The organism is Marinicella litoralis, assembly GCF_002591915.1.
In the GTDB taxonomy this organism is placed as follows: Bacteria; Pseudomonadota; Gammaproteobacteria; order Xanthomonadales; family Marinicellaceae; genus Marinicella; species Marinicella litoralis.
In genome coordinates, this window is sequence record NZ_NIHB01000001.1 from 1,303,261 (window position 1) to 1,487,865 (window position 184,605).

A 184,605-nucleotide genomic window follows, 5' to 3' on the forward strand; every position below is an offset into this window, starting at 1 on the left:
TAAAGGCATAACCAAGCCACGCCTGAGTTCAAACGTTTTCTGTTAATATTCGTTGCAAACATAACTTAAGGGGTCAGTACCCTTTATGTTGTACCCTTTATTGCTGACCCCTTTATTATATTCGCTGGTTTTATGGTAGCAAGTGGCCAAAATAAAGAAAAATAGCACTGTTTTGTAACTTCCATGCATGAAAGTAGTTATATGTATTGAATTCAATTGTATTTATTTCTTAAAGCTGAAATTTCTTTAGGGTTTATCCAATGAGTTTTAATCATTTACTGACACAACATGAGGAAACACTGAAATGAAATTATTTTTTACACTCCTGCTTTTTTCTTTATCTGTTGATTCAAAGAATTTCAGTCATTTTGTTACTGAAGAGTTTTCATTTAACAGTGAAAAAAATGAAAAACTCAACGGTATAATCAGCCGCCCATCAGGTGGAAAAGCGCAATCCATTATTATAATAACTCACAGCTATGGTCCGACTGATGTCGTTGCAGGTAATCAGTTTAAAAAATTCAGATCTGAGTTTACATCCAGAGGGATTTCAGTTGTGGTGTGGGATAAACCTGGTTGTGGAGAAAGTGAAGGGGAGTTTAATATCAATCAACCAGTTGAAAGCAGTGCCGATGAGATATCAGCGGCTATTAAAGTTCTCAGAGAGACGAATGAGCCTGGATCTGACCAGATTGGTTTGTATGGGGGGAGTCGAGCGGGCTGGATAGCTCCTCTTGTCATCAACCAAGAAGGATCAAATATCAAATTCTGGATTTCGATCAGTGGCACCGATCCCTATGAAAACTGGGATTATCTCATTCGCTCAAGCCTCGAAATAGCGGGCTACTCATCCTCAGAGGTTGATACTGTAGTTAAATCTTTAGCCAATGGAAATTGGTTGTTTTCAAGTGGTGCGACTTATGATGATTATTTGAAAGCCAGTAAGGCTTATAGGCAGGATAAGATTGTTCAAAAAATATCAGGAAAGACATATATTGATCATGAAGCCGGCAGCAAAGAATATGAAGATGATAAGAAACTATACTATGAAAATCAAAAAAAATGGGTCTCAAGTGGAAGCGTTTTTGATAAAGAGGTTGGTTTGACTGTTGTGATTAAGGACTTTGAAAGTATGCTTGATTCTTTTTCAATTCCAGTTTTAGCCATCTTTGGTGACAAGGACAAAAATGTCGACTGGAGAAAAACAAAAGCACTTTATGAAAGAACTTTGGGGTCTGATTTAACTGTTAAAGTTTTCGAAAACGCAGACCATGCCCTCAGGCTAAGTAAAACAGGTGGTTTTCTTGAGTCGCAGCAGAAGGAATACAGAAAATATCCTCAGGTTGAAGGCTTTTATGAAGTGATGGTAGATTGGGCATGCTCCAAAGAGTTTTGTTATATGCCCTAAAAATAAGCCTTTTCATTGTAATCAATGAGGTCATAATCAATGGGGTCAGAGTGAACCTGCCATAGTTTGACGGATACATTTATTAGTAGACAATAGTCTACCAGGAGTATCCAAATGACAAGTAAAAGAAAACCTTATAAAACATACACACGCGAGTTTAAACTCGAAGCAGTTAGATTGATGGATGAATCAGATCGACCATCATCAGAAATAGCCACACAGTTGGGTATCAGACTTAATCAGCTCTACAAGTGGAAAGAACAATTAGAAGCTAAAGGTGATGAAGCTTTATCAGGAAAAAAAGGTAGGCCACTTAAAGAAAATCAATCTGAAACATCCAAGTTACGCGAGGAAAATAAACGATTGCGTGAGGAGGTTGAAATCTTAAAAAAGGCCGCAGTGTACTTTGCCAAAGAGCTCAAGTGAAGTACACGTTCATTCGAGCAGAAAGCAAGAACCATAAAATTAAAACACTTTGCCATGTAATGGGAGTTTCGACCAGCGGCTATTATGATTGGTTTGACAGGCCTATCAGTCAACGTGAAACAGACAACCAAAGACTGCTGACTAAGATACGATGCTTCCACAAAGCCAGTCATAGCATTTATGGCTCACCGCGCATACAAAAAGACTTAATTGATGATGGAGAACACGTTAGTCGGCAACGTGTAGCTCGGTTGATGAAAACTGCACGAATCCAGTCAAAAGTAGCCAAGAAATTTGTTATCACTACAAATTCCAGAAACACCAAAGCCCCATCCCCTGATCGCCTAAAAAGGAACTTTCAGACGGTTGCCAAAAACCAAGCATGGGTATCTGACACGACATTCATTAGAACACGTCAGGGGTGGCTTTATCTTGCCGTAATGATCGATCTGTACTCAAGGCAAGTAATTGGCTGGTCGATGTCAGACCGCAATGACACTAAATTGGTCATCGATACGCTGATGATGGCCACATGGCGAAGAAACGGTGTTAGAGATGCCATAGTGCATTCTGATCAAGGCAGTACTTATGCATCAGGAGATTACCAGAAATTGCTGAGTGAAAATAAATTACTTTCGAGCATGAGTAGAAAAGGTGAATGCCATGACAATGCAGTGGCTTAAAGCTTCTTTGGTACATTGAAAAATGAGCTGGTTGACCATGAAGATTATCGAACTAAAGCACAAGCCAAACAAAGCCTGTTTCAATACATAGAAGTGTTTTACAATCGACAGTGAAGGCATTCATATCTAGGTTATGTAAGCCCTGATGAATTTGAACGGGCATCTGCCCATTAATTATGCTGTCCGTTAAACTGTAGCAACCTCATTCCCAACAAAAATCAGGCCACACTGCCCCATCCCATTGACAATTATCTTATAATTGGTTCACACAAAAACACAGATCTCCCAAAAAGGATTGATAAAGAACTGATATGAAAACCATGACCTTGAGTTTTATATTCATTGCCTTATTGAGTCAAGTCAGTGCAGAAACTGACGAATGTAAAGAGGCATTCAATAACGAATTTTATGAGCAAGTATTGAAAACATGCATGATAAATGAAAGCTCATCCATTGAAGATCGGTTTGTCAGGTTGGCTGCTGATTTGTTTGCTGTTGTGTCACCTGACAGGTTGGATGAAATTTTTTACCAAGGCAAGTATGAGATCGATGTGTTTAATGTTGATCAATTCAACGACTTATACTCAATCAATGAGAAGCTGAAACTTCAGCAACACAAAAACACCTTCATCGACTTGGCTGAAGACCAGCATGCTGAGGCTAATTTACTGGCAGCCAAACTGTATTACCTCAATGAATTAATCATCGACAAAATTGATGATAAATGGCCCAAAGTACCATGGAATGACTTTCAGGCAAAGAAACAAGCCCATTACAATGACAGATTGGCAATTTATTTGAAAACCTACCCAGACCACCTTGAAGCTTTGTTCCTGCTAGGAGTAGAAAGCCTGGAACCACCCAAAATTCCGGTCATGATGAGGCCCACCAGAAAACCCATTTTCGCCGTTAAAGAAGAAGCGACCTATGCCCATTTGCTCAAGGCCTTGAAACTGGGTCACAACAGGGCACAGTATTTCGTTGATGCGGTCAATCGATGGCATGATATCAGGGCCAATTGGATTAAAAAAGCAGCGCAAGAAGATCCAGAGTCGCAGTTTTTGCTGGGCTATGAAGCTTATAAGTATGCTCAATTTACAGATTCTGCCAAGTATTTTGAACAAGCTGCCAAAGCCAACCACACTGAAGCTTTGAGCCATTTGGAGAGACTGTATCAAAATGAGTTGAAAGATGTTCAAAAATACCTGAATGTTATCGTACAGCTGGCTGAATTGGGTGACACCGATGCCATGCTGGTATTGGGTGATTATTTGTTGTGTAGCGGTAATGCCAAGGATGCAGAAGAAGTTTATTCTATGGCACAGGAAATGAATAATCCTTTGGCGGCCTATAGCCTTTTTGATTTACGAGATTATGGAGTACCTCAAAGTGGTTGTATGAAGTTTATGTCTGAGCCCGAAGTCGAACCAGAGTAAAAAGAACCGAGAAGAGGATGATATATTCAAAATATGCGTTGCTCTATCAAAAGAGCTGGAATGGTTTCCTTTCCAAAGTATCACCCAAATGGAAAAAGTGTTGAATTGCTTGTCAGGATGGCATCCAGAGTTTCAAAATAGGTGTGAAGATTTCATAGCTTTACGTAAAAATAATATTCTATTATTGTCAATTTACAGGAATAATGGACAAAAAATTCTGCACTTTAGTTGTCAAGCCAGTCCAGCCCCGCTTGTTGGATGAAATTTGAAAAAGTTGCGTACTTTAGTTGTAAATTGTTTTTATCAAATTCAATAAAATAAAATAACAAGGACAGATAAAATAACAAGGACAGACTGAGGTATACCCGATAAAACGGACACTCAACTAAGGGACTATAATGTCCCATGAGGTGTACCATGAGTAATTAAACTAATCAAGGACAGTCACTGATTAAGAAATCAAAAGAGATCCATGTGGCTGGAGAAGAAACCACTTGTGGTAACATCGTGGTTGATTAAATAACGGGGAGGGGAGCGGTGTCAGTTAAAAATAATTGTTTCGAATTGCAAGGTGTCACAAATAAATTGATTAAGCACAACTTAAGTTGGATTATGCTGTTGGTTGGGGTTGTTCTGTTGGCCGGTTGTGCCACCACAAAACGTTCAGCCCCAGAAATACCAGAATGGTCATTCAGTCCAGATATGATCTTTCCAGCCGACCAATCACTGAACAGACCCGAAGACGGGGTGGTGTTGTCTGATGGTCGCTTGGTGGTCGCTGACCAAGTCGCTGGCTTGCGGTTGGTGCAAATCGATGGCACCAGCCGACCTTTTGGTGCTTTTGCAGCGGCTGGATATGTGCACAAGCCACTGCAGTTGGCGGGTGGCGCTAATGGGGTAACACTCGATCCTTCGGGAAAGCACATCCTGGTCAGTGATGTTTACCGGGGTGGTATCTATCGGGTTGATGTTGCTTCTGAGGTCACGACGAAAATTTATCAACACAACTACGGTGTCAACATGGCCCGGGCAGATCGCCAAGATGGTATCTGGTTCACGCAATCCACCCAGAACCGAGCCGAACACGGACAACAAGAACTGTTTCGAGCGGTGGGGGTTGCCATTCCGGACGGTGCACTGTTCTACTTACCAAGAACAGCGACAGGGCACTTGACAGCAGCCATTAAATTGGTTGATGGATTGAACTTCGCCAATGGTTTGGCCTTGGATGAAAAAGCGGGATATTTGTACCTGGCCGAAACTTTGAAAAGCCGGGTGTTGCGGTTTAACCTGGATGTGGCAGCTGGAAAGGTGTCAAACCAAACAGTGCTGCTGGAGGTCAATGGCCCCGACAACATTGAACTGGATCGCCACAACAGGCTTTGGGTAGCTTCACCGGTCAGGAATGAGATCACCGTTTTCAATCTGGATACCCTGGTCGCTGAGACGGTGTTCGAAATCAAGACAAATGAAAGCAGGGGCTTGGCTGAAATGATTGATGCCCGTATGGAGGCAGGTGTGTCATGGTTGGACCTGCTCACCCCCACATTGTGGGAACCGGGTCCTGGATTCATCACCGGCATGATGCTGTCACCCGATGATGGACCGGTTTATGTGACGGGTCTGGGCCAAGCATTGGTTCGTTTGCACCGATAAAAACCACAGTGATTCATGCAAACGGACAATCAATTTAAAGTTAAGGCCTCAGTCCCCTGTTACTCAAGGTCCCTTAAACCAATGGGTCACTCTGGATTCTTTTTCCATTGAATTGGGCTGACATCATCATGATTTAAAACACGTGATTTGCTTCGCTTGATTTTCATAATAAGACCACATTCAGGATCTGGACAAGTGACATGGGAATCAGTTTCTATCCAATCAGCAGGGTTGTTTTGTCTTTGTTTCATTGGCAGTAAAGGGATGGTAGATTGCAAGGCATAAAGACAAAAATTGTTATTGTTAGGCAGTGAAATTTTCCCTCCTTGTAAATAAAAGGCATCTCCAACAGTCATATCACAGGTGCAATTGCCGTTAATTTGTTCTACCACAACCTCGAGGTCATACAATTCAAATTGATCTTCACGTAGAGTCTTATTTTTTTCATTGGTTTTATTTGTCATTGTTACTATTTTTTCCAAATCTGAAGAATAGGGTCATCAGAGCCATCACTAATAAGCCCCATGACATAAAATTATACAATCCCACTTCCAATGGGCCTACTTGCGGTATGCCGAATTCTTTGCCGGTAGCGGTCATATTTGACATTAATATCACAGGAATAAAATAGGGTAAAATAAAAGGAAATACACAAGCCATTAAGCTCAGCAAATTGGCTCGCCTTATTTTAGGAACGCCCAATTTTTCTCCGGTCTTGTTTGAAAAATCCGCAACCATGAGTATGGCTACAATGCTGTGCGTGGTTAAAAGTACAGCGGTACTCATCACACCCGCAATCCAACTTTCGGCTTGCTTTTTTGTCTTTGCATGTAAGGCCGCAAAATCCACCAAATTCGTCATAAGGCCACTTGCCTTTAAGGTGGCAACAAGCCCCATGAGTAATAGGGTAAATATACTTAAGCCAACAGCACGATTGATGCCATCAATGATAAAGCTTTTGGCCACATAATTTTCGAGGTCTAATGAAATCACTTGCTCAAAACTCAATAGTCCGGAGCCCAAGCCGACAATTGTGCCGAATATTAATCCAAAGAGTAAGCCATGTAATAGGTGCTTGCCTTTTAAAAACAGGAATATGATAAGTGCAGGAACGGTTAGCATAATTAAACCTGCAGGTTTGCCCGTTAACATCACTTGATTGGTACTTGACTCCACATTGAGCCATGTTGCGGTTATTGTATAGCCAACCAATGCGAGCATTGCAGCAGGTACCACGTATTTAATTCGGCTTTTTACGGTTGCTCCAATTTTTGCTTTTTGGCTGAGTGCACTGGCAATGGTGGTGTCTGAAATAGGTGCTATAAAATCGCCAAAGGCTGCGCCTCCAATGATTGCCCCCGCAAGCGATGGTAAATGAGCGCCTAACACGCCACCGGTTGGATAGAGTAATGGGCTACAAATGAGTATGGTTGCAAAGCTGGATCCTGTAGATAAAGATACGATACAACAAATAATGAAAGTTGCCACCACAAAGCCAACGCCATTAAGACTGAGTTGGTTAGAAATCCAAATAAGTGCTTCAACAAAACCAGTAAGCGTCATCAGGATTCCAATAATGGAAGCCAACATCCAGGCCATAATCATAATCATGACTATTTTTTGTGACATGCCAGCAATAAAAACTTCTGAGAAAGCCGTTCGGTCTTTGGCCAGGATGAGCCCTAAACTCATGGCTAATATCAGCACAGGCCAAAATCCCTTTTCGTCTGGAGCACCTGATAATGCGATAGCAACAACGCCAATAATAAAAACGATAAAAGGAATCAGTGCGCCTAATAATCCGCCATAAAATTTAAGCGCTATTGTATTGTCATCTTGCAGGTCTAATTTCATGTGTTTATGTTTCGTTTAGGTTGTATTTCATGATGGCGCCATGCTTGCCAGTTTTGTCGCGCTCCAATTCGTAAAAAGGTCCGTGAGGCCCTTTACTTTGACTTGTTATATTGGCAATGGCTTTTAGGTCGTTGTCATCCAAAGAGAAGCCATCCAGTTTTTTTAGACTGTTTAGGTGTTTGCTGTTTCGGGCGCCAACAATGGCAGCTGCAACCATTGGTTTTTGCAGTATATATTGGCAAGCAATTTCTGCAATATCAACATGGTATTTGTCCGCTATGATTCTCAGTGTTTGAAGCAACTCTTGAAATAAGTCGTAACCGCCAAATTCATCAATTATCAGCCTGTATTTTGTTAAGGAGCGATTTTCATGAGGTTGTGTTGGGTCTGGTGCCCCTAAATAACGGTCACTCAGAAACCCGCCAGCAACAGAGCCATAGCATAAATACGGTATGTTATATTTTTCAGCCAAAGCAGTCATGTCACTTTCAACGCGTCTATCTAGCAGTGAGTACTGCACTTGATTGGTGGTGATTTTTACGCCTGCATCAATCAGTTCTTGAATTCTTTGTGTATCAAAATTGGTGATACCAATATACCTTATTTTTCCACTTTTCTGTAGCTCAGACAAATGTAACGCTGTATCTATATACCCTGGAAATTGATAATCCCACCAGGCAAACTGTACCAGATCCAATTGTTCAACCTTAAGTCGTTTGAGTGATCGATTGATGATTTTTTCGGTGTCTTCTTTTTTTAAGGTTGCCAAGGCAGCATAGTCAGGAACATATTTCGTGTGAATTTGAATAGGCGGTAAATCGCCTGCTCGAAATTCGTCTTGATACTTATGTCTGAACTTGCCAATGAGTTCCTCTACTCCAGTATAAATATCTGCACAATCAAATGTGGTGATCCCAGCCTTGACGAATTCGCGCATATCTTCAAGGGCCTTGGTTTCGTCAATTTTTCCATGGCCTCCAGCAAGGTGCCAACCACCCTTAATGACTTGTGAAATGGAGTATCCTGGTCTTATTTCGATGCGTTTCATGGTTTAATTGGGTGTAGTTAAAGCAAAGATTTTGTAAAATTCATCAATGGGAATAGGGCCAGCTTTCATAATCGTATCCATGAAAAGCTTTAGATTGAATTGACTTCCAAGGCGCTCTTTTTCAGCCTGTAATAATGTTGTGAATTGGCTTCCTCCTAAAAAGTAGGATGTTAATTGCATGGGCGAACTCATGATTCTTCCCCACAGGCTTTTGGCAAATTGTGGTGCCAGTAATGAGGTCTCGGTTGAAAATTTCATGACCTGATCTTGACTCCATCCATTGCAATGAACTTGAACTGAGGTATATGCCCGGTTTGCATTTTCAAGGCGTTTGCGTAAATGTGCCAAATAGGTCAAGTGATTCTCTTTTTCCCAGCCAGCATCAAGCAGAACTTTTTCGGTGAATGTCGCCCAACCTTCGGTGTAGATGCCATAAGGGAATAACAAGCGTATTGGGTGTGCAGTTTCCCTGCTTATTTTAAGCTGCATGTAATGACCCGGAAATAATTCGTGGATGACGATCATGCGATTGAATGGTTTATTGAATGATGCCCAAAAATCCAGCTGCTCTTGCTTTGGAAGCGTTTCAGGAATGGAAGGTAAATTCAAAGTGGTGATTGGATTGGGGTCAAAAGGTGGCGCACTGGCTACCCATCCAATTCTGGCTGCAGGACCTGCACTTTCTGGAGCCGTGATGATGCGTAAGGTGTTGTTTTTGGGTAATGTGGCTATTTCATTTTTTTTGATGAATTGAACAGCCGCTTCCGAGAGTTGATTCCAGAATTGAAGATAGTCTTCAGCGTTCAAAGGCGCATCCTTTTCCATATCAGCAAGTGCTTTTGCAGTCAGCTCGTGGTAATTATCTGGAATGGTTTCATCAGGGTAGGTCGCATTTAAATACGATTTTGCAACGTCGCCCATCAACGCCCTGACAATTTCTATTTCTTCCAATGCCATTTGAGCAAGTGCTTCAGGAGTCAAGTCGCTGTCTGTGTATAATCTTAACCTTCTGGCATACTCATCGTAACCAATGATTTTGTTTGGTTTTGAGGTATTTGTGCTGAGTGTATCTTTGGCAAATGAATGTAACCCATCCAAGTTTTTTATGCTACTTTGTAGTTTTGAGTCGAAGCCTTGACAACTATTTGTTGAGAATTCTGCTTGAAGAGATTGACTCAAGTCATTTTTGTAAAACGCCAAAGTCGCATTGAGACTTTCGATACCTCTGGATAAATCATCTTCGGCAACCATTGTGAGGTTGTTTTTTGCAGCTTGACTGAGTGCTGTTACTTGCTGAAGCCGTTGACAAATCAAATTGATTTTTTCAGGTGTAATTAAATAATCTGCTTTTAATATTGGATCGATGGCACCGGCAATAAGTCTTGTGTACATCAGCAGAGAACTTTTGTGCAATGACAACTTTTTCCATTGATCTATTTCTGATAGCACTTGAACACGCAATAATCGTGCATCAATGGCATCAATATCAACGTCTTTTTTTGAAAGGTCTAATAACACTTGTTCATTAAAGCTGAGCCATTTTTCAATGTTGTTTTTGGAAAAATTTTCAAATTGAAATATGGAAGCATGAATTCCTCTTGACAGTGATTTTGATGGATAGAACTTCTTCCATTCAGTGATGTATGTCTCATCAAGGCCATGCGACCACGTTGTGGTGTTCAGAAAAAAGAGCAGTGCAAAGAGTATTTTTTTTAAGGCTTTCATTTTTGACAGAATTTCTATTATTTTTAGAGTGGCTTAAGGAGGTCCATAAGTATTTATTTTGATATCAATCTTACAACTGCGGCTGAGTAAAATCCACATCCATTAATTGAAATGCATCCAAGGGATTAATTTCAGTGGCGCGTTCATAAAAGGCAGTGGCATTTAATTTTGCGATCTATCTCTCAGGTCAATTGATAATGTGTTTTGAATGAATTGTGAATCTGTGGCTTGCCAATTGGCTGTTTCTGTCTTAATTTGAGGTATATATAGTTTTTTTGAAAGCTTAAAGGGGGAACCTCAATACCCTTTAATCAAAAGCTCCCTTTTAGTTCCTTGCATAAACTAAGCTGTTCAAAACTGGTTTTCAAAGCCATCTTTAAAGATGATATCGACGATTGTGACCTGAAGGGTGATTAGATTGTCGTCATTGGCAAAGCCACCCAGGGCGTTGATGGCAGAGCTGATATCTACAGCCGCGCCTGCATCACGCCAACGGCCATCCCACAATCGAACTGACAAGGTGCCTGTGTCACCAGCAACACTGTCAGGATCTGGTAAAAATCGCAGCAGATCGTCAGGTTGCAAAACCAATGCGTTCAGGTCACTGGATGAGGCCACATCCTGCCAGCTACCGCCGCCAATTTGGGCCTGCCAGGTTCCACTGTCTGCTGCTGCACCACGTACAGCCACTCCGGCAAAGGCATCCACATCGTCATAAACTGAGCCAAACAGCTCATTGACTGATTGACCTTGCGGTTGTGGCCCACCAAGATTGGATGCGGGTAATTCAAGCATACTGACTGTTGCTTTGGGTGCAGCATTGCCGAAAACCACCCAAGGCTTATCACCTGCGCTGTTATTCTCTCCCAACAACAGGTCGTCGACACCATCGTTGTTGATATCACCGGCCTTGGCTACGATGTTATATAAGCTGTCAACTCGAGTAGATTGAATGAGAAACCCATCGCTGCCATCTAAATCAGCCACATCCTTGGTAGCCGTAAAGCCGCTGTTACTGCCGAAAACAACGTAAACGCCTGCTTGTTCCTGAGCGAGTCCCGGGAAAGAGCCAAAGGCCAAATCCGCCAAACCGTCTCCATTGATATCTCCTACCATAGCCAAGTCCTCACCCAACGCCACAACATTGCCTCCAGTGATTGAAAATCCATCCGAGCCGTTCAAAGTAGTCACATCAACATTGGCAGAAAACCCGTTCTGGCGGCCAAAAATCACATCGACAACACCATTGAGCTGGTTGTCTAGTCGGCGTGCTACGCTGACATCAGAAATTCCATCGCCATTCATATCTCCGCCACCGGACGCAGTGTTTATGCCTTCATCACTGGTCGCTCCAACAATGGTGAATCCGGCAACGGTGCCATTCAGCGCCGATACATTGAGGTTTGCAAAGCCGATATTGTTACCCAGTAATACGGCAGCCTGACCAGGCGTCGCACCATCCCCACTTCGTGGATTGACCACGATAATATCATCAAAATCATCATTGTTAAGATCGCCTGCAGTCGACATCTGAATACCCAGATTATCATCCGCATTGCCATTGAGGTGTAGTCCATTCATGCCATCAATTTGGCTCAGAGCGAACCCGGATGACCAATCATCGGTGCTGTTGGGAGGGCCGAATACCACTGATGCCCTGCCTTCAAACCCATTCCCAAACCAAGGGTCCGCGACCAACAAGTCCCCGAAACCGTCATGATTGAAGTCACCGATTGAGGCGCCGACCAGCCAATCGTATATTTGAAAATGCTCGGCGCATGGAGGTGAGACATTTCCTGGTAGGTTACAAGTGAGAGGGTCTGAAATGGGGTCTGTGTTTGTATTGCCCAGAAACAGGAAGTTTGTGCCGCTAGAGAAGTCGTCAAAGCCATCTAAATCAAAATCGCCAATTGCCGAAATATCTTGGCCGAAAGGTCCGTCAGCACATTGTTGTGGAGTGGAATGATTCGGGGTGGCTTGTATTCGTCGACCATTGTTGCCATCAAGGTCCGACACGCTGAGAGGCACAGTCAACAAAGCAGCACTGCCGTAAAAAATTGAAACCTCTGCACAGGAAATTCGGCCACCGAGTGCGAAATCGGCAATGTTGTCACCGTTGAAATCCCCAATACCACCCATCGAGTAAATTTCATTGGTGGTTTCTATCGACCCGCCTTCAGAGGACGTTAACTGTTCAAGAACAATTAATTCTTGAGCGAGGATTGAAGTATTTGCTAACACGCATCCAAAAACAATCGCTGAAATTCTGGCTCGCATAATCACACTCCTGAGTCGATAAGACCGTAAGTTTACCAATAAATTATGTCAAACTTACCAGTACAAATCAAGAACATATATGAACCAATAGTGTAATTAATCCAGGAAATTAATTAGACATCGAATCATTGACAGACTTAAGGATTAAGGGGTTTACTGGAGAAACTCAGGATCCTTTACGTCATAAATTTAACCACATAGTAAATACCCAGCTCATCAACACTGTTTTACTCACTGAAAGAAAGCTCAACCACTTCTTGTTTAGCGGAGACCTGTATGGTCATCAAAAGCTGTGATTGATTCACATAGGTAGACTGAAGTCTACAACCCAAACAAACTATCATTTCTACAATAATGAGGTCAAACCCTTTTGTAAAATTAAGTCAGCTGCTAATAGACAATCGTTCCGTTATAATTATCAATTTTTCATTACAGGATTTGTTATGCGATTATTTCTATGCGGTGTATTTTTACTTTCTAGCCATGGCATTTCTGCGTTTGAAATAGAAAATTTTAAATCGGGTTCGGCTTGTACAGATAATCAGACATTTGGTTGGATTTGCCATAACAGCAAAGACATCTACGTCACAGGTCAAAGCAAATGCAAATGGAATGGTGAGTCAAAACCATGTACTTGGTATGGCTTTGAATTTGATTACAGTGACAATAAAAATGGCACTACCATTGAATGTACTTATCAACAATCCTATTCGGGCAGCATGGGTAACCCCAGTGAAGTCACTATTAAAGACGCTGATTCAGGTTCATATTCATTTGATTTAAAAGAAGCAAGCGGTCACTTTTATAACCCCCAATATATTATTTTAAACACTCGAAGCAAAGATGAAGCGCTGCTTGAAAGTCATACCATTTGCAAAGTCAACAATGAAAAGGTCTTTGAGTTTGGTTTCAACATTCACTTCCCAATTTCAAAGTGAATCATGCTAAATATTAACTAAGTTCAATAAGGTCTGTATCCTTAGCTTGTGTAACAAGGTGCGCCAAATTCAATGTCAACTATAAATTGATGGCCTGATAACACACCCCTCTCCAGCCTACAGTAGGTCCCTTAAGGCAGGGGGTCAATCCTGCCTAATAACAACAGTCGTTTTAAGTCATCATGCTTATATTGGATTCATCCAATCAGTACCTCACCAATCACTCAAAATCCCGCCCTGTGGTATAGGGTGCGCCGGCTGCTGTCAACGCGGCTTCATAGTTGGCTAAATTTTTGAAATAAGCCTGCAAATCTGTGCGAAATTGACTGAAATCTGATGTGGCGATTTCAATGTTTCGCTGTTGGGTTTGGGTCGGTGGTTGTGTGGTGCGCCAATGTCCATACTCAACCAGACCAACCCTTGATCTGATGGATGGCGGGGCACTTTCATCCAAACTTTGGCGTACAGCATCGCCGTATAGTCGGCTTTGTAAGGCAGCCAGGTCTTGTTGCAATTGGTTCAAATCAGCAAACATTTTTGGGGTGGCTTTGGGGGTTTCTAACAGCGCTGCTTGCAGGTGTTTTAACCGTTCACCCGCTTCGCTCAATTTTCTGCCCGCACTTGAGATTTGGCGCGACAGTTCACTGGTTTTGGCTTGAAAGGCCGTGGCGGTCTGAAAATCAGCAACGGGGGTTGAGTTGGCCACTGGTTTCACTTTGAACGCTTGCGTCGTGCCTTGAGCTTGCAGCGTGCCGTTGTGTGCCACATACAGCGCGACACGGTAGTTACCAGGTGCAGCCATGGGTCCTTCTGGATCGCCAGCCCAGGGTGGTTTGAAGGCGGGTTGGGTTAAACTGATGGGATCGGGTGCCGGTAATTTCAAATCCCAACTGGCGCGGTGTAAGCCTGCCTTGGCTGAGCCTTTGATCCAACGCACAGGCTGGCCGTTTTCATGGTTGACCAACAACAACACCTGAGGCTCGGCTTGGTTGCTTTCTTGTAACAATTGATCCCAGCCAGGAAAGGGGATGTTGGCTTGTTTTTCTGTGAGGGCTTTTTCAGCATCCTCGCGGTGTTGTTTGGCCGTTTTTGGCACATCGTGCAGGTAGTAGGTAAATACGGCGCCAAAAGGTGGGTTTTCTGACGCGAAACTGGTGGTTCCCTGACCCGGCATACCTTTGGCTTGCATGGGTACACTGGGGACATACCACCAGGCATCCCTGACCGGAAAAAGGGTGTTGGTTTTGGCGCTGAGGGCGCTGCTGATGTGCCTCAGCGGAGAATAATCATCCAGCACATAAATACCACGACCAAAGGTGGCGCCAACCAAATCGGCTGCTCTTGGGTGCAATTCTAAATCACGAAAGGCAATGGTGGGTACGCCGGCGCTTAACTTGATCCAATGGGTGCCTTGATTGGGTGAAAAGTAAATGCCAAATTCAGTGCCAATGAACAACAAGTTCTCATCCACAGGGTCTTGTTTGATCACCCACACAAGGGTGTCTTTGGGTAAGTCACCGGCTATGGATTGCCAGCTGCGGCCCTGATTTTTACTGATAAACAAGTAGGGTTGGTAATCACCCAATTTATGCGCGTCTGCCACTGCAAACACCGTGTCGGCAGCGTGACTGGATGCTTCAACGTCGTTGATAAAGGCGCGGGCTGGCACTTTGGGCAGGGTACTTTGTCGCCAGTTTTCACCACCATCCGGACTGACATGAATCAGTCCATCATCGGAACCGGTATACAACAAGCCTTCGATCTTGGGCGATTCTGACAAAGCAGAAATGGTGGCATATTTTGACATGGCGCCATTGTCATAAAGGTCATCGACAGACCACACACGTTGGTCCATGGTTGTCAGTTCATATCGATTGGTGTTGGTGGTTAAGTCCCCACTGATGGGTTGCCATGAATGGCCTTGGTCATCACTCTGCCAGACCCGTTGTGAAGCAAAATAAAGGCGTTTGTGGTTGTGTGGACTGACTTGAATGGGACTGTCCCAATTCCAGCGTTCAGGTGGGTCATTGGGTTCCGGTTGGGGCTGAATGTTGATGACTTCATCGGTGCGTCGATCCAGCCGGTGTAAGGTGCCTTGTTGGATTTCTACATAAGCCATGTTGGCATCTTGTGGATCAAAAACAGCATCAGAGCCATCGGCACCCAGCGCCACATACCAATCTTGGTTACGCACACCTTCGGTATTCAGGGTTCTGGAAGGGCCAATTAAGGTGCCTAAATCTTGGGTGCCGCCAACGATGTTATAGAATGGTTCGGCGTTATCCAGACTGATTTTGTAGAATTGGGCAATCGGCATATTGGGGAAATGCCGCCAAGTGGTGCCCTCATCATAACTTTCATACAAGCCCCCGTCGGTGCCAGAAATCAGATGTTTCCCATCATCGGGGTCAATCCAAAGGGCGTGGTTATCACTGTGCTTTTCACGACCTGTTCCCAGATAATCAAAGGTTTTACCGCCATCGCGTGAGACGTGATAGAACACATCCATTTGATAAATCAGCTCGGGATTTTGTGCTGAGGCTTCAATCTCTTGGTAGTAATGTGGACCGGTGCCTCCAGAGATGTAACTGTTTCGTTTCTCCCAACTTTCTCCTTTGTTCAGTGATCGATAAAAGCCTTTTTCCTGATCAGTGGCCTCAATGGTGGCATACACGATGTCAGGATTGGCCGGCGTCACAGCCAGTCCAATTTTACCCACATCGCCTTTGGGCAGGCCGGTTTTGACTGGGTGCCATGTGTCTCCATTGTTGGTGGATTTGTAAATGCCTGAGTTGGGACCGCCGGCTAAAAATGACCAGGTTTTTCTTTGTCTTTGGTAAGCGGCGGCGTAGATGACGTCCGGGTTGGATGGGTCAAATTCAATGTCAGTCACACCGGTGTTTTTATCAATGACGAGCACCCCTTGCCAGGTGGTGCCACCATCGGTGGATTTGAACAAGCCACGTTCACCGCCTGAAGACCACAGTGGACCTTCAGCTGCCACCAACACCACATCGCTGTTGCGTGGATCGATTAAAATTTTTCCAATGTGTTCAGAGGTCTCAAGCCCCATGTGCTGCCAAGTTTTACCACCATCCTTACTTTTATAAACACCATCGCCCCAAGCCACATGGCGACCACTGACATTTTCCCCAGTGCCCAGCCAAATGACTTCTGCGTTGTTGGGATCAATGGTGACGGTGCCAATGGAATATGATTTTTGGCTGTCAAAGATGGGATGCCAAGTGGTGCCTCGGTTGGTGGTTTTCCACAGGCCACCTGATCCAACAGCCACGTACCAAGTGCTTTTATCGGTATGACTCACCGCTATGTCAGCAATGCGTCCGCCCATCAATGCTGGACCAATGCTGCGCATGTGAAGGCCAGAAACCGCTTTGCTTATGGCTTCATGGTTGATCGTTTTTGCCAAAACATGGGATGCGGGTAAAAAAAGGAGGGTGATTAAAAGAGCAAAGGCAAAGCGATTTTTCAACATAATAAAATCTCGTTAGTTGGTTGTGAATATAACTTAATTAATCTAAACACAAATAGCAAGCATAAACAGGGCCATGGAAATGCAATGGAAGGGTGTTGTTCAAAGCAATTATTGGATTGTTGACTTCAGCCTACCGCAATGTAATGCGTCAGGTTTTGGGTTGATTAAAGTGTACAAGCCACAAGATGTTTTCCTTATCTATAGTCCTTTGGGAATTCAGAAGAGTCGTATAAATTTTGGTCATATCCAATAAAATAATGGTGATAGAATGATATTTTCGCCCATTGAATTCAGTAGGCACATCAAAATTTTAAAGTTACAAATCATTAATAGGAGAAAGCGATGAACAGTACAGTCGATGGTTGCGAGGGGGGATGTGCATGTGGCAAGGTGCGGTATCAATTGAATACAGCACCATTGATAGTTCATTGTTGTCATTGTCGCTATTGCCAACGGCAGACAGGCTCTGCATTTGCGATCAATGCCCTGTATGAAACCAGCCAGGTCAAATTGTTGAGTGGGGTGGTTGATAAAATTGTCACCCCTTCGCCAAGTGGCAAGGGACAAACCATTGCACGATGTGCTGAGTGTCACGTGGCCCTTTGGAGTCATTACTTTATGGGTGGGATCGATAAATTGATCAGCTTTATTCGGGTTGGCAGCTTGGATAACCCTGATTTATTACCACCTGATGTTCATATATTTACTGAAAGCAAACAGTCCTGGGTATTGTTACCGCCAGATACATTGGTCGTTCAGGAGTTTTACAATTATGCAACGACTTGGAGCGCTGAGAATCAATTGATTCGAAAGCAACTGCTGGAAAAGTCTAAATCACTGGCTAAATAGTGAGCCAGTAGGGGCAGTTTGAAGTATGAAAGGTATCAGAATTATTTAATGGGGCTTACTTTTTGGCTTGATCATTGGATAAAGTTAAAATGTAAATCAATACCGCCAAACCACCAATCAAACTGCTTAAAAATACGGACTGGGTCCAGTAAATGGTTTTGACCCAAGTTTCTAGTATATTGATTGGTTGATGCATTGAAAAGTACAATAAGCTCAATACAATTAATATAAAAAGTCCAACAAACAGCACTCTTTTGGCGCGTTGAACCAAAGGAATGTTGGTTTTTGACCCATCCAATTGAGCCGTCAATACAAATGCCAGCAGTGTCAAAACCAGAGCAGAAGTTGCCATAATTAGCATGTAATTCAAAAGATAAATCTCATCAAAAACATGTTTGATTAAGGCGTCATTATTGGCATAAGAATAGTCAGTTAATAAGGCAATAAGGAGCAATGTGATCAAGGCTGTGATCAAACCAATTTGAATGGATGGCGACACAATATTTTTTTTCATTTCACACTGCGTTAAAGGGTATTAAATGATAAACCAAAATTGTAAATTTAGACATAAAAAAACCAGATGAATACACATCTGGTTATTAAACTTGTGATTTATTGTTCAATCAATCAACCATCTAGCAAGTCTGCAAATCGTTCACCGGAGACTGCAGAAGCATGGGCTCTGTTTAATAATAAAGCGGCATCTGTGCTTATTTCTTCTTCTTTGATTTTATCAGCAATGTAATTGGCCAAGTGTTCTTCGCCGGTATCAAGTGCATCAATTGCCGCTGCCGAGTCATCTTTAAATACACTGATGAACTTGGTAAATCCTCGGTGCAATGAACCGCCCATCGTACCAGTATCTTCCACTTCACCACCCAATGATTTTATTTTATTTTGAAATTCATTGACTATGATTTTTCGGTCATTGTGACGTTGTAAAAATTGATTTTTTAACAGTAAATTATCTTCTGAAACCTCAGCACACATTTGATATCCTTTGCAGCTGTCGATTAATTTTGCAGTTACGTCGTTTAATATTTCAATGTTTTTTTGGTTGTTCATTATTGGCTCCATGTTAATTAAAGTTTAATAGGGTCTTGCCTGAAACAACAGGCTCTATAAATCATAATGACAGGCGGTGAAATAAATGTAGAAAAGAAATGAACAAAATGTGATATAAAAAAAGAGCACGTTAAAAGTACTCTTTTCTATAATTTAATTACTGGATACACAGTTAAAATAATCCACCTGCTACAGCAGCGCCTGCTGAAGCAACAGCTGTAATTACCAACCACCAAGCTGCAGATGAAGCCGTTTTGCGCGCATGTTCTGCTTTTATAACGGCTTTGCGCTGAATGATTTTGTATTGTTGTGCAGACTTCTTTTCAATTCGAGCAATCTTGTTGCTTACAAACTGTTTGGCATCTTCAAAGCTTTGAGTCACTTTATCAATATGTGTTTCGTCTATGTATGGGTTGTTTGTTATCAGTGCTCTAAACGATTGGTTGTCCATTTGATTGATTCTGGATTTAATGATTTCCAAACTGTCTTTGGGCTGATCCATCATTTTTACAAAATCATTTTTCAAAGCTTCATACCTGAGTTCAGGACGCCCTGTGTTGTTGAAAAAGTTTTGCACACTTGATTCCACCTTAGCCAGCATTCTGTCTTCATTTTCTTTGTCAAATTCCGCAGCAATCTGATTAACCACATTTTCAATTTTATCCGCATATTCATTGATTTTAGCTTGATCTATTGAAGTGTTGTCATTCAGATAGGAAACAATGGATTGACGATTCAATTTTTTGAATTGATTATTGGCTGCATCGACAAGGACTTTTGGGTCATTGATGACTGTTGCTAGTTTCTGCTTGAGGTCTTTTTTGTCAAAATCTTCAGGCAACATTTTGCCTAGTTGGGTTTTGAATTCAGTCATCCTATTGTCAATGTCTGCTTTGTCCAATGCAGAAAAATTGCTGACAATATTTTTTACACCATCCACCGAATCATCACCCTTGTTATAAGCCTCTTTCATCTGAGCCAACACCAATTTAGCTTGTTTGACTTTTTCCTTGGCCTGGGCAGAGTTTAATTTTGAGTTTTTCTCAATGGCTTTTGATAACACCTTTTCTATGGCCATCCATTTAACTGGATTGGGCTTAGCGTTTGAGGATTTTGATATGTTTTCAAGATCTGCTTTTAGATCTGAATAATCAGGTATTTTTTGGTCCACTTTTTTTACAAAGGCATTGATGGTATCTTCAATGGCTGTTGTATCCATTCCATTGACTTCTGTGCGAATGCGGTCCATTGTCGTTTTAATTACTTTGTCTAACTGCTTTTGCTTGGAAGGTGTGAATAGCGTTTTTACAGCAGAACCTGAAGCTTTAAACCCTGCTGTTGCGGTGCTGATCAAGCCTCCCAATAATGTGCCAGCAATTTTAGTTTCAAAATAAAACAAAATGATAAAGAACAAGGCCCATATCACCAATGAATTAGCAATCACAGCATCTTTTGTCATAATGCCATTTAAGTTGAGGGCAATCATCGTGGCCAGGAACAATGCAATAGATGTGGTCAGGACACTCCAGATGCCAAAGCCGCCAGTTACTTTAACGCCAACAGGTGTATCAACTTCTGTTAAATGTGTTTCTGTGCTATTTGGTTCACCTGACATAGATAGGCTTTGCGTGGTTTCTGCATATTTCTGTTTGAGATTTCCTAATGTGCTGACACCAAGTGCAACCGATAAAGCGGTCAATACAAATTGAAAAGCCAGGGATAAAATAACACCTGCAATGACCGTTGGAAAAAAGTTGGCATCAAATAAATGGTCGCTGACCACCAGATCTTGTGAGGCCACTCCAAAGCTTAAAGACAATAGAGTGATGCTTGATAAAATAGACTTTTTCATAAACGACTCCTGTTGATTAAGAGCCATTTAATTTAATGATTTGACGTGATCATCATGTGAATTTCACATGATGATCACGTCATTTTACGAAAAATTTAAAACAAAATGTGAATGTTGAAAACGGTCACAGATACCACTTGTCTCAGATGTGGCTGAATTTCATGCGGTGTAAATTTTTTAAGCAACGGATTCAATGATGAAAAATGAAATATTAAAACCAGTTATCAAAGGAGCGCTTTTGCTGTTTCCAATCATCATTACTGTTTGGTTGGTTTGGACCTTGGTTATATGGATTGATGATTTAGGACGCAAAACATTGAAACCCTTTTTATTGGATCATTTGATATTTCCAGGAAGTGGTTTAATCATCGTTTTTCTTATTTTGTTTTTAATCGGATTGCTGTTTCAATTCAGTATTTTTAAATTATTTTTTACCCAGGTGGAGAAAAATTTTCTTAAATTTCCGTTGGTCAACACTTTATACAGCAGCATCAAAGACCTGGCAAACATGTTTGAAAACAAGAATGACCAAGATAAACAAGTGGTCTTGGTGAATCTAGAATCAATGGGGTTGGGCAATGTAATTGGCATTATTACCAATCAAAAAATGCAGGCCTTTGATCAATCCATTCAATCAAATGATGATCATTTGATGGCTGTTTATTTACCAATGAGCTACATGGTTGGGGGGTTCACCATAGTGATTGAAAAAAGTAAATTAATCGAAGTTGAGATGACCTTTGAGGAAGCCATGCGCTTTGCATTAACTGCAGGCGTCTCACAAAGTACAAGCAATTAAGCCAAAGATTAAGAAACATATAGTCAATAGGTTTTTTTATTCTTTATTCAGAACAACCCAGCTGTGGGTTTAGACAAAAGCAGGTGATTCATTGGATTTATTGATGTGCGTTGCTTACTTTACAATAAATAAGCAGCAAATAAGGGCCATAGATCTATGGCCCCCATTGTATTTTTTACTGTTTTGCTTGCGCTTTGAATTTATATGACAAATAAGGCATAAAGCAAAAAATAAAGGCCATTGAACTGATCAATGTCAATGCAAACAATGGGTAATACATAAAGGCATAATATGATTTGCTCAGGTACATCAGTAACATAAAAACAAGCATAATCAAGAATGAATACAAGGCGCCTTTGCCTAAATTGACTGTGAAGTCTTGGTACTTACCTTCTTCAATTTCATTACCCGAATATATTGGAGGCGTTCCTTTGGGCGCAGCAAAAATATGAATTTGTTGGCCTGAGGAAGTAATGTGTCGCCAACCTGCTGATTTAAAAATGTCAAAATAATCACTGTCTGGAGTGGCTTGAAAGTCAATGGTATAGATGAGGTCTTGAGCAGGGCCTTGTACCAATTTGTAACAAAATCCGCCCCAAGCCAACCCTTCCAGCAACCATCCTTCTGCAGCCAGTTTTTCCAGTTTCTTGATGTCTTTTTTTTCTGAAAAAGCCAGTCCGCCGTTCATTATGTATTTAGTTTTCATGCTTATCTCCTGTGGATTGTTTTATTTGATTTTCTGCAAATGCAATCATTCGTTGTTTTCTGTTGATGTCTTGTTGAAGGATGTTTTTACCTTTTTTTGTAATTAGATAGATTTTGGTGGTTTCATCATCGGTTTTGCTTCTTTGAATTAACCCTGAATCGAGCAATTTTTTCAGTGTTGTATAAAGCGAAGCAGGTCCAATTATTGCAGATCCATCAGTCGCCTCCTCTATGGTTTTCATAATAAGATACCCATGCATTTCTTCAAGCAAAGTGGATAAAATATAAAATGCCGAATCATTCAAAATACCGGTTTCTAATGCACTTTTTCTGGCCATAAATTTTCCTTCTTGATATTAAGTAAAAAGTATCATTCAATAATATATCATTTAACGATATAAGTAAAGCTAATATATCATTGAATGATATGGGTGGCAATTAAATGTTTAAAATAAGGTCACTATATGACGCATATCAATGCGTCAAACTGCGTACCTTGGGAGCAAAATTAAGCCCATAAGTTGGCACCAAAAAGGATAATGTAGTAAGAGAATGAACCCGCTTTGTTAATACAACAAATCAGCATATAAATAATTCATTAGACATAGACTTGACCAACAACAGTGATCAGGCCGCAGCTGTCCGGAATAATTGTCACCAGTTAAATCTTTTTATTTTCTTTTTTTGAATCTTAGGATTAAATAGGTCTTCAAGCAGACCATAATTGTGGTCCTCATATATGACAACACTTATCGGGAGGCCGTCTGTGTCACACTATATTTTGATTACTGGCTATCGCCAACAATTGGCCAAGGCGATCTGTGAATTGGGCATCCCATATGCTGTGGTTACTGAAAAGCCCCTAAAAAACACACCGACTGGTGTTGATGAAGTCATTGTTGCACCCTTTTCCGAGATCAGCAAAGCTCAGGACGAGGCTGGTTTGAAGGCCATGGGTGTGAGTTTGAAGCAAACACCCACACATGTGATTGCAGGCACTGAGGCTGGGGTGTTTCCGGCTGCAGTACTCAGGCGTATTTATCTTGCAAGGCGTTCGACGAAATCGTTGCTGATTCGATGTACCGATAAAATGGCAATGAAAAAATACTTGCGCAGCCACCAGATTCCGATGGCTGGTTTCGTCACCCACAGTAAGGAGCTGACAGCAGACGAATTGGTCATAGAACTGGGTTTGCCAGTGGTGGTCAAAGACCGCAAAAATTCTGGCGGGCGGAATGTGGTGATCGCAAAAACTGTCGATGAATTACAAACACTGTTGGCACCGCAACGTTTGTATGAACAATTTGTGGATGCCGCTGAAGGCAGCATTGAATCCTTTGTTGTCGGCGGTGAAATTATCTTCAGCAACCTCACTGAATACCACACCAACAAGGTGTCTAACATTGTTCCGGCTGGATACACGTCCACAGAAAAAGCACGGATTGAGGCTTTGAATGTCCAAGTCATCAAAGCATTGAACATCAAATGGGGTTTGACTCACCTCGAATACTACCGCAACAAAGGACAACTTCAAGCCAAGGGCGATTTGTTTGGTGAGGTGGCCCTTAGACCGCCGGGTGGTTACATCATGGAGTTAATCAAGCGTGCTTATGATTTCGATCCATGGGCGGTTTTTGTCAAAGTTGAATTGGGCTTGCCTGTAGCCGAGCTTCCGGCTGTGGCAAAACGGGTGTGTGGCACGGTGTTGTTACACCCTGGAGCAGGCATTGTAAGTAAAGTGAGCCTGCCGACCACTGAAGATTTTCCCACCTTGGCCAAAGTCACCATCAAAGTCAAGCAAGGCGATCACATAGAACCGCGCCAAGGAGTGGGAGAGGACGTCGGCTATTGTATTTTCAGTGCTGAAAAATATACCGAAGTAAGACAAGACATCGACAAAATGTGTCAAGCCACACCGGTACAAATTGACCACTGAATGGCAGCAGCATCGGCAGCAAGAGAAGAAAGATTAAAGTCATCAGCCAGTTCTTAATGGTTTAAACTGATAGACCAGCCTAAACAATGATGCGCCATGCCGATTCGATACATGACCACCCTGAAGTACCTCTTATTGATTTTGATGGGTTTCGCATGGGCCAAGCCGACAAGTGCGGCAGAATCAAATCAATCAACGATGAGCCATCCCCAAAGCGTATCAACCTTGTGGTCCGATAAAAAAGACTGTATGGAAGCGGGTGCTTTGATCATTGCGATAGAAAATTATGCCGGAACCTTTAAAGTGGCTGCCTGTGTTAAATATGGTTGTAGAATCGCAGTACCAGAGTTTGGGAAAACCTCACATCAGCTCAATTACCGCGATGATCCAAGGTTTAAATGGCAGTCTGACGCTGAATTTGAAGCGGTGATTTATGGAAAAAATACACGTTTCTACGCCTGTGATATCGAACAGAAATAAACCCCAAATAATCTTTAAAACTTGAGTTTTATTACAAGACGATGACGTCTTTTTGTTGTCTTGTTGATATGATGCAAGGCCAGCTTAATGAGGATATTTTATGGCGATCAAGCCGACCATTTATAAATTGCGCATTGCGATTTCTGACTTAAACCGAGAATTCTATGATTCGGTTCAACTCACTGTTGCTTTGCATCCCTCAGAAAACTTGGAGCGGATGATGGCACGTATTGTGGCTTATTGTCTCAATGTTCAGGAGAACATCTCATTCACCAAAGGCTTGTCACAGGTCGATGAGCCCGATATATGGGTAAAGACGCTGGATGATCAGATCAGCTTGTGGATTGACATGGGAGAACCGGCACCAGATCGGGTGAAAAAATCCAGTCGCTTGGCCCCAGAGGTTAAAGTGTACAGTTTTAACAGCAAATCAGACACCTGGTGGGAACAAAGTAAAGTCAAAGTGCAACCGTTCACCCATGTGAAGTTCTACCAATTCGATTGGCAACAAATCAAAAACCTGGCGACCTATGCTCAGCGCAACATGGATTGGTCATTGAGCATCAGCGGTGACACGGTTTACCTTGCAACTGAAACGGGTGATTGTGAGTTGCTGATTAAAGAACTTGTTTAGCTCAATAGATAAGTCACATTCTTTGGCTGTGTTTGGTTTACCTGGCCACTTGATTCGGTATAATTAGCCCACTTTATAAGTATCAAACAAAACCATGGCTGTGGAATCAATAACCATCAGGCAACCAGACGATTGGCATGTTCACCTAAGAGATGGTGAGATGTTAAAGCAAGTCGCCGCTTACACCGCACGACAGTTTGGCCGTGCCATCATCATGCCCAACCTCCCCACACCGGTAACCACTGTGGCCTTGGCTGCGGCCTATCAAAATCGAATCTTGGAAGCGACCCAAGACCATCCAGACTTTAAACCGCTGATGACTGCTTACCTGACTGACACCATTGACCCGCAGGAATTGGTGACTGGGCATGACATTGGGGTGTTCACTGCGGCGAAATTGTATCCAGCCAATGCCACCACCAATTCGACCTTTGGGGTCAGCGACATCAAAAAAATCTATCCGGTATTGGAAGCCATGCAAAGAATTGGTATGCCTTTATTGGTTCATGGTGAAGTGGTCAGCTCTGAGATTGATATTTTCGACCGGGAAGCGGTGTTCATTGAGCAAGTGATGCAACCACTGCTGAATGACATGCCGGAATTAAAAGTGGTGTTTGAACACATCACCACCAAAGATGCTGCTGATTTTGTTGAGTCTCAAGGTGACAACATGGCTGCCACCATCACAGCCCATCATTTACAAATCAATCGCAATGACATGTTGGTTGGTGGTATCAAGCCTCATTTGTATTGTTTGCCCGTAGCCAAACGCGAATTGCACCGAATGGCACTGCGCAAAGCAGCCACGTCAGGCAGTAACAAATTCTTTCTGGGGACCGATACCGCGCCTCATGCCATCGGCGACAAAGAAAGCGCTTGTGGTTGTGCCGGTATTTTCAGTGCACCACATGCACTTGAAGTTTATACGCAGGTGTTTGAGGAAGAAATGGCCTTGGATCAATTGGAAGCTTTTGCAGCCTTGAATGGGCCGGCCTTTTATGATTTGCCCGTTAACCAAGGAAAAGTCAGTTTGGTGAAAAGCAATCAACAAGTGCCAATGACCATTGGGCAAAATGCTATGGCGGTTTCTCCTTACAGGGCTGGTGAAACGTTGATATGGCAATTGGTCTGAGGCAAAGACTGTTACACAGACTCCAGCTTGAGAATAATGAAGGCTCTCATTTTATTAACAACAAATACAACTGTTAAGCAGTTCAAGATTGAGGAACATCAATGAAATTTGAAGACGCACAAAAAGACATGAATTTTTCGTACTATGGTGGTGGAACCGGGGTTTTGGTTTCTGGAATAGTTTGGTCTCTGGCGGGGCTTGTTGCGCTGCTGCACACCGAAGTTGCCAGCATGTTAACGCTGTTCATTGGTGGTATGTTTATCTTTCCTGCGGGCATGTTGATTGCAAAAATGCTCAAGCGCCCGGGCAAGCACCTTCCGCAAAATCCATTGGGTAAACTGGCCATAGAAAGCACCCTTATTTTATTCGTTGGTTTGTTCTTGGCTTATTGTGTGGCCAGATTAAAAATAGAATGGTTTTATCCCATCATGTTATTAACCATCGGTGTGCGGTATTTGGTTTTTAACACGCTTTATCAGCTCAAAACTTATTGGCTTCTGGGTGTGATTCTTATGGTTTCTGGGATGTTATGCATTCTATTGGACGCTGATTTTATGCTGGGTGCATTCATCGGTGGCATCACGGAAATTATCTTTTCATTCATCATACTGCAACAATCAAAAGCATCGGTCTCAACGCCAATCAGCCACCCTGATAGCTAGGTAGTTGAATGGATAAAATCTCAATCGGCATAATCAAAAAACTTCCTGCGTTCTGAACCCACTGCGTTGGAATTGACTTTGTTGGGGTGTTTGATGTCCTTCCAAGTGGTCACCATCCTGCCGGCATTGACATGGGGAAAGTCCAAGCCTTCATGGCAGTCAATACCAAGGAATTGCAACAAGGTACTTAGGCTTCCTTGGCAGCTGACATCTAGGTTCAAAAAATCATCGCGTGCTGAAAAATAATTAAACACCTGTTGTTGGTGTCCTTGATAACAATGCTTCAGATGCGCACCATGCAAAGGCTGATCGGTGGTCAGTAATTCAAAAGTCTGATTGAAACAACGTTTCATGATCGGGTTGAAGTGGCCCTTGTCACTGAGGTTTTTTTGCATTTTACCCAACAACATTTGAATGGAAGGTATCCATGACTCAACTGCACGATCTAAATAGATAAATTTTGAATTTGGAAACAAGGTATCCAATTGTTGATAGTCGCAATAACATGGCGTATCTGAGAACACGTCAGCCAATTCAAAGGTGCGCTTGGTGAATGCGGTGTGTGCCACTTTGAAATGGTGATCCAGCAGTGCCAAGCTGACACTGGTGGTGCCGGTCCTTGGAAGGCCAATGATGAACAATTTATTCATGGTTAAAGGTTAAGGAAACAGGTAGTGGCAGCTTAATCGCATTGAGGGATATTGAGTAGACTGTTCTCATAAAGGTGAAGCCGTCAAATGTACTGGTCATAATCGTTCAATTTATATAACAATGACGGAAGCAAAATCCAATGGCAGAATTGTAAAGAGGCTATTTGTGCCAAAAGCAAAATTAAGCACCTCATGCCTCTTTAAATTCTGTCTATGAGTGGTTGTTTATTGTTTGATTTTGGGCGATTCTACAAAGGGTTTGATACCAAACTCTGGGTATATTTCACTGGGAAAATACAGCACACCGCCACGAGACACCATTGATATGGTTTTAATGGCTTTCAAGTCTTTGGTTGGGTCATTGGGAATCAAAAAGAAATCAGCCAAATGGCCAGGCTCGATGGCACCACGGTCTTTATGCCCCAAGTATTGAGCCATGTCATAACTCGCCAATTTCAACAATTCAGCAGGTGTGTACCCCAATTGTTGATACAGTTCCAATTCTCTGTGCATGGTAAATGCGCCACCCAAGTCTGTGCCGGCCACCAAAAAGATGCCGCGTTCTTTCATTAATTTTAAAGTGGCAATGATTTTGTCATAAGCCAGTCGATAGGCCAGGTCTTCTTGATCGTTGGCGATGCTGGCCCATGCCACTTTGGCGTTACGTTGAACATTGGCTGGCATGTGCTCAATATAGTCCAAAACCCCTTCGCTGGTAGATCCATTGCGAGACAGTAACAAGGCTTCATGGATGGCGAGGGTTGGGTCAATTGCGGTGTTGTTTTTTACCATTAAATCCAAGGTTTCTTGAACTGCTGTACTGTTTAAGTCTAACTCAGGCAATCGTTGTAAAGCCGTTAATCTTAAAAGGGTGCGGGTGTCTTCTTCAGGTTCCAATACCCAACCCAACATCACTTGATTGATGTGGGTCATTTCATCATAACCGGCTTTGATCATGGCGTTTGCATTGGAGAATGCAGGCACGTGGCCTGCCACATGTAAGTTGAGCTCATGGGCTTTTTTCACAATGGCTGGTGCCCAGTCACCATTCATGCTGTTATACAGTTTAACGCCATAAAAGCCTTGGTCAGCATACGCTTGAACGGCTTCAAGTGCTTGTGCTTCATTTTCCACCAAATAGCCGTTGTTGTTATTGAATGGGCTTTTGCCTTCAATCATGCCTAATCGAGTAATTCGGGGTCCAGCCAACACACCTGACTCAATGTCATCAATCAGGTTTGCCAAGACATCATTGCTGTTGCCCATGTCACGCACTGAGGTGACTCCAGCAATGACATTCAGCAAGGCTGAATTGACGCCCATATGCCCATGCATTTCATACAGTCCCGCGACCAAGGTGCCACCATCACCATCAATCTCAATTTCATTGTTTGCTGAAACCACATCGGGTGAATCAATGCTTTTGATTTTGCCATCAGCCACCAGTACAGAAACCAATTCAGTTAATGCCAAGCTTTTGGGGTCAAAAATTTTCACATTGCGAATGCGCCAATCCTGCGAGTATTTATGGGCAAATTTGGCTTGTAAGTTTTCGAATCTTTGGGCGGAATAGGTCTCTGCCAATTGGCGCAACCTGGCTTCTTCGTCCTCATGTCCAGAGCGGATCACAATAAACCGCGGAGTCATAAAAGCAAAGAACGCATTGGCTTCGTCCAAAATAAAATAAGTGGGGTTAAGTCCGGCGCCAGACAATGCATAGGATTTCAATGTAATGGTTTCATTGGCAGCACTGGATTCAAGGGATTCCATTTCAGTCAGTTGTAAATGACCCGCTGGCAGGGCTGGAACGGTGTGGTCTTCAGCTTTGAGTAAAACCTGGGCTGCCAGAAAGATTGAATATGGTGTGCCTGATTGGTCAATATAAAAAGCATCGTCGCTGATTGTTGTGGCGCCATTCCCCGTGGCGTCTTGCCAAGTGGCCTGCTGGCCTTCAAGTTGAAAGTACTCATCAATTTTGTTACCAAAAGTGGTGTTGCCATTGATTTCCCATTGAATGGGATAGCCCGCTGAATTGAGGCGGATAGATTCGTTGATGGTCGGCCCACGGCCATTGTTTTTATAATCATAATCGGTGACCAACTGGTCACCAGTACGTGTCACATTCAAATGACCGACTTTTGTCCCGCCTACTATGACACTGTAAAATTCTTTGATCGTATCATGGGAGGTCGCAGTCGCTTTTTTGTAAGTTGTACACGCCAGTAGGCCAATGCATATAAAGCTTAATAACAGGCATTGAATGAACCATTTAATGGACTTTGCAGTTTGAATTGAATTTATCATAAGGTGATGAGGTATTTATCTTGATGGATAAATAAAGGTATAAGCTTACCGATAAAAAAGCAAGCAGTTAATGGGTATATCAGCTTTGTCAGTGCTTAATGATTCAATCAAACCCACTGCCAAAGATGACATCCTGGTTCACTTCCACCGAACCTGCGTCACAGGAAATGCCATTGGGCCTAGAGTCGCCACGTTGATCGATTAACAAGAGATTACCGTAAGCATTCAGGCAAGCGGCATTGGGTACCAGGTCAATGGCAGGGCTGCCTGTTAATGGTAAAAATGTGTCGGTGGGACCGCCATGGTTGGATAAACCTGACAGCATGGCATCGGTATTCTCAGCATCTCCAACTGCACTGAATTCACAACTGACGTCATTGACAATGTTATATCCTGCTGAGGTGGGTTTATCACCGCTTTGACAATTATCGATAAAGGCAGCAGGGTCTGTGTATAAAATCGAATGACCTATGTTCATGAATTGGCTGTCATCAAAACTGAAGTGTGAGAGGTTTTGTGCCGTATCTGAAACGAAGGTACTGAATCTGATGACGGCATCGGAGTTAGTGGTTCTGATGCCTCCTCCACTGTTGTCGGTCATGGTGCTGTTGGTCATGAATAAACTGCCGCCATCGAGTTCTATGGCTTTGCCACCCAAGTTGTTGCGCTGGAAAGTTGAACTGTCAATGCCTAAGTCACAAGATGAACAATAAATCGCAGGGCCAAAAATATTGGTAAACCCCAGATTTTCGGTGAAATTGTCAACAAATTGGGCGTTTGTTATAAAGACTTCTGCCAAACTGATGAATAAGCCCCCGCCAATGTTGGCACTGTTAGAAACCACTTTGACGTTGTCGATATTGACCTGGGTCATGTTACCAGAAATGAGCATGGCACCACCCACGTTTGCACTGACAGTGCCCGCCCTGCCAGCTGTCAATGTCAGGTTTAAGATATTGAACATGCCATTGTTGGCCACATTGAAAATTCGAAAGTTTTGATTGCCGTCAATCACCGTGGCATCCACCCCTTGGCCAATGACAGTGATGTCAGCATTGTTGACGTTTAAATCTCCAGCAAAGGCATCGTTTTCTTCACCCATGATGGTTAATTCATGCACGCCCGCGGCCAATTCAATGGTGTGGCTACCTCCCAGGGCATTGGCTTCTATAATGGCAGCGCGCAGACTACAAAAACCAAAACCAATTGGAATTTCACATACACCATCACCTGGGTTATTATCAATGTCATCTCCCAATGCAATGACTTGGAAAGTCAATGCATGAGCCTGTCCAAAAAAGAAAATCAAAGCGATCATAAGCAGTTTTTTGATATTCATGGTTAACTCCTGGTATTGTCAGATATATAGAGATACGTCATTAATGATATATTCCTGACACGCACAGGACAAATCTTTTTTAAACACAAAAAAATGGCTTAATCAAAAATTAAGCCATTTGAGGATCAGACTGAGTCAGTGGATGAGGTTGCTTGATCAAATCCCAGCTTCGTGTGCTTGGACATCCGCATGATAGGATGATCGGACCAATGGACCGGCAGCAATGTGTTTGAAACCCAGGGTGTAGCCGTATGTTTCAATTGCCTTAAACTCATCGGGTGTCCAGTAGTTCAAGACCGGGTGGTGTCCTTGAGTGGGTTGTAGGTATTGACCAATGGTGATCATTTCTACATCATGGTCTGCCAAATGTCGTAAGGTTTCTTGGACTTGCTCAAAGGTTTCGCCCAAGCCAACCATGATACCTGATTTGGTTGGGATGTTCGGGTGTTGTGCTTTGAATTTTTTAAGTAAATCCAATGACCATTGATAATCAGCACCGGGTCGCACGTCTTTGTACAAGGCATAGGCGGTTTCCAGATTGTGGTTGAACACATCCGGTGGGCTGATGGCCAAGATGTCCAGTGCTTTGTCCATGCGGCCTTTGCCGCGGAAATCTGGGGTTAAAATTTCAATTTTGATGTCGGGGCATCGAGCCCTGATGGCAGCAATACAGTCAACAAAATGTTGTGCGCCACCGTCTTTCAAATCATCGCGATCAACCGATGTGATGACCACATATTTCAAGCCCATGTCAGAGATGGTTTGAGCCAAATTTTCAGCTTCTTTGTTGTCTGGAGGTAAGGGTCGACCATGAGCCACATCACAAAATGAACAACGGCGAGTACATACTTCGCCCAGAATCATAAAGGTGGCGGTGCCTTTGCCAAAACATTCATGAATGTTCGGGCATGAGGCTTCCTCACAAACAGTAACCAAGGAATTTGAACGCAACTTGCTTTTTAATTTCTGTACCGCATTGCCAGTTGGGATGCGAACCCTGATCCAATCAGGTTTTCTTAAACGCGGCGCATTGGGATCAAAACCAGCGCGGTTGCGATTGGTTTTATTGGCGCCCAATTCTTTGGCACCTTCAACTTTGCGAGCCAGTTGATTTTTACCTGCGTCAGTTTTGATGGGTTCAATGTTCAGTGGAATCTTATTATTCATGGTGTTTCGACTGTTTTCAGCAGCAAATTAATTCGCTGCAGTAAAGTTCAATTGCTGACAAAAAGCAGCAATCAGTTGTTGTTCAACGGTGGCTAGATTGACATCGCTGGCCATGTCGGCCAATTGTATGACTTCCAAACCAGAAAAGCCACAAGGATTGATTCTTTGAAAAGGTTCTAAGTCCATGTTGATGTTAAATGCCAGCCCATGGAATGAGCAGGCTTTGCGAATTCTTAAGCCCAATGATGCCATTTTAGCACCATTGACGTAGACCCCAGGTGCGTTATCTAAGCGCTTGGCCGTGATGCCATAAAGACCAATGGTATCGATGATGGCTTGTTCTATGCCATAAACCAATGACTTGACACCGATGCCATGTCTGCGCAAATTTATCAGTGGGTAAGCGACAATTTGACCGGGACCATGGTAGGTGACTTGGCCGCCGCGATCGACTTGTATCACCGGGATGTCACCAGCAGCCAATATGTGTTCTGCTTTGCCTGCCAACCCCTGGGTAAAAACCGGCGGATGTTCCACCAACCACAATTCATCTGGGGTTTGGTCATCGCGTTCATCGGTGAATTTTTGCATGGCATGCCAAACAGGCTCATAGGTTTGATGCCCCAGGTGTTTGACGACCAGTGGCTGATTTACAGCGTCCATACCACTTCTTTATCAGCCCTGAGGTCTTGGTAAATATTGATTAAATGGTTTCTTGAATGGGCATAAACCAATACTGTCACCGAAATGTATTTACCGGTTGAGCTGACTCTACTGTGAACTGAGTTACTGGATACTTCTGGTGCATGTTGTCTGACCAATTCGGTGATTTTTTTGACAAATTCGTCGGTATTGGGTCCCATGGCTTTGACCGGGTATTCACAAGGAAACTCAAAACCATTGGGTTCTTTGATGTCATCGGTCATTTCAATCATTCGTCGTCTCCAAACGATTTAAACCACAAACCAATACCGTCCATGCTGCGACTCCACCAACCAGCTTGTTCAGCCGTTGCTAAAGCAACCAATGGTTTTTGTACCAAGACTTGGCCATTCAATTGGATGTTCAAAGTGCCCAATTGCGTGCCTTGTTGAATCGGTGCCGTCATGATGTTGGGTAAATCTACATTGGCCTCTAATTGTTCATAGCTGCCTTTGGGGATGGTGATGAATAAATCTTCTGCCAAACCAATCGACAGCGTTTCTTCTTCGCCTTTCCAAATTTCAGACTGGATGCGTTCATCACCCGCATTGTATAACTTATGGGTTTCATAAAACCTGAAACCATAGTTCAACAGTTTTTGTGATTCATCGGCTCGGGCTTTTTCAGATTCCGTTCCCATGACCACATTAATCAACCTCATGCCATTGCGCATGGCTGATGTGGCCAAACAATAGCCGGCGGCTTCGGTGTGTCCAGTTTTGAATCCATCCACGGTTGGGTCACGATAAAGCAGGGTGTTGCGATTGTGTTGTTTGATTTTATTGAAGGTAAATTCCTTCTCTGCATAGAAATGATATAAATCAGGAAATTCAGCTATCAATGCTTTGCCCAGAGTGGCCACATCATGGGCACTGACCAAATGGCCCTCTGCCGGTAAACCGGTGGCATTTCTGAAAGAGGAATCCTTCATGCCCAATTTATTGGCATGCTGATTCATCATGTTGGCAAAAACCTCTTCACTGCCAGCGATGTGTTCTGCCAAGGCCACACAAGCGTCATTGCCTGACTGAATGATCATGCCACGAATCAGGTCTTCGACTCGCACCTGTTTGTCGACTTCAATAAACATTTTAGAACCGCCGGTGCGCCATGCTTTTTCACTGATGGTGATCATGTCATCCAAGGCCAAGTTGCCAGATTTGATTTCTGAGAACACCACATAGGCGGTCATCATTTTAGTGATACTGGCTGGTTCCACTTGTAAATGTGGGTTATCAGCAGCCAAAACGCGGCCACTGTGATAGTCAATCAGCAGGTAGCTGCTGGCATTGATCTTAGGTGGTTCTGGTGTGGAATCAAGTTGTGCCCATGTGGTAAAAGACAGCATCAAGGATGCCATTAAGGTTATTAATTGGGTGTTTTTTATCATAATGAGTTTTATTCTGTAATGACTTTGGCATCGGGTATACCACTGGCCATGATTTTATTTAACAAGCTGTTTACTTTGTTTTCAGAGTCTATCGGGCCAATACGCACTCGATGTAGCGCTCCGTTGTGAGTCGATAATATGGTGACAAAAGTTTCAATTCCAAGTAATTCGCTGGTTTTTTTTGCCAAGTTATAAGCCGCATTTTTGTCTGAATAGGCACCCAATTGTAGGTAGGTCAATCCTTGTTTGATGGGGTTTTTGACCAAGTCTTTTGGTGAGTTGACCACCCTGATATGGACATCGGCAATGCCATCGTTGATATAATCCAATGCTTTGGCCGCTGCATAGGACAGGTCGATGATGCGATCACCAATGAATGGACCGCGGTCATTGACTCGCACCACCACTTTTTTGTTGTTTTTCAAATTGGTGACTTCTACATAACTGGGTAAGGGTAAAGTTTTGTGGGCCGCTGTTAATTTATACATGTCGTAGACTTCTTGGTTTGAAGTTTGTCGACCATGAAATTTCTTACCATACCAAGATGCTTTGCCAGTTTCTGTATAGCCAGCGGGGTTGTTGTTGACTTGATAAACCTTGCCATGGACTCGGTAAGGGCTGTGATTTCCATACCTGCTGAGCGCTTCAGCTTTAGGCTTCCACGGTTTGATCTTGTCGGTGTCGATGTCCTTGTAATTGTCCTTGCGCCCACAGCCACTGATGGCCAGGCTCAATATCAATAGCAGTACCGTTGTTGCTTTCATTGCGCCGATCCTTCAGCGCGCAGTGCTTTGATGTTTTGTGATAATTCATAGACGGCACTGACGTACATATGAGAATGGTTGTATCTGGAGATGACATAAAAGTTTTGAAAACCTTGCCAGTATTGTTTTTCACCATTTTCCAAGTCAAGTTCAAGCACCGTATAATGTTCTTGGGTCTTGTGGTCTTTCATGTGCGGTTTCAATTGATTGAACTTCATGGCGACGGATGGTTTTTCTGTGGTCGAAAGGACTTGACCACCGGGTTGCCATTTGTGTTTGTTCAAGTAATTGGCCACGCTGGCAATGGCATCTTGTGGGTTGTTGATTAAATCGATGACTTGATCGGATTCATAATCGACTGCATAGGCTCGATAGCTCGATGGCATAAATTGGCCGAATCCCATTGCCCCGGCATAGGAACCCTTGGCACTCAATGGGTCAATGTGGTTTTCTTGTGCCAATTGTAAAAAGTGCTTTAATTCGCTGGTGAAAAATGGCGACCTTTTTGGGTAATCAAAGGCCAGGGTATATAAGGCATCTAATACTTTGTGGTTGCCTTTGATGCGGCCATAAAAAGTTTCAACACCAATGATGGCGACAATGATCTCTGCCGGTACGCCTGATTGGGCAGAGACTTCATTGAGTACTGCTTCATGTTGTTCCCAAAATTCAACCCCTTCTTGAGCCCTTTTGTCGGTGATGAATATTTTGCGATATTCAAACCATTTCAACGTTTTTTCAGCCGGTCGATTCATGGCATCGATGATGCTTTGTTGGTGATTGGCTTGAGCCAAGATGTTTCTGATCCATTGTGGCTCAACTTCTATTTCTGCCGCAACAGATTGAATAAATTGATCCACTTTTTTGAGGTCAACTTTAGCCCACGCCAAAGGATTGAAGAAAATAATAAGTAAGAATATGGTTTTTTTCATTGTTGAATTAATTTTTTATGTGAGTGAACAGCTGTAATGATACCAAATGATGCTAATAAAGTAAGCACAGAAGTACCGCCATAGCTGACGAGGGGTAATGGAACGCCCACAACAGGCAAAACACCTGAAATCATGCCAGCATTGATGATTATGTAGACAAAAAATATCAGGGTTAGTGCCCCACAAAGCAGTCGATTGTAGGTATTTTTTGCTTGTTGGGCGATGAACAGACAACGCAGGATGATTGAAAGGTACAAAGTGAACAGCATCAGCACGCCAAAGAAACCAAATTCTTCAGACATCACTGATAAGATAAAGTCGGTTGAATGTTCAGGTAAAAAGTCCAGTTGTGTCTGGGTTCCTTGGGTCCAGCCCTTGCCCCAAAAGCCGCCAGAACCAATGGCAATTTTTGATTGGATGATGTTCCAACCATAATTTAAGGGGTCGGCTTCAGGGTTCAAAAACATCAATACCCGTTGCTTTTGGTATTCATGCATAAAGTGCCAAATGACCGGTGTACTTAACAAGCCCAGCAGCGTGGCTCCGCCAATCAACTTCCATGAAATGCCGGCAAAATAAATCACAAACAAACCACTGGTGGCGATCAATATGGAAGTGCCCAGGTCAGGCTGCTTGTATATCAATCCGGTACACAGCCCAATGACAATCAATGCTGCGAAGATGTGTTTCCAACTGGGAGGCAAACTGGCATGTCTGAAAATCCAAGCGACCATCATGGGCAAAGTTATTTTACATAATTCAGAGGGTTGGATGGTGATGCCGAGATCGAGCCAACGCTGTGCGCCTTTGACTTTGACACCAATCAATAGCACGGCGACCAATAGAATGATCGAACCGACGAAAATCAATGGGGTGAATTGTTCGAAACGTTCTGGTCTGATCTGAGTGATGAGGTAAAGCCCGATTAAGCCGAGTGCAATCCGCACGGCCTGTCTTTCAACCAAAACCATGCCACCTGCACTGTACAAAACCACCAAGCCATATGCCAACAACAACCCAATCAGAAACAGCAAGATGGGATCAGGCATATAAGTGAACAATCTTTTATTCATCGGCTTGACTCATGTAGGCATCAATGATTTTTTTAGCGATGGGCGCGGCTGCTTTGGTGCCACTGGCACCATGTTCCGCCACCACCACTACGGCAATTTGTGGATCGTCAGCAGGTGCAAATGCTATGAACAGGGCATGATTTCTGAGGTGTTTAGGTAGTTCTTCAACCTTTTTGTAAATGTCTTCTTCACTCTTGCCATAAACTTGTGAGGTGCCACTTTTACCCGCGATTAAGTACTGGTCTGATTTGATTGCTCTGGCGGTTCCATTGGGGGCATTGATGACATTGGTCATGCCTTGATGAACCGTATTCCAATCGCTGTCGCTGATGTTCATAGGTAGTTGACTGACAGTGATGTCATTTTTAATCAAATGGATGGCAGCCACTCGACCTTTTGAGGCCAGTATTGACAAGGCTTGAGCCATTTGTACCGGAGTCAAAACGAAATAACCTTGTCCGATTCCAGTAATGACAGTTTCGCCAGGGAACCAAATCATGTCGCGATTTTTTTCTTTCCATTCACGAGAGGGTAGAATGCCTTGTTTTTCACCCGCGGTGTCAATGCCGGTTAATTGTCCAAATTTGAATGGCTTTAAAAAGTCATGAATTTTGTCTATACCCAGGCGGTAAGCCAAATCATAAAAAAACACGTTGACTGATTCGGTCAATGAGTCAATGACATCGACTTTGCCATGTCCGCCTTGTTTCCAGTCATGGTATTTACGCTCTTGATTGGGGATTTGATACACCCCGGAGGAAAACATGGTGTCATCTTTGTCAATGATGTCGTGGTATAAGCCGGCCAAAGCGATGTAAGGTTTAATGGTAGATCCGGGTTCATAGCCGCCTTTTAGACTGCGATCAAAAAGTGGCTTGTCTGCTGATTCAGCCAGTGCTTTGAATTTTAAATGTGAGATGCCATTGATGAAGTCATTGGTGTCGTATCCGGGTTTTGAAACCATGGCCAATACTTCACCAGTGGCAATGTCAACAGTGATGGCAGATCCAGTTTCCTCACCAAATGCTTGGTAACTGGATTGCTGTAGAGCGATGTCGATGGTCAGTTCGAGGTTGTTGCCATTGACCGGCGGTTTTTTGACTTTTTGTGAAAGCTGTTTGCCTTGGGCATTGATTTCTGTCACCAATTGGCCTGGGTAACCATGCAGGTCGTTCTCATGGTATTTTTCCAAGCCGGTTTTACCAAAATAATCGTTGGCTGAATAGACATTGACGTCTTGTGCTTTGAATTCTTTGGGGCTGATCTTGCCTACATAGCCAATCAAATGAGACAACTCATTAGGGTATATGTATTTCCGAATTAAGTAGGGTTCTATTTCAAAGCCAGCCATCCGGTGTCTTTTTACGGCAAACATGGCCACTTCGGATTCTGTCAGTTTTTCTTTGATGGTCAACGGTTTAAACACAGGATTGAACTTGAGTTTTTCTTTGATGTCAGCAATTTCTTCAGCTGAAAATTGAATGGTGCTTTGAATATCGATTAAGTTTTGTTCGAGGTTTCGGGTTTTTTCTTGAATGATGTTCAATCGATAAGCCGTTATGTTGTCTGCCAATAACACGCCATTTCTGTCATATATAAGGCCCCTGGTTGGATTAATACGACTGTATTTGATGCGATTTTGGTCGGCTTGAATTTGATAATCCTGGTGGCTGATAACCTGTAAATAAAAATAGCGACTCAATAACAACAAAAAGGCAATCATCACAATGATGACTGCAATGATGACTCGCTCGGTAAACAAGCGACGTTCTAAAAATGGTTGTTTGAGTTGTTGACCCATGGTTAGGATGAATTTCGGTATGAAACTTGAATCCGGTCTAACAAGTATTTGATCCACGGCCAAGTTAATGCGGCGGTGATCAGCGGTAACATGTCGACAACAGCGGGTTTGTAGCCAAAGCTCAGCCAATCTATGATGGCTCTGATGATGATGTCATTGAATAACAAGACGATCACCATGGCCATGAGTTGACCCATAGATGTCATGCGCAGTTGTTTGGCTGATTTGGTCACCAGAAATGACAAAGCCACCAATGACATGCCATGCTTGCCTAATAAGCTGCCCATCAAGATGTCTAGCAACAAGCCATAACAAAAAGCGACCAGCATGACTCGATTGCTTGCGGTATTGAAAGACCAATAAGCAACCAGTAAAGCCACCCAATGTGGTTGGTATTTGATGATTGCATCTGGCCACGGAATCAACATTAACAACAAGGCGCACAAGATCGATAAGTGCATGATGTAAGGTACGCCTTGTTTATGCTTTTTATTCATTGGGCGTATTGGTGTTGAATGGCCAGACCATGAAGACTTCAGTCAGTCGTTCAAAATGTGCATAAGGTTTGGCCACTGACGTTTGAAAGGTTCGATCTGGACTGACGGTGATTGATTCAATTTCAGCCACTTTCAAGCCACGTGGAAATCGGTTGCCAAACCCTGAGGTTACCACCACGTCACCGATTTGGATGTCGGCACTGGTAGGCACTTCATTCAAAGATATGGACTCGCCATTGCCATAAGCTATGGTTCTCATTCCAGTTCTTAAAATTTCAACAGGCAGGGCATGGGCCGTGTCAGTGATCAGGATGACATGTGAAAAATGTTGTCCCAGGACATCCACTTGACCAATGACGCCTTCTAAATTCAGTACCGCTTGTCCGACGTGAATTCCTTGAGCCGTGCCTTGATCGATGATGATGTGTTGTTTCTTTTGATGTTGGTTGATATTGGAAACAAAGGCAACACTGGTGGTCAATGGGCTGACCGTGGTGGCATTCAACATGTTTCTTAAACGTTCATTTTCCGCCGCCAGCGACACGTTTTGTTGGACTTTAAGCTGGGTATCAATCAACTGCTCTTTGAGTTGGGTGTTTTCTTCAATCAACTGTGCTTGTCGGGACAAGGCCACTTGAATGATTTGGTACATGTCTTGTGGCCATTCAATGATTTTTATCAGTGGAATGGCCGCCAAGGACAGGGTGTTTCTGACAGGTTGTGCCAGTTGATGGTTTTTATCTGCAATCATTAAGGACAGGCAGATAAACTCCAGTATCAAAAATTTAAACAGTGGTGACTTGGTTACTTTTTGATTGCTGGTAAGTGATTCCATCAAAAATTAATTGTTAACTCAATGGCTTTATCTAAATGGTGCAAAAAAGTCACTGCCTTCTTCGTCAATGATTTCCAAAGCTTTACCACCACCTCTGGCAACACAGGTGAGTGGGTCTTCAGCCACAAAGACTGGCAAACCAGTTTCTTCCATCAATAACTTATCCAAATCTTTAAGTAAAGCACCACCACCGGTCAATACAATCCCTTGTTCGGCAACATCCGCACACAACTCTGGGGGTGTTTGTTCCAAGGCCGTTTTAACTGCAGCGACAATACCCGATAAAGGTTCATGTAAAGCTTCCAGGGCTTCATTGTTGGTCATGGTGAATTTACGCGGCACACCTTCAGCCAAGTTTCGGCCTGAGACTTCAAGTGAAATTTCTTCAGCTGCTGGGTAGGCACATCCAATTTCATGTTTGATGCGTTCAGCCGTTGATTCGCCAATCAAGGTGCCATAACTTCGACGCACGTACGAAATCAATGAATCATCAAATTTATCACCACCAATTTTCACCGAAGCCGAATAGACAATGCCATTCAATGACAATACCGCCACTTCTGAAGTACCACCACCAATGTCCAGCACCATGCTGCCACGAGCTTCATGGATGGGAATGCCTGCACCAATGGCAGCGGCCATCGGTTCTTCAATCAAAAACACTTCTGCCGCACCCGCACCGGATGCCGACTCTTCAATCGCACGTCTTTCTACTTGGGTTGAACCACAAGGGACACAAATGAGCACCCTACATGAAGGTTTTAACCAACGGTTCGAATGGACTTTGCGGATAAAATGTTGCAGCATCGCAGAGGTCATATCAAAATCAGCAATCACACCGTCTTTCAAAGGTCTGATGGTTTTGATGTTTCCAGGTGTACGACCCAGCATCATTTTTGCATCTGATCCGACCGAAGCTATATTGGCATGGCCACCTCTGTTTTGGTCCATTCTGACTGCCACCACCGAAGGCTCATTCAACACGATACCATGATCGCGCATGTAAATGAGGGTGTTAGCGGTTCCCAGATCTATTGATAAGTCGTTTGAAAACAGGCTTCTGAATTTTTTAAACATGTGATAATTGTAGTTACATCTGATTGGTAAAAAATGGCATAATATCCCGCGGCTTTGCTATGTTGCAGGCCAATCTGCGAATTATATATGAATCCTACTAGTTAAATGTCAATTAATCGTAAAGAATTAGAAGAAATTGCTGCCTTGGCTCAGTTAAATATACCTGAGACGCAAGTCAGCCACATAACTGAGTCGTTGAACCAGGTAATGGCCATGATTGAGCACATCAATGATGCCAACACACTTGAGGTTACACCGATGGCTCACCCCAATGATGCTTGGCAATTGGTGCGCCAAGATGAGGTCACAGATTCATCACACAAAAATGAACTGTTGGCATTGGCAGCGCATGCCGATGAAGATCATTATTTGGTGCCAAAGGTGATCGAATGATTAACTTAAGTGTCAGAGCCATGTCAGCCATGCTGGAAAGCAAACAAATCAGTGTGCAAGAATTGTGTGGGGTTTACAGTGACCGCACCCAAGCTTTTAATGCCGATACCAATGCTTTGATCACCATCCATGCTGAATTGAATGCGGCAGAGCTTTTACAAGCCCAAGCTTTATTGAAGCAAGGTGGGCATCCATTGGCTGGTATTCCTTTGGTACACAAGGATTTGTTTTGTACCCATGGCGTAAAAACCACCTGTGGCTCCAACATGTTGGCTGAGTTTGTACCACCCTACAATGCCACTGTGGTGCAAAAATTATCTGATCAGGGCATGGTTTCAATAGGTAAAGCCAATATGGATGAATTTGCCATGGGATCATCCAATGAACATTCTGCTTTTGGTTTGGTTTCTAATCCATGGGATTTAAGTCGAGTGCCTGGTGGCTCATCGGGTGGTTCAGCGGCGGCAGTGGCAGCGAGGATGGTGCCGATAGCCACAGGAACTGACACCGGTGGTTCAATCAGACAGCCCGCTGCCTTTTGTGGTATCACCGGGATCAAACCCAGTTATGGTCGGGTGTCTCGCTATGGCATGGTGGCTTTTGCTTCGTCACTAGACCAAGGTGGCGTCATGGCGCCCAGTGCAGATGATTGTGGTTTGGTGTTGTCAGCCATGTCTGGGCATGATCCATTGGATTCGACTTCAGCGCAACAACCTCAATTTGATTGGCAGAAACCCAAGACACCGGACTCAAAGGGTTTAAAAGTTGGTGTGGTCAGTGCTTGGATTGAAGATTTGCAAGATGAAGGCATCAAACAAAGGACTTTGGAAGCCATTGCTCAGTTGCAGGCCAATGGGGCAGAGCTGGTGGAGATTGACTTGCCTCATGCTGATTTGGCGATATCGGCCTATTATGTTTTGGCGCCGGCAGAATGTTCTTCGAATTTGTCTCGATTTGATGGTGTGCGTTTTGGTCACCAAACTGAACATGTCACAGATTTAGAATCATTGTATCGACAAAGTCGCAGTGAAGGTTTTGGCCAAGAAGTTCAAAAACGCATCATGATTGGAGCTTGGGCCTTGTCTTCAGGTTATTACGATGCTTATTATTTAAAAGCTCAGAAAGTCAGGCGACTGATCAGTGATGACTTCAAGCAGGCATTTTCACAAGTTGATGTGATTGCTTGTCCAGTGTCACCCGAAGTGGCCTTTAAGCACGGTGATAAGTCAGAAGGTGTCAGCATGTACCAGGCTGATAAATTCACCATTCCGGCTTCGTTGGCCGGATTGCCTTGCTTGTCGATGCCGATTGGCTTTACCCAAGGGTTGCCAGTGGGTTTACAGTTGATTGGTAATTATTTTGCCGAACAATCCATTTTGAGTTTGGCCGATCAATACCAACAACAAACCAATTTCCACCTACAGTTTCCGGAGGCTTTCGCATGAGCCAAAGCACAAACAGTATCGACTGGGAAATGGTGATAGGTCTAGAAATCCATGTTCGCTTGGATACCATGAGCAAACTGTTTTCCGGCATGAAAGCCAGCTATGGTGCATCACCCAACAGTCAGGTCAGTTTTTTGGATGCCGGCTTGCCTGGCACTTTACCTGTGATTAATCACAAAGCCATCGAATATGCGTTGCGTTTCGGTCTTTCTGTTGATGCAGAAATTCCATCGGTTACTGTGTTTGCCAGAAAAAATTATTTCTATCCGGATTTACCCAAAGGTTACCAAATCAGTCAAATGGACGATCCGATAGTTGGCAAAGGACATATTGTGATTAACACCGATGACGGTGAAAAAACGGTAGAAATCACCCGTGCCCACTTAGAAGAAGATGCGGGTAAATCGATTCATGATAAATACGACCAGTATTCAGCCATTGATTTGAACCGTGCCGGTACCCCTTTGATAGAAGTGGTTTCCGAACCACAAATGTCAAATGCCAAAGAGGCAGTTGCTTATATGCGAGCGATATATACTCGAGTGACGCATTTAGGTATTTGTGATGGCAACCTGCAAGAAGGCTCATTCAGGTGTGATGCCAATGTGTCCGTGCGGCCCAAAGGACAAACCACATTAGGTACGCGGGCTGAGATTAAAAATTTGAATTCGTTCAGGTTTATTGAAAAAGCCATTAATCATGAAGCCAAACGCCAAATCAAAATATTGGAGTCTGGCGGCAGAATCGTTCAAGAGACTCGACTTTATGATGCGGAAAATGACCAAACAAGATCAATGCGCAGCAAAGAGAATGCCAACGATTACCGTTATTTCCCAGACCCAGACCAATTGCCCATTCAGATCACCACAGCGATGATTGACGCCCAACGGGCTCATTTACCAGAGTTTCCTGAAGCAAAAATCAAACGTTATGTGGCCGATTTGGGTTTGAAATTGGAAGACGCCGACACCATTGCCAATGATCTGAACCTGTCTCGCTTTTATGAACAAAGCTTGGCACAATCAACAGCCGCAGCAGATTTCAATGCAAAATTTCTGCTGGGCGAATTCAATGCATTGTTAAACACACATGGCACTGCCATAGCAGAGAGTCGAATCAGTGCTGATCATTACGCCGGTTTACTCGATGAGTTGCATGCAGGCACCGTCTCGCGTAAAGTGGCCAAACAAATCTTGGATGACATGTGGGAAAGTGGCCAAGATGCCAAGGGAATCATTGCCGATCAAGGCTTGGGTCAAATATCAGATTCATCTGAGTTGACAGTGTTGATTGACCAATTGATTAAAGATCACCCAGAACAAGTTGCCAGCTACCGCAGTGGCAATGAAAAAATGTTCAACTTTTTTGTTGGGCAAATCATGAAACAAACCAAAGGACAGGCCAACCCTGTGCAAACCAAACAAATTTTAGAGGATAAATTAAACAATGAGTAGAGCACTAATCTGTGGGTCTTTGGCCTTTGATAACATCATGGTATTTGAAGATGAATTTGCCAATCACATATTGCCAGATCAAATACATAAACTGAACATTTCTTTTATGGTTCCTACCTTGAGTCGAGTTTTTGGTGGCGTGGCAGGGAACATTGCATATAACCTCAAAATGATTGGTGGTAAACCCGTACCCATGGGTGTGGTTGGTAGTGATTTTGATGTTTACGGTCAGCGATTGAAAAGCTTGGGTATTTCATTGGAAGCGGTGAAAACCAAAGAAGGGCATTTTACGCCTCAGGCTTACATCACCACTGATTTAAAAAACAATCAAATCACGGCATTCCATCCTGGAGCAATGAATTTTTCACATGAAAACCATGTCAAAGATTATGAGAACATAGACATCGGTATTGTGGGTCCAGATGGCCGTGATGGCATGATTCAACATGCGCAAGAGTTTGCCGATTCAGGCATTCCATTTATTTTTGACCCAGGTCAAGCCATGCCTTTGTTTGATGGAGACGACCTGAAACAATTTATAGAACAGGCCACGTGGATGGCTGTGAATGATTATGAATATGAACTGGTTCATGATCGAACAGGTATGGATGCTCGAGCCATTGCGGCTCAATTGGATGCTTTGATTGTGACCCGTGGTGAGAAAGGATCCGAAATTTATGCCGATGGCACCATGTACCACATCCCAGTGGTTAAAGCCAATAAAGTGGTCGATCCAACGGGTTGTGGCGATGCTTATCGCGCCGGCTTGTTGTATGGTTTGACCAATGAGTTGGATTACCAAACCACAGGGCGCATTGCCAGTTTGTTGGGCAGCATCAAAATTGCCAGCGCAGGTACGCAGAATCACTACATTTCAAAAAAGGATTTCCGTCAAAGATTCAACGAAGAGTTTGGTTATAATTTCTGACTGAGTTTATCATTCAGATTCAAAGCCTTGGCACTGTTGTGGTCAGGGCTTTTTTTATGGCTTGGGCTTGAGGCTTGTCTTGCTTTTTGTTTTGGCTTTGATCAGGCAATTTTTCGATGGGAAGAACTGCAGGTCATCGGCCTCATCTGATGTTTGACCCACCAATAAATCCAACTGAAACTCAGTGGGCTTGAATGGGATTTCTGCTTGTTTGGAATCTTTTGATTTCATGCTGGAATTATATCAATGACTTGAACGGTTCGAAAAGTAAAATTTTTTGGCGTTAGCGGTATTTTGATGGAACATAGGAATCAAGATAGCTAAATATCTTGCTCAAATTTCATTTTTTTGAAACAATGGTGGCAGTTTAAAAATTTTATATCATCATGATTGATCGAGATGGTTTTAGGCCCAATGTGGGCATCATCTTGCTCGACAATGCAGGTCAAGTGTTTTGGGCCAAGCGAACCAGAGGCAATGGTTGGCAGTTTCCACAAGGGGGTATCAATACCGATGAATCCCCGGAAGAGGCCATGTTTAGAGAGTTATATGAAGAAGTGGGGTTGAAACCTCACCATGTGGATGTTTTGGGATCGACCCCCGGTTGGTTAAAATACCAGTTACCTAAAAAATTCCACAAACGCGACTCTGACCCGTCATTTGTAGGGCAAAAACAAGTGTATTACTTGCTTAAGTTGCTAGAAGACGAATCCAAAGTGGACTTCAACACAACTCAAAAGCCAGAATTTGAAGATTATCGCTGGGTTAATTTCTGGTATCCGGCTGAAAATGTCATCCACTTCAAAAAAGGGGTCTATAAACGTGCCCTGAAACATTTGGAATTCCTGACCAAACAAATATGAGTATTGCGGTCATCATCACTGACCGCAATACCGATGAATTGTGTACACAATTGGCTGCACAGTTACCACATGTAAAAATCCAACAGTGGCCTGATATTCCCGATCCAGAGTCGGTTCAATTGGCGGTGCTGTGGAATCACCCTGAAGGCATTACCCAACCCATGCGTCACTTAAAAATGGTGGTTTCAATGGGAGCTGGGATGGACCACATTGATGCCGATCCATTCTTGGCTGCTGATGTCATTCGCCAAAGGATTGTGACCTTGGCCTTGAAGCAAAATATGGCTCAATATGTGTTACAACCCATATTGGCAGTACACAGGCAGCACAAAGCCTACCAGGTCCAACAGGCTAAGCAACAATGGCAGGTTTTAGAAACTGCAGAAAAAACCCCGCTCATCGGTTTTTTGGGTTTGGGTGAATTGGGTCAGTTTTTGGCTGACCAATGTGCAGCATTGGGGTTTGCAACGATGGCCTGGACCCGTTCTCAAAATAACCGAAACCACCGATGTTTTCATGGTGATTTGGGGTTACAACAAGTTTGTAGTGCCAGTGATTTTTTGGTGGTTTTGTTGCCGTTAACCACAGCAACCCATGGCATCATAAATTTAAAAACATTGTCTTGGTGCAAACCAACGGCCCGTTTAATCAATGTGGCTCGCGGTGGTCATGTTATTGAGCCTGAATTGATAACAGCCTTGGATAAAGGCCTGATCAATCATGCTGTGTTGGATGTTTTTCAACAAGAACCACTGCCACCCAAGCATCCATTTTGGACCCACCCCAAAATCACCATAACACCTCACAGTTCAGCCCGTTCTGATGTCAAGCAAACCGCAGAACACATTGTGGCTTATTACCAGCAAATCCAGGCTTATTGACCAACAGGTCATTGCCTGAACCAATTAATCAAAAAATAATGTCCTCTCTACCCTGAAAACCTCGTAAAGCCAAGTAACGTTCAATTATTTAGGAAAAAGTGATGAGGAATTTAATTGTATTTATTTGTTTACTGTTGGGCTTGTCTGAAGTCAGTTATGCTGGCAATAATTATGTGGTCGTGGGGCCTGCCAGTGATCCTGATTGCGATTTCAGTACGATTCAAGCTGCCATCAATGGCATTGCCCAAACACAAGGCTCGATTTTAGTTTCTTCTGAGAATGGCGCCGCTTCATACAATGAAAACATAGTGATTGATGGCAAAGCTTTGGTAATCAGAGGTGGGTATGCCAGTTGTACAAATGCGCAGAACGATCTATATATTCAAGGTGATCCAAATACTTATGTTGATGGTGGTGGCAATGGCCCTACCTTCAAGCTATTCAATGATGCTCGGGTAGACTTGTATAATTTTGAAATCACCGGAGGTAATGGTTCTTTGGGTGGTGGAATTGAATCCATCAATTCAATCATCAGAGTCTTGCGCTCAGAAGTTCACAGCAATTCGGGCGGTTATGGTGGTGGCATTTATGTTCATCATGACAACATCCCAAGTGCTGGGTCAACATTTGAAGTCAGAGATTCTGTGGTGGCCGGCAACAACGCTGTATTTGCCGGAGGTGGGGTCTATTGCAGCAATGGTCGTGGTTTGATTGATGAAAACTCCGGCATTTCTGCCAACCAAGCCAGCGGAGTCAATGGGGACGGTGGCGGCATGTTTTTGTCTTTTTGTGACATCGATTTTTATGGTGGTACCACCAAAGCTGCGTTCCCATCTGACTGGAGCAGTTACAATGGCATCAAACAAAATTCAGCCAACCGCAATGGTGGTGGTATTTTCGCGGTTTCTTCCCTGGTTAATTTATTTGGCGCTGAACATGACTTTGGACAATTGGGCATTTATGGTACGAACAGCACACCGATGAATATACAAGACAATGTAGCGGATGCTGACAATGACTTGAACGGTTCTGGTGGTGGGATTTACTTGTTGGGCCAAATGCTGTCACCGGCCAGTGTCATCATTGAGAACGGCTTGATTGAGAACAACCGAGCCTATAACGGGGGCGTGATTTACCAAGGTTTTAATTCAATCGCAAAGATATGGAATTTCGTCAACGTCACTGATAATAACCCCTGTTGGAGTGAGGAATGCAGTGTGATCAAAAACAACACAGCCACCAATTCAGGCGGTGTTATTCATGCCGAAGGTGGCAGCAGCTTATCAATCAGACAAAGCCACCTTTCAGATAACAGGGCAGATTATGGTTCTGTGATTTCATTGGATGGTACGCTTGGTGAAATCAATGCCAGCTTAAGTCAAAATTTAATCGTTCACAATGGACGAGATGGTGTTGGTGAATACAGTGATTTAAGCAGCTTTAATTTATACAACAATTCGGCTGTCATTGAACAAATTCAAACCAATATAACCATGAGTCACAATACCATAGCTGATAACCACAACACCCAAGGTGTCATTGTAACCAATGGTGTACATATCAATTTAGGGGTGTTCAGCAGTATTTTGAGCGATCATGACACACCGAAAATAGGCGACTTCTTTAGTATTGCCAGTGACTATGACTTTGATTGTGTCAACACCAACAATTCAAGTTCATTAGACAGTGCCTATACCACTCGGACTCGAATGGATTCTAGCTTTCCAGGTTTTGTGTCAAGAAATTACGACTATCGTATAAAACAAGCCGCGGCTACTGAAGATTTTTGTGATGACAGTTTATTACCTATGGGTGAGCCGACCAGAGACCTTGAAAACAAGTATCGACCACATGATAATCTGAATTACATTGACTTATATGGCAGCTGGGATTTGGGTGCTTATGAAGTCATTGAAGCCAGTGATGTGATTTTTATCGATAAATTTGATTGGTAATTAACTGCTGGTTTTAGCTTTACAGCCGCCGCTGTTCAGAGGCGGTTTTTACTGATGAAAACAGCCGAGAAGCTTTATTGTTGAACCTGTTTCATTGATAATGTTTGGCATGAACGTTTTACTTTCTCGATGTATATTGTTGGTACTTTGTTGGTATTTGACGATGAATGTGGCTCGAGCTGATTTGGATTTCAATACTGTGTGCTTTCAACCAGGGATGAATGCGCCTACATTGGAATGTAATGCATTGGTCAATTTATACAACATCACAGGTGGTGATCATTGGTTCAACAACAGCAATTGGGGCAGCGCCGATGTTAACAGTTGGTATGGGGTCAGTGCATTTGGCCCTGTTGAGTTGAACGTATGGTTTTTGGAGTTGGCCGGTAATAATTTAAATGGAATCATTCCATCGAATTTGAGCGCTTTGACCGAGTTGCGGCGGATGGATTTGGGTCAGAACGACTTGTACAGTTTCATCCCCAGTGAATTTGGTCAATTGCTTAATCTTGAAGTTTTACTTTTAGGGGATAACCACCTTGATGGGGTGGTTCCAGCCAGTTTATCTGCTTTGTCTCAGCTGCGTATTTTACAACTCCAAAACAACCAATTGACAGGACAGATCATGCCACAAGTGGTTGGGTTAAGTGCGCTGGCGACGCTGTGGATTGATAACAATGAATTCATAGAAACCATTCCTGCTGCGATTGGACAAATGTCATCTTTGGCCTATTTTTCAGCTTGGAACGTTGGTTTTTATGGGCAATTGCCCAATGCCCTGACCACACTGGACCAATTGGAGTATTTGTTTCTACTGGGAAATGAAATCAGTGGTAAATTACCAGAATGTATGGGCTTGATGTCTTCGCTGCGACAAGTTGATTTGAGTGGCAACCAACTCACAGGACAGTTGCCTGAATCATTGGGCTTTTTAACCAATTTTAATTTTATCAGCTTAAATGACAACCAATTGTCAGGTTCAATCCCAGCGTCTTGGAGTCAAATGACTTTGCTACAAGGGTTTTACTTGAACAACAACCGTTTAACCGGCTTGGTACCCATTGGTTTTGGTGAAATGAGTCTGATGAATCAGTTTTTCCTCAATGGCAATGACTTTGATAACCCGGTAATTCCTCCGGAAATTGATGCTTGGTATCAACAAATACCGAACAAGAGCATCACACCACAGGGCATGAGTGAAACCCTCTTTTATGCTGATTTTGATGGCAGTTGTGGATTTTAAAACTGTTCAGGAAAGCGGTTTAATAACTGATTGATGGGTTGATCAGTTGACCATGTATTGGAATGATTTTTCCATAAAATTTGTCCACTGCTGTGGATAAAGAAAGCACTGGCATGCCTTTGTGTGTTGAGACCTAAACTCACATGACCGTAATCGGCTTGGGAGGCGAGGGCGCCTGAGATGAGAAAAGTGCCCATTTGTTTCAATATGCCAGGAGCAGATTGATCAATATGAATATAGAGGATGGCTGTATTGGCCGGCATCTGCATGGCTTCAAAATGATAACCCATTTGCATCCCCCGGTGTGTCAATTCATCATTCAGCTGGTGCCTTCTTGGGGCAATGTACTTCACCATTATGGTTAAGATTTCTTGGTGTTTATCGATTTGTTCTGTGGCAATATTTTCGGCCGCCAAGATGAAAGGAGGGTAAAGCAGTTCATCCTGTATTTGATCTTCAATATAGTGTTCCACCGCAAATGTATCCTTGATCAACAGTCCACTTGAAAGCAGGTATTTATTGATTTTTGGGTATCCCGATTGATGCAATTGTCGATCTACATCCGCCAATAGTTTATTCAAAATTTGTTGGTGGTAATAACTGTCAAAATCCCAAAGTTTGCCAATGTCATCTTTTAAATTTAAATAATCAATGACCACCATGACCTGATCGACGGCATAATTTTGAGGTTCTGGAAACTGATACATCAAACTGCCTTTGGGCTGACAAGCAATCAGCCCAAAAAGTAACATTGTCAATAAGGCAGGCAGTTTCATTTTTCACTGGTGTTTTTATAAACTTTGCCGCCTTTCATCACAAATTCGACGTTTAACAAGGCTTTGATGTCTTCAATCGGTGAGGTGGCTGTGGCTATGATGTCGGCCTGTTTGCCCACTTCGATGGTACCAATTTGATCATTCATGCCGATTAAATCAGCGGCATTGACAGTGGCACTGACCAAGACGTCTGCATTGGGCATGCCAGCTTCACTCATTAACACGGCTTCATCGGCGTTGGTGCCGTGTTTGGATATCGCGCTGTCAGTCCCATAGGCAATTTTTACCCCGCCGCGAAAGGATTTAATAAAATTTCCTTGCATGTCGGTACCGACTTTGATGGCTTTGGCGGCAACGGCTGGAGGTAATATATCGGTATTTTCTGCCATGTTTTTCACCGTAGCGCCTGCCAATAAGGTGGGAACCAAATAGGCACCGGTTTTTTTGAATAATTTAATCGCTTCCGGCCCAGTGTAAGTACCATGCTCGATGCTGTGAACGCCTGCTTGCAAAGCCGCAATGATGCCGTCCTCATGGTGGGCATGTGAAGCCACTTTCTTGCCCATGCGTTTGGCTGCCAACACCACTTCTTTCAATTCATCCATTTCCATTTGTTGACCGGTCCCTGTGGCCCGATCGGTCATTACACCACCGGTAGAAGTGATTTTGATTAAATCAGCACCATATTTAATGGCATCACGCGCCGCACGACGACAATCATAAGGGCCATCACAAATCGATTTGTCGGTATAAAACTCCATCAGATCAGGCTTCATGCCACTGACATCGGCATGGCCACCGGTGATGCCCACACCGCCGGCAGCGATCACTCGTGGACCATCAATCCAACCTTTTTCAACCGCATCTCGGTAGGCATACATGTATTGAGCGTTAGAACCCACATCACGAACCGTAGTGAACCCAGCCATCAATGTTTTCATGCCATGATGCACGGTGCGCATACCAACCATTTGATCAGACATTTTCAAGGCTTCACGGTCATTCTGTGGTCCTAATTCACCTTGTAAGTGCACATGCATGTCCATCAACCCAGGCAACACGAAAGAGTCCTTCAATTGCAACAATCGCACACCTTCGCTTGGTTCAATGTCTTTGAACCCATCTTCAACTTGGGTGATGATGCCATCTTCAATGGTGATGGTTTGGTTTTTTAATGGTGCCTGGCCGGGAACCGCTAACAGTTCGCCTGCATAGATGATGGTGGTTTCAGCTTGGCTATGAAATGTGGCCGCAAAAAGCATGGCCAAGAAATGGATTTTCAGTGATTTCATTGTTTGTATGTCATGTTCAAGGAGCAATTATCATAGCAGAATCATCGGACTAAGCGTTGAAAATGATAAAAATTTGGCTGGTCAGTGATAAGATGAATGTTGTTTTATTATTCTAAGCAAAGTACATGAATAACACTTTAAAAGTCGGATTAATCCAAATCGCACCGGTGTGGCTTGACCGGGTAAAAACCACAGATAAAATCATCGACTACCTACATCAGGCGGGCAAGCAGGGTTGTCAGTTGGTTGCTATGGGCGAGGGTTTGTTACCAGGTTATCCCTTCTGGATTGAACTGACCCATGGCGCGCGGTTCAATGCTCAGGACCAAAAAGAATTCCATGCCCATTACTGCCAGCAAGCGGTACAAATTGAGCGCGGTGATTTGGATGGTATTTGTAAAGTCCTTAAACAACACAACATGGCCTGTTATCTGGGTATCATTGAGAGGCCGCTGGATCGAGGTGGGCACAGTTTGTATTGTTCGATTGTATACATCAGCGAACAGGGTGTCATTAAATCGGTACACCGTAAACTGCAACCCACCTATGAAGAACGACTGACTTGGTCACCAGGCGATGGGCATGGTTTGGTGACTCATTCATTGGGTGCATTTACGGTGGGTGGTTTGAATTGTTGGGAAAATTGGATGCCCTTGGCCCGTACTGCTTTGTATGCACAAGGTGAAGACTTGCATGTGGCCAATTGGCCTGGTAGTGTTCGCAATACCCATGACATCACGCCGATGATGGCCAAAGAAGGCCGGTCATTTGTGATCTCGGTTGGTGGTTTGATGAGACCAGAAGATTTCCCAAAAAACAGCCCACATTTTGATGCTTTAATGAAAGATTGTCCCCCAGACTTTTTGACCGATGGCGGATCCTGTTTGTGCGCGCCTGATGGCTCTTTTATGATAGAACCGCAGGTGGGTGAAGAAGGGATTTATACCGCAACCATTGACCATACCAGGGTGTTTGAAGAACGGCAAAACTTTGATCCTGTGGGTCATTACTCGAGACCTGATGTGTTACAACTTTCGCTTGATCAATCTCGCTTGAGTAACCTTAAAATCAAATGAATTGAAAGCAGTTTGGGTGGTTATTACAAGCCAGAAGGCGATACTGAAATCAAAACTCAAGTTAAATTGGTCCAATGTCGATGTTGAATTTTTCAATCACAAGGCCTTGGTATGAATGGTATGATTGCAAAGATGAAAAATTTATTAATTATTTGTGGTTTTATTGTTTTGAATGCTTGCACTGGCTACCCGGAAAACATCAAACCTGTAGAAAATTTTCAATTGGACAATTACTTAGGCACTTGGTATGAGGTTGCTCGGCTAGACCATTCTTTTGAACGGGGTTTACAACAAGTGTCTGCCACCTATTCAATGCGTGAAGATGGTGGCATTAAAGTTATCAACAGAGGATTTAATACCGATGAGGAGGCGTGGAGCGAAGCAACGGGTAAAGCTTATTTTGTGCAAGATGAAAAGACGGCCCATCTGAAAGTTTCTTTTTTTGGTCCCTTTTATGGTTCCTATGTGATTTTCTATCTCGACCCAGATTACCAAACAGCTTTCGTGGTTGGCAATGACCTGTCTTATTTGTGGTTGTTGTCCAGAACACCCACAGTCAATGTCGCCATTAAAAACCAATTTTTACAGTTGGCTGCGGAAAAAGGATTTGCCGTGGATGAATTGATTTGGGTCAGTCATTAACACCAGAAAAAATGAATTTGTTGAGGTAGTGGCTGTGACTTTCAAAGTGCATGTTGTTCTTTCAAAAGGCTTTTGATTTTTTGCAGGCTGTTGTTGAGTTGTGCCAAAGTCTGTTGATTGTGACTCGGATTGACACTGTAACGGGCATTCAAGTAAAGTTTAAGAAAATGATTGGCCTGAACCTCAATATTGGGGTACAGCGTGATTAATTTGTGCACAAATTTTTCAATGCCTTGAGTTCTGTAGCCATACAACACTTCTTGTTTTCTAAACAAGTGAATCAATTGCAGATAGATTTTCTGTAAATCATGGTATTTTTTGCGTTTAATCCACCATATTGGAATTAAGCTGAGCAAAATAGTCATCATCAAAATACCAGCCAACATCAACGCCAAAGTTTTGCCGTCACGGTGATCGATACCAATGGCTCGGAACAGCGCCTCTTGTTTGCTGACATTGAAATCCCTGACCCACTGATTCCACTGATAGCGGTATTTATCCATAGATTCTTTGAAATTAATCAACCACTCATAATCAATGATGTTGCGTTTTTGGTCCATGATTTGCCGAGAACCCATTTCAACCCTTTCAGGTGCAACCATTGAAGTGGGATCAACCCGCAGCCAATAGCCACTGTCTTCTTCTTGGATGTATACTTCAGACCAAGCATGTGCGTCTGATTGTTTGACCAATAAATAATCACCATTGTCTACGCCACCTTGATAGCCTGTAACCACCCTGGCAGGTATGCCAGCCATTCGCATCATGATGGTGAATGTCGAAGCATAGTGTTCGCAAAACCCGCGTTTTGATTCGAATAAAAAGGCATCAATCACATCACCTTCTAAGGCAGGAGGGGTGTAGGAATAGAAAAATGGCTCTTGGTTAAAATGGTTCAATGCTCGATTCACGATATCAATCGGGTCGGCTGAATCTTGTTGCCAAGTTTCGATCAATGCTTGGGTTTTGAGGTTTTGTTGTTCCGGAAAGTTCAATAGGAGGGTTTCGTTTTTATCACTCAATGGGCTGTAAAATCTGTCCAGCAATAAGGATTGCAGTTCATAATGTCGCAGTTGGTTGATTTTAACCGGTGCGTACAACATTGAATCCGGTAGTAAAAAGGCTCCTTTGGGCGCATCAACAATATAGTCCAAGCCAAACATGTAGTTTTGGCCAGTACTTTCCAGCTCAATTTGATAGTCAATCACCTGTTCTGGTTGGTACTGTCTGATGGTTTTCCTGGTGGAATTTTGTTTTTCCCGACTCCAAGTGCGACCATCAAAATTCCACAAAACCGGCCCGCGCCAATAGAGTTGGTTGTTGGTGGGTTTTTTGTCATTTTTGAAAGTGACCCGGAACGCTGGCGAGTCATCCATAAAGAGTTCAATGATAGAGCCAGGGCTCATGCTGTCGCTGATGCCTGTCTTGCCTTCGCCGAAAATATCTGGTGAGCCCCAAATGGGAGAGCCAAGTCGAGGAAAGACCAGAAAAAACAGCACAGCAAAAGGGATCGCCAAAGCCAAGGAGCCTGCCGTAGAATTGATTTGTTTTCGATCAAACCATTTTTCATTTCTTTGAAAGTTCAAAACGGCCAGGGCATGGGTGGTGACAAAAGCTGAGCCAAACAAATACAGTACCAACAATAAGTCTTGAGAATATAAAAAGCGGGTCATGGTGACAAAGTAGCAAAGCATCACCACCAGCAAGGCATCTCGCATGGCGTATGTTTCTAATAATTTAAGCACTGTCATGGTGATTAAAATAGTCACACTGATTTCTCTGGACAGACCGAAACCTTGGCTGTAAATGATCATGATCAAAGCCACAATGGCGACCATAATTAAAATTCTGTTGTAGGCTCTTTTAAGTTGATTGATTTGGGCATAAAAACGGTAGCCCACCACCAGTGCTGTCATCGGTAAAAACCACATGGGCAACCTGTAAGCTTGTGGCAACACCGCCAGCAACACCGCAAAGGTAATCCAAAACAATTGTTTTAAACTCAATTGTGATTTAATGCGAGTCATGGTTTATCGCCTGATTGGTACTCGGCCAAGGCTGTTAAACAGTGGTGTTTATGGGCCTCACCCGCAGCCATGCCAGAATCAAATTCCGGCAACAAGATTTGGTACTCATTTTGTTGTTGTTCAGCAGCCAATACCCATGCGGTCATACGAGAAACTTTAAACTCAGTGCTTCCATGGCTGAGTTGCGAGTAATCAAACAACAAGTTTTTGCCTTGAGATTGATTGAATTCTTTGACCCATATTTGGTTGCCTTGTGCCGACTTTTTCCATGCAATGTCACGGATAGGGTCACCTTGGCGATAATCCCTGACGCCACTGATTTCATCGCCTCTTTTGAGGTTTGGTTTTTCACCCTCGCGCCCGCCATGATGTGGAAAGTCAGGACATGGAGACTCCGGTTTTGGGTAGATTAAAATGAATTCATCAGGAGTACAGTAAACCCAAACTGTGAACAAACCTAAGGGGTATCGGGTATAAAACTTGATTCTTTCTACCGGCTGCCACCCCCGTTTATGACTGGGTACCAACAACTTGAGCTGTGCTGTTTGTTGGGTAATGTTATTCACATCGCTGCTGAGTTCGTTGTCAGTGCGGATTTGCCATTTCTCATCATCAGCACCGATTTGAATGTTTAAAGTGACGGGTTCGCCCAAAAACACCGGTTTGGCTTTGACCTGTTCAAGACGCAAGTTTTTGAGATTGAAAAACGTTCGGTGCAATACCACTTGTGCCAAACCAAATAACAGGAACACCAACATCAGACTCATGTTGTTGTTGAAATTGAGTCCTGCCATCATCATCAAAAACCAGATGATTGAGAAAAATATGCCTGGTTTGCTGGGTAACACATAAATGCGTCGCCAATCGAAGCTTATGGGCACGGTCTCTCGGCCACGCCGATTGATGAATTGATTGAATTTACGTTTAAATAATTGGCGTATCATGAATGATTGATTCAATGATGTCACCAGCTGAACTGCCATCAACGGTTGTTAATCGGTGACGAGATACAGGGAAGAAAGCCCTCTGTATATCAGCCGGTGTGATGAACGTTCTGTCAGCAATGAAGGCCAAACCTTGCGCCAACTTAAACAATGATAAGCCAGCTCGTGGCGACAATCCGTGTTGGATTTGACTGTGGTTTCTGGTCTTTTGAATGAGTAATTGTAAATAATCCAATACCTCGTCATTGGCATGAATCAATTTGGCCTTACTTTGCCATTGTGACAGTTGTTCCGGTGAGGCCAATGCCTGCAAGGGTTTGTTGAAAGTTTGTAGGTACTCCGATCCATACAATTTTCGTTCACTGGCATGGTCGGGATAGCCCAATGATAAGCTGACTAAAAATCGATCCAATTGCGACTGGGGCAAAGAATATGTCCCAGCTTCATCGATTGGATTTTGAGTGGCCATTACAAAGAAAATTGCATCCAAGGGATAGGTCTCTCCGTCCATGCTGATTTGGTTCTCAGCCATGGCTTCAAGCAGGGCACTTTGGGTTTTTGGGGTGGCACGATTCAATTCATCCGCCAACAGAAACTGAGTGAATATGGGACCTTTGTGGTAGCTGAAGGTTTGACTGGGTGCATCATAGATGCTTACACCCAAGACATCACTGGGCATCATGTCTGATGTCAATTGGATGCGGTTGTAGTCCATACCGAAGGTTTGGGCAATGGCAGTGGCCAATGTGGTTTTACCCAGGCCCGGCAAATCCTCAACCAACACATGGCCGCCAGCAATCAGTGCCGCCAAAATAATGGTTATCTGTTGTTCTTTGTCTAAAATTTTGTGACCAATGTGATCAATGATATTCTGGATCATTGCTGTGTCACTGAGTGGGTGATTTGTTTTTTTGTCGGTTTGATTGTTTAACATGAATTAACTGCAAGTTATGATGGTTTATTTTCGTAAGGTCTATATTATCATTGTTAACCTGTGGATGAATGTGAAAATAGCCGATGAATAGTGAATTGTGGCAACAAGCAACTGAGCTGTATGGTCATTTACTTGAGTCTTCTGAAAGCATCAACAGCAATTGGTTCAATTTAATTGAACTGACGATCAAAAACAAATGAATGGTCAAAAGGTCTGTTTTTACTTCAGTGTCTCGACCCTGATTAAATTGGTGGTGCCTGAATAACCGAATGGCACGCCAGCAGTGATCACAAATTGATCACCAGACTGTGCCATTTTATTGTCAATAATGACTTGATTGGCAATATCCACCATCTCATCGGTGCTGGTGGCATCATCACTGAGTACGGGATTGATGCCCCATGAAACGGTTAATTGATGACAAGATTTGCTAGATGGTGATATGGCAATCACATCAGTATGAATTCGATTTCTGGCCACCCTCAAGGCAGTTGCTCCTGAACTGGAAAAACAACACATCACTTCTGCTGCCAGCGTGGTTGCTATGTGACAGGCTGCATAGGAAACGGCATCTGGGGTGTTTTTTTCGGCTTTGAATTTTCGATCTTGCATCCTTTTTTTGTAATCTGAATCTGCTTCAACTGTTCTGGCTATACGATCCATGGTTTCAACGGCGATGACTGGGTATTTACCCGTTGCTGTTTCAGCCGACAACATCACAGCATCAGTGCCATCAAATATGGCATTGGCCACGTCATTGGCTTCTGCCCTGGTTGGTATGGCATTTTCAGTCATGGTTTCTAGCATTTGAGTGGCGGTCACCACGGGTTTGCCTTTCTCTCGTGCTTTCCTGATCAGTCGTTTTTGTAACATGGGCACTTTTTCAGGTGATAACTCAACCCCTAAATCACCACGAGCAACCATGATGCCGTCAGCCGTATTCAGGATTTCTTTGTAATTTTTTATCGCGCCTGGTTTTTCAATTTTTGCCATCAATTTGGCGTTCGACTTATTTTGATTTAAATATTTTTTAGCCAATAACAAGTCGTCGCGGTTACGCACAAAACTCAATGCGACCCAATCAACATCCAGTTGGGCACCCACAGCGATGTCTTCAATGTCCTTTTCTGTGACCGCCGCTATGCTTAAATCCGCACCGGGTACATTGATGCCTTTCATGTTGCTGAGCAGACCGCCACGATACACTTGGGTATGAATGATGTCATCAGCAATTTTGGTCACCTTTAACTCCAATTTGCCATCGTCTAATAACAAGGAGTCGCCAATGGCCAAATCTTTATATAGGTCTTTATAACTGATGCCAACACCAGCATCGTCACCCATTTTGTTGTTATCGGGGTAGAGTGCAAAAGGCTGTCCTTCAGCCAGCAAAATTGATTGATTGATGAATGCACCAACGCGAATTTTGGGTCCTTGTAAATCTTGTAAAATACCAACCAGTACATTCAGTTTTGCAGCCACAGCTCGGATGTTGGCCACATTGGTTTTGTGATTATCGGCAGTACCATGAGAAAAGTTCAAGCGAAACACGTTGACCCCAGCTTTGATTAAAGCTTCGATTTGTTCAGGTGCTTGGCTGGCTGGCCCTAAAGTGGCAACAATTTTGGTTTTTCTTTTCATACTGAATGGTTTGATACAAGTGGCATTTGAATCTGCTTATGATAGACGTTTTTGATTAATCTTTCATGTCAGAATTGTTATAATCTTGTTTTTTAAGCTTTCAGGAGTCGTTATGGCATTGGTCAATTGTCCAGCTTGTAGAACCAAAATGTCCTCAGTGGCAAAAGTTTGCCCTCAATGTGGATTCAGCAGAGATGCTGATGCTGAAATTGATCCTGAACAGGTGAGGTTGTTTCAAAAACGCTTATTCCGTGATCGCATGTATAAATTGCGTATGTTCAGTTATGTGGCCATGACCATCACCATGGTGGGTGCTCTGCCTATGTTGTGGGATTATATTCAAGGACTGGAAAATGGCGAGACTGTTATTCTGCTGAATCATTGGGGTGTTTATGTGATTGCAGTGGGTTTCTTTATGTATTTGGTGATTCGCATTTTTATGCTGATGATCAGAAAGAGTTACCGGGCTAACTTACCGGTTGAATAAAGGCTGCCATACAATGCTGTTGTAAATATGTGAGTAATGGCACAATGCAAATGAGTTTTAATGTGCTATTCTGTTTAATTTATGGATAAATTGATGAAAGCCATGACAGCCATTGTGTTAATCCTACTTTTGAGCATCTCCTCGGTTGAATCAAAAGATCACAACCCTATAAGTCAAAACTCTATAACTGATGAATTGAGTATTGAAGCATATGATGCCAATGCCGAAAGGCGTTGGATGATTGAATTATCGATGCATTTGTTACAGCACCAAGACATCAACTTCAATGTGATGGGCTTAAATCACTTGAACCATAGTATTTTACACCAAGCAAAACATGAAAATGATAATGAAAATTTCAACGCTGAACTGAAGTTATCAATTTTGAACCGAGTCTTGGAAAGTCAATCAATCACCACTTCAGCACTTTTGGCGGCGAGAATGATGTGTCAACAAGCCGACATGGCAGGCCGGTGTGACGTTGAAAACTTCAATCAGCAACTATTCAAACAGGCTCCTGAAAACATCAATGTCTATTTCACTGAATTAAGCCATGCAGTGCAACACTCAGATACTGCCATGATTGACCTCATATTAAGGCAGATGAGTCAGGCAGAATACAGTCAATTCATGGTTCCCATTACTGTAGAATTTGAAACAGAGATTGATGAGTATATGAATGATCATCCATGGGTGGATGCGTTTTCAAAGGATTTTATAGAAGCCGAGTTCAGGGACCTGAGTGAATCAGCTGTGGCCACATTGGTAAAACAATCAATCTTACAATACTATTACATCATGAATATTTCCAATGTGCCGGTATTGAGACCGCTGATGACTGCTTGTGAACAATTTCAAGCCACCGCTACGCATTGTCAATCCATTGCCAGTATTTTAATGGATCACAGTGACTCCATGATTATGACCACAATTGGCTATGATTTGAATCAGAAGATGAGTCAAATATTTGGTGATGCCCAATCTCAGATGGAAAGTGAAAGGAGATACCAGGAATTTGTTGATTATCAGTCTTGCCTACTGAAAAATCATTCATTGATGGATGATCCCATGTATCAATTTGAAGAAGGGTTTATGGCTATTATGCTTCAGGGTGCACATGAAGGCAGGCAAATGGAGTCAGCGGCTTGGTACTTATACCAGCAATTGAAAGATTCAGGCCGGGAAGGCTTGGTTGACCCAAGAAACTGTGGCTTGCGGTTTATTGAGCCCGATTGAAGGGAATTACGGTTTTTTTAGACGCTGTGTACTAGAAGTTTTTACTCAATACAAATTGTTCCACTTGATCTAGAATCTCGTGATCTTTTTCAGCTTCAGTTTGTTCACGCAAACTATTGAGGTGATCAAACCATTCTGAGAATTCATCGCCATAACGTTGTTCTAAACGCTGAAGCGCATCAATCTTCCACAAGATTTGCTGTTCTTCGCTGAGTGATTCGGGAAAGTTTCTGGCTTTATACCTTTGGATCAATGTCGCCGCTCTTGGATCGGAAAAATCGCTGACTTCGAAAGGGATTTGCTCTGCGGGTAATTGTCTGATTGATTCTAAACGAGCCTTTTCTTTGAAACTGAAGAAACCTGAGTAAATCATTTCATCCACATCATCGACATTGGTCTCAAACGGCTGATCGAACACAGCAGCCGCTTTTTTCTCAATGCCAGCAAAATTTTTGATTTTTGCCAAATGAGTTTGGCAGCGGGCATAATCCAAACCAATCCGTTCCAAATCCACACCTTTCAATACTGATATGGGTGAAACGAAGGGTGCTTTATTTAAATGTATGGTTTTTAAGTGAACCCTTTCAACACCCTCCGGTAAGTCTGCTTTGGGTGTGTACAAACGGTCCTGAATGTCTTGGATATCCAGTTCAAGTAAGTCTGTTGGATCATGATGTAAATCATAACAAATGATGCCATTTTTGTTGCTGGGGTGAATGGCCAATGGCAGCATCAAGGCCAAGCATCCACGCTCAGCAGGTATCTTGTTAGAAACATGTACGACAGGTTTTAACAATTGCCAATTCAATAAACTTCTGACACTGTCTTTGCTTCTTAGATTTAGCGCAAATTCGAACAGTTTTGGTTGGTTTTTCTGCACCAGTTTAGCCATCTGTATGGTGGCTTCTACATCTGAAAGTGCATCATGCGCGGCTTCATGGATCAGCCCGTTGGCTTTGGCCAAGTCTTCTAATCTGAAGCTGGGCTTGCCGGGTTCATGCATTGGCCATTCAATGTTTTCAGGACGCAAGGCATAAGTTGCCCGCACAATATCAATCAAATCCCAACGTGAATTGCCATTCAGGTATTCACGTTGGTAAGGATCATATAAATTGCGGTAAAATAAAGATCGCACACATTCATCATCAAATCGGATGCTGTTGTATCCGACGCCACAGGTGCCATCCTGGCTCAATATACTGTGGATTTTAGCAGCAAAATCATTTTCAGCCATGCCTTTGCTGGCACACAATTGTGGTGTGATGCCAGTCACCATACAACTGGATGGGTCTGGTAAATAATCATAAGTGGGCTGGCAGTAAAACATGTCAGGTTCACCCACAGGATTCAGGTGCTCATCAGTACGGATACCAGCAAACTGAGCAATGCGGTCATAACGGGTATTGATGCCAAACGTTTCTAAGTCGTACCAATAAAATGTTTTCACAATATAAAACAGCTGGTTAAAAGCTCATTATAAATCATCGCATTGGGCTTGGTTGGCTTTTATCCTCCATTAATAAGTTGTGAGTTGATGAGGTATTCGCTTTAAACGTGGAAAGAATTGCAGTAGAATTAAATAAAATGTGATGTTGATAAGTGTGGCAGGATGTTAATGCTGAAATTATCTTCGATATCAGTTATTTATGTGTATAATGTGTTCTAGATTATTAAAATTGAGATTAGCTATGAAAAATTTTGCTTTGTGTATATTGATGATCGGAGCTTCAGCTGTCCATGCTGCGCCGATTCGCTTTGATTTTATTTTTGAAGATTCCGGTAATGGAGCCAGAGCGGAAGGTTATGTGGTTTTTGAAGAAAACTTGCTGGTCAATCCCACGCCAGCAGACGGTGGTGCTGGTGCAACTACACCCGAAGGTGTTCCAGACGGCAGTTACCAAATTCCTGGGCCAGCTGTTTTGGATCTGGAGTTCACGGTAACGGGCTCGCAAACGTCTAATGGCGTTTATGGATTGGCTGATTATGAAGAAATCATTTTATTCACCAATGGTGGCACCCTTAATTTCAATGGCGAACTGGTCGGCCAACCGACAGATGATGATCCTTGGGGTACGGTACAAGGTGGCAGTGCTGGTGATTTTAATTTGTTTGCCAATGACGTGATTGGCCCACCACAAAGCAACAATTACTCTGATGCCGTTCAAGGTGGAAGTGTGGTTCCTAGCGGTTGTTTCTTTTTTGAACTGTGTACTCCTGGAGACAACATGATATTGGTTTCTATGAGAGGTACACCTTCTGTAGTGCCTGCTGTTCCAGCCACATCAAATTTATCTGTTTTGCTGCTGTTGTTATCAAGCATGTTGGTTGGGTTTTGGTATTTCAGAAAGTCATAAACAGAACATTAAGAACATTAAAGTCGAATTTAAAAGCCTGAATTGATTCAGGCTTTTTTTGTTTGAAACATTTACTTTTTTACCCGTGAAATGATATAGACAAACACAGTCGCCATAATCATCAAACACATGGCATAAATCAACTGAGGTTGTGCATGGTCAAAGGGTGATACATTGCCAGTGGCTGATTTCCACGGCCAAACTTTAAACAAGGTTCCCAGCATCAAGCCGGCCAAGGCATAAATGGTTGCTTGGTAGAAATGAGCCAATAGCCATTTAAGTAGTCTTGAAAAAACCATCAAACCAATCAGACATCCTGCAGCAAAAACCAATAAAATCGTCCATTCTCTGTTTTCAACCGCACCGAGTATGCTTTGGTATTTACCCAGCAGAATTAAGATCAATGAACCAGAAATGCCTGGTAAAATCATGGCGCTGATGGCGATCATACCGGCAATTAAAATGCCCAATAAACCTTCAGGCATGCCACCGATGCTTTGGGTGCTGAGGATATAACCAACAACAACGCCCAAAACCAAAAGCAGCCAATTCAAGCCATTTTTGGTGAGGTTGTTGCCGATCAGCAACACTGCAGAACTGACGATCAGGCCAAAGAAAAATGACCATGTCAGTATCGAGTGGTTGGTCAATAAGTATTTAATGAGACTGGCAAATAAGAAGATTGAGCTGATCATGCCGAGGAAAACGGCCAATAAGAACCAGCCATCAATTTGTCGCCATGCATGGTTGATTTGACCTATTAAAACCAACTTGAAAGCCTTGATGTTGATCGCTGCGATGGCATTGATTAATCGTTGATAAATACCGGTAATCAAAGCCATGGTGCCACCTGATACGCCAGGCACCAAATCAGCAAAGCCCATCAGCATGCCTTTTAGATAAATCATCAAATAATTCATTTCAATCTATTCCTGTTTTGGTTGGGATAATCAATTTCTTTCCAATCCTTTGGGTAACAATGCTTCAATACTTTGCATCAATTCAATTTGATCAATCAAATCATTCACATAATCCAAACGATCGGTTTCTATCACCAGCACCTTACTTTTGTTGTAATTGGCAATCCAGCTTTGATACAGTTTTTCCAATCGCTTCAAATAACTTAAAGGCATGTCTTGTTCCATCTTGCGCCCGCGCAACCTGATTCGTTTGCGGGTGGTGCGGATGGAGCATTTAAGGTATATCATCAAGTCAGGTGGTTTGATGGCTTGTTGGATGCTTTCATAAAAGCTCAAATAGGTAAGCCAATCACGCTTGTTGATTTTGCGGATTTGGTGTAAGGCGGTGGCAAATATTTCAACGTCTTCAAAAATGGTGCGATCTTGAATCACCACACCAGGAGTTTGTTCGACTTGTTGGTGGATTTTGAATTTGGAACTCAGGAAGTACAGCTGTGAATGGAAAGCCCACCGTTTCATGTCCTGATAAAAATCTGCCAAATATGGGTTGTTGTCATTCGGTTCATAAAAGGGAGTTATTTGGTAAGTACTGGTTAAAAACTCAACCAGTGAAGTTTTTCCTGCGCCTATATTGCCAGCTATGCCTATGATTTTTTGTTCGCCCATGAGGGTATTTTATGCTTAAAAGTAGGCTAAGATGAAGTCAAATGAAACAACTTATTAAAACAATGGTATTGGGTGGCTGTATTCTGCTCAGCAATGCCTTGTTGGCAGAAAATTGGCAGTTGAAAATAGATGACGAAGGGATTCAAGTTTTCCAACAACAAAAGCATGATCAATATCATTTACTTCACACCAAGGGAGAATTTCAGGTGACTGCTCAGCCTGCCACAGTGTTTGCTCTGTTACGTGATTTAACAGTTTGTCAACAATGGATATATGGTTGTTTGGAGGCCAAACGAGAAAATGAATGGGTACACATGGTTTTTAAGGGCCCCTTGTGGTTCAGTGATCGTGATGTGGTTTTTGACATTGAAGTGACGTTTTTATCAGAGCAACAACAATGGCTGATTCAACTGACAGGACAACCACAGTTTAAACCCAATGATGATTATGTCCGGATTGATGATTTCAATGCCAGTTGGTTGTTAACGCCAATTGATCAGAATCAGTTGTTGGTGACTTATGAATTGTATATGGACCCAGGGATTAAATTAAAATCAGGGGTCAATAAATACAACCGAGATGTCACTTTCCGCACCTTGAAAAACATGCGAGAGATGCTCAATCAATCGCCATATATAGAACAAAAAGTGTTGCCTGAAAAGTATCAAAAGATGTCAACTGAAGAATGATTATCTACTGATTAGATTCATCTATTGAGGCTCATTTTTTACGCGGCACTAAATCCTGTCCTGCCCATGACTTGAACCTGGCTTTTTGTTGGCGATCTGGTTTGTCTACCGGCTCAATGAAAAAATCAGGATTGGGGGTGTCAACAGGTGTAATGGTGGTGGTGCGCAAGCGTCCGGCACTGAAATAATGAATTTCATACGAGGTGCCAATGGTTAATTGTTTCAGACGAATTTTGACATTGTCTGGACTTAATTTAATGCCATTGATCGATAACAATTGGTCTCCCATGGTTAAACCTGCATGCCAAGCAGGGCTGTCAGAATCTACAGTTTTGATGCCAACAAATTCACCTTCAATATTTAAATTCGCGCCTATCCAAGCAGCGTCTGCTGACGGCTCCTTGGGTGTTTTTTGTAAGCCATAAAAAAACAGCAGCTGATCAAAATCTATGGCTTGAGTCCCTTCAACATAGGCCTGCCAGAATGCGTTCATATTGTGACCAGTTATTTCTTCCAGCAAATTCAGTACATCTTGTTTGTGATAACCTTGGTTGGTATTGTGATGGCGTTGATAAAGTAATTTTTGTAATTGATCAAGGCCATATTGATTGTCAGTGAGTGAGCGAATTTCTTGATCCAGTCGCCACGCAACCATGTTGCCTTCGAGGTATATACTGACTGCTGCATTGTGGCTTTGTTGGGCATCGTCTTTCAGCCAGGTATCGAAGCTGGATTGGGCCAATGATTCCACTTTTCGACCAGGATTGTCTAAGTGATTTTTCATGTGTTCTGCCATTTGAGCGAAGTATTCTTTGGGTTTGAAAATACCGGCACGCAACAAAAACAAGTCATCGTAGTAACTGGTGATGCCTTCAGCCATCCAAAACAAGTCAGAATAGTTTTCTTTTGAATAATCATAGGGTGCTATGCCAGCTGGTCTGTAGGCTTTAACATTCCAAGTATGAATCAATTCATGTGCAGTCGTTGACAATACTTTTAAATAGGGCTTTCGAGGTTTAAAGTTGAACCGATTTTGTTGGATGATGGTTGAATTGACGTGTTCAGTAGCCCCCCTTAATTGATCACCTGCATGAAAGATATAGACATAACGTTTATATGGAAAAGTTTCCCATATCTTTTTGGCTTCGTGATGTAACAATGATACCTTTGTTTTGATATCGGCAATGTCGTGATTGCCTTCTCCCCAGATTACGATTTCATAGTTTTGCTGATCAAGTTGAAATGACAAAAATTCATGAACCCCAGTTTCAATCGGAGAATCCACCAATTGGTCATAGTTGTCAGCAACAAACTGGTGACTTGAGGATTTTTCCATACCGGATCTTGATTGCCAATGATTGGGTACATCTAATGACACTGTCAAAGGATGGTCACGGAAGGCTGGTGAGAACATAAATACACCACTGGCATCTAAAAAGGCATGGGTCGAGTCGATGTGTATCACCCGCTGTTTTAATGTATTCGCATAGATTTGATAACCAATGGTGACAGGCCCTGGGTGATTCAAAAACAATTTCCAGCTGTTTTTGTCTGATTTTTCCCATTGAATGGCTTGGCCATGCAGGTCTTGCGCGTAGAAAGAGCTGACGGCTTTACTTAAATCTAAAATCTCATAACGACCAGAGCGCCAAACAGGCAACTTAACTTGAAAAGTTTTACTGGTTACGTTTGGAAAAGTTATCGACACATGGGCCAAGTGGTGTGCAGCATCGGTGGGAGTGAAATGGTATTGTATGGGTGTCGTGGTTGAAGCTATGGAAAGGTTGGTTGCTAATAATAACAGCCATAAAAGTAAAAATCGCATGTGATGAAAGGATTAAAAAAAACTGATTCTAACCAATGAACCTTGGTTTGAATAGCGTTTTCGGCTTTTAGCTGGTGTACAAATTATTCTAAATACAAGCAAGCGCAGCTATAGTGTAACGCTTTATTTAAGGTCACATGAAGCAGCAGTACGCTTGTTGTAATGAATTCTTGGGTCTTTGAAGTCCTTGGCTTCAAAGGAGAGAATGCCATTGGTCAGGAGTGCCAGTTTTAAGATGCCTCCCTGATTATCCGTGGTTAAAATGGTCAGTTTTTCTTCCCCGTTACTTGTGGTTATATCGATAGGCAATACCTTTTTATAGGTTGCCAATTCGCCTGCAATTTCTTGATGTGTAATGTTCAAGCGTCGACGTTGCACAATGGCCGCTTCTAACATGTCTTGGGCATCACAATTTAATGGTGTATTCATGCTTAAAAGCATATCATAGGCGAGTAGGTGGTTGTCAATTAAGCCAGTATTGGATTGATGTTGTTTTTATACGATTAAATAGCTGAATTCTGCGTCAGGGACGTTTGGATAAGTGATCTTTGTTTACTGGATGTCTTGTGATGACTGTGCTGAATAATGAATTGTTGATTGATGCCATTGGTGATGAAATTGCACTCAATGGTTTTGCAGTGATTGCTGATACATTTCCTGCTGATTTGACTGAAGCTTTATTGAATCAACTGATGGCGCTAGACCCAGATGGTTTTAAATTGGCAGGCATTGGTCGTGAAAATGATTTTCAGACTGACAAGTCCATTCGCAGTGATCGCATCCTGTGGTTGGATGAAGACTTACTTGAAACTCAGCAGTATTTTACTTGGGTTGAACAGTTGCGCTTGGCTTTAAATAAACGCTTTTTTTTGGGTTTGTTTGAATATGAGTGTATGTTTGCTCATTACCCTGAAGGCGCCTTTTATCAGAAACACGTGGATGCTTTTAAAACGGGCAGTAATCGCAAAATAAGCAGCGTACTTTATTTAAACAAGGATTGGCAAAATGGAGACGGTGGTGAATTGTTGTTGTACCATGAGGGTGATGAAGCGCCGTTTATGAAGGTTTCGCCCAAGTATGGTACTTTGGTTGTTTTTCTCAGTGAAGATTTTCCGCATGAAGTTTTGCCCGCCAAGCGTTCAAGGTACAGCTTAACGGGTTGGTTCCGAGTCAATACCCCCGCAGATGTTTTATAAGTTGTTAACTTTGTAATGCCAATAATTGTTGATTGAGGTCTGCCACATGTTGTGCCCAAAATTGATGGGTATCAAACCAAGGGAAAGCAGGTGCAAATGCGGGATCTTCCCAACGCCTGGCTAGCCAGGCTGTGTGGTGAATCATGCGCAATGTGCGCAATGATTCAATCATCGATAATTCCTTGTGTGGAAAATCTCTGAATTGACTGTAGGCTTGAATGATTTTCTGCAATTGAATGTGTTGTTCATGAAGATCGCCTGATAACAGCATCCAAATATCTTGGATTGCTGGGGCTGACCTTGAATCATCAAAATCAACCAGATTAGGAATGTCATCACGTAACAAGATGTTGCCAATGTGTAAGTCGCCATGAACTCGTATATGGGTTGCATCATGTAATTTATCGGTAGCGATTTGTATGATGTTTTTCGTGACGGTTAAATAGGCGGACTTGTGCTCAAAAGGAATAAAGTGCTCGGCCACAAAATCTATGGAATCTTGCCCAAAAGTTTGCACATTCAGCGCGGGTCGAAATTTAAATGGGCGCTGAGCACCTACGTTGTGCAACCTGGCCAGTGTTCTGCCCATGATGGCTAAATTGTTTTCGTGGTCTAATTCGGGTGCATAACCGCCTTTGCGCGGGAACAATGCAAATTTGAATCCTTCATAATCAAACAAACTGTTGCCATTGTCATTTTTTAAGGGTGTGACCACCGGAATGTCATGGTCTTCGATTTCAAAACAAAAGTCATGTTCTTCTTGGATTTGTGCTTCAGTCCATCTTTCGGGTCGATAAAATTTTGCAATGATCGGTTGGCTGTCTTCAATGCCCAATTGATAAACTCGGTTTTCAAAACTGTTCAAAGGGCTGACCCTGCCATCAATTAAATAACCCTGTGATTCAAGAGCGTCTAATATCTTTTCAGGTCTGAGGGTGTCAAAAGGGTGGGGGCTGGGTTGGTCCATTTTCGCATTGTATCAAAGTATGTCAAAGCAACATCAACTATTCGAGCCTAATGTAATGTCTCGGTAATTTTGAATACTGTCCACGAGAAATTCATTCTTAATCTATAATAATTAAGATTTATATTTATTGAGTTAAAACGGCATGTCTATTACTTGGTTGTCTATTGTCTATTATGCCTATTGGGTCATATTGATTTACGTCACCTTACAAATCATCCACCAATACACCATCAGCTCCAGGGCTTCGGCTTGGTTGTTCACGGTCTATATTTTTCCAGTAGTGGGTGTGATTTTGTATTTTATCTTTGGCGTTAAACGCCGCAAACGAAAAATGTTCGAACAAAAGTTGTCGGCCAACCAAAAGTCATTAGAAGCCTACCAAGCCAAGTTTGCCACCGAATCACGGGAGGTCATTCAGCAGCACAAGGATCAATTGAAACAATTTCATGGCCTTACAAAAATGGTTTACCGAGATGCCAGCAGTCGATTAACCATAAAAAATAAATTAACCTTGCTAGAAAATGGTGAACAAAAATTCCCTCAGTTATTTAAAGACATCAGCCAAGCCAAGCAAACCATTCATTTAGAGTATTATATTTTTAAATTTGATGACATCGGAGGTCAATTGGTGAGTTTGCTCATCGAACGTGCCAAAGCCGGTGTTGAAGTGCGGTTTATTTATGATGATTACGGCTGCTTGGGTTTAAATAATTCGGTGTTACAACGGATGAGGTCATATGGCATTGAAGCGTGGCCGTTTGCTGAAATTAACTTATTTGCATTCACCGAAAGACTGAACTATAGGAATCATCGAAAAATCGTCATCATTGATGGTGAAATTGCTTATTTGGGAGGGATCAATGTCGGGGATGAGTATGTCAATAAGGAAGATGTAGAACCCAATGGCTTGTTTTGGCGAGACTCGCATTTAAAGATTGAAGGTCAGGGTGTTTCATACTTACAAAATATATTCCTTAATGATTGGAATTTTTGTACCGGGCAAGACATCGAAATTGAGGAAGCATTGCTGCCACATTATAAAGATTTGCCAGCAGCAGACAATAAAATGTTGCAAGTGGTTTCCAGTGGCCCTGACTCTCCCCAGCCCACCATTTTATTTTCTATTTTACAGGCCATACATTCAGCAAAATCTGAAATACTTATTACAACCCCATATTTTATTCCCAACCCTTCATTGATCAAAGCGTTAAAGATTGCTGTGATCAGTGGCGTGTCGGTCAAAATTTTGGTCCCCCGTCAGTCTGATTCCTGGGTGGTGAATAAAGCCTCACAATCGTATTATTTTGAATTGTTGCAAACAGGCATCGAATTTTACCAATACACCAAAGGCTTTGTTCATGTGAAGACCATGGTTGTCGATGGATTTTTAAGCATCATGGGAACGGCCAATTTCGATGAGCGCAGTTTTGAATTGAATTTTGAAGTCAATGTGCTTATTTATGACAATGACTTTGCTGAACAACTGAGGAAATCATTTACTCAAGACATGAATGATTCGACTCAGCTTGACTACAAAACATGGAAAAAAAGGTCGGCATTCAAGATATTCACTGAAAAAGTAGCCAGGTTGATTTCACCTATTTTATGACCTTACTTGCTCTGTTGAGATTGTGGAGTCTTGCAGCTTTTTTGCCAAAATAAAAACATCCTCTGTGCTTTGCTCATTGTGTCGGTGAATTAAGTTTTTGTGGCCTATTATCTGCAAGCCATGATGGGTTAAGCAGTTTAAGATGTCATCAAGGGCATGATAATGGACGTAGACAGCACCATTTGCTGAACTTGATCCTTTGAACCCTTCTTCAGATTGCGAACCTATGGTGGTGCTTAGATAGAGTACACCTGATGGGTTGAGCATTGCCGCCATGTCTTGGATCAATGTTTGGTAATCATGTTCTGAAATATACGGAATACAAAATCCACACATGATGGCATCGAAAGTCTGATTCAATGACAGAATCTGCCGGCAATCCAATAGGCTGTATTGGGCTTGAGGATTGTGTTTCTTTGCCAGAGCGACCATCTTAGGCGCTAAATCAATGCCACAAAGTTTTATGCTTGGATTTTTTTTCAATAAATAGTGACTGACATTTCCAGGTCCACAAGCAATTTCCAATAAATCAACCTGGTTTTGGGGTGGGTGTTGTGGCAAATAATCACAAAACCAATCATAGCTAGGTTGATAAAGTTTAAAGTCTTTAAAGTTCTGCCAGTACTGTTCGGCCACAGCATCGAATGTTTCAATGGTTTGTTGGTATTTATCCATCGGTTAATTAGGCTCAAATGTCTAATAAATGTATCATTGATTCATGGTTGCAGAATACCAGGTTTGCCGGCTTCGATTAATTTTTCATTGATGAGAGGAATCAATGCAGCGGTGAATTTGGGGGCATCCTCAGAGTGTAGATGTGACCATTCAGGGATGCGGAATCCTTGTAATGTTTCATGGTCTTCAAAATGAACTCCGATGGATTGTGTGTCTTTAAGTAAACGCTCCCAGTATTCTGCTCGTGGCTGCAAGCGATTTTCACGAGGGCGGTAATCACCACTGGATGGTAGGCGAATGAATATGACATCGCCGCCCCTCGCTCTGATCGAATCCACGTCCTTGATTACGCCAGCCAAGTATTGATCCAAGTCAAATTCACTTGGCCCTCTTTTGTCTCCCATTTCCATAAATCCGCGCCATGTCATTTGTGCTTTGTGTTGATATTCCATATCATCTTCTACTTTCCAAAACATTTTGGTGTTGCGATCTTTGGAAGTTTGAGATAACTCCCAAACGCCCATCCTCGGATCAAACACCCCCTCTCGATTGGGTAATTCAATGCGTTCGATTAAGGTGAACAGTGGCCAGTTTGCCAAGTCATAAAAAGCCAAATGGGGCTCAATTAACATACTGATTTGTTGGCTCATCCACTGTGTTGGGCTTTCTTTAGCATAATACTCAGGCGCTTCAGCTGATATGCCGCCACCATTCCTGAAAAAACTGCCTGGTGTGATACCCACATAGAGTAAACCTTTGAAGTCTTCATCCTTGGCCAAATCTGCCAATATGGGCCGCGGATTGGTTCCTGCCAATGCCAGTTGAATGGGCCTGGTTCCGGTCATTGACTCATAGGTGTCTAGGTCAAAATCAAACAAGATGCGACTGGCACCGATGATGGCCACCGTATTTTCATTGCCTTGATCAATGAGTCTTCTTTGGATGGCCCACAATCCGTTGTTATCTATATAGGCTTCAGGCTCATAACCCCAAATAACCCGGGCATTGTACTCCCAGGCAATCAATCCGAGGGTCATCAATAAAAATGCCAAAAACATGGCCGGCTTCCAATGAATATCAGGAATGGGTCTGTTCTCGTGGTAATAATAGTCTTTTGATTCAATCTCAGAATTGGAAATAGATGAAGGCATCGCCGCTCCCCTGTGTAATGATGATTAAAAACAGCATCAGTCCCCATAGGGTACCTAATACTGGCCATGGCGTTTTTTCTACCACGGCTTCTAATGAAGTGCTTCGCATTCGCCAATGGACAATGACCATGCCCAAGGTGACCACACTGACTAAAATGATGTTGATGGTGGCCAAGACAGCCTTGCCTTCGGGGTTAAAACCCAGCATGGATTTAACCATACCAAAGGCTTGTGGGAATGATTGCGCGCGAAAGAACACCCAAGTGATGTTAATCAAAAGATAAGTCAACAGTGCCAGCAGAATTTGTACCAGTCGCCTTTTAACCCAGTTGACATTGCCCCAAGTCCTTTTCATCAGCCTTTCAATCGACAAATACAAACCATGTAAACCACCCCAAACCACAAAAGTCCAACTGGCTCCATGCCAAAGGCCACCTATCAACATGGTCAGCATCAAGTTGATATATGTTCTGATGGCGCCTTTTTGGTTACCGCCCAAAGGTATATATAAATAGTCTCGCAACCAGGTTGATAAAGAGATATGCCACCTGCGCCAGAAGTCAGAAAACCCAATGGCAGCATATGGGTAATTAAAGTTACTGGGTAAAGAAAACCCAAGGGTTAATGCCACCCCAATGGCTGTGGTTGAATAACCCGCAAAATCAGAAAATATTTGTCCCGCAAAAGCGAAAGTGCCTAACCAAGCATCGATGAAAGAAACAGCGCCTCTGGCTCCATAAACATCATCGGAAATACTTGCAAGAATACCATCGGCAATGACAACCTTTTGAAACAAGCCCAAGGTGATTAGGCCCAAGCCCCATATCAACATGTTTCGAGAGGCTTTGCGCTCTTTTTCAAATTGAGGCAATAAATGAGTGGGACGGACAATTGGCCCGGCCACCAGTTGTGGGAAGAAGGTGACAAACAGGGCGAAATCCAGAAAGCTTTTACTGGGTTTCGCGCGCTTGAAATAGACATCCAATGAATAAGCCATGGTTTGGAAGGTATAAAAGGAGATACCAACTGGTAAGATGATGCTCCATTCTGGAACTTGGTAATCCACCCCAAAACTGGCCATCAAAGACTGCCAATTTTGCAGTAAAAAATCACCGTATTTAAAGTAAGCCAAAATACCCAGGTTGACTAAAATACTGATCAGTAACAGCATTTTTCGAGTGGTTTTATGTTCAGTTTGATGGATTTTATGAGCCACTTTCCAATCTATGATGGTTGAAATCCAAACCAATACAATGAAAGGCGGATTCCATGCAGCGTAGAATAAATAACTGGCAATCAGTAAGTTGGACTTTTTGACGCGCCAAGAAAAAGGTAAATGGTGTAAAAACAACACAATGGCAAAGAAGACGATGAACGTCAAAGAATTAAATAACATGGTGATCCCCCCCCCAATTGATACAACTTATTTTTTATTATTGTCAATAAATTATATCACAGGATTTTCACGGAAGATTGATTGCCCATCATCTAATATGCGGCCATTATTAGATTAATTAACAGGAGTTAATGTATGAAAATTTTTAAATCGATTGAACAAGATCATCACATCCAGCGACAATTGGTCGATCAGTTGCTGGCAACCAGTGGTGAATCGGACGAACGGAAACAAATTTTTGCAGATCTAAAAAAAGAGTTGAGCGCACATGCCGATGCAGAGGAAAGGTATTTTTATGTGCCACTGATTAAGTTGGACAGCACCCAAGAATCAGCCAGGCATGCAATTGCAGAACACCATGAAATAGATGAGTTGGTCAAGCAATTGGAACAAACCGAATACAGTTCTCCAACATGGTTGAAATATGCCAAAGATTTGGGACATAAAGTCAATCATCATTTGGCTGAAGAAGAACAGGACTATTTCCCCGTGGCGCAAAAAATATTAAGTGATGACCGCGCACAACAATTGGGTGATGAATACTTATCAGCCATGTTGCAGGCCAGAACAGGGTAAATATTGACGAATTCACATATAATGTATGTATACTTTATTGATTTGCTGAACTTTTATGACTGATATTTTTGGAATTGATCTTACTGAATACATCAATCTATCTTTGGTGTTTAAGCATTTCAGTTTGATTTTGGTGGCCTTGTCATTAACATTGCCTATAGCTTACAACAGAGAGACCAAATCCAACAGTGCAGGTATCAGGACTTATCCCTTGGTGGCTGTGGCCACTTGTTCATACACCTTATTGGCATTGGATGTTTTGGGTGGAACTGAGGGAATGGGAAAGTTTATGGCAGGTATTGTGACTGGCATAGGTTTCATAGGTGGTGGCGCCATTATTAAGGCCAAAGATGAATCAAAAGTAACTGGTTTGGCTAATGCCGCCAGTATTTGGAACACAGGTGCCATTGGCATGGCCGTGGCCTGGCAAAGATTTGAAATTGCTTTGTTGATAGCGGCACTGAATTTTTTGATCCTCAGAATAGGTTATGAGGCAAAGAAAGTAGTGACGGATAACAAAGACGATCTTGAACGATGAGCCTTTAATGGGCTCAGTATTTTTAACTGAAAATTTTTGATAATTGAAAGAGGAGAAGTGTTTATGAAAACGAATAAAATTATTGGTATTGCATTGTTGGTTTTGGGTGGCGTTTTGGTTTATTTTGGAATCAATGCGACAGAAGCACCGATGGAGCAACTGGCTGAGTCTGTCACTGGAAAATACAGTGATGAAACCATGTATTATTTAATAGGTGGTGGTATAGCAGCGGTATTGGGTCTGGTGATGCTATTAAAAAAATAGACCGATCGTTTCATTGAGTATAAGGCCCTGTTTGTCTGACAAACAGGGTTTTTTTGTGCCGTCACTACCAGCTGCAAAGAACTTGAAGATGACTGATAGGAAATACATTGCTTCAGCAATTGCAGGAAACAATTGACACTGTTTTCAGCTGAAAAGCAAAAAAGGCACATCAGATGTGCCTTTTTCATACCAGTTGTGGTGAAAAATCATTTCAAGATATCGAGCATCAGTTTATTCATCTTTTGCACGTAATCTGCAGGATTTTTCAATTGTCCACCCTCTGCCAACAAGGCTTGTTCGAACAACAACTCTGACCATTGTTTAAAGTGCGCTTCATTGTCAATGTGTTCAATGTGTTGCACCAATGGGTGATCCAGGTTGATCTCCAATGCGGGTAATTGACCGGGCATCGCTTGGCCAGCCTGTTCCATCAATTTTTGCATGTGGATTGCCATGGCATGTTCGTCCATGACCAAACAACTGGCCGAATCAACCAAACGAGTTGAAGCGGTGACTTCACTGACATGGTCTTTTAAGTGAGTTTGGATTTTTTCTAAAAATGATTTGTCGGCTTCAGAAGGCTCTTTTTCTTTTTTATCTTCTTGGCCCAAATCCAATTTACCTTTGGCCACTGATTGGAATTTTTTGCCTTCAAATTCTTGCACATGTCCCATCATCCATTCATCAATTCGACTGTGCATCAATAAAACTTCTACACCTTCTTTTTTAAACAGCTCTAAGTGCGGAGAATTTTTAACGGCTTCATAAGACTCACCTGTGATGTAGTAAATCTTGTCCTGGCCATCTTTCATGCGACTGATGTAATCTTCTAAAGTGACATTTTCTGTGGCATCCTTGTTTTCTGTGGAAGCGAACCGCAATAATTTCAAAACCGCCTCGCGGTTAGCGAAATCTTCAACCACACCTTCTTTCAAAGTGTCGCCAAATTCCTTCCAGAATGTCGCATAAACATCGGTGTCTAAGGCTTTCTTTTTCAATAAGCCCAAAACACGTTTGACCAACCCAGATTTGATTTTTTGTAACAATGGGTTGTCTTGTAAGATTTCACGCGATACGTTCAATGGCAAATCATTTGAATCAACCACACCTTTTACAAATCGCAAGTAATTAGGTAATAATTCTTTGGCGGCATCCATAATGAATACTCGCTTGATGAACAATTTTAACCCTTCACGATCTTCTGGGTTTTGATACATGGCAAAAGGTGATTTGCTGGGTACATACAATAAGTTGCTGTAACTTTGTGTACCTTCTATGTGATTGTGCGTCCAAAAAGCCGCGTCACTGAAGTCATTTGAAATTTGTTTGTAGAAAGCTTGGTAATCTTCGTCTTTGATGTCAGAGGGGGCTTTTTTCCACAAGGCTGTGGCATCATTGACCACTTCGTATTCTGGTGTTTTGGCTGGTATTTCATTGCCATCGTCGTCTTTTTCAGGGTAGGTGACTTCCAACATTTTGATGGGGAAAGCCACATGTTCTGAATATTTTTTGATTAAGCTGCGTAGCCTGAAGTTGTCTGCAAATTCGCTTTCTTCGTCACGCAAGTGCAAAATGATTTCAGTGCCTTGGGTGGTTTTGCCAATGCTTTCAAGCGTGTATGCACTTTTGCCATCGGATTTCCAGGAGATGGCTTGATCAGCCGGCTCACCCGCTTTTAGGGTTCTGATTTCAACTTCGTCAGCCACAATGAAAGAGGCATAAAAGCCAACGCCGAATTGACCAATGAGGTTGGCGTCATCACGGTCTTTCTTGGCAATTGATTCAAGGTACTTTTTGGTGCCTGAGTTGGCGATGGTACCAATGTTAGCAATCACTTCATCACGGGTCATCCCAATGCCGTTGTCGGTGATGGTAACGGTTTTGGCTTCACTGTCAAAATCAACTTTTATGTTGAGGTCTTCGGCCAATAAGGCAGGATTTTTAATCGCTTCGAAACGCAATTTATCACAAGCGTCCGAGGCATTAGAGATCAATTCTCTCAGAAAAATCTCTTTGTTGGAGTAAAGCGAGTGAATCACCAGGTCCAAAACCTGATTCACTTCTGCTTGAAATTCAAATTTTTCAGCTGTATTTGTCATAATGAATAAATAGTGATAATTAAGATGACAGCAAAATAGGGGTGTTAACAGAGAATTCAAGTTATTAAGGCCAATGTCAGTTAAAATAGGTCGGTTTTATGTCAAAGCTAATTAAATGAGCATCAACTGGTTCCCTGGGCACATGCACAAAGCCCAAAAAGAAATTAAACAACTGTTGCCCGAAGTCGATTTGGTGATTGAAGTACTCGATGCGCGTTTACCTTACAGTTCGCAAAATCCCTTGTTACAAAAATTAAGGGGTCAAACACCCTGTATTAAACTGTTGAATAAATCTGATTTAGCCGATGAAAAGTTAAACCAAGATTGGGTGGATGAATTACAACAAGACCAAACAGTAAAAGCTTATGCGGTTAACACCTCAGATCATTCTTTGATTAAACAAATACCTCAATGGTGCTTGAACTGGTTTCCGCAACGTGAAGTCAACAAGAAGCCCATACAAGTGATGATCATGGGCATCCCCAATGTGGGTAAGTCAACGATCATCAATATCATGGCTGATCGCACCATTGCCAAAACTGGCAACGAAGCGGCCGTTACCAAAAGGCAGCAAAGAATTAAATTGCCTGGGAATGTGATTTTGCATGACACGCCTGGCGTTTTGTGGCCAAGATTTGATAATCAAAACAGTGCTTACCGACTGGCCGTCACCGGTGGTATCAAAGACAATATTGTTGAAGCTGAAGACAAAGCCTTCTTTTTGGCCGAATATGTACTTGCGGCCTACCAGCAAACCATTGCAGCAAGGTATGAGATTGATGAAATGCCTCAGGAGCCTTATGACTTGCTGGTTAAAATTGGTCAACAGCGTGGTGCCCTTAAGTCTGGAGGTCGTGTTGATTTAACGCGAATTTCCAGTTTGTTTTTGAATGAGTTCAGAACCGGTGTGCTGGGCCGAATCACTTTAGAAACACCAGAAATGATGCGAAGTGAACTTAAGGAAGTCGATCGTTTATTGGCAATTAAAGCCGCCAAAGATGCTGAAAGAAAGGCCCAGTTCAAAGGAAAAAGATGAACTACCAGCCGCCGATGGATCCCTATTTAGATGTGGTGCATCAAGATGAAGATGTGTTGGTATTGAATAAACCCTCTGGATTGCTATCGGTGCCAGGTCGCCAAGCCATGCATAAGGATTCATTGCAAAGTCGAGCGCAGCAACAATTTCCAACGGCCACCACGGTTCATCGATTAGACATGGAAACATCAGGTTTGATTGTGATGGCCTTGAATAAGCCCAGCCATGTGGCCATCAGCCGACAATTTGAACAACGCCAAATCGGCAAGCAATACATTGCCAGGGTTTCTGGTCATTTAGTTGATGACAGTGGTGAAATTGCAGCACCGCTGATCTGTGATTGGCCCAATCGTCCCAAGCAAATCGTTGACTTTGAGCATGGTAAGCAGGCTTTAACCCAATGGACAGTGATCAGCAGAGAAGCTCAAACCACTTTGGTTTCATTGAAACCAGTGACTGGCAGGTCTCACCAATTGCGGGTTCACATGTTACACATAGGACATGCGATAGTGGGTGATCAACTTTATGCCAGTGGCCATGCATTGTTTGACTATGACAGGTTGCATTTACACAGCCAAACACTTCAGTTTACCCATCCTGGAATCGGTAGTGTGATGTCCTTCAATGAACCTGCCACATTCTGAAGTAAAAATACACCTGATTGATGAATCCAAAGTCATCTTTGCCGATTTTTATTTCGATTGAGTTGACGTTGCTTAAATTTCCGTTTTTGTGCAGGAGTCAGTTGCTTGTATTTTTTGCGCAGCTTTTGCTTTTGTTCAGGTGACAGCTGCTTAAATCTTTGGTGTAGTTGCCACAATTTTTTTCTTTGCTGTGGATCCATTTTTTGAAAAGACTGGTACCTTTTGCGAACTTTTTTTCGTTCAGCTGGGCTCAATGCCTTCCATTGATTTAAACGGTTGAGAGCCAAGGCCCGCTGTTGCTTGTTAAGGTTTTGCCATCGTGAGGCCCCTTTGGCCAATTTTTCTTTCTGTTGTACGGATAGCTGAGGCCATTCTGCCTTGAAAGGGGCCAAGGTCTGTTGTTGTTGAGGATCCAATGCATCCCATTCAATGGCGTGAACATGCCAGGTGCATAATAGATTAATGATTATCAGGATCTTTTTCATTGTCAGTTGCCTTTATTTTATCCAGTTGTTGATTGAACTCATCGTCATGAGAAAACAGGTCAGGGTCGAGCCATTGTTCACCATCCTCAGCTTCCCATTCAGCCAGAAACATCAATAGTTCGATGTCGGGTGGAGTCACCTCCGTCTCAATACTGTGCTCAATATTGTTTGGTGTTGCAGTGGTTTCAGGTAAATCTAATTGTTCTTTTGTGTCAACCACCAGCAACAATCCTATGAGCCAATTCATATGTCTGATTCCAACCATTGGTTTTCATCGAGCCAACTCAAAAAGTCAATGTCTTGATAAAAATCTGTGTCGGCTTCATTGGCCAGTAATTCCAAGTCTTCAAACATAAACGAATCGTCTATGTGGTCGGTTTGTTGTTTCGGCAGTATCAGCATGAGGCTGATAACCATCACCGTGGTGGCTGCGATGCCAACCAATGACCATTGAAATCTGTTGAATTGATTGGTCTGTGGATGCTTGATGGCAGCATGCCGCAGCTCATTGAGTTTGACTTGGGTTTGTCGGTCGATAGAATCGGCCTGAGCATCCAAAGATTGTTTGATTTGTTTGTTGATGGGGTCTTCAGTCATCAGGATTTCCTAGGGCTTGCTTGAGTTTTTTGGTGGCACGAAACAAATGGGTTTTGACACTGCCTGCACTGATTTGCATGATCGACGCCGTTTCTTCGACGGTCATTTGTTGCCAGTGGCGGTACAACACCACTTGTTGCTGTTTTTCGGGTAATTTTTTTATGAGTGCAATCATTTCATGGCCTGTTTCTTGTGTCTTGATTACCGATAAAGGCGAAGGTTGTTGACTGGCATGTTGTGCTGTCAGCGCTTCGCTGTCCTTGCTCGAAAAGAAGTGGCGCAGCCAACTTTTTTGTTTGCGGTGGTGGTCATTGATTTTGTTTTGCAAAATGCGATAAAACAAGGGTTTCCAATTGTTTTGTGGTTTGTGTTTGTAAGCATTAACAAAAGACATCATGGTTTCTTGAATAACATCCATGGCATCAGATTCTTGCCGCACGCTCATCAATGCAATGGTATAAGCTTGATTTTGTTGCGTACGCAGAAAGGCATCTAATTGGTTGTTAAGGGATTGAGTCGTCATTTCAGCTGCTTGTTTATCGAGCCCCTCACGATGATAGCTTTGGTTGAAATTGATGTTTAATGCGATATCCATTGGTTTTCTTTCTGTTGCTTTAATCATACAACGGTTTAATAAACAGATGGTTGACAGTCACCCATATTTTTTTTATGTCAACCGAATGGCTGATTGTTCGTTGGAATGGGTATCTGCACTGTTTGCAGTCAAATTAATTTACAGAAACAACAATTATTGGAGATACTTATGAAATTTAAAATTCCACCCTACGTGTCAAACATTGGCTTATTGGTCACATTCTTTATCGCTTCGTCAGCCATGGCTGGTTTTGATATCACTCGGATGACTACTGTTGTTGATGATTTCAGCGGTTCATACACTGTGACCAAAAGTGGCCGCATAGATGATGGTGTATTTACGGGCACCTCGTTGACTGAATTCAATCAATTTCATCCTGGTATAGCTGACAGTGATCCTACATTAACGGGTGTCATTGCCACGTCGGTGACTCGCAGCGAAGGTCTGTTAACAACCATTTCTGATGGTGAATTCAATTTACAAAGGGCTGAATCCACTTTGAGGGTGTCTTTTGAGAATCTGGTGGTTTCAATCAGTGAAGGAGAGGTCTCATTGGTTGGAACCGTCTCGGTCAATGATGAAACCATTGATGCCAACGAGCTGCCTGACTTGTTGGCAGCAGTATTACGCCGAGTGTTTTGGTTAACCAGAAGATGATGATTTTAAATCAATAAGAGATTGCTCATCAAAAAAAACCAAGCACATGTTGATCATGTGGTTGGTTTTTTTTATTTTGAGTAAAATTACAGTGCTTGAACGGCAAAGAAAACGTTGTCTTGAATTTCGAAGCCAATGTCAGTATTGCGCCTAATGATGTCGGACAATCGTGTCCTGCGGATTTGATCAACTTGTTGACGAGTCATTTGATTTTCAAAATAAAACCTGTCTCCATCTCTCAATGCGGAGAACTGTTCAATCAAGACCGTTCTGATTAATTGGCCGACCAGTGCACCAGGCTCAATGTTTTCTGATAGTCCACCAACCCACAAATCTATATCATCTACTGATGGATAAACGCTGGCCAGGGCATTTTGTTTATCGACATCGGAGGTGATTTCAGCAAAGGACTTTTTAAGGGGTAAGCCATATGCGGCTCGAACTTCATTGTAGCTAGGTAAGCCATGGTCTCTGCCTCGCTGGATATTGATTGAAGCCAGGTCGAATCCACCGGCACCTGGAGCGCCAAATAGAAAATTCCGTACATCATCAATAATAAAATTATCGACCGACTGACAAACTTGGGTCGCTAAACCACGAAGCAAAGGCTCAATACCACCTTCAGTGGCCAATCGATAAGGCGAGAAGAAGGCATTGCGTAACGGTAAGCTGCCTTGTTCTATGGATTTCCCATTGGCATTAAGTCTTAACAATTGTGGACTCAAGGCGCTGTGACCATATCGAAACACTGCGCCTGAAAATAGGTTGGAAATGCCTGCATGCACCCGGTCGTCATAGCCACGATAGGGTGGTAAAGCATTGCGACCCAGCAGGGCAGGTAAGTATTCGAAATAGGTAATGGCTTGCATTTCAGCGCCGACTATGGCTCTGGCTTCTTCATACACTTGATCTCCTGATAGATTGGGACTTTGGTTTTTAATTCTTCTGGCCTGCCAGTTGTGTTCACGCATAAACAAAGTATGTAAAGTGGTTAAACCAATTTGTTCATTGACGCGGACATCACCAGCCAAGAATAGGGCTTCACTGTCACCACCGGCATTGGGAAAGCCATTGACATTGAATGGCAGGAAGCCGCCTGCAGAGGTTTTTAATTGACCTGACCCATCGAGGGTTCGCAATTCATTGGCGCGTGCCGAGTCAGAGCCATATACGTTGGATGCATCAATCCAAGCTGATATTTCATTGATTTGTTGACGAGGGTTGCTGATATCTGTGCCGGATGCAGGGTCATAAATGGATCGATTTACCGACATGATTGCATGACCAGAACTTGATGGATCGAAATAGGCATCGCCTGTGGGGATTTGAATGTCAATGGGCTCAGCGGGATCGACGCCATCTGTTAAATCAATGTCATGATCTAAAAATTGACCCCATTGCCATACGAAATCTGTGGCGTTTCGGTTGTTAGGCATGAGTTCTGCTTGAGCGCTGATGGCGTTGCTGATTGTTCGTGCGTTGGCTCGTAATGTGCCAGACAACTGGGAAATGCCATCGGTGTAATCGTTGTCAACCAATCTGATTAGTTGGGTGTGGGCTTGGCCCATGTCATCAATAACATGGTGATTTCCACTGCCGTCGATTGATCGGTATCGTTCGCTGCTTGGTGGATTGTTTTGTGGCGGCTTGGGTCCTCGAATAATGCGTCGAGCCGGTGAAATGCTATTCTGCGTTTGTTGAATCGGGCCATTACCATTGGAATTGCCACTCAGTCCTCCGTCGTTTTGCCCATCTCCATTTTGTGGTGGGTTTTGTGCCAAGACGTTGTGACTGCTGGTAAAAATAGAAAGGTAACAAGCCATTTTAATTAATGTCATATAAAGACTCCTGTGTATAGTGAAAGTAAGTGAAAACTTTATGTTTTGAATCTGCTTTGTGTTTTCACCCTTTCAATTTAGAAGGGAATTGTGGATGAAATAAGGAGTAAGTGAGCAAACAAAGTTAAATGTCAGTTAAGTCTGATTGGATTAACGAAACCGTAATGATTGAGGCATCAAATGTTCAGAAGCAAATATAAATGGCTGTCATATTTTGGCAATAAATTCACATGAATTGTCTATAATTCAGTTTTAGTCAAAGGAGTTATCATGAAAATAGTCGGAATATCCGGAAGCCTCAGAAAAAATTCAACCCATGCAGGCATTTTGCGAACAGTGGCAGCTCATTTGAAGGAAAAAGGGATAGAATTCACAGTCGTTGATATTGGTGGTTTTCCACTGTATGACCAAGACATCAATGACCAAGGTTTACCAGTAAATGTTCAACAAGCTCATGAACATTTGGCCCAAGCCGATGCGATTGTATTGGCATCACCAGAATATAATTATTCGGTGACTGGGGTGTTAAAAAATGCCCTAGACTGGTTTTCACGAGTCGAAAATCAAGCATTCAATGGTAAAGCAGTTTCAATCATGGGTGCCAGTCCAGGTATGGGCACAGCCCGCAGTCAATACCATTTGCGGCAAATTTTAGTTTTTCTGAATGCTTTTGTGGTCAATAAACCCGAAGTGATGATCGCCCAAGCTGGTGGAAAATTCGATGATTCAGGTGATTTAACCGATGAGGGGACCATAGCATTTATTGGTAAAGCCCTCACGTCACTGATTAAGCTAGCGGATCAATTAAAAAAATGAATCAAGCCATTTTTGAACCATTTGAATATGGAGCGTTGCAGTTGAAAAATCGCATTGTTTTGGCACCAATGACTCGAAGCTTTTCACCAGGTCATGTACCCAATCAACAGAATGTAGCGTATTATCAAAGGCGTGCGGCCAACGGGGTCGGTTTGATCGTTACCGAAGGAACTTGTGTTGGGCATAAGGCCGCCAATGGTTACCCTGATGTCCCTTTCTTTTTTGGTGATGAGGCGCTAGCTGGTTGGAGAAAAGTGGTTGATGCCGTGCATGAAGCAGGTGGAAAAATCATGCCGCAACTTTGGCATGTCGGTGGTGTTCGAAAAGATTGTTTGCAACCCGATGAAAGTGTGCCCGCTTTCAGTCCATCTGGCTTGTTGTCACCGAATAAACCGAATGGCGTTGCTATGACACAGGATGACATCGACGAGGTCATAGCGGCCTTTATTGAGGCAGCTGTTCAAGCACAGAAGCTGGGATTTGATGGTGTTGAAATACATGGTGCTCATGGTTATTTATTGGATCAATTCTTTTGGGAAAAGACCAATCTTAGAAACGATGAATATGGAGGCAATTTAGCGCAAAGAACACGGTTTGCCACAGAGATGATCAGCCAAATGCGCCAAGCCGTTGGACCAGAATTCCCCATAGTGCTGCGATTTTCACAATGGAAATTACAAAATTATGCTTTGAAGTTGGCAGAGACTCCTGAAGACTTGAAAGCATTTTTGGATCCTTTGGTGGCAGCAGGTGTTGATATGTTTCACTGCTCTACACGACGATTTTGGGAGCCTGAATTTACCGGTTCTGATTTGAATTTGGCTGGTTGGACGAAAAAACTCACTGGCAAACCCTGTATTACCGTGGGCAGTGTTGGCTTGGCTGGTGGCTTTGTTGATGAAGACAAAAAAGGCATGAGCGCACAATCAGAAGTTTCGACTGAACAATTTGAGTTGATTGAAAAGTCACTGATCGCCAATGAATATGACTTGGTTGCGGTTGGCAGGTGTTTGCTACAAGATCCTGCTTGGGTGCACAAGTTGAAGGCGGGTCAATATACTGAAATGAAGCCTTATACTGCTGAATCATTGAAAAACTTGTATTGAAGCCACTTGTATGTACCGCTAGAATGATTACATGATGACTCGATTAAAACGGCTGGCTGACTATTTGACTTCTGACTTTTTAGGAGGACCCAAACCCTGGAAGTTGTCTTGGGTCATTAACTTTCAAAAAGCAGGGACCTTTTTCTTTGTGGCCTGGTTGATGTGGTTTTACCAAAACACCAGTGTGGCAGCCTATATCTACCTGGCTTTACATGGCAGTTATGGTTTCGTTTGGTTGATAAAAGACTTTAATTTTCCTGACAAGGGTTGGCAGAAAAAAGTCACCATTGTTGGCGGTTTAGTGGCTTTTTTTGGTGTGTTGTTATGGTATTGGGTGATTGCCTGGTTGTTGATCAGTCAGCCACAAACCCCGGATTATCCATTGGCAGATAACATCTGGTTTGCTGGTTGTATTGCTTTGTGCCTTTTAGGCTGTGTGATCATGATTGCGGCAGATGCACAAAAACACTACACTTTAAAATTCCATAATGGCTTGATTGATGACGGCATCCATAAATACATCAGGCACCCTAATTATTTGGGAGAAATCATGATTTATGCTGCTTTTGGATTAATGGCTTGGCATTGGGCAGCCGCTGTTATCTTATTGTCGGTTTGGCTGTTGGTGTTTTTACCCAATATGATGGCCAAAGAACGCAGCCTTGCTCGTTACCCAGAATGGAAAAGTTATCGGCAAAGGAGTGGTTGGCTGTTGCCATTTTTATAAAGCATTAATCGCCAATTGGCACCAAAATACCAATGGTGAATTGACCATCACCAAAACCATCCTGCCCAGGCAGGTCTGAATTGTTGGTGTCCAAGCGCAAGCGCGCTTCAGCCCTTATCCTGACGCCATTACCCGTAAAATACCAAGAACCGCCAACGGCAAAATTCACAATTAAGTCGGTGTCTTGAGTTTCTGGAAACCTGGAATCAGCGTAGATACCACCGACGCCAGCCAAAAAGTAAGGCTTCCATAAGGGGTCGTGGTTGGTATACATGACGTTGAATGCCGCGGAATAATGTTTGAGGTCAAAGTCGATGTCAAAATCATATTCATCCCGCATCACCTCAAATTCCATGCCCCAATTCTCATTGAAATGTTTGCCTACTCTGAGGTCTATTACGTTGGCTTCGTTCAATCGAATGTCGTCATCAGGAACCACTATGCCTAGGTTGCTGTTCCAGTACCAACGATAATCAACGCCATCATAAATGTGCTCATCTTCCTGGCAAAATGCCAGGGTGGCCATAGTGGTTAGCATCAAGACCGCTGACAGGGTTTTCATGAATGGTCTGGTTCAGCTTTCAATGTTTTGAGTTTTTCCCAGACCGGTCTTTTAAGTTCAGGTTGGGACAGGATGTCTTTTAAACTGCTCAGATTCATGGTGCTGTGGTCATCAGCTTGGTTGATGTCAGCAAACACCAAGGTCATTGAGGGTAGTTTGTATTTGACTGACTGACCATCGTATTCAATGAAATCATATTGACAGTCATGTTCTATGGCTTTCAACATGTTCACCAACAATCGAAACTCATTTTTATCAAGTTTTTCATGAATGGGTTCATGGTGTGTTTCCAGTTCAACTTTATCAGTGTGGCTTGCTTTTTCTGCAGAACCGGTTTCAACTTCAACCACCACATCAATGGTTTGTTGGCTAACTTCATGCTGGTTATTTTTAACAACGAGCTTGAGTAATCCCAACTCTTCTATCAATTGATTACTGAACATATCAAAGGTCTGATGCAAGTTGGTTAAGTATGGAATCAACTGAACGACCTACGGCCTTGGCAAATGCCCTGTATCCTTCACCATCTATTGGTTCAGCGTGTTCGTAATTTTGATTAAAAATCAATGCGTTTTCTTGGTCATACAGTGAAAACTCTAAAGCGACATTGGTACTATTTTGATTTTTTTCAAAGGCCAAAATCCGAGTGTATAAAACTTGATGGTCTTGTCGATGTGGGGTTTGAATGCTGACTGATTCCCAATGCTCACCTGCCCAGTTTTTAATGATGTAATGTAACAGCACCTTGGGTGATTCCAGCCAATAATTGTTATTCAGTTGAATCAATGATTGATCGTCTTTGGTAGCAACCATGGGACGACCTCCCAAAATACTTAAAGCGGTCGGTTTTTTTACCACCAATGTATTTGGTTTTCGCAGTTCCGTATTGGTGGTGATATTTGACGTTATCCTGAAATACTTTTTGGTTTGTGATTGCTTGCTTGAGCAGGCATATACGCTAATTATGAGCAGAATCAACAGGCTTACTTTGAGGTTACTTTTCATAGGTCGTCATCCGCTATTTCTGGATTTGAAGAAAATATCAAAGAAGAAGGGTTTTTTCGGATTAAATTGGTGGCTTCATTTAAATTCATTGATGCGCTTTCGATTTCATTGGAAATTGAATCCAGTTTATTGGACAAAGACAGCATGCTCTTGGATGCGGTTTTTAGCAGTTGAGCCATGTCTGAATCATCCGAGGAGATCAGTCCCCTTGCATCAGTGACCAAGCCATTGATGTTTTCAAGCCCGTCATCCAACGCCTTGACCGATAGTTGCATTTGGTTGCTTAACTTGGCCAAATTAGCCACAAAAGCTTCCAGGTTTTTGGTGTTTTCATCACTCAATACTTGATTGGCCGAATTCATTAATTGGTCTAATTGTGCTGTTGAGTTGTTGATGTTGTTCATGATTTCAGGCAAGCCGTTGTCAATCTGTAATGTGATGCTGTCCAGCCTGTCATACAACATGTCTAGCATGGGTTTGATTTTTTCTTCAGTGATGTCAGTGATGTTGTCGGACACCCCACCCAATTGGGCAAATAGATCTGCCGGTGGTAAGCCTGGGATGGTGTCATTTTCAGAGAAAAAGTCTTTGGCCTCTCCACCTTTGATGTTGATTGACATATCGGCCAACAGGCCCGCTGAATTGATTTGAGCTTTTGAGTCGGTGGGGATTTTCCACTCTTTGAGTACCGAGTATGTCACTTTGAAATCTAATTTGGTTTGTTTGAACTCTGGTTTGATGGATTCGATTTGTCCAATGCGATACCCTTCAAAAAAAACTGGGGTACCATAACCTAAGCCCGTGACGTTGTGATAATAGCTGTTGTATTCAACGGCGTCGGATTCCTTCCCTGTCATTTTAATTAACAACCAAAGGGTGAGTATGGAGATTGTCAAAGTGAACAACCCAACCCAGAAATAATTGCTGATGTGTCTTTTCATGTTAGTGTATAGTTTTCCTGTGTAAGCCTTTTCAGGTAATCTTTTGGATTTAATTTATCATGTCTTGAGCGGCGTTGTAATAAATCCATGACTCTTTTGTTTTCTGATTTTTTGATTTCTTCAACGGTTCCTGTGATGAGGTTTTTACCATTGTCTAAAACCGTGATTTTATCGGCAATTTTGAAAGCACTGTCTAATTCATGGGTCACAACCACCATGCTCATGCCCATGGTGTCTCGTAAAGACAGAATCAAATCATCAATTTCAGAAGCAACCACTGGATCTAGACCGGCTGAGGGCTCGTCAAAAAACAATAGTTTAGGGTCCATCACAATCGAACGTGCCAGGGCCGCTCGTTTGACCATGCCACCAGATAATTGAGAGGGCATCAATTTGTGAAACCCACCAAGGTTAACCACCTCCAGCTTCATTCGAGAAATGATTCGAATGGTGTTCTCATCCAACTCAGTGAATTCTCTGAGTGGTAATGCCACATTCTCGCCAACAGTCATTGAAGAAAATAGGGCGCCACTTTGGAATGAAACGCCAATGTCCTGTTTCAATTGTAGCTGTTCATTGAAACTGATGCGGTGAATGTCTTTGCCCAGTAATTTAATCTGTCCTTCGGTGGGTTGGTACAAACCCAAAATATGCCAAAGCAGGGTGGATTTGCCTGAGCCACTGCCACCCATAATGACTCGAATCTCACCTTTTTTAACATCCAAATCAACGCCGTCAAGAATTTTTCGTTGCCCATAATGGGTAACCAAATCTTTAACTTCTATGACGGTTTCGTTGTTGTTTGTTTCCATATCAGTTGATTATTGGGTTAGAAAATAACTGGCTATCATGTCAGCCAGAACAATGAATGAAATTGAAATAACCACAGCACTGGTGGTGGCTTTACCAACACCTTCGGCACCACCAGTCACATAAAATCCTGTGGTGGCTCCAACCAATACAATGATGATTCCAAAGACCACGCTTTTTATCAAGCCTTGTAACACATCACCCACAATGAGTACATTGAATGATTCAAGCATATAGGCATTGATACTCATGTTTAATTCATGTGCGCTGAAAATTGCGCCACCAAAAATGGCCATAAAATCAGCGCAGATGACCAACAGCGGCATCGATACCATCAAGCCCAACAAGGGAGGTAACACCAAATACCGCACTGGCACTATACCAATGACTTTGAGTGCATCGATTTCTTGTGACACCACTTGTGATCCAATCCTTGCTGCAATTGCTGCCCCAGATCGGCCTGCCACAATCACGCCGGTGATTAAGGGTGAAAACTCACGGGTCACAGATTTAGCAATGGCAAGTAGTACTTGAGATTCTGCACCAAAGTCTGACAGTGCATACAGTAATTGAATTGAAAGCATCATCCCAACCACAAAACACAAAGCCATAACGATGGGCAGGGCATCAAACCCATTAACCCTGATCTGCTCGACCACTTGTCGCAATCGCACTTTTTGTTTGTACCTGCGACCAATAATCAGCCAATAGAAGCTGTCCCAAAATAATCGCATGGCAAACCCCAAGCGTTCAACGGCTTGGAATGTAGAAATGCCAATGCTTTCTACTTTTTTAATCAGCACATTAATCAATGCGGAACACCTGGTCCAAGCGAGCCAGTTCCAGAATGGATCGTACTTGTTTACTGGGTTTGCTCAGGCCAAAGGTTTTTCCATGGCTGTTAGCAAATTGTAGGCCCTCGACCATGGCTGCAATGCCAGAAGAGTCTATGTATTCAACATGGGCTAAATTAACCACAACTTCAGGCGTTGTTTTCAATGCACTCAATATGGTTTTTCTGACTTCTGCAGAATTAGATAAATCGACCTCGCCTGATACATAAATAATACACAGCTCATCGTTTTTATCGAAGTGAATGAAATCTTCAGTCATTAATTTAACCTCACTGAAATAATTAGTATGGGATTGACCGGCACATCTTGTGCGTCCAATTCTTTATTGTAACTGGTTTTTGTTTGGGCCATTTTATCAATCACCTCCATGCCGGAAACCACGTGACCAAAAACAGTATAACCCCATGATTTTTCATTGGGGTTTAGGTTGGTGTTATCCGCTACATTAAAATAGTAGCTGCTGCTGGCAGAATGTGGGTCATCGTACCTGGCCATGGCAATGGTGCCTCGTTTGTTCAGCAATCCATTGCCAGACTCATTGATCACCTTGCCACAAGCGTTTATTTCAGTTAACTCACTGAGAAAGGCACCTGTTTGGACCACATAGTCTTTGACCACCCGGTGAACCAGATTGTTATCGTATGTTTTGGATGCTACATGGTGTAGAAAATGGTTAACGGTTTTGGGTGCCCGGTTTCTGTCTAATTCAATGACCACTTCACCCAAGCTGGTGGTGATTGTTAACTCAGGAAATGTGGAGTTTGGAAATACTGTTTCTTCAGGACAAGCTGATAAACACAGTTGTGTGACCAAACAAAGAATTGTGAATGATTTGATTTTCATTTGATGTTATTTATTGACGCTTGCAATTATTCTACCCAAGGCGATAAGATTTTGATATAGCTACGGGTGAATTATATGTGCTGAAAAGAACCTTATTTATGAAATCAATATCAAAAGCGGTCAAATGACTTATGACCGCTTTGGTTTCACAGTTTGTCTAGTTTTTCCAGTTGTTCATTCAATTCTTGTAAAGCCACTTGGTTGCTTTCTAATTTTGCTTTTTCAGCCGCAACCAAATGATCGGGCGCTTTATTGACAAATTTTTCGTTATTCAACTTGCCTTCAGCACGTTTGATTTCCTGGTTGATTTTATCAATTTGTTTATTGATTCGTTTACTTTCTTCTGTTTTATCAATCAACCCAGCCAAGGGTATTAAGATTTTCATTTCACCCATTAATGCCGTTGCAGCTGGTGGTTCTTCTTGGTCATTTTGAATCAATGACAAAGCTTCTAAACGGGCCATGGTTTTCAGCAGTGGCAGGTTTGATTGCATGAAGCTTTGATCTTGTTCACTGGCTTGAGACAACAGTACAGTCAATTTCTTTGATGGCGGAATATTCATTTCACCACGAATTTGTCTGACGGCCAGAGTCAATGTTTTGATCCATTTGATTTCAGCTTCTGCTTGGTCATCAATCAATGACTTATTGACGATTGGAAAAGAACTGATCATGATTGAATCTGGCTTAAGCTGAAACTTGGCTTTTACTTCTTGCCATATTTCCTCTGTTACGTATGGCATGATTGGGTGTAACAGCCTCAATGCCTGATCCAAAACATACAATAAAGTGCCTTGCACCTGGGCTTTTTGTTCGGTTTTTAACAAGGGTTTTGAAAGCTCTAAAAACCAATCACAGTATTCATTCCAGAAGAAATCATAAATGGCTTGGCTGGCCAGGTCTAAGCGATATCTGTCCATGTGTCTGCGGTATTCAATGATGCAATTTTGCAGTCTGGAAACAATCCACTTTTCAACGGTTGAGGCATTTTCAAGATTGAATTCACCTGCGACATGGTCTTCTGTATTCATGAACACAAAGCGCGAGGCGTTGAAGATTTTGTTACAAAAATTTCGATACCCTTCAACTCGACCCATGTCAAAGTTGATGTCTCGACCGGTACTGGCTAAAGAGGCGAAGGTGAATCGCATGGCATCGCAACCATAAGGCTTAATTCCTTCAGGGAATTCGGCCATGGTGGCTTGTTTAATCTGCTCAATTTTTTTCGGTTGGTCTTGCATCAAACCTTGGGTTCTCTTTTGTAACAAGGCTTCTAAACTGATGCCATCTATCAAATCGATTGGATCCAACACATTGCCTTTTGATTTTGACATTTTTTGGCCATTTGAATCGCGTACCAAGCCATGGATATAAACTTCTTTAAAGGGAATGTTATCCATGAACTTCATTCCCATCATGATCATTCTGGCGACCCAGAAAAAGATGATGTCGAAACCGGTAACCAAGACATTGGTGGGGTAATAAGTTTGTAGTTCTTTTGAATTTTCTGGCCAATCCAGTGTAGCAAAAGGCCACAAGGCCGAGGAGAACCATGTATCCAAAACATCATTGTCTTGGCGTAATTTCACCTCATCAGTTAAATTGTGGCGGGCGCGAGCATCGGCTTCATCCATACCGACGTATATATTGTCTTGTTCGTCATACCATGCAGGAATGCGGTGACCCCACCACAATTGCCGAGAAATACACCAGTCTTGAATGTCATTCATCCATGCGTAATAGGTGTTCTTCCAGTTGTCAGGAACAAATTTGATGTCACCATTGTCCACGGCTTCGATGGCTGGTTTGGCCAAAGTCTTGGCATCAACATACCATTGGTTGGTTAGCATGGGTTCAATCACATCCCCAGAGCGGTCACCGCGTGGCACCATCAAAGTATGGGGTTTGGTTTCAACCAATAAACCCAAACGATCCATCTCGGCCACCACAGCTTTGCGGGCATCGTATCGTGGAAGTCCTTGGTAGGCTTCAGGTGCGTTTTTATTGATGGTGGCATCGAAGTTCAGTACGTTCAATAAAGGCAGGTCATGGCGTTGGCCCACCTGATAATCATTAAAGTCATGGGCTGGAGTGATTTTGACACATCCAGTGCCTTTTTCTGGATCCGCATGTTGATCGCCAACAATGGGTATCAGGCGATTACAAATCGGCAACAACACTTGTTGGCCAATTAAATGTTTGAACCGATCATCATCAGGGTTAACTGCAACGGCAGTATCGCCTAACAGGGTTTCAGGCCGAGTGGTGGCAATGGTTAAAAACACGTCTGAGGCGTCGCCATTGTCGTCTGCCACTGGGTAATTGAAATGCCACATAAAGCCATTTTCTTCAACCGACTCAACTTCTAAATCACTCAAAGCGGTGTTGAGGGTGGGGTCCCAATTCACCAGGCGTTGGCCACGATAAATCAATCCTTCTTCATGTAAGTCAACAAATACCTTCATCACGGCTGCCGACATGCCATCATCCATGGTGAATCGCTGTCTCGACCAGTCTGGTGATGCACCCATGCGACGCAATTGATTGGTAATGGTGTTGCCAGATTGCTCTTTCCATTGCCACACTTGGTCCACAAAGGCTTCACGTCCCAATTCTACTCGAGAGCTGCCTTGTGCATTCAATTGTCGTTCAACCACCATTTGGGTGGCAATGCCAGCATGATCAGTACCTGGCTGCCACAAGGTGTTCTTCCCTTGCATGCGGTGGTATCGGATTAAGGTGTCCATAATGGTGTCTTGAAATGCATGACCCATATGCAGGGTGCCAGTAACATTGGGTGGTGGAATCATGATGCAATAAGTTTCATCACTGTCCGTATTGCCGGTGGCCCCAGCTTTAAAGTATCCGTTCTTTTCCCAGTTTTGGTACCATTTGGTTTCAATTTGGGTTGGGTCGTATTTTTCTATCATGGTTGCTGTTTGTAATTCAAGACTGTGTGGTTATTCAAAAATCAAGTCACTCCTGACAATGCAGCAATGACTTGTCTGTGTTGCTTTATTTTTGACTTTCGTTGATTAAATATTGTACCAACATGGCAACTGGGCGGCCGGTGGCACCTTCTTTTTTATTGTTCCAAGCAGTTCCTGCGATGTCAACATGTGCCCATTTTTGGCCTTCGGTAAAACGCGATAAGAAACAACCAGCTGTGATTGTTCCAGCTGGGAAGCCGCCAATGTTTTGCATGTCAGCAAAAGAGGTGTCAATTTGCTTTTGGTATTCATCCCACAACGGTAATTCCCAAACTCGATCGTGTGATTGTAGGCCAGCTGTTTTTAATTCATCAAATAAACCATCTGTCTTGGTCATCACTGCCGAGGCTTGGTGACCCAAAGCAACCACACATGCGCCGGTTAAAGTGGCAAAATCAAGAATCACTGAGGGCTTGAACTCTTGGGCATAAGTCAGGGTGTCACACAAAATCATGCGACCTTCTGCGTCGGTGTTAAGCACTTCAATGGTTTTGCCCGAGTATGAAGTGATGACATCACCTGGTCGGTATGCTTTGCCATCAGGCATGTTTTCCACTGCAGGTACAAATGTCAGTAGGTTGATGGGAAGCCCAAGTTCAACAGCGGCAACAAAACCACCAATGACTGTCGCTGCGCCGCACATGTCGTACTTCATTTCATCCATGTTAGGACCTGGTTTCAATGAAATACCACCGGTGTCAAATGTAATGCCTTTACCAACCAAGGCGATGGGCGCTTGGTCTTTGTCTGCGCCATTGTATTTTAACACCACCATTTTAGGCTTATTGGCACTGCCTTGGCCTACTGCCATCAATGCACCCATGCCCATTTTTTTCATTTGTTTGTGGTTTAAAACCGTGATTTCACAATTTTTGTTTTTTTCGGCAATCTTGGTGGCATAGCTGGCAATATATTTTGGATTACAAATATTGGGCGGATTGTTGCCCAGGTGGCGTGCAGCAGCAACACCTGATGCCATGGCTTTGGCCTGATTGAATGCGTCTAATTGTGACTCTTGGGTAGCCACTTCTAAAGATTTGATTTTATGCTTGTTGTCTTTTTTGAAAGATTTGGTGTCTTCGTAGCGGTATTCGGCATGTGAGGATGCCAAGGTAACCAATTTTACCGCCAATTGTGAGTCAAAGTTTTTGGTTTCAACAACTGACAAATGGTTGCTGATGGATTGGGTCCTGGTTTTGGCGGCAGCTTGAATGACATTGTGAGTGGCTTCATACAATGCTGTGGCGGTTAATTTGTCACACTCGCCCAAGCCTACAAGTGTTATTACTTGACCTTTTTCATTGTAGAGGTTCAGCATTTGGCCAGATTTTCCTGTGAAATCTTCATGGTCAACACGTGATTGAAATTGTTGTTGTACGTCAGAGTCCAGTTGTTTGATCAGTGCATTGTCTTTTTGGTCTGCAAAATGACCAATGATAATTTGATCGGCTTGTGACTCATTCACTGCTTGTGAGGTTGCTTTTATTTTCATGGGTGGGAACTCCGAAATTGAACGAACTGGGCATTTTAATCAACCTGATGGCTATTAACCAGTGATAAATGAATTAGTGTTGGGAAAAACAGTGGCATTCATGGACTGATTGATTGAGTTGTTAAATATACTGAACAACTTAGTTCATTTCATCTGTTAAAATGCAGGCCCAATAACCCATACTAAACTGAATGAATATATTATCCAATTACCTCAGAAAACAAGCCATCAAGACCACTTTGGTTGTATTGATGTTGTTGTTTTTGTTGATGGTTGGTACTTTATTCACCTCGACGCTCAGGGCCATCGCGCGGGGTGTGTTGCCGCCTGAGTTGTTGTTTATTGAACTCAGTTTGCGATCGGTTGATGTATTGGCCATCTTGATTCCGCTTTCGTTTTATTTGGGTTTGTTGACATCATTGAGTCAGCTGTATCGCAACCAAGAAGCGATCATGTTACATGCCTTTGGTTGGTCAACCAAGGACATTGTCAGGGCCATGGCACCATTGGTGGTTGTGGTTTTTGTTTTGATGTTGTTTATTTCATTGGTGGTTTCTCCTCATGCTGCGAAGCTGTCAAAAGAGTTGACCACACAAGCCAATGAAAAGATTTCTTTGATGGGCTTAACCGAAGGGAAGTTCCAAAAGTTTTTTTCCAATGAAGGGGTGATCTTTGTCGAGAAAATTGATCCTGAAAGCAAACGAGTTGAAAATGTTTTTGCCAATATTTATCATCCCGATCGCATTGACACCGTGACTGCTGAATACGGCTATCAATTCGAAGAAAAAAATCAAAAGTACATTGCGTTGTTCAATGGATTCCGCAATGAAGGTAAACCAGGGACCAATGCGTACCAAATGATGCAGTTTGATCGTAATGACATTAAGCTGCCTGATTTGGATCAACAAATAGCTCAGTTGGATGAAAGTTCGAAACCCACTTGGGAGTTGATACAATCAACAGATCAAGTAGAAAAGGCGCAGTTGCATTGGCGCTTGTCTCCTGCTTTTTCCGTTTTGGCCTTGTTTTTATTGGCGATGTCATTAGCCAAAACTTCACATCGAGAAGCCAAGTTCATTAATTTGGTCGTTGGCATAATGGCCTATGTGGTGATGATTAATTTATTAACCATCGGTCATTCATTGTTGGAACAAGGCGAAATTCCCAATGTGTTAGGTTTGTGGTGGGTTTATGTGATCATCGCCACCTATGCCCTATTACGCATTCGGAAGTTAGATGGTCCCAAATATGAGCAAACGCCACAGGTGCTTTCGACCTAATGTCTATATTAAGCAAATACATTTTTAAAACGTTGTCATTTGGTTTAATGGTCGCTGTTTTTTTGTTGTTATCAATTGATGTGTTGTTCAATTTGATCAAAGAGTTGAATGACATCAACAGTGTGTACACCTTAGGCGATGTATTCTTCTTTGTGATGTTAACCATTCCCAGTAAGATTTATGAAATGTTTCCAGTCAGCGTGGTGGTGGCTGTGGTAGTGAGTTTGGGCGCTTTGGCCAACGGGTCCGAGCTGGTGGTAATGCTGGCATCGGGCGTCAGTAAGCTTAGGATTGCTGTGACAGTGCTATTCAGTGTTGGCTTTTGGTTGGTGCTGGTTGTGCTGATGGGTGAATACATAGCATCGACCGGTGATCAAATGGCACAACAATTCCGCAATGAACAAGTCTCTAAGGGAAAGGCCACCTCCGCAGCACATGCCATATGGTTGCGCGACGGCGATGTGATATTCCGTACCAACCGCATGACTGAACAAGAACAAAAAGGTGTTTATGAGTTGCATGAAGTTACTGTGTTCGAATTGGAAAATAAAAAATTGAAACAGGTTTCTGAGGCCAAGAGTGCGGTGTTTGAAAATCAACAGTGGACTCTTAAAGACTTGAAGGTTTCAACTTTTACTGACGATGGAGTAAGTACCAATCAACATGCTGAACAAAGCTGGGACTCGCGAATACAGCCTGAAATTTTAAACATCAGTACAACCAGGCCTAAGTACCTCAGTATCAGAGACATTAACAAGTTTCAAAATTTCAATGCCAGCACTGGGGCCCTGCAATCTGCTTACCATATAGCATGGTGGTCAAAACTCTCATTCCCATTGCTGGTATTTGCCACTGCATTGTGTGGTGTGATTATGTTGTTTGGTCAAGTCAGGTCAGGTGGATTTGCACAAAGACTGGTGGTGGGCATTGTTATAGGTGTGGTGGTCTATTTATTGAATAAAACCCTGCTGAATTTTGGAGAGGTCTATCATGTCCATCCATTTTGGGTCGCCATGTTACCTGCCTTGTTGTTGTTTGTGTTTTTAATTTTGTGGCTTGCTGGCAGGTTCAGGGCTTGAGTCATCGGTAGATTTCGTCAAATCAATGACAGGTTGACCACATGCCATATCCATCCAAGTTAAATTTTTACTGTTTGAAATTCTAAGCCACAAGCCTGCTCCCAACAACAAGGTGGAAAAGATGCCCGTAATAAACCTCAGTGTCACTGCTTGCCATGTCAGTTTGTGGTGATTTAATATACCAATCTTCCAAGCCTTCATGCCAATGGTCTGTCCACCTTTTTTCCATGAGTATGTAAAATATAAATAGACTTCAAAGAACAACAATAGTTGAAACCAAAGTGTTTCGGGTTCGACTTCTTTTCCAGTCCGAAGTAAAACGAAAATGAGTGACGTAACCAAGAAAATTCCCAAAATAGGAAAAATGTCGTAGATTAAAGCGGCCACGTGTTTCCAAAGTTTACTTTTGTGGATATTTGTCATTTGATCTCTAAAGCATTGAGGTGGTTGGATTTTAAAGAAATTAGTTGACGATTGGTAACAAAAAAAAAGATAAATTTATGTAATTATTACTTTAATTTTTCAAAAAAGGCAGTTATTCTTGTTCCCCACTAAGTCGAGTGCGGACTTAATTTTGATGTTTTTATTGGGCCTTACGGGTCTGATGGCATCTCGGTTCTCACATTTTCTTAATTAATAATTATGGAAGGGAAGGTATGTTGATATCTCAAATTTCTAAAGGTGGTTTAATCAAAGGTTTGGTTATTTTGTCTTTATTGGTAACTTCAGCAGCAAGTTTTGCTCAGTTACAAACAGCAGTACAAGTGGTGTCTAACACCAATAGTTCAGCGGCTAATTCACAAAACAGTATTGATCGTTTAAGTGATCAAACTGAAGAATTATTGGTCCAATATAGAACCGTGTTATCAGAAATCGAAAGTTTAACTGTATACAACCAACAGTTAGAGGCTGTCGTGAATGATCAAAATGCAGCCATTGTTTCATACAATGAGCAAATGACTGAGTTGGAGTCAACCAATCGTGCGATTGTTCCTATGGTCATTGAAATGGTTGATATGTTGAGGAAAATTATAGAAGCTGATATTCCTTTCAGATTGAATGACAGAATTCAACGAGTGACACAACTGGAAAATATGTTGGATGCTTCAAATGTAACCACTTCTGAGAAATACAGAAAAGTGACTGAAGCTTACCAAATTGAGCTTGATCATGGTCGTTCAGTTTCGACTTACCAAGCCGATATTGATGGTGGTGTAAAAGTTAATTTCTTGCAAATTGGGCGTACGGCTTTGTTGTACCAAACATTGGATGAGAAAAAATCTGGTTGGTGGAATGCCCAAGCGAAAAGATTTGAGGAATTACCCGATCAATACAATTCATCAATTAAAGAAGGCATCAGAATTGCAGCTAAACAAGCAGCGCCTAACTTAGTTGGTTTGCCAATCTTGTTTCAAGTTTCAGGGGAATAAATAATGAAAAAACAAATCATCACTTTATTGGCTCTGGGCTTGTTAACAGTTTCTGTACAAGCTCAAGACATGTCATTGGATGAACTGCTGAATGTTGTACGTAAAGCAGCGACAGAAAGTTCACAAGCCAATCAACAGCGTGAAGCTGAGTTCAAGCGTCAAAGAGATCAACAAAGCACTTTGTTATCTAATGCCAGAAATCAATTGGCTGCTTTGGAAAGAAGAACTGAAGAGTTAAAAACTGCTTTTGATGACAATGAAGTCATGTTAGCGGACTTAGAAACTACGCTGGCTGAAAGGTCTGGTAACTTAGGCGAAATGGCTGGTACTGTTAAGATTCTTTCTGGCGATTTAAGAAGTGCCATTGAGGAATCAATGACATCAGCTGAAATCGATGGCAGAATTGAGTTTTTGACCCAGTTGGCCTCTCAGTCTAAACTTCCAAACATCCAAGAGCTCAGACAGTTGTGGGTTGAAGTCCAGCGTGAAATCATTGAAGAAGGTAAAATTTCTCGATTCACTACCAGCATCCGTGATGAGCGTGGTGAAATTGAAAACAATGTAGAGGTCACCAGAATTGGTACTTTCAATGCATTTGATTCTGACGGTAATTTCTTGATTTGGAAATCAGCAGCTGATGCTGGTGCTGGAAAAGGCGAGTTACAAAGACTACAAAAGCAGCCTTCTGCTCAGTTTACCGGTATGTCAAAAAGCTTTGTTAATTCAGCCCCTGGCGAATTGGCTCAGGTGCCAGTCGATTATACCCGCGGCACCATTCTACAATTGGTTGTACAAACGCCAAGTATCCAAGATAAAGTCAAACAAGGTGGCCCAGTGGGTTACGTGATTATCGGTCTGGGTGCCTTTGGTTTAATCATTGCATTGATTAAATTCTTCATGTTATTTGCTTCAGGCAGCAAAATGAAAGCTCAATTGAAGAAAAAACAGCCTAACCAAAACAATGCTTTGGGCCGAATTATGTCAGTTTATACTGAAAACCCAGATTCAGACATTGAGACCATGGAGTTGAAGATGGATGAAGCCATTTTGCGTGAAACCGGTCCTTTGGAGTCAGGTTTGTCATTCATTAAAGTCTTGTATGTAATTGCACCTTTGATGGGTCTTTTGGGTACGGTTGTTGGTATGATTCAAACGTTCCAAATGATTACATTAATGGGTACTGGTGATCCAAGTACAATGGCTGGCGGTATTTCAATGGCCTTGGTAACCACTGTATTGGGTCTGGTTGTCGCCATTCCATTAACAGTGCTTCACTCTCTATTGCAATCTATGGCACGTAAACAGACTCAAGTTCTTGAAGAGCAGAGTGCTGGTATTGTTGCCAAGATGGCGGAGAAATAAAGATGTATTGGCTCAGAGAGCGATGGTATGACATTTTGGCATTTATCGACATGGGTGGCCCAGTGCTTTGGGCCATCTTGTTGTTGCTGTTTGTTATGTGGTTAATGATTCTTGAGCGTTCTTGGTTTTACTTCATTACTTATCCAAAGTTGAGAAATAAAATTATTTCTGAGTGGGATGCAAGGGATGACACGACAACGTGGTATGCAAAACGCATCAAAGAGGCCAAAGTTTCTGAGGCTTCTATTGAGTTACGTTCTGGCTTAGGCTTTTTAGAAGCACTGGTGGCTATCAGTCCATTGTTTGGATTGTTTGGTACCGTTTACGGTATGTTGCAAGTGTTTGACATTATGGCCATTGCTGGAACCAGTAATGCCAGAGCCATGGCAGGTGGTGTTTCTAAAGCAACCATTCCTACGATGGCAGGCATGGTGGCAGCATTGTCAGGTGTATTTTTTACGACCTACTTCAAGCACAAAGCCGTGGTGGAATCTGATAAGTTAGAAGACCGCATGCAATCACATTAATTTGAACCATTTGAATTTCAATGGGTCAGATTTATTAATTGAGAGAAAATAGTTATGAAAAAAAGACATTTTCATGAAGACGAAGCTGAAATCAACATCACACCCATGCTGGATGTGGTATTTATTATGTTGATTTTCTTCATCGTAACAACTTCATTCGTAAAAGAGACTGGTGTCGAAATATCCAGACCTTCAAGTTCACAAGCCAAACAAGTCAAGAAAGGTAATATCTTGGTAGCCATCAAAGAAGACGGCATGATTTGGATTAACAAGCAAGAAGTTGACTTAAGAGCGGTTCGTTCTAGGGTTGAAAAAATGCACGCAGAAAATCCAGAGGCCAGCGCAGTCATTATTGCTGATCGCGGCTCAAGGACAGGTGACTTGGTGGAAGTTATGGATCAGATTAAATCTGCTGGCGTTACAAGCATTTCTATAGCAGCAGAAAAAGGCCAGGGGTCATAAATCATGAGTTTGCCACGTTATTTAGTTGTTAGTTTTATTGCTGCTGTCATTACTGTGGTGTTGTATTTGGTGATGCATGCAATGGTCAGTCAAGCTGCTGACAACCCAGGGAATGATGGTGCCCTCTCTAACATTGATTTTACCAAAGTCAAGTTGGAAGATGAGGTCAGGGAGCGTTCTAGACGCATTCCGAAAAAGCCTCCTCCACCAAAAGAGCCACCACCTCCGCCAAAAATGAATGTGCAACAAAACCAACAAGTAGTCAACAACATGCCTACTCCAAACATTCCTAATTTGGATTTGGGTGTTGGTGGAAACGGTCCATTTTTAGGCGCTATTGGCCAAGTCAACATGTCTGAAGAAGGTGGTGTGATTCCTATTGTTAGGATTGCCCCTCAATATCCAAGAAAAGCATTGATGGCAAAAATTGAAGGTTGGGTGAAAGTTAAGTTTACCATTACGGCAACTGGTACGGTTTCAAATCCTGAAGTGGTTGATGCAAAACCTCGCAGAATTTTTGATCGGGAAGCCATACGCGCGATTTTGAAATTTAAGTTCAAGCCTAAGGTTGTCAATGGTGTTGGTGTTGAGCAAGTTGCCACTCAAACGATTGAGTTTGATTTGCCAGATGATTAACGGAGTGAAATTATGATGAAAATAATAAATGTTTTATTGTTGTGTTTATTCGCTGGCGTTTTATCTGCGGGTGCATTGAAAACTGACAATCCGGTTCGTAAACCTGCTGGTCAAGTTGGACTGATGAGTGAGCCTCAGAGTAAAAAGATCACTCGTTACAGCGAAATGCTGGCGGATGAAAAATATGCTGAAGCCAAGTCAGGATTAACTGCCATGTTGGCTAAACTGAATGAACGAGATGCATATGTCCAAGGTATTATTTACCAATTACTCGGTCATATTGATTCTTTGTCAGGTAACTATGCTGGTGCAGCATCTAACTTCAAAAAAGCCATTGATTTTGATTCATTGCCGAACACCACTCATTTTCAAATGATGTTGCAGCATGCTCAATTATTGATGTTGAATGATGATCATCGCGGTGGATTGAAGTCCTTACAAGCTTATATGAATATTGTTGATGAGATTCCTGATTCAGCATTTGCGATTAAGGCCAATGCACATGTTCAGTTGGAACAATACAGAGAAGCTAAGGATGCCATCAAACAAGCGATTCAATTGTCAGATAAGCCCAAGGAAACTTGGTATCAGTTGTTATTGGCCATTCACTCAGAATTGTCTGAATACACGGATATGGCTGATGTTTTGCGAATTTTGATTTCCTTGTCTCCAAATAAGAAAGTCTATTGGATGCAACTGCATTCAGTTTTGTTTACATTAAAAGAAGATAAGCAGTCTTTGGCAGTTTGGGAATTGGCATATCGCAAAAATCTTTTTGACAAAGAAAGCGATTATTTACAGTTATTTAAGTTGTACTCATACAATGACGTTCCCTATAAAGCAGCTGAGACCTTACAAAAAGCTTTGGATGACAAAAAAGTTGAATCAAACTTTAAACATTGGAAGCAAGTGGGTGCTGTTTGGTATGAGGCCAGAGAATTAAGAAAAGCTTTGGCGGCATACGAAAAAGCCAGTTCATTTGCATCTGATGGTGATATGGACCTAACACGTTCTTATCTGTATCTTGATTTAGAAGAATGGAACAATGCTGTAGACTCTCTGAACAATGCTTTGCAAAAAGGCGGTTTAGATGACACCAAAACAGGCAATGCATGGTTGATGCTCGGGATGAGTCAAGCCAGTTTGAAAAATTATGCAAGGGCAAGAACTGCTTTTCAAAATGCGATTAAGTATGAAAAGTCCAGAAACAATGCACAACAATGGCTTTCTCACTTGACCACACTTGAGAAAAAAGCTGAAGTGGCTCAAGAAACTTCTTCGCCTTAAGTTGATTACATTGATGAGTTGATTGAGACATCAATCAAATTTGCAGCTGGGAAAAGGATTTTCCAGTTGATCAATCGTGATTCCAGGGCAGTTAACAAATCCTAGTTGTTAAAATCACCTTTCCATATATTAATAATATTTTGAATCATTTGGTCTGTGATTGGTCTATTAGCCATTCAAAGCCTATTTTAATTCTTAGACATTGATCTCAAGCTAAATAACTGGTGTTTGCTGTGTTTTTATCGTGCCAATAATGCTTCAAAGATTGTTGTTATGAGTTTCCCGAAAAGGGTGGTTAAGGTGTTGAAATCAGGAATTATCACAAATTTCAATGGATAATTATTATTTGTTGGATAGAATGTGGTGTAAATTTTAAGAACCAATATTAAATATATAGCTATATTCAATATAATTACAAAGGAAAACCCATGAAATTTAAAACAGCAGTTATGTTATTGGCATTTTTTCAATTTGCAAATGCATCAGATGAAAAGGCCATGTATGAAACAGCATTGAAGAAAATTGCTTCAGCTAATATCAAAGTCCTTGAAGTGAATCCCACACCTATTGCCAGTGTCAAAGAAGTTTTGGTTGATGGTGGTAGAGGCAGTGAAATCCTTTATATCAGTGATGATGGTAAATACATCATCAATGGTTCCATTTTTGACATTGAAAATAAAGTAGATATCACAGATCAAAAAAAATCAGTGATTCGTAAAGACTTGATGTCTTCTTTTGGTGCCTCTCAGCGAATTGATTTTCTACCGGAGAAAATGGAATATCACGTGACTGTATTCACTGACATCGATTGTGGCTATTGTCGTAAGTTGCATGCTGAAATGGCTCAATACAATGAATTAGGTATCGGCATCTCTTACCTGTTCTTCCCTCGTGCTGGCCTGCAATCAGGTTCATTTGATAAAGCCGTTAATGTTTGGTGTGCAGCAGATCAACAACAAGCCATGACTTTGGCTAAAGCCGGTGAGCCGGTTGATCCTAAAAAATGCGACAATCCAATTGCGGAACACTACAAAGCGGGAGTTACTGCAGGTGTTTCAGGGACTCCAGCATTGGTGTTAGAAAATGGTATGTTGATGCCAGGTTATTTACCACCACTTCAATTAAAACAAAGGCTTGATTCTATCAAGATCAATTAAATGAAGTTCTGATCATAAAAAGCCGATTATTTAATCGGCTTTTTTTGTTTTTAAACCAAAGCTTTTTGTATCCCAGTTGAGCGCACATGCCTAACTTCATGTAAAATACCCTTTTTTTTATCAACTGAAATCATGACGTTTCACTTGCACACATTCATCGGTTCCGATGTCTACTCTGCCTTTAGGGTTGAAAAACTAAACCATTCATTAACCCTTGGCGGTGGTACCACACAAATTATTAAGGCCAAGCACTTTTATGTGGTAGAAGCTGCTGAACAACTGAATGATTTGCAAATTATTCAAATCGAAAAGTTATTGTCTGCTGCAAATTATAATAGCAGCTTGTCACAGGTCGAACATTTAATCATGCCGAGACCTGGAACCATTTCTCCTTGGTCAACCAAGGCCACAGATATTTTTCATCACTCTGGTCTGACTGCAGTTAACAGGGTTGAAACTGGTCGATTGCTTTCAATGAACAATACAGATGCTTTTGAACACAATCTTTTGTTGGACAGGATGACGGAATCATTGTATGGAAGCACCGATGAATTGAATCAACTGTTCGATCACCAGAATCCGGGCTCGCTTACCCATGTTGCAATCAATAAAGAAGGAAAAGCAAAGTTACAAGCATTGAATTTATCAATGGGCTTGGCATTGTCCGAAGAAGAAATTGATTACTTGTATACAAGTTACCAAAAATTAGGCAAATCACCAACTGATGTTGAACTGATGATGTTTGCACAAGCCAATTCTGAACATTGTCGCCATAAAATATTCAATGCTGATTGGCGTATTGATGATGTAAAACAAGACTTGTCCTTATTTAAAATGATTAAAAATACTGAAAAGGTAACAACCGCACCTGCCTTATCAGCTTATAAGGACAATGCCGCTGTGTTCAGCGGCGGAAGTGGTAAACGTATGACCACAAATAAAGCCCATCAATACCAAGAAGTTGCGCAAGAAATTGATGTATTGATTAAAGTTGAAACACATAATCACCCAACTGGCATTGAACCATTTGCTGGTGCAGCCACCGGATCTGGAGGTGAGATCAGAGATGAGGCCGCTACTGGTCAAGGTGCTAAGCCAAAAGCAGGCTTGTGTGGATTTTCAGTGAGTCATTTACACATACCTAACCACCAGCAACGTTGGGAAACACAATCGCCTGGTACGCCTGGTAGGATGGCCACTTCATTTGAGATCATGCAAAAAGGCCCGATTGGAGCGGCCGCTTTTAATAATGAATTTGGTCGCCCAAATATTTGTGGTTATTTCAGGAATTTTGAATATAAAACCACTGAGTTGAACCAGTGGCGAGGATACCACAAACCCATCATGCTGGCAGGGGGAATGGGGCATGTTAACCACATACATACAACCAAACAAGACACACTGCCTGGGGATTATGTGGTGGTGCTCGGTGGGCCAGCGATGTTGATTGGTTTGGGAGGTGGCGCTGCCAGTTCCATCAGCAGTGCAGACGGACAAGAAGATTTAGACTTTGCTTCTGTGCAACGTGGAAACCCTGAAATGCAAAGACGTTGTCAGGAGGTCATAGACCGTTGCTGGTTCAGAGAACAAGAAAGTCCAATCAGGTCAATACATGATGTGGGCGCGGGTGGTTTGTCCAATGCCATACCAGAGATTTTAGATGACGCAGGCTTGGGTGGTGAAATAGAATTGAGACGCCTACAGATAGACCATGTGTCAATGACACCCATGGAAATTTGGTGTAATGAATCACAGGAACGCTATGTACTTTCTATCAAACCAGAAAAGTTGGCTGAATTTGAATTAATCTGTGCTCGCGAACGATGTCCATTTGCGCTTATGGGTACGGCGACCAAGGACCAAAAATTAATATTGAATGATGAGTTGTTCAACAATAAACCGGTGGATATTCCAATGGACTTATTGTTTGGTAACACACCAAAGACTGAAATCAACATTCAATCCAATGTACCGACAACACAACCTTTTAAAGCTGAAATAGAATCACTCAAGGAGCAAGTGGAGCAGGTACTTTCTTTTCCAGCAGTTGCCAGTAAAAAATATTTAATCACCATTGGCGATCGCACTGTATCTGGATTAATTCATCGTGATCAAATGGTTGGTCCTTGGCAAGTACCAGTAGCTGATTGTGCCATTACTTTAAGGGATTACCAGTCATATGCAGGAGAAGCCATGGCTGTGGGTGAGCGCACGCCACTGGCTTTGTTGAATCCTGCAGCTTCTGCCAGAATCGCAGTGACCGAAGCCATTACTAACCTGATGGGCTTGGGCTTGTCATCAATGAATGAAATTAAATTGTCGGCCAACTGGATGGCAGCCAGTTCTCATAAAGGTGAGTACCAAGCCTTGTATGAAGCCGTGAAAGCCATCGGTATGGAGTTATGTCCTGAGTTATCGATCGGCATACCTGTTGGGAAAGACTCCATGTCCATGCAAACCCAATGGAATGAAGGACAAGTCAATAAGCAAGTCACCTCACCGATGTCTTTGATCATCTCTGCATTTACTGCTGTAAAAGATGTAAGAAAGCATCTGACACCTCAGTTATCGGGTCAAGTTGGCAATGAGTTGCTGTTAATTGACCTGGGAAATGGAAAAAGGCGCATGGGAGGTTCGATTCTTTATCAAGTACAAAATCAAATGGGTGTTGAATCACCTGATTTAGATGAGGCAAAACAACTGCTTAATTTGTTTGACTTTATGCATGAAGCCATTGAGGCTCAATTAATTCAAGCTTGTCATGACAGGTCTGATGGTGGTTTGTTGACAACGATGGCTGAGATGTCATTTGCCGGACATTGTGGGGTTCAATTAACGGTTGAAGAAACAGGTGTTGATGTAGAGTACTTTATTTTTAATGAAGAGCCCGGTTTGGTGATTGAAGTCGTGGACTCTGATTCAACGCAGTTACAAGCCATGTTGAAAAAATATGGCCTGAACGATTTGGTACATGGTGTCGGTGTGATTACTGCCGCCGATTGTTTTGAGATTCAGACTAAAGACAACCAAGTGATTTGGGACCGGTCTGAGCTTGAGGCCATTTGGTCGAAGCCAAGTTATCTGATGGCTTTAAATCGAGACAACCCTGAGGAAGTCAAACAAGAATTTCAATCGGTGACTAAAGAAAATCCAGGGATCAAGCCTCGTGTTGATTTTGATTTTTCTGAGGCCATTATGGCACCGTATATAAATTCAGTAAAACCAAAGGTGGCGATTCTCAGAGAGCAAGGGGTTAATGGCCAGAATGAAATGGCGGCGGCTTTTATGCGAGCAGGCTTTGATTGTGTTGATGTCCACATGCATGACTTAATCAGCGGTCAAATTAAGCTGGATTCTTTCAGTGGTATGGCTGTTTGTGGTGGTTTTTCATATGGAGACGTGTTGGGTGCTGGTCTCGGATGGGCCAAAACCATTTTACATAATGAAGGTTTAAGGTCTCAATTCGAGGGGTTCTTCGCCGATGAAAGCAAGTTCACATTGGGTGTTTGCAATGGATGCCAAATGCTTTCAGGTGTCAGAAGCATCATTCCAGGAACTGAAAATTGGCCTGATTTTTTAAGAAATAAAAGCGAGCAATTTGAGGCCAGGTATTCTCAGCTAGAAATTAAAGAAACCAATAATTTGTTCTTCAAAGGTATGCAAGGCGCTCACATTCCGGTTGCCATTGCGCATGGAGAAGGGCGTGCTGACTTTGCAGAAAATACATTCAACCAGGAAGTGGTTGCGGCCAATTATATTGATAATTTTGGGCAGCAATCGATGACTTATCCATTCAACCCGAATGGTTCCGCTGAAGCCGTTGCTGCTGTCAGTAACACCCAAGGAAATGTGCTGGTGATGATGCCTCACCCTGAGCGGGTGTTTCGAACGGTTCAAATGTCTTGGGCTCCAGATCAATGGGGTGAAAATTCGCCTTGGATGAGAATGTTTTATAATGCCAGATTGTTTGTAAATTGAATTAAGATGAAATCACCTATTAAAGAATTGTTAGTGAGCGCGGTTCTGTATTTACCGCTTTGCTTTTTTGTTTGGTTTTATTCGGCTGCTTTGTTAGTGGTTCCAGCTAAATGGATTGCGGAACAGGCACTGATGATGTGGCAGAATGATTTATTTAATGGCATCAATCAACAGTATTATTTGTTTACTGTTGAAACTTTGATTTTCCCTAAAGATCAAATGGGGGCTGTGGGTTCTCAGTTGGCTGTTTTGGATGTTGTGGTAAATCCCATGAAATACGGTTATGGTTTAGCGGTGTTTTCTGGTTTGGTCATTTCATTGCCGAACACATCTGTTAAATTTAAATTTATACAGATCTTAATTGGTTATGTACTGATCAGCTTTATCCAGGCCAATGGCGTGTTCTGGGAAACTTGTAAATCATTGTTGATGAACGCTGGACCAGATGCATTCAATGCGATAAATCAAACTGGCATCAGCCATAATCTAGTGGCTGGTATGTATCAATTGTCGTATTTGATATTGCCGGCAGTATTGCCCATTATGGTTTGGGTGCTGTTGAATAGAAAATTTGTTGAAGACATTACTCATTTCACTACAAATGAAGCTGGTAATGATTCCTAAGAAACTTTGTTTGATCAGCACTGTCTGAGTCATACAATAAGATGTTATAGAGTAATATGTCAGAAAATCCTGCCAAAGAAAAAGTAACCACTGAAAATGAAGGTGTACTTACAGCACCTGAACTGAATTTTGAACAAAAGCTGTGTCAATATTTGGTTGATCAAGCGCGAATAAAAGACGAGGATTTACAGCGTGGCTTAAGGTTGAACAAAGAAAGCTTTGGTGTTTCCTTGGTTCCTCTTTTAGTTAGGTTGGGCCTGGCATCAGAGAGGGATGTGGCTCAATCATTGCATGAGCTGTTAGGGTATCCGCTTATTAATGACAAGGATTTTCCGGAAACATCATCTGTCGATGTCGAATTCCCTATCAGATACATGAGAGAAAGCCAGTTTGTTCCAATCAGTGAAAGTGATGAAGCGCTGACGGTTGTGATGGTTTATCCATATGAAGATTATTTAATTAAAGCCATCAAGATGGTGGCTCAAAAAGAATTGAAGATCCACATTGGCTTGCCATCAGATGTAGAAAATGCCATTGAAAGATATTATGGCGGCGGAAAGTCCGCCATGGGTCAATTGGTTGAAGGATTGTCCAATGAAGGTGGTGAGATTGAAGATGTGGAACATCTGAAGGATTTGGCCAGTGAAGCACCAGTCATCAGGTTGGTCAACATGATCATGCAACGGGCGGTTGAATCTCGAGCCTCTGATATACACATTGAACCTTTTGAGAACCGCTTGAAAGTAAGGTATCGTCTAGACGGTGTCTTACATGAAGTGGAATCTCCACCGGCAAGGTCAACAGCTGCTGTGATCAGTCGGATCAAAATTATGTCGAAACTGAACATTGCAGAAAGGCGATTGCCGCAAGATGGACGCATTCAACTGCGAGTTCAAGGTAAAGAATTGGATTTACGGGTTTCAACCGTGCCAACCTCTTATGGCGAGAGTGTGGTGATGCGGATTTTGGATCGCGAAAGCATTGTGTTTGACTTCAATCAACTTGGCTTCAGAAAGCACACTTTGGATCCATTTTTAAAAGTGCTGGAAATGCCGCACGGTATTTTATTGGTAACTGGTCCAACCGGTAGTGGTAAAACCACCACTTTGTATACGGCATTGCAGCGACTAAACACCGAAGACAGGAAGATCATTACAGTCGAAGATCCGGTTGAGTATCAATTAACGGGTATCAATCAAATCCAAGCCAAAGCATCCATTGGATTGGATTTTTCATCGGCATTGCGTGCCATTGTTCGTCAAGATCCAGACATCATTATGATTGGAGAAATGCGTGATTTGGAAACTGCAAAAATTGCCATCCAATCGGCATTGACGGGTCACTTGGTGTTGTCCACCATTCACACCAATTCAGCGGCTGGCGGTATCACTCGGATGATAGACATGGGCGTGGAAGACTACTTGCTGACATCGACAGTCAATGGGTTGTTGGCTCAAAGGTTGGTCAGGAAGCTGGATCAAACCAGCATGGAAAAATACCAGGTGATGCCAGAAATGATCGAAGAACTAAAATTAAATAAACTGTCAGATGCCAAGGAATTTCATTTCTACCGACCACGGCCTTCTGAAGAGAATCCAACTGGCTACAAAGGACGGATGTCGATCTTAGAATGCTTGACCATGACAGAAGAACTCAGACGCATGGTGATGAAAGGGGCCACGGCAGGTGACCTACAGAAACAAGCAGAGGCTGAAGGCATGTTGAACATGTATCAAGATGGCTTAATGAAATGTATAGCTGGCGAAACCAGCTTCGAAGAAGTTATAAGGGTGTCACACGAATAATGGCACAGTTTATATACAAGGCCATCACGCCAACTGGTGAACAACTTGAAGGTCAACTTGAAGCGACCTCTCAAGCCGAAGTCATTGCCAAAATTCAAGAAGCTGGCAATATGCCGGTTTCGGCAAAAGAATTGAAGCCTGGGTTTTCTTTCGAAAACCTGATGGCCAAGCGAAGTAAGATTTCCCAAAAACAAGTGGGCTTTTTTACCGAGCAGTTATCAACGTTGTTAAATTCAGGCATGCCTTTGGATCGGTCTTTATCGGTCATGATTGATTTGAGTGATGATGAGCGTATCAAAATCATGGTTGAACAAGTGCGCGATAAAGTGCGAGGTGGTGGAACATTGTCAGATGCTTTAGAAGAGCAGCATGGTGTGTTTTCTACCATGTATACCAACATGGTCAGGGCCGGTGAGATGGGCGGTACATTGGAATTGTCATTGCAACGATTGAGTGATTATTTGAAAAGTTCCAAAGAACTGAAAGACTCGGTGGTATCAGCCATGATTTATCCTGCCATCTTGATGGTTTTGGCAGTAGGCTCTTTGTTTATTTTGTTGGCCAAAGTGGTGCCAAAATTCAAGCCATTGTTTGAGGATGCGAATATAGAGCTGCCTTTGATCACCCAAGTGGTTTTTGCGGCGGCCGCTCTGGTGCAAAGTTTTTGGTGGGTATTGATGTTGTTGGTTATTGTGGTCGTGGTGTTATTCAAACAAAAATTAAAAGACCCCGAGTTTAAATACAATTGGGATCAGCGGATGTTGAATTTACCTTTGTTTGGTCAATTAATCACCCGTGTAGAAACCGCCAAATTCACCCGCACGCTTGGTACATTGGCAGACAGTGGCGTGCCGCTACTTTCAGGCTTAGCCGTGGCGAAAAAAGTGATTAACAATACAGTTATATCAAAAGCGATTGGAGACGCCACAGAAAAAGTCAAGCATGGGGCGCCTTTGTCAGATGCGCTGTCAAAAGAGCCGGCTTTCCCAAAGTTGGCGCAACAGCTGTTAAGTGTAGGTGAGGAGACAGGCAGTTTAGATGAGATGCTGGTCAGGGCATCAGATACTTATGATGGTGAAGTGAAAAACACCATTGAACGCATGCTGTCAGTATTGGTGCCGGTTTTGGTACTGATTTTGGCAGGTTTTATTTTTACCATTGTGTTTGCCATCCTGATGCCGATGATGAACATGAGTGAATTAGTAGGATAATGAATATGAATATGAGAAGAAAACAACAAGGTTTTAGTTTGATTGAGGTGCTGGTGGTGATGACCATTTTGGCCGTTATTTTTGGATTGGTGGTTTCTAATGTGACCGGTGGTCAAGACAAAGCCAAATACAAAGAAGCGCAAATTATGGTGCAAAAATTGTCACAAGCAGTGGCTGAATTTAATTTAGACACTGGCAATTACCCAGACAACCTGTCTGAATTGGTTAATGACAATGGTGACTCGATGTGGATGGGTAAATACGCTAAGGAAAAAGATTTGATTGATCCTTGGGGTGAACCTTACCATTTTTCACCCAGCAGCCAACATGGCCAAAGTTTTGATATTTATTCATATGGTGCAGATAAAAGTCCTGGTGGCGATAAATTGGCTGCAGACATAGGTAATTGGCAGTAATCCAATGAAGAAACCCTCTGGTTTTACATTGATTGAAGTGCTCGTGGTATTGGTTATGCTGGCCGTGCTTGCGGGTACAGTGGCATTCAACATGTCAGGATCAATGAAATCAGCAAAGATCAGGGGGGCCAGCAAAGATTTGGTTGCGGCATTGCGTTACACCCGTTCTCAAGCTGTGATTAAACACAGTGAACAAAGTTTAACGCTTGATGTCACTGAAAAATCATACCAACCGCCAGGTAAACCCAAAGTGATTTTGCCTGAGGGCATGGAGTTAAAAGTGTTTGCTGCGGAATCGGAAATACCTTCTGAGGACAAAGCAGGTTTTCGCTTTTTTTCTGATGGCAGTTCAACCGGTGGCCGGGTTACTTTGATATATGAAGACCGTTTTTGGCGCATCAACATTGCTTGGCTGACTGGAGAGATCAGGCTGTTTAAGGACACTGAAGTTTGATGCAAAGGCGCAACCCTCAAAGTTTAAGGCAGTCTTCGGGCTTTACCTTGATTGAAGTGATTGCTTCATTCACCATACTTGCCATGACCTTTATGGTGGTGCTGGAAATATTGTCCAACTCTTCTGCCAACACCATCAAATCATCCGAACGCACTCAGATATCATTGATGGCACAAAGTAAGATGGATGAAGTGGGTATCATCATTCCGGTAGAAGAGGGAACGGTTTCAGGTGATTTTGACGACAAACATTCGTGGTACATCTCTATTGAACCCTTTGAGGTCCCTTATGAGGGAAATGTGGAGATGAGTTTTGCGCCCGTCGAATTATTTAAAGTGAGCTTGAATATCGTTTGGTTTGATAATCGGGGTGAACATAGGTCTGCTGTTTTTACAACATTGAAAGCCATGACGCCTGATTTTGAAGCAGGAGGTTTGGGCTGATGCGAAAACAACAAGGATTCACTTTGATTGAAGTGATTGTGGTTTTCACCTTGTTGGCCATGATCATGGCGATGATATTTTCTGGGATTGATTCAGGAAGAAGGACCGCGGAGAAGGGCGAGAAAAGAATCACTGCCATCAATGAAATCAGGGTGATTCAAAACATCATCAGGAGCCAAGTTTCCAAAGCCATGGCGCTTGGAGTGGCTGAATCTGATGAAGGCGAGTTGTTAAAATTTATAGGTGAAGAGCAATCAATCACTTTTGTTTCACAAATGCCAGGTTATTTGGGCAAAGGTGGACCGCACATTCAAAAGCTTGAACTGATCAATGGACGAAATGGTAAGGAATTGCTCTATACACATGGTTTGATCAGTAATTATGACGACGAAGATGAAATGTCTGAGTTTGATGATGCAGAACCCATGGTGTTATTAGAGAACATCAGGAACGGTTCATTTGCATTTATCGAACTTGATGAGGAGGGTTTGCCTACAGACTGGATTGCTGAACTGGAAAACCCAGCTGCGATGCCGTTGATGGTACAACTGGACTTAGAGATGAATCGACAAGCCAAGGAACATTGGCCTTTATTGCAAATTGCATTACAAGTGGATGGGGCGTCATCTTCCAGAAGGACCAGCACCATGAATTTATTGCAAAACCGCAGCAATACGGAGACCAAAGAATGAAGCGGCAAAAAGGCATTGCTTTGGTTTTGGTGTTATGGGTGACTTTGTTGATGAGTGTCATTGCAGGCAGCTTCGCCTTATCGGCGAGAACTGAAAGCATACAATCTAAAATTTTGTTCAATGAGACCCAAGCCAGGTTTATGGCGGAAGCGGGTTTGAACAGAGCGGTCTTTGAATTAAGAAACCCAGACCCTGAATCCAGGTGGATTGCCGATGGTCGTCCTTATAAAATGGAGCTTGATGGGGTTGAGATTGAAATAAAAATTACTGATGAATCTGGAAAAATTGATTTGAATCAAGCCAGTGAGGAACTTTTGATTGGCTTATTTGCCTCAGTAGGCATGGATTTAGATGAGGCCATTGAATTGGTTGATAAAGTATTGGATTGGAAGGATGCTGATGAAGAAGTCAGGTTGTCTGGAGCAGAAGATGGTGATTATTTTGCTGCTGGATACAGACATGGAGCCAAAGATGCACCGTTTGATACAGTTCCTGAGTTGATACAGGTGATGGGTGTAAGCTATGACATGTACCGCAAGATCGAACCCGCACTCACCGTCTATTCGGGAAGAAGAAATGTTAATTTGGCATTTGCGCCAAGAGAAGTGTTGCTGGCTATTGATGGCATCACTGGGGAAATGGCTGATGAGTTTATTGTTCAACGCCATGAAATAGATGATGTGAATTTGCCATTACCTATTTTGGCAGAAGGTTATTCTGGACAATTGCGTGGCGGTGGCACTGCGTTCAGTATCATCAGTAAAGCCACATTGCCAAACAAGCAATTTACAGAAATTGATGCCACCATTAGGATGGGTGGTACATTACAAGGGCGACCATTTAGGGTGGTGCGCTGGAGAGACAACGAGCACAAATGACAAATTATTTAGAAAAAGTAATTGAACCAGTGAATCAATGGTATCAGACGTCGAGTATTCATGCGTTTTTTGAATGGTGGACCTCAGAGCTTAAATCTTTGATTCCGAAAAGTTACAGAGAAAATTTATTCCCAGATTCAAAGCAAATATTGATTAAGCAAGTTGACGGTGATGATGAGGTCCAAATTTGGCAACAACATAACAATGAAATAGATTTGGTTGAGTTTGATGATTCGGTCAAAGGAAAGGAGTGGTGGCATCAACTGAATCATTATGTGGCTGGCTCAGATCAAGAGACCAAAGTGACTTTTCTGCTCAAGGAGTCAGATGTGTTGAGCCGTGAAGTTGCTATGCCCATAGTGGTCATCAATGACATAGATTCGGTTTTGAGTTTTGAATTGGATAAGTATTTGCCTTTCACTGCTGCTGATGTGGCTTATGATTTTCGCAAAGGTCAGGTCGAAGAAGGCAGTGAAAAATTTCCAGTTTTATTGACAGCGGTTAAAAAAGAAAAATTAAAAGAAATCGTTGAGCAAACAGAAAGCAAAGGATTGAAACTATCAGCCATCGATGTCAATGTGGGTGTTGGTGAGCAGCCAGAGGCCATGGGTGTTAATTTGATGCCAAAATCATTGCGCATGAAAAAGGATTGGACCAGTTTAAAATGGCATGCTGGATTGGCCGCTGTGACATTGTTGATGTTAAGTTTTGTGATGTACACTTCCTTAAACAACAAGCGAGCCAAAATTCAATCACTGGAGGTTCAAGTGGATGAGTTGAAGAAAGATGCCAGGCGCGCCAAAATGATTGAAACACAATTAAATGAATCTATTCAGGCAGCCAACTTTTTAGGCAACCTGAAACAAAACATACCCAGTCGAGTTGTGATGATTGGGGAACTTACCAAAAAAATTCCAGTTAATACCTACTTAACACGCATTGTGATTGATGACGAGAAATTAGAAATTGTGGGTGAATCGGACAACGCCAATGCATTGGTGCCAATCCTGAATCAATCTGATTTGTGGTATGAACCGCAGATCATTGGTAATGTGACCCAAGGCAGAACAGGAAAGGAAAAATTCACCATCAAATCTGATTTGAAGCCGATGGATGTAGACATTGAGGAGAATGCAAATGGATCTTGATTCTAGAGTCAGTAAGTGGTCGGCCATTATGGTGCTGCTGTTTCTGTTGGTTATAGTTTATTTCTTGTTCTTTCATTGGTTCTTTGTGGCGCATGCAAGTTTGAATGAAGAAGTTGATTCATTGAATGAATCTCGTCAAAAATTCATCAACGAAGCAGCAAAAACACCCAAGTTAACTGAGATGCTACAGGATGTAAAATCAAAGGTGGGGTCTAACAACGAGTTTCTACAGGCTGATTCAAAGAACTTGGGCAACGCTGAAATCACTTCAATTTTTAAAAACATTGTCAATCAACAATCAGAAACTGCCTCTGACTGTCAGATTATCAGTCAATCACCCACGCAAGACAGAGAGCCTGAGCAATTTGAAAAAATAATCTTGCGTGTTAGAATGCGTTGCCAATATGAAGTATTGATTAATGTTTTAGATTTAATTGAGGCCAACACCCCTTCTTTGTTTGTCAATGATTTACGAATAGAGTCCAGAAATCAAAACCGATACAGGAAGAACGTGAATGAAACACCTGCCCCGGAAAATTTAGAGGTGCGTTTTGATTTGTATGCTTACTTAAAAATCCCAGTAGAAAAAGATGATGAAAAATAGTTTATTTGCTAATGGATTGATTGTAGTGATTGGGGTGCTGATGTTACTGGCTGCCTTGCAATTGTTCGGTTGGGGGAAAGGCACATCGTCATTAGAACCCGAAGGTTTCGATGCTTCGGCGTTGACTCAACTGGAAGTGCTGTCAGAGGATCTCAATAAAAAAGTCGGTCCAGAGCTTGTGTCACAAATTAACACGATGCCTTTGTTTAATTTAGATCGAAAGCGCTATGAAGGCGTTATGGGGGGTGAGGATGACGAGCCGCCACCTGTTGTGATTGAATCAAAACCCTTAAAAGCCAAAGTGACCAGTATCATCATGATAGGTGATGACAGATATGCCATGATGGTTGACCAGGTGACCAATGAGAAAATAACATTGGAACAAGGCATGCCATTGCCTGGTGAACAGGGTTTGTGGGTGGTTGACCAAATAGAAGCCAGACAAGTGACTTTTGTTGCAGAAGGTGAAGAGCCAGTGAGCTTGGAGCTTGAAGTGTTTGATGGCACCTTGAATGGCAAGTCCAGGTCAACAACCAATACCAAGAATAACAGGAACAAAACAAACACCGAACAGATTGAAAAAGTTGATGCGTCAGTTGCTAAGAAAAACAGTGCTGAGGAAATCCGTAAAAAAATTGCCGAAAGAAGAGCTCAAATGAGGGCCAATGCTGCTAAAGGAAAAAAAGAATGATAAATAAGATTAGTAAGAATTTACTTTTGAGTCTCGGAATACTGAGCTTAGCTGGTTGTGTTTCTCAGCCAAAAGACTTAAGTGATGAATTGAATAACTCAAATTACTTGAAAGATGTTGAGTCTACCATTTATTCAGGTGAGGTTTACAACAGTGGCGGCATCAAGCCCACTGACAGAGATGATGCCGAGTACTATCCAGGCACTGGAGAATTCATTAATTATGAAGCGGCTGCCAAAGAAGATAAACCGGTATCTGAACAAGGTGAAATCACATTTAATTTTGAAGGTGAATCCTTACAAGCTGTGGTGCACTTTATTTTGGGTCAGGTGTTGAAAGAAAACTATGTGTTGGCTCCTGGGGTCAGCGGTAAAGTGACCTTTGCCACAGCCAAGCCAATATCCAAAGCCCAATTGGTGCCAATATTAGAAATGATGTTGGGTTGGAACAATGCAGCATTGGTGATGGTCGATGATCGTTATCATGTTTTACCAGAAAAACAAGCCATCAAAGGATTGTTAACACCCAAATTCAATCCTGACAATGAAGGCAATGGGTTTCAGGTTTTGGCTGTTCCTTTGTCTTATGTGTCGCCAACAGAAATGGAAAAAATTCTTGAACCCTATGCCAAAGATGGGGCCATCGTAAAGGCTGACAATGCAAGGAACATCTTGTTTTTATCGGGTAACCCAAGTGAGTTAAGCAATTATTTGCAAACCATAGAAATATTTGATGTCGATTGGTTGGCAGGTATGTCTACCGGTATCTTCTACTTGAAACGAGTGGAGTCCAATGACATCATCACTGAACTCGAAGCCTTATTTGGTGAAGGTGCAGATAACCCATTGGCAGGTATGTTCAGATTTTTACCTTTGGAAAGGTTGAATGCGGTGATGGTAATTACGCCACAAGAAGATTATTTGCATAAAGCCAAAGAATGGGTCGATCGACTTGATCGTGCCGATTCTGATGGTGCTTCAAATTTATATGTTTATAGCGTTAAGAACATCAAAGCAGATGACTTGGCCGGTTATTTGAATGACGTGTTTGGTGGAACGGGTGGGTCAGGCTCATCTGCTAAGTCCAGTGGCGGTAGCGTGGTACCAGGGCAAAGTGGTCGTGAAGTCAGTTCAACCAACGCCAAGAAAACCAATACAAGCAGGAGAAAGACAAGCAACAGTGGTGGTTCTGGCATCAATGACATTCATATTTCTGCCATTGAAGACTCCAATCAATTGTTGATCAAAGCAGGCGTCAGTGATTACGAGAAAATTTTGTCTGCCATTGAAAGGTTGGATATAGAGCCTTTACAAGTTTTGGTCGAGCTTAAGATCATTGAAGTGACATTGACTGACTCGATAGCCCATGGCATGGAATTGTTGTTTGGTGATGAAACCACTTCAGTCGATACTGGAGATGGAAAATCAACCATCCGCCCCTATAATTTCAGCACCACGGGTGCCAGCATTTCTGGTTCAGGAGTGGCATACAACTTTTTGGGAACCGATGCCCAAGCACGTTTGACTGCTCTGGAAAAAGAAGGGCGTGTGGCACTGCTGTCTTCTCCATCGATGATGGTGTTGAACAATAAAAATGCCACCATCAATGTAGGTGATCAGATTCCTATTACCAATGTAGGTTCAATTGGCACCGGCGGCAGTGTTAACAATGGCACCATATCGTCGACTCGATTTATTCAAACAGGTGTCCAAGTTGACATCACCCCTCGGGTTAATCCAGGCGGGCTGGTTTATATGGAAGTCAGTCAAGACGTCAGTGCACCTGGCACACCAGATGTTGCCGGTGGCACGCCGCCGATTTCAACCCGACAGTTAAATACAGAAATTGCGGTACAAAGTGGCAACACCATTGTAATGGGTGGGTTGATCAGTGAGAGTGATACGGTGTCAAGATCAGGCTTTCCATTGTTAAGCAAAATACCATTGATTGGTAATGCCTTTGGTTCAAAAAGTAAATCAGCCAATCGCACAGAGCTGATGTTGCTGATTACTCCAACAGTCATAGAAAATCCTGAACAAGCACGTTTGGTAACGAAAGAATATGCGAAGAAATTTAAAGGCTTGAAGCCAATTAAAACAACCCTAGAAGATACGGAGAACAAAGAATGAAATTGAATTTATATATAATGATTGGAATATTGATGCTGACTGGATGTAAAGACAGTATTGAGGACATCGATACCAAATCAGTCAAACGATGGGAAGCGATCATAGCCTCTGACTATGATGAAGCTTACTCGTATTTCACACCTGGTTATAAGAAAACCGAAACTGTTGAGTCATTTGCCAACAAATTAACCAATGCCAAACTGAGGGTTGAGTGGAAAGCAGTTAAATTCGTTGAAAAATCTTGTGAGTCAGAAGAGATCTGTGACGTTAAGTTAGAATTAACATATAAGTACAAATTTCCAAGGAAAGCAATGGGCGAAATTGAATTGCCATCAGTCATTACTGAAAAATGGATGCTTAAAGATGGAAAGTGGAGTTTTCTGCCTAAGTTAGATTATGGTGTTTAGAGCAATGTCACAAAAATGAGCCATGGATTGAATATTTTGGTAATTAATACTTGTGGTTTTATGGCTCTTATAATATCATTGCATACGCTATCAAGTATAGCTTCGTTCATATGAGCGGGGATGTTTTAAATAGCCCTGATATTAATTTTAAAAAATTTGGAGTTAGAAATGAAAAAAAATAAACTAACTACTGCTGTTGTTGCTGGTTTAGCTGGCGTTGCTGGCATTGCCGGTGTATCTAATGCAGTACATCTTAACCCTGAAGGACTTGGTCAAACTTTGATCTATCCTTACTACACGGTTAACAATGGTTTGAACACTACATTTTCAGTAGTTAACACTACTGAATACACAAAAGCTGTTAAAGTACGTTTTATGGAAGGCGACAACTCAATTGAGGTTCTCGATTTCAACTTGTACTTATCTCCATACGACGTATGGGTAGCAGGTTTAGTACCTACAGATTCTTCAAGTGCTGGTCACGTAGGTGAGCCTACTGGTGCCATCGTTTTTGGTGACACTTCTTGTGTTCCATTCTTGAACTCTGGTCAACAATTCTTGCCATTTGCTATCGACGCATCGCAAGCACCTTTCGGTGGAATCAACCAAAACTTAGAGCGTTCTAGAGACGGTCACTTCGAAATGATTGAAATGGGTACATTAGACCCTTCTTTCGGTTACGGTGCTGACGCAGTTCACGTTGCTGGTGTTCCTTCTGATTGTGGCCAGTTACAAGCTAACTGGGACGGCGGCGGAGCTTGGGACGTGCCTAGTGGCGGCGATCCAACTGTTGAATTAATGCCTGTTACAGGTGGTTTATTCGGTTCTGCTTCTATCATTGACGTTGCTGAAGGTACTGACGTAACTTACAATGCTGAAGCTTTAGAAAACTTCTGGGTTGCTGGTACTATCCAGCATACAGCTCCAGGTAGTTTATTGCCTTCATTGGCTGCTGGTGACGTGACTTCTACTGTTTTCGCAAACGGTGGTTTGGCTACTTCAACTTGGGCAACTGGTGCTGAAGCAGTAACTGCAGTTTTCATGCAAGATCAGTTATACAATGAGTATTCATTGGATGCTAACGTTGCTGGTAAAACTGAGTGGGTTATTACTTTCCCAACTAAACGTTTCCACGTAAACGCAGCTGTTGCTGTTCCTCCATTCACTCAAGTTTGGGATGGTGAAGAAGCATGTGAGCCATACGGTATCTTAGTATGGGATCGTGAAGAGAACGATAACTTCTGTACTGTTAACCCTGCAGATCCAATCTGTCAAGGTGGTGGTATTTCTCCAGTTTCTCCTAATGACCCAACAATTCCATTGTTGTGTTGGGAAGCAAACGTTGTTGAATTCTTAAACGGTGGTGCATCTTCAGGTTCATCTGCTGTATTGGGTTCAACTAACTTGGCTTCAATCCCAGCATTTACTGATGGTTGGGCTCGTATGAACTTCGCACAATCAGCTAGTCCGTTGATTGGTGCAGGTTTTGACGGCTTACCAGCTACTGGTTTCTCAGTACAAAAATTGACCAACGCTTTCGCAGCTGAAGGTTTATTGGCTCAATATGCTGGTTTGTTCAAGCATAAAGGCCGCATTACTTCTAACTAATAGTTAGCTGTAATACAAAGTATAGAAGGGCAAGTATTTATTACTTGCCCTTTTTTCGTTTGTGGGATTTTTATAAGGAAAATTTAACAACACAGTTGTTATAATAGCCCCATCTTTAAGATGTGAAATGATTATGAAAAAAACAACCTTATTACTGCTGGCTTTCAGTCTAAATGCCTATTCAGCAAAAGTAATTTTTACCAACAATAATGAAGAGGCCGATATTACCGGTAATGCTTCAATTGACATTCAAACAGGTGATGTGTTGGTAGAGACTTCTGCTCCCAAATTGATTGTAGGTGGTAATGCCATTCTTTCTGTGTTTCCAAATACTTATCAAGCCAATGATAACCAAATTATATCTATGAGTTATACCGTTGCTCACGGTGAAAACTGTGTAGGTACAACCAACCGTGGTTCGGTGTCAAATTGGACCATGCCACTCAATAGTAGCGATGGAACTCATTCCAACAGTGTCAATGTGGGATCTACATTTCCAATTGATTTTACGGTCACTTGTGACAACAAACTAGGTGCGGGAACGGTAACTGACACGGCAAGAATTGTCGAGACATCAGGCTCTCCAGCGGTGGCACCATCTGTTACATTAAGAGTTAATGGCAGTGCCAGCAACACATCTGTAACAGCAGGGTCATCTGTGGCATTGACTTATTCCATCACCAACAATGATTTGCCTTGTACATTCACAAGTACACCAGTTAATTCATCTTGGAATGCATTAAATTCAAGCAGCAGTTCTACTGTTAACTTTAATACGGTCATTAGTACCAGCAGTACATTTGGTATCAGTTGTACCAATTCTGATGGTTTAACGGACAGTGATAGCAGAATAATATCAATTACCAGCAGTGCGGCTTGTCAAAGTCACCCACCACCAGCTGGTACTTCAGAACAATTTGGCCAAACCTATGTTGGCGTAACAGGACAACAGTTCGGTGATGCAACCAGTTCATCTGCTAATTTCAGTATTGATAAAAATAAATATGTTGCACTGCAAGTAACCGCACCAACATCTTTGTATTTGAGAAAGAATTCATTTGAGCAACCCACAGCCAACTTTACTCCAGCATCTTACACAGTTTCTTTGAGTAAATGTCCTGGTGATTTTAATGTGAGCTCTAATGATGTTGGTCGAGGTCGATGTGTTGTTGGTGGACAGCAAGCGGGTGGTTCTACTACACCAGTATTGCGTTGGACCACTAAAACCAATCCTACTTCAACCGATTTGGCATTGAAATGTGTGTTAGATCCAGGTGATACTTACTACTTGAATATCATTCATGCTACTACACCTCCTTACAGTCAAACGGTATGTTCTGACAGTACCAAATGTGGTGTTTTATTTACTGAATTAATTGATAATTAAAATAAGTAATTATGATATTTAAATTAATAACAATGATGTTGGTGTCTGGCTTTGATGGTTTTCTATTAAAGCAAGACACCACGACCATAGAGCTGTCTGAGGTTGATGCTTTTGTGCACAGCATTCCCAGCGAGTTTCGTGAAGGGTATATCGCAAAAGCTTCACAATTTGAAAAAGACATTTATACCGTCTTGAACGTTAATCTGGTTTTTGACTATTTAGAAAAATCTGATTTATTAACACAGGTTGCTGCTGATCAGTCAATCGTTGAAAATGATTTTAAGGATAAAATTGATCAAAATTTTATAGATAAATTAGGTTATACGGTTGATGAGTTCAATCAGATATTGAAGGCGTTTGATCGCAAGAAGCAATATGTGGTGGGATTCCAACATTATATTTACAATCAAATAGATGATGCTGCAGCCGATGAATTGGCTGAAGAGTATTACAAAGTAAATAGAGTGAAATACATCAAACCAAAATCAATGGATTTATCACAAATTTCTTTTTCTAAAGAAAAATTTAGCAAAGAAAAGGTGACTGAAATATTGAATTATATAGGTACAGATTCTAAAGAGCGTTTTACTGAAATGGCAGTAGCCCATTCATCAGATCCTTCGGTTAAGTCAAACAAAGGTGAGCTTGGAACTTACAAAGAAAACTTATATAAAGGCCATGTTGGTAAAGAAATTTTTATGATTGATGAACTTGGCATGCACAGCCACATATTACAGGATAAAGAAAATTACTATTTAGTTTATATCAATGGCATTAACCCACAAGATACCATACCATTTGATGATGTGAAGGTGGAGTTAAGAGACTCGATAAAGCAAAACATGGCGGATAAAAAGTTTAATAATATAATGTCTTCAATTTCTAACAAAGAAATTGAAGTCAATATTGAACAATTAGCAACTATAACAGAAAGATATTTAGACAATACAATCAATGACACCCAATAAACTGTCAGAAGTTTGTTGTTGAAACTAATATTGGACTTGATATAGTTTATGTTTTTATATTTCTTACAGCGCGAAGTAAAAAACAAATACAACAGTACATGGTCAACATTGTTTTGGTTGGTGATTCAACCCATGTTGACCTTGTCTGTTTATTATTTTGTATTTACCCATATTTTCAATGCTCGACTGGGTGATGATGAACACATCAGTTTTATTGCCTATTTAGCCATCGGACTATGGCCTTGGATGGCGTTTTCTGAAGCACTCGCCCGATCAGTTACTTCTGTTTCTGAAAGAAAAGATTTAATCGGTAAAGTTAAAATTGACCTGAGGGTTGTTCTTTTAGCCAACATCTCAGCGATTTACATCTTTCATTTGATTGGTTTTCTGATTGTCGTAACTGTATTAATGATTTTTTCTGAAATTCAATTTTCAGCTCATTACTTCCTTTTTATCATTCCGTTTTTGATACTCTATTTCGTGTCATATTCAATCGGCTTATTGGTGGCATCTGTTCATGTATTTTATAAGGACATCTTACAGATAATTAATGCGCTGTTACCCTTGATGTTTTTTACCGTGCCAATTATATATTCGATTAATATAATTCCGGTTGAATACCACAACATCATGTCATTCAATCCACTTTTCGAAATAATTAATTCATTTCATCATATTTTCTTTTATTTTGATAAATTCAGTGCACTGTCATTACTTAAGTACTGTATGGTGATTGTTCCTATCTACTTTTTTACCAATTGGTTCTATAAAAAATTGGCACCAGAATTTGATGATTACATATGAATGAACTGGTTAAATTAACTGATATTTCTAAGTCATATCCAACATCATCTTCAAGTAAGTCCCACCTAAAGAATATGATGCGGATACTGTTGAGTCATAAAAATGTGGCTGCTGTAGAAGTATTAAAAAACATTAATTTAAAAATTGATGAAGGTCAATCATTGGCAATCATAGGTGAAAATGGAGCCGGTAAAAGTACATTGCTGAAAATCATATCAGGGGTGGCAAAAGCAAGCTCTGGGACATTAGAAGTCAATTGTTCTATTGGTGCCTTGTTGGAATTAGGTTCTGGTTTTGACCCTGAATATACAGGCCTGGAAAACCTAAAAATGTCCGCAACTCTGGCCGGTATTAAAGATGACTTTGATTTTAAAATTCAAAAAATGATTGAATTTGCTGATATTGGTGATTACATCAATCAACCAGTCAGCACCTACTCTTCTGGAATGGTGGTTAGGTTGGGTTTTGCAGTGATCACACAAACCAAACCACAATTGTTGATTACTGATGAAATTTTGGCTGTGGGTGATGAGAACTTTCAATTAAAGTGTTTAGAATGGGTTAAAAATTATGTCACCAGTGGTGGAACCATACTGCTTGTCTCTCACAGTACATACCATGTAACTCAGATTTGTAAGCAAGCCATTTGGTTGGAACACGGACAAATCAAAATGTCAGGTTCATCATGGGATGTTGCCAATGCGTATAAAAGCAGTATCAACAATAAATTAGAAGAAATTCAATGTCATAAGGTCGATGACACCCTGTTAGGGATCAAAGATGTGACATTAATGAATCTAAATGGCGAGGCCATTAAAACCATCCGTATGGGCGAGACATTGAGAACCAGGGTTATACTCAATTCGCCAGATGGCAAGCCTCCAGGGTTATGTATGGGGATTGTAGGTTATGACAATCGTCCTATATATGGCACCTATTCTGATTTTACCAAAGCACAACCTAAACACATTGGCAACAACACTTATCAATTCACTGTAGATATACCCAATTTACCATTGTTGCCAGGGCAATATCGAATCAAGACCCACACCATGACACCAGATCAACTGCAATTGGTGGATACATGGGAGTCTGAAATTACTGTAACAGGCGATTCTGATGAAAATGGTGTCTGTCGGATTGATTTTGATTGGAATCAAGTATGATTCAAATTGTTGTCCCAATCTTCAATGCTTTTGAAGTGACTCATAAAAACCTTCAATCATTGATAAAACATAATTATGATGATGATATTTTATTCATCAATGATGGATCGACAGACCAAAGAATTGTCAATCTGTTGGAAAACTTACCAGCACATTGGGAGGTTTTACACAATGCCGATAATATAGGATTTGTCAAAACAGCGAATATTGGATTGAAACATTCAGTAGGGCACAGTGTGTTGTTAAATTCTGATACTGTGGTTTCATCGCATTGGCTCGATCGATTCAAACTAGCCATCAATACCATAGAACGTTTAGGGACAGCCACACCGTGGTCTAACAATGCTGAAATATGTTCGTTGCCAAAGACTTTGTCACAAAACCCAATTCCTACTGACATTGACCAATTGTCATCAGAACTCATGAATCACCTTCCTCAATACCCTGAACTACCAACAGCCGTTGGTTTTTGTATGCTGGTAACACAACAAGCCAAAGAGCAAGTTGGTTATTTTGATGAAACCACTTTTGGCATGGGATATGGGGAAGAAAATGATTATTCTTTGCGGGTAGCAAAGCATGGGTTGAGAAATGTATTGGTCGACAATTGTTATGTTGCACATGTCGGCAATCAGTCTTTTAAAGAAAAGTCATCAAAACCAGACCAAGGAACCATGCAACGGCTGTTAGATAAACACCCTGAATATTTAAATCTCATTCAAAAATTCATAGAAAATGACCCATTAAGTGAATTAAGAGAATCAATCATTGGTAAAATAAGCGCTTTTTGAACTGTTGAGAAATTAATGTCAGTTAGTGACTTACCTTTTACTGGTGAACGGTTCATACCAACTTGTGAAAGAGAAATATGGTATGAGCATTACCATCGATACACCATGGCTTTGAATTGGACAAAAGGCCTTGATGTGCTTGATGCTGCTTGTGGCGAAGGTTATGGCAGTCACTTGTTGGCTTCAAATGCCAAATCAGTGACGGGAGTTGATATTTCTGATTCAGCGATTAATCATGCACAAAAGACTTATACAGCAGACAACTTAACATACATCAAGTCGAACGTTCTGAATATGGGTTTCAAGGATGGAAGTTTTGATGTGGTTGTTTCATTTGAAACATTAGAACATTTAGCAGAACACAAGGAATTGATTCAAGAATTCAAAAGGGTTTTGAAGCCTGACGGTGTATTAATCATTTCTACGCCAGATAAAAAAGAGTATTCTGACAAGACCGGTTTTGACAATGAGTTCCATGTAAAAGAATTGTACCGAGAGGACTTTGCAAACTTGGTTGAACCTGAGTTCAATCACTGTCAATGGTTTGGTCAGAAATTGTTGTTTTCATCAACAATATGGGATTTAAACAATGACTTAAAAACCATTCAATATGATTGTATGGATAAAAACAATCAAGTGGTAAACCAACCGTTATTTGCACCTGTCTATTTTATTTTGGTCGCAAGTCATGAAAAATTAGATGCTAAAAACGTCAGTAATTTTTACAGTTTCAGTGAGCAAGCTGAAAGTGTTTACGGGCATTATAACGCGGTCATAAGGGCACACATCAAAGCCGAAAAAGATTGTCAAAAATTGCAAGCACAGCACAGTCAATGGAAAAATCATCCCATCATTGGGCGCTGTATTAAATGGTTTGGAAAGGAGTAATTATGGAATTTGAATTTAATTTTGGTGAACAAAAAATAGTAACAGCACCTAAACTCGATTCAACTTTGTATGCCTCAGTTGCAGGCATGGTTCAACAATTGTCAAAAGACGAATTGGTTTTCATGGACAAGCAAGAAGGCATTAACCATGTAATGACTTTACAGGTCTTACAAGCCATGGGATTAACGCAGCAGTTTAAACCAATGCACGAACACATCAGTGTCATTGAACAAAACATACCTGAATTGAATGGTCAGACGGCAGCCATTGAAAAAGTGCTTGGCTTCTTAAAAAGTAAACAATTGATCATCAGCGAACAGCAGTGGCTAGAACGCGTAAAAACAAAACATGCAGAGGACAGACATGTTCCTTATGCTGGAATGGTTATCAGAACGTGTCAACGGCCAGATAATTTACAAAGGTTATTGGAATCTTTGGCTCAATACCATCAGCACCATGGTGGTCACGATGTGGTGTATGTTTTTGATGATTCCAGTGACAATAAGTCACAAGAAGCCAATCAGAAAGTGTGCCAATCTGCAAAAATAAATGTGACTTACCATGGACAATCTTGGCAGCACCAATTCATATCAATGCTGAAGCAAGAGTTTTCTGATGATGCTGCTAAAATCGATTGGCTGTTAAGTGAAAGCAACGGCTTTACCGGAGGTCGTGTATGGAATTTGGCCTTATTGGCCTTGGCGGGCAAGAAATTCACTTTCTTTGATGATGATTATTTGATGCAACCAAGAAAGCCGAAACATCAAGCTGAGGTTGATGTGAATTTAGCTGACTATGTTGATTTGAATGTCGGTTTTGGTTTAAACATCAGATCAATCAAAGCGCTCAGTGAGCAAGTTGATGAAGATGTAATTAAACAAATGACAGAAGCCTGTGGAAGCTATTTTGGCCAATGGATGAATAGCAATGATGATAAATCACATTCTTCATTGTATGGATGGCGGTTGATGGACTTAGATCGGTTCAATAGCCAATCAATTATCAAAACCACTGGCAATGGCACCTGGGGCAGTCCTCGAGCGGAAAGCAATTATTGGTTGTATCTACTCAAAGGAGAAGAGCGAGAATCCTTTTGGCAAGACAGGGAAACCTATTTAGATAACATTGAGGCTTCTCATTTGTTACATTATTCTCCTAATTACCAAGCATTGTCATGTTCAAACTTTGCGCCTTCAGCGATTGATAACAGTACATTCACACCCTTCGTAATGCCCATCAATAAAAATGAGGACCATTTTTTTAATTGTATGATGATGGGTTGTTATCCCAATCAAGTGTCATTACACTTCCCCTATATGATGGGGCACATACAAACCAGTAAACGTGATCGCAGCAGTTTTAATCATGTTGCAAGGCGGCCCAATTTCAATAATTTTGTGGCTGATTATGTCCTTTCAATCATCCCTAATATCTTCACCCATGATGAAGCTGTCAGGTATGACAACATCAGAGCAGCCATAGATGACCTGAGAACCAGTTCAAATCAAGCCATAGAGCAAAGGTTAAGAGAATACATGACCAAAACCCGCTCCGATTTGATTTATTCATTACAGAATATTTTAGACGAAGTCCCCGATGCACCCATATATTGGCAAGCAGATGTGCGGGAAATCATTCAAGCCAATGGCAAAGCCATTAAATCAAACCAACCACCGGTACTCAGTGATTGGGATGAATCTATGGATGTGGAATCCTGTGTTGCCAAGGCAAGGTATGACCTCAAAGAAATCGTTGATGCCATGAAGGTGTGGCCCAAATTGTGGAATTTTTGTTTGGGTCAATGAAACTGAGTCAATGCATAGATGTCGTTATAGTCAATTACAATTCCGGTCAGGCCCTGCAAACATGTATTGATTCCCTCAAGGGATCTGATGTTATTAATATCACCGTGGTTGATAACAATTCCACAGACGACTCTTTGACTGCGGTGCTTGATCAGTCTGATGACATTGAATGGATTAAAAATGACAGCAATGTCGGTTTTGCCACAGCCTGTAACCAAGGTGCCGAGCATGGCAAAGCCGATCAAATTGCATTCATTAACCCTGATTGCTTTATAGCTGCCAATCAATTGTTACAGCTTGCACAAGATTTGAATGCATACCCACAAGCCAGCTTGATTGGTTGTCGGGTGTTGAATCAAGACCATACATTACAAGCGGCTACACGCAGGCGTTTGCCTACACTGTGGCGTGTTTTCACCCATGTTTCAAGGTTGTCTGTGCTGCCATTTATCAAAGGCATTAATATCAAAGATGAGGGCCTATTTGATCAGGTGGTTGAAGTTGAAGCGGTCAATGGTGCCTGTCTGATGGTTAACAGGACAGATTTTGCCAGTGTAGGAGGTTATGATGAGTTATACCCTTTGCATTTCGAAGATTTAGATTTATTTACCCGTTTACTTAAAACTGGCAAAAAATTGATTTATCAAGCAAACATCGAAGCCAAACACATACAAGGCAATGCAGAACAAAGTTCAAGACAAATCAAGCAATGGAAGAAGCAAGGTTTACAGCGTTATTTCCAAAAACACAGACCAAGCTGGGAAGCCAAAATAATTACTTGGATGACTCACTTAAAATAAATTCATACACTTGTTTTTTATTGATGTCGTAGTGTTCAGCAACCAGCTTTGCAGCTACTTTTGGTGGTAAATGTTGATTCAATTCAACGGCCAATTTTTGCTGAGGCAAGGACAACTGATCTGAGTTTGCTTGTTTGATACCTTGTAGCGCAATCACAAATTCGCCTTTTTGCTGATTGGGGTCATTCTCTATCAAAGTAACCAACTCTGCTGCCGTTCCTCTGAATATGTGTTCAAAGCGTTTGGTTAATTCTCGACCCATGACCAAGGTGGTGTTTTCACCTAAAACATGAGCTAATTGTTGGATCGAATCTGCAATCCTGTGAGATGATTCATAAAATACATGGGTTGAATTGAGTGGCAGCAGTGATTGGTAAAAATGCAATCGTTGCTGTTTCTTGGGTGGCAGAAAACCATGAAAAACAAACGGTTGTGTATTGATGGCCGCTGCAGATAGCAAGGCGATCAACGCAGAAGGGCCAGGAATGGGAGATACGGTGATGTTGTTTTCATGCGCCAGTTGGACCAATGGATAACCGGGATCACTGATTAATGGCGTTCCAGCATCTGAAACCAAAGCAACATTTTCACCATTCTGTAACAAGGATATGATTTGTTGAGAGGAGTGGTTTTCATTGTGTTGATGTAAGGCCAAAGTTTTGGTCTTGATGCCATATTCTTGAAACAAGCGTTGACTGTGGCGTGTGTCTTCACAAGCCACCCATTGACACGCTTTGAGTGTTTCAATGGCACGAAGTGTGATGTCTTTCAAGTTACCTATGGGTGTAGCAACAACAAACAGTGTTCCTGTATTTATATCAGAAGAGTGATTCATGACTGCGCATTTTAATGATTTCTGAGGTAAAATCCTAACTATGGTTAAATTAAATAAAAATATTTTGCTGTGTTTGCTTTTCGGGTTGTTTCTTACTGCCTGTGGAACGGGTAGTGGGCCAAATACCAAACCCAGCAATAACAAGGCCAAAACCAAAGGCATGGAACTGTATCAGCAACAACAATATTTTTTAGCAGTCGATTACTTGACCGAAGCCCATCAACAATTGGTGAATGACCAAGACGTCTATGTGGCACTATTGGATTCGTGGTTTCAGTTGGGTGAAACGGTTCGGGTTTGGCAGTTGTTGAATGAATCCACCATCAGCACGGCCGAAACCCAATTGATTGAGGCCGAGCTGCAACAACAACAAAATGCCTGTATGGGTGCCATCAGCAAGGTTTCAGAAATTTCAACAGAATCATTGGATGATGTGTGGCTAGTAAGGTATTGGCGACTTAAAAGTCATTGCCATTATAAAAATGCAGCATACTTATCGAGTGCTATGGCCTTAATTCAGTTGAATCAATGGATCGATGATCCCATTGAGCAGCAACAGAATCATGACTTGATTGTTCAAAGTTTGATTATGGTAGACGAAAGTGAATTAATCTTGGCCATTGGTGACATAGAAGATGAGTTGACACAAGGTTGGATTGAAGCCGCTTATGTTAAGTTTGGCGCGGACGGTGTGTCTGGAGCCGGTTGGTTACAACAATGGCCAAATCACCCAGCATCCTTTTATTTTTTGGACCTTAATCAAATCAGTTTAAATCAAAAAGTAGCCGTTTTATTGCCATTTTCAGGGCGGTTTGAACAGGTTGCCAAAGCGGTGCAAAAAGGCTTGTTAACCGCCGCATTATCAGATCAAAATACCGGCAATGAATTGATGTTTTTTGATACCGGTAGTGCAGGGGAAAATTTCGCAACTGCATTTTACTCAGCTCAAGAGTACCAGGCAGACATGATCATTGGGCCATTGGATAAGTCTTCGATTGAAACGCTTGAAATCATGCCCGAACCCACCATTCCAGTGGTTTTGTTGAATCAATCTGAATCTAATTATCACCAGTTTACTTTGTCTCCAGAAGGTGAAGCTGAAACTGTGGCGGCCAAAATGATTGCAGACGGTGTTTCCAGGGTATTGATAATGGCTCCGAATGATACTTGGGGAGAGCGCATGACCCAAGCCTTTGCCCAAAAATTTGTAGATTTGGGGGGTCAAATTCAAAATAACAGTTATTTTCAACCTGAGCAGAATGATTATTCTGCGCAATTAAGGCAAATTCTTGGTTTGGTTGAAAGCCAGTTACGGGCTAAAAATTTACAACAATTTCTTAAGCTAAACCTACATTCCGAAGAAGTGGTGAGGTCAGATGTTGATGCCATATTTTTGGCTGCTAAACCATCATTTGCCAGGTTGATGATACCCCAATTAAAATTTCATCGAGCGGCTGATATTCCGGTATACAGTTCTTCGCATGTATTTGATGGATTGAATAATGAGCAGCACAATAAAGACTTGGAAGGCGTTAAATTTGCCATCAGCCCAGTGGAGCTTCAAAGTTCAGAATTGTTTGAAAGTTTGCCATTTGATTTAAAAAAAATCAAACAAGACAGGAAGCTGTTTGCATTTGGCTATGATGCGTATCAGTTGATATCAAGGTTGGTTTGGATGAGCCGTGTCAATACCGGGTTGGTAGACGGTTTGACTGGAAAGGTGAGTTTAGACATTAACGGTCATTTCAGAAGGGAGTTGTTGTGGGCACAATATCACAATGGTTCAATCAGATCTATCAGTCACTGATCCCTCGTGTTACCAATAGGGGGCAAATTGCTGAGCACAAAGCGGAGCATTTTCTGTTGAAACAGGGGCTGACGCTTTTGGTAAGAAATTACCAGACCAAAGCAGGTGAAATTGATTTAATCATGAGTCATCAGCAGGCATTGGTGTTTGTTGAGGTGAGGTATAAAAGTAACACTGAATGGGCTCACCCTGCTGAGTCAGTAACGGTACAGAAACAACGAAAAATAATTAAGGCAGCAAAACACTATTTGTTAAAACATGATCCAACAGGCCGCAAAGCCTGTCGTTTTGATGTCATTGCCATGAGCGGTGAGCTGGAATCACCCAAAATTAATTGGCTACAACATGCTTTTTATTGAATCAATAAAGGGTTGCGTGGTCTGAAAAAAAACTGATTTGAGGAAAAACAACCCATGAAAAAAATATTATTTATACTCATCGCGCTTCTTATATTATCTGCTTGCGCGCCAGTATTGATTGGCAGTGCCATTGTAACAGGCGTTAATGTTGCACATGATCGACGTTCTGCAGGACAAGTGCTGGACGATAAGATTATCACCGCCAGTGTTAAAAATGAATTGCGTAAATCATTGGATGATGACAGCAGAATTAAAATTGAGTCCTACAATGGCGTGGTGTTGTTAGCAGGTGAAGTTAAATCGGATGATGACCGCATACAAGCTGAAGATTCAGCGGCGATAAAAGACGGTGTGATTAAAGTGGTCAATGAATTGAAATTGGTCAATGAAATTTCCAAAGTAGGAAGGCGATCTAAGGATGGTTACATCAGTTCAAAAGCCAAAGCGTCCTTGTTAAAAATTGATATTGATGGATTCGATCCTACACGAGTCAAAATCACCACTGCAAATAAAGAAGTGTATTTGATGGGAATTGTCAGCCGCAATGAAGCCGATGCAGTGGTTGAGAGAATCAGGCATTTACGTGGTGTCGATCGAGTTGTTAAAATTTTTGAATACACAGACTGAAGTATGAAATCGGTTGGGTTATGGCTGTTTTGTTGCATGCTGTTAGGTTGTCATACCAACCAGTCTATTATTGATGGAAATCAATACAATGAGCAGAAAAACCCCGCTGAAAAATTCGTTGCGGCTTACAATGAGCACAATATCGAGTTGATGCTGTCATTGGTTCATGATGACATCAAATACATGTTTGTTGATTCTGCTCAGGTCTACACTGAAACCAAGGATAAAGCTGCATTGGCGACCTATTTGGTGCCATTTTTTGCCCAAAAACCCAATGCAAAATCAGTGGTTTTGACTTCATTACAACATGGACCATTTATACAGCAAGTTGAACAAGCACTCTGGGTAGACTCACAAAATCAACCACAATCACAATGTAGCTTATCTGTCTATGAGATCAGACATCAGTTGATTATCAATGTCTGGTACCTCAATGCTTATTCGTGTGATTGAATTCATAAATAATCTGAATTAATTGCCGTTAACATTGTCTGAACATCAGTAAGCGTAGGGGCTTACTTAGTTCGGATTTAAACCATGTATACAATGAGCATATGTTCACTCCTTTTGATGCTATTCAGCCAATCAGTGTTGGCCCAAAATAATGACTATATTGAAGCAGAATATTTGACTAAGGAATCAAAGATTTCAGCAAAATACTGCTTTAATCATGCCCCCAATTACTTGAGAATAGAATCAAATTCATTGGCAGATGCATTAAGCCATGTCACCTGGTCAAATTTTCAAACCACCCAAAATTTAAAATTCAGATATCGATCGGTTCGATTACCCAAAGGTCAAAAAGGGTGCTTAAACTATCAAGTTGATGTAAAAAAATTAAGTCAACCCCGCGGCAGCAAACAATTGAATCAGGTTCATGCCGACAGTTTAGTCATCACAACAGATGAGTTGTTGTTGTCGCCCAGCGATCAGAAATACCGATCATTGCCGCAAATTACCATACATCATGACCAGCAAATTCAAGTTTCAGCCCCTTGGCGGCTAATCAAGCAATCAGCGACAGTTACACAGTTTCAAATTAAACCCAGTCCTCGGTATTCGGAAGGGTATTTGGCATTTGCACCATTGGATCAACGAAATATTCAAATGGGTAAGTCTCGTTTACGATTGGACATTATGAATGGTGATCATTCCAAAAATAATGACTTGATTGAAGATTGGGTACAAACAATGGCTGGTTCCATAGTTTCTGTGGGTCAAGCGTTTCCTTTAACTGAGTTACAAATTTTGGTGATTGTTACCGAAGGGAGTGGAGGTGTGGTTCCTTGGGGACAAGTGAATCGTGGAGGTGGCCAAGGTGTTTTGTTGGTAGTGAATCCTCAGCATGGAAAACATAGGCTGTTTGCTGATTGGACAGCTGCCCATGAATTCAGTCATCTGTTGACTCCATATACGCCCAATGATCGTTGGTTGTCTGAAGGGTTTGCCAGTTACCACCAAAACATCACGCGCCTGCGTGTGGGCTTGTTAGATGAAGCCACAGCGTGGAGTAAATTATGGGCAGGCTTTGAACGAGGTCATAAATCAGCAAATGAACATGCTGCACCTAATTTGAAATTAGCTGGGCGTAAAAACACCATGCAAATGTATTGGGGAGGGGCGGTGATTGCGCTGAAGGCAGATGTCGCTTTGCAACAACAAAGTCATGGACGCATGAACCTTTCAACGGCCTTGGGCGAGTTGCAAAATTGTTGTTTAGATACCGGTAGGGCTTGGTCTGCCAGACAATTGTTCACAGAGTTGGATCGAATCACTGCAACGGATGTGTTCATGACTTTGTATGAACAGGTGGTGCAGAAAGAACCCTACCCAGATTACCAGTATTTGTTGAAATCATTGGGAGTTAAAAAAAATCATTACGGACAAATTGTTTTAGATGACCAAGCCCCTTTGGCTCACATCAGAAAAAAAATAGCCAATGGGTAAATTATCAAAGTGACAATTCAAGTCGGCTTGTTGGGTTTGCCGTACAGTCAGTCATTGAGCTTAAGAGTCTATTAATTCCTTTTAATCAAGGTTGATTGATGGCAACAATTCACAGAGTTCATGCTTTGTTGGTTGGTTGTTGATGATGTTGAGTTTTTTTGATTTGGCGCATTTTTTTAAATGGTACTCGAATTTTTGCGCGGCACTTCGACTGCCTATTTTGACTTGATAGACCAAATCCAAATGACTGAATCTGCGGGTGTATTTGGCACCATGGGGCTTGCCTTTTCGGTGTTGCTGGACGCGTTCTGATGGATCCAGGGCTATACCAGTGTATAAAAATTCATGGTCGCAAAGCAGGATATATAAATAATATTGCGGTGGCACATGGGTCACTGATTCACCGGTCCTGAGATTTTTTAATGTCTCGCTTGTTTTTAATCGCCACCAGGATGGCTAAGGCAAAAAAAGCACCGGGTGGTAAAACAGCAATTAAAAATCCAGAATAATTTTTTAGCAGGGTTAATTCAATGTGATGTCCCCATTCACCAAATAACAAGTGAGCTTGAGTGAATAAGGTGCCTTGACCAATGAGTTCGCGCATCAGTCCAATGGCGAACATCACCAATGCAAATCCAAGGCCAACAAAAAAACCATCTTTGATTGAAAGCCACCATGCATTTTTAGATGCATATGCTTCCGCACGAGCCATGATTAAGCAATTGGTCACAATCAATGGAATAAAGATTCCCAGAACCAAATACAGTTCATGAAAATAGGCATTCATCATCATTTCTAACGCAGTCACCACGCTGGCAATCAGCAACACAAACAAAGGAATGCGAATTTCTTTTTTGGTGATGGGTCGAATTAAGGAGACCAAAAAATTGGTGACAACCACCACACTGATGGTTGCGATGCCCATGCCCAAGGCATTGATGGCCGTGTTGGAAACTGCCAACAAGGGACATAAGCCAAGCATCTGGACCAATGCTGCATTGTTGTCTAACAACCGGGTTCTGATGAATTCACTCATGGTTTGAATGCCTCCGCGTTGGCTGACAGCCACGTTTGGTGATACAGCAGGGCTTTTTTGATGGCCCCAACCACAGCCCTTGGTGTGATGGTGGCTGCAGTGATTTGGTCAAAATGACCTCGGTCTTTTTTTACCAGCCATTGGTTTGTTGTGGGTTCATTCAAGGATTTATTTGGAAATTGCAGCAACCAATCACTTTTTCTCGATTCTATCAAATCGCCGAGGCCAGGTGTTTCTTTGTGGTTAATGATTTCAACAGCTGTGATTTGACCATTGCTCAATACACCAACCAATAAATCTATGTCACCAGAGTAACCATTTTGAGCGGTGACAGGGATACCCATAACTGTTATTTGACCGTTCTTTTTACCCAAATAAAGTTTTTCTGAGTGTCTGTGGCCAAGTAAAACCGGCTCTTCAATATCAATCGCATCTGCTATTAAATCATTGTCTATTAAATTGGCTGGTAGTAATTTCTTTAACGAAGCGAGTTTATTTTCTGATTTAATTGCAGCAATTTTATCAACAGTCATTTCGTGACTGAACATCAATAAGGCACTGGTTAATAAAGTCATCAATGCCAGTATCACCGGCAACATCCATTTGTTGTTAAGTATTGCCTTCATATCAATCACCCTTGGTTTTTTTGCCATAAGGTGTGGGAACCGTTACTCGGTCAATTAACGGGGCTGACATGTTCATTAACAATACGGCAAATGCTACGCCATCAGGAAAGGCGCCAAAGTTTCTGATCAGTACCGTTAAGATGGCCACACCGGCACCGAATATGATTTTACCTTTGAATGATGAACATCCTGAGGTCGGGTCGGTGGCAATAAAGAATGCCGCCAACATGATGCCACCTGAAAACACATGTTGTTGTGGTGACATAAAAACATCATTGTTGAAAAGATAAAAAGGGGTTGCCGCCGCTATGGTGGTTAACAAAACGGCTGCTGGAATGTGCCAGGTGATGATGCGTTTATACAGTAAAAAGGCTCCTCCCAAAAATAACCAGTTGGCTATCCATTCCCAGCCTAAACCACCAAAATCACCAAAAATAGGATTTTCAATGATTTCACTTAAACTGAAACTTTGTTGCAGGCCAGTTTGGATCGCGGACAATGGTGTAGCGGTTGTAATCGCATCTATGTGTGATGTGGTGTGGCCGGTAAAAATCCAATTGAGTTGCTCTATGAAGGTCAAACCCTGTTGGTTGCCGATTGCACCCACATCCATAAAACCACCAGGTGGAAGCCAAAGTGACATGGATTGTGGGAATGCGATTAAGATCACTGCAAAAGCGACCATGGCTGGATTGAAAATATTGTTACCTAATCCACCGTATAAATGTTTAGCCACCACGATGGCAAAGAACATGCCAACCACTGCTACATACCAAGGTGCGATGGGCGAAATACAAAGCACGAATAACCATGCAGTGACCAATGCGCTGAGGTCAGTGATGAAAGGCTTGATGGGTTGCTTGCGCCATTTCAAGCACCACCATTCGAATAAATAGGCACTGACAGCAGCTAAAACCAATTGAATCAGGATGCCCGGGCCAAAATAGTACAGGTGTGCAAAAGTGGCTGGCACCAGAGCCAGGCAAACCCACAACATGACAGTTTGAACTTTGATTCGGGACGGAATGTGAGGGGCGCTGCTGGTATTTAAAGTTTTATTCATCAGCCGATTCCTCAGTTTGTTTTTTGATTCGAGCCAGGACCGCTGAAATTTCAACTTTTGCTGAAGATTTATCGGTCAGCTTGGACGTTTTGCTGCGTCTCTTGGCCTGCCTTTCAGCTTTGATGCGTTCGAGCCTGGCCTCACGGTCTTCAAACCTTTTTTGCGCTTGTTCTGATTTGGCTTTTTTGGTATCCAAATATACCAATTCTGATTTAGCGAAGCGATAAAAATCCACTAAATTGATGTGACTGGGGCAAACCCATGAACAGGCACCACATTCAATACAGTCAAACACATGATGGTCTCGGGCTTTTTCCAAGTCATTGGTTTGGTCGTTGCCATTGATGTACCACAACAACTGTTGAGGTAATAATTCTTGTGGACACACTTTAACGCAATCACCGCAGCGAATACATGGCATGGGCGCTATTTCTGGTTTGGTACAGTCCTCTGGCAGGGCCAGTAAACAGTTGGTGGTTTTTTCAATACCAATTTCTGCATTTGGCATGGCATAACCCATCATCGGCCCACCAATAATTAATTTATCTACTGAGTCGCTGCAATGAGCCAATGCCAGTAAATGGCTGAATGGGGTGCCAATCAAGGTCAAGTAATTTTGTGGATCTTGGACGCTGTCTCCAGTGACTGTAACCACTCGTTCTATTAAGGGTTTGTGTAATTCAATGGCATCGTAAACCGCTTTTGCGGTAGCCACATTTTGCATGATGACGCCTAATGAATAGGGTGTTTGGTCACTGGGCACTTCTTTGCCGGTCAATACTTTAACCAACTGTTTTTCACCACCTGTTGGATAAATGGTGGGTACTTTAACCACGGTCATGTTGGTGATTTCTTGTTTTTTGATTTCTGCCATCAAGCGTTTCTTAACACCGCCAATGTTGTCTTCAATGGCAATAATGGCATCTGCGGCATCTGCGGCTTTGATCAGCCATTGGGTACCTATGATGATTTCATGGGGATGGTCTAGCATCAACCTTTCATCACATGAAATGTAGGGTTCGCATTCAGCACCGTTGATTATGATTGTGGAGTTTTTGTTGCCTGCAGAATCGGAAAATGGCGCTTGATAATATTTGATGTGGGTTGGAAACCCCGCGCCACCTAAGCCGACGATGCCTGCTGCTCTGATTTGGTCAATGATCTCTTGGCGAGATTCAGGTTTTTTTAAGCGTGTTGGTTCAGACCATTGGTCTTTACCATCAGGTTTGAGGGTGACACACAATGCTGGTATGGCATCAGGACTGGCAGATGGTAAGTTTGATATATCAATCACTTCCCCTGATGTGGGCGCATGTGAATAGGAGCCCATGATGTGCTCAGGTTTGGCAATGATTTGTCCTTTCAATACGCGGTCGCCAATTTCAACCAACAATCTGGGCGCAGCACCACGATTGGATTTTATCGCTATCACTAAGCTTTCAGGTAAGCCGGCAGAACGGGTTTCCTTTTCACAAGATTTCTTTTTGTGGTGACGCAAGACCAATCCACCATGAAAGTGAGACAATGGCTCGATTACCATGATTGTGCCTCTTGAATCGTCGTTAGCAAAGCGGGTTTGTCATTTCGGCGCACCTGAGTGGTAATGGGTGCTGGAATTTTGATGATGCAATCTACGGGACAGGCTGGAATACACAAGTCACAACCAGTACATTCATCAAGAATCACTGTATGCATTTGCTTTGCGGCTCCAACGATGGCATCGACAGGACACACTTGAATACATTTGGTACAGCCAATGCAATCAGGTTCTACGATTTCAACCACTTGATCGGCTTCTTCAGCACCATTTTCAGGGTTCAGTTCAAGGACTTCAAGGTCTAACAGTTCAGCCAATTTTTTGATGCCTTCTTGTCCACCAGGAGGACATTGGTTGATGGGTGCTTCACCACTGACAATGGCTTCAGCATAAGGTTTACATCCTGGGTAATTACATTGTCCGCACTGGGTTTGTGGCAAGATGGCATTGACTTGCTCAACAATTGGGTTGCCTTCTACTTTGAATTTTTTAGAGACCCAGATAATCAACAGCCCAAACAGACCAGACAAAGCAACCATGCTCACCAATGCCAAGGCCCATTGATTGATCCAAGCAATCATTGTGCCATCCCTGAAAAGCCCATAAAAGCCAGAGACATCAGTCCAGCCGTCATCAAGGCAATTGGAAGGCCTCTGAATGAGGCCGGAACATCAGCCATTTCTAGCCGTTCTCTGATGGCTGAAAACAGCACCAACACAACGCCAAACCCCACTGCAGCACCGAAGCCAAAGAAAGCCGATTCAATCAAACTGTTTTGTTGTTGTACGTTCAATAAGGCCACGCCCAAAACAGCGCAATTGGTGGTGATTAATGGTAAAAACAATCCCAAAACCTGATACAACAATGGCGATGATTTATGCAAAATCATTTCCGTGATTTGAACGGTTACGGCAATCACTAAAATAAAGCTCAAGGTTTTTAAATATTCCAAGCCCAATGGAACCAACAAGTATTCATTGACCAAATAACTGGCAATCGATGACATGGTCAAAACAAACGCAGTGGCAAAACTCATTCCTAAAGCTGACTTGTATTGGGTAGAAACTCCCATAAATGGGCACAAGCCCAAAAAGCGAACCAACACAAAGTTGTTCACAAAGGCAGCGCTGATGAATATGAGGAACAGGGTTGTCATTTGGTTTCAGGCATTGGCTTTTATTTTACACGCATGCCGGGTTTGGCGCCTTCATGTGGTTCTAAGATGAACAATTCATCGCCGCCAGGGCCGGCCGCTAAAACCATGCCTTCCGAAACACCAAAACGCATTTTTCTTGGGGCCAAATTCGCCACCATCACTGTGTGCTTACCAATCAAATCCTCGGGTTGGTATGCAGATTTGATTCCAGCAAAGACGTTGCGAGTTTCTCCACCCAAATCCAAAGTCAGTTGTAATAACTTGTCGGCTTTTTCAACATGCTGGGCATCAATAATTTTCACCACCCTTAAATCCGTTTGGGCGAATGTATTGAAATCGATTTCAGCACTGATGGGGTCGGCTGCTAATTGGCCATTGGATTCAGTTTTATTGATTGGTTGCGTTGCAGCAGCCAAGTCTTGTTTGCTTTGTTCAATGATCTTTTCCAAGGTTTCGGGTTCAATGCGACTGATCAAAGGTTTGAATTTATTGATGCTGTGGCCCAACATCGGTTGTTCGATGGCAAACCAGTCATTCAAATCAACATTCAAAAACGCTTCAGATTTACGTGCGGTGAATGGAATCACTGGAGCCAACCAAGTCATTAATATACGGAACAAATTTATACCGGTTGAACACACCTGATGAACTTCTTCAAGTTTGGCCTCATCTTTAACTGCCACCCACGGAGCCATGTCAGCGATGTATTGGTTGGCTTTGTCAGCCAATGCCATGATCTGCCTGATGGCGGCATTGTATTTGCGATTTTCAAATAAGCTGGCAATTTCATCAGAGTGGCTTAAAAATTCCGTATAAAGTGCAGGGTTGTGTAGTTCCATCGACAACTTGGAATCAAATTTCTTTTTGATAAATCCGGCACAACGGGAAGCAATATTGACCACTTTACCGACCAAGTCGGAATTAACCCTTTGTCTGAAGTCATCCATGTTTAAGTCGATATCAACCAGACCATCTGATAGTTTGGCGGCAAAATAATAGCGTAAATAATCTGGATTCAAGTGAGTTAAATAAGTGGATGCTTTGATGAAAGTACCCCTAGATTTACTCATTTTGGTGCCATTGACGGTCAAAAAACCATGGACATAAACGGCATTGGGTAGTTTCATGTTGGCCCCTTGTAACATGGCTGGCCAAAACAATGAATGGAAATACAGGATGTCCTTACCAATAAAATGATACATTTCATGTTCTGTCTTGGGGTCTACCCATGGTGCAAAATCTTCACCATTTTGGTCACAGACATATTTCAGGCAAGCCAGGTAACCCACAGGTGCATCCATCCATACGTAAAAGTACTTGCCTTCTTCCTCTGGAATTTCAAATCCAAAATAAGGTGCATCACGTGAGATGTCCCATGATTGCAGTCCCGCTTCAAACCATTCCGCCAGTTTATTGGTGACTTCTTCTTGCAAGCTGCCTGATGAAACCCACTGTTTAAGCATGGGCTCGAAATTTTTCAGGTTCACAAACAAATGTTTCGACTCTTTCATCACTGGTGTGGCACCACTGACCACTGACACCGGGTTTTTGATCTCGGTGGCATCATAAGTAGAACCGCATGATTCACAGCCATCACTGTATTGGTCTTCAGCTCCACATTTTGGACAAGTGCCTTTAACAAAACGATCAGGTAAAAACATTTCTTTTTCAGGATCAAAATATTGTTCAACAATCTTGGAGTCGATGTGTCCTGCCGCTTTCAGTTTAAGGTAAATTTCCTGAACCAACTGTTTATTTTCAGCCGAGTGGGTTGAATGGTAGTGGTCGTAAGAAACGCCAAAAGCCTGGAGATCACGCCAGTGCTCTTGTTTGATTTCATCAACCATGGCTTCCGGTGTCATGCCTTGTTTTTCGGCATTTAACATGATGGGTGTGCCATGCGCGTCATCAGCACACAGGAATTTAACCTCATGCCCCATCGAACGCATCAGTCTGGCCCAAATATCTGATTGGCTGTGTTCAACAAAATGACCTAAATGCAGCGAGCCGCTGGCATAGGGTAAAGCCGATGTGATCAAAATTTTTCTGACGGGTTGATTGGTCTTGTCCATGGTTTGACACAAAATAAAATAAAGCTCGGTATTATCTCATGCGACCATGTAAAGGTCTATATTTGTCAGGCCTGGTAGCTGCTTTTCGGGGCTGATTAGCTGATTAAAAAACGATAGGCCCCGTAAGCCGACAAGCTTCCCAGTAATAACCAGAAGAATAACCTCATTTCAGACCAATACTGACGATCCCACTCACCCCTTAAAAAGGCAATGATGTCAGGAGTTAACCAATATTTGACACAATCTATGAAGTCCTGCGAATCCTGAAAGAAATATTTGAATGAGTACTTCAGAATAACAGCCCCAGTCAATATTGATAGTATAAATTCCATGATGAAAAAAAGCCCTGGCGGAGATGCCAGGGCTTTGATTGAATGCTTATTTGCCGATGTGTTTGTCTAGAAACTCAAGCATTTTTTCGTACAATTCTTTCCTGAATGAAGTGTTTTGGAATCCATGACCATCCTTTCGATAAATAGTCTCATAAGGTTTGCCAGCTTCTTCCAATTTTTTTTCAAGAAAATATGCATTTTCGATGGGAACCCTGACATCTTCAGTACCATGTACCAGAAGGATGGCTGCTTTTACATTTTCAACATTTAATGCAGGAGATCTGGCATTAATGATTGACCAATCTTCATGTGTACCAAATGCTTTGTCCAAATAGTTTTTCTTGGCTTTAGGGTCACCCTTGAAAGAGTCGGCTTTGTCCCATTGCAGTTTGATTTCGTAAACACCAGCATCTGGGATGCTACATTTATATAAATCTGGCTCTTTAACCACAGCTTGCATGGAAGCGTAGCCGCCATAACTGACACCGTGGATACAAACCCGATCTTTATCGGCATAACCTTTTTCAATGGCCCACAAAGTGGCATCGGTTAGGTCGTTTTGCATTTTTTCACCCCACTCAGTTTCACCTGCATCTTCGAAATCTTTTCCATAGCCGCCAGAACCCCTGTAATTCAACTGCAACACCAAATAGCCGCGACTGGCAAATAACTGGGGTCGGTCATCCCAACCATACCCATCGGCGACGCCATAAGGTCCGCCATGTGGGAAGATGACCAAAGGTAAATTCTTTAGCTCCTTTTGTGGTGGAATGGTCAATTGACCATACATTTTTAACCCATCTCTGGCATTCATGGTGAAGGGCTCCACAGCTGCCATGTCTGCTGGGTTGATGTTAGGCCTGGAACTTGAGATCAAATCAATTTTCATGCTTTTTCTATCAAACAAATAATAGGTGCCAGGGTTTTTGTCACTGTATACGTATAAGGTTGATAGTTTTCTGTCTTTGGTGTAACTGCTGATTCTGACTTCCTGTCCTTTAAAACTTGATCTTAGCTGCTTGTGCAAATTAACTTCATCCTGAGCCACTTCATCTTCAATGTAATGATACGCAGGGTAGCCAGCTTCATATTCTACGCCGATGACTTCGCCATCTTTACCTCTGATGGAATTACCAATGTCTACATCTTCATTTCTGAATATCAAGTTTATTTTCGATGTATTCAAATCGAACTCGAACAAACCTGTGGTGCCTTCGTGATCAAGGTCGTGATTCGAGCCAAAAAAGAATTTTTTATTATCAAGTGAAAACCCTATTGGATAGACAGTTGGTATGCTTTGTCTCAACTTAGGTAATTTAAAAAGGCCCCATTCACCATCGAGTCCTTTGATGTGTAAGTAGGTGATGTCATCATCAAAGTCACTCTCATCTACAGGGTCCCACTCTAAAGCCGCCCTTGGGACATCATTGTTGTCAACCACTACGTACCTGATCCTTGACTTCAAACCACCATGCTTCTCAGGAGTGTCATCAACAAATTTCATCTTGCCATTGTTGATATTGAGTTTTTGTACCTTTGCAGAAAAGTTATCTGACCAATGGTGTTTGGTGATCAGTACATGATCATCATCTTTTTCCAGTAAAGAAATGGGTGATACAGAGCTGTTTTGATAGTCCCACATCAACTCACGTTTTTTCCCATCGATGTTGACTGAAAACATTTCTGGGTAGGCCCTTTTGCCGTCTAACCAACCTGTTATTCTTTGACTGATAATCAAGACTCTGTTTTTATTCAACCACCAGTATTGAGCGGCTTCTCTGTTTGGTCCCATTGAGAAGGAATACGTGCCTTTTTTGCTTTTCATGTTCATGATGCCAAGCTTAAACTGTCCTTCATCTTCATAGGTGAAAGCCAAGTGTTTCCCATCAGGTGAAATTTTCATGGAAAGGAATTTGGGATTTGATGCGAAATGATCTACGGGAATGAGTTCAGCTTGTGTAGTGACTGCTGTCATCAGACACAGCCATGTGATGATGAGTTTCATGTTGACTCCTGAGTATTTGGTTGAATCTGGCCCGTCCCTAACGCTTTGGGGGCAGGGGTGAAGCAGGGATTTTAAGCAACAGAAGTACCTTAAGCAATCTCTTTTTTCATTATCAAAAGGTTGCCATAACCATCTTTGGGGGTGGCAAATTCCCAAGAATCCATGACACAGTCAATAAAATTAATGCCCATTTGCCCTGGCAATGGATTGGAAAGGTCCCTCGGTCTGATAGAACTGTCATAAACCTCGGGTGCGAAATCTCGAAGGTAAAACACCAAGGTTTGATTTTGTTTTTTGATTTCTAATTCAATTTCACCGTCTTTAACATCTTTGTATGCATGGCGGATGATGTTGGTGATGGCCTCATCTATGCTCAAAATGATTTGTTGGCAGCATTGATCATCAAAGCCAACTTTTTTAGCCACTTCCATGATTTTGTGTCTGATGTGTTTAAGCTGGCATGCACTGGCTTTGAACTGTTCGGCGACCAGTGTTTCTTCCAACAGGTGATCGCGTTTTTCGATCAACAAAACGGTGGCATCATCATTGAGCTTGTGTCTTCTGGCTGAGGTAATTAGTTTGCCAATACGCACTTCTGGCGATTCAGACTGGATGTTTTTGATGTCTTCAATGATGCCTTCAAGTTCACGTCTTTGGTTGTGCTCATTTCTGGCATCGGTCAAACCATCAGTCAAAAAATACAGGCCGCCTGAATTGAGTTTGGTGGCTTGCTGGTCAAATGATAAATCACTGGTTTTGATACCCAATGGTGGTGCATCAGCCGTCCAGGTTTTGATGTTGCCTTTCGGGCATTTATAAATCACTGGGGGTAAACCTGCATTGGACCATATGGCTTCGTCTGTAATGGGGTTGTAATAACCCACCGCTGCACAAACGAATAAGCCACGTGAAGCTTTTTCACACAATTCTTTGTTGGCTTTGGCCAGCCATTGGCCTGGTGGCAGTTTGTCTTTACCAATCCAGCGCAACAGACTACTGGCCCTGACCATCAGCATGGATGCATCGATGCCTTTACCTGAGACGTCGCCAATGATGAACCCAACGGTGCCATCATTGAGGGTGAAATAGTCATAAAAATCACCAGAAACTTCATTGGCTGAAATGTTGGTGCCAACGACCGGGAAGGGCGGCTTAAGCCTGCCAGGTAACAAAGATCGTTGTAGTTTTCTGGCCAATGTAAGCTCTTTTTTGATGCGCTTCTGTTCAACAAAGTTTAGGGTGAATCGTGCGTTTTGAACGGCCAAGGCAATGGGTGTTGCCAGTAACCTGAGGATGTCATTGTCACGGGGTTGAAATAATTTTTCATCCAATTTATTCAATACTTGAATGACCCCAATGGTTTTGTCTTGACTGATCAATGGTGCGCACAATACCGAGCGGGTTCGAAAGCCTGTAAGGGTGTCAACGTGACAGATGAAATCTTTGTCTTTTTCAGCATCTTTGATCATTTGGCTGGTGCCAGTGGTGAAGGTCCTGCCTATGATGCCAGCATCGGTTTTGATTGCCATGGAAGTCACATCAACTGGTCCAGCGCTGGCTCTACAAACTAAATTCTGCTGTTCACGGTCCACTAAAAACACACTGGCGGCTTCTGCATCCATGTAGGTCTTAATTCTGGTGACAGCACGGCGCAAAATGTCGTTGATGTTCATGGATTTGACAAAGTCTTGGCTTAAATCAGCCAACAGGGTCAATTGTTCCAAAGTTCCTGCGGACTGCTGTGCAGGGTCCTCGCTGAATATTGGGTTACTTACTTTCATCGGGCTCTGTGGGTTTGTTGTTTTTCTTGCTCGCCCTTTTTTTCTTGACAGAATGAACAGTGAACAGGATTCCAGAAACACCATACCCGCAAAAAACGACAAATAAGACCCAAGCGGTTTTGATGGTCAATAATACAAACACCAATACCAACAGTAAAATCCAAATGAAAGACACATTTTCTTTGAATGGGATGGTCTTGAATGAATAATAACGGAATCTTGAGACCATGAGTAATCCAACGACAATGGTCAATGGCAAGGTGATGTATTTAAGGTCAGCTCCTACCAAATCTAAATCCACACAAATCCAGACAAATGAACTGATCAAACCAGCCGCAGCTGGCGAAGGTAAACCTTGGAAATAGGCTTTATCGACCACACCAATTTGGGTGTTGAATCTGGCCAGTCTTAAGGCGCCTGATACAGCAAAGATGAAGGCGGCTAACCAACCAATTTTCCCCATCACTGGATGAACGGCGCTTAAGTGAAACAATGACCAATTGAACACCAGTAATGAAGGCGCTACACCAAAAGAAACCAAATCAGACAATGAATCATACTGTTCCCCAAATTCAGACTGGGTGTTGGTTAATCTGGCAACTCGACCGTCTAAAGCATCCAATAATGCAGCAATAAAAATACTTAAACATGCCATTTCAAATTTGCCTTGAATGCCAGCAATGATGGAATAGTAACCGGCAAACATGGCGCCAGTTGTGAATAAGTTTGGTAGCAGGTAAATACCTTTTTGTTTTGCGTTATCTAATTTTGACATAAAATATTCAATTGTTTCTTTAGCAATATTGTAACTGATTTGGGGCACAGACCGCTTGATATTTGCCCTTAATATTTCTATGATGATTAAACCAGTAAAGTGGCTCAGATGCTTGCTTTATTGATTAATGTTCGACGAGTCATTGTATGATGTATGTAAATACAGTGCGAGTACAGGATTGGTTCATAGGAATGAAATCCGGTTTAAAAAGTTTTATGAGTGGAGAATGACATGAAAAGAACAGCTGTTACATTACTATTGTTGGTTGTTAGTGGCTTGGTTTTGGCCGAAAAAATATATAAATGGGTAGACGAAAATGGACAGATTCACTATTCCTCTCAGAAGCCAGTTGGCCAAAAAGCCGAAACGATGAAAGTTCGGAACCAACCCAAAGTTAATGCTCAGACCAATGAAAGCGCTGTTGAATCAACAGAAGCAGCAGAATCGACTGAAACTGATGCCGATGCCGCAGCCAAAGCACAATTGGCTAAAGCCGATGCCGCAAGCATGGTTAGGTTGTGTGAACAATCAAGAAAGAATTTGGCAGCTTTGAATGCCACTGTAAGGGTGGTTCAAGTTGATGAAAAAACAGGTCAAACAGTCAGAATGAATGATGACCAGAGGTTACAAGCCATGAAAACTGCCCAGCAAGGTATTCGCGAGTATTGTAAATAAACCCATGAAAAGAAGACAGGTTATTGCAGGTGGTGCTTTGGCAGCTTCTTTGGCGGTGTCAGGTTGTAAAGAGCAACAACAAGCCAAAAAGCAGCAGTCAACAGAAAACTTCGAATGGAAAATGGTTACCGCTTGGCCCAAAAACTTTCCTGGACTGGGTACAGGGGCGGCGTTTTTGGCGGATGCCATCACCCAAATGTCTGGAGGACGTTTAACGGTCAAAGTATTTGGCAGTGGTGAATTGGTGCCCGCTTTTGAGGTGTTTGATGCGGTATCAGCAGGCACCGCTCAAATGGGACATTCAGCGGCTTATTATTGGAAAGGTAAAATTCCAGAAGCTCAATTTTTTGGTGCTGTACCATTTGGAATGAATGCCAATGAAATGAATGCATGGCTCTACCATGGCGGTGGTTTAAAGTTATGGGAAGAGGCTTACCGACCCTTTGGCCTAAAACCCATGCCTGCTGGTCAGTCTGGCGTGCAAATGGGTGGGTGGTTTAATAAAGAAATTAAAACCAAGGAAGACATCAAGGGATTGGTGATGCGAATTCCCGGTATGGGTGGAGATGTGTTGTCGCGAGCAGGTGGTACGCCGCAGGCCTTACCCGGTGCAGAATTGTTCACTGCTTTACAAACAGGAACCATCGATGCCACAGAATGGGTAGGTCCTTACAATGATTTGGCTTTTGGTCTCTATCAAGCCGCGCAATTTTATTATTATCCTGGGTGGCACGAACCCACCGCCTGTATTGAAGCGATCATCAATCAACAGGCCTATGACGCGTTGCCGGTGGACTTGCAAAAGGTGGTGGATATGGCTGCCATGGCTGCTAACCAAAATATGTTGTCAGAATATACAGCCAATAATCAAAGGGCTCTGGAAACATTGCAACAAGATCACCATGTTCAGCTGCGAGCGTTTCCTGAAGATGTTTTGCAGGAATTCAAAAAATATGCCAACCAGGTGTTGATTGAATTGGGACAACAAAGTGAGCTGTCGCAAAAAATATTTAACTCATACACTGGTTTTGCTGAGCAGACTAAAAAATGGTTGGCAGTGTCGGAAATGGCATACCTTAAGGCCAGATGAAAACAGCCCCTAAGTGGCTGAAAGTATTTCCCTTTATCGAAACTCAATGGGAATGCATTGTTCAGTTGTTGGATCGATACCCAGAGATTGATGTTTATGATATCAATAATGACTGGGATCACTTTGTTCGAGCGAATCAACAGTCAGATCAATTTGCATTGCTGCGTCAATTCAGAAAGTCCCGGTTGGCATTTTTGGCATATGTTGATTTTCAACTGCCGCTCAGCGAGCACATCAAAACCATGCATCGAGTGACTGTGCTGGCTGAGCATTTAATTAGCCAAGCCTATTTGATGGCTGTTAGCGATATGCAGCAACGGTTTGGTAAGGTTTTAGATGCACAGAAAAATGTGGTTGATTTGCAAATATTTGCATTGGGTAAATTGGGCACCCAAGAATTGAATTATTCATCCGATGTCGACTTGGTGTTTGTCTACCCTGAATACGGCGAATCAAATGGTAAAAGAACATTGGATGCTGAATCCTATTTCACCCGGCTGGGGCAAAAGATCATTAAATTACTTGATTATTTCAGTCCTGATGGCCTTGTCTACAGGGTGGACATGCGATTGCGTCCCTTTGGATCGGCAGGGTCTTTGGTCTGTTCTGAAAAGTCTTTGGTTCAATACTTGGTGAATGAAGGCAGGGATTGGGAACGGTTTGCTTGGATGAGGGCGCGTTTAATTTGTGGAAATTCGGCATCAGCACAGTCATTGTTGAGTGAGTTGAAGTCGTTTATTTACCGCAAACACCTTGATTACCAAGTGTTTTCATCATTGGCAAAAATTAAAAAAAACATTGCTTCGGTCTATCCAAGCAACACCCGTAATTTAAAACATGGTTTAGGTGGCATCAGAACCATCGAGTTCATCATCCAAAGTTTGCAATTGGTCTTTGGTGGTAGGGATGCGAAGCTTCAAGGTGTTTCTATTTACCCCATGTTTGAACATTTGGTGAATGAAAAAAAAATGCCAGTCGGCGATGGTGAGTTGTTAAAGAGCACCTGGGTGTGGCTAAGGAAGTTGGAAAACATGAGCCAAATCATCAACGACGAATCAATCCATGAGTTACCAGAGAATGAGGAGGCTCAAATTGCATTTGCCACCATCAATAACCATGCAAGCTGGGAATCGCTTGAAGCCATGATGGGGGCTCAGCGTGGTGCAGTTGATGATCTTTTCATACAATTGTTCAACGATTCAAATCAAGATGAATCGCTTACCCAAGCTGATGAACAACTGATGCAACAACTGCTCGATCAAATTAATTTTCAGCGGGTACCCAAAGACACTGTACAAAAAGCCAAAAAATTACTGGAGCTCACTGTGGTTAAAGCGGCGCCTGAGGTGTGTCATGATTTTGTGCAAATCATTAAAGTTCTTTTAAAACGCCCCAGTTATTTGTTGATGCTGCTGCGAGAACACAACGTTCACAACAATGTTTTGAAACTTCTGGCAGCACACACTTATTTTAAGAAGGTATTGCTTGATTATCCTGTTTTGTTTGAACAGCTGTTTGAACATCAACCTTTTGAACCATTGAATCATGACAAGTTGTCCGGTATGTGGTCTGCGCGTCAACTTGGTGCACAAACATTAGATGATGTTGAAAACTGGATGGAACAACTGCGTTACTTCAAATTAGTCAACCAGTTTAATTTAATGCGATCAATTTCAGTCGGTGAAATTACACCTAAACAGTTGGGGGTTCAATTAACCCTATTGGCAGAATTTATTATTTTTAAGGTTTGTGACCAATGCTGGAATGAGTTACATACCAAGCATTCAGATGTGAAGATCGTAGCCGAAGATTTAATGGTTTTGGCATACGGTTCCATGGCAGTGTATGACATGTCGATTACATCTGACCTTGATTTGGTTTTTATCATTGATCAACCCAATTACGATGCCGAGGAACGGGTTTTTGTGCACAAATGGGTGAAGCGAATTTTGCATCACTTGGGCAGCCAAATGTACCATGGCTTGCTGTATGAAATTGATTTGCAACTGCGGCCAAATGGACGGTCTGGTTCACTGGTGACAACCAAGTCAGAATTTGAAAAATACCAAAGAACCCAAGCTTGGACATGGGAACATGCAGCCATGGTTAAATCACGGCTGGTGTCAGGGTGTGACGCCCAAAAACAATGGCACCAAATCCTGCGACAAAATGTATTGATACAAAAAAGAGACCCTTTAAAAGTAAGCAGTGATTTAAAGGAAATGTCTGGAAAGTTACAGTTGTTAAAAGGGGATGGCGCCCATCACAAGGATTTTGCTGTACTGGCTGCGGTGTTGATTCATGCGCATCAATACCCAGAGCTGGTGATGATTGATGACATGCAAGAATTAAACAACAGACTGGGTGAGTTGGGTTTGTTGGAACCCTGATCTCTTGTTGAAATATGAAATGTAGGCACTCAGAATATTAATGATGAGTGGACTTTTTGTGTTTTCATTTCATTGAGTCTGGTTTTGCAACACAACCAGACTCAATGTCATGAACTTGTTATTTAAGCGACCTTGGTTTGGTCGCCTTCGGCTTGCGCCACAGTGCGATCAAAAGCATCAAACGGGAAGTCATCAACGGCAATGACTTCAGCGACTTGTTGTCGTACTTTGGTCAATGAATTGAATTCACTCTTGCTGATCAGGTCTTTTTTCAATGCTTGAGCCAATTGTTTGACCGGATCGATTTCCGTGATGTCATTACTCTTGATGGCTTTAAGAATGCGACGTTCCAATGGTTCTGTGTCTATCACCTTGGCTAAAACATGGTTCATTTTTGCAACAAAGTGATGTTCTGATTCATCTTTGTCTATGCCATCAGTTAACCGCTGCCTGGTTTCATTGGCAGAAAGCAATAAACTGGCTGCTTTGTGGCCTAAACGATCGCCTGGGGGTAATTCATGGGTCCCCAACGGGAAGATAACTCGACGTAAGAACAGACCCACTCCTTTGCTTGGAAAGTTGTAAGACAGCATTTTTAAAGCTTGTTCAATCTCATAAAAATGATGGTGCATGGCCCAAGCCACTATGGGTTGGTCAGCACTTTGTTTGCCTTGATCTAAATAGCGTTTGAGTACGGCAGATGCCATATACAAATGGCTCAACACATCGCCTAAACGGGCAGAAGTTTTTTCTCGTTTTTTCAATGAACCACCAAGGGTCAGCATTGACACATCGGCGGCGAAGCCAAAGGCTGCGCTGTATCGGGTGATTTTAGAATAAAACTGTTTGGTGAATTTATCACCGGGGCTGCGTTCTAAACGCCAGGTACCCAAGCCTTGGAAAAATGACCTGACACCGTTTTGAAATGAGTAGCCCATGTGCTGGAACAGTAGTTTGTCAAATTTTTGTAACGACTCCTCAGCATCAGGTAAATGCGCCGCCTCCATTTCTTTCAATACGTAGGGATGACACCTGATGGCGCCTTGCCCAAATATGATCATGCTGCGGGTCAAGATATTGGCACCCTCTACGGTGATCCAAATCGGTGCCCCCATCCAAGCACGACCCAGGTAGTTTCCAGGACCCATAATGATGGCTTTGCCGCCATGTATGTCCATGGCATCAGAAATGATGCTGCGTGTCATGTCGGTTGTATGCATTTTAGCAATGGCTGAAGGAACGGCAGGTTTTTCACCACGGTCTACGGCCAATGCTGTCATGGTAGATACGGCAGCACAAGAATAAGTCTTGCCAGCAATCCTGCACAAAGCTTCTTCAATGCCCTCAAATCGCCCTATCGGTAGATTAAATTGTTTGCGAATTCTGGCATAAGCACCGGTTGCAAAAGCAACCATTTTGGCGCCACCTGTTGAACAAGAAGGCAATGAGATGGCACGACCAACGGATAAACATTCTACCAACATGCGCCACCCATGTCCGATCATGTCTTGTCCTCCAATGATGTAGTCCATAGGAATGAACACATCTTTACCGCGAATGGGGCCATTCATGAACATCACATCCAAGGGCAAATGCCTGCGGCCAATTTCCATGCCTTTGGTGTCTCTAGGAATCAAAGCCAATGTGATACCTAACTTTTCTTTATCACCAATCAGCTTGTCGGGATCCAGCATCTGAAAGGCCAAACCAACCACTGTCGCGACCGGAGCCAGCGTGATATAACGCTTGTCAAAGTTAAGATTGATACCCAAGACTTCTTTGCCCTTGATTTTCTTTTTAACCACAACGCCAGTGTCTGGAATTGATGTGGCATCAGAACCTGCAGAAGGTCCAGTGAGTCCAAAACAGGGTATTTCAAGTCCTTGAGACAATCGGGGTAAGTAATGGTCCTTTTGTTCTTCTGTGCCATATTCTAATAATAACTCGGCAGGCCCCAGGGAATTGGGCACGGCTATGGTGGCTGCTGCCACTCCGCTGCGTGAAGAAACTTTTTGCAACACCGCTGAGTGTCCAAGTGCGCTGAATCCTAGTCCGCCATACTGTTTGGGTATGATCATGGCGAAAAATTTACTTTTCATGATAAAGTCCCAGACCTCAGGGGGCATGTCGCCTTTGTCATGGTTGTACTCATGCTCATTAAGCATGGCACACAATTCTTTCACAGGTCCCGCTAAAAATTCTTTTTCGTCAGCTGATAACTCAGGTTTTTTGATGTCATGTAATTTTTTAAAATCAGGTTGGCCGGTAAAAAGTTCGGCATCCCAATAGACCGTACCTGCTTCCAATGCCACTTTTTCAGTTTCTGACAATTCAGGCAGCGCTTTGCGGTAAAATTTCAAAAAAGGTTTGGTAAAATGCTCTTGCCTTAATGGCTTGAGGTTTAAAAAGACTGCGGGTGCAGCAAATAACAACACCGCAAAAAAGGCGGGAAAGAAGTTGGCTTCGGTGACCCAAATTCCAAAAACCAGCATTACTGCAGCCAGAATGGTCCATTGTTTGACTGAACTTCTGAAGTACCCCGCAAGCAAAGTGGCTGCGAGTAAATAGCCTAATAGGGTTAAAAAAGTCATGATTAATTCCTGTTTTATTGTAACATACGGTATAGTATGGTGCTAACCACTGAAATTGTCAATACGCAAGCGTATGGAAAATGCTAAATTTTTATTGACCCAATCAGTTTGACCACTATGATATTGTTATAAAATTTTTCAGGTGTATATGAAAACGACTGCAAAAAAGAAATCTTTGAATCCATCAGATTGGGAAAAAGCCACATTAGATGTGATTGCCCACCAAGGCGTCAGTGCCGTAGCTGTTGAAAACATTGCCAAAGATTTGGGCGTCACAAAGGGCAGTTTTTATTGGCATTTTGCAAACAGAAAGGATTTGATTGTGGCTGCGTTGAAGCGTTGGCAAAGTGACGACAAAGAAGTCATTAAGCAAGAAATATGGTCGATTCCTGATCCTCATGAAAGGCTGAATGCTTGGTTCTTGCTGAGTGCTCAACCTTTGCAAAGTCATTTAATCTATGCCACTTTATTGGCCGACCGACAACATGATTTTGTGGCAAAAGTGTTGAAAGAAGTGACCCTTGAAAGACTGGCTTATTTACAAAAATCTTTTCAAGAAATTGGTTATGTAGAAGGGCAAGCTAAACAACAGGCTTTGATGTCATATTCTGTCTATGTTGGGTATTTACATATGGCGAAAACCTTGCACGGTAAGTTCAAAGACAGCAACAACATAGAAAACTACGCAAAATATGTAGCCAAACAATTGATCCCCGCATAAACTGAATAAAATTCATTTGGTCGTGTCGATTGAATTGTGGGCAAAAGTTTGTTGTTTAAACCGGTATTATTTGCTAACATCTGACCAATACGATATTAAAACTTATAAAAATCATTAAATAAACATGAATCGCCTTTGCTTAACAATTTTATTTTCCGTGTTTGCAACGCAGTCTTTCGCTGCGGTTATGGCTTATTCTGTGGCTGATGATAATTTTGAATATCCTGATCACTTGGTACAAATCGACCTTGAAACCGGTGAATTCACCAGTTTGGGAAGAATTGCCGATCCGTACATTGCTTTAGAAGGATTGGCCATGTCTGCAAATGGCACACTCTATGGAGCAGACGATAACACCAAAACTTTGGTACAAATTTCGGTTACTGAAGGCTTGGCTTTCCCCGTTTCAAATGTGAATCAAAACTTGGGTTTTGGTTCAGTCCCTGAAAGTTACGATTTTGGAATGACTTTCACCTGTTCAAATCGATTGAATATGGTGGTTAAACACACAGGTGATTTGTTTGAAGTCAGTGAATCCAGTGGGGTGGCTGAATTGATTGGCAACACTGGACATAATTTTACTTCGCTGGCAGCATGGGGTGATGACTTGTTTGCCGTAGCTTCGGGCGATTTCAATTTATATAAAATTGACCCGGTAACAGCTGAAGCCTCATTGGTGGGTCCTTTGGGCGACCTTGGTGGTGACATTGAATTGAATGGGTCAGGTATGTCATTTGATGAAAATGGTAACCTTTGGTTGGTCATAAACCTAAGACTTTCGGATCCATTGAACCCATTTCCTTCACGGATTTTTAAAGTGGATGCGACCACAGGTGAAGCTGAGTTTATTGCTGAAACACTGGTTGGCATTGAATCTTTGGCTATAACCGGCCCGGTCGGTTGTACCCTTGGGACTGATCCTGTATCGATTCCAACACTGGGTTTTAATGCATTGCTGTTGATGTTATTTTCTGTGCTTTCGATCGGTTTTGTTTCATTGCGATCATCATTCAAGTAATTTTCTCCTCGCCTAATCGCGAACTTTCAACATTCATGGAATGAATTAATCTAACATTAATATGTAAATTCTTGAACTGCTGAATATTTTGTTAACTCGAATGCAGTTATAATGACTGTTTTTTTAAACTAATTAATGAGGCTTTTATGGGTGGATTCGGATTGAAAGAACTGGTGGTTATTCTGATCATTGTTGCGTTGTTATTTGGCACAAAGAAGCTGAAAAACATCGGCAGTGATTTAGGTGGAGCCATAAAAGGTTTCAAGAAAGGCATTGCAGATGAAGATAAGCAGGAATTGAATCACCAAGATGAAGATGTGTCTGAAGAAGTCACACAAGGTAAAAAAGATCCTGTAGAAAAATAATCTATTATGTTTGATATTGGATTTTCTGAGTTGCTGATTATTTTTGTTGTGGCACTGTTGGTGGTGGGTCCAGAAAGGTTACCCTCGGTGGCCAGAAAAGTTGGATTGTACATTGGCAAGATGAAACGGTCATTTCAATCGATCAAAAATGAAGTGGAACAAGAGTTGGAAATAGAAGCCGTCAAAGCACAACTCAAAGAAAATGCGATGTTGGCTGAGGCCAAGGAAGTCAAAGAAGCTTTGTCAAAAACAGTTGAACAAGTCAAACAAGCCGATGATGACACCATGTCATTAACCTCAGAAACTCCCTCTAAAAATACGAATTCAAAACCATAAATGACTGATCAAGAACAATCATTGGTATCTCACTTGGTTGAGCTCAGAAGTCGCCTTATCAAGGCGGTTTTTACTATTTTGATATTGATTTTGATTATGTTTCCATTTGCAGGTGAAATCTATACCATCATAGCTCAACCCGTACTCAGCAATCTGAGTCAAGGCACTGAGATGATAGCCACCGGGGTTTTTTCACCTTTTCTTACACCTTTTAAAATGGTTATTATTTTGGCTGTCATCATCAGTATGCCAGTGATCATCTACCAGATATGGGCATTTGTAGCCCCTGGTTTGTACAAAAGTGAAAAACGAATTGCGACCCCGATTTTGATTTCAAGCATCGTGTTGTTTTATACAGGTTGTGCCTTTGCTTATTTCATTGTTTTTCCAATCATTTTTGTGTTTTTACCTGGGATTGCGCCTGAAGGCGTGACTTATATGCCAGACATTAATTCATACTTGGACATCGTGGTCAGGCTGTTCTTTGCTTTTGGACTGGCATTTGAAATTCCAGTGGCGGTTATTATTTTGATCATGCTAGGGGTAACAACAGCGGAAAAGTTGGCCAAATCCAGACCGTATGTCATTGTAGGTATATTTGTTGTTGCCATGCTGTTAACTCCGCCAGATCCCAGTTCACAAATTTTGTTGGCAATACCCATGCTGGTTTTGTTTGAGTTTGGTATCATGATGGGTCAATTTTTAAGAAAAAAATCTAACAAAAGTTAACACCAATTTAAAAGGGAGTTCATTACAATGTACCATTCGTTCAAACAACAGACTATTTCATAATGAGTTCTTCTAAAGAAGTTATATATAGAAAAGACTATCAAGAACCAAATTATGTCGTTAAATCAGTCGACTTGGCTTTTGTGGTTGAAGCCGAAAGTACCTTAGTTACCGCAAGAATCCAATTTGAAGTAAATCCTAAACAAGATAAAAATGAATTGTTTTTAAATGGTGTCGATCTAGAGTTGGTTTCAATTGAATTGAATCAACAGCAATTAAATGCCAATAAATATGACCTCAACGAAAGAGGGCTTTCACTACATGATTTACCTGATGCATTTGAACTTAAAACTGTGGTCAAAATATACCCGTCGCAAAATACGGCCTTAGAGGGGTTGTACCAATCAGGAAATTTCTTTTTAACTCAGTGTGAAGCGGAAGGGTTCAGGAAGATCACATTTTATCCTGACAGACCTGATGTATTGGCAAAATTCACTGTTACCATTGTAGCGGATAAGGAGAAATACCCAGTCTTGCTTTCTAATGGTAACAAAATAAGCAGTGGTGATTTGAATGATGGACGGCATTATTGTAAATGGTTAGATCCCCACCCCAAACCCAGTTACTTGTTTGCATTGGTCGCAGGTGATCTTGATTATATAGAAGACCACTTCATCACAAAAAATAACAATAAAGTTCAATTAAGAATATACACCGAATCAAAAAATATTGATGCCTGTGATTTTGCTATGCAATCATTGATAAATTCAATGCAATGGGATGAAGAAAGGTTTAACTTGGTATATGACCTGGATGAATACAACATTGTTGCCACTGATGATTTCAATATGGGGGCGATGGAGAATAAGGGGCTCAATATATTCAATTCAAAATATGTTTTGGCAAAACCTGAAACCGCTACGGATCAGGATTTTATCAATATAGAAGCGGTTATCGGCCACGAGTACTTTCATAATTGGACCGGTAATCGGGTGACATGTAAAGATTGGTTTCAATTGTCTTTGAAAGAGGGGTTGACTGTTTTCAGAGACCAAGAATTCACGGCTGACCTACAATCCAGATCTGTCAAAAGAATCGAAGACGTCAGGTATTTAAGGTCTGCACAGTTTGCTGAAGATGCTTCTCCTATGTCGCATTCGGTCAGACCAGACTCATTCATTGAAATCAATAACTTTTATACATTAACGGTGTATGAGAAAGGTTCAGAAGTGGTTCGAATGTACCACACATTATTAGGTGAGGAAGGCTTTCAAAAAGGCATGCAGCTGTATTTTAAACGTCATGATGGATCTGCAGTCAGTTGTAATGACTTCAGGTTGGCGATGGCTGATGCCAACAGTGTGGATCTCACGCAATTTGAATTGTGGTATTCACAGAATGGAACACCCCAGGTTTACATCAGAGAAAACTATGACGCTGGCAAAAAAGCATATTCTATAGATTTTATGCAGGCTGCACCAGATAATTACAAAGGGGACGTGGCATGGCAGCCGATGCATGTGCCGGTGAAATTGGCATTGTACGATAACGAAGGTAATCCTTTGCCATTGAATGATGCAGGCGATTTACAGCTTACTTATGAATTGAAAGAAATCAGCCAAACCTTGACTGTCAATGGTGTTGAACATCAGCCCATTGCATCACTCTTTCAAGGGTTTTCAGCACCCATTAAATTACATCGTCAAATTGGCCACAAAGAACTGGCATTTCTAATGAAACATGACACCGATTCGTTCAATCGATGGGATGCGACACAAGAAATGCAAAGTCAAATCATCATTGGTAAATACCAAGCCCTTTTAGACAATAAGAATTACAACTGTCCGAAGTACTTTATTGAATCGTTCAGACACATCTTGCTGGATGACGGCATAGATTCAGCCTTGATTGCTGAGGCCATTACCTTGCCTTCTGTAAAATCTTTGACTTTGAAGCTGGCAAAAGTTGATGTGTTGAAATTATTTGATGCCAAAGAATGGTTGATCAAAGAAATCGCCTACCAATTGGAAGTTGAATTGTTGTCCGTATACAACCAAAATTATGACAGTTCAGACTATCGAGTTAACTCCGAACAAGTTGCAAAACGCAGTTTGAAAAACCGATGTCTGTCTTTTTTGCTGCAGAGCAATAAAAAAGAGTTTGCTGGCCTTGCCAAAGATCAGTTCATTCATGCGGGAAATTATACCGACAAAATGACTGCACTGAGTTTGTTGACCCACCAACAGGTTGATGGTTTCGAAGATTTGTTGGGTGCCTATTTTACTGAATGGCAGGACAATCCATTGGTCATAAACAAATGGTTGTCAATTCAAGCCACCATCCCAGCATCCGATACATTAATTAGGGTGAAACAATTGATGGAATTGCCGGTTTTTTCGATGAAAAACCCCAATGCTGTTCGCAGTTTAATTGGTGCTTTTTGTGGTGCAAACATCACCCAATTCCACGCAGAAGACTCTTCAGGCTATCAGTTTTTGGCAGACCAAATTATTGAGTTGGATAGAATCAACCCCCAAATTGCGGCAAGGTTGGCAGGATTGTTCAATGATTATCATCAATACAATGATGAGATACAACATCGCATGAATGAACAAATCAAACGAATTCACACTACAGATGGTTTGTCGCCCAATGTATTTGAAATTATAGATAGGGCAGTTGGCTCCATAAATTGATTGCTTGTATATCCTAATTTTAGGGATAAAATGTGAACATTAACTCATTTATTAGATTAAACAATGCACTTTCCAACAATCAAACAACTCAGGTACTTTAATGCCTTGGTGGAATTTAACCACTTTGGTAAAGCGGCTGACAGTTGTTTTGTTTCCCAGTCTGCATTCAGCGTAGCCATCAAAGAATTGGAAAACGCATTGGGTGGCCAATTGGTTGATCGAACCAATAAAAGTGTGACCGTTACCAATCTAGGGCGTGAGATATACCAACAATCATTGACCATCATGACTGAGATGAAAAAGATGTTGGATCTGGCTCATGGAAACTTGTCACCACTTTCCGGTAAACTGTCAGTGGGCATGATTCCAACCATTGGTCCATTCGTTATGCCACAATTGCTGCCATTCCTGAATCAACAATACCCAGACATTGACTTGGAAATTCATGAAGGCAAATCGGCCGATATTTATGCGCAATTGATGCAAGGTCAGTTGGATGTGATTTTACTGGCATTGCCATACGAAATGAGAAGTGTCGAAACCTTGGCTTTATTTAAAGATCGTTTTCGCTTGATCAGTTCAGTCAACAATAAGTGGTTGAAAGGCCGTAAATTCAATATTAATGATGTGGGTGAGGGCTCTATCTTGTTATTGGATGATGGTCACTGTTTACGTGACCATGCCATCAGTGCCTGCCACATTAAAAATGTGGACAAAGTGAGTCAATTCACAGCCAGTAGTTTATTGACTTTGGTAGAAATGGTAAAACAAGATCTGGGAGTCAGCTTTATTCCAGAAATGGCACTTTCGCTGCCTTTCTTCAACAACAATGAAGTTAAAGTTGATGCCCTTGAGTTTGATGCCTTTCGAGAAATTGGATTGGCTTGGCGAAAAGGGAGCACCCGATCAAAGGAATTTCATATGTTGGGTGACAGTATCATCACTGCAGTTGAAGACAAGCTCAAATTATCTTGATGCCATAAAAAAATACCCACCCTGTTTCCACCTGAGTTTCCTGACTGATTTCAACTCATAAGGGCTTTGCAAGTGTGTTTTAATATACATACCTTGGATTTAACATGGTTTAGACGTGAATTTCACTGTCCATCGGTATACTTATAAGCACTTAATAACTTTGGAGAAAAACTATGAATTGGGATATTATCGAAGGAAAATGGGACCAGTTTAAGGGCAATGCTCGCATCCAATGGGGTAAGTTAACCGATGACGAGTTGGATGTAATTGCTGGAAACAAAACAAAACTGGCAGGAAAAATTCAAGAAAAATATGGATACACTCGTGAAAAAGCGGAAGAAGCAGCTGAAGAATGGAAAGAAAATCTGAATAGCTGATCAATCCATAATTACAACAATGAACGCCGGTATTTTAATTGATACCGGCGTTTTTTTATGGACTTATTTAATCTGCTTTTATTTGCACCAATTGTTGGTCACGCAACCTTTCATTGCCTCTGATCACCACTTGTTCACCAGCTTTAATTTCAGCATTGATGGCTATCATCTCACCCTGTGCCAGTCCTGTTGTTACATCAAGTTTATGAGCCACGCCTTCTCGCACCACAAATACATGTGCACCCTGTCGTCGCAAAACCAAGGCATCACGATGAACCGCAGTGACCGTTTTTGGCAAGGTAGATGGCATCATCAGCTGAACAGGCTCTCCAGGTAGAAGGTTGCCTGACATGTCTTTTAAGTGTACTTGTATCATTCGACTGTTTGAAGTGGCGGCTGGTATAAATCTTTCAACCAAAGCCGTTGAAGTATTGCCAGCATGGTCTTTGTATTGCCACTGTTGTCCTTTGGAAATGACTTCTTTTAATCTAAATGGCACCTGTGCAATGATTTCAATGTCGTCAGATGACATGATTTCGAGCAAGTCTTGACCCTGGTTTAAGTATTGTCCCGGCTGTGACAGTTGTTTGGTTACAAAAGAATTGAAGGGGGCTTTGGGGGTCAATTTTGAAATGTTGTTTTCAAGTTGTTGCAACCTTGATCTGGCTTGGGCAATGTCTGCCTGAGCAGCAGCGAGTTCTGCTTTGTTTTTATCTAATGCTGTGCCTGAAGTTAGGTTTTGAGACTCTAATGACTTCAAACGGATTGATTCTGATTTTAAAAACTCTAATTGCGCCTGTTGACTGGCAACTTCACTTTTTAATTCGTTCAACCGCAACGCATATTCCTCATCAGCAATCAGTCCCAGGGATTCTCCGGCGGTGAGTGACTGACCTACTGATGCCAGTTCAATCACACGTCCACTGGATTCTGCTTTTATGGTGGTGATGTATTTTGCTTTGGAATAGGCTGCAACGACTCGAATGGGAGCCATTTCCAGAGTAACTGCTGCTGCTGTTTTAACCACAGGGGCGGGCTGTTGTGCCCCTGCGCTATTGATTAATAATAGACAGCCAATCAAACATGCTATGGGTGATAATTTAAATGGTTGCAATGTTTTGCTCCTTTTGATTCTTTCCAGTGAGTTTCAATAAACTTGGCAACAAAACCAAGGTAAATAATGTGCTGATTAACATGCCCCCAACTATAACAGCAGCCAGCCCTCGATACAGCTCTGTTCCAGAGCCTGGCATCAATAACAAGGGTAACATGCCAAAGATACTGGTAAAGGTGCTCATAAAGATCGGACGCAATCTTAAGCGAACGGCATTGGAGACTGCTTCTTGAGTGCTCATGCCCATTTTTTCGGCATCGCGTGCTCGCAGTACCAAGAGTATCGCATTGTTGACCACCAAGCCCAATAAAATGACAAACCCAATCATGGTTAATAAATCCATTGACTGGCTGGATTCGCCAAATGTTCTCAGTACCCAATCCAATAAGCGCAATCCCATGATGCCGCCTACAGTTGCCATGGGTAAAGTGGTAACCACCAACAAGGCATCTTTGAATGACTGGAACATCGCACTGATTAATAAATAGAGAATAATAATGGCCAATAAAAATGAGCCAGACAAACTGGATAAAGCAGCGTCCAGTGCTTCTGCTGTACCACGGTAAGACACACTGCTGCCCTCGGGCAGTCGCTCAGTAATAAAAGGCGTCAGTTCCTGTTTCAGCAGCGCAATGGCAGTTTCCAGAGGCATGTCCGAAGGTGGTGTCACTTGTAGGGTCAAAGTCCTTGATCTGTCCACACGCAGTATTTGTGTTGGACCTGCTGTACGTTGGATGAAAGTGAGCTCATCCAATGGAACCACATCACCATTGGCAGTATAAAGTGGTGTGGCCGCTAACTCTTCAGGTGTTTCCCAATGATTGGCACGGAGCACGACATTCATTCGTTTATTGCCGTCAAAATACTCGCCGACAAAAGCCCCAGTGCCTAAGGAACGCAACACACCGTTTAAATCCCGTCTTGACCAGCCAGCCTCGGCAATCGCACGATCATTCGGTTTGATGTTAATCTCAGGAGCGCCCAGTTCAAGTCCAGGGGTGGTGTCTAGTCTGACTTGAGGTATCAGTTGTGAAACTTTATCATAGGCCAACTGACCGACTCGCAGTAACTCATTAAAATCTTCAGTCTGTATGTCTACACTGATGCTGCGGCCGGCTCTTGATCCGCCACCAAAAACACCACGCCTACCAGCGAATCCTCGGGCATCTGGTATTCCCGTAAGGATTTCTGTATTCATGATTTGCAGCATGCTGTCCATTTCTTCAGGATTTTTAACTCGGAAACCAACAAAGGCCCTGGAACCAAATACGCCAAAGAAATAGTTTTGTAATTTAGGTTGCTTGCTGCCATCCAGGTAAGGTTTTAAACGTGTTGAAACCACATCTGCAATTTCTTCTTTGGCAACGGAAAATGACATGCCGGGTGGGGTTGATATTCCGCCAAAACTGAAGTTTCGTTTACCCTCTGGCAAATAATCTGCAGGTGGTCTGAGCATGTAAGCCAAGGCAAGCGGTATCAATAACAATCCGGCTATCCAACTGATTTGCTGGGTGCGGCTGCGAGTTAATCCATCCAAAAAATCAGTGATTTTACGCCACATACCAGAGTGTTTGTCACTGAAATCACCACGATGAATAAATTTAACAGTGGCTGCAGGCAGCACGGTGACGGCCACAACCAAAGAAAATATCACAGAAATAGAAATGGTTAATGCCAAATCAGTAAATATTTGACCGGCTTCATCCTTAAGGAAAACCACCGGTAAAAATATGGCAACGGTGGTTGCGGTTGAAGCCAATAAGGCACCCCAAACTTGTTGTGACCCAATCATGGCTGCTTCTTCAGCTGATTTACCCATTTCCCTGTGCCTGATGATGTTTTCCAACACCACAATGGCGGCATCCAAAACCATGCCAGTGGCAAAAGCCAAGCCGGCCAACGATATGATATTCAGGGTGCGGCCAAATACATCCAGCATGATGAATGCACCCATCAAACAAATGGGGATGGCGACTGCCACAATCAATGCTGGCGTTTTTTTGCGTAAAAATGCCCACAGAATAAAAATGGCCAGCAACATGCCTAAGATTAAATTATTCCGCACCATATCAACAGATCCATTGGTGTATAGGGATTCGTCATAAACTTGGGTGATGGTTAAACCGGCTGGGGTTAAAGTGGTTTCTTGCAATTCAATGACTTTGGCTTTGATGTCGTCCATCAACTCAAGTAGATTAACCCCTGCTTCTGGGATGATGTTGGCAGCTATTGATGGGCCACCGTTTTGTAAAATCAGACCGCTTGGGTCTTGCATGACCACATCTATTGAAGCAATGTCTTTCAGGTAAATGGGTAAACCGTCGCGCCATTCAATCACATAATCTGACAGTGCTTGGTAGTCATATTTACTCTCAAAACGCATGGTGTATTTTCGTTTACCGACATCTTTGGTTCCCATTGAAGTGTTGCTGAAATTACCACCGACTGCGCTTAATCGAGTTAAGTCCACTCCCAGTGCTGCCGCTTGGTATGGGTCATAACTGATCCGAACTTCATAGGCCCTACCACCCACGGCATTGGCTGAAGAGACGCCATTAATTTGCTCTAATTTAGGCAGTACACTGTCGCTGATAAAGTCCAAATAGGTAACGATTGGACGGTCATTATTTTCGGTAGGAAGGATGGCAAACCAAGCAATGGCATTACCAAATGTGCGTCCACCAATGCGTAAAGTGGGTTCATTGGCATCCACTGGGTAACCTGGTACTTGGTTCAATCGATTGATGACTTCAATCAAAGACCGTTGCATATCGACATCGGCATCAAATTCCATGTCAATACTGGCAGAAGCATAACTGGCAGTGGCTGACATCCTTTCTACCCCAGGCATTCCACGAAAAACATTTTCCTGTAGCTCTAAAATTTCAGATTCAACTTCTTCAGGAGCTGCCCCAGGCCAACTGGTCGATATGTTGATGGTTGGTCTTTCAACATTGGGTGCCATTTGTATGGGGAGCCTATTGAGGCTGATATAACCAAAAATAGCTACCAGTATGATGGCAACCATCACTGCTACTCGGTTTGATAATGAGGCTTCAGTAAGTTTCACGTGAGTTGAGTACAGTTAAATGAATCATTGATTTTATCAACTGCTTTGACATTATGTCCGTGCCGAAAGTCACGGCTGGCATGGTTTAATCCAAGCCATGGTGCCCATTCGATGGGGTGTGGAATTTTCACGCCACGAATAATACTGCTTATTGAGGTAAGTACATTCCATCGATTGCTGGATTTGCTTGATGCCAAGGTTTTGCAATTGAATTTCAGCCATTGTATACAGACTGGCCAGGCTGTTGTGATCAATGATTTCTGTAAAGGCGTTGTTGGCATCAGGATGGCGTTTTAAATAATTAACAACAAATGATTCGTCCACTTCATATTGATCCTGCAATATGCAGGGACCAAACCAAACTAGTACTTCATGTTGGGGATTGATGGCTTCCAGGGTCTGACTTAAAATATTGGCATACAAACTCCTCCAACCGCAATGGACTGCGGCAACAAATGAACCCTCCGTGTCGGTCATAATGACGGGTAAACAATCGGCTGTCATCACGGCACAAATAACATCAGGCAATCGAGTGAAACAGGCATCTGCTTGTACATCAAAGTGCGCTTTGGGTGGTTCAAGGTATTCAATGACCTGGTTACCATGGACTTGTTGCATAAAGATCGGCTCATGAGGCAATTCAAAGGCTGTTATCAAAGCATGCATATGGTCAGGATCAGCGTGGTTTGGGTGGACATCAAAGCCATTTGTGGGGTTCGAAAGTGGGTTGATCAGTGAGCGGCTGGTTTGTAATACCTTGACACGAGCAGGTCTTTGCCATTGATTAATGAGGTGCGTCATAAAAAAAGAAGGGTCAATTTAAGTAAATATGTGGAAGAGGGAGTAAAGCCACAAGTATCTAGGAATTGAATAATTGACCCCTTAGATAATATTCCAATAAACTAATATTAACTAAAAATGCGAGCAAATGCTCATATTTATTGATTTATTCGACGTATTCCACCTCAAAATCATCAAAATCATCTTGTTTTATGTCTAAAAACTCCAAATCTTCGAGTAATTGACACAAATCGTCAGGCAAATTAGCATTGACTGTTATCAGTTCATTTGTGATTGGATGTACAAATTCAAGTTTTTCCGCGTGTAATGCTTGTCTAGGGAATGACCTCAATACTTCTTTCAATTCACTGTCAACTTGAGCGTCAACTCTGTTTGGATTGCCATATAAAGGGTCGCCGACCAATGGATGGCCCATGTGATGCATGTGAACCCTGATTTGGTGTGTACGTCCGGTTTCTAAATTTACCCTCACACTGGTGTAATGATCAAAGTGTTCTATCGGTTCATAATGCGTAATGGCTTCTTTCCCATTCATCACGACAGCCATTCGTACCCTTTGGGTTTTGTGCCGGCCAATTTGATTGCTGACAGTGCCTGCGGTTTTAAGTTGACCCCGTACCACACAAAAGTATTGTCTCTTGATGTCATGGGTTTTTAACAGTTCAACTAATTTGAGTTGGCACAGTGAAGTTTTTGCCACCACCATTAAACCTGATGTGTCTTTATCCAGTCGATGAACGATGCCAGCCCTGGGTAACATGGCTTGCTCTTGACTCATGCCTAATAAGCCATTTAACAAGGTTCCAGTTGGGTTGCCATTACCCGGATGAACCACCAATCCGGCAGGTTTATTCAACACCAATAAGTATTCATCCTCGAATAAAATGTCCAAATCCATCTGCTCAGGTTGGTCATCAACCACTTGTTCTAACAAGATATCGATGTCAATCACTTCAAATCCTTTTAAAAGGGTTTTGCTTTTGGTATTATGGCCGTTGATTTTGACATCACCCTTTTTAATCCATTGCTGGATAGTGGCTCTGGAGTGATCCGGAAAGAGGCTGGTCAAAAATTGGTCAATGCGTGAACCGGTTGATTCAGTAGTGACATTAATTCGTTGTTGAATCTTGTGATCGTTTTCATTCATGGCCGTATTTTACATTGCCAAATTTCATATTGCTTATGAAAAGCTGTGAGTTTTAACTTAAATTTACGTGCGATGAGGTTAATGTGACACATTTTTATCAAACTGGATGGTTCGGTTTTGAATTGAGGTTTATAAATGTTGCAAAACAACAGAACAAATTTAACAAAATGGCTACTGCTTTTGATAGTGGCTACATTGCTTTTACAAGGCTGTGGAAAAAAAGACGAAGTTAAAGAAGTAGAAGTCACTAAATTAACATCGTTAGAAATGTATTTGGCCGCAAAAAGGGCTTTGGATGCTGGCGTATGGTCAACAGCAGCTGACAAATACAAAGCATTGCGTTCTCATTACCCATTCGGGCATTATACCGAACAAGGTTCATTGGAGTTGGCTTATGCGCAGTATAAGTTGTTCCGTATGGAGCAAGCGGTAACATCTGTCGATCGTTTCATCAAAAATTATCCAGCTCATAAAAATCTTGATTATGCTTATTACCTTAAAGGCTTGATATATTTCGACAGCGATCGGGGATTCATGCAAAGAATGAACCCAGATAAATCAGCTGATAGAAATCAGGATAATATACGCAATGCCTTCACTGCATTTAAGAATTTCATTGAAAGATACCCTGACAGCTCATATGCACCAGATGCCAAAAAACGCATGGTTTACTTAAAGAATCAATTGGCAGCTTATGAGGTCCAAGTGGCAACCTATTATTTGCGCCGTGGGGCTCCAATTGCTGCGGTTAATCGAGCTAAATTTGTTTTGGAGTCATTTCAAGACACCCCATCTGTAGCCAATGCCTTGGCTTTGATGGTTGAGTCGTATGAAACACTTGATGAGCCAGAGCTTGCCGAACAAAGTAAGCAAATGTTGGCTGCCAATTATCCCAATCACCAATACTTATCTGAGGGTGATTTGGATTTATCAACAGATGTTCTTCAATGGAAAGACATCTGGCCCTTTTGATTCATTAAATCATAGAGTCAACAAGGCCAGTGATTTTCATTAAGTCACTGGCTTTTTTTTTTAGGATTAATTTATGGATATTTTATCTGCAACCATACTGCTGTTTTTAATTCTTGACCCTTTAGGAAACATCCCCATATTTCTGACACAGTTAGAGAAGGTTGAAAACCGGTTCCAAGTACTTGCCAGAGAATTGTTGTTGGCTTTGGCCATTTTGTTTTTATTTTTATTTTTTGGTAAACAGATGTTGGATTTCCTTCATCTAGAACAGGTATCAGTATCACTGGCCGGTGCGATTATATTGTTCATCATTGCCCTGCGCATGATATTCCCAGCCAGTCGACAATATGGTGACGAAGAAGAAGCTGATGAAGCGCCGTTCTTGGTTCCCTTGGCCATTCCATTGGTGGCCGGCCCATCAATCTTAGCCACACTGATTTTATTGGCCAGCAAACACCCGGAGCAATTTGATATTTTAGCCATTGCTTTATTCATTGCCTGGTTGCTGTCTGCCATCATCTTGTTTTCCGCCACAGCCATGCAAAAATACCTCGGAAAAAATGGCATGATAGCGATTGAACGCTTGATGGGAATGATCTTAATTGCCATAGCGGTTCAAATGTTCTTGGATGGCATCAGAGCGTTTTTGGACTCTGTGTGACTGGATTTATGACTGATTGTCTTTCATTCACTTGAAATTCATAAAAACAAACTTATAATTCAACCAGCACTGATTCATTGTGAACAGTGACTTATCAATTTGATTGTTTTCTTGAATCAATCGACAATATATGAGGACTTGATCTGTGAATCGACAGGTACCTGAAAAAATAGCCATTGTGGGTAATGGTAAAATGGCAAAACACATGATTCGTTATTTTGAATTAGTGAGTCAGCCTTATGTTCAATGGTTTCGGCCATCGAATACATTCAATGCATCCGCACAATCCAATCGTTCCAGGTTGGGATTGTTTAAGCAAAAATTAAATAAAATTCTCAATCATTCAAATGATTCATTGGCTGCATCCATAACAGATGTTTCAACGGTTTTGTTATTGATTCCTGATGATCAGATTGAAGAATTCATCACTAAGCAGCCTTCACTACAAGGCAAAAACTTGGTGCATTTCTCCGGATCCTTGTTTACCGATAAAGCGGCTGGGTGTCATCCATTAATGACTTTTGGTGAGGGCTTGTATGATTTGCCAAGGTATCAATCGATTCCATTTGTCATTGATGAACATGTTGAATTCAATCAACTGTTTCCATTATTCAGCAACCCAGTACACGCCATCAAACCTGAACAAAAGTGCATGTACCATGCCATGTGTGTGATGGCAGGTAACTTTGCTCAATTGATGTGGCAAGCAACTGGTAAAGAATTACATCAGATGGGACTTCCTGCAGATTTAATGTCCGAGTATCTGCAACAGAACACAGCTAATTTTATTAAAGACCCCGCATCATCAGCCACAGGACCCTTGGTAAGAGGTGACTCCAATGCAATCAAAAAACATCAAAAAGCTTTGATTAACCACCCATTGGGAAATCTTTACCAAGCTTTCTGTGATGTGTATGACAATGAAATTAAGACACTTAAAAGGAGTCAAGTATGAGCAACATCAATCAATTGGTTGCTAAAAAGTTAGCCGGCGAAAAACTGGCCATGTTGACTTGTTATGATTATTCATCAGCGCTGATCATGAGTCAGTCTGATGTGGAAATGATTTTAGTTGGAGACTCCGCGGCTATGGTCATGCATGGTGAAAGCTCGACATTACCCATCGATTACCACACCATGGCGCAACATGTTCGGGCGGTGGCCAAAGGTGCACCCAATAAATTCATTATTGGAGACATGCCTTTTTTGTCTTATCGAAAATCTTTGGATGAGAACATGCAGGCAGTTGAAACATTGATGAAAGCAGGTGCACACGCGATTAAGTTAGAAGGGGTTACAGGGAATGAAACTTTAATCAAACACATAGTTGAATCGGGTATTCCAGTAATGGGTCATTTGGGCTTGACCCCGCAATCGGTTAATCAATTAGGTGGTTTTAAGGTACAGGGTAAATCGGTAGATGCTCAGAAAAAAATCATTGAAGATGCGAAAACCTTAGAATCTTTGGGCTGTTTTTCCGTGGTTCTGGAGTGTGTACCTGATGAACTAACCAAGGAATTGGTAAAATACACAAATATGATAACCATTGGTATTGGTGCTGGAGCAGCGGTCGATGGCCAAGTGCTTGTTTTACAAGACATGCTGGGATTTTCATCCAGTTTTAGTCCAAAATTTTTGCGCCGATATTTAAACACAGAAAAATTATTTTTGGAGGCGTTCAATGCCTATGCCAAAGACGTCAAAAATAAACAATACCCAGATCAATCGGAGCAATATTGATGCTCAGAATCGATTCCATTGATGCATGGCAAGCTTACCGTAAAAACGTGGATGGTGATATAGGCTTGGTACCTACCATGGGTGCATTGCATGCTGGGCACCTGTCTTTGGTCAATGCAGCCAAAAGCAGCAATGAACATGTGGTGGTCAGTATCTTTGTCAATCCCACTCAGTTCAATCAAGCCAATGATTTTGAAAAATATCCAAATACCCTGGATGAGGATTTAAGCCAATTGGCCCAGTCAGGTGTAGACGCGGTATTTATGCCTACTTTTGAATTGATGTACCCTGACAATTACATATACCAATTAACTGAAAAAGACTTGAGTACTCAATTTTGCGGTGCACACAGGCCGGGCCATTTTGATGGTGTTTTGACGGTGGTGATGAAATTGTTGAATTTAGTCCAACCAAACCAAGCATTTTTTGGGGAAAAAGATTTTCAACAGTTGGCGCTGATCAAAGGTATGGTTAAAGCGTTTTTTATTAACACTCAAATTGTATCTTGTCCCATTGTCCGTGAAGCCGATGGCTTGGCCATGAGTTCACGAAATTTGAGGTTGTCAGCGATTGAACGAAAAGTGGCTCCTCAGTTGTATGCCACATTGAATTCAGACAGTACTTTGAAAGAAAAAACTGAACACTTAAATACCATAGGATTTGATGTGGACTATTTAGCTGTTATGGGCGATAGGTTATTGGTCGCTGCTACTTTGGGAGAAATAAGATTGATCGATAATGTACCTTATGACATGCCAGGGGATAAAGCATGAAACGATTGATCTTGATGACTGGTTCCATTGCCTGCGCCAAAGCCACCAGTTTAATATCAGAATGGGTAAAACAAGGTGATGAAGTCAAAGTGGTGTGTTCACCAGGTGCTTTAAATTTTGTTGGCTTGGCTACTCTGGAAGGTTTAAGTCAACAAAAAGTCATGAGTACAACCTATGAAGTGGGTGCCATGATGGATCACATCCGTGTCAGTCGATGGGCCGATCAAATTATTTTATGTCCAGCCACAGCCAATGTAATCAATAAATTAGCTGCTGGAATCGCTGATGATGTGGTGACCACGGTTTGGATTGCGGCATACAGTCATGCCCAAGAAACAGGAAAACCAATGTGGTTGGTGCCAGCGATGAACACCATGATGTGGCAATACCCAGCCACGCAAAGTGCCATCAACAAATTAAGTGCTTGGGGCATCAAAGTAATGATGCCAAATGCAGGCAGCCTGGCTTGTGGTGAAAGTGGTGAAGGTAGGATGCCAGAAGTGGCAGACATTATGAAACAAGTAGAGCAGCTTTGATGGGGGTGTGTTTATGAAAATTTTGGTGACTGCAGGTGGAACCAAAGAGTATATCGATGGCGTCAGATACATCGGAAATTGTAGCAGTGGTCAAACCGGAGCTGAATTGGTAGATCATTTGGCGAGTTTAGGTCATGAAGTGACTTGGTTGGGTGCTAAAACTGCAGTCAGGCCCAATAAAAACGTAACACAACTGATATACGAGACATTTGATGAACTGTCTTCAGCCATGCAAAAATCACTCGCCAACAGTCATTTTGATGTGGTTTTTCAAGCCGCAGCAGTCAGTGACTTCAAGGTTTCTTCTGTGCGGTTAGATGGGATCCATTTTACAGCCGGAAGAGGTGTGAAATTACCCACAGCAGATGAGGTTCAGTTACAGTTAACCAAACAACCCAAGTTGGTTTCATCGGTTAAATCATGGTCGAACAACTCAGCGGTGAAAGTGGTGGCTTTTAAATTAACCAATTCAAGTGATGATGCGGTCAAAAAAGCGGCTATTGCCAAGCTGTTGAAACAAAGTGCAGTGGATTTTGTTGCACACAATGACCTGAACGAAATTTCAGACAGTACCCATGGTTTTTGCTTGTACAGTCATTTGGAAGATTCAGTCAGTTGTGACAATGTCCAAGCGATGGCAGATACGGTGCTTGGATTCATTGGAGGTGCAGCATGATTTTGTGTTTAGATATTGGTAACAGCCACATGCATGGTGGGGTGTTTGATAATGATCAGCTCCAAGTTCAATTTCGAATGGCGTCAAAAACCGGTGCATCCTCAGATGAATATGGTGTGTTTTTGCGCAGTGTACTCAGAGAAAATGACATTGATCCGCGCGACATTGAAGCGATATCCTTATGTTCAGTGGTTCCTGAAGTGCTGTATCCAATCAATGCCTGTTGTCAAAAATATTTCAACCTTGAGCCATTTGTTTTACAAGCAGGGGTTAAAACTGGGCTGCAAATTGCCTATCGCAATCCATTGGAAGTGGGTGCAGATCGAATAGCCAATGCCATAGCCGTTACCCATTTATATCCCAAACAAAATGTCATCATCATCGATTTAGGCACTGCCACCACATTTTGTGCCATTTCAGCACAGAAATTATATATGGGTGGTGTGATCATGGCAGGAATGAAGATGTCGATGAAGGCACTGGAATCAGGTGCCTCTAAGTTAGGTTCAGTTGAGATTGTAGAACGTGATGATGTACTGGGTAAATCAACCAATGAAAGCATTCAATCAGGCTTGTTTTTTGGTGCTCAAGGGGCCATGAAAGAAATCATTAACGGCTTAACTGAAAGGTCATTTGATGGCAAAAAGCCCATCATCATTGGTACAGGTGGATTCACCTCAGTGTTCCGAGACTCAAATATATTCAGCGAAATCATTCCAGATCTGGTACTTAAAGGCTTGTATCTGGCGTATAAAATTAATGAAGAACCAAGGAAATAATCATGTCCATGAATTTAACCATGCTACACAGTAAGATTCACCGAGCCACAGTCACTGATGCCAACTTAAACTATGAGGGCTCCATTTCTATTTGCCCAAATTTGATTCAAGCGGCGGGTTTGTTAATCAATCAACAAATCGATGTGCTTAACTGTAATTCGGGTTCACGATTAACCACCTATGTCATTGAAGGTGGGCCGGGTGAGATTTGCTTGAATGGCGCCGCTGCGCGACACAACCAACCAGGCGACTTGGTGATTCTTGCCGCCTATTGCTCACTCGATTCACAAGAGGCCAAAAGTCATCAGCCGAATTTGGTGTTTGTGGACAGTGAAAATAAAATCAGCAGCTTAAAAACCAAAGAAACCCATCAAAAGGAAAACTTTGAGCATGCAGCTTAAAGTCAAATTTTGCTGATGGTTTGGCGATTATGGCCGGCGAATTGCTGGCCTCTGATTGGGTGTAAAGTTTTGTGAGCTATTTATAATGATTTAGCCTGCTCGAATTCATCTTAAGAATTATTCAAAGCACAAAGTATCATCATTTTGTTCCATCAGTTAGAATAGGCAGCCTTTCAATATATTCAAGCAAACATGGCCGAATTTGGACAAGCATTCACCACGCAAATGGTGGTTTCAAACTTTCAAGACAATCATTGGACAGCTCCTGAGGTTAAACCCATTGGACCGTTCAGTTTTCATCCTGGCACCCATGTTTTACATTATTCAAGTACTTGTTTTGAAGGATTGAAAGCCTATCGATGGACTGATGGCAGCATTCATCTATTTCGTTATCAAGACAACATTCGTCGATTGCGCAACAGTGCCGCTGCATTGTGTTTGCCAGTCCCTAGTGATGAGTTGTTGGAGGCATCTATCTTTGCTGCCGTCAAAGCAGTGGTTTCTGAAATTCCAGACTTGCCGGGCGCATTGTACATTCGGCCGACTTTGATTGGTACAGAGCTAAACATTGGTGCTGCCGGTCGTGGTTCAAAAGAGGCTTTGTTGTATGTCATTACTTCACCGGTGGGTGATTACTTTGCTGGCGGCATCAGGCCCTTAAAACTTTTAATTGACGATGAGAATATGCGTTCAACACCTAAGTTTGGCCAAGTCAAAACCGGCGGAAATTATGCGGCATCCTTGGGTTCTGTGACTCAAGCGCGTGCGGAATTTGGCGCCGATCAAGTGCTGTTCTGCCCTGGAGGTCAAGTACAGGAGACGGGTGCTGCCAATTTTATATTGCTTAAAGGAAATGAGGTCATCACCAAGAAGTTGGATGGTTCCATTTTACCTGGCATTACACGTGATTCGATTCTTAAATTGGCCGCTGAACAAGGCTATCAAATCAAGGAAATAGACTATACAGTGGATGAATTGTTGGCTTGGCTGCCTGAATCCGAAGCTTTCTTGTCTGGAACGGCTGCGGTGTTATCACCTGTGGGTTCGCTGATTTATCATGGAAAAGAATATCTGCTGGGCGATGGCAAAATAGGTGAAAAGTCGGTGCAGTTGAAAGCCAAGTTAACAGGCATTCAGACAGGGAAAAACAATGACACATACCGTTGGACCACTGTGGTTGAATAATTGTATTTGTTTGGCAGGTAAGAAAAGGATTTTTCAATTATAATTTAGATTATACCCACACGCGACTTTCTGCGAATCATGTTAATATAGTCAGATAAAGACTGATTAAAATTGACCGGATGAGCATGTGGAATATTAAAAGCAAACCAAGCTATCGAAGCAACCAGAACTTTCTCATGGTCTGGGTTGTTTTCACATTCTTTGGTTTTTTGGCCAACAACGCCGCCATCGCTCAGAACCCCCTTGATTTATTAACTGGTGGGGACAAGGCACAGGGTTATACCACGCCATCACCTAATTCATTGAAGGTTAAATGGTGGCAGGAAGCCATAAAAAATTCACCACCAGAAGATCCTTATTTTCAACTGAATCAGATGGCTGATGAGTTGCAAGTTTACACCGATGTTGAAAAATACAATCTAAACAATGCGGCAATCCAAGCCATATCACAATTTAAAAACAATTTAAATCAACTGACAAAAACAGCATCGTCAGAAGTGACGATCGACCCCATTGTCTATGAGAAAAAGGCCGCTTATTCATTGGCTGAAATTTATGCTTATAAGCAGCGGATTCGAGACATTAAAAACACTCAAAATCAACGGCAAGAAGACATTGATTTGTTGCGAAATGATGCAAAGGCTCAGAATCAAGCCATGGATGATTTAATTGTTAAGCATCGAAATTTGCCATCAGAGTCATTGACCCGATTGGAAACTGGCTTGTTGTGGATTGAAGCAAGGTCCTGGGTCGCTTTGTATGAAAGGCAAGTAGAGGTTCTGGTCAATAAACAAGCTTTGGTCGATAAACAACTGCTGGATTTACAGAATCATTTGGCAGATGCAGTGCAGTTAATTCAGCCCGATGTAGAACGAATTGAGGAACTGGATGAGTTGTTAACCAACGTGGCTGAGCAGATTGACGTGGTCAGTGTCAAAGTTCAGGCCGCCAATTTAAAAATTGCCAGTCCAGAAGAAGACAGCATCATTGGAGGTTTTTTGACTGACATCAAAAAACTTGAGTTAGCCAGTCATATGCTTGCTTTAAATAAGCTTGAATTACAACAGGTCAAAGCCAAGGCACAATTTGATTGGATCAGAAGCACCCAGCCTGAAATGGAACTTGATGATGATGAAGTGTTGAAACATGTCAACATTGCCAATTTGATTAAAACAAAAACCGAAGCCAATCAAGTCAAATGGAAGGCTTTGGCGCAAGACATTCTGATTTCTCCAGCGCTGGGGCCTGATTTCAAGAAAATCAAAAAGATCAGAGACGCTGCCTTAAAACGAACCCGCTTGGCTCAAGAATTGTTATTGGATTTGGAAGATTTGGGTTGGCATTTAGAGCAAGTGACCTTCATCGAGGGTTTGTTAACAGAACAAGTTATTGACAGCAAAAGTGGCTTAAATCGAGTCTGGGCTCAGGTTAAATCTTATGGGCAATTCGCATGGAGCGGCTTTGAAAAGATGGCCAATAAGACCTTGTTTAAAATCAACGAAACACCGATCACACTGATGCCTTTGTTGCGGCTAATTATCATTGTGCTGATTGGTTACGTGGTGTCTAAGTTTGTTCGCTTTATTATTCGCCGGGTTGAGGAACGGCGACAAGTTGATAAATCATCGGTGTTTTTCATTCTTGATAAATTGATTCATTATTTGATTATCTTCGTTGCCACCATTGCTGGTTTCACCACATTGGGGATAGATTTTACCAACTTAACTTTGATTGCTGGTGCCTTGTCAGTTGGTATTGGTTTTGGTCTGCAAAATATTGTGAGTAATTTTGTATCAGGTTTGACCATCATGTTTGAACGCAGTTTGAAGGTGGGTGATTACATAGAAATGGAAGATGGATTCACTGGTTCTGTGATGGAAATCAATGCAAGAAGTACCCGGATAAACACCAATGACAACATTGATGTGGTTATTCCTAATTCCGATTTAGTGACCAATAAAATCATCAACTGGACTTTAAGAGATTCGATCAAACGGGTCAAAATACCTTTTGGTGTGGCTTATGGAACAGACAAGGAAAAGGTGCGTGCAGCAGCGATTGAAGCCGCTGAAAATGTCAGTTATACATTGACCAATATGAAAGGCAAAGAACCGGAAGTTTGGATGACTGGATTTGGTGATAATTCAATTGATTTCGTGTTATTGGTTTGGGTTTCTAAATATGGTGTGAGGAGACCTAATCGAATCAAAGCTTCTTTTTTATGGGAGCTGGATACGGCTTTCAATAAATACAAGATTGAAGTGCCATTCCCGCAACGGGTTATTCATTATGCTGAAAGCAAAATATTTGACAAACAAAGTGAAGATGATGAGTTGGCAAAAGATGCAAAATAGATTGGTTGCTTGCTTGAAAAATAATTTGATGGCATAAAAAAAGCGGCCTCATTAGCCGCTTTTTTGATTTGTTCCAGAAGGAATTGTTATTCTAAGTTGTCAGTCATGTATAAGACAGTCACTTGAACTTGTTCGTCTGTTAAGTCCATTCTTCCACCTTTGGCTGGCATCAAACCGTTTTCACCCATGTAGCCTTCGATGGCGTGAAGCAGCAATGTTTCTTCGCCTTGTGCAATGCGGTCATCCCATTCAGTGGCAATCAATTTAGGTGCTCCACCTGCACCCGTTGTGTGACAGGCTGAACATACATTGTTATAAATCATTTCACCATCCAAAGAACCGTCAAAGGCTGCGGCCAATACTACTGGGGCTGCTTCAGTGACAGCATTGGGATCGGTATTAACAGCTGCGATAGGTTTAATGGATTCCTGAATCGAAGTTCGATCGGCCTCTCCTTGGACATTCGCAACCAATTTGTTTTGCATTGAAATGCCTACCAAGGCCAAAATAATGGTCAGTAAAACCAATGCGCCCAGCAATAGAGAAAAATTTCTAAAAAATATCGAATCTTGGTCACTCATGAATTATCCTGTGTTTTCTAAATTAATTTAACCGCCGCATTATAATTGTTAAGGTCCACTTTGCCAAATGTTTAATCAAGTCATCAACCAATGGTTCGCTAAAAAGTTTAAAAAGCCTACACCTGTGCAACAAGCGGCCTGGCAAAAAATCAAAACAGGCAAGGATGTTTTGGTTTCTGCGCCTACTGGTTCGGGTAAGACATTGGCTGCCTTTTTAAGTGCCATCAATCAACTTTTCGAATCTCAGGCTGATGAATCAACGGGATTAAAAGTGATTTATGTTTCTCCCTTGAAGGCCTTGTCAAATGACATTAACTTGAATTTACAGACACCATTGTGCGATTTGAATGCATTACATAAGGAACAGTTTCAATTGACATCGGCTGTTTGGACTGGAGATACGGTCAGCTATGAACGTGAAAAGATAAAACGTCAACCACCGCATATTTTAGTTACCACACCAGAATCCTTATACAACATCCTGACTTCGAAGGCCGGTCGTGCCATGATGAATGGGGTTGAGACGGTTATAGTCGATGAAGTCCACGCTTTGGCATCCAATAAAAGAGGCGCACATCTGTTGTTGACTTTAATGAGGTTAGAGGCATTGGCATTACGAAGGCCACAAAGAATTGCCATTTCTGCCACCCAAAGGCCGATTGAGAAAATGCAAAATTACATTTTGCATCCTGAGTTTTCCGAAGTGGTGAATTTAGGACACCGCAGGACCATGGATTTATCCATTGAAATTGTAGCGAGCCCGCTGTCTGCGGTGATTTCAAATGAACAGTGGGGTGAAATATATGAGTTGCTGGCTACGGCCATCAAACAACACAGAACCACTTTGGTTTTTGTTAATAACAGGCGGTTGGCAGAGCGGGTTGCTAAACATTTGGCGGAGCGGGTAGGTCAAGATTGGGTGACTGCACATCATGGCTCTTTGGCAAAAGAGCATCGTTTACTGGCCGAACAGGCGCTTAAAGCTGGCAAGTTAAAAGCCATTGTAGCCACGGCTTCCTTGGAACTTGGTATTGATATTGGAGACGTAGACCTGGTTTGTCAACTGGGTTCACCAGGCAGTATTCAGGCCTTCTTACAAAGGGTTGGTCGTTCAGGTCATGGAGTGAACAGAACCCCCAAAGGCATGATCTTTCCGTTAACCATTGATGACTTGTTGGAAGCGACTGCGCTGTTCAGAGCCATTGACAGCGACCAATTGGAACTAACTCAATTTCCGATTCAGCCATTGGATGTATTGGCTCAGCAGATTGTGGCTGAGGTTTCGCAAAAAAACTGGCAGCTTTCGCAACTGTATCATTTATATAAAACTGCTTCATTATATAACAGCCTTACCGAACAACAGTTTACTCAAGTGGTACAAATGTTGGCGGATGGATATTCAGGACGGTCGACTTTTCAAAAGGCATTGGTTTTTTATGATGAAATCACTGGTGAAATCAGACCAAGAAAGGCGGCATCATTAACAGCCTTGTTGAACGGAGGCACCATTCCTGATCAATTTGATTATGATGTCAGGTTACTACCCGATGATTTGAAAATTGGTTCGCTCAATGAAGATTTTTCATTTGAAAGTATTCCAGGAGATATTTTTCAATTAGGCAACCACTCTTACCGCATTTTAAAAGTCCAAACCGGAGTGGTATTTGTTGAAGATGCCGCCGGACAACCACCAAATATTCCGTTTTGGTTTGGTGTTCAAATGTGGCGTTCAGATGAACTCAGCCGAGCGGTTTCTGATTTGCGTCATGATTTAGATCGTTATATTGAGACAGGGATGAAGGAGCCACCTTCAGAACTTCCCGTTAATCAACTGGGGTTGGATCAGTTGATTAACTACACACAAAAAACCAAAGACGTACTGCAAGTGTTTCCGTCACAACAAGATGTGGTGGTAGAAAGGTTTTTTGATGGAAATAATGACATGCATTTGGTGATTCATTCAGTTTTTGGCTCAAGAGTTAATCGTGCATGGGGTTTGGCTTTAAGGAAGAAGTTTTGTCGTCAATTCAATTTTGAGTTGCAAGCCGCTGCATTGGAAGATGCTTTGATATTGTCCTTAAGCTCGACCCACAGTTTTGAATTAGCAACCATAAAAGGATACCTCAAAGCGGACTCCGTCAAAGAGGTATTGATTCAGGCTTTGTTGGACACTCCCTTTTTTGTTACCCAATGGCGTTGGAATGCTTCTGTTGCTTTGGCTGTTAAAAGGCGCAGGGGAGGAAAAAGGGTCTTACCTCAGTTTCAGCGCAATGAGGCGGAAGATTTGGTGGCAGAGATATTCCCAGAACAAATTGCTTGTGCAGAAAACATCGCCGGTAGTCGCACAGTCCCTGACCATCCTTTGGTTGAACAGACCATAAATGACTGCACTTTAGGTATTATGGATGTTGATAAGCTCGCCGATATTTTGCATCAAATTGATGTGGGTAAGATCAACATACATTATATTGACAGCCACACTCCTTCGCCGACCTCACTGGCGATTATCAATGCCAGAAACTATGCTTTCTTGGATGAAGCCCCAGCAGAGGAGCGGCGAACTTTGGCCGTACAGTCACAATCTTTGGACCAGTCATTTGCTACCATAGGCTTAAATCCTCAGGACATCACTGAATTCAATTCACACATAAGACCCAAAGTCAGGGATTTAGATGAGTTGCAGGAATACGTGTTTTTTATGGGCATCTTGTGGCCGGATGAAGCGGTTCAATTTTCAGCGGGTCTGCAGTCGCTGATGGACCAAGGTAAGGTTTTACGGCATGACATAAAAGGAATTGATGTGTATATCAGCCCAAAATACAAGAACCTGTTAGTGCTATTGACCGAGCAACCAGCCGAACTTGAACGTGCAGATTTGTTGAATATGGTAGGTAACCGGTTGACACTAAGTGGCTTGATTGCCTTTGAACAGATACACAAAAGAATACCCGTGGCTGCCAGTGTTTTGCAGCAAGTATTGATTCAATTGGAGATTAATGGGGTGGCCTTTCAATTTAAACAAGACCAATGGATAGAACGCAATCATTTGGCCAAGCTGCGTAAATCACAACTGAATCGGTTCAGAAGAGCGGTTGTTACTTTATCTGCGGATGCTTACAACGACTTTTTATCCGACTGGCAGTTCATCAATAAACCTGCTGTGGGTGTAGAGGGCTTAAGTCAAGTGTTGAACCAATGGCAAGGTTACGCAGCCAATGTTCAGGACTGGGAAAACGATGTGTTGAAACCCCGAGTTGAGGATTATCATGGCATGATGTTAGATATGTTGTGCCAAAGTGGTCAATATATATGGAAGAGAGCCAAAGCTAAATTGGTTTCTGATGACTTGAATCAAATGAGTATTAAAAAAACTCAATTTACATTCTTGGAAAGCAAGTTGTCCCATTTGTTTCCAGCACAAGACAACATCCTTCCGATGAACAGCAAGTCACTGATGGTGCTAGAATTGTTAAACAAGCGTGGCGCGATGTTCTTTAGGGAGGTTTTGGATTTAACTGATTTGATGCCAGTTGAATTGGAGCAAGTATTGATTCAATTAATTAAACACGGGCTGATTGTAGCGGATGGATTTCAGGCATTGCGCGTGTTTTCACAATCTCCTGCAGAGAGGAGGCGACAATTACTTAAAGCCAAAAAGCATGCCAATAATTATGGATACCTAGAGATGATGGGTAGGTGGAGTGTGATTAAAACCAAGCAAGTTGATGTCAGTGCTTACATCCACATTATGTTGCAGCGTTATGGCGTGCTCAGTTATGACATATGGAACAAGGAAGACCTGCCGGTCAAATGGAGGACGGTTTCATTTGAACTGCAAACCTTAGAGGCCAGGGGTGAACTGTTAGCCGGTCGATTCATACATAATATGTCAGGCATGCAATATGCCAAGCCAAATGCTTACAGAAAAATTCAGTCCATGACACGACCCAAATCAGAGCAAATCTAGGTATGATGTGATTCCTGCTTGGTGGATATTTAAGCGGCATCAATTAATTTCATTAAATTGTCACAAAGGGGTTTACATCCAGGAAAGTGAGGCTATAATTCGCATCCTCTTGAGACACTCAAGGGAAGGCCGAGACGGAAATTGGTTGTATTAAAAAGGCAGTTTGGATTAATTTGAAAGAATTAAAAAAAAGGCTTGCAAAGGGAATTTTTTAAGCGATAATACGCAGCCCTCACAGTTGAGGGACAGGGAAGAAAAAGCGGGCTTGGTAGGCTAAA

At 42.2% G+C, this 184,605-nt stretch carries 174 protein-coding genes and 1 pseudogene; 99 read left to right on the forward strand and 76 right to left on the reverse strand.

The window, feature by feature from the left end; all coding sequences use genetic code 11:
• Positions 1–304 precede the first annotated feature (304 nt).
• The 6 genes and pseudogenes from CCS90_RS05755 (at position 305) to CCS90_RS05780 (ending at position 5,609) form a co-directional block, all read left to right on the forward strand.
• The gene (locus tag CCS90_RS05755) at positions 305–1,408 is read left to right on the forward strand and encodes an alpha/beta hydrolase family protein (protein WP_099018521.1); all 1,104 of its coding nucleotides are present in this window, start codon (positions 305–307) and stop codon (positions 1,406–1,408) included.
• A gap of 114 nt (positions 1,409–1,522) precedes the next feature.
• A complete protein-coding gene (locus tag CCS90_RS05760) occupies positions 1,523–1,834 on the forward strand; it encodes a transposase (RefSeq protein WP_099018522.1) in 312 nt (103 codons plus the stop codon).
• Positions 1,831–2,517 (forward strand): IS3 family transposase, encoded by a 687-nt coding sequence (locus CCS90_RS05765; RefSeq protein WP_133566491.1) that lies wholly within the window; start codon positions 1,831–1,833, stop codon positions 2,515–2,517. Before CCS90_RS05760 ends, CCS90_RS05765 begins: the two co-directional genes overlap by 4 nt.
• A 12-nt stretch (positions 2,518–2,529) precedes the next feature.
• Positions 2,530–2,631, forward strand: a pseudogene (locus CCS90_RS15205) (IS3 family transposase); the annotation flags it as partial.
• 197 nt (positions 2,632–2,828) lie between these two features.
• Positions 2,829–3,953: a tetratricopeptide repeat protein gene (locus CCS90_RS05775; protein WP_099018525.1), complete on the forward strand. Its 1,125-nt coding sequence runs from the start codon at positions 2,829–2,831 to the stop codon at positions 3,951–3,953.
• 537 nt (positions 3,954–4,490) lie between these two features.
• Entirely contained in the window at positions 4,491–5,609 is a 1,119-nt protein-coding gene (locus CCS90_RS05780; protein ID WP_099018526.1) for an SMP-30/gluconolactonase/LRE family protein, read from the forward strand.
• An 86-nt stretch (positions 5,610–5,695) separates the two neighbouring features.
• On the opposite strand, the gene CCS90_RS05785 is transcribed toward CCS90_RS05780, so the two are convergent.
• The 5 genes from CCS90_RS05785 to CCS90_RS05805 all read right to left on the reverse strand — a co-directional run bounded on the left by CCS90_RS05785 (position 5,696) and on the right by CCS90_RS05805 (position 12,513).
• Positions 5,696–6,073, reverse strand: a complete 378-nt coding sequence (locus CCS90_RS05785) for a TIGR04076 family protein (protein ID WP_099018527.1) — start codon at positions 6,071–6,073, stop codon at positions 5,696–5,698.
• Positions 6,063–7,463, reverse strand: a complete 1,401-nt coding sequence (locus tag CCS90_RS05790) for a Na+/H+ antiporter NhaC family protein (protein WP_099018528.1) — start codon at positions 7,461–7,463, stop codon at positions 6,063–6,065. Before CCS90_RS05790 ends, CCS90_RS05785 begins: the two co-directional genes overlap by 11 nt.
• A gap of 4 nt (positions 7,464–7,467) precedes the next feature.
• On the reverse strand, positions 7,468–8,511 hold the full coding sequence (locus tag CCS90_RS05795; RefSeq protein WP_099018529.1) for an aldo/keto reductase: 1,044 nt from the start codon (positions 8,509–8,511) through the stop codon (positions 7,468–7,470).
• A gap of 3 nt (positions 8,512–8,514) precedes the next feature.
• Positions 8,515–10,236: a DUF885 family protein gene (locus tag CCS90_RS05800; protein WP_099018530.1), complete on the reverse strand. Its 1,722-nt coding sequence runs from the start codon at positions 10,234–10,236 to the stop codon at positions 8,515–8,517.
• A 351-nt stretch (positions 10,237–10,587) separates the two neighbouring features.
• Positions 10,588–12,513, reverse strand: a complete 1,926-nt coding sequence (locus tag CCS90_RS05805; protein WP_099018531.1) for an integrin alpha — start codon at positions 12,511–12,513, stop codon at positions 10,588–10,590.
• 443 nt (positions 12,514–12,956) lie between these two features.
• Here CCS90_RS05805 and CCS90_RS05810 point away from each other — a divergent pair, with 443 nt between their 5' ends.
• Positions 12,957–13,451, forward strand: a complete 495-nt coding sequence (locus CCS90_RS05810; RefSeq protein WP_099018532.1) for a hypothetical protein — start codon at positions 12,957–12,959, stop codon at positions 13,449–13,451.
• Positions 13,452–13,671: 220 nt separating this feature from the next.
• Here CCS90_RS05810 and CCS90_RS05815 read toward each other — a convergent pair whose 3' ends face one another.
• A complete protein-coding gene (locus CCS90_RS05815; protein ID WP_099018533.1) occupies positions 13,672–16,947 on the reverse strand; it encodes a WD40/YVTN/BNR-like repeat-containing protein in 3,276 nt (1,091 codons plus the stop codon).
• Positions 16,948–17,289: 342 nt separating this feature from the next.
• Between CCS90_RS05815 and CCS90_RS05820 the strand changes: the two genes are divergently transcribed.
• The gene (locus tag CCS90_RS05820; RefSeq protein ID WP_099018534.1) at positions 17,290–17,796 is read left to right on the forward strand and encodes a GFA family protein; all 507 of its coding nucleotides are present in this window, start codon (positions 17,290–17,292) and stop codon (positions 17,794–17,796) included.
• Between the two features lie 55 nt (positions 17,797–17,851).
• Here CCS90_RS05820 and CCS90_RS05825 read toward each other — a convergent pair whose 3' ends face one another.
• The 3 genes from CCS90_RS05825 to CCS90_RS05835 all read right to left on the reverse strand — a co-directional run bounded on the left by CCS90_RS05825 (position 17,852) and on the right by CCS90_RS05835 (position 20,713).
• The gene (locus CCS90_RS05825; RefSeq protein WP_099018535.1) at positions 17,852–18,310 is read right to left on the reverse strand and encodes a hypothetical protein; all 459 of its coding nucleotides are present in this window, start codon (positions 18,308–18,310) and stop codon (positions 17,852–17,854) included.
• Between the two features lie 113 nt (positions 18,311–18,423).
• Positions 18,424–18,861: a PA2169 family four-helix-bundle protein gene (locus tag CCS90_RS05830; protein WP_099018763.1), complete on the reverse strand. Its 438-nt coding sequence runs from the start codon at positions 18,859–18,861 to the stop codon at positions 18,424–18,426.
• A gap of 172 nt (positions 18,862–19,033) precedes the next feature.
• A complete protein-coding gene (locus CCS90_RS05835; protein WP_099018536.1) occupies positions 19,034–20,713 on the reverse strand; it encodes a hypothetical protein in 1,680 nt (559 codons plus the stop codon).
• Between the two features lie 196 nt (positions 20,714–20,909).
• Here CCS90_RS05835 and CCS90_RS05840 point away from each other — a divergent pair, with 196 nt between their 5' ends.
• Complete coding sequence (locus CCS90_RS05840; RefSeq protein ID WP_162846826.1) at positions 20,910–21,512, forward strand: DUF502 domain-containing protein; 603 nt, start codon at positions 20,910–20,912, stop codon at positions 21,510–21,512.
• 175 nt (positions 21,513–21,687) lie between these two features.
• Here the strand turns inward: CCS90_RS05840 and CCS90_RS05845 are convergent, their stop codons facing one another.
• Positions 21,688–22,218, reverse strand: a complete 531-nt coding sequence (locus CCS90_RS05845; protein ID WP_099018538.1) for a DUF2812 domain-containing protein — start codon at positions 22,216–22,218, stop codon at positions 21,688–21,690.
• Positions 22,208–22,555 (reverse strand): PadR family transcriptional regulator, encoded by a 348-nt coding sequence (locus CCS90_RS05850; protein ID WP_099018539.1) that lies wholly within the window; start codon positions 22,553–22,555, stop codon positions 22,208–22,210. Before CCS90_RS05850 ends, CCS90_RS05845 begins: the two co-directional genes overlap by 11 nt.
• Before the next feature lie 428 nt (positions 22,556–22,983).
• Between CCS90_RS05850 and CCS90_RS05855 the strand changes: the two genes are divergently transcribed.
• The 5 genes from CCS90_RS05855 to CCS90_RS05875 all read left to right on the forward strand — a co-directional run bounded on the left by CCS90_RS05855 (position 22,984) and on the right by CCS90_RS05875 (position 27,061).
• Positions 22,984–24,153, forward strand: a complete 1,170-nt coding sequence (locus CCS90_RS05855) for an ATP-grasp domain-containing protein (protein WP_099018540.1) — start codon at positions 22,984–22,986, stop codon at positions 24,151–24,153.
• A 96-nt stretch (positions 24,154–24,249) separates the two neighbouring features.
• Positions 24,250–24,633, forward strand: coding sequence for a hypothetical protein (locus CCS90_RS05860; RefSeq protein WP_133566493.1), 384 nt, complete (start codon positions 24,250–24,252; stop codon positions 24,631–24,633).
• Between the two features lie 100 nt (positions 24,634–24,733).
• Complete coding sequence (locus CCS90_RS05865; RefSeq protein ID WP_099018542.1) at positions 24,734–25,267, forward strand: YaeQ family protein; 534 nt, start codon at positions 24,734–24,736, stop codon at positions 25,265–25,267.
• A gap of 94 nt (positions 25,268–25,361) precedes the next feature.
• Positions 25,362–26,399: a dihydroorotase gene (gene pyrC / locus CCS90_RS05870; protein ID WP_099018543.1), complete on the forward strand. Its 1,038-nt coding sequence runs from the start codon at positions 25,362–25,364 to the stop codon at positions 26,397–26,399.
• Positions 26,400–26,500: 101 nt separating this feature from the next.
• Complete coding sequence (locus CCS90_RS05875) at positions 26,501–27,061, forward strand: DUF7010 family protein (RefSeq protein WP_099018544.1); 561 nt, start codon at positions 26,501–26,503, stop codon at positions 27,059–27,061.
• Between the two features lie 20 nt (positions 27,062–27,081).
• Here the strand turns inward: CCS90_RS05875 and CCS90_RS05880 are convergent, their stop codons facing one another.
• The 14 genes from CCS90_RS05880 to CCS90_RS05945 all read right to left on the reverse strand — a co-directional run bounded on the left by CCS90_RS05880 (position 27,082) and on the right by CCS90_RS05945 (position 41,592).
• Positions 27,082–27,711, reverse strand: coding sequence for a sulfotransferase (locus tag CCS90_RS05880; RefSeq protein ID WP_099018545.1), 630 nt, complete (start codon positions 27,709–27,711; stop codon positions 27,082–27,084).
• Between the two features lie 225 nt (positions 27,712–27,936).
• A complete protein-coding gene (locus CCS90_RS05885) occupies positions 27,937–29,832 on the reverse strand; it encodes an amidohydrolase family protein (RefSeq protein ID WP_211337034.1) in 1,896 nt (631 codons plus the stop codon).
• A 286-nt stretch (positions 29,833–30,118) separates the two neighbouring features.
• Positions 30,119–31,354: a choice-of-anchor Q domain-containing protein gene (locus tag CCS90_RS05890; RefSeq protein WP_099018547.1), complete on the reverse strand. Its 1,236-nt coding sequence runs from the start codon at positions 31,352–31,354 to the stop codon at positions 30,119–30,121.
• A 156-nt stretch (positions 31,355–31,510) separates the two neighbouring features.
• Positions 31,511–32,521: a lipoyl synthase gene (gene lipA, locus CCS90_RS05895; protein ID WP_099018548.1), complete on the reverse strand. Its 1,011-nt coding sequence runs from the start codon at positions 32,519–32,521 to the stop codon at positions 31,511–31,513.
• Positions 32,522–32,548: 27 nt separating this feature from the next.
• The gene (gene lipB / locus CCS90_RS05900; protein ID WP_099018549.1) at positions 32,549–33,184 is read right to left on the reverse strand and encodes a lipoyl(octanoyl) transferase LipB; all 636 of its coding nucleotides are present in this window, start codon (positions 33,182–33,184) and stop codon (positions 32,549–32,551) included.
• Complete coding sequence (locus tag CCS90_RS05905; RefSeq protein WP_211337035.1) at positions 33,172–33,456, reverse strand: YbeD family protein; 285 nt, start codon at positions 33,454–33,456, stop codon at positions 33,172–33,174. The genes lipB and CCS90_RS05905 overlap by 13 nt, the downstream gene beginning before the upstream one ends.
• Complete coding sequence (locus CCS90_RS05910; RefSeq protein WP_099018550.1) at positions 33,453–34,613, reverse strand: D-alanyl-D-alanine carboxypeptidase family protein; 1,161 nt, start codon at positions 34,611–34,613, stop codon at positions 33,453–33,455. Before CCS90_RS05910 ends, CCS90_RS05905 begins: the two co-directional genes overlap by 4 nt.
• 8 nt (positions 34,614–34,621) lie before the next feature.
• A complete protein-coding gene (locus CCS90_RS05915) occupies positions 34,622–35,377 on the reverse strand; it encodes a septal ring lytic transglycosylase RlpA family protein (protein ID WP_099018551.1) in 756 nt (251 codons plus the stop codon).
• Complete coding sequence (gene mltB, locus CCS90_RS05920; RefSeq protein WP_099018552.1) at positions 35,374–36,309, reverse strand: lytic murein transglycosylase B; 936 nt, start codon at positions 36,307–36,309, stop codon at positions 35,374–35,376. Before mltB ends, CCS90_RS05915 begins: the two co-directional genes overlap by 4 nt.
• Positions 36,306–37,382 (reverse strand): rod shape-determining protein RodA, encoded by a 1,077-nt coding sequence (rodA, locus tag CCS90_RS05925; protein WP_099018553.1) that lies wholly within the window; start codon positions 37,380–37,382, stop codon positions 36,306–36,308. Before rodA ends, mltB begins: the two co-directional genes overlap by 4 nt.
• Positions 37,375–39,183: a penicillin-binding protein 2 gene (gene mrdA / locus CCS90_RS05930; protein WP_099018554.1), complete on the reverse strand. Its 1,809-nt coding sequence runs from the start codon at positions 39,181–39,183 to the stop codon at positions 37,375–37,377. The genes rodA and mrdA overlap by 8 nt, the downstream gene beginning before the upstream one ends.
• Positions 39,184–39,185: 2 nt before the next feature.
• Positions 39,186–39,680, reverse strand: a complete 495-nt coding sequence (gene mreD / locus CCS90_RS05935; protein ID WP_099018555.1) for a rod shape-determining protein MreD — start codon at positions 39,678–39,680, stop codon at positions 39,186–39,188.
• Entirely contained in the window at positions 39,673–40,515 is an 843-nt protein-coding gene (gene mreC / locus CCS90_RS05940) for a rod shape-determining protein MreC (RefSeq protein ID WP_099018556.1), read from the reverse strand. The genes mreD and mreC overlap by 8 nt, the downstream gene beginning before the upstream one ends.
• 27 nt (positions 40,516–40,542) lie before the next feature.
• Entirely contained in the window at positions 40,543–41,592 is a 1,050-nt protein-coding gene (locus tag CCS90_RS05945; RefSeq protein ID WP_099018557.1) for a rod shape-determining protein, read from the reverse strand.
• Between the two features lie 105 nt (positions 41,593–41,697).
• On the opposite strand from CCS90_RS05945, the gene gatC reads away from it, so the two are divergent.
• From gatC to CCS90_RS05965, 4 genes are read left to right on the forward strand one after another with little or no spacing between them, the layout of a single operon-like run.
• Positions 41,698–41,985, forward strand: coding sequence for an Asp-tRNA(Asn)/Glu-tRNA(Gln) amidotransferase subunit GatC (gatC, locus tag CCS90_RS05950; protein WP_099018558.1), 288 nt, complete (start codon positions 41,698–41,700; stop codon positions 41,983–41,985).
• Complete coding sequence (gene gatA / locus CCS90_RS05955) at positions 41,982–43,430, forward strand: Asp-tRNA(Asn)/Glu-tRNA(Gln) amidotransferase subunit GatA (protein WP_099018559.1); 1,449 nt, start codon at positions 41,982–41,984, stop codon at positions 43,428–43,430. Before gatC ends, gatA begins: the two co-directional genes overlap by 4 nt.
• Positions 43,427–44,884 carry an Asp-tRNA(Asn)/Glu-tRNA(Gln) amidotransferase subunit GatB gene (gene gatB, locus CCS90_RS05960; RefSeq protein WP_442757003.1) on the forward strand — a complete coding sequence of 486 codons (1,458 nt, stop codon included), beginning with the start codon at positions 43,427–43,429 and terminating at the stop codon, positions 44,882–44,884. Before gatA ends, gatB begins: the two co-directional genes overlap by 4 nt.
• On the forward strand, positions 44,877–45,812 hold the full coding sequence (locus CCS90_RS05965) for a carbohydrate kinase family protein (RefSeq protein WP_099018560.1): 936 nt from the start codon (positions 44,877–44,879) through the stop codon (positions 45,810–45,812). The genes gatB and CCS90_RS05965 overlap by 8 nt, the downstream gene beginning before the upstream one ends.
• A gap of 54 nt (positions 45,813–45,866) precedes the next feature.
• Here the strand turns inward: CCS90_RS05965 and CCS90_RS14920 are convergent, their stop codons facing one another.
• Positions 45,867–46,043: a hypothetical protein gene (locus CCS90_RS14920; RefSeq protein ID WP_162846827.1), complete on the reverse strand. Its 177-nt coding sequence runs from the start codon at positions 46,041–46,043 to the stop codon at positions 45,867–45,869.
• A 155-nt stretch (positions 46,044–46,198) separates the two neighbouring features.
• Between CCS90_RS14920 and CCS90_RS05970 the strand changes: the two genes are divergently transcribed.
• The 4 genes from CCS90_RS05970 to CCS90_RS05985 all read left to right on the forward strand — a co-directional run bounded on the left by CCS90_RS05970 (position 46,199) and on the right by CCS90_RS05985 (position 50,754).
• Positions 46,199–46,675 (forward strand): RNA pyrophosphohydrolase, encoded by a 477-nt coding sequence (locus tag CCS90_RS05970; RefSeq protein WP_099018561.1) that lies wholly within the window; start codon positions 46,199–46,201, stop codon positions 46,673–46,675.
• Positions 46,672–47,556: an NAD(P)-dependent oxidoreductase gene (locus tag CCS90_RS05975; protein WP_099018562.1), complete on the forward strand. Its 885-nt coding sequence runs from the start codon at positions 46,672–46,674 to the stop codon at positions 47,554–47,556. The genes CCS90_RS05970 and CCS90_RS05975 overlap by 4 nt, the downstream gene beginning before the upstream one ends.
• A 101-nt stretch (positions 47,557–47,657) precedes the next feature.
• Positions 47,658–49,511 carry a hypothetical protein gene (locus CCS90_RS05980; protein WP_099018563.1) on the forward strand — a complete coding sequence of 618 codons (1,854 nt, stop codon included), beginning with the start codon at positions 47,658–47,660 and terminating at the stop codon, positions 49,509–49,511.
• A 109-nt stretch (positions 49,512–49,620) separates the two neighbouring features.
• A complete protein-coding gene (locus CCS90_RS05985) occupies positions 49,621–50,754 on the forward strand; it encodes a leucine-rich repeat domain-containing protein (protein ID WP_133566494.1) in 1,134 nt (377 codons plus the stop codon).
• Here the strand turns inward: CCS90_RS05985 and CCS90_RS05990 are convergent.
• Both CCS90_RS05990 and CCS90_RS05995 read right to left on the reverse strand, forming a co-directional pair.
• A complete protein-coding gene (locus CCS90_RS05990) occupies positions 50,751–51,530 on the reverse strand; it encodes a hypothetical protein (protein ID WP_099018565.1) in 780 nt (259 codons plus the stop codon). The two genes, CCS90_RS05985 and CCS90_RS05990, sit on opposite strands and share 4 nt — an antisense overlap.
• On the reverse strand, positions 51,527–52,822 hold the full coding sequence (locus CCS90_RS05995; protein ID WP_099018566.1) for a metal-dependent hydrolase family protein: 1,296 nt from the start codon (positions 52,820–52,822) through the stop codon (positions 51,527–51,529). Before CCS90_RS05995 ends, CCS90_RS05990 begins: the two co-directional genes overlap by 4 nt.
• Positions 52,823–52,947: 125 nt before the next feature.
• Here CCS90_RS05995 and CCS90_RS06000 point away from each other — a divergent pair, with 125 nt between their 5' ends.
• Both CCS90_RS06000 and CCS90_RS06005 read left to right on the forward strand, forming a co-directional pair.
• Positions 52,948–53,898, forward strand: coding sequence for a carbon-nitrogen hydrolase family protein (locus CCS90_RS06000; RefSeq protein ID WP_099018567.1), 951 nt, complete (start codon positions 52,948–52,950; stop codon positions 53,896–53,898).
• Between the two features lie 132 nt (positions 53,899–54,030).
• Complete coding sequence (locus CCS90_RS06005) at positions 54,031–54,540, forward strand: lipocalin family protein (protein WP_099018766.1); 510 nt, start codon at positions 54,031–54,033, stop codon at positions 54,538–54,540.
• A 41-nt stretch (positions 54,541–54,581) separates the two neighbouring features.
• Here the strand turns inward: CCS90_RS06005 and CCS90_RS06010 are convergent, their stop codons facing one another.
• The 4 genes from CCS90_RS06010 to pyk all read right to left on the reverse strand — a co-directional run bounded on the left by CCS90_RS06010 (position 54,582) and on the right by pyk (position 60,086).
• On the reverse strand, positions 54,582–56,567 hold the full coding sequence (locus tag CCS90_RS06010) for a transglutaminase TgpA family protein (protein WP_099018568.1): 1,986 nt from the start codon (positions 56,565–56,567) through the stop codon (positions 54,582–54,584).
• Positions 56,564–57,550, reverse strand: coding sequence for a DUF58 domain-containing protein (locus CCS90_RS06015; protein ID WP_099018569.1), 987 nt, complete (start codon positions 57,548–57,550; stop codon positions 56,564–56,566). The genes CCS90_RS06010 and CCS90_RS06015 overlap by 4 nt, the downstream gene beginning before the upstream one ends.
• Positions 57,492–58,445, reverse strand: a complete 954-nt coding sequence (locus CCS90_RS06020) for an AAA family ATPase (RefSeq protein WP_211337036.1) — start codon at positions 58,443–58,445, stop codon at positions 57,492–57,494. The genes CCS90_RS06015 and CCS90_RS06020 overlap by 59 nt, the downstream gene beginning before the upstream one ends.
• A gap of 219 nt (positions 58,446–58,664) precedes the next feature.
• Positions 58,665–60,086: a pyruvate kinase gene (gene pyk, locus CCS90_RS06025; protein WP_180236496.1), complete on the reverse strand. Its 1,422-nt coding sequence runs from the start codon at positions 60,084–60,086 to the stop codon at positions 58,665–58,667.
• A 112-nt stretch (positions 60,087–60,198) separates the two neighbouring features.
• On the opposite strand from pyk, the gene CCS90_RS06030 reads away from it, so the two are divergent.
• Both CCS90_RS06030 and CCS90_RS06035 read left to right on the forward strand, forming a co-directional pair.
• A complete protein-coding gene (locus CCS90_RS06030) occupies positions 60,199–60,573 on the forward strand; it encodes a hypothetical protein (protein ID WP_099018571.1) in 375 nt (124 codons plus the stop codon).
• Positions 60,574–60,666: 93 nt separating this feature from the next.
• On the forward strand, positions 60,667–61,809 hold the full coding sequence (locus tag CCS90_RS06035) for a hypothetical protein (protein WP_133566495.1): 1,143 nt from the start codon (positions 60,667–60,669) through the stop codon (positions 61,807–61,809).
• Positions 61,810–61,840: 31 nt separating this feature from the next.
• Here CCS90_RS06035 and sbcB read toward each other — a convergent pair whose 3' ends face one another.
• Complete coding sequence (gene sbcB, locus CCS90_RS06040; protein ID WP_099018573.1) at positions 61,841–63,256, reverse strand: exodeoxyribonuclease I; 1,416 nt, start codon at positions 63,254–63,256, stop codon at positions 61,841–61,843.
• Positions 63,257–63,497: 241 nt separating this feature from the next.
• On the opposite strand from sbcB, the gene CCS90_RS06045 reads away from it, so the two are divergent.
• Positions 63,498–64,163, forward strand: a complete 666-nt coding sequence (locus CCS90_RS06045) for a hypothetical protein (protein WP_099018574.1) — start codon at positions 63,498–63,500, stop codon at positions 64,161–64,163.
• Positions 64,164–64,234: 71 nt separating this feature from the next.
• Here CCS90_RS06045 and CCS90_RS06050 read toward each other — a convergent pair whose 3' ends face one another.
• Positions 64,235–65,083 (reverse strand): DUF368 domain-containing protein, encoded by an 849-nt coding sequence (locus CCS90_RS06050; protein ID WP_099018575.1) that lies wholly within the window; start codon positions 65,081–65,083, stop codon positions 64,235–64,237.
• 30 nt (positions 65,084–65,113) lie between these two features.
• On the reverse strand, positions 65,114–65,749 hold the full coding sequence (locus tag CCS90_RS06055; RefSeq protein ID WP_099018576.1) for a deoxynucleoside kinase: 636 nt from the start codon (positions 65,747–65,749) through the stop codon (positions 65,114–65,116).
• 41 nt (positions 65,750–65,790) lie between these two features.
• On the opposite strand from CCS90_RS06055, the gene CCS90_RS06060 reads away from it, so the two are divergent.
• Positions 65,791–66,438: an SRPBCC family protein gene (locus CCS90_RS06060; protein ID WP_099018577.1), complete on the forward strand. Its 648-nt coding sequence runs from the start codon at positions 65,791–65,793 to the stop codon at positions 66,436–66,438.
• A gap of 31 nt (positions 66,439–66,469) precedes the next feature.
• Here the strand turns inward: CCS90_RS06060 and CCS90_RS06065 are convergent, their stop codons facing one another.
• Both CCS90_RS06065 and CCS90_RS06070 read right to left on the reverse strand, forming a co-directional pair.
• The gene (locus CCS90_RS06065) at positions 66,470–68,263 is read right to left on the reverse strand and encodes a M61 family metallopeptidase (RefSeq protein ID WP_099018578.1); all 1,794 of its coding nucleotides are present in this window, start codon (positions 68,261–68,263) and stop codon (positions 66,470–66,472) included.
• Between the two features lie 123 nt (positions 68,264–68,386).
• Positions 68,387–68,692, reverse strand: a complete 306-nt coding sequence (locus CCS90_RS06070; protein ID WP_099018579.1) for a hypothetical protein — start codon at positions 68,690–68,692, stop codon at positions 68,387–68,389.
• A 140-nt stretch (positions 68,693–68,832) separates the two neighbouring features.
• Here CCS90_RS06070 and CCS90_RS06075 point away from each other — a divergent pair, with 140 nt between their 5' ends.
• Entirely contained in the window at positions 68,833–69,459 is a 627-nt protein-coding gene (locus tag CCS90_RS06075; protein WP_099018580.1) for a 2OG-Fe(II) oxygenase, read from the forward strand.
• Positions 69,460–69,463: 4 nt separating this feature from the next.
• Here the strand turns inward: CCS90_RS06075 and CCS90_RS06080 are convergent, their stop codons facing one another.
• A complete protein-coding gene (locus tag CCS90_RS06080) occupies positions 69,464–70,426 on the reverse strand; it encodes a serine/threonine protein kinase (protein WP_099018581.1) in 963 nt (320 codons plus the stop codon).
• Positions 70,427–70,568: 142 nt separating this feature from the next.
• On the opposite strand from CCS90_RS06080, the gene cls reads away from it, so the two are divergent.
• Positions 70,569–72,035: a cardiolipin synthase gene (gene cls / locus CCS90_RS06085; RefSeq protein ID WP_099018582.1), complete on the forward strand. Its 1,467-nt coding sequence runs from the start codon at positions 70,569–70,571 to the stop codon at positions 72,033–72,035.
• On the opposite strand, the gene CCS90_RS06090 is transcribed toward cls, so the two are convergent.
• From CCS90_RS06090 to CCS90_RS06100, 3 genes are read right to left on the reverse strand one after another with little or no spacing between them, the layout of a single operon-like run.
• On the reverse strand, positions 72,030–72,710 hold the full coding sequence (locus CCS90_RS06090) for a class I SAM-dependent DNA methyltransferase (protein ID WP_099018583.1): 681 nt from the start codon (positions 72,708–72,710) through the stop codon (positions 72,030–72,032). The two genes, cls and CCS90_RS06090, sit on opposite strands and share 6 nt — an antisense overlap.
• A 41-nt stretch (positions 72,711–72,751) precedes the next feature.
• A complete protein-coding gene (locus CCS90_RS06095; RefSeq protein ID WP_099018584.1) occupies positions 72,752–73,861 on the reverse strand; it encodes a hypothetical protein in 1,110 nt (369 codons plus the stop codon).
• Positions 73,836–75,257 (reverse strand): MBOAT family O-acyltransferase, encoded by a 1,422-nt coding sequence (locus CCS90_RS06100; protein WP_099018585.1) that lies wholly within the window; start codon positions 75,255–75,257, stop codon positions 73,836–73,838. Before CCS90_RS06100 ends, CCS90_RS06095 begins: the two co-directional genes overlap by 26 nt.
• Before the next feature lie 135 nt (positions 75,258–75,392).
• On the opposite strand from CCS90_RS06100, the gene CCS90_RS06105 reads away from it, so the two are divergent.
• The 3 genes from CCS90_RS06105 to CCS90_RS06115 all read left to right on the forward strand — a co-directional run bounded on the left by CCS90_RS06105 (position 75,393) and on the right by CCS90_RS06115 (position 76,635).
• A complete protein-coding gene (locus CCS90_RS06105; RefSeq protein ID WP_099018586.1) occupies positions 75,393–75,833 on the forward strand; it encodes a hemerythrin domain-containing protein in 441 nt (146 codons plus the stop codon).
• A gap of 55 nt (positions 75,834–75,888) precedes the next feature.
• Positions 75,889–76,371 carry an MgtC/SapB family protein gene (locus CCS90_RS06110; protein ID WP_099018587.1) on the forward strand — a complete coding sequence of 161 codons (483 nt, stop codon included), beginning with the start codon at positions 75,889–75,891 and terminating at the stop codon, positions 76,369–76,371.
• A gap of 63 nt (positions 76,372–76,434) precedes the next feature.
• Complete coding sequence (locus tag CCS90_RS06115; protein ID WP_099018588.1) at positions 76,435–76,635, forward strand: DUF3185 family protein; 201 nt, start codon at positions 76,435–76,437, stop codon at positions 76,633–76,635.
• A gap of 206 nt (positions 76,636–76,841) precedes the next feature.
• On the opposite strand, the gene htpG is transcribed toward CCS90_RS06115, so the two are convergent.
• On the reverse strand, positions 76,842–78,734 hold the full coding sequence (gene htpG, locus CCS90_RS06120) for a molecular chaperone HtpG (protein WP_099018589.1): 1,893 nt from the start codon (positions 78,732–78,734) through the stop codon (positions 76,842–76,844).
• A 115-nt stretch (positions 78,735–78,849) separates the two neighbouring features.
• On the opposite strand from htpG, the gene ylqF reads away from it, so the two are divergent.
• Positions 78,850–79,770: a ribosome biogenesis GTPase YlqF gene (gene ylqF, locus CCS90_RS06125; RefSeq protein ID WP_099018590.1), complete on the forward strand. Its 921-nt coding sequence runs from the start codon at positions 78,850–78,852 to the stop codon at positions 79,768–79,770.
• Positions 79,767–80,414: an RluA family pseudouridine synthase gene (locus tag CCS90_RS06130; RefSeq protein ID WP_211337037.1), complete on the forward strand. Its 648-nt coding sequence runs from the start codon at positions 79,767–79,769 to the stop codon at positions 80,412–80,414. The genes ylqF and CCS90_RS06130 overlap by 4 nt, the downstream gene beginning before the upstream one ends.
• A 32-nt stretch (positions 80,415–80,446) precedes the next feature.
• Here CCS90_RS06130 and CCS90_RS06135 read toward each other — a convergent pair whose 3' ends face one another.
• Genes CCS90_RS06135 through CCS90_RS06150 form a run of 4 tightly spaced genes read right to left on the reverse strand, consistent with a single transcriptional unit; the run spans position 80,447 to position 82,091 of the window.
• Positions 80,447–80,899, reverse strand: a complete 453-nt coding sequence (locus CCS90_RS06135) for a DUF3106 domain-containing protein (RefSeq protein WP_099018591.1) — start codon at positions 80,897–80,899, stop codon at positions 80,447–80,449.
• The gene (locus CCS90_RS06140; RefSeq protein ID WP_099018592.1) at positions 80,874–81,146 is read right to left on the reverse strand and encodes a hypothetical protein; all 273 of its coding nucleotides are present in this window, start codon (positions 81,144–81,146) and stop codon (positions 80,874–80,876) included. The genes CCS90_RS06135 and CCS90_RS06140 overlap by 26 nt, the downstream gene beginning before the upstream one ends.
• Positions 81,143–81,496, reverse strand: coding sequence for a hypothetical protein (locus CCS90_RS06145; RefSeq protein ID WP_099018593.1), 354 nt, complete (start codon positions 81,494–81,496; stop codon positions 81,143–81,145). The genes CCS90_RS06140 and CCS90_RS06145 overlap by 4 nt, the downstream gene beginning before the upstream one ends.
• A complete protein-coding gene (locus CCS90_RS06150) occupies positions 81,489–82,091 on the reverse strand; it encodes a sigma-70 family RNA polymerase sigma factor (RefSeq protein ID WP_162846828.1) in 603 nt (200 codons plus the stop codon). Before CCS90_RS06150 ends, CCS90_RS06145 begins: the two co-directional genes overlap by 8 nt.
• Positions 82,092–82,259: 168 nt before the next feature.
• Here CCS90_RS06150 and CCS90_RS06155 point away from each other — a divergent pair, with 168 nt between their 5' ends.
• On the forward strand, positions 82,260–82,748 hold the full coding sequence (locus CCS90_RS06155; RefSeq protein ID WP_099018595.1) for a hypothetical protein: 489 nt from the start codon (positions 82,260–82,262) through the stop codon (positions 82,746–82,748).
• An 86-nt stretch (positions 82,749–82,834) separates the two neighbouring features.
• Here CCS90_RS06155 and CCS90_RS06160 read toward each other — a convergent pair whose 3' ends face one another.
• On the reverse strand, positions 82,835–84,586 hold the full coding sequence (locus CCS90_RS06160; RefSeq protein WP_099018596.1) for a peroxidase family protein: 1,752 nt from the start codon (positions 84,584–84,586) through the stop codon (positions 82,835–82,837).
• Positions 84,587–84,856: 270 nt separating this feature from the next.
• Here CCS90_RS06160 and CCS90_RS06165 point away from each other — a divergent pair, with 270 nt between their 5' ends.
• Genes CCS90_RS06165 through CCS90_RS06175 form a run of 3 tightly spaced genes read left to right on the forward strand, consistent with a single transcriptional unit; the run spans position 84,857 to position 87,235 of the window.
• Positions 84,857–85,402, forward strand: a complete 546-nt coding sequence (locus CCS90_RS06165) for an NADPH-dependent FMN reductase (RefSeq protein WP_099018597.1) — start codon at positions 84,857–84,859, stop codon at positions 85,400–85,402.
• Positions 85,399–86,508, forward strand: coding sequence for an NADH:flavin oxidoreductase (locus CCS90_RS06170; RefSeq protein ID WP_099018598.1), 1,110 nt, complete (start codon positions 85,399–85,401; stop codon positions 86,506–86,508). Before CCS90_RS06165 ends, CCS90_RS06170 begins: the two co-directional genes overlap by 4 nt.
• Positions 86,509–86,542: 34 nt before the next feature.
• Positions 86,543–87,235 (forward strand): methyltransferase family protein, encoded by a 693-nt coding sequence (locus tag CCS90_RS06175; RefSeq protein WP_162846829.1) that lies wholly within the window; start codon positions 86,543–86,545, stop codon positions 87,233–87,235.
• 4 nt (positions 87,236–87,239) lie between these two features.
• Here the strand turns inward: CCS90_RS06175 and CCS90_RS06180 are convergent, their stop codons facing one another.
• The 10 genes from CCS90_RS06180 to CCS90_RS06225 all read right to left on the reverse strand — a co-directional run bounded on the left by CCS90_RS06180 (position 87,240) and on the right by CCS90_RS06225 (position 96,732).
• Complete coding sequence (locus tag CCS90_RS06180; protein WP_099018600.1) at positions 87,240–87,797, reverse strand: outer membrane beta-barrel protein; 558 nt, start codon at positions 87,795–87,797, stop codon at positions 87,240–87,242.
• Complete coding sequence (locus CCS90_RS06185; RefSeq protein WP_099018601.1) at positions 87,794–88,240, reverse strand: hypothetical protein; 447 nt, start codon at positions 88,238–88,240, stop codon at positions 87,794–87,796. Before CCS90_RS06185 ends, CCS90_RS06180 begins: the two co-directional genes overlap by 4 nt.
• Position 88,241: 1 nt before the next feature.
• Positions 88,242–88,802 (reverse strand): ABC-type transport auxiliary lipoprotein family protein, encoded by a 561-nt coding sequence (locus CCS90_RS06190; RefSeq protein ID WP_099018602.1) that lies wholly within the window; start codon positions 88,800–88,802, stop codon positions 88,242–88,244.
• Entirely contained in the window at positions 88,799–89,743 is a 945-nt protein-coding gene (locus tag CCS90_RS06195) for an MlaD family protein (protein WP_099018603.1), read from the reverse strand. The genes CCS90_RS06190 and CCS90_RS06195 overlap by 4 nt, the downstream gene beginning before the upstream one ends.
• Positions 89,740–90,555 carry an ABC transporter ATP-binding protein gene (locus CCS90_RS06200; RefSeq protein WP_099018604.1) on the reverse strand — a complete coding sequence of 272 codons (816 nt, stop codon included), beginning with the start codon at positions 90,553–90,555 and terminating at the stop codon, positions 89,740–89,742. The genes CCS90_RS06195 and CCS90_RS06200 overlap by 4 nt, the downstream gene beginning before the upstream one ends.
• A 9-nt stretch (positions 90,556–90,564) precedes the next feature.
• Positions 90,565–91,356, reverse strand: coding sequence for an MlaE family ABC transporter permease (locus CCS90_RS06205; protein WP_246027022.1), 792 nt, complete (start codon positions 91,354–91,356; stop codon positions 90,565–90,567).
• A gap of 1 nt (position 91,357) precedes the next feature.
• On the reverse strand, positions 91,358–91,666 hold the full coding sequence (locus tag CCS90_RS06210) for an STAS domain-containing protein (protein ID WP_099018605.1): 309 nt from the start codon (positions 91,664–91,666) through the stop codon (positions 91,358–91,360).
• Complete coding sequence (locus CCS90_RS06215) at positions 91,666–92,250, reverse strand: peptidylprolyl isomerase (protein WP_099018606.1); 585 nt, start codon at positions 92,248–92,250, stop codon at positions 91,666–91,668. The genes CCS90_RS06210 and CCS90_RS06215 overlap by 1 nt, the downstream gene beginning before the upstream one ends.
• Positions 92,251–92,396: 146 nt before the next feature.
• Positions 92,397–95,180 carry a valine--tRNA ligase gene (locus tag CCS90_RS06220; RefSeq protein ID WP_099018607.1) on the reverse strand — a complete coding sequence of 928 codons (2,784 nt, stop codon included), beginning with the start codon at positions 95,178–95,180 and terminating at the stop codon, positions 92,397–92,399.
• Positions 95,181–95,265: 85 nt separating this feature from the next.
• Positions 95,266–96,732, reverse strand: coding sequence for a leucyl aminopeptidase (locus tag CCS90_RS06225; RefSeq protein WP_099018608.1), 1,467 nt, complete (start codon positions 96,730–96,732; stop codon positions 95,266–95,268).
• A gap of 191 nt (positions 96,733–96,923) precedes the next feature.
• On the opposite strand from CCS90_RS06225, the gene lptF reads away from it, so the two are divergent.
• Together lptF and lptG are read left to right on the forward strand one after the other, a co-directional pair.
• Positions 96,924–98,012, forward strand: a complete 1,089-nt coding sequence (lptF, locus tag CCS90_RS06230) for an LPS export ABC transporter permease LptF (RefSeq protein ID WP_099018609.1) — start codon at positions 96,924–96,926, stop codon at positions 98,010–98,012.
• Positions 98,012–99,091, forward strand: a complete 1,080-nt coding sequence (gene lptG / locus CCS90_RS06235; RefSeq protein ID WP_099018610.1) for an LPS export ABC transporter permease LptG — start codon at positions 98,012–98,014, stop codon at positions 99,089–99,091. Before lptF ends, lptG begins: the two co-directional genes overlap by 1 nt.
• Here the strand turns inward: lptG and CCS90_RS06240 are convergent.
• Complete coding sequence (locus CCS90_RS06240; protein ID WP_099018611.1) at positions 99,056–99,514, reverse strand: RDD family protein; 459 nt, start codon at positions 99,512–99,514, stop codon at positions 99,056–99,058. The two genes, lptG and CCS90_RS06240, sit on opposite strands and share 36 nt — an antisense overlap.
• A 233-nt stretch (positions 99,515–99,747) precedes the next feature.
• Between CCS90_RS06240 and CCS90_RS06245 the strand changes: the two genes are divergently transcribed.
• The 30 genes from CCS90_RS06245 to CCS90_RS06390 all read left to right on the forward strand — a co-directional run bounded on the left by CCS90_RS06245 (position 99,748) and on the right by CCS90_RS06390 (position 131,649).
• Positions 99,748–100,521 (forward strand): DUF3450 domain-containing protein, encoded by a 774-nt coding sequence (locus tag CCS90_RS06245; RefSeq protein WP_099018612.1) that lies wholly within the window; start codon positions 99,748–99,750, stop codon positions 100,519–100,521.
• Positions 100,522–100,524: 3 nt separating this feature from the next.
• The gene (locus CCS90_RS06250) at positions 100,525–101,883 is read left to right on the forward strand and encodes a MotA/TolQ/ExbB proton channel family protein (protein WP_099018613.1); all 1,359 of its coding nucleotides are present in this window, start codon (positions 100,525–100,527) and stop codon (positions 101,881–101,883) included.
• A 2-nt stretch (positions 101,884–101,885) separates the two neighbouring features.
• Entirely contained in the window at positions 101,886–102,410 is a 525-nt protein-coding gene (locus CCS90_RS06255) for a MotA/TolQ/ExbB proton channel family protein (protein ID WP_099018614.1), read from the forward strand.
• Positions 102,411–102,464: 54 nt separating this feature from the next.
• Entirely contained in the window at positions 102,465–102,872 is a 408-nt protein-coding gene (locus tag CCS90_RS06260) for an ExbD/TolR family protein (protein WP_099018615.1), read from the forward strand.
• Positions 102,873–102,875: 3 nt separating this feature from the next.
• Positions 102,876–103,508, forward strand: coding sequence for an energy transducer TonB (locus CCS90_RS06265; protein WP_099018616.1), 633 nt, complete (start codon positions 102,876–102,878; stop codon positions 103,506–103,508).
• A 15-nt stretch (positions 103,509–103,523) separates the two neighbouring features.
• Positions 103,524–104,795, forward strand: a complete 1,272-nt coding sequence (locus CCS90_RS06270) for a tetratricopeptide repeat protein (protein ID WP_162846830.1) — start codon at positions 103,524–103,526, stop codon at positions 104,793–104,795.
• 428 nt (positions 104,796–105,223) lie between these two features.
• Complete coding sequence (locus tag CCS90_RS06275; protein WP_099018618.1) at positions 105,224–105,952, forward strand: thioredoxin fold domain-containing protein; 729 nt, start codon at positions 105,224–105,226, stop codon at positions 105,950–105,952.
• Positions 105,953–106,084: 132 nt separating this feature from the next.
• Positions 106,085–109,930: a phosphoribosylformylglycinamidine synthase gene (purL, locus tag CCS90_RS06280; RefSeq protein WP_099018619.1), complete on the forward strand. Its 3,846-nt coding sequence runs from the start codon at positions 106,085–106,087 to the stop codon at positions 109,928–109,930.
• A 6-nt stretch (positions 109,931–109,936) separates the two neighbouring features.
• Positions 109,937–110,554 (forward strand): exosortase H-associated membrane protein, encoded by a 618-nt coding sequence (locus tag CCS90_RS06285; RefSeq protein WP_099018620.1) that lies wholly within the window; start codon positions 109,937–109,939, stop codon positions 110,552–110,554.
• Between the two features lie 56 nt (positions 110,555–110,610).
• Positions 110,611–112,359: a type II secretion system ATPase GspE gene (gene gspE, locus CCS90_RS06290; RefSeq protein ID WP_099018621.1), complete on the forward strand. Its 1,749-nt coding sequence runs from the start codon at positions 110,611–110,613 to the stop codon at positions 112,357–112,359.
• On the forward strand, positions 112,359–113,570 hold the full coding sequence (locus tag CCS90_RS06295; RefSeq protein WP_162846831.1) for a type II secretion system F family protein: 1,212 nt from the start codon (positions 112,359–112,361) through the stop codon (positions 113,568–113,570). Before gspE ends, CCS90_RS06295 begins: the two co-directional genes overlap by 1 nt.
• A gap of 11 nt (positions 113,571–113,581) precedes the next feature.
• Positions 113,582–113,986 carry a type II secretion system major pseudopilin GspG gene (gene gspG / locus CCS90_RS06300; protein WP_218961650.1) on the forward strand — a complete coding sequence of 135 codons (405 nt, stop codon included), beginning with the start codon at positions 113,582–113,584 and terminating at the stop codon, positions 113,984–113,986.
• A gap of 4 nt (positions 113,987–113,990) precedes the next feature.
• Positions 113,991–114,440, forward strand: a complete 450-nt coding sequence (locus CCS90_RS06305; protein WP_099018624.1) for a GspH/FimT family protein — start codon at positions 113,991–113,993, stop codon at positions 114,438–114,440.
• Entirely contained in the window at positions 114,440–114,883 is a 444-nt protein-coding gene (locus tag CCS90_RS06310) for a type IV pilus modification PilV family protein (protein WP_099018625.1), read from the forward strand. Before CCS90_RS06305 ends, CCS90_RS06310 begins: the two co-directional genes overlap by 1 nt.
• Complete coding sequence (locus tag CCS90_RS06315; RefSeq protein ID WP_099018626.1) at positions 114,883–115,575, forward strand: prepilin-type N-terminal cleavage/methylation domain-containing protein; 693 nt, start codon at positions 114,883–114,885, stop codon at positions 115,573–115,575. Before CCS90_RS06310 ends, CCS90_RS06315 begins: the two co-directional genes overlap by 1 nt.
• A complete protein-coding gene (locus CCS90_RS06320; RefSeq protein ID WP_099018627.1) occupies positions 115,572–116,453 on the forward strand; it encodes a type II secretion system minor pseudopilin in 882 nt (293 codons plus the stop codon). Before CCS90_RS06315 ends, CCS90_RS06320 begins: the two co-directional genes overlap by 4 nt.
• Positions 116,450–117,601, forward strand: coding sequence for a PilN domain-containing protein (locus tag CCS90_RS06325; RefSeq protein WP_099018628.1), 1,152 nt, complete (start codon positions 116,450–116,452; stop codon positions 117,599–117,601). The genes CCS90_RS06320 and CCS90_RS06325 overlap by 4 nt, the downstream gene beginning before the upstream one ends.
• Entirely contained in the window at positions 117,591–118,205 is a 615-nt protein-coding gene (gene gspM, locus CCS90_RS06330) for a type II secretion system protein GspM (RefSeq protein WP_162846833.1), read from the forward strand. The genes CCS90_RS06325 and gspM overlap by 11 nt, the downstream gene beginning before the upstream one ends.
• Positions 118,195–118,896 (forward strand): hypothetical protein, encoded by a 702-nt coding sequence (locus tag CCS90_RS06335; RefSeq protein WP_133566497.1) that lies wholly within the window; start codon positions 118,195–118,197, stop codon positions 118,894–118,896. Before gspM ends, CCS90_RS06335 begins: the two co-directional genes overlap by 11 nt.
• Positions 118,893–121,025 (forward strand): type II secretion system secretin GspD, encoded by a 2,133-nt coding sequence (gene gspD / locus CCS90_RS06340; RefSeq protein ID WP_099018631.1) that lies wholly within the window; start codon positions 118,893–118,895, stop codon positions 121,023–121,025. The genes CCS90_RS06335 and gspD overlap by 4 nt, the downstream gene beginning before the upstream one ends.
• Complete coding sequence (locus CCS90_RS06345; RefSeq protein WP_099018632.1) at positions 121,022–121,432, forward strand: hypothetical protein; 411 nt, start codon at positions 121,022–121,024, stop codon at positions 121,430–121,432. Before gspD ends, CCS90_RS06345 begins: the two co-directional genes overlap by 4 nt.
• Before the next feature lie 168 nt (positions 121,433–121,600).
• Entirely contained in the window at positions 121,601–123,040 is a 1,440-nt protein-coding gene (locus CCS90_RS06350) for a hypothetical protein (protein ID WP_099018633.1), read from the forward strand.
• Positions 123,041–123,173: 133 nt separating this feature from the next.
• Positions 123,174–124,427, forward strand: coding sequence for a serine-rich family protein (locus CCS90_RS06355; protein ID WP_099018634.1), 1,254 nt, complete (start codon positions 123,174–123,176; stop codon positions 124,425–124,427).
• 11 nt (positions 124,428–124,438) lie between these two features.
• Positions 124,439–125,395, forward strand: a complete 957-nt coding sequence (locus CCS90_RS06360) for a peptidylprolyl isomerase (RefSeq protein ID WP_099018635.1) — start codon at positions 124,439–124,441, stop codon at positions 125,393–125,395.
• Between the two features lie 48 nt (positions 125,396–125,443).
• Positions 125,444–126,199 (forward strand): ABC transporter permease, encoded by a 756-nt coding sequence (locus CCS90_RS06365; protein ID WP_099018636.1) that lies wholly within the window; start codon positions 125,444–125,446, stop codon positions 126,197–126,199.
• Between the two features lie 89 nt (positions 126,200–126,288).
• Positions 126,289–127,365: an ABC transporter ATP-binding protein gene (locus CCS90_RS06370; protein ID WP_218961651.1), complete on the forward strand. Its 1,077-nt coding sequence runs from the start codon at positions 126,289–126,291 to the stop codon at positions 127,363–127,365.
• Complete coding sequence (locus CCS90_RS06375; protein ID WP_099018638.1) at positions 127,362–128,156, forward strand: glycosyltransferase family 2 protein; 795 nt, start codon at positions 127,362–127,364, stop codon at positions 128,154–128,156. The genes CCS90_RS06370 and CCS90_RS06375 overlap by 4 nt, the downstream gene beginning before the upstream one ends.
• Before the next feature lie 15 nt (positions 128,157–128,171).
• Positions 128,172–129,044 (forward strand): class I SAM-dependent methyltransferase, encoded by an 873-nt coding sequence (locus CCS90_RS06380; protein ID WP_099018639.1) that lies wholly within the window; start codon positions 128,172–128,174, stop codon positions 129,042–129,044.
• 2 nt (positions 129,045–129,046) lie between these two features.
• Positions 129,047–130,849, forward strand: coding sequence for a hypothetical protein (locus tag CCS90_RS06385; RefSeq protein ID WP_099018640.1), 1,803 nt, complete (start codon positions 129,047–129,049; stop codon positions 130,847–130,849).
• A complete protein-coding gene (locus CCS90_RS06390; RefSeq protein WP_133566498.1) occupies positions 130,846–131,649 on the forward strand; it encodes a glycosyltransferase family 2 protein in 804 nt (267 codons plus the stop codon). The genes CCS90_RS06385 and CCS90_RS06390 overlap by 4 nt, the downstream gene beginning before the upstream one ends.
• Here CCS90_RS06390 and rsmI read toward each other — a convergent pair.
• Complete coding sequence (rsmI, locus tag CCS90_RS06395) at positions 131,624–132,484, reverse strand: 16S rRNA (cytidine(1402)-2'-O)-methyltransferase (RefSeq protein ID WP_162846836.1); 861 nt, start codon at positions 132,482–132,484, stop codon at positions 131,624–131,626. The two genes, CCS90_RS06390 and rsmI, sit on opposite strands and share 26 nt — an antisense overlap.
• 40 nt (positions 132,485–132,524) lie before the next feature.
• On the opposite strand from rsmI, the gene CCS90_RS06400 reads away from it, so the two are divergent.
• From CCS90_RS06400 to CCS90_RS06420, 5 genes are all read left to right on the forward strand, one after another.
• Positions 132,525–134,291: a penicillin-binding protein activator gene (locus CCS90_RS06400; RefSeq protein ID WP_099018643.1), complete on the forward strand. Its 1,767-nt coding sequence runs from the start codon at positions 132,525–132,527 to the stop codon at positions 134,289–134,291.
• Complete coding sequence (locus tag CCS90_RS06405; protein ID WP_246027020.1) at positions 134,246–134,650, forward strand: YraN family protein; 405 nt, start codon at positions 134,246–134,248, stop codon at positions 134,648–134,650. The genes CCS90_RS06400 and CCS90_RS06405 overlap by 46 nt, the downstream gene beginning before the upstream one ends.
• A 54-nt stretch (positions 134,651–134,704) precedes the next feature.
• Entirely contained in the window at positions 134,705–135,277 is a 573-nt protein-coding gene (locus CCS90_RS06410) for a BON domain-containing protein (protein WP_099018644.1), read from the forward strand.
• Between the two features lie 36 nt (positions 135,278–135,313).
• Positions 135,314–135,730, forward strand: a complete 417-nt coding sequence (locus CCS90_RS06415) for a nuclear transport factor 2 family protein (protein ID WP_099018645.1) — start codon at positions 135,314–135,316, stop codon at positions 135,728–135,730.
• A 231-nt stretch (positions 135,731–135,961) separates the two neighbouring features.
• Complete coding sequence (locus CCS90_RS06420) at positions 135,962–137,224, forward strand: M61 metallopeptidase family protein (RefSeq protein WP_143751546.1); 1,263 nt, start codon at positions 135,962–135,964, stop codon at positions 137,222–137,224.
• A gap of 81 nt (positions 137,225–137,305) precedes the next feature.
• On the opposite strand, the gene CCS90_RS06425 is transcribed toward CCS90_RS06420, so the two are convergent.
• The 11 genes from CCS90_RS06425 to pssA form a co-directional block, all read right to left on the reverse strand.
• Positions 137,306–137,620 carry a GIY-YIG nuclease family protein gene (locus CCS90_RS06425; RefSeq protein WP_099018647.1) on the reverse strand — a complete coding sequence of 105 codons (315 nt, stop codon included), beginning with the start codon at positions 137,618–137,620 and terminating at the stop codon, positions 137,306–137,308.
• 4 nt (positions 137,621–137,624) lie between these two features.
• A complete protein-coding gene (locus CCS90_RS06430) occupies positions 137,625–138,260 on the reverse strand; it encodes an electron transport complex subunit E (protein ID WP_099018648.1) in 636 nt (211 codons plus the stop codon).
• Positions 138,257–138,886 (reverse strand): electron transport complex subunit RsxG, encoded by a 630-nt coding sequence (gene rsxG / locus CCS90_RS06435; protein ID WP_162846838.1) that lies wholly within the window; start codon positions 138,884–138,886, stop codon positions 138,257–138,259. The genes CCS90_RS06430 and rsxG overlap by 4 nt, the downstream gene beginning before the upstream one ends.
• A gap of 1 nt (position 138,887) precedes the next feature.
• Positions 138,888–139,949, reverse strand: coding sequence for an RnfABCDGE type electron transport complex subunit D (locus tag CCS90_RS06440; protein WP_099018650.1), 1,062 nt, complete (start codon positions 139,947–139,949; stop codon positions 138,888–138,890).
• Positions 139,942–141,489, reverse strand: a complete 1,548-nt coding sequence (gene rsxC, locus CCS90_RS06445; protein ID WP_099018651.1) for an electron transport complex subunit RsxC — start codon at positions 141,487–141,489, stop codon at positions 139,942–139,944. The genes CCS90_RS06440 and rsxC overlap by 8 nt, the downstream gene beginning before the upstream one ends.
• Entirely contained in the window at positions 141,483–142,067 is a 585-nt protein-coding gene (gene rsxB / locus CCS90_RS06450; protein WP_099018652.1) for an electron transport complex subunit RsxB, read from the reverse strand. The genes rsxC and rsxB overlap by 7 nt, the downstream gene beginning before the upstream one ends.
• Positions 142,064–142,642, reverse strand: a complete 579-nt coding sequence (gene rsxA / locus CCS90_RS06455; RefSeq protein WP_099018653.1) for an electron transport complex subunit RsxA — start codon at positions 142,640–142,642, stop codon at positions 142,064–142,066. Before rsxA ends, rsxB begins: the two co-directional genes overlap by 4 nt.
• Before the next feature lie 20 nt (positions 142,643–142,662).
• Entirely contained in the window at positions 142,663–144,714 is a 2,052-nt protein-coding gene (gene metG / locus CCS90_RS06460) for a methionine--tRNA ligase (RefSeq protein ID WP_099018654.1), read from the reverse strand.
• 378 nt (positions 144,715–145,092) lie between these two features.
• Complete coding sequence (locus CCS90_RS06470; RefSeq protein WP_099018656.1) at positions 145,093–147,051, reverse strand: S9 family peptidase; 1,959 nt, start codon at positions 147,049–147,051, stop codon at positions 145,093–145,095.
• A gap of 89 nt (positions 147,052–147,140) precedes the next feature.
• A complete protein-coding gene (locus tag CCS90_RS06475; RefSeq protein ID WP_162846839.1) occupies positions 147,141–148,832 on the reverse strand; it encodes a SpoIIE family protein phosphatase in 1,692 nt (563 codons plus the stop codon).
• On the reverse strand, positions 148,819–149,607 hold the full coding sequence (pssA, locus tag CCS90_RS06480; RefSeq protein ID WP_099018771.1) for a CDP-diacylglycerol--serine O-phosphatidyltransferase: 789 nt from the start codon (positions 149,605–149,607) through the stop codon (positions 148,819–148,821). Before pssA ends, CCS90_RS06475 begins: the two co-directional genes overlap by 14 nt.
• A gap of 231 nt (positions 149,608–149,838) precedes the next feature.
• Here pssA and CCS90_RS06485 point away from each other — a divergent pair, with 231 nt between their 5' ends.
• Genes CCS90_RS06485 through CCS90_RS06495 form a run of 3 tightly spaced genes read left to right on the forward strand, consistent with a single transcriptional unit; the run spans position 149,839 to position 153,762 of the window.
• A complete protein-coding gene (locus tag CCS90_RS06485) occupies positions 149,839–150,282 on the forward strand; it encodes a DUF4124 domain-containing protein (RefSeq protein WP_099018658.1) in 444 nt (147 codons plus the stop codon).
• A 4-nt stretch (positions 150,283–150,286) separates the two neighbouring features.
• Entirely contained in the window at positions 150,287–151,372 is a 1,086-nt protein-coding gene (locus CCS90_RS06490; protein WP_099018659.1) for a TRAP transporter substrate-binding protein, read from the forward strand.
• Complete coding sequence (locus CCS90_RS06495) at positions 151,369–153,762, forward strand: [protein-PII] uridylyltransferase family protein (protein ID WP_099018660.1); 2,394 nt, start codon at positions 151,369–151,371, stop codon at positions 153,760–153,762. The genes CCS90_RS06490 and CCS90_RS06495 overlap by 4 nt, the downstream gene beginning before the upstream one ends.
• 122 nt (positions 153,763–153,884) lie before the next feature.
• On the opposite strand, the gene CCS90_RS06500 is transcribed toward CCS90_RS06495, so the two are convergent.
• Positions 153,885–156,353, reverse strand: coding sequence for an acyl-CoA dehydrogenase (locus tag CCS90_RS06500; RefSeq protein WP_211337039.1), 2,469 nt, complete (start codon positions 156,351–156,353; stop codon positions 153,885–153,887).
• A 148-nt stretch (positions 156,354–156,501) separates the two neighbouring features.
• On the opposite strand from CCS90_RS06500, the gene CCS90_RS06505 reads away from it, so the two are divergent.
• From CCS90_RS06505 to CCS90_RS06540, 8 genes are all read left to right on the forward strand, one after another.
• Complete coding sequence (locus tag CCS90_RS06505; RefSeq protein WP_099018662.1) at positions 156,502–157,074, forward strand: TetR/AcrR family transcriptional regulator; 573 nt, start codon at positions 156,502–156,504, stop codon at positions 157,072–157,074.
• 124 nt (positions 157,075–157,198) lie between these two features.
• Positions 157,199–158,092: an NHL repeat-containing protein gene (locus CCS90_RS06510; protein WP_133566500.1), complete on the forward strand. Its 894-nt coding sequence runs from the start codon at positions 157,199–157,201 to the stop codon at positions 158,090–158,092.
• A gap of 146 nt (positions 158,093–158,238) precedes the next feature.
• A complete protein-coding gene (locus tag CCS90_RS06515; protein WP_099018664.1) occupies positions 158,239–158,457 on the forward strand; it encodes a Sec-independent protein translocase subunit TatA in 219 nt (72 codons plus the stop codon).
• A 6-nt stretch (positions 158,458–158,463) separates the two neighbouring features.
• Complete coding sequence (gene tatB, locus CCS90_RS06520; protein ID WP_099018665.1) at positions 158,464–158,793, forward strand: Sec-independent protein translocase protein TatB; 330 nt, start codon at positions 158,464–158,466, stop codon at positions 158,791–158,793.
• The gene (gene tatC, locus CCS90_RS06525) at positions 158,794–159,522 is read left to right on the forward strand and encodes a twin-arginine translocase subunit TatC (protein WP_099018666.1); all 729 of its coding nucleotides are present in this window, start codon (positions 158,794–158,796) and stop codon (positions 159,520–159,522) included.
• Between the two features lie 62 nt (positions 159,523–159,584).
• On the forward strand, positions 159,585–162,218 hold the full coding sequence (gene pepN, locus CCS90_RS06530; RefSeq protein ID WP_099018667.1) for an aminopeptidase N: 2,634 nt from the start codon (positions 159,585–159,587) through the stop codon (positions 162,216–162,218).
• Between the two features lie 63 nt (positions 162,219–162,281).
• The gene (locus CCS90_RS06535) at positions 162,282–163,193 is read left to right on the forward strand and encodes a hydrogen peroxide-inducible genes activator (RefSeq protein WP_099018668.1); all 912 of its coding nucleotides are present in this window, start codon (positions 162,282–162,284) and stop codon (positions 163,191–163,193) included.
• Between the two features lie 173 nt (positions 163,194–163,366).
• Positions 163,367–163,570 (forward strand): CsbD family protein, encoded by a 204-nt coding sequence (locus tag CCS90_RS06540; RefSeq protein ID WP_099018669.1) that lies wholly within the window; start codon positions 163,367–163,369, stop codon positions 163,568–163,570.
• Between the two features lie 67 nt (positions 163,571–163,637).
• On the opposite strand, the gene CCS90_RS06545 is transcribed toward CCS90_RS06540, so the two are convergent.
• The 4 genes from CCS90_RS06545 to rluD form a co-directional block, all read right to left on the reverse strand.
• Entirely contained in the window at positions 163,638–164,684 is a 1,047-nt protein-coding gene (locus tag CCS90_RS06545; RefSeq protein ID WP_099018670.1) for an efflux RND transporter periplasmic adaptor subunit, read from the reverse strand.
• On the reverse strand, positions 164,671–167,754 hold the full coding sequence (locus CCS90_RS06550) for an efflux RND transporter permease subunit (protein WP_099018671.1): 3,084 nt from the start codon (positions 167,752–167,754) through the stop codon (positions 164,671–164,673). Before CCS90_RS06550 ends, CCS90_RS06545 begins: the two co-directional genes overlap by 14 nt.
• 69 nt (positions 167,755–167,823) lie before the next feature.
• Complete coding sequence (gene pgeF / locus CCS90_RS06555) at positions 167,824–168,555, reverse strand: peptidoglycan editing factor PgeF (protein WP_099018672.1); 732 nt, start codon at positions 168,553–168,555, stop codon at positions 167,824–167,826.
• A gap of 145 nt (positions 168,556–168,700) precedes the next feature.
• Positions 168,701–169,702 (reverse strand): 23S rRNA pseudouridine(1911/1915/1917) synthase RluD, encoded by a 1,002-nt coding sequence (rluD, locus tag CCS90_RS06560; protein WP_099018673.1) that lies wholly within the window; start codon positions 169,700–169,702, stop codon positions 168,701–168,703.
• Between the two features lie 135 nt (positions 169,703–169,837).
• On the opposite strand from rluD, the gene CCS90_RS06565 reads away from it, so the two are divergent.
• The 11 genes from CCS90_RS06565 (at position 169,838) to CCS90_RS06615 (ending at position 179,779) form a co-directional block, all read left to right on the forward strand.
• Complete coding sequence (locus CCS90_RS06565) at positions 169,838–170,674, forward strand: outer membrane protein assembly factor BamD (RefSeq protein WP_099018674.1); 837 nt, start codon at positions 169,838–169,840, stop codon at positions 170,672–170,674.
• Positions 170,675–170,747: 73 nt separating this feature from the next.
• The gene (locus tag CCS90_RS06570) at positions 170,748–171,335 is read left to right on the forward strand and encodes a YhgN family NAAT transporter (protein WP_099018675.1); all 588 of its coding nucleotides are present in this window, start codon (positions 170,748–170,750) and stop codon (positions 171,333–171,335) included.
• A gap of 145 nt (positions 171,336–171,480) precedes the next feature.
• The gene (locus CCS90_RS06575; RefSeq protein WP_099018676.1) at positions 171,481–172,290 is read left to right on the forward strand and encodes a DUF2520 domain-containing protein; all 810 of its coding nucleotides are present in this window, start codon (positions 171,481–171,483) and stop codon (positions 172,288–172,290) included.
• Positions 172,287–173,075, forward strand: a complete 789-nt coding sequence (panB, locus tag CCS90_RS06580; protein WP_099018677.1) for a 3-methyl-2-oxobutanoate hydroxymethyltransferase — start codon at positions 172,287–172,289, stop codon at positions 173,073–173,075. Before CCS90_RS06575 ends, panB begins: the two co-directional genes overlap by 4 nt.
• Positions 173,075–173,848, forward strand: coding sequence for a pantoate--beta-alanine ligase (panC, locus tag CCS90_RS06585; RefSeq protein WP_099018678.1), 774 nt, complete (start codon positions 173,075–173,077; stop codon positions 173,846–173,848). Before panB ends, panC begins: the two co-directional genes overlap by 1 nt.
• Positions 173,845–174,384 (forward strand): flavoprotein, encoded by a 540-nt coding sequence (locus CCS90_RS06590; RefSeq protein WP_099018679.1) that lies wholly within the window; start codon positions 173,845–173,847, stop codon positions 174,382–174,384. Before panC ends, CCS90_RS06590 begins: the two co-directional genes overlap by 4 nt.
• A 13-nt stretch (positions 174,385–174,397) precedes the next feature.
• Positions 174,398–175,060, forward strand: a complete 663-nt coding sequence (locus tag CCS90_RS06595; protein WP_099018680.1) for a phosphopantothenoylcysteine decarboxylase domain-containing protein — start codon at positions 174,398–174,400, stop codon at positions 175,058–175,060.
• The gene (locus CCS90_RS06600; protein WP_099018681.1) at positions 175,057–175,839 is read left to right on the forward strand and encodes a type III pantothenate kinase; all 783 of its coding nucleotides are present in this window, start codon (positions 175,057–175,059) and stop codon (positions 175,837–175,839) included. Before CCS90_RS06595 ends, CCS90_RS06600 begins: the two co-directional genes overlap by 4 nt.
• An 8-nt stretch (positions 175,840–175,847) precedes the next feature.
• Positions 175,848–176,240, forward strand: a complete 393-nt coding sequence (gene panD / locus CCS90_RS06605; protein WP_099018772.1) for an aspartate 1-decarboxylase — start codon at positions 175,848–175,850, stop codon at positions 176,238–176,240.
• A 192-nt stretch (positions 176,241–176,432) separates the two neighbouring features.
• On the forward strand, positions 176,433–177,425 hold the full coding sequence (locus tag CCS90_RS06610; RefSeq protein WP_099018682.1) for a branched-chain amino acid aminotransferase: 993 nt from the start codon (positions 176,433–176,435) through the stop codon (positions 177,423–177,425).
• 176 nt (positions 177,426–177,601) lie between these two features.
• The gene (locus CCS90_RS06615) at positions 177,602–179,779 is read left to right on the forward strand and encodes a mechanosensitive ion channel family protein (RefSeq protein ID WP_180236500.1); all 2,178 of its coding nucleotides are present in this window, start codon (positions 177,602–177,604) and stop codon (positions 179,777–179,779) included.
• 86 nt (positions 179,780–179,865) lie between these two features.
• On the opposite strand, the gene CCS90_RS06620 is transcribed toward CCS90_RS06615, so the two are convergent.
• Positions 179,866–180,360 carry a c-type cytochrome gene (locus tag CCS90_RS06620; protein WP_099018684.1) on the reverse strand — a complete coding sequence of 165 codons (495 nt, stop codon included), beginning with the start codon at positions 180,358–180,360 and terminating at the stop codon, positions 179,866–179,868.
• A 67-nt stretch (positions 180,361–180,427) separates the two neighbouring features.
• Between CCS90_RS06620 and CCS90_RS06625 the strand changes: the two genes are divergently transcribed.
• On the forward strand, positions 180,428–184,327 hold the full coding sequence (locus tag CCS90_RS06625; protein WP_099018685.1) for a DEAD/DEAH box helicase: 3,900 nt from the start codon (positions 180,428–180,430) through the stop codon (positions 184,325–184,327).
• Positions 184,328–184,605: the final 278 nt, after the last annotated feature.

Excerpts from the sequence above, each read along its gene's own strand:
- CCS90_RS06570 (WP_099018675.1), top strand. The coding sequence starts at position 170,748 with ATGGATATTTTATCTGCAACCATACTGCTGTTTTTAATTCTTGACCCT.
- CCS90_RS05990 (WP_099018565.1), bottom strand. The coding sequence starts at position 51,530 with ATGAAACTGCCTGCCTTATTGACAATGTTACTTTTTGGGCTGATTGCT.
- CCS90_RS06510 (WP_133566500.1), top strand. The coding sequence starts at position 157,199 with ATGAATCGCCTTTGCTTAACAATTTTATTTTCCGTGTTTGCAACGCAG.
- purL (WP_099018619.1), top strand. The coding sequence starts at position 106,085 with ATGACGTTTCACTTGCACACATTCATCGGTTCCGATGTCTACTCTGCC.
- CCS90_RS06190 (WP_099018602.1), bottom strand. The coding sequence starts at position 88,802 with ATGAAAAGTAACCTCAAAGTAAGCCTGTTGATTCTGCTCATAATTAGC.
- CCS90_RS06100 (WP_099018585.1), bottom strand. The coding sequence starts at position 75,257 with ATGTTATTTAATTCTTTGACGTTCATCGTCTTCTTTGCCATTGTGTTG.
- CCS90_RS06500 (WP_211337039.1), bottom strand. The coding sequence starts at position 156,353 with ATGACTTTTTTAACCCTATTAGGCTATTTACTCGCAGCCACTTTGCTT.
- ylqF (WP_099018590.1), top strand. The coding sequence starts at position 78,850 with ATGAGCATCAACTGGTTCCCTGGGCACATGCACAAAGCCCAAAAAGAA.
- CCS90_RS05890 (WP_099018547.1), bottom strand. The coding sequence starts at position 31,354 with ATGAATATCAAAAAACTGCTTATGATCGCTTTGATTTTCTTTTTTGGA.
- CCS90_RS06050 (WP_099018575.1), bottom strand. The coding sequence starts at position 65,083 with ATGAATTATTTGATGATTTATCTAAAAGGCATGCTGATGGGCTTTGCT.
- CCS90_RS06615 (WP_180236500.1), top strand. The coding sequence starts at position 177,602 with ATGGTCTGGGTTGTTTTCACATTCTTTGGTTTTTTGGCCAACAACGCC.
- CCS90_RS06600 (WP_099018681.1), top strand. The coding sequence starts at position 175,057 with ATGATTTTGTGTTTAGATATTGGTAACAGCCACATGCATGGTGGGGTG.
- CCS90_RS06175 (WP_162846829.1), top strand. The coding sequence starts at position 86,543 with ATGACTCGATTAAAACGGCTGGCTGACTATTTGACTTCTGACTTTTTA.
- CCS90_RS06090 (WP_099018583.1), bottom strand. The coding sequence starts at position 72,710 with ATGGATAAATACCAACAAACCATTGAAACATTCGATGCTGTGGCCGAA.
- mltB (WP_099018552.1), bottom strand. The coding sequence starts at position 36,309 with ATGAAAAAAACCATATTCTTACTTATTATTTTCTTCAATCCTTTGGCG.
- CCS90_RS05755 (WP_099018521.1), top strand. The coding sequence starts at position 305 with ATGAAATTATTTTTTACACTCCTGCTTTTTTCTTTATCTGTTGATTCA.
- CCS90_RS05785 (WP_099018527.1), bottom strand. The coding sequence starts at position 6,073 with ATGACAAATAAAACCAATGAAAAAAATAAGACTCTACGTGAAGATCAA.
- panC (WP_099018678.1), top strand. The coding sequence starts at position 173,075 with ATGCTCAGAATCGATTCCATTGATGCATGGCAAGCTTACCGTAAAAAC.
- CCS90_RS06315 (WP_099018626.1), top strand. The coding sequence starts at position 114,883 with ATGCGAAAACAACAAGGATTCACTTTGATTGAAGTGATTGTGGTTTTC.
- CCS90_RS06260 (WP_099018615.1), top strand. The coding sequence starts at position 102,465 with ATGAAAAAAAGACATTTTCATGAAGACGAAGCTGAAATCAACATCACA.
- CCS90_RS06105 (WP_099018586.1), top strand. The coding sequence starts at position 75,393 with ATGAAAATTTTTAAATCGATTGAACAAGATCATCACATCCAGCGACAA.
- CCS90_RS06195 (WP_099018603.1), bottom strand. The coding sequence starts at position 89,743 with ATGAAAAGACACATCAGCAATTATTTCTGGGTTGGGTTGTTCACTTTG.
- CCS90_RS05775 (WP_099018525.1), top strand. The coding sequence starts at position 2,829 with ATGAAAACCATGACCTTGAGTTTTATATTCATTGCCTTATTGAGTCAA.
- CCS90_RS06625 (WP_099018685.1), top strand. The coding sequence starts at position 180,428 with ATGTTTAATCAAGTCATCAACCAATGGTTCGCTAAAAAGTTTAAAAAG.
- CCS90_RS05840 (WP_162846826.1), top strand. The coding sequence starts at position 20,910 with ATGAAAAATGAAATATTAAAACCAGTTATCAAAGGAGCGCTTTTGCTG.
- CCS90_RS06350 (WP_099018633.1), top strand. The coding sequence starts at position 121,601 with ATGAAAAAAAATAAACTAACTACTGCTGTTGTTGCTGGTTTAGCTGGC.
- gatA (WP_099018559.1), top strand. The coding sequence starts at position 41,982 with ATGATTAACTTAAGTGTCAGAGCCATGTCAGCCATGCTGGAAAGCAAA.
- CCS90_RS06275 (WP_099018618.1), top strand. The coding sequence starts at position 105,224 with ATGAAATTTAAAACAGCAGTTATGTTATTGGCATTTTTTCAATTTGCA.
- CCS90_RS06345 (WP_099018632.1), top strand. The coding sequence starts at position 121,022 with ATGAAATTGAATTTATATATAATGATTGGAATATTGATGCTGACTGGA.
- tatB (WP_099018665.1), top strand. The coding sequence starts at position 158,464 with ATGTTTGATATTGGATTTTCTGAGTTGCTGATTATTTTTGTTGTGGCA.
- CCS90_RS06595 (WP_099018680.1), top strand. The coding sequence starts at position 174,398 with ATGAAAATTTTGGTGACTGCAGGTGGAACCAAAGAGTATATCGATGGC.
- CCS90_RS06355 (WP_099018634.1), top strand. The coding sequence starts at position 123,174 with ATGAAAAAAACAACCTTATTACTGCTGGCTTTCAGTCTAAATGCCTAT.
- CCS90_RS06325 (WP_099018628.1), top strand. The coding sequence starts at position 116,450 with ATGACAAATTATTTAGAAAAAGTAATTGAACCAGTGAATCAATGGTAT.
- CCS90_RS06135 (WP_099018591.1), bottom strand. The coding sequence starts at position 80,899 with ATGAAAAAGATCCTGATAATCATTAATCTATTATGCACCTGGCATGTT.
- CCS90_RS06160 (WP_099018596.1), bottom strand. The coding sequence starts at position 84,586 with ATGACATTAATTAAAATGGCTTGTTACCTTTCTATTTTTACCAGCAGT.
- CCS90_RS06220 (WP_099018607.1), bottom strand. The coding sequence starts at position 95,180 with ATGATAGAAAAATACGACCCAACCCAAATTGAAACCAAATGGTACCAA.
- CCS90_RS05910 (WP_099018550.1), bottom strand. The coding sequence starts at position 34,613 with ATGATAAAAAACACCCAATTAATAACCTTAATGGCATCCTTGATGCTG.
- CCS90_RS05860 (WP_133566493.1), top strand. The coding sequence starts at position 24,250 with ATGCCGATTCGATACATGACCACCCTGAAGTACCTCTTATTGATTTTG.
- CCS90_RS06430 (WP_099018648.1), bottom strand. The coding sequence starts at position 138,260 with ATGAGTGAATTCATCAGAACCCGGTTGTTAGACAACAATGCAGCATTG.
- CCS90_RS06115 (WP_099018588.1), top strand. The coding sequence starts at position 76,435 with ATGAAAACGAATAAAATTATTGGTATTGCATTGTTGGTTTTGGGTGGC.
- CCS90_RS05985 (WP_133566494.1), top strand. The coding sequence starts at position 49,621 with ATGAACGTTTTACTTTCTCGATGTATATTGTTGGTACTTTGTTGGTAT.
- CCS90_RS06070 (WP_099018579.1), bottom strand. The coding sequence starts at position 68,692 with ATGAATACACCATTAAATTGTGATGCCCAAGACATGTTAGAAGCGGCC.
- panB (WP_099018677.1), top strand. The coding sequence starts at position 172,287 with ATGAGCAACATCAATCAATTGGTTGCTAAAAAGTTAGCCGGCGAAAAA.
- CCS90_RS06060 (WP_099018577.1), top strand. The coding sequence starts at position 65,791 with ATGAAACAACTTATTAAAACAATGGTATTGGGTGGCTGTATTCTGCTC.
- CCS90_RS06065 (WP_099018578.1), bottom strand. The coding sequence starts at position 68,263 with ATGCGATTTTTACTTTTATGGCTGTTATTATTAGCAACCAACCTTTCC.
- cls (WP_099018582.1), top strand. The coding sequence starts at position 70,569 with ATGTCTATTACTTGGTTGTCTATTGTCTATTATGCCTATTGGGTCATA.
- CCS90_RS05945 (WP_099018557.1), bottom strand. The coding sequence starts at position 41,592 with ATGTTTAAAAAATTCAGAAGCCTGTTTTCAAACGACTTATCAATAGAT.
- CCS90_RS05760 (WP_099018522.1), top strand. The coding sequence starts at position 1,523 with ATGACAAGTAAAAGAAAACCTTATAAAACATACACACGCGAGTTTAAA.
- CCS90_RS05880 (WP_099018545.1), bottom strand. The coding sequence starts at position 27,711 with ATGAATAAATTGTTCATCATTGGCCTTCCAAGGACCGGCACCACCAGT.
- mrdA (WP_099018554.1), bottom strand. The coding sequence starts at position 39,183 with ATGGGTCAACAACTCAAACAACCATTTTTAGAACGTCGCTTGTTTACC.
- CCS90_RS06075 (WP_099018580.1), top strand. The coding sequence starts at position 68,833 with ATGACTGTGCTGAATAATGAATTGTTGATTGATGCCATTGGTGATGAA.
- CCS90_RS06490 (WP_099018659.1), top strand. The coding sequence starts at position 150,287 with ATGAAAAGAAGACAGGTTATTGCAGGTGGTGCTTTGGCAGCTTCTTTG.
- CCS90_RS06010 (WP_099018568.1), bottom strand. The coding sequence starts at position 56,567 with ATGACTCGCATTAAATCACAATTGAGTTTAAAACAATTGTTTTGGATT.
- CCS90_RS06415 (WP_099018645.1), top strand. The coding sequence starts at position 135,314 with ATGCTGTTAGGTTGTCATACCAACCAGTCTATTATTGATGGAAATCAA.
- rsxC (WP_099018651.1), bottom strand. The coding sequence starts at position 141,489 with ATGGTAATCGAGCCATTGTCTCACTTTCATGGTGGATTGGTCTTGCGT.
- gspD (WP_099018631.1), top strand. The coding sequence starts at position 118,893 with ATGATAAATAAGATTAGTAAGAATTTACTTTTGAGTCTCGGAATACTG.
- tatC (WP_099018666.1), top strand. The coding sequence starts at position 158,794 with ATGACTGATCAAGAACAATCATTGGTATCTCACTTGGTTGAGCTCAGA.
- panD (WP_099018772.1), top strand. The coding sequence starts at position 175,848 with ATGAATTTAACCATGCTACACAGTAAGATTCACCGAGCCACAGTCACT.
- CCS90_RS06215 (WP_099018606.1), bottom strand. The coding sequence starts at position 92,250 with ATGAAAATCAAATCATTCACAATTCTTTGTTTGGTCACACAACTGTGT.
- CCS90_RS06055 (WP_099018576.1), bottom strand. The coding sequence starts at position 65,749 with ATGGGCGAACAAAAAATCATAGGCATAGCTGGCAATATAGGCGCAGGA.
- CCS90_RS06305 (WP_099018624.1), top strand. The coding sequence starts at position 113,991 with ATGAAGAAACCCTCTGGTTTTACATTGATTGAAGTGCTCGTGGTATTG.
- CCS90_RS06165 (WP_099018597.1), top strand. The coding sequence starts at position 84,857 with ATGAAAATAGTCGGAATATCCGGAAGCCTCAGAAAAAATTCAACCCAT.
- rsmI (WP_162846836.1), bottom strand. The coding sequence starts at position 132,484 with ATGAATCACTCTTCTGATATAAATACAGGAACACTGTTTGTTGTTGCT.
- CCS90_RS05965 (WP_099018560.1), top strand. The coding sequence starts at position 44,877 with ATGAGTAGAGCACTAATCTGTGGGTCTTTGGCCTTTGATAACATCATG.
- rsxG (WP_162846838.1), bottom strand. The coding sequence starts at position 138,886 with ATGAAGGCAATACTTAACAACAAATGGATGTTGCCGGTGATACTGGCA.
- mreC (WP_099018556.1), bottom strand. The coding sequence starts at position 40,515 with ATGGAATCACTTACCAGCAATCAAAAAGTAACCAAGTCACCACTGTTT.
- CCS90_RS06000 (WP_099018567.1), top strand. The coding sequence starts at position 52,948 with ATGAATAACACTTTAAAAGTCGGATTAATCCAAATCGCACCGGTGTGG.
- CCS90_RS06295 (WP_162846831.1), top strand. The coding sequence starts at position 112,359 with ATGGCACAGTTTATATACAAGGCCATCACGCCAACTGGTGAACAACTT.
- CCS90_RS06385 (WP_099018640.1), top strand. The coding sequence starts at position 129,047 with ATGGAATTTGAATTTAATTTTGGTGAACAAAAAATAGTAACAGCACCT.
- CCS90_RS06440 (WP_099018650.1), bottom strand. The coding sequence starts at position 139,949 with ATGAATAAAACTTTAAATACCAGCAGCGCCCCTCACATTCCGTCCCGA.
- pyk (WP_180236496.1), bottom strand. The coding sequence starts at position 60,086 with ATGAAAAGAAAAACCAAAATTGTTGCCACTTTAGGGCCAGCCAGCCAA.
- CCS90_RS06255 (WP_099018614.1), top strand. The coding sequence starts at position 101,886 with ATGTATTGGCTCAGAGAGCGATGGTATGACATTTTGGCATTTATCGAC.
- CCS90_RS05790 (WP_099018528.1), bottom strand. The coding sequence starts at position 7,463 with ATGAAATTAGACCTGCAAGATGACAATACAATAGCGCTTAAATTTTAT.
- CCS90_RS05905 (WP_211337035.1), bottom strand. The coding sequence starts at position 33,456 with ATGATTGAAATGACCGATGACATCAAAGAACCCAATGGTTTTGAGTTT.
- CCS90_RS06180 (WP_099018600.1), bottom strand. The coding sequence starts at position 87,797 with ATGAAAACCCTGTCAGCGGTCTTGATGCTAACCACTATGGCCACCCTG.
- CCS90_RS06200 (WP_099018604.1), bottom strand. The coding sequence starts at position 90,555 with ATGGAAACAAACAACAACGAAACCGTCATAGAAGTTAAAGATTTGGTT.
- CCS90_RS06285 (WP_099018620.1), top strand. The coding sequence starts at position 109,937 with ATGAAATCACCTATTAAAGAATTGTTAGTGAGCGCGGTTCTGTATTTA.
- CCS90_RS06250 (WP_099018613.1), top strand. The coding sequence starts at position 100,525 with ATGAAAAAACAAATCATCACTTTATTGGCTCTGGGCTTGTTAACAGTT.
- gspM (WP_162846833.1), top strand. The coding sequence starts at position 117,591 with ATGGATCTTGATTCTAGAGTCAGTAAGTGGTCGGCCATTATGGTGCTG.
- CCS90_RS06265 (WP_099018616.1), top strand. The coding sequence starts at position 102,876 with ATGAGTTTGCCACGTTATTTAGTTGTTAGTTTTATTGCTGCTGTCATT.
- CCS90_RS06475 (WP_162846839.1), bottom strand. The coding sequence starts at position 148,832 with ATGAAAGTAAGTAACCCAATATTCAGCGAGGACCCTGCACAGCAGTCC.
- lptG (WP_099018610.1), top strand. The coding sequence starts at position 98,012 with ATGTCTATATTAAGCAAATACATTTTTAAAACGTTGTCATTTGGTTTA.
- gatC (WP_099018558.1), top strand. The coding sequence starts at position 41,698 with ATGTCAATTAATCGTAAAGAATTAGAAGAAATTGCTGCCTTGGCTCAG.
- lipB (WP_099018549.1), bottom strand. The coding sequence starts at position 33,184 with ATGGACGCTGTAAATCAGCCACTGGTCGTCAAACACCTGGGGCATCAA.
- CCS90_RS05975 (WP_099018562.1), top strand. The coding sequence starts at position 46,672 with ATGAGTATTGCGGTCATCATCACTGACCGCAATACCGATGAATTGTGT.
- CCS90_RS06150 (WP_162846828.1), bottom strand. The coding sequence starts at position 82,091 with ATGGATATCGCATTAAACATCAATTTCAACCAAAGCTATCATCGTGAG.
- CCS90_RS06005 (WP_099018766.1), top strand. The coding sequence starts at position 54,031 with ATGAAAAATTTATTAATTATTTGTGGTTTTATTGTTTTGAATGCTTGC.
- CCS90_RS06320 (WP_099018627.1), top strand. The coding sequence starts at position 115,572 with ATGAAGCGGCAAAAAGGCATTGCTTTGGTTTTGGTGTTATGGGTGACT.
- CCS90_RS05845 (WP_099018538.1), bottom strand. The coding sequence starts at position 22,218 with ATGAAAACTAAATACATAATGAACGGCGGACTGGCTTTTTCAGAAAAA.
- gatB (WP_442757003.1), top strand. The coding sequence starts at position 43,427 with ATGAGCCAAAGCACAAACAGTATCGACTGGGAAATGGTGATAGGTCTA.
- rsxA (WP_099018653.1), bottom strand. The coding sequence starts at position 142,642 with ATGACAACCCTGTTCCTCATATTCATCAGCGCTGCCTTTGTGAACAAC.
- CCS90_RS06310 (WP_099018625.1), top strand. The coding sequence starts at position 114,440 with ATGCAAAGGCGCAACCCTCAAAGTTTAAGGCAGTCTTCGGGCTTTACC.
- CCS90_RS06410 (WP_099018644.1), top strand. The coding sequence starts at position 134,705 with ATGAAAAAAATATTATTTATACTCATCGCGCTTCTTATATTATCTGCT.
- CCS90_RS05815 (WP_099018533.1), bottom strand. The coding sequence starts at position 16,947 with ATGTTGAAAAATCGCTTTGCCTTTGCTCTTTTAATCACCCTCCTTTTT.
- CCS90_RS06505 (WP_099018662.1), top strand. The coding sequence starts at position 156,502 with ATGAAAACGACTGCAAAAAAGAAATCTTTGAATCCATCAGATTGGGAA.
- metG (WP_099018654.1), bottom strand. The coding sequence starts at position 144,714 with ATGGACAAGACCAATCAACCCGTCAGAAAAATTTTGATCACATCGGCT.
- CCS90_RS06535 (WP_099018668.1), top strand. The coding sequence starts at position 162,282 with ATGCACTTTCCAACAATCAAACAACTCAGGTACTTTAATGCCTTGGTG.
- CCS90_RS06210 (WP_099018605.1), bottom strand. The coding sequence starts at position 91,666 with ATGACTGAAGATTTCATTCACTTCGATAAAAACGATGAGCTGTGTATT.
- CCS90_RS06145 (WP_099018593.1), bottom strand. The coding sequence starts at position 81,496 with ATGACTGAAGACCCCATCAACAAACAAATCAAACAATCTTTGGATGCT.
- pyrC (WP_099018543.1), top strand. The coding sequence starts at position 25,362 with ATGGCTGTGGAATCAATAACCATCAGGCAACCAGACGATTGGCATGTT.
- pgeF (WP_099018672.1), bottom strand. The coding sequence starts at position 168,555 with ATGACGCACCTCATTAATCAATGGCAAAGACCTGCTCGTGTCAAGGTA.
- CCS90_RS06170 (WP_099018598.1), top strand. The coding sequence starts at position 85,399 with ATGAATCAAGCCATTTTTGAACCATTTGAATATGGAGCGTTGCAGTTG.
- CCS90_RS05970 (WP_099018561.1), top strand. The coding sequence starts at position 46,199 with ATGATTGATCGAGATGGTTTTAGGCCCAATGTGGGCATCATCTTGCTC.
- CCS90_RS06035 (WP_133566495.1), top strand. The coding sequence starts at position 60,667 with ATGAAAGCCATGACAGCCATTGTGTTAATCCTACTTTTGAGCATCTCC.
- CCS90_RS05805 (WP_099018531.1), bottom strand. The coding sequence starts at position 12,513 with ATGCGAGCCAGAATTTCAGCGATTGTTTTTGGATGCGTGTTAGCAAAT.
- CCS90_RS06390 (WP_133566498.1), top strand. The coding sequence starts at position 130,846 with ATGAAACTGAGTCAATGCATAGATGTCGTTATAGTCAATTACAATTCC.
- rodA (WP_099018553.1), bottom strand. The coding sequence starts at position 37,382 with ATGAATAAAAGATTGTTCACTTATATGCCTGATCCCATCTTGCTGTTT.
- CCS90_RS06155 (WP_099018595.1), top strand. The coding sequence starts at position 82,260 with ATGAAATTTAAAATTCCACCCTACGTGTCAAACATTGGCTTATTGGTC.
- CCS90_RS05800 (WP_099018530.1), bottom strand. The coding sequence starts at position 10,236 with ATGAAAGCCTTAAAAAAAATACTCTTTGCACTGCTCTTTTTTCTGAAC.
- CCS90_RS05915 (WP_099018551.1), bottom strand. The coding sequence starts at position 35,377 with ATGAAAGCAACAACGGTACTGCTATTGATATTGAGCCTGGCCATCAGT.
- CCS90_RS06590 (WP_099018679.1), top strand. The coding sequence starts at position 173,845 with ATGAAACGATTGATCTTGATGACTGGTTCCATTGCCTGCGCCAAAGCC.
- CCS90_RS06080 (WP_099018581.1), bottom strand. The coding sequence starts at position 70,426 with ATGGACCAACCCAGCCCCCACCCTTTTGACACCCTCAGACCTGAAAAG.
- CCS90_RS05995 (WP_099018566.1), bottom strand. The coding sequence starts at position 52,822 with ATGAAATCACTGAAAATCCATTTCTTGGCCATGCTTTTTGCGGCCACA.
- CCS90_RS06015 (WP_099018569.1), bottom strand. The coding sequence starts at position 57,550 with ATGGCAGTTCAGCTGGTGACATCATTGAATCAATCATTCATGATACGC.
- CCS90_RS14920 (WP_162846827.1), bottom strand. The coding sequence starts at position 46,043 with ATGAAATCAAAAGATTCCAAACAAGCAGAAATCCCATTCAAGCCCACT.
- CCS90_RS06495 (WP_099018660.1), top strand. The coding sequence starts at position 151,369 with ATGAAAACAGCCCCTAAGTGGCTGAAAGTATTTCCCTTTATCGAAACT.
- CCS90_RS06110 (WP_099018587.1), top strand. The coding sequence starts at position 75,889 with ATGACTGATATTTTTGGAATTGATCTTACTGAATACATCAATCTATCT.
- CCS90_RS06485 (WP_099018658.1), top strand. The coding sequence starts at position 149,839 with ATGAAAAGAACAGCTGTTACATTACTATTGTTGGTTGTTAGTGGCTTG.
- CCS90_RS05875 (WP_099018544.1), top strand. The coding sequence starts at position 26,501 with ATGAAATTTGAAGACGCACAAAAAGACATGAATTTTTCGTACTATGGT.
- CCS90_RS06020 (WP_211337036.1), bottom strand. The coding sequence starts at position 58,445 with ATGTTAAACAATCAAACCGACAAAAAAACAAATCACCCACTCAGTGAC.
- rluD (WP_099018673.1), bottom strand. The coding sequence starts at position 169,702 with ATGAATGAAAACGATCACAAGATTCAACAACGAATTAATGTCACTACT.
- lptF (WP_099018609.1), top strand. The coding sequence starts at position 96,924 with ATGAATATATTATCCAATTACCTCAGAAAACAAGCCATCAAGACCACT.
- CCS90_RS06515 (WP_099018664.1), top strand. The coding sequence starts at position 158,239 with ATGGGTGGATTCGGATTGAAAGAACTGGTGGTTATTCTGATCATTGTT.
- CCS90_RS06610 (WP_099018682.1), top strand. The coding sequence starts at position 176,433 with ATGGCCGAATTTGGACAAGCATTCACCACGCAAATGGTGGTTTCAAAC.
- CCS90_RS05825 (WP_099018535.1), bottom strand. The coding sequence starts at position 18,310 with ATGAAAAAAAATATTGTGTCGCCATCCATTCAAATTGGTTTGATCACA.
- CCS90_RS05795 (WP_099018529.1), bottom strand. The coding sequence starts at position 8,511 with ATGAAACGCATCGAAATAAGACCAGGATACTCCATTTCACAAGTCATT.
- gspG (WP_218961650.1), top strand. The coding sequence starts at position 113,582 with ATGAGAAGAAAACAACAAGGTTTTAGTTTGATTGAGGTGCTGGTGGTG.
- CCS90_RS06540 (WP_099018669.1), top strand. The coding sequence starts at position 163,367 with ATGAATTGGGATATTATCGAAGGAAAATGGGACCAGTTTAAGGGCAAT.
- CCS90_RS05820 (WP_099018534.1), top strand. The coding sequence starts at position 17,290 with ATGAACAGTACAGTCGATGGTTGCGAGGGGGGATGTGCATGTGGCAAG.
- CCS90_RS06620 (WP_099018684.1), bottom strand. The coding sequence starts at position 180,360 with ATGAGTGACCAAGATTCGATATTTTTTAGAAATTTTTCTCTATTGCTG.
- rsxB (WP_099018652.1), bottom strand. The coding sequence starts at position 142,067 with ATGATTGCTTGGATCAATCAATGGGCCTTGGCATTGGTGAGCATGGTT.
- CCS90_RS06240 (WP_099018611.1), bottom strand. The coding sequence starts at position 99,514 with ATGACAAATATCCACAAAAGTAAACTTTGGAAACACGTGGCCGCTTTA.
- CCS90_RS06360 (WP_099018635.1), top strand. The coding sequence starts at position 124,439 with ATGATATTTAAATTAATAACAATGATGTTGGTGTCTGGCTTTGATGGT.
- CCS90_RS06185 (WP_099018601.1), bottom strand. The coding sequence starts at position 88,240 with ATGTTCAGTAATCAATTGATAGAAGAGTTGGGATTACTCAAGCTCGTT.
- CCS90_RS06140 (WP_099018592.1), bottom strand. The coding sequence starts at position 81,146 with ATGAATTGGCTCATAGGATTGTTGCTGGTGGTTGACACAAAAGAACAA.
- pssA (WP_099018771.1), bottom strand. The coding sequence starts at position 149,607 with ATGTCAAAATTAGATAACGCAAAACAAAAAGGTATTTACCTGCTACCA.
- CCS90_RS06225 (WP_099018608.1), bottom strand. The coding sequence starts at position 96,732 with ATGAAAATAAAAGCAACCTCACAAGCAGTGAATGAGTCACAAGCCGAT.
- CCS90_RS05980 (WP_099018563.1), top strand. The coding sequence starts at position 47,658 with ATGAGGAATTTAATTGTATTTATTTGTTTACTGTTGGGCTTGTCTGAA.
- CCS90_RS05830 (WP_099018763.1), bottom strand. The coding sequence starts at position 18,861 with ATGAACAACCAAAAAAACATTGAAATATTAAACGACGTAACTGCAAAA.
- pepN (WP_099018667.1), top strand. The coding sequence starts at position 159,585 with ATGAGTTCTTCTAAAGAAGTTATATATAGAAAAGACTATCAAGAACCA.
- CCS90_RS05810 (WP_099018532.1), top strand. The coding sequence starts at position 12,957 with ATGCGATTATTTCTATGCGGTGTATTTTTACTTTCTAGCCATGGCATT.
- gspE (WP_099018621.1), top strand. The coding sequence starts at position 110,611 with ATGTCAGAAAATCCTGCCAAAGAAAAAGTAACCACTGAAAATGAAGGT.
- CCS90_RS06030 (WP_099018571.1), top strand. The coding sequence starts at position 60,199 with ATGGCATTGGTCAATTGTCCAGCTTGTAGAACCAAAATGTCCTCAGTG.
- CCS90_RS05865 (WP_099018542.1), top strand. The coding sequence starts at position 24,734 with ATGGCGATCAAGCCGACCATTTATAAATTGCGCATTGCGATTTCTGAC.
- CCS90_RS05850 (WP_099018539.1), bottom strand. The coding sequence starts at position 22,555 with ATGGCCAGAAAAAGTGCATTAGAAACCGGTATTTTGAATGATTCGGCA.
- lipA (WP_099018548.1), bottom strand. The coding sequence starts at position 32,521 with ATGAATAATAAGATTCCACTGAACATTGAACCCATCAAAACTGACGCA.
- CCS90_RS06130 (WP_211337037.1), top strand. The coding sequence starts at position 79,767 with ATGAACTACCAGCCGCCGATGGATCCCTATTTAGATGTGGTGCATCAA.
- CCS90_RS06365 (WP_099018636.1), top strand. The coding sequence starts at position 125,444 with ATGTTTTTATATTTCTTACAGCGCGAAGTAAAAAACAAATACAACAGT.
- CCS90_RS06470 (WP_099018656.1), bottom strand. The coding sequence starts at position 147,051 with ATGAAACTCATCATCACATGGCTGTGTCTGATGACAGCAGTCACTACA.
- CCS90_RS06565 (WP_099018674.1), top strand. The coding sequence starts at position 169,838 with ATGTTGCAAAACAACAGAACAAATTTAACAAAATGGCTACTGCTTTTG.
- CCS90_RS06245 (WP_099018612.1), top strand. The coding sequence starts at position 99,748 with ATGTTGATATCTCAAATTTCTAAAGGTGGTTTAATCAAAGGTTTGGTT.
- CCS90_RS06270 (WP_162846830.1), top strand. The coding sequence starts at position 103,524 with ATGAAAATAATAAATGTTTTATTGTTGTGTTTATTCGCTGGCGTTTTA.
- CCS90_RS06380 (WP_099018639.1), top strand. The coding sequence starts at position 128,172 with ATGTCAGTTAGTGACTTACCTTTTACTGGTGAACGGTTCATACCAACT.
- CCS90_RS06335 (WP_133566497.1), top strand. The coding sequence starts at position 118,195 with ATGAAAAATAGTTTATTTGCTAATGGATTGATTGTAGTGATTGGGGTG.
- CCS90_RS06045 (WP_099018574.1), top strand. The coding sequence starts at position 63,498 with ATGAAAAATTTTGCTTTGTGTATATTGATGATCGGAGCTTCAGCTGTC.
- mreD (WP_099018555.1), bottom strand. The coding sequence starts at position 39,680 with ATGAATAAAAAGCATAAACAAGGCGTACCTTACATCATGCACTTATCG.
- CCS90_RS05835 (WP_099018536.1), bottom strand. The coding sequence starts at position 20,713 with ATGAAAAAGTCTATTTTATCAAGCATCACTCTATTGTCTTTAAGCTTT.
- htpG (WP_099018589.1), bottom strand. The coding sequence starts at position 78,734 with ATGACAAATACAGCTGAAAAATTTGAATTTCAAGCAGAAGTGAATCAG.
- CCS90_RS06375 (WP_099018638.1), top strand. The coding sequence starts at position 127,362 with ATGATTCAAATTGTTGTCCCAATCTTCAATGCTTTTGAAGTGACTCAT.
- CCS90_RS06095 (WP_099018584.1), bottom strand. The coding sequence starts at position 73,861 with ATGCCTTCATCTATTTCCAATTCTGAGATTGAATCAAAAGACTATTAT.
- CCS90_RS06400 (WP_099018643.1), top strand. The coding sequence starts at position 132,525 with ATGGTTAAATTAAATAAAAATATTTTGCTGTGTTTGCTTTTCGGGTTG.